The following is a 225,638-nucleotide window of genomic DNA, read 5'->3' on the forward strand; positions in this document are numbered from 1 at the left end:
CATGGAAGACCTGTTTCCGTCGAACCAGCTGGTGACATCGCCCGCGCAGGAGCGCGCCAAGATGCAGCTGCTCAAGGAGCAGCAGCTCGAAAGCATGATTTCGGCGATGGACGGCGTGATCGGCGCCAAGGTGTCGATCGCACAGAAGGTCGATGAAAACGGCAAGCCGACCGGCGCACCGTCGGCGGCGGTGTTCATCAAGTATTCGCCGCAGTTCAATCTCGCCAACTACGAGGTGCAGATCCGCAGCCTGATCCGCGATGGCGTGCCCGATATCGCGTCGGACCAGATCAGCGTGGTGATGCAGGCCGCCGACTATCGCTATCAGGCACCGGCGGCCGAGGCGCCGCCGTCGCGTTGGCGGCAGTGGCTGCAGGCGCAGCCGGCGCAGGCAGCGGCCGCGGTGGCCGGTGGCGTGCTGGCGCTCTGCGCGATGGCCGGACTGTCGCTCTGGATCGCCCGGCGCAAGGGGGAGTGTCGATGTCTGATGCCGCCAAGGCCGGCGCACGCGCGCAGCAGCGCCTGTGCCCGGCGGTGCAGCGCCTGCACGCGCTGGCGTGGCGACCGGGCGCGGTCATGCACCGCGGGTGGTGGGGCTATCTCGGGCTCGACGCGTGGCGGGACGACTATCGCCGCCATCCCGGCAGCCGCCGCGCGCTCGACGCGCTGATCGTGCAGCGCCGTGGATTCCCGACGGCGCCGCTGCCCGCCGCGCTGTCCGACGAGCAACGCCGCTTGCTGGCCCTGGAGCCGCGGCTGCCGGTGCTGCTCGTCGCGCTGGGAGCCGTCGCCGCGCGCGCCCCCGAACTGCTGCTGCTCGGCGACTACCGGCGGCAATTGCTGGCGATACTGGGCGACGACGGCTGCGACCAGCTCGCCGCGCTGGTGCCGGACGGCAAGGGCCCGTCCCTGAGCCGCCCGCCCGAACAGATTGTCGAATGGCTGCGCGAGCTCGGCAGGCTGTGGCTGGAGCAGACGCTGCCCGGCAGCACCGTCTGGCAGGCGCTGTCGATCTGCCTGCCGCCGCCGGGCGCACTGCTGGCGACGCCGCCGCCCGGTCTTGCGTTGCCGATGCTGTTTCGCCTGGAACGTCTGCTATGAATCCCTTTGGACTGACGATCACCGCGGTCCGCGGTGAATTGCCCGTGGGCGGCGTCGTGCCGGCGGCGACGCTGGACGCGTACATCGACGCGGCCGCCGTGCTTCGCCGCAATCGCTCGCGGGCCGCCGCCGTGCTGCTGGCCAGCCGGCGCCGCCGCGACCAGGCCCGGCTCGAGGCGGCGCAGATCCTCGCCGAGGCGCGTGCCGAAGGCGAGCGGCGCGCGGAGGGCCGCGGCGCGCGCGGCCCACGATGCGATCTGCGAGGACGTGCTGCGCTGGCTGGTGAAGGAGAGCGAGCTCGAGGCGGTCATCGCCGAGCGGCTGGAAGCGCGCTGCCGGACCGTGATCGCCGACGCCGTCGCGTGCTTTGCCGGCGAGGCCGAGCGCTCGGCATTGATCGCGCAGCGCGTGGCCGCCCGTTGGCGCGACGTGTCCTCGCACGGTGCTTTCACCTTGCGGCTGTGTCCCGACGACTTCGCAGCGGTAGCGGCGCGACTGCCGGCGGAGCCGGGATTCACCATCAGCGCCGAGCCGGCGCTGGCTTCCGGCCAGGCGCTGATCGACAGTCCCTACGTGCACCTGCGCATCGATCTTGACCGTCATCTCGCCGTCCTGCTGGCCGCCATTGGCGCCGAGCCGAGCGCGGTAAACCCGCCGGCGGCCGAGCCGGACGCGGTGGAAGGCCACCGAGAACAGCGCGAACAGGTCCCGGATGCGATGGAAGGGAGCCAGCGCAGCCGCCGCGAACAGGACCCGGACACGGTGGAAGGCCACCGCAGCCAGCCCAGCCACCTCCAACAGGACCCGGATGCCCTGGCGAACCATCTGGACGGCCTGATCGCCGATCTGGACGACATGGCGAGAGGCCAGCATTCCCCGCCGCGGCGCGATCCTGGCGTGCCCGATGCCGACCCGGCAGGATGGCCAGCATGAGCCCGAAAGTTCAAGGGCCCAAGCCCGTCATTCCGACCGGTCCGGCGCCGGCGATCCTCCCGGGGCAGGGCGGCGCCACTCCGAGCCGCGGACCACAGCAGGTCAGTCCCGCCCGCTCGGCGATGGATCTCGCGGCGCGCGCCTTGAACGCGTCGCGCCGCCTGCAGGAGGCCGGTCTCACCAATGTGCACTCGTCCAAGCTGCACGCCCTGCTGCGCGGCGATCGCCGCAACGACGCGCTGCTCGCGCGCGCCTTCGTCGGCAAGCTGGCCAAGTCGCTGTTGGCCAACAAGGACCCCCGCATCGAACAGTTGCTGCAGCAGTTCGGCGACATCGAGGACGTCGACAGCCTGCTGGCCGCGATCGAACGCAGCGAGCTGCATCCCGCGGCGATGGCATTGCTGCTCGCCGCGATGGCGCAGCAGCACCGGCCGGGGCGCAAGCGTACCCGTCTGGAGGAAGCCCTGGAGCGGCGGCTCGGCGCCAGCGGCGACTGGGAGCTTGCCATGCTTGGCTGGCTCGAGTTCGGCGCGATGACGCCGGAACTGATGTCGCAACTGAAGTCGCTGTATCAGCGCGCCGATGCGGTGCAGCAGGGCATCGCGGCGTTTCTGGACCAGCTGGCCGGCATCGGCGAGCGCCGGCGCAAGGTCAAGGTACTGATCCGTGCGCTCGGGGCCGAACTCAGCGGCATCGAGGACGACGCCGCCGAGGGCATCAAGCTCGCCGCCGTGGTTCGGGACCTGAAACGCCTGCTGATCTTCCTCGGATGCGAGGAGCAGTGCGGCCGGATAGCGCGGGGCCTCGGTGACCCGCCGATCGAACCCGATTCGGTCTTGCGCCTGCTGATCCGTCTGGTCGACCAGCCCTGGCTCTACCACGATTGGATCCGCGGCGAAGTCGACGGCATGCAGCTGGGCCGCGAGCGCGGCTTCAAGCTGGTCCGCGACCTCGCTCGGCTCGCCAAGCTGCTGCCGGAGCCGTGCTTTCGCGACGACGACCACCGGCAGCAGGTGCTGGCCGCGCTGGCCGAGTTCAACGATCGCGCCGAGAACGCGGACCCTGCAGAGGGCGACGCCACGGGCTGACGCCCCTTCAGGTATCGGCCCGATGCCGCGTGCCGCGACTGCCGCGCACGATGGCGACACAGCAAGCAATGAGGACAGCAAGCGCGTCCGGTGGCTCGCGCCGCCGGGGTCGTGCCTGGATCACCGATGGATATTGGAACGCTGCGCAATCTGGAAAAGCTGTTTCGGCTGATGGACGTCAAGCCGATCACGATCGAGCCCCGCGTCGAAATACGCGACGGCGAGATCCAGGTGTTCATGGAAGTACGCGACCGCCGCGTGCTGCTGTCCACCATGCGGCCGGTCGATCCCTACGTCGCCGACACGGCGCTGCGCTCGCTGCTGACGCGCTGGTCGCCCGCATGCATGGCCGGCGTGCCGCTGCGGGTGTTCCGCGTCGACGACTGCCTGTTCGTATCGGGCGCGATGCCCGCGGGCAGCGGCGCGGAGCTGTGGTACCGGACGGTCCGGGCACAACGCAGGCTGCTGGAAGCCTGCACGAAGGAGGAAGCATGAGGTTCGTCTTTGCGGCGTTGTTGTTGCCGCTGGCGCTGCTCTGGAGCACCGCGATCGTCGCGTTGGCACTGGCGCTGGTGCTCGGCGCGGTGGCCGTCGGCCTCGGCTGCCGGACCGCCGCCGCGCTGGGCGACGTGTTCGGTCGCATCATAGGGGCACAAGGCAGGGCACAGCGCCTCGCACGGCGCGGGGCACGGCCATGATCAAGCGCCTCAGTACCTGGCTCGCCACCGTCGGCGGCCGGCAGGACGTCGTGCTGGCCGTCATGCTGATGGTGGCGGTGTTCATGATGATCTTGCCGCTGCCGACCATCCTGGTCGACCTGCTGATCGCCATCAACCTGGGCCTTGCGCTGCTGCTGCTGATGACGGCGATCTATGTGCGCGATCCCCTCGATCTGTCCGCGTTGCCGTCGCTGCTGCTGATCACGACGCTGTTCCGGCTTGCGCTGACGGTCAGCACCAGCCGCCTGATCCTGCTGCAGCACGACGCGGGCGAGATCGTGACTGCCTTTGGCAACTTCGTCGTCGGCGGCAATCTCGCGGTCGGCATCATCGTGTTCTCGATCATCACGGTGGTGCAGTTCATCGTGATCACCAAGGGCGCGGAGCGCGTGGCGGAAGTCGGCGCGCGCTTCTCGCTCGACGCGATGCCCGGCAAGCAGATGAGCATCGACGGCGACCTGCGCGCCGGCACGATCGACGCCAACGAGGCCAAGCGCCAGCGCCAGCTGGTGCAGAAGGAAAGCCAGCTGTATGGCGCGATGGACGGCTCGATGAAGTTCGTCAAGGGCGATGCGATCGCCGGCATCATCGTGATCCTGGTCAATATCGTCGGCGGCATCGCGGTCGGCACCATGCAGCACGATATGGGCGTCGGCAAGGCGCTCGAGGTCTACTCGGTGCTGTCGATCGGCGACGGTCTGATCGCGCAGATCCCGGCGCTGATCATCTCGATCGCGGCCGGCATCGTGGTGACGCGCGTGCCCGGCGAGAAGCGCGAGAACCTGGCGCAGGATCTGGTCAACCAGTTCTCGCGCCAGCCCAACGCGCTGATGATTGCCGCCGGCGTGCTGCTGCTGTTCGCGCTGGTGCCGGGCTTTCCCGCGTTGATCTTCATGCCGCTGGGTGCGCTGCTGGGACTGGTCGCGTTCTATGCGCGCCGCCGTGCCAAAGCGGCCGCCGCCAATACGGCCGACCAGGGCGGTGCGGTCGCCGATGGCGATGGCGAGACGCGCATGACGCCGGGCGCGGAGCCGCTGTCGCTGAAGCTGGCCAAGGATGTGGCGGCGCTCCCGGGTCTCGCCGAGGCACTGGAGGCGCTGCGCTGGCAGAAGTTCGAGCGGCTCGGTATCGCGCTGCCGAAGATCGAGCTTGTCACCGAAGCCGGGTTGCCGGCCGGCAGCTTCAGCGTGCTGCTGTACAGCGAGCCGGTGCTGAAGGTCGCCATGCCGGCTGGCCGACTGCTGCTGGCCCGGCAGGCCAGCGCCATGCCGATCGCCGAGCGCGTCGACAACCTGCCGTTCGGCGGGCTGACCCTGCAATGGATCGCGCCGGAGCACCAGGCCTCGCTGGCGCAGTCGGGCATGTCGCTGCTCGCCGGATCGCAGGCGGTGTCGTACGCCGCGGCGCTGACCGTCGACCGCTTCGCCGACGAATTCATCGGCGTGCAGGAAACCCGCTATCTGATGGACGCGATGGAGGCGCGCTACGGCGAGCTGGTCAAGGAGCTGCAGCGCCAGCTGCCGATCAGCAAGGTCTCGGAGGTGTTGCAGCGGCTCGTGGCCGAGGGCATCTCGATCCGCGACCTGCGCACCATCTTTGAGGCATTGATCGAGTGGTCACCGAAGGAGAAGGAAACGGTGATGCTGACCGAGTACGTCCGCGTCGCGCTACGCCGCCAGATCGTCGGACGGCATGCGCGCGGCGAAGCGCGGATCAACGTCTGGCTGATCGGCGACGGCATCGAGAACATGATCCGCGACTCGGTGCGCCAGACCGCCGCCGGCGCCTACTCGACCCTGCAGGGCGACCAGATCGAAGCCATCGTGGCGCGCATCAAGGCCGGCATTGCCGGACGCGAGGACATGGAAGGCGCGCTGGTCACGGCGATCGACGTGCGCCGCTTCCTGCGCAAGTTCCTCGAGCGCGAGCTGTTCAGCGTGCCGGTGTTGTCGTACCAGGAGCTGGGCGACGACGTGCAACTGCACGTGCTCGGCAATATCGACATGATCGGGGGAGTATGACGATGCGTATGCCTGATGTCGACGCGATCGTCTCCCGGGTGGCAGGCAGCCTGACGTTGCCGGCGCTGGAAGATGGCGTGGAGCGCTTCGGCCGCGTGGTCGAGGTCGGACCCACGCTGATCAAGGCCAGCCTGCCCGACGCGGCGCTGGCCGAGCTCTGCCTGATCGGTTCGGATATGCAGGCCGAAGTGGTCGGCCTGCAGCGCGAGATCGCGCTGCTGTCGCCCTTCTCCGAGCCGATCGGCATGAGCTGCGGCGCGCTGGTGCGCCCGCTCGGCACCGAGCATCGCATTCCGGTCGGGCCGCATCTGATCGGCTCGGTGGTCGACGGCCTGGGCCGCCGGATGAGCGGTCCGCCGGTGCCGCCCGCTTGCGAGACGCGCGCGCTGGAGGCCGCGGTGCCCGATCCGCTGACGCGCACGCTGATCGATCAGGTGCTGCCGCTGGGCGTGCGTGCGATCGACGGCATGTTGACCTGCGGCCGCGGCCAGCGGATCGGCATCTTCGCCGCCGCGGGAGGGGGGCAAGAGCACGCTGCTCGGCATGATCTGCGACGGCAGCCTGGCGGACGTGGTGGTACTCGGGCTGGTGGGCGAGCGGGGGGCGCGAAGTGCGCGAATTTCTCGATCAGACCTTGACGGCCGAGGCGCGCGAGCGGTCGGTGGTGGTGGTATCCACCTCGGATCGGCCGGCGCTGGAGCGCCTGAAGGCCGTCTACACCGCGACCACCATCGCCGAGTACTTCCGCGATCAGGGCCTGAACGTGCTGTTGATGGTCGATTCGCTGACGCGCTTTGCCCGCGCCGGCCGCGAGATCGGCCTTGCCGCCGGCGAACTGCCGGCCGCCGGCAGCTTCCCGCCCAGTGTGTTCGCGCGCCTGCCGCGCTTGCTGGAACGAGCCGGCTGCGCGGCCAGCGGCAGCATCACCGGCATCTACACCGTGCTGGTCGAGGGCGACGACATGACCGAGCCGATCGCCGACGAGGTCCGCTCGATTCTCGACGGCCATATCGTGCTGTCGCGCGAACTGGCGGAAAAGAACCACTATCCCGCCATCGATATCCCGGCCAGCATCAGCCGGGTGATGCACCAGGTCACCGGTGAGCAACACCGGCAGTGGGCCGGCAAGGCGCGCCGGCTGCTGGCCCAGTACAAGGAAATCGAACTGCTGTTGCGGGTGGGCGAATACGAACGCGGCCACGACGCCGAGGCCGACGACGCGCTGGATCGCCGCGCCGGACTGGAGGCGTTCCTGTGCCAGGGCACCGGCGAGCGCGCCGATTACCAGGGCACGCTGCGGCAGTTGCGGCAGGTCGTGGAGGGATGATGGCCAGGCTCACCACCGCCCAGATGCTCGACCAGTTGCGCACCATCAAGACCTGCCGCGAAGGCGTGCTGCGTCACCGCGCCCGCCGTATCGAGGCCGACATGCGCGAGTGCCGGCAGCAGGCCGATACCCGCAAGGCCGAGCAGGCCGATCTGCGCGCCCAGTGGCGCGCCGCCAACGAGACCGAACACGCGGTCGACCCGCGGGACTTCCACAAGCTCAAGCGCCAGTTCGCCGAGTTCTATCAGCGCGAACAGCAGCTGCAGGCCGCGCTGCGCAAGCTCGCCGAGCAGATCGCCGATTGCCGCGCCCAGGCAGCGCAGACCGCGCGGGCGCTGAAGGAGAACCTGCGCGGCCAGGAGAAGCTGGCTGTGCTGATGGAGGAGCAGCGATGAGTGTGTCTCCCGTCGGCGGCGTCCTGCCCAAGGGCGGCCGCGATCGCGATGACCGCCGCAAGGTGGAGCCGGAGCAGACGGCGCAGTTCGACGCGGCCATGCGCAAGCGCAGGCGGTCCCGCGAGCGGGGGCGCGGAGGACGCGGATGCCACTGTGACGCCGCCACCCCTGCCGCCGGCATGGTGGTCGATGCTCGGCGGCGCGCGGCCCGAGTCGGCCGCGACGGCCGCCTGCGGTGGCCCGGACGCCGGCCGCGCCGAAGCGCCCGCGCCCGGCGACTTCGAAGCCGATGGCTTCGCCCCGGGTACGCAGGCGCGCCTGAACGGCAATGCGATGCATGTCCGCTTTACGCAGGGGGCATGGGCCGGCATGGAGCTGCAGGCGTCGCTGCATGCGGGGCAGGTCGTCGTCACGCTGCGGCCGCTGAACCGGCAGCAGCACAAGCGCCTGGTCGAGGCGAAGTCGTCGTTGAGCGACGAGGTGGCCAGGCAGACCGGTGAAGTGATTCGATTGGAGGTAGCCGATGCTACTCGATGAATGGAGCGATCAGGACCTGGAACTGGCGCGGGCGATCGGCCCCGGCCGGTCCAGCGCCGCCGCGGGCGGCCGGCGTGGCGGCGCCGGTCCGCACGGCCACGGCGATGGGCTCGACGCGCTGCAGGCGCTGGAAGGTCTCGACGCCGCGGATCCGCTGACGAATGCGTTGGCCGATCCGCTGGCGGATCCGATCAGGCGGTTCGATGCCTTCGACGGTGATCCGTTGGGCGGCGATCCGCTTGCTGATGATTTGCTGGGCGAGCCCGGCGGCGTGGTGCGGCACGGACCGGGCCGGCACGAAGCGCCGGCCGACTTCGGCGCTGACGGCCCACGCGGCGGCAAGAGGCACGACATCGGCGACATCGGAGGCATCGGCGACATCAACGGCATCGGCGGCATCAACGGCATCGGCGACCCCGCCAACCTCGATACGCATCCCGAAGGCGCCGCGCTCCTGCTTGACCTGAAGTCCTGCGGCGGCGACGGCGTGGTGCTGTCGATGTCGATCGACGGGCAGCGCGCCCGTGCCTGGGCCGACGCCGACGCCTGGTGCGAATGGCTGGCGCCGCGCCTGGCGGTACAGCGCTTCCAGCAGATCCCGCCCGATCTGCTCGGGCTGCTGGGCCAATGGACGCTGTTGCCGCTGCAGCACCATGCCCGCCACGCCGGTCTGGGCCTGCCGCACTTCTGCGCCGCCGAGCCGGGGAGCTGCGTGCGCGCGATCGCGCCCACGCTGACGCTGAGCCGCGCCGATGCCGAGTTGGACCTGCGCCTGCTGGACTGGCCCGAACCGTGGATCGCCGCACTGGCGCAAACGATGGAAGACCGGCGGCCGCCGCTGACGATCCCGCCGATCCCGGTCGCGCTCGCAGCCGGATGGGCACGCCTGACGCGCGCGCAACTCGCAGGCCTGGTGCCGGGCGACGGCGTCGTGCTCGAGCGGCCCGCCGCGGTCGAACACGGCCACGCCTGGCTGGTTGCCGAACGGCCGCTGGCGCTGGCGTGCTTCGCGCACGGCGCCTGGCATATCGAATACGCATGCAATGAGGAAACCAGCATGGAACAAGGGACCGAGACCACGCTGCGCGGCAGCCAGCTCGACGACGACAACATCGTGCTGACGGCGGTCGCCGAAGTGGGGGCGGCTGTCGCTGTCCCTCGATACGTTGCGCGAGCTGCAGACGGGGCAGATGCTGGAGCTTGCCCATGCCAGCCACGGCCGGGTCACGCTGACCGTCTCCGGGCAGGCGGTCGCGCACGGCACGCTGCTGCGCGTGGGCGACAAGCTGGTGATGCGGATCGAGTGAAGGCCGGCGATTTCAGGCATGGGCCCGATGCCGGCGTGTGCCGGGCATGCCGAGAATGATCGCTCACCCACGGACCCCATCATGTCGCTTGCCGATCATCCTCTGCAGCTGATCCTGCTGCTGTTCGCCCTGTCGCTGCTGCCGCTCTTCATCGTGATGGGCACGGCGTTCCTGAAGATCTCGATCGTGCTGTCCACGCTGCGCAATGCGCTCGGCATCCAGCAGATTCCGCCGAACATGGCGATCTACGGGCTGTCGCTGGTGCTGACGCTGTTCATCATGGCGCCGGTGGGCATGGCGATCAGCGACAACCTGAAGGCCAATCCGATCAAGATGGAGGCGCCGGATCTGTTCGGCCAGGTCGAAACCCGGGTGCTCGAGCCTTACCGCGAGTTCATCAAGGGCAAGGCGAGCCCGCAGCAGGTCCGCTTCTTCATGGACATCGGCGAGAAGATGTGGCCGGAGCCCTATCGCAAGCGCATTCCCGACGATTCGCTGGTGGTGCTGATCCCGGCCTTCACCGTCAGCGAGCTGGTCGAGGCCTTCAAGATCGGCCTGCTGCTCTACCTGCCCTTCGTCGCCATCGACCTGATCGTCTCCAACGTGCTGCTGGCGATGGGGATGATGATGGTGTCGCCCGTGACGATCTCGCTGCCGATCAAGCTGCTGGTATTCGTGCTGATCGGCGGTTGGGAAAAGTTGCTCGGCCAGTTGATCCAGTCCTACCTATGAGCAACGAAATCATTGCGCAGCTGGCGTCCAACCTGCTGTGGCTGGTGCTGATCCTGTCGCTGCCGGTCGTCGTCGTGGCGTCGGTCGTTGGCGTGCTGGTCAGCCTGGTGCAGGCGCTGACGCAGGTCCAGGACCAGACGATCCAGTTCCTGCTGAAGCTGGTCGCGGTCTGCGTCACGCTGGTGATGACCTATCACTGGATGGGCGCCACGCTGATCGGCTATACGAACATGGCGTTCGAGCAGATTTCCGTGATGGGGAAATAGGTGGACGGCTGGCAGCATATCGTTCCGACGCTCGCACTGACGATGCTGCGCCCCCTTGGCATGCTGGTGCTGATGCCGATGTTCTCGGCACGCGCGCTCGGGGGCGGCTTGATCCGCAATGCGCTGGTACTGGTGATGGCGCTGCCCGCGCTGCCGATGCAGCTGGCGCAGGCAGCGCAGTTTGCCGAGCTGTCTGTGCCGGCGCTGGCCCTGCTGGTGATGCAGGAGTTCGTGATCGGGCTGGCGATGGGCTTTTGCGCAACCATTCCGTTCTGGGCCATCGACATGGCCAGCACCGTGATCGACACCGTGCGCGGCACCTCGATGGCCTCGGTGCTGAACCCGATGCTGGAAGAGCAGTCGTCGGTGTTCGGCGTGCTCTTCACCCAGGTCCTCGCGGTGCTGTTTCTGGTCGGCGGCGGCTTCAACGCGATGCTGACCGCGCTCTACGCCTCGTACCAGAGCATGCCGCTGCTGGGCGGCTGGCATCTGTCGGCAAGCTTCCCGGGCTTTATCGCGCATCAGTGGCAACTGATGATGGAGCTGTGCATCGGCTTCGCGCTGCCCGCGCTGGTGGTGATGGTGCTGATCGATGCCGCGCTGGGCCTGGTCAACCGTTCGGCGCAGCAATTGAACGTGTTCTTTGTCGCGATGCCGATCAAGAGCGCGCTGGCGCTGTTCGTGCTGGCGACCGGCATGAGCTACGCGCTGGGCACCTTCCAGCTGCGTTTCGATACGTTCGGCGGCGTGGTGGCCAATCTGCTCGGGACCATGCGATGACCGAGAAGACCGAACAGCCGACGCCGAAGAAGATCCGCGATGCGCGCGAGGAAGGCCAGATCGCCAAGAGCGTGGAGATTGTCACCGGCATCCAGCTCGCCGTGCTGCTTGGCTACTTCTGGGTGCGCGGCGAGGACATGATCGACGCGTTCCAGAACATCATCGAGGTGGCAATCGCCAGCACCGGCGAGCCGCTGCGTGTGGCGATGGGGCGCGTCGCAACGGTTTCCGGCACGCTGATGCTGCATCTGCTGGCGCCAGTCGCCGTCGTGCTCGTGCTGACGACGGTCGGTGCGGTGATGTCGCAGATCGGCCCGCTGTTTGCGCCGAAGTTCATCAAGCCGAAAGGCGAGCGCATCAGTCCGCTGACCAACGCGAAGCAGCTGTTCTCGCTGCGTTCGCTGTTCGAGTTCGGCAAGTCGCTGCTCAAGGTATCGATCCTGAGCATCGCCTTCTATCTGCTGATCAAGCGCTATCTCTATTCCTTCCAGTTCCTGCCGCTGTGCGGCGCCGAGTGCGGACTGCGGGTCACCGGTGTGCTGATCGGCTGGCTGTGGGGAATCCTGGTGTTGTTCTACGTGGTGTTCGCCATCGCGGATCTGGCCTTCCAGAAGCGCAGCCTGACCAAGCAGCTGATGATGAGCCGCGACGAAATCCAGAAGGAGTTCAAGAACACCGAGGGCGACCCGCATATCAAGCACAAGCGCAAGGAGATCCATCGCGATATCCAGAGCGGCAGCATGGCGGCGAACGTCAAGCGTTCCACCGCGGTGGTACGCAACCCGACGCATGTCGCGGTCTGCCTGTACTTCGTCGCCGGCGAGACGCCGCTGCCGCAGGTCATCGAGAAGGGCGTCGATGCGCGTGCGCGGCAAATGATCGCGATCGCCGAGGAGGCGGGCGTGCCGATGGTCGAGCAGGTCTATGTCGCGCGCCAGCTCCATGCGCGCACCGAGGTCGGCGACTACATCCCCGCCGAGCTGTTCGAGCCGGTCGCCGAGATCCTGAGCCTGGTCAACGAGATGAGGCAGGCGGAGGAGGGGTTCGGGGACGACGAGCTGGACGACGAGGTGGACGACGAGCACACCGAGAGCGATGCCGACGCCGACAGCGATACCGACACCGATACCGCAATCGACACCGACACCGACACCGATACCGACACCGCAATCGACACCGACACCGACACCGACACCGACGCCGACACCGACGCCGACACCGACGCCGACACCGACACCGACGCCGCCAGCCCCACCCCCAGCCCGGGCACCGACGGCGGCGTCGATCCCCGCGGCGATTCCGGCTGCAACCCACCATCCGATCCCCGCCGCCCGGCCGATGGCTAGGCCGGTGCGAGGGACGGTTCCCCTATTGGAGAGCGTTTCGTGATGAGGACGATAACGGCGGTCCCGGTGATCGCCATGATTGGCGGCCTGGCGGCAGGCGCCGCCCACGCCGACGACCTTGCACCATCGGCAGCGCAAGCCGCAGCGCAGGCAGCAGCTCAGGCCGTGGCGCCGGCCGCAGTGCAGGCCGTGGCGCCGACCCCAGCACCGGCCGCAGTGCACGCCGTGGCACCGACCATGGCGCCCGCCGAGCCGCAGGCGGTGGACCCCGCGGCCGCCAATATCTGGGGCGTGCAGAGCGCCGCGGAGCGGGAGGCCCGGGCCATCGTGGACCGCGAGCGGGCCGCTTCGTCCACCGCAATACCGCAAGCGCAACCTCGCGGCTCTCGCGGCCCCCATGGTTCCCGTGGCGCCGCCGACGGACGCGTCGCTGACGGTCGCGTCGGCGAGGGGCGCTCCGGCGATGGGCGCCCAGATGTCGAACAGTTGGCGCTCAGCACGCTGGCCCGCCATGCGGCACGCGCCATGGGCCAGGACAACGCCCGCGTGCTCGGTCTCGATGCCATCGCGCCGACCGTCGAGGCAGCGGTGGCGTCGGCGGATGCGCGACCGCCGACCTCCGCGGCACCACGCGCGCGCACCGTCGCCTTCCAGCCCGAGGCGATGCGCGAGGGGATGCGCGAGGGCGGCATGGCGGGCGAGGGAACGACCGCTGCGCGAGGCTCGACGCGCCCGCGCCACGCCCAACTGGCGCTCGCCCCGCCGAACGCACGGCTGGCATCGGCCTACGACGACCTGATCGAAGAGGTCGCGCGCCGGCACGATGTCGCGCCGCATCTTGTCAGGGCGGTGATCAAAGTCGAATCCAATTTCCAGCCGCAGGCGCGCTCGCCGAAAGGCGCGGTCGGCCTGATGCAGGTGATGCCCGCGACGGGGCGACGCTTCGGCGCGGCCGATCTGCGCGATCCGCGCAGCAATCTGAGCGCCGGAACGCAGTATCTGCGCTGGCTGCTGAACCGCTTCGACGAGGACCTGACGCTGGCGCTGGCGGCCTACAACGCCGGCGAGGGCGCGGTCGAAAAATATGGCCGACGCATTCCGCCCTTTGCCGAGACCCAAGGCTACGTTAGCAAGGTGCTGGCGCACCTCGGCCTGGCGCCGGCAGCCGCGCAGCCGGCCGTGCCAGTTCCGGCGGCGGGCGGCAATGCCTCCGGCAACGGCGGCACCGCCGATGCGCAAGCCGCCGGCACGATCGCGAGCCGCGCCGACGACGGCAGCGGCGTCAAGGCAGGTCGTCCGGTGAGGACCAGCGGCAACGGTACGGCGGCACGCCAGCAGGCCGATGCGACGCTGCGCACCGTGTCGAACTGGATCGGTGCGCTGTTGACGTCCAGCTCGCAGCCATCTTCGCGTGCGGCGACGAACGGGGCCGCCGCCACGGTGCCCGCGATGGCGACGGACGCGCCGGTCGAGGCGTCGAGCTGGATGCGATTGCCGGCCCCCGAGCCGGTACGCGCGGGGCCGGTCTGATGACGGCGTCAACAAGCATGCCGTTGCCGCAGCGCTGCGCCGGCGCACCGCTTTCAGGTCATGACCGGATCACGCCGTCGCGCCTCCTGCCAGATGATGAGTCGATGAACCCACCGTCCACTTTCGGCCAGCGCGGTGCCGGCGCCTGGTTGCGCAAGCTGATGGATTGCCCAAGCGTCGCGGTGATCGCCGCCAATGGACCGACCGCGCAGATCGAAGTCGGCGGTGTGTCGGCCAGCGCCTGGTGCCTCGAGGCGGGACTGTGCATCGGTCTGCGGCTCGAGCTGGGCGCGGAGCCTCCCGAAGGCTGGCTCGACGACGCGGCGCTGTCGTTGGCCGCCACGCCGGCGGCGGCCGATGACGCGCTGGCAAGCGATGGCGAGGCGTGGCTGCTGTGGCACCGCTACGACCACGACATCGAAACCAGGCAACTGGAAGAACGGCTCGCGCTGCAACTGGCGCTGGTCCGACGGCTGACGGAAAGCGCGCGGGCTGCCGCGACCGGACCGGGTTCGGATATTGGAAGATTGATATGAATGCATTGCAGCTGGGCAAGCTGTCGTTTCTTGCCGCCTCCCTGGTCTTCGCCCTGGAGGCGCGGGCGGCATCGGGCCCGCTGGGCCTGTCGGGCCCGGAGTTCTCCGTGTCTTCGCGCGGCATGAAGGTAGCCGCGCTGCTGCGCGACCTGGGCGCCAACTACGGCGTGCCGGTGATCGTCAGCCCGGACGTCAACGATACCTTCGTCGGCACGCTGGAGGGCCGCCAGCCGGAACGCCTGCTCGACCAGCTGGCGCAGCTGTACAACCTCGCCTGGTATTTCGACGGCCGCGTGCTTTACGCCTACAAGGCGGGCGAGGTCAGGACCGAAGTCCTGACCCCGTCCTATCTCGATGCCAGCGAACTGGCGCAGTATCTGCGCGAGGCGGGCGTGTTCAAGGGCGGTACCTGCTCCGTGCGGCCCGTCAGCAATTTCAATGCGGTCGAGGTGTTCGGCGTGCCGGTCTGCGTGCAGCGGATCGGCAAGCTGGCCAAGGACCTCGACGAGAAGACGCTGAACCAGACCCAGAACAAGGAGGTCGTGCAGGTCTTTCCGCTGCGCTATGCCTCGGCGGTCGATGGCGCCTACACCTACCGCGACCAGCAGGTCGTGATTCCCGGCGTGGTCACCGAGCTGCGCGAGATGGTGCGCAGCCGCGCGATCCCGGCGCCGACCGAAAGCGGGCAGGTGGTCCCCGTCTCGGGCACGCAGCCGACCTTCTCGGCCGATGCCCGCAACAATGCGGTGATCGTGCGCGACCGCAAGGCCAACATCCCGCTGTACGCCGAGCTGATCAGGCAGCTGGACCAGCGGCCGCGGCAGATCGAGATCTCGGTGGCGATCATCGACGTGGACGCCGCCGACATGCGCGAGCTCGGCCTCGATATCGGCGGCAGCGTGGGCCTGGGCAAGTCCCGCATCAGCTTCAACGCCGGCAATGCCTCGGCCACCGACGGCACCTTCTCGACGGTGCTCAGCAACACCGCTGACTTCTTCGTCCGCATCAATGCGCTGGAGCAGAACTCCAAGGCCAAGGTGCTGTCGCGCCCGTCGGTGGTGACGCTGAACAACGTGCAAGCGGTGCTCGACCGCAACATCACCTTCTACACCAAGCTGCAGGGCAACAAGGTCGCCGAGCTGGCCTCGGTCGCGGCCGGCCTCGCTGCTGCGCGTGACTCCGCGTCTGATCGACATGCACGGGGGAGCAGGAGGTAATGCTGACGCTCGACATCCAGGACGGCCGGCAGGAGCCGCCGGCCAACAACATCGAGCAGCTGCCGCAGGTGCGCAACTCCGGCATCGCCACGCAGGCCATCCTGCGGCCGGGCCAGAGCCTGCTGCTGGGCGGCTTCGTCGAGGAGAAGCAGCGCCAGGGCCAACGCAAGATTCCGCTGCTGGGCGACTTGCCGCTGGTCGGCAGCCTGTTCCGCAATGAGACCCGGGAGAACCTGAGCGTCGTGCGGCTGTTCCTGATCAAGGCCGAACCGCACGCCCTCAACTGAAGTGGTTATGAAATACCGATACCAGATCAAGATCCTCAGCGGGCCGCTGGCCGGACGTCGGCTGCGCTTGCCCGAGGGCGAATTCACCATCGGCGGCGCCGATCCCGATCTCGACGCCATGCTGGAGGGCGGCGGGCGCGCGGTGCTCGATTGCACCGAGCAGGGCGTGCTGCTGCGCACGGACGTGCCCGTATGGCTGGAAGGCGTGCCGACCCGGCCTGGAGAAGCGCCGTTGCCGCTGGAGAAGGTCGTCGACATCGGCGGCCTCGCGCTGCTGGTCGGCGATGCCGATCGGCCGCTGCCCCAAGCCAAGGTGCCGCCGCGGCGCGACGGGCGCCGCGGCATGGTGTCCACGGTGCTGGCCTACGCCGGTCTGGTGCTGCTGATGTCCGGCAGCGCGGGCGCGGCGATCTGGGCCTACGGGATGCTGCAGCCGGACAGTGCAGTGGTCGATCGCGACGAATGGCTGGCCGAATGGCGCAAGCGGGCGCGGCACCAGGGCATCGACGTTGCCACCCAGCAGGACGGGATGATGGTGCTCGGCGGCAGTTGCGTGGATTCGAACGCGCGCAACGCGCTCGTCGACAAGCTGCGCGAACACGGCAAGCCGTTTCGCGACAACACCCTGTGCCAGGACGAACTGGTGCGCAACGTGCAGGCCGTGCTGAACCTGCACGGCTTCGGCGAGGCGCGCGTGCGGCCCGGGCCGGCGGTCGGCACGGTGATCATCCAGGGCACGCTCCACGCCGACGCGCGCTGGCGCCGCGCGGTGTCGATGCTGTCGTCGATGCAGGGGCTGCAGCGGTGGTCGGTCGAGGATCCGGTCGGCACCAGCGTCAAGACGCTGATCGGCATGCTGCGCGACGCGGGCCTGATCGGCCGGCTCAGCGTCGCGCGGGAGAAGGACCTGATCCTGCTCACCGGCGTGCTCGATGAAGGCGCGCAGCGCAGCCTGTCCGCGGTCACGCACGCATTTTCGGGCTCGCATCCGGACGCGCCGAAAGTCATCTTCCAGAACATCCCGACCCGGTCGATCCAGACCGGCATCTTCCCCGCGCCGGTGGTCAGCTTCGGCGGCAGCGGCGAGCTGGCCTTTCTCGATCTGGCCAACGGCACGCGCCTGAAGACGGGCAGCCGGCTGCCGGCCGGCCACGTGATCGTGCACCTGGACCGCAACGGCATCGACCTCGAGCGCGAGGGCGAGCTGATGCATCTACCGCTGGAGCTTTGATGGAACCCACCTCCACTCCCACCGCCGCCCTGTATGGCACCAGGATCGAAGGCCGCCTCGCCGAGGACCGCGAGGGCGTGCTGCGCAAGCAGTTGTGCGCCGAACTGGCGCGCGCGCGCCGCAGCATCGATGCACAACTGCGCGCGCCGCAGACGCCGGAGGCCTTCGCCAGATTGATGGCGATGCGCGAGCTCTGCCTGGCGGGCACGCGCACGGTCGACAAGGTGTGGCGCCGGCTGGCGGCGCAGCGTGCATGAGCGCTGCCTGAGCGCTGCATGGGCGCTGCATGGGCGCTGCCTGGGCGCTGCCTGGGCTTGTATCAGCTTGCATGAGCGCGCACCGCGGTGGCCGGCGAGCCCAATACCTGAACAGTAGCCAAATGCTTTAGCACACCGGTTTTTTCAATAGATTCGTGAAGGCTTGATCCGTAGAGTCAGGTCCACGGGCTTCCAACGGAGTCGAATCAAATGGAACAAGCAAAAGAGCAAGAGAAGGACCAAGAACAGGAGCAGGAGCACGAGAAAGTCTGGAAGGAGGCTTGCGAAACCCTGGAACGCCTTGCGCGTGATGTTGCACAAGGAGATGCGCGACTGGGCCGTGATCCAGCGGCGTGTCGACGATCTCTATATGCGGGCGAGCAAGGACCCGAAGGCGGCGCAGGCGGTCATCTCGCTGGAAGCCAGCCTGGCGGAGTGCCGCGGCGATATCGAAGACGCCGAGCGCCGCATGCAGCAACTGCAGGCCCTGGTCAAGGAGATGAATCTGCGTTCCGCGCAGGATCGCCGCGAGATGCAGCGCTACAAGGAAAAAGCGTTCGGTCTGCGCGGCGGTGAAGAGAACGAAAAACCCGTCCCGGTGACGCCTCGCGCCGAGGACACGGCGGCCGCGCCCAAAAGAAGGCGTGTGCGCCGTTTTGCATGACGTGGCTGATTCTGATTATTCAATGGAGTAGAACATGCCTGGAGTCGCAACAAGACCCAATCCCATTCTGGGCCAGCAAACCGATGCAGCGGTCAATTTCCCGCCGCCGCCCCCGAGCGTGTCGGTCGATGAGCCGGTGATCGTGGCCAACGCGCCATTGGTCACGCGCAACTACACCCCTTTGGCAGCAACCGATGCCGCGAACTTTCAAGCCATGTTCATGGCGATCGAAAGCCAGCGCCAGGAGGTCGGCGCCCGCATGGAGGACTATCGGTACAACAACGATATGGCGCGGGCCATCGAGCAGCTGAAGAACTCGGTCCGCATGTTGCTCGACAAGATCCGGGCAGGAGACGACCCGAAGAAGACGATTCAACTCGATCCGCAGCTGGCGTGGTTCATCTGGAACAACAACCTGGAGGTCAAGGGTTACAAGCCGCTGGACAAGTTCGCGAACTTCACGGAGTTCTCCAACGAGCGGTACTCGGCCGACGAGCTGAGCACGGTGATCAGTTCACTGGACATCGACAAGAGCAAATACACCGATGCGAACAGCCAATACATGCAGCAGATGCAGCTGGCCCTTGGCCTGCTGCAGGTGTACCAGCAACTGCTGACTTCGCTGATCGACCAGACCAAGCGCATCAAGGAAACGGTTACCTCGAAGATTTGACGCCTTGCGGCGAAAGGGAGAGAACGGTGAAGCGTGTTTCGAGGTCGCCAGGCCGGACACCATCGGAAAAGCCGGTCGGGCCAACGAGCCTGGTCCTCGGTGCGGCCGATGGCGAGCAGTGGTTCGAGCCGCTGGAGGCCGACGCCCGGCAAGCGAAGGTCGAGCACTACTTTGCCGAAGGCGGAAGCTTGCGTGCCTTGTTCGGGCTCGACCCGGTCGCACTGGAAACGCTGTACGCGTATGCCTGCCAGCGGTTCGAGGCGAGCGATCACGAGGGCGCCCGCCAGATCTTCTTCGCACTGGCGGCAATCGATCCGCATCGCTATGACTATTGGCTTTCGCTCGGCCTGTGCCTGCAGAAGCTGCATCGGCACGACGAGGCGATCTACTGCTTCGTGCGCAGCGCGGGCCTGCGAATGTGGGAGCCCCAACCCCCGTTCCTGGCCGCATTGAGCCTCCAGCTTTGCGGCGAGTACGGCAAGGCGGCCGAGGCTTGCGAAGCCGCCATCAAGTGGTGCGGACAACAAAGGGAACATCAGGAACTGCGCGGCCTCGCCGAGCAAGCGTTGCGATCGCTGCTGTCGTTGGCATCGACCGCGCCGATGCATGGCGAAGCCGCGCCAAACGAAGGAGGAACGGAATGAACGGAGCGACGGCATTACACCAGTCCGGATTCGTGCCGGCCTGGGTTGGGGGGCGACGGCCGACCCGAAGCCATCGAAGCAAAAAAAGCGGGCACAGTCGAGCGGCGCGGCGCAGCCTGGCATCAGCGTGCCGGTTGCCGCGGAGTTCGAGGCGCCGGTCCAGGCGTCATCGCTGCTGAAGCCGCCGCCATCCGCCATGCGAATGGTGGACGCGAACGCGGCGGGCCAGGCCTGGGACAGCGTCACGGCCATCCTTTCCGGGGCCGTTCGCGCGGCCTCGGCGGCGGCAAAGGGAGATGAAAGCGGCACGGACCTGGCGCTGAACGATCTGGGCAAGGCCACGGAGTCGCTTCACGTGTTCTACCAACGGGCGCTGAATCCCGAGGCGGTGCTGCTGCAACTGCAGCTGGAGTCCACGCAGTTCACGGCCGACATGACGCGGGCCAGTCTCGAACATACCGCCGACCTGCGCAGGGAAGAGCTGGCCGCGATCCAGGAGAAGCAGCGCAACGAGAAGGCAGCCGCCGAGAAGCAGCAGCAGATGGAGCGCAAGGCGGGCAAGGGCCAGATTGCGGCACTGGTATTGGGGTGGGCCACCTCGGTGGCGCAGGTCGTGACCGGCGCGCTCAAGATCGCCACGGGCCAGCCGCAGGGCGCGCTGGACCTGACGGCAGGCTTGATCGGATTGGCCAAATGCACCCTGCAGAGCATCCAGATGGCGCATCCCGAACTGTCCGGCAAGCTCGGCTCCCATATCAAGGAGCTGACCAAGTGGGAGATCGGCTTCAGTGTGGCGGCGGGTGTCACCAGCCTGATCTCGGTCGGCAGGATGGCGAGGGCGGCCAACGCCATTCTGGGCAGGGCGGCCGGCAACCTTCTGCAGACCGGTGCGCAGTCGGGCACAAGCTCGGTTGGCGTGACGCTGGTACGCGGGTTCAACCAGGGCGGCGAGGCGGCCAACGCGGCATCGCAACTGATCAAGGACATCGCGAAAACGCTGGTCGACGATGTCGCCGACCAGATGCGCAACTCGCTGCGCTGGGCTGGCGGCAACCAGAAGGCGGTGGACGCGCTTGCCAAGGCGTTCTCGAACGAGGCGCTGCAGCAGATGGTGGAGAACGCGCTACGGCAGGCCGCGAAGCAGATGAGCGGCATGACGACCGACGCCTTGCAGGCGGGCTTCATCGCGCAGGTCCAGACGCAATTGCTGCGGTCGGTGGCCCGCGCGGCCGTCAACGTGGCCGCCGTGTTGGACGCGCCGGTGTCGACGGCCAAGGTGATCGCGCCTGCCACCCAACAGATTGTCCATCATGCGTTGCGCATGGAGGCGGCCGACAAGAAGGAGGAGATCGACCGCATGATGATTCGCGCCATGATGCTGCAGTTCGTCATCGAGCTGATCGACCGGCAGGTAAAGGAAAACAAGAAGGCGCTGGAACGCGTCACGCAGGACCAGGTACAGACGACCGAAAAGATCACCAATTCCCTAGGGGGAGATTCGCGACGTTGCCCTTGATGCGGTCGGCGCTGGCGTCTGACCCTGGGGTCGGGTTCTTCACTCAACAATCGAACCGGAAACCTTTCGCACAGGTGCGGATTCCGGTTCGGCAATGTATCGATAGGAGTAGTCACAATGGACGCCACTCAAGCCAATGTCGTGATACCGAGGATTCCGGTCGCGGACACGAACACGACGTACGACGGTATGTCGACGCGGGCGATGATTCTCGAAATGCAGCGCAGCATGAAGAAGCTCTACGACCTCTACGTAGAGTGCCAGGCACAGCTGGAGCAGAACGCGGCGCAGCTGCAGGTGCTCGCCTTCGAGAAGGCGAACGACGCCAAGGATGCCCGCAAGAACGCGGAAATGATTTCGGGCGCCATTGGCATCTTCTCCGGTGTGGTCGGCCTCGGCGTCGGCGGCGCGGGCGGATATCTGGGTGCCAAGAACACTAACGTCGGCTTCGCCATGGGGCTGGACATGGGGTCGCACTTCAGTACCCCCGCCACCAGCATCGTCAACAACGCCGGGCAGATGGGTGCCGCTGGCATGCGGAGCAAGGCCGAGGAGCATCAGATCCACTCGGATCTGGCCCGCAACGTGGTCGATTCCGCGCAGCGCGATGCTTCCAAGGTGCGGGACAACGCCGATCAGCACCGTCAGCAATATCTGCAGGACGCCAGCCAATTGACCCAGGAAGCGATTGCGGTATTGAAGTCCACCGTCGGTCCGCGCTGATGGAACCACTGCGCATGGCGTCGCTGGATGCGGTGGAGATGGATCCCGTCACGCGCTTCCTGCACGCACGCGGCCTGTCGACACAAACCGCTTGCCTCGGGCAATCGGCGTTCGAACTGGGCCGATGCGTGCGGGTCGCGACGCTGGAGCTGATCTATCGCTTCGAGCGGGGCGTGCTGTTCATCTGCGACATGACGGCCATCGACGCCTCGGCCAACGCTGTCGGCGCCATGCGCGTGCTGGTGTCACTGATTCACGCGATCGAGCGGTCGGTGCCGGAGGTGTCTGCCGTGGAAGGGCTGGTGCCGCTAGAAGGAAACGACGGGGGAGGGCAAGGACGTGGAGGACTGCAGGGACGCGGAGGACGGCGAGGACGCCGAGGCGGACCTGGGCCGTCGCCTGCTCGAGGTGTACCGAAAGCTCGGCGCGCATTGCGATCCGGAGCAGGTGCCCGGCATGGTGCACGTCAGGTACACGATGCGAGGCGGCGCGCAGCAGGCGCGGCTGGCGCCAGCATGATTTCCGCCGCAATGTCCGCCGTGATGTCCGCCGCGAGATCAGACGTCGATCAATCCAAGCCGCCGCGCCCATTTGGACAGGTCGGCGACATTGTGGGCGTCGAGCTTGCGCATCAGGTTCATCCGATGCGTCTCGACGGTCTTCAGGCTGATCGACAGCCGCTCGGCGACGCGCCGGTTGGTATGTCCCTCGGCGACCAGCTTCAGTATCTGGCGTTCGCGCGGCGTCAGGCCGGCGGCGGCCACGTGGCCGCCGTCGTCCCCCTCGGCGCGGCGCATCGCATCGACCTGTTCGAGGTCGATGTCGGGATCGAGATAGGCCATGTCCTGCCGGACCGCGTGCAGCGCCGCCATCAGCTTTTCGAGGTTGCTGCGCTTGAGCACATAGGCGTGGGCGCCGGCGCGCAGCGCGGCGGCCGCGCGGTTCTCGGAATGCAGGCCAGCCAGTACCACGACCCGAATGCTGGGCCATCTGCGGCGGATCGTCGCAATGGCGTCGACCCCGTCGAGGGAGCGCAATTGCAGGTCCATCAGGATCAGATCGGGATGGAGCTGCAGGCAGGCGTGGACGGCCCCGTGTCCGTCCGACGCTTCGCCGACGATGTTGACTGTCGGGTCGGCCTTGGTCAGCAGCGACTTCAGGCCCTCTCGCATCACGGCGTGATCGTCGACCAGCACGACGCGGGTGGCGGACAGGTGAGCGGTGATGGGGCGGCGTGCCGATTGCACCAGGCGAGGCAGTACGGCAAGGCTGTTCAACGTTTGGATAGTCATGTGTTGCTCCGAAGACTATGCCGGAATCCGAGTTGCGTCCGATGCCAGGTGTTGGCTCGATGGCCCTCGGTTCAGGATGGCGTCAGTCTAGGTAGCGACAATGAGCAATAAATGATGGAACGATGAGATGGAAATGAGGGCCGTCGACCGGCAGCATCGACGCGCGGTATCGAAGTCGATCGATGCCATGGATCGAGGTGTGAACGAACGCGACTGGAGCGCGACATGAACAGACTGGATGGCTTTGACCGCCTGCTGGCGGAGTTCGGCGAATCGATCGGGATTCCCGAAATGGCATTCGACGAGGATGGCTTGTGCCATATCCGCGTCGACGAGGAGTACCCGATCACCTTCCGTCGCGATGACGACAACCACAACCTGGTGCTGGTCGGATTGATCGCCGAGGAGTTGCCGGAGCGGCTCGACCGCGAAATGGTCAGGGAAATGCTGGCCACGGGCGTCGAGCCGCTGCGCGACCACGGCGCCGCGCTGGGGCTGGAGCCGCAGTCCGGCACGCTGATCCTGCATCAGACCATGCCGCTGGCCAAGATCGACCGCACGGTGCTGGAGACGCTGCTGGGCAACTTCATCCTGATGCAGAAGGACTGGTCGGCGCGGGTGGCCGGTGTGGGCGCGCCGGGCGCGCAGGCCGACCAGGCCGACCAGGCCGGGATCAGGGCGGGCCACGATCTGCCCGCCGGTCCGTTGGCCGGCAGGCCGGCCGGCCTTGGTGGCGCCAATGGCCCCAATGGCCCCGCCGGTCCTGCCGGTGCGAAGCCCGGGTCGCCGGGTCCCGGTCAGCCCGGTGCCAAGGCCCCGGCCAAGCCGACTGCGGCGGAACCGCGCTACCACCCCCATCTGCATCACCGTTGACCGCTGACCGCTGACCGTTGGCGGCTCCTCGTTGCCCGTTGCCCGCTGCAGGCGGCGGCGAACGTCGATCGCACGGTGCGAAGATCGGTCGGCAGCGGGGTCCCGGCGCCACACTGTCGATTGACAATCCTGGCCCAGGCTATCCATCATTCTGGTCGGAAAAGAAGGCGCCCCGGATCGGCATTCGCCGCCGAGGGCAGCCGCACAAGAAGGAACGGGAAATGATGCAGTGGATACGCCTAGTGGCGGGCGCGGCGGGAGTCGCCGCGCTGTTGGCCGGGTGCGCGGCGGTGCCGCCCGACGAGTCGCCGATACGGGCGGCAGTACAACCGACGCGGGACGACGCCCGCGTTCTGGCCGTCGAAGTCTATACCTACGCCTATCCCCTCGTGCTGACCGATGTCACGCGCGAAGTGATGGCGGCGCGGGCCTCCGCCGGCGCGACGGGGCAGACGGCAGTCAATACCTTTGTCCACCAGCGCGGCGCGCCGCGCCCCGGCGCCTCCGACATGGCCAGCCCCGACGCGGACACGCTGACCTCGGTCGCCTGGCTCGACCTGTCGCGCGGGCCGGTGGTACTGAGCGTGCCGGACACCCAGGGCCGCTACTACACGATGCAGCTGCTGGACGGCTGGTCCAACGTCTTCTCGGCGCTGGGCAAGCGGACCACCGGGACCCAGCGCGGCAACTACGCGATCGTCGGCCCGGACTGGACCGGCGCGTTGCCGGCCGGCGTGCGCGAGATCCGTTCCCCGACGGCGATGGCGTGGGCGGCGCTTCATATTCAGGTCGACGGCAAGCAGGATCTGGCGGCCGCGCACCGGCTGCAGAACGGCTACCGGCTGACGCCGCTGGCGGCCTGGCCGAACGGCCGCCGCGCCCTGCCGGCGGTGCCGACGATCCCGCCGGCGGCGGTCGACCTGGAGACGCCCCCGGTCGAGCAGGTCGCGGCGATGGACGCGCAGGCGTTCTTCAACCGCTTTGCCGCGCTGCTGCCGGCCAACCCGCCGACCACGGCGGACGAGGGCATGATGCAGAAGGTACGGGCGCTGGGCATCGAGCCCGGCGCACCGTATTCGACGACCGTGCTGGAACCGGAAACGGCGCGCGCGCTCCAGGACGGCGCGACGCGGGCGCTGGCCCGCATCGTCGCGCTGGCGCGCGGCGGCGAAGGGGCGGCGTCGGGCGCCTGGCTGTCCCGCAAGGACGCCGGCCGCTATGGCACCGACTACGACCGCCGCGCCGCCACGGCGTGGCTGGCGCTGGGGTCCAGCCTCGGCGAGGACACCATGGCGTTCCGCGCCAACGCCGACGCCACCGGCCAGCGCTGCACGGCGCCCACCGCTACGTGATCCGCTTCGACAAGGGCGCGCTGCCGCCGGCCAAGGCGTTCTGGTCGCTGTCGCTGTACGACCAGGCGCAGGACGTCGTCGCCAACCCGTTGAACCGCTATGCGATCGGCAGCCGCGACCGCCTGCGGCGCAACCGCGACGGCTCGGTCGAGATCGTGGTCCAGCATGCGCGGCCGCCGCGGGCACAGGCGGCCAACTGGCTGCCGGCGCCCGACGGTCCGTTCAACCTGATGCTGCGGCTATATTGGCCGCAGCCGACGGCGCTGGACGGCAACTGGAGCGCGCCGCCGGTGCGGAAGGTCGGCGCGGACTGAGCGCGGATCGAGCGCCAACCGAGCGCTAACAGAGCGCTGACCGAGCGCTGACCGAGCGCTGATGGTGCAAAAAGGGGCGGCCTGGAGCCGCCCCTTTCTCATTGCCAGCCTGGTAGCCGGTCTCTGATGGCGCGCCTCGATCGCGCACCACCCCGCGCCCATCAAAGTGCGATCAACGCGCGATCAAAGCAGGATCAACGCGCCATCAAAGCGCGATCAAAGCGAGATCAATGCGCCGCTCAATGCGCCGCGCAATCGCACTGCCCGCCCGCATGAGCCGCCCGCTCCAGCGCCACCGGCTGCCGCCGCAACCCCGCCGCGCCTTCCGCCGCCAGGCGCTCGCGCAACTGCCGGGCCGCGGCCACCATGTTCCGCAGCGCCGCCTCGGTCTCGGCCCAGCCGCGCGTCTTCAGCCCGCAATCCGGATTGACCCACAGCCGCTCGGGCGGAATCACCTGGCAGGCGCGCGTCAGCAGCTGGCCGATCGCCTCGACGCTGGGCACGCGCGGCGAATGGATGTCGTAGACGCCGGGGCCGATCTCGTTCGGATAGTCGAACGCGGCAAAGCCGTCGAGCAGCTCCATCGCCGAGCGCGAGGTCTCGATCGTGATCACGTCGGCATCGAGCGCGGCGATCGCCGGCAGGATGTCGTTGAACTCGGCGTAGCACATATGGGTGTGGATCTGCGTATCGTCGCGGACCACGGCCGCGGCGATGCGGAAGGCGCGCACCGCCCACTGCAGATAGCCGTCCCAGTCGGCGCGCCGCAGCGGCAGGCCCTCGCGCAGCGCCGGTTCGTCGATCTGGATCACGCGGATACCAGCCTGTTCGAGATCGGCCACTTCGTCGCGGATCGCCAGCGCCAGCTGCAGCGCGGTGTCGGCGCGCGGCTGGTCGTCGCGCACGAACGACCATTGCAGCATCGTGATGGGGCCGGTCAGCATGCCCTTCATCGGCCGGTCGGTCAGCGACTGCGCATAACGGGCGGTATCGACGGTGATCGGCTCGGGACGGTAGACGTCGCCATAGATCAGCGGCGGCTTGACGCAGCGCGATCCGTAGCTCTGCACCCAGCCGAATTCGGTGAAGGCATAGCCGCACAGCTGCTCGCCGAAGTACTCGACCATGTCGTTGCGCTCGGCCTCGCCATGCACCAGCACGTCGAGCCCCAGCGCCTCCTGGCGGCGCACGGCGTCCTCGATCTCGGCGCGGATGCGCTGCAGATAGGCCAGCGCGCCGAGTTCGCCGCGCTTGAAGGCCGCCCGGGTCTGGCGGATCTCGGCGGTCTGCGGGAACGAGCCGATCGTGGTCGTCGGCAGCGGCGGCAGCTGCAGCGCGGCGCGCTGATCGGCGATGCGCTGGGCGAAGGGGCTGCGGCGATCGGCCATCTCCGCTGTCACCGCGGCGACGCGCTGGCGCACCTGGGCGTTGACCACGCGACGGGACGCACGGCGGCCGGCCTGGGCGGCATCGGAGGCGGCCAGCGCGTCGGCCACCGCGGCCTCGCCGTCGTTCAACGCGGTCGCCAGCACCTTCAGTTCGTCCAGCTTCTCGGTGGCGAACGCCAGCCAGCCGCGGATTTCGGGATCGAGGCGCGTCTCCGGGGCGAGCGACACCGGCACATGCAGCAGCGAGCAGGACGGCGCCAGCCACAGCCGCTCGCCCAGTTCCGCCTGCAGCGGCGCCAGCTGCGCGAGGATCGCGCGCAGGTCGGCGCGCCAGATATTGCGGCCGTCGATCACGCCCGCCGACAGCACCGCACCGGCCGGCAGCACCTCCCGCCAGGCCTGCCACTGCTGCGGCGCGCGCACCAGGTCCAGATGAAAACCGTGCACCGGGAGCGTGGCGGCGCGGGCGGCATGGTCGGCCGCCGAATCGAAGTAGGTCGCCAGCAGCAGCTTGACGCCGCAGTCGGCCAGCGCGGCGTAGGCGGTGTCATAGGCGTCCAGCCAGGCGCCGTCGAGCTCCAGGCACAGTGCGGGCTCATCGAGCTGGACCCATTCGATGCCGCGCGCCTGCAGCCGCTGCAGGAGGTCGCGGTAGGCGGCGGCCAGCTTCGGCAGCAGCGTCAGGCGATCGAAGCCGGCGACGTGGGTCTTGGACAGCCACAGCCAGGTGACCGGCCCCACCAGCACCGGCTTGACGCGATGGCCCAGCGCCAGCGCCTCGTCGATCTCGTCGAACAGCCAGTCGACTCCGCCATCGAAGCGCGTGTCCGGACCTAGTTCCGGCACCAGGTAGTGGTAGTTGGTATCGAACCACTTGGTCATTTCCATGGCCGGCTGCGCCGCATTGCCGCGGGCCAGCTCGAAATACTGGGCCAACGTCAGCTCGCGCGGATCGAAGCCGAAGCGTGCCGGCAGCGCGCCGAGCAGGGCGCTCATGCCGAGCATCTGGTCGTAGTAGGCGAAGTCGCCGGCGGCGACCAGGTCGAGGCCGGCGTCGGCCTGCTGGCGCCAGTGCGTCTTGCGCAGGCCGGCGGCGCACTCGCGCAGCGCGGCCTCGCTGACCTCGCCGCGCCAGAACGCCTCCTGGGCGAATTTCAGTTCGCGTTTCGCGCCGATGCGCGGGAACCCCGGAATATGCGTGCGTGCCATCTCTCGCTCCAAAGCAAAGTGGCGCTCAGTGTCCGGCGGCGGGTAGAATGAATCAAGTGATATGTTTTAAACAAAATATGAATTGGTTTCATATCAGGGGTTGGCGTGCGGGGCTCGGGCGGGCCGGCGTCCCGAGCCTTTCCTCGACCGCCGACAGTCGGGTACGGACGAAACCCGGCACGAAACCAGGAACGACACCATGATCGAGGTCCGCCATTTCCGTTCGCTGGTCGCCATTGCCGAATCCGGCAAGCTCGCCACGGCGGCCGAGCGCGTCCATGTCAGCCAGTCCGCGCTGTCGCATCAGATCAAGGCGATCGAATCGCACTACGGCCTGTCGCTGTTCGACCGCACCCGCGGGGCCTTCGCTTTACCCCCGCCGGGGGAACGGCTGCTGGCGTTGTCGCGCGAGGTGCTGGCGTCGATCAGCGCGGCCGAGCGGGATCTGGAGCGGCTAAAGGGGGATACGCGCGGGGGAGCTGCGCATCGTGCTGGAGTGCCACACCTGCTTCGACTGGCTGATGCCGGTGATGGACGAATTCCGTACGCGCTGGCCCGAGGTCGAGGTCGACCTGGTGGCGGGCTTTCATGCGGACCCGCTGGCGCTGCTGGCCGAGGGGCGGGCCGACATGGTGATCGGCTCGCTGCCGCCGACGCGGCGGGGACTGGCCGTGGTGCCGCTGTTCCGCTTCGAGATCCTGGCGGTGATCGCCAACGAGCATCGGCTGCGCAACCGGCGACGCATCGAGGCGGCGGACCTCGAGGGCGAGACGCTGATCACCTATCCGGTGCCGGAGCCGCGCATCGACCTGATCCGCGAGGTGCTGGAGCCGGCCGGCATCCGGCTGCAGCGGCGCACCGCCGAGCTGACGGTGGCGATCCTGCAGCTGGTCGCCAGCCGGCGCGGCGTCGCGGCGCTGCCGAACTGGGGCGTCAAGAACTACGTCGACCACGACTACGTGCTGGCCAAGCGCATCGGCGCGGGCGGGCTGTGGAGCGAGCTGTATGCGGCGATGCCGGCCGCGCTGGCCGAGCGGCCGTTCGCGCGGGATTTCGTCGCGATCGTGCGCGAGACCTGCGCGCGGGACCTCGACGGCATCGAACTATTGCCCGATGAAGCGGCGCAGGGCCGGGGCGGCAAGGAGGGCGCCAGGGAAGGCGTCGAGGGAGGCGTCAAGGCAGGCGTCAAGCGAGGCCCAGAGGGCGGCTGAACGCGCAGCCGAACGGACGGCTGACGCGGTGTCTGAACCGGCGGCTGACCCGGTGGTTGAACCGGCGGCTGACCCGGTGGTTGAACCGGCGGCTGAACGCCGCCGCCCCGCCGCGGCCCCTCAAAGTTCGAGCACGATCCGCTGCCCGCATCGGGCCCGCGAACAGCAGCTCATCATCTTGCCGTTCGCTTCCCGCTCGGCGCGCGTCAGCACCACGTCGCGGTGGTCGATCTCGCCCGCCAGCACGCGCACTTCGCAGGAGCCGCACAGTCCTTCCTCGCAATCGCTCTGCACGTCGATATTGGCGGCGCGCAGCGCGGCGAGCAGCGTCTGATCGGCCCGCACCGTGACGACGATGCCCGAGTCCTTGAGCTCGGCCTCGAAGGCCTGTTCCTTGCCCGGATCGAGCGCGCCCAGCGTCGAGGTGAAATGCTCGACCCGCAGCGCGTCCTCGGGCCAGCTCGCGCAACAGGCCGCCAGCGCGTCCAGCATCCGCGCCGGGCCGCAGGCGTAGATCTGCGTCGCGGAATCGGGCTGGCCGAGCAGCGCACCCAGGTCGGCGCGCGCGCCTTCGTCCCTGGCGTAGACATGCAGCCGCTCGCCATGCAGCGCCGCCAGCTCGTCGAGCAGCGCCATCGACGCGCGGCCGCGGCCGCAGTAGTGCAGCTGGTAGTCGATGCCGAGCTCCCTCGCGCGCCGCGCCATCGCGCTGATCGGCGTGATGCCGATGCCGCCGGCGATCAGGATCAGCCGGCGCGCGCTTTCGTCGAGCCGGAAATGATTGCGCGGACCGCGGATGCGCAGCCGGTCGCCGGCCTGCAGTTCGCGATGGATCCACGCCGAGCCGCCGCGGCTTTCGGTCTCGCGCAGCACCGCGATCTCGAAGGCGTGGGTATCGGCCGGATCGCCGCACAGCGAATACTGGCGCGACACCCCGGTATCGCCGCATTCGACGTCGATATGCGAACCGGGCGACCAGCGCGGCAGCGCCTTGCCATCGGGCGATATCAGCCGCAGCCGCACGATGTCTTCGGCCACGCGCGTCACGCGCTCGACCACCACGGTGCGGTTGATCGCATGGCTGGACGGCTCGCCGATCCGCACCGGCGTGCGCACCTGCAGCAGCGCGGGGTTGCGCCGTTCGGGGTTCTGGCTCGGGTCCCACTCGACCCACAGGTGCTCGGGGCCGCGGAACGAGGTGTTCGGCACGTAGGTGAACTTCTGCTCCGACAGCTTCATATGCGGCAGCCGGCGGGTGAATTCCTCGAGGAAGATCTGCATCTCCATCCGCGCCAGATTCTTGCCCATGCACTGGTGCGCGCCGTAGCCGAAGGTCAGCTGGTCGCTGGCATTGGCGCGGCGGATATCGAACAGGTCGGCGTCGGCGAAGTGGCGCTCGTCGTGGTTGGCCGACGAGGTCACGATCAGCAGCTTGGAGCCGGCCGGAATGTCGACGCCGCCGATCTGCACGTCGCGCGTGGCCAGGCGCCGCCAGGCCGCGACCGAGCCGTTATGCCGCAGGCATTCCTCGACCGCGTTCGGGATCAGGCTCGGGTCCTCGCACAGCTCGCGCCAGGCGTCGGGATGCTGCAGCAGCAGCTTGATCGCATTGGCGCTGGCGTTGGCGGTGGTCTCATGCGCGGCGACGATGCCGGCCATCATCATCGAATGCAGATAGGAGTCCGTGACGACGTCGGGATATTCCTTCTGCTTGCGGATGCCGTACTGCATCCAGCCCGGGCCCGACGGATCCTGCCGCATCTTGTCGAGGATGCGCCCGGCGAGCTGCCAGAAGTTGCCGACCGCGTGCGCGACTTCGACCTGCTCCTCCGGTTTTGGGCGACCCCAGGTGTTGACCGTATGGGCGATCGAATACTTGCGCAGCAGGTCCATGTCCTCCTCGGGCACGCCGAGGAAATGCAGCGCCACGGTCAGCGGCACCTCCCACAGGATCTGGTCGACCAGGTCGGCCTTGCCGTCGTCGATGAAGCGGTCGACGTATTCGCGCGTCAGACGGCGCACCATCGGCTCGTGGTGCTGCAGCTGTTCGGGCGTGAACGGCTCCATCAGCACGCGGCGGCGCGGCATGTGCGCGGGCTCGTCCTCGTTGACCAGCGTGCGGTTCATCGCGTAGCCGTAGGAGGCCAGCACCGCGTTGGCCTCGTCGCCGGTCGGCGTGATCTTCTCCAGGGCGATCGACGGGCTGAAGGTCAGGTTGTCGCGAAAGATCGCCTTGATGTCGTCGTAGCGGGTGACGACCCAATAGCCGAGCTTGGGACTGTAGAACACCGGCTCCTGCTCGCGCGCCCAGCGCACGTAGTCGGGCGGGTCCTGCTGGTAGCCGTCCTCGAACGGGTCGAAGTCCGCGGCGCGCGCGCTGACGGGGCAGCCCGTCGGGCTCAACAACGGCTGGGCAGCGGCGCCGCTGTCGGCAGGGGCCGGAGCAGGCGCCTGGGCATGCGTCTGGCCATGCGTTTGGCTGTGAAACGGGCATCCCTGCGCGCGAGCCGGTTCGGTGCGTTCGCTCATGATCGATCCTCTGCAACGGTTGGCGCGGCGGGCGGGTCCGCAAACCCGGCCCGCCCGCCGGGCTCATTCGAGCGTGATATTCAGGTCGCGGATCAGCTTGTGCCACAGCGCGGTCTCGCTGCGCAGCAGCGCGGCGAACTGCTCGGGCGTGCTGCCGACCGGCTCGACGCCGAAGTCGACCAGCTTGCGGTTGACCTCGGGGTGCTTGATCGCCGCGGCGACGCTGGTCTGCAGCCTGGCGATCACGTCGGGCGGCGTGCCGGCCGGCGCGACCATGCCGACCAGCGCGGCGGCCTCGACGCCCTGCAGGCCGATCTCGGCGAAGGTCGGCACATTGGGCAGCTGCGGCAGACGCGTGGCATTGGCGACCGCCAGCGGACGCAGCTTGCCGGCCTTCAGGAAGGCGGCGCCCGCGGCCAGGTCGGTCATCATCGCGGGCACCTGGCCGCCGACCACGTCGAGCAGCGCCGGCGCGGCGCCGCGATAGCCGATATGCACCATGCGCAGGCCGGCGCGTTCCTTCAGCAATTCCATCGCCAGATGGTGCGGGCTGCCGGCGCCGGCCGAGGCGTAGCTGACCTTGCCGGGCGCGGCCTCGACCTTGGCGAGGAAGTCGCGCGCGTCCTTGAACTCGGCGTTGGCGCCGACCACCAGGATCATCGGGAACTTGCCCAGCAGCGAGACCGGTGCGAGGTCGCGCGTCGGGTTGTAGCTCAGCGTCTTGTACAGCGCGGGGTTGAAGACCAGCGTGCCGTTGTCGGCCGACATCACGGTATAGCCGTCGTGCGGCGAGCGCGCGGTTTCCGCGGCGGCGATCGCGGTGTTGGCGCCGGGTTTGTTCTCGACCACGACCGGCTGGCCGATATTGGCGGACAGCTGCTGGCCGATGGTGCGGGCCAGAAAGTCCGAGCCGCCGCCGGCGGCATAGGGCACGATCCAGCGGATCGGCTTGCTGGGGAAGCTCTGGGCGGCGGCTTGCGGCGCCAGCGCCAGGGCGGTCAGCATCGTGCCGGCGACCGCCAGCATCGACGAGATCTTTCTCATTGTTTGTCTCCTCTGCGGGGGATGGGCGGCGCGCCGCCGAATCGTGATGGGACGGTGGTCCGTCCTCTTGTGGCCGCGGTCGCCCGATGGCGTCGATGGGATTACGTCAGGCGTAATGCGGTTATGCCAAAAGTAATTGGCGGCCGGACGGCTGTCAAGGGGAAAATTACGCTGTGCGTGCTAGCATTACGCCATACGTAATTTCGAACGCAGCAGGCACACAGGCGGGAGCCACGGACATGGCCAATCGGCGAACCGAATCGGAGGCAGGGGGAAGGCAACGGCGAGCGCGGTGGCGCCGGCGTACAGGCGCTCGAGACCGGTCTGTCGGTGCTGGACGCGCTGCTGGGCTCGCTCCATCCGATGCCGCTGAAAGCCGTCGCGCTGGCCGCCGGCATGCATCCGGCCAAGGCGCACCGCTACCTGGCCAGCTTCGTCAAATGCGGCTATGTCGAGCAGGACGACGCGGGGCGCTACAGCCTGGGGCGCAATGCGCTGCGGATGGGACTGGCGTGCCTTGCCCAGCTCGATCCGCTGCGGCTGGTGACGCCGGTGCTCGACGATCTGTGCGCGTCGACCGGCGAAACGGTGCTGGCGGCGGTGTGGGGCAACCACGGGCCGACCGTGGTGCAGTGGCGCGATTCGCTGCGGCCCGTCACGGTCAATGTGCGGCCGGGTTCGGTGATGCCGCTGCTGTCGTCGGCAACCGGCCGCGTGTTCACCGCCTTTCTCGATCCGGCCGTCACGGCGCCGCTGCTCGAGGCCGAACTGAAGGCGCGCGCGGCGCTGCAGCCGCCGCGCTTTCCGCGCGACGCGGCCGAGGTGACGAAGCTGCGCGAGCAGGTGCAAGCCAGCATGATCGGCAGCGTCCATGGCGATCTGCTGGCCGGCGTCGATTCGGTCAGCACGCCGGTGTTCGATCGGGACGGAAGGATCGTGCTCGCGATCACGGCGCTGGGCAATGCGGCCACCTTCGACGGCCGGCGCGACGGGCCCGTCGCGGCGGCCATCAAGGCGGCCGCGGCCGATCTGTCGCAGCGGCTCGGCCACGGCTTGCTGGCCGAGCCGGCCTGATCGCTCGGTCCTGAAGGCAGCGGACTGAAGGCGGGGACCTGAAGGCGGCCAACCCAAGGCGGCCAACCCAAGGCGGCGAACTCAAGGCGGCGAACTCAAGCCGGCGGACTCGAGGCGGCGGACTCGAGGCGGGGCCTGAAAGCGGGGACTGAAGGCCGGTCAGTGGACCGGCGCGGCGACCGGGGAGGCCGCGGTCGCGGTATCGCGGCGCCGGGCGGCCGTCGGCTCCGGCTGTCCCAGGGATTCCTCGACGACCGCGACTTCGCGCACATCGACGCCGTTTTCCAGGCGCTTGACCAGCAGCGAGAACAGCGCCGGCTCCTCCGCCGTCACCGACAAACGCAGCCATTGACCGGCGCCGGGCAGGGCGCTGGGCACCAGCGTCATCGCGGCCAGCCCCAGGCCGGTGCGGCGCGCCGTCGCCAACGTCCACTCGATCGCGCCGATCAGATCGTGCTGGTCGAGCAGCAGGGCGAGTTGCAGGGCGGGGGTGGAGGCTTGGGCGGACATGACGGCAACCGGTGGCAGTGAAGATGTAGTGAATTTACCAGTCCGTCCGCAGAATGTGCTTCTTAATATTCTGCTGTGCTGACTCAGATCAGAATGAATCGGCTAGTATTGGTCAGTGATGTAGAGAAATCTTCTTTTCTAACCGACTTGACCGATTCCGATGGCCGATCCGACGAACCCCGCGACCACTCCTACGGCGGCTGCCACGACGAGTCCCGCTCCCCGGTCCGCCACCAGGCTGTCCCCGAAGCTCGACGAAACCGACCGCCGCATCCTGCGCGCGCTGCGCCGGGACGGCCGGCTTTCCAATCTGAAGCTGGCCGAGCAGGTCGGCCTGTCCCCGACGCCATGCTGGAACCGCGTGCGCGCGCTGGAAGAGGCCGGCGTGATCCAGGGCTATACCGCCTTGCTGAACCAGAAGGCGCTGGGCCTGCCCGACACCGTGCTGATCGAGGTCACGCTGGAGCGGCACGACGACGACATGCTCGATCGCTTCGGCCGCGCGCTGGCGCAACTGCCCGAGGTCATGGAGGCGTACCTGCTGACCGGCGAGTATGACTATCTGATCAAGGTGGCGGTGGCGGGCACCGAAGGCTACGAGGAGTTCCTGCGCCACAAGCTGTACAAGTTGCCCGGGCTGCGGCACAGCCGCTCCACCTTCGTGCTGCGTTGCATGAAGCGCGAGCCGTCGGTGGAACCCTGAGCCACCTTGAAGGGACCCTAAGCGAACCTCGAGCCAACTCTTGGGAAACCGTGAAGCAACCGTGAAGCAACCGTGACGCAATCGTAAGCGCTGCGTTTCGCGCGTTTTCGCCTTCCGCTTACTCCACCACTTCGAGCTGGAACTCGCCGGTCGGCCCGTCGTACCCGATGCGCAGCCGCGCGCCGTTATGGCGGCAGGACTTGGCCACGCTGCGCAGTTCCGCCTGGCGTTCGCCGCGGCGCAGATGCGAGCGCGCCTTCGTGCTGATTTCGCTGGGGCCGCAATCGTCGTTGCGGCATTGATAGCGCATCCATTGCCCATAGGAGCGCGGGCGCGCCGATGCTTCCGTGATGGTTGTGCACAGCGGACAACGTTGCAGGGCTTCCTTCATTGCCATTCCCATTCGGTGTCGTTTGCGCGGGGCATCGCGCGAGCGAGCGGCAAAAGCGCCGCCAAGGCTCACTGCGATGAGCGCAAGCGATTTACGCAAAGTGATTTAACGCAAGAAAGTGATGCCGGAAGAAAGCAGATTATCGGCACATCGGGCCGGCCTTGGCTACCCCCAAATCGGTAGCCCCCTCGGCGGGGAGGGTCGGCACCGCGCGACCGGACGATCGCCGCGGTGCCGTGATGCAGCCCTCGAACGAGGGCATGGCAGCAGGATCGGCGGCGCTCAGGCAGCCTTGGCGACGACGCCGGCAGCCGGCTTCGTCTTTGCAGCGGCCTTCGGTGCGGCCTTTTTCGGTGCCTTGACGACCTTGGCGGCGGGCTTGGCGGCCTTCGGAGCAGCAGCCTTCGGTGCGGCGGCCTTCTTCGGCGCGGCGGTCTTGGCGCCGGCCGGCTTCTTCGCCGACTTGGCGGCCTTCGCTGCCTTCGCCTTTTCCTTCTGCGCGGCCAGCTTGTCCTTGGCGGCCTGCTTCTCGGCCTGCAGTGCCAGCTTGGCGGCGGCGACAGCCTGCGCGACTTCGCGCTTGGCGGCGTCGATCGCCTTCTTCGTGTCGGCGCGCAGCTTCAGCAGGCGCTTCTTCGCGGCTTGGGCTTCGCGTGCCAGCACGCTGGCCTTCTTGGTCGGTGCCGCCGGCTTGGCGGACTTCACTGCGCGCGGCGCGCTTTTCTTGTTGGCAACGGCCATTGTTCGATATACCCGAAATGTGGTTTATGGAGCGCGGAGTATAACCGGTCACACGTCTACGAAGAAACGTTCTCGTCGCATCGTGTGGCGCTTTTGCGCGCGATGCGATCGTCTATGCTGCCTAGGGGATTTGCCGCGCGGCGCCCGCCGTTCGCTGCGCGTGGCGATCCGGTTTCAAATCGGTGACGTCGAAGCGGTGATTTCGGCACCGACGATTTCGGCACCGACGATTTCGGCACCGACGAATTCGGCACCGATGATTTTCGAACCGATGATGCGGCGATGCCGCCGCGCAAGGAGCGATTGAGATGACCGATACCCATTCCGGCGCCGCCGGCAGCACGGGCAGTACCGCCATTCCGTGCCTGCGTTATCGCGATGCGCCGTCCGCCATTGCTTGGCTGTGCGATACCTTCGGTTTCACGCGGCATCTGGTGGTCGAGAACGACGACGGCACCATCGCGCACGCGCAACTCAATTACGGCAAGGGCATGGTGATGCTGGGCTCGGTGCTCGATTCGCCGTATGGCAAGCTGATGCGCCAGCCCGACGAAGTCGGCGGCGGACAGACCCAGAGTATTTATTTAGTGATGCCCGATCCCGACGCGGTATTCGCGCGGGCCAAGGCGGCGGGCGCGCAGATCGTGCTCGAGTTGAAGGACCAGGATTATGGCGGCCGCGATTTCAGCTGCTTCGATCTCGAAGGCCATCTGTGGACGATCGGCAGTTATGATCCGTGGGCCAGTACGTCGTAGGCGCGGACGATTGAATCGGGCGGGGTTCCGGATCCGGAATCCGGTTCCGGAACCCGTTCCATTACCTTCTGCGCCATTTTTGACGCCATTTTCAGAACCATTTCAAAACCAGGAGACACCTCGATGGCGACCCAGATTTTCGTCAACCTGCCCGTCAAGGACCTCGACCGCTCGGTCGATTTTTTTACGCGGCTCGGCTATCGCTTCGATCCGAAATTCACCGACCGCAATGCCACCTGCATGATCGTGTCCGACCAGATCTACGTGATGCTGCTGGTCGAGGACTTCTTCAAAACCTTCACCGGCAAGGCGATCTGCGATACCGGCAGCAGCACCGAAGTCATTCTGGCGCTGTCGATGGACAGCCGTGCCGCGGTCGACGACATGGTGTCGAAGGCGGTCGCGGCCGGCGCGCGCACGCCGAACGAGCCGAAGGACTACGGCTTCATGTACCAGCACGGCTATGAAGACCTCGACGGCCATCTGTGGGAGGTGTTCTACATGCAGCCGGAGGCGGCGCAGCAGTCGTAGTCGTCAGCACGTCGTTCCCGCGAGAGCGGGAATTCCAGCGTCCCGGAAAGCGACCGGGCTCCCGCTTTCGCGGGGACGACAGGCCCTGACAGACGGCAATGCTGCGTGGGCGATGACCGTGGGCGACCGCTTCAACCGCTCGCCGCCTGCAGCGCCGTCACCAGCGCCATCAGCGGCCCGCTGTGCTGCGCGCGGCGAAGCCACATCGCCTCGACCGGCGGCAGGTCCCAGCGCAAGGCATGGGGCAGCAGCGCGGCACCGCCACCATTGGCCAGTTCCACCGCAACCGCGCGCGGCACGATCGTGATCGCGCGCGGTTGCGTGCGCAGCAGCGTGGCGATGGTCTTGATCGAATAGGTTTCCACCAGCGGCAGCGGCGGCGCCACGCCCGCGGTCGCGAACATCGTATTGATGGTGCGGCGGGTCGGCGTCTGCGGCGGCGGCATGATCCAGTCCAGCGTGGCCAGCCGCGCCCAGTCGAGCGCGCCGCGCGAGAGCCGCGCCGCGGCGCGCGTCGGCACCACCAGCGTCGGCTCCTCGCGATACAGCGGCACCTGCACGATGTCTTCCCCCGCGGCATAGAACGAGCGCGCGATCACGCAGTCGACCTCGTGCGCGCGCAGGGCGCCGACCAGTTCGTCGGTGGTCCCCTCGCGCACCAGCACCGCGATGCGCGGCTGCTGGCTCAGCGCATGCGAGCAGGCCGCGTCCAGCACCGCCGGCGCGATGAACGGAATCACGCCGATGCGCAGCCGCCCGCCGAGTCCCGCATCGAGTACCGCCAGTTCGTCGCCGAGCGCCCGCGCGTCGGCCAGGGCCAGCCGCGCATACGCCAGCACCGCGGCACCGGTCTCGGTGGCCTCCAGTCCCGCGCGCGACCGGTGGAACAGCGGCGTCAGGAAGATTTCCTCGATCTCGCGCAGCGCCTTGGTCACCGCCGGCTGGCTCAGGTTCAGCTCGGCGGCCGCGCGCGACAGCGAGCGATGCCGCTCCAATGCCAACAGCAACGACAGCTGCTTCAGGCGCAGGCGGGATATCAGGTTGTGCTGCAGGCGGTCGGCGAAGGCGGGCATGGGAAAGGGACGAAGGAAGCGGCGAAGGACGGCGAAGGGCGGGTTTCCGGGAGTCGCGCGATCAGTCGCGCAGCCGGTCGAGAAACCGGTCACGCAGCCGGTCATGCAGCCGGTCACGCGCCAGTTTGTATAACCAATCTGGAATGGAAGAATAAAGCAATCGTGCGTTCTGGTTATTCGATCTTCCTATACTTGCTCCATCGCTTGCCCCATCCCTTGCCCCCATCCCACCCACTCAGATCGCCTTCGGAAACCAGCATGTTCACCACCCGCCCGGAAATCGTCGGTACCTTCGGCGTCGTCTCGTCGACCCACTGGCTCGCCTCGCAGACCGCGATGGGCGTGCTCGAGCGCGGAGGCAATGCCTTCGACGCGGCGGTGGCCGGCGGGTTTGTGCTGCAGGTGGTCGAGCCGCACCTGAACGGCCCCGGGGGCGAAGCGCCGATCCTGCTGTGGAGCGAACGCGAGCGCGCGGTGCGCTCGATCTGCGGCCAGGGTCCCGCGCCCGCGCTGGCCGACCCGGCCGCGATGCGCGCGATGGGACTGGAACTGATGCCCGGCATCGGCCTGCTGCCCGCCACCGTGCCCGGCGCGTTCGGGGCCTGGCTGACGATGCTGCGCGACTACGGCACGTGGTCGCTGGCCGAGGTGCTGGCGCCGGCGATCGCCTATGCGCGCGACGGCTTTCCGCTGGTGCCGCGCATTTCGCAGGCGATTCTGGCGGTGCGCGAACTGTTCCAGCGCGAATGGCGCGATTCGGCCGAGGTGTGGCTGGTCGATGGCCGCGTGCCGTCACCCGGCTCGCTGCATGCCACGCCCGCGCTGGCGCGCACCTACCAGCGCATCGTCGAAGAGGCGCAGGCGGCCGGCGCCACGCGCGAGAAGCAGATCGATGCCGCGCTGGACTGCTGGTACCGCGGCTTCGTCGCGCGCGAGATCGATACCTATTGCCGCACGCAGGAAGTGCGCGACACCACCGGCGAGCGCCACCGCGGCCTGCTGCGCTACGAGGACATGGCGTGCTGGCAGCCAGAGGTCGAAGCGCCGCTGACGCTCGACTTCGGCCGCTACACGGTCGCCAAGTGCGGCATCTGGAGCCAGGGCCCCGCCTTCCTGCAGCAGCTCGGCATGCTGCGGCACGCCGGATTGGAGGCGCACGAACCGACGTCGCCGGGCTTCGTCCACCGGATCGCCGAAGCGGCCAAGCTGGCGATGGCCGACCGCCTCGCCTGGTACGGCGATCCCAGATTTGCCGACGTGCCGGCGCAGGGCCTGCTCGATGCCGACTATCTGCGCTCGCGCGCGCAGCTGATCGGCGCGCAGGCCTCGCGCGAGATGCGGGCCGGCACCATCGACGGTCGCGCGCCCCGCCTGCCCGATCTCGACGCGGCCGAGCGCACGCTGGCCAGCGCCGATACGCGCTTCGGCGTCGGCGAGCCGACCTTCGCCGCACTGCCGCCGGTGCAGCAATGGGCCGAGAAGGAGATCTTCGTCGGCGACACCTGCCATCTCGACGTGATCGACCGCGACGGCAATATGGTCGCGGCGACGCCGTCCGGCGGCTGGTTGTCGTCCAGCCCGGCCATTCCGGCGCTGGGCTTCGCGCTCAATACGCGCCTGCAGATGACCTGGCTCGAGCCCGGCCTGCCCAATTCGCTGGCGCCGGGCAAGCGGCCCTGCACCACGCTGTCGCCGTCGCTGGCCTTGCGCGACGGCGAGCCCTATATGGTGTTCGGCACGCCGGGCGGCGACCAGCAGGACCAATGGTCGCTGGCCTTCTTCATGCGCCACGCGGTGCACGGCATGAACCTGCAGCAGGCGATCGACGCGCCGGCCTGGCACATCGACCATTTCCCCCGGCTCGTTCTGGCCGCGCCAGACCGTGCTGAACCGGCTCAGCATCGAATCGCGCTTCCCGCAGGCGACGCTGGACGCGCTGCGCGAGGCCGGCCATGAGCTGCGCATCGGCGAGCCGTGGTCGGAGGGACGGATGTCGGCGTGCTCGCGCGAGCGCGACGGCAAGGGCCGGCTGGTGCTGCGCGCCGGTGCGAATCCGCGTGGCATGCAGGGCTATGCGGTGGGACGCTGAGAGCGGGGGATGCCGCGGCATGGCCGGTGCGGGCGCCGATATGTCACGGCACGATGGAACGGCAGAGCGCCAGGCCAGCAGACCGACAGAACGACAGAACGACAGAACGATAGAACGATAGAACGATAGAACGATAGAACGACAGACCGGCCGCGCGGTGCGTCCGGCATGACAAACGGGGGAAAACGACCATGAAGACGACGATTCGAAGCTGGCTGCGCGGGGTGGCCGCGCTGGCGCTGTGCTGCGCCGCAGGCGCCGCGGTGGCGCAGGACTATCCGACCAAGCCGATCACGCTGGTAGTGCCGTGGGCGCCGGGCGGTTCGACCGATATCCTGGCGCGGGTGCTGTCCGAGCGCCTGACGCGCTCGCTGGGGCAGCCGGTGATCGTCGACAACAAGCCGGGCGCATCGGGCAATATCGGCTCGGCCATGGTCGCGCGCGCCAAGCCGGACGGCTATACGCTGCTGATCGGCTCGATGAGCACGCATGCGATGAACCCGGCGCTGATGCCGAACATGCCGTTCCGCGGCGTCGAGGATTTCACGCCGCTCGGCTTGCTGGCCTACGTCACCAACACGATGGTGGTCCACCCGTCGGTGCCGGCCAACAACGTCAAGGAACTGATCGCCTACGCGCGCGCCAATCCCGGCAAGCTGGCCTACGCCAGCGCCGGTCCAGGTTCGACCAACCATCTGAGCGCGGTGCTGTTCGAGAAGATGGCCGGCGTGGAGATGCTGCACGTGCCGTACAAGGGCGGGGCGCCCGCGGTGGTCGACACGGTTGCGGGCCAGACCCAGCTGCTGTTCTCGGCCGGCACGCAGACGCTGCCGCACGTCAAGGCCAACAAGCTGAAGCTGCTGGCCGTCACCGAGGCCAGGCGCTCGCCGCTGCTGCCCAATGTGCCGACCGTCGCCGAGACCGTGCCGGGCTACGAGCTGGCGGTCTGGTATGGCGCCTTCGGTCCGGCCGGCATGCCGCCGGCGCTGGTGACGCGCCTGAATGCCGAGATCAACAAGGTGATGCAGCTGCCCGAGGTCAAGGCCAAGATGGACGCGATCGGCGTGGAGACGACCACGTCGACGCCGCAGCAGTTCGGCCAGGTGCTGCGGCGCGACGCCGATCGCTATGGCAAGCTGATCCGCGATCTGAAGATCAGCGCGGAATGAGCGTGAGCGAAGCATCGAAGACGCGGGGCACCGCGTTGGCGGCGCTCACGGCGCTCGCGGCGCTGCGGCCGCGATTGTCCGGGCCGCAGGCGGCTGCGCTGGAGGCCGCGCTTGCGGTCGTGCATGAGCCCGTGCATGAGGCCATGCATGAGTCCGCGCCTGGCCAACCGGAACACGCCGTTGCCCTGTTCGACGCGGTCGGGGACGCCACGCTGGCGCTGCTCGGCCCCGGCCTGCTGACAATCAACCTGTGGCGCCCCGATACCCGCGAAGTGGTGCGCCAATGGTCCAGCGATCCCGTCGCCTATCCGGTCGGCGGCAGCAAGCGCAAGGGCGATACGCCCTGGACGCGGCAGCTGCTGGAGCGCACCGAAGTCTTCGTCGGCGAAGGCGACGCGGCGCTGGCCGAGGTGTTCGACGATATCGCAACGATCCGCGCGCTCGGGCTGAGGGCAGTGGTCAATGTACCGATCGGCGAGCGGGGTCGCTGCATCGGCACGTTCAACTACCTCAGCCCGAGGTCGGCGTGGCAGGCCGACGAGGTCGAGACGCTGCGCCGGCTCGCCGATCTGGCCGCGCCGGCCGTGGCGCAATGCCACGCGCGTCAGGGAGAGCCCGCGCGGGACGCGGGCTAGTCTCGATCGGCAAGCTCAGCCGGCGCGCGACGCGGGTCAGGTCTCGATCGGTTCCGGCGCCGGCTGCTCGAAGCGCCGCGACAGCAGCGCCTCGCGCGGATGGTAATAGCGCAGGGTCAGCGAGAAGCGGCCGGCGGGCGCCGGCAGCCAGTTGGCCTCGCGTGCCGGCTCGGGCCGCGCATGCTGCAGCCACAGGTCGATGCTGCCATCGGCGTTGACTTGCAGGCCCGGCGTGCGGTCGCCGATGGTATAGCGGCCGATCGGGTTCTCGGTGAAGAAGCGCCGGCCGTCCGGCGCGAACTCGTACATCGACAGCGACCAGAACGCGTCGACCGGCATTGCCGGCGGGATATGGAGCCGGTAGGCCCGCGCACCGTCCAGCCGTTCGCCCGCGGCATCGTTGACGCAGGTGGCGTAGATCGCCTCGGCGCGTTCCAGCGCGCCCAGGCCGATCAGCGACACATGGGCGCGGTAGGTGTAGTCCTTGCCGAAATTGCCCAGATGGTCCGGTCCCGATTGCCACGGACCCGACTCGCTGCCATTGCCGAAGCCCGGCGTGCGCGCCAGTTCCTTGCGCAGCGCCGGCAGCAGCGCGCGCCAGGCCTGCTGGATCGGCGTCGGCAGGTCGCCGTAGGCATGGCGATGCCCGGGGCGGATGCCGACTTCGGCAAAACTCGCCACCAGCGCGCGTTCATCGTCCGGCACCGGATTGCGGCCCAGCACCTCATTGACCAGATCCAGATAGCGGGCCGGATCGGCCTCGTCGGGCACGGTCTCCAGCAGGCCGCCGCCGCCGGTGTCTTGCGGTCCTTCTTGCGGTCCTTCTTGCGGTCCTTCTTGCGATCCAACTCGCGTTCCAACTCGCGATCCCACCGGCTCAAGCCGGATCGCATCCTGCAACGCATGCACCGCCTGCAGGTCGTGCTCGCCATCGACCAGCAGCCGCCCCAACAGCCAGACATCGTTGCTGGGACAGCGGATCAGCCGCGCGCCGGCCGGCGCGTCGCCGGACCAATCCGGTCCCGCCAGCAGGAACTCCGCGGCCTGCGAGCCGGTGGTGCGATTGCCGATGCAGGCGAAGTTGTTGGTGAAGATGTCCAGCAGCGCGATGCTGTAGTAGCGCTCGCCCATGTCCGGCAGCCGCAGCAGCATCGGTCCGCCGTGCAACGCCAGGTACGACAGCGAATACAGCGTGTCGTTGTTGGGCTGCGTCACGGTGCGAGCGCGATGGTCCAGCAGCCGGCGGTAATGCAGCAGGCCGTTGACGGGCACGCGGTTGCGGTTCTGCGGATTCTGCGTGATCTGCCAGCGGACCTGCGCGAGATCGTGCACCGGGAAGGTATAGATGAAGGCCTCGCGCAGGCGCGCGGCGAGGGCGGGATCGGTCGTGGTGTTGTCCATGGCTTGCATCTTGGCTCCTAGAAGATGGTGCGGATGCCCAGCGAGATGCCGAGTTGTCCCTTGGCGTCGGGCCGCTTGTAATAGACCTGCGAGGTGGCCGGCGCGTAGCCGACCGACTGGCCGTTGGGCAGATAGCCGATGTTGTCCCAGTTCAGCGAGGCATTGCGCGCGTACATCACGCCGGCGAACACATCGGTGCGCTTGGTCAGGCGATAGTCGGCCAGCGCCAGGTATTGCTGCGGATTGACCGGATTGACGCTGGCGCCGCCGATGTCGGCCCGCTTGATGTCGTCGTAGTAGTAGGCCAGGCTCAGGCGCAGCGCGGGCGTGGTCTGCCAGTGCACGCCGGCCCAGTACATGTCGTCGCGGTGCGGCAGCAGCGTCGGCGCGCCCTCGCCGGGCGCCACCGAGTTGCCCCAGCGGTAGCCGGCGACGAACTTGAACGCGCCGATCTCGTAGCTGCCGGCCAGGAAGGCGCGCATGTCGCGGCCGTAGTCGCTGGAGCCGGAGGCGCCGGACGCCTGCGCGGCATTGAGCGTCTTGACCTCGTCGTAGGCCGCCGCCACGCCGAAGCCGTTGGTGTAGTACGACACGCCGATGCCGTAGGCCGAGCCGGCCGCCAGGCTGCCGGTGCGTTCGCCGAACGACCAGTGCGTGTGCAGCGACAGGGGACCGAACTTGCCGTGGTACTGCACCATGTTGTTCTCGCGGAAGTTCGGTCCCGCCATGCCGACCACCGGCTCGAACTCGGGGGGCGTAGGCCACCGGCGTGAAGCTGCCCAGCGCCAGGAACGACGAGGTGTACTGCCGGCCGAAGGTGATGCGGCCCAGCTCGTTCTTCAGGCCGACGAAGGCCTGGCGGCCGAAGATCGCGTTCTGCCCCATTTGCCCGTTGTCGGTGTTGAACTGGTTCTCCAGCACGAACAGCGCCTGCACGCCGCCACCGAGCTCCTCGGTGCCGCGCAGGCCGAAGCGCGACTGCGCGATACCCGACGAATTGAGCATCGTGCGCGAGCCGCTGCCCGGGGCCAGCACTCCGCCGCTGACGTTCTGCGAGTTGTTGACGTACTGCAGGCTGGCGGTGACCACGCCATACAAGGTCACCGACGATTGCGCATGCGCGCCCTGCGCCATCAGGCCGGCGGCCGCCGCCGTGATCCACCATCCCTTCATGCCGTGTCTCCTCCGTGTCTTGCGATGTTCTTCGTCGCCCGCCATCGTTTAATACGTCGTATTACGCGGGTCCGGAACACCATAGCGCCGCATGGCGATTCGAAAATCTGGGGATTACCCCGAGGCGCACGTTCGCGTCATGAGGACGCCCGATTTCTCGGGTTAATCCCTAGTATTAGAACGACGCGACGCGTCTATGCTGACAGCGAACCTCGCGATGGTCGCGGGGACATTGCGGATCGCACGCATGAAGCTCAAACAGATTCGCTCGGTGATCGGCGAGGACACCGAGACGGCGGGACGGCGCAAGGTGGCGGCGCCGGTTGCCGAGGAAGAGGCCGCGGTGCCCGGCACCGCTGCGAGGATGCTGGAGATCGCCGAGCGCCTGTTCGCCGAACATGGCGTCGAGCAGGTGCCGCTGCGGCAGATCGTGATCGAGAGCGGCCAGCGCAACCGCTCGGCGCTGCACTACCACTTCGGCTCGCGCGAGGCGCTGGTCAGCCATCTGCTGAACCGGCGGCTGCACCAGATCAACGTGATTCGCCATCGCTATCTGGACCGGCTGGCCGCCGAGGGCCGCGATAACGATCTGCACGCGGTGGTCGAGTGCACCATCCTGCCGCTGGCCGACACGGTGCGCGATACCGACTGGGGCCGCCGCTATCTGCAGGTGCTGGCGCAGACCACCTTCAGTCCCAATCTGCTGAAGAAGGGGCTGGTCGAACGCGACGCGGTCTCCGCGCTGGTGCGCGTGCGCAAGCTGGTGTTCGCGCTGTGCCCCGGGATACCCCGCGAGGTCATGAACCTGCGGCTGACCTGGTTCAACGACACCGTGGTCTATTCGCTGGCGCACTGGTATCGCGACCAGGGCCGCCGCGGCGGCGAGCCGCCGCTGGCCGAGCTGATCGACTGCTGCGCGGCCAGCCTGAGCGCGCCAGTCAGCTCCCGCGACAGCCGGCGCTAGCCGTCCTACCGGTCATTTTTCCCTCGCGTTGCCCACGATGACGCTCCCCGGCGGAGCGGGGCGGCGCTCGTCCTTCGTTCTGTCACAGGAGTCGTTCGCATGCAGGAATTCGAAGCGCGCCCCGCCGCGCTGGCCACCGGCGACGGGGTCGAGGCCGTCGCCCCCGGTGTCTGGAAGCTGCACGGCCAAGGCCAGTCCTTCGTCGCGCAGATCACCACGCAGACCGCCACGCAGTCCGGTGCCGCCGATGGCGATGCGCTGCTGCTGGTCGATGCCGGTCCCGGCGGCGCCATCACGCGCGGCATGATCGACGCGCTGCGCAGCGTGACCCCGTTGCCGATCGCCGCCATCGTCTTCAGCCACGGCCACCTCGGCTACAACAGCGGCTTGCCGCTGTGGCTGGCGCATTGCGCCGAACGCGGCGACCCCGCGCCGCGCGTGATCGCCCATGCCAACGTGCTGCCGCGTCAGGCACGCTACCGCGCCACCATGCCGCTGCAGGAGGCGCTGGCCGAGGTGCAGTTCCGCCAGCCGCGCGGACGCCTGGCGGGCAAGCTGAGCCAGCACGCGCCCACCGAGACGTTCGCGCAGGGGCTGACCGTCGGCACCGGCGCGCGCCGCGCCGAGCTGCTGTGGGCGCCATCGGAGACCGACGACGCGGTCGCGGTCTGGCTGCCCGAATCGCGCATCCTGTACGGCGGCCCGGCCGTGATCGATTCGATCCCGAACATCGGCACGCCGCTGCGCACGCTGCGCGATGCGCCGCGCTGGGCCCGTACGCTGGAGAACCTGGCCGCGCTCGAACCGGAGCGCGTGGTGCGCGAGTTCGGCGCCGACCTGTGCGGTGCGCAGGCGGTCGAGGTGCTGCGCCACACCGCGGGCGCGCTGCACTGGCTGCACGACGAGGTGATCCGGCTGATCAACCAGGGCATGGACGAGCGCGAGATGCTGGCCGCGCTGCGCTATCCCGAGGAACTGTTCGGCAAGCCATGGATGCGGCCGAGCTACGGCGATCCCAGCTATATCGCGCGCGACATCTACCGCGCGGAAAACGGCTGGTGGGACCGCAACGCGACCTCGCTGCATCCGGCGCCACCGGAGCAGGCCGCCGCGCAGATCGCCGAGGCGGTCAGCGACCACGACGCGCTGATCCGCCATGCGCGGGCGCTCGCCGACAAGGGCGAGATCCAGCTGGCCCTGCACGTGATCGACGTGCTCGCCGGCGCGCCGGGCGATGCGCCGACGTTGCGGCAGGCGCGCGAACTGAAGGCGGGATGGCTGCGCCAGCGCTCGCGCCAGGTGGCCAGCTATGTATCGCGCAGTCTCTATCAGGCCTGCGCCGACAGCATCGAACGCGGTGAGCGCCACCCGTTCAGCCAACGATAAGGAGGGACCGGACGATGTCGATCGACAGGAAGAGCGCCTGCGAGCGCGCGTACGAGAGCGGGGACAAGGGGGGCGTACAAGAGGGCGGACAAGAGCGCGGACAAGAGGGCGAACGGTAGCGCCAGTGCATTCGCGTCGCCGGACCGCCGGCGGCAAACGCTGCTGGCACTGATGGCCCTGGTGGCCGCGCCGCTCGCCACCGGGCCCGCATGGGCCAGCGATACGTGGCCATCGCGGCCGATCCGGCTGGTGGTGGCGTCCTCGGCCGGCAGCGGCACCGACCTGTTCGCGCGCGTGATCGCCGAACGGCTGGGCAAGCGGCTGGGCCAGACCGTGGTGGTGGACAACAAGCCCGGCGCGACCGGCATCATCGGCGTCGATGCCGTGGCCAAGGCCGCGCCAGACGGCTATACGCTGCTGTTCACCTATGCGGCGTCGGTCGTCATCAACCATACGCTGCAGCCGAAGCTGCCCTACGACGCGCTGCGCGATCTGGCGCCGGTGGCGCAGGTCGGCGAGGGCGGCAACTTCCTGGTGGTCACGCACGATTTTCCCGCGCGCAACCTGCGCGAGTTCGTCGCCGCGGTCAAGGCCAAGCCCGATGCCTATGACTACGGCTCCTGGGGCATCGGCTCGGGCGGACACCTGACCATGGAGGCGCTGAAGATGCAGGCCGGCCTGCGCATGCGCCACGTCCCGTACAAGGCGGTGGGACAGGTGCTGAACGATCTGCAGGGCGGCATGATCAAGGTGGCCTTCGTCGATACCTCGTCGTCGCTGCCGCTGATCCGCTCCGGCAAGATCCGCGCGCTGGCGATCAGCGGCAGCCGCCGCGGCTCGGTATCGCCCGAGGTGCCGACCATGCGGGAGCAGGGCTATCCGTTCGATACCAACAGCTGGTATGGCCTGTTCGCGCCCGCCGGCACGCCCGCGCCGATCGTCAAGCGGCTCAACGCCGAGATCAACGGCATGCTGGGCGACCCGCAGATCCGCGAGCGCTTCGCGCTGATGAACATGGCCAATCCGCCGGCAAAGACCAGCGAGGCGTTCGCGGCGACGATCCGCGAGGACATCAAGGTATGGGGCGAAATCATCCGGGCCAATGGGGTGACGGTGGACTGAATCCGCGCGCATGGGGCGGGCATGTGTCCGGGTATGTATCCGGGTATGTGTTCGGGTATGTGTCCGGGTATGTGTCCGGGTATGTGTCCGGGTATGTGTCCGGGTATGTGTCCGGGTATGTGGCCGGGTATGTGTCCGGGTATGTGTCCGGGTATGTGGCCGGGTATGTGGCCGGGTATGTGGCCGGGCGTGTGTCCGGGTATGTGTCTTGCGTCGGCCATGGGAGGGGGCGCAGCGCCACGCTGTCGCGGCGTGCTGCAGGCCCCACCCGCTACCCATTGCAAACGGAGATGCGCATGAAGGACAAATCTTCAGGAATTCCGAATCCCGTGGCCCCGCAGTCCGTCGAGTCGCTGACACCGGAGAAGGGGCCCGCTGTCGCAGGAACGTGGGCAGAACCCGGCCGCCGAGGCCGATACGCTGCCGTCGGGAAGCAACCCGGCCGGTAGCGCCAAGCAGGCGGAACAGGGCAGGCAGGGCAAGGGAAAGCCAACAGGGCCAGCAGGGCCAGCAGGGCGGCAAGCCCGGCGCAAAACCCGCCGACAAGCCCGGCGTCACACCGAACGAGGTGATGAACGAGCAGGTATCGCCGCCGGATGAACAAGGCGACCGAATGCAGTCGGATCGGCCGCATATCGGCGGGTAAGGCCGAGCTTCGTACGGCGGTGCCTGGCGGCACCTGCTTCTGATGCAAGGCCAGTCATGGCTGGCGACACCGAGGCGCTCGCCGCAGTGAGCAGTAAAGTAGGATAAACGGGCTTTATCCTACTTTACTGCTCATTTTTTTGACGTCGAGTGAGCAATAAAGTATGATTTTTCGAAAATATACTACTTTAGTACCATGCGATCATTGCCTGACATCGCCGCGCTGCTCCGAACACGCATGAAGGCGCTCTCGCTGACGCAGAGCGAGCTCGGGGCGCGGACCGGTCTGTCGCGCCGCACGGTTACCTCCATGCTGAGCGGAGAAGGTGACTATAAAGTCACGACATTGCTCGCTGTGCTCGATCGCCTTGGCTACGAACTGGCCATCGTGCCGAAGGGCGCGGCAGCCGGCCTGGCTCAGGACGGCGCGTTCACGCCGACAGCGCCCGCGGTCAAGACTCGCGTGCAGGCGGCGCGGGAGCGTCTTGCGGCGCGCAAGACGGAAGCTGACAAGTCCTAGGCAGGCAATTCATGAACGTCAAAGCAGTCGGTATCTTCATCGGCAAGGTTCGGGCAGGCGTGCTGTTCCAGTACGCGCTCGGCGATGCTCAGGTCGTCAATCGCTTCGTGGCCGACGAGGCATTTGCCGCCATGCGCGATGCGCCGGTGGTTTCCCTGTCGATGCTGGCCCGCGAACGCGAAGCGCAGCGGGCGCTGTGGGCCGACGTCGGCTCAACGTTATTCAACGGACGCTTCAGCCCTTCCAATGGCTGGCTGCTGCCCGCGTTCTTCCAGAATCTGCTGCCCGAAGGCGTTTTCCGCGATCATGTCGCCGCGCAGCGTGGTTGCGACCCGAAGGACCATTTCGAGATGCTCGCGGCCTGCGGCAAGGATTTGCCGGGCAACGTCCACGCGCGGCCTCTTGAACTGACGCGCGACGAGCTGGCTCACTATGTCACGCAGGATGCCGACTCGGTCGAAATGTCGGTGACCGCCGACCCGATGGACGACGGCGTCTCGCTGTCGGGGGTGCAGCCGAAGGTGGGCGTCATCCGGCAGGGCGGGCGATATGTGGGCCGGACCAAGATGCAGGACACCCACATCATCGCCAAGCTGCCGGTAGTCGGGCAGCCGCTGTTGCCCGAGCTGGAGGAACTGTCGCTGCGGCTTGCCGGCGCAGCCGGAGTCAATGTCACCGAAGCGCACCTGGCCCCGTTGGAGGCCCTGGCGGTGGAGCATGGTTACGATCTTGGCGATGCCGACAGCCGCACCAATTTCCTCGCTGTGATTCGCTATGACCGCACGCCGCAAGGGCGGATTCATTGCGAAGACTTCGCGCAGATTCTCGAAGTCATGCCAGAGCAGAAGTACCTTGGCGCAAGCTATCTCGATGTGGCGGGCGTGATGATGGAATTCCCGTCGCTCGGCGAGTCGGCCGTGCATGAACTGCTGCGGCGCATCGTCGTCAACGAGATGCTGGGCAATCCCGACATGCACTTGAAGAACATTGGCATCTACTATCCCGACGGTCGCACGCCGGAATTGCCGCCGGCCTACGACATCGTCGGCTATTCCGCGTACAACCGCCGTACCGGGCATGCGCTGCACATCCTGCCTCCCGCTCTGAACGAGAAGCCGCGCATGTCGGTGAGCGACGCGCGGCAGGGCAAGGCTGCCAAGCCAGGCATTGGGCCGGCCGTTCTCCGGCGATTCTGCGCCGAGCTGGGCATCCCGGAGAAGCCGGCAGCTGCGGCGATCCGTCATACCGTTGCGGCAGCGGCGGCTCGCTGGCCAGCCATGATCCAGGATTCGCTGCTGACGGATCCGCAGAAGACAAGGTTGCTGGAGCATTTCCAGGGTCACCCGCTGGTCCAGTCCCTGATGCGGCGGCACGAGCCTTCGCAGGTTTGACGCGCCGTACCGCCGCGCCGCCGGCATGGCTTGCTCAAACCGCGGTATGCCCCCCATCCGCCATCACCAGCGCCCCGGTGACGAAGCTCGCCTTGTCCGACGCCAGGAAGGCGATCACCTCGGCGATTTCCTCCGGCTGGGCGGCGCGGCCCAGCAGGTTGTTCTTGCCGTGCTCGGCCAGGAACTCGCGGCCGTTCGGCATCTGGTCGTCCAGAATGCCGGTCACGATATCGCCCGGACCCACCGCATTGACGCGAATGCCATGCTGGCCGTTTTCCGCCGCCAGCACGCGCGTCAGCTGCGCCACCGCGCCCTTGGACGCGGCATAGGCGCCGATGGTCGGCAGCGCGACCACGCAGGCGTAGGAGCCGACGTTGACGATGGTGCCGCGTCCGGCCGGGACCATCGCGCGCAGCGCTTCGCGGGCATGCACGAACATGCCGCGCGCGTTGACCGCGAGGATCTGGTCCCATTCCTCGACGGTCGTCTCGGCGACCGTGCGGTTGATGATGCGGGCCGCGTTGTTGACCAGGATGTCGAGCCGGCCGAAGCGCGCCATCGCCGTGTCCACGGCCGCGCGTGCGGTGGCTTCTTGCGAGACGTCGCCGGTGATGGCAAAGATCTCGCCGTCGATCTCCAGTTCGGCGACCGTGTCCTTGATGTCCTCGGCCACCACGCGCGCGCCGCGGCGGTGGAGCAGTTCGACGGTCGCGCGTCCGACGCCGCCGGCCGCGCCGGTCACGATGGCGACGCGGCCTTCGAGGTCGCGCTGGCTTTGCTGTGTATTCATGATTGGAACTCCATACAGTGAGAGTGGAAGGATTCGCGACTGCGCGCGTTCGATGCGGTTTCCGGGGGAAACGCCGCTCGACGGGCGATGCCATCGCTTGGTGTCACTGTACGAAGCCAGGGCGTGCAAGCCCATGCCGAATACTCGGGAGGGCTTGCCTGATTCTCTGGACCCGCCGCGCGCCCGTCCGCCGGGCGCAGACGTTGCCGTGCGCGGGGCACAGAGGCTGGCGTGCGCCGGGCACAGACGCCGGCGCGCGGGGCACAGACGCTGGCGCGCGCTGGGCGCGGATGATGGCGCCCGCGCGCCGCAGCTCACGCGGCGCGTGCCCAGTCCACGCGCGTACGCAGCGCCATCGCTTCCTTCATCACGCGGGCCTCGTCGATCGGGCTGCGGCCGAAGAACCGCTTGAATTCCCGGCTGAACTGCGACGGGCTTTCATAGCCGACGCGGCTCGCCGCCACCGATGCATTCAACCCCTGCTGGATCATCAGCATGCGGGCCTTGTGCAGCCGCGTGGCCTTGATGTACTGCAGCGGCGAGGTGCCGGTGACCGATTTGAAGGCCGCGTGGAAGGCCGCCACGCTCATCGCCGCCGCGCCGGCCAGCGTGTCGACCGACAACGGTTGGTCGTAGCCGGCATGGATCATTCGCAGCGCCTTGCCGATGCGGCCGAAGTTGCTCTGGTAGGCGAGCGACGCGCGCAAGGCCGCGCCCTGGGGGCCGCATAGCACGCGGAAATAGATCTCGCGCAGGATCGCTGGGCCGAGCACCGCGGCCTCCATGTCTGAGGTCAGCGCTTCGAGCAGGCGCACCACGGCATCGCCAAGCCGGTCGTCGAGCGGCGTCGACTGGATGCCTGCTACCTCGGCGGGCCTCGCGCCCTCGGGTTCCAGCGCGGGCGCCGCACCTGACCGCGACGCCAACTCCAACGCCGACCCGGACCCCGATGCCGACACCGATGTAGTTGTAGATGTCGACTCCGACGCCGACGCTGCCGGTGACCCCGCCCGGGATGATGCCAACGCCGATGCCGGCACGGACAACGCCAGCTCGGCCAGTACGCCCAGGTCCACCCGGATCGAGATCGCGAGCATCGGATCCTGCGGCGAGGCCTCGGTCTGCGACTCGAACGGGATCGGCAGCGACAGCACCAGGAAATGCTGGGCGTCGTAGACGAATTCGCGCCCCGCGAAGAAACCGCGCTTGCGCCCGCTGCACAGCACGATGATGCAGGGGTCGTAGAGCACCGGCGTGCGCGCCAGCGGGCCGTTGGCGCGCAGGAACTTGACCGCGTCGAGCGCGGACATCGTATATCCCTCGGCCGGCGCGAGGCGGCCAATCAGTGCGGCCATGCGTTCTTCACGCTGGCGGCGGGTTTGCTCGGGATCGGGTTGTGGCAGCGTTGGCATCGGATCGACGAGGACGGACATGATAGGCGGCAACGATGGCGAGGCAGGCGCGGGATGCATGCGCCGAATCGCGCTACGACCGCTGCATCAGCGTGCCGTGCAGTGGACGCAGGCGGGGCTTGGGGGGCCAAAAAATACAGCGGCAAGGCCGGCATGCGCGCAAGTGTAGCGCGCAGCCACCGCGCCGCGGCAGGGCAGATCGGCGCCGATGCCCCGCTCTGGAGAATCGGGCAAGCGCTGCCGAGTTTTGGTCTAACGGGCGCTCGCGCGGGCTGCCTACCATGGCCGCATGTCGCTGCCGGACGCCATCGCGGTACACCGGCAAGGCCGACAGTCCATCGATCCACACTTCGGGAGTTCAGCATGATCAAGACCTGGTTCATTACCGGCGCGGCGCGCGGCATCGGCGCCTGCATCGCCCGGGCGGCACTGGATGCCGGCGACAACGTCGTCGCGACCGGACGCGACCCGCGGCCCATCGAGCGGGCATTGCCGGGGCACGGCGAGCGTCTGCTGGCCTTGCGCCTCGACGTCACCGACCCGGCGCAGGCGTGCGACGCGGTCGACCGCGCGGTGGCGACCTTCGGCCGCATCGACGTGCTGGTCAACAACGCGGGCTACGGCCAGCTCGGCATGTTCGAGGAGAACAGCGCCGACGATGTGCTCAAGCAGTTCGACACCAACGTCCATGGCACCCTGCACGTGACCCGCGCGGTGCTGCCCGTGATGCGGCGCCAGCGCGCCGGCCGCATCTTCAATCTGTCGTCGATCGGCGGCATGGTCGGCTTCGAAGGGGCGTCGATCTACTGCGCGGCCAAGTTCGCGGTGGAGGGCTTCTCCGAGTCGCTGGCGCTGGAGGTGGCGCGCTTCGGCATCCAGGTCACCATCGTGCAGCCGGGCTTCTTCCGCACCGATTTCCTCGATGGCTCGTCGGTGCGCTACGGGGCCGAGGCGATTCCTGACTACGTGTCGGCATCGGCCGCGCTGCGCGGGGGGCTACGACGACTACAGCCACCGGCAGCCCGGGGATCCGGACAAGCTGGCGCGGGCCATCGTCGAACTCGCCGCCGTGCCGCGGGCGCCGTTGCGTTTCGCGGCCGGCACCGATGCGCTCGGCTACATCGGCGGCAAGCTCGATGCCGCGCGCGCCGAACTCGAGCAATGGAAGGCGCTGTCGGCCTCGACCGATCATGCGGCCCAGGCGGCGTAGGACACCGATTACGGCCTCGACCGATCATGCTGCTCACGCCCAGGCGGCGTGGCCATGCAGGGTGACGCGGCTCGGCTGCGTCGTCGACGCAGCGATCGCCAACGCACCGATCACTAACGCACCGATCGCGGCCGCACGACCCACGCGCCAAGCACGAACGAACGCCCCTCTCCCGCGAGCAGGAGAGGGGCCGAGGAGAGAGGGGGAAGGGTTGCCGGCGGGTCCGCCAGCGTTAAGGGCTTGCTGCCGAACTTACTGCGGTGCGCTCGCGCCGGTGCGCGTATCGGTGCTGCCGCCCGAGCCCGCGGCGGCGCCGGTGCCCGTGCCCGTACCCGTCGAGCCGGCGGTGCCGGTGCCCGTGGTGCCCGTGGCGCCGGTGGTGCCCGATCCGGTGGTGCCGGTGGTGGTGTCGGCCGAGCCAGTAGTGCCGGTAGTGCCAGTGGTGCCGCTGGTGCCGGTGCCGGTCGAACCGGTGGTGCCGGTGCCAGTGCCGGTACCCGCGCTGCCGGTGGTGTCGCTCGGGACCGGGCCCATCGGCGCGCTTGCCGCGGTGCTGTCGGTGGTGGCGGCATCGTCGCCGCCGCGGTTACAGCCGGCCACCAGGCCGCCCAGCATGGCGACGCTCAAGGTTGCAACGGAAATCCAGTTTCGCTTCGTCATGGTATGGCTCCTATAGTCATCCCCCATCGGACGAAGGCAACGGCCGTACCAGGGGGCCCGATTCGCCATGTCAGGTGATCCCGGCGTGGTCTTGCCACGCTTCTTGCATCGACTGCAGTTTTTCGAGGAGCGCAGCGATGACGAAACCCTTCACGCCCATGCGGCGCACGCTTTTGAAAGCCCTCGGGGCCGGGTTGCCGGCCGGAGCCGCCGCAACGGGACTGGTCGGCGATAGTGCGCTGGCGGCGCCGCCGGGCCCGGCCAGCGCGGCGGCGGCCAATCCGGGTGGCGTGTCCCATTTTTTCAATGCGCGCGAAAGAATTACCGTGGATGCCATCGTTTCGCGGCTGATTCCGAACGACGAATTGGGGCCGGGCGCGCGCGAGGCGGGCGTGACCGATTTCCTCGACCGGCAACTGGCCGGGGCCTGGGGCGGCGGGGACCACTTCTATCGTCATGGGCCCTTCCAGGCCGGCACGCCCGAGCAGGGCTACCAGCTCGCGCTGACGCCCGCGCAGGCGTTTCGCGCGGGGTTGGCGGCGATCGACGAGGTCAGCGCGAAGCGGCATGGCGGCAAGTCGTTTTCGCAGTTGCAGCCCCGTGAACAGGATGCCTTGCTGACGGCGCTGGAGAAGGGCGAGATCGAGCTGGGCACGCTGCCCGGCAAGGTCTTCTTCCAGATGCTGCTCGACGGCACCATGGAAGGCTTCTTCGGCGATCCGATCCATGGCGGCAATCGCAATATGGCGGGCTGGAAGCTGGTCGGCTTTCCCGGCGTCTATGCCAGCTACTCCAACGATATCGAGCGCCATGGCGTGGCCTATGTGCGGCCGCCGATGTCGATCGCGATGGCGCGCGCCGCCGGGCATGGGACCATGCACGGAGCCGGTCATGGCGGGTCGCACGGAGCGGCGCCGGCCAAGGGCGCATCGGCGCCGAAGGGAGGGCGGCCATGAGCAAGACTCTCGATCGTGTCGATGCCGTGATCGTCGGCGGCGGCTGGACGGGTTCGGTCATCGGCAAGGAGTTGGCCGCCGCTGGGCACCGGGTCGTGATGCTCGAACGCGGCGAGCCGCGCTGGCCCTCGCCCGACTTCCAGGCGCCGACGGTCCATGACGAGCTGCGCTATACGCGGCGGCACGCGCTGCATCAGAACACCGCCACCGAGACCTTCACCTTCCGCAACAACATCAGCCAGACCGCCCTGCCGATGCGGCGCTGGCAGTTCGCCTATCCGGGCACGCATCTGGGCGGCTCGGGCAATCACTGGTCCGGCGCCTACTATCGTTTCGATCCGACCGACTTCAAGCTGCGCAGCCACTACGAGCGCCGCTACGGCAAGGGCATCTTCGCGGCGGACCTGACCGCGCAGGACTGGCCTTTGAGCTACGACGAACTCGAGCCGTACTACGACCGCTTCGACTATCTGATTGGCGCCTCGGGTTATGCCGGCAACCTGAAGGGCAAGGTGCAGCCGGGCGGCAATCCGTTCGAGCCATGGCGCTCGCGGCCGTATCCGAATCCGCCGATGAAGGTGGCGCACGCCTCGGCGCTGTTCGGCGAGGCCGCCGCCAAGCTCGGCTATCACCCCTATATCCAGCCATCGGCGCTGTCGACGCGGCCCTATGTCAATACCGAAGGGCTGCCGATGAGCGCCTGCGTCTACTGCGGGTTCTGTTCGAACTTCGGCTGCGAGCATTTCGCCAAGGCCTCGCCGCAGGTCTGCATCCTGCCGGCCGCGATGAAGCTCGATACCTTCGCGCTGCGCACCGGGGCGCAGGTGCTGCGCGTCGAGCTCGACAAGGACCGCAAGCTCGCGCGCGGCGTCACCTATGTCGATGGCAGCGGGCAGGAGTTCTTCCAGCCGGCCGACATGGTGTTCCTGTGCGCGTTCAGCGTGCACAACGTGCGGCTGCTGTTGCTGTCGGGCATCGGCAAGCCCTACGATCCAGCCACCGGCCAGGGCGTGGTGGGACGCAACTACACGCACCAGACCACCTCGGGCGTCAATCTGTTCTTCGACGAACGGACCCATATCAACCCGTTCATGGGCGCGGGCGCGGCGGCGGTGACGATCGACGATTTCAGCGCCGACAACTTCGATCACGGGCCGCTCGGTTTCGTCGGCGGCGGCTATATCCAGATCCAGGTGGTCAGCGGCGCGCCGATCGGCTACCACCCCACGCCGAAGGGCACGCCGGCCTGGGGCAGCGAATGGAAGAAAGCGGTGCGCCGCTACTACAACCATTCGGCGTCGATCACGATCACCGGCTCGGCGATGCCGACGCGCGGCGGCTATCTGTCACTGGACCCGACCTATCGCGATGCCTGGGGCCAGCCGCTGCTGCGCATCACCTACGACCTGCCGGACAACGACATCAAGCTGTCGGCCTTCCTGACCGGGAAGGGCGACCAGATCGGCAAGGCGATGCGCGGGGTGGTCGCCACCGAGCCCGGGCCGCGCAAGCGGCCGTTCACCGCGACCAGCTATCAGTCGACGCACCTGAACGGCGGCGCGGCGATGGGCAGCGATCCCGCCAACAGCGTGGTCAATCGCTTCGGCCAATGCTGGGACGTGCCCAATGTGTTCGTCACCGGGGCCTGCCTGTTTCCGCAGAACTCGAACTACAACCCGACCGGCACGGTCGGCGCCACCGCGTACTGGATCGCCGACGCGGTCAAGCGCGCCTATGTCAAGGCGCCAGGGAAGCTGATCGCATGAACACGCCGAACGAAGTGGAAGCGGAGCGCGGCCGCGCGACCTGGTGGGTGGGGGCCATGGTGATCGGCATCGGGGCCTTTCCGCTGTATGCGCTGCTGTTCCAGGTCTGGCCCGATCTGTTTGCGCCCAGGCCGCAGCCGCGCCAGGCATCGTCGTCGGCCGGCGCAGCGGGCCAGGCCTCGGCGCCTGCCGCGGCATCGGCGCCGGCGGCGCCCATGGCCTCGGCCAGCGAGGCCGCGGTGCGGCGCTCGACCGATTTCCTGCCGAAGGAACCGGCGTGGTCGCAAGGCGTTGCTCGCGGCCGGCAAGGACGCCGGCAAGGACGCGGGCAAGGAGCCCGACAAGCGCGGCGCGACGATCGCCGCCAGCGGCAATGGCGCGGGGGGCGATGGCCTGCGTGTCGTGCCATGCCACCGGAGGGTCGCCGGGCGCGGCGGGCGCCGCAGTGCCCGCCGGGGCGTTTCCGTCGCTGGCGGGCATGCCGGCCGAGTATCTGGCCAAGCAGCTGTTCGACTATCGCGAGGGCAGGCGCGTCGATCCGGTGATGGCGCCGATCGCCAAGGCGCTCAAGGACGACGAGGTGGCGGCGGTGGCCCGCTACTACGCGGCCCAGGCCGCGCCGTCGTTGGCGCTGGCCGAAAATGGCCAATCGGCGGCCCTGACTCTGCATGCGTCCGGCGACAACGGACGGGCGCTGCCGGCCTGCGCCAATTGCCACGGCGTCGAGGGCGAGGGGCAGGGCTTCCTGCTGCCGCGCCTGACGGGGCAGCCCGCCGATTATCTGGCCAAGCAGCTCGATGCGTTCCGCACCGGCAGCCGCCACAACGACGACGATGGCGCGATGCGCGGCATCGCGCAGCGGCTGGGCGAGGCGGACGCCCGCGCGCTGGCGAACTTCTACGCGCAGGGCGGGGCGCGCTAGGGCGCTGTCAGGTTGTTTTCAAGGCGTCGCCAGGGCGCTGCGAGGGGCGTTGGTCCGGCGGCGAAGAAGGGGCGACGAAAGGGCGACGAAGGGGCGCGGGACGACGCGCGTCGGAGCGCGCGCTGGAGCCCGTGTCGGAGCGGGCCCGGAGCCCCGTGCCCGCGGTGCTCAGCCGCTGACCGACACGCCGCACGCCACGCTCCACGTGGCCGGTTCTGCGGCCTCGTTGGCGGCATTGGCGGCGTTGGCCGCAATTCCGGCGCCCGCGGCGGCGTGAATCACCCGGTTGCGCCCTTCGCGCTTGGCGCGATAGAGCGCGCGGTCGGCATCGGCGAACAGCCGCTCCCAGCTGCGGCGCGCATCGCCGGCGTTCTGCGCCAGCGCGATGCCGATGCTGACGCTGGCATGCCCGCCGATGTCTTCCGGCAGCGCGATGGCCGCGATGCGTGCGCGAATGCGTTCAGCCAGCAGCACGGCCTCCTCTTCGCCGGTGTTCGGACACAGCAGGCAGAATTCCTCGCCGCCAAAGCGTGCCGCCACGTCGCTGGCGCGGCAGGCGCGGCGCAGCGTCTCGGCGATCCGCTTCAGCACCTGGTCGCCTGCCTGATGGCCGGCGCGGTCGTTGACCTGCTTGAAGCGATCGACGTCGATCACCAGGCACGACAGCGGCTTGCCGGTACGGCCGGCCTCGGCGGCCAGCGTCATCGCGGCATCGTCCAGCGCGCCGCGATGGAACAGCCCGGTCAGCGAATCGAGGCGGGCGCGGGCACGCTGCTCGGCCAGCTGGCGCTCCGCGCTCAGCAGCGTGAAACCGACCACGCCGGACAGTACCGCGATCAGCATCAGCAGCAGCGGCGCCTGGGCCAGCATGCCTGGCTCGTCGGGCCGCAGCGCGCTCCAGGCACCGGCCCCGCCGGCGGCCAGCGCGAGCGCTAGGCACAGGCCCTGCGCCGCCAGTTGCGCGCAGCAGGCGACCCATACCAGCGAATGGGCGATCGTATGCGAGCGGCGCTCGCGGTTGAGCAGGCGCAGCGCCTGCCAGACCACCAGCGCGGTGATCGCGTGGCCCAGCGTGCGGATCGCGCGCTCGGCCATCACGGCATCCTGCACCGTGGCGATCAGTCCCAGCAGCGCCACCGAGGCGATGCCGCCGGCCACCATCGCACGCAGATGATGCGGGGCCATCGCCATGCCGCTCGCGGCCAGCCCGCGCACCAGCATCAGCTGGGCGCCCAGGCACAGCGCCTGCGCGAGGACGGCCCACAGCGGCGCGGGCGCGATCGCGCCGAGCGCCAGCGCCATGCCGCCCAGCGAGGCGAGCGCATGGGCGTCGGTCCAGCGCGCACGGTGGCCCCGCTTGCGCGGCGCCATAGCGCAGGCCGATCGAAATGCCCAGCGTGCTGGCGAACAGCACCAGCAACGTCAGATAGGCGGTGGGTAAATCCGGCGACATGCAATCGTCTCCCTGTCGGCGCGCGAGCGGATCGCGACGCCAGTGGTGTAAGGCAATGCGCGCGCGGCCATGGCCGGCGCAGCGCGAATTGATGTCAGAGAGCTTGACCCGGATGACGCCGTCGACATTCCCGAAGCTGCGGTCCGTGGCATGGCTCTGTGTTATCGGCGCCCGGATGGGCGCAGCCTGATCCCAGATGCAATCGCGGTCCTGCAGCGAGGCCGCGCATCGAGGCACGGCTTGTGTGTAGCTTTTTTTGTTGATGGCGATTCTACTGATTGCGTCGAACCGCGCGTGTGCGGCATGCCACGTTTGACAATTGTTGACATTCCCTTTTTGTACCGTTCGCTAGGATTCGGCTCGTAGTTACAAATTCATATCCGGGCCGGGGGAGCGACGACGCCGCGTCGTCGAGGCAACAACACGGGGAAACCATGGGGAAGCAAGACGCGGCACGCAAGAGGCCGTTGACGTCGGGGGCCGGCGCCTCCGGGACGCCCCCCGCTGGGCGGGCTGCATGCCGCGCGCGACGATCGCGCGGCCGCAGTCCAGGCCGCAGCGGCTGCACCGCGCGAACGCCTGCTACCCCCGGCGTTCGCCGCCGCCATCGTGGCCGCGGTGACGATCTGCCTCGCGCTGATGTTTCCGCGCGAGCCGCTGCGCGAGCGCCTGCTCGGCGAAGGACCGCATGCGGGCCGCACGATGGACGGAGCGACGCTCGACTATCTGCAGGCGTGGCTGCGCGTCTCGCCGCCCGATGCCGCGCTGGTGGCGGAGCTGGCCGAGCAGCTTGCGCGCGAGGGCCGGCTGGACGACGCCGAAACGCTGCTGGCGCGCACGAACGCCGCGGCCACCGCGGCGGTTAACGATGCGGTTACCGCCGCGGTTACGGATGCGGCCGCGCTGCCGAGCCTGCGCGCGCGGCTCGATATCGCGCGCCAGCGGGCCAACGCCGCCGCGTCCGACCTGCCGGCCCGCGAGCGGTATCGGGCCGAGCAGCGCGCGCTGTTGCGGCAGGCCGCCGATATGTCGGCCCCGCCTTCGGACATGGTCGCCTTCGCGTCGCAGGCGCGAGCGCTGCACGCCGACGAGCTCGAGCTTGCCTTCTATCGCGCCCTGGCGTGCCCCCCAGCCCGCGCATGTCGCCTTGGCCGGGCACGGTCAGCCGTTTGCGCCGGTGCGGTCCGCGTGGCGCGAGGCGCGGCAACGCCCGCGGCGGGTGCGCGCCTGATGCGGCGAAACCTGGCGGCAGGGCACGAGCGGGATCTGGAGAGGCGCATGACTGCAATAGCGATGGGCGACCGGCGCGCGGCGGCGGGCACGACGGCGGCCGCCCGGCGGGCGGACGATCTGGGCGCGGCATGGCTGGCGCCGGCCATGAGCCCCGCCAACGTCCGCACCGCCATGCTGGAACTGACCGTGCTGATGACCGCGGCGATGGCGCTGTGCTATGCGGCGATGCCCGGCAATCCCTTGCTGCTGGAGCTGGGCTTTCCGTGGGCCTGGCTGCTGCCGCTGGTGCTGGCGCTGCGCTATGGCACGCTGGCCGGCATCGGCGCGGCGCTGATGCTGCTCGGCGGCTGGTTCCTGTTCCACCAGATCGGCGCCCAGCCCGGAGCGTTTCCGCGCCCGTTCTTCATCGGCGGCACGCTGCTGGTGCTGCTGGCCGGACAGTTCGGCGACGTCTGCGCCAGCCGGCTGGCGCGCCAGCGATCGATCCACCGCTATCTCGACGAACGGCTGGCGGCACTGACCAAGCAGCACTATCTGCTGCGCATCTCGCATGCTCGCCTCGAAAGCGATCTGCTGGCCCGGCCCACCACGCTGCGCGATACGCTGGCCCAGCTGCGCGCGGCGACGGCCGGGGATGCCGGCGCGGACGACGCCCGTGCGCAGGCGCCAGCGGGAGCCGCGATGCGCGGCAAGCGCTTGCCGGCCCGGCCCCTGGCCGCGGCGGCGCCGATGATGCAGCTGGTCGCGCAGGCCTGTCAACTCGAGGCCGCGGCGCTTTTTCCCTGCGACGGCGATCGGGTGCTGCCCGAAGCCGCGGCGGCCGCGGGGCCTGGCTGCCGGCTCGATGCCGGCGATCCGCTGCTGCGGCGCTGCCTGCAAACCCGTCAGCTGGCGCATCGCCGCGCTGATGGCGGCGACGGCAGCGATGGCGTGCATAGCCGCTACCTCGCCGTGGCACCGGTCTTGTCCGGTTCGGATCGCCTGATCGGTGTGCTGGTGGTCGAGCGCATGCCGTTCCTGGCGCTGCATCACGACAATCTCGAACTGCTGCTGGTGCTGCTCGGCTACTACGCCGACGGCGTCGACCATGCCTCGGCGGCACGCGCGGTCGAGCGCGTGCTGCCCGACTGCCCGCCTGATTTCGCCATCGACTATGCGCGGCTGGCACGCCTGCGGCGCGAAGTGGGCATCGCCAGCACGGTGGTCGCGCTGGCCTTCGGCGCCGACGAGCACAGCGCCGACTGGTTCGAGCAGGCCGTGCGCAGCGGCCGCGCGCAGGACCTGGCGTGGGCGCGCGCGAGCGGCCCGCAACGCGTGCTGATGACGCTGATGCCGCTGGCCGATACCGAGGCCGCTTCCGGCTATCTGCTGCGGATCGAACGGATGCTGCAGGCGCAGTTCGGCATCGATTTCGAACAGGGACGGATCGGCATCCATACGCTGCCGGTGCCCGCCGATGGCGATCCCGAACCGCTGCGCCGGCTGCTGCAGCGCTGCGAGGGTGGGGCCGCGCGCGGCATGGCCGGGAGCAGGCATGATGCGTGAGGGCGTGCTCGTCATCGCCGGCTGCGCGCTGCAGCTGACCGCGCTGACGGCGCTGCTGCATGGCGACGGGGCGACCCACGCGACCGGCGCGCTGCTGGCATATCTGGGCATCCAGGCGCTGGCGGCCGCGCTGCTGGCGATGCCGTTGCAGCGCCTGCTGTCGCGGCACGTCCGCACGCTGCGGCGCGCGGCCCTGGCCTATCTGTTCGCGGCCGGCGCGCTGGTGCCGCTGGGCGGCCTGCTGGTCGCGCTGCTCGGCATGGCGCTGGCCAGATTCAGGCATCGTACGCACGCCATGGGTGGCATCGCCTCCGTGGCGCTGCCCGAGTTCGTCAGCAGCGCGGGTGGGGGGCGTTCTCAATGGGCCGGGCGCCGGCGATGATCGCGATCGCGCCGCCGGCCTTCTGCGGGCCGGCGCCGACGCCGCCGCCGACGCCGCCGCCGACGCCGCCGCCAACGCCGCCGCCAACGCCGGCGCCAACGCCGCCGCTTCCGGCATGCGCCGCATGACCGCACTGGCGGGGCTCGATGGGATGCCGGCGCGCAGCATCAGCCCGCTGCTGCGCGCGCTGCTCGAGGACAGCGTCGAGGACGTCAGGCTGCTCGCCTACGGCATGCTCGACGCGGCCGAGCAGCGGCTGACGCGGCAGATCCTGCAGGCGCGGGACCATCTGCACGCCCTGGCCGACGGCGACCCGGCCAGCCGGGCCGCGGCGCACGAACATCTGGCGCAGCTGCACTGGGAACTGGTCTACCAGAACCTCGCGCAGGACGACGTGCGCGGCCATACGCTCGAGCAGGCGGACCGCCACGCCGAGGGCGCGCTACAGGCGCTGTCGGAGGCGCCGGGCGCGACGACGCTGTACGTGCGCGCCGCCGACGGATCCGCCGTGGCGAGCCCGGCGGCCGGGCTGTGGCAGCTGCGCGGACGGCTGGCGCTGGCACGCCGCGACCCCGCCGCCGCGCGCGCCGCGCTGCAGCGCGCCACCGCGCTGGGCTTTCCGCGCGAGCGCGCCTGGCCGCTGCTGGCCGAGGCGGCCTTTCTGGAGGGCGATTTCGCGGCGGCCAGGGCCGCGATGCAGGGCCTGCGCCAGGCCGCGTCGCTGCCCGCGCTGCCGCAGCTCCACCCCGTGCTGCGCTACTGGACATCATCAGCATGACCACGCCGAACGCGCCCGTCGCCGCCTCCATGCCGAATGCTCGCGCCGCTTCACCGGGCGCCGCGGGCGCGGGAGTCGCGCGCGTCGATATCGCGCTGCTGCTCGAAGGCAGCCATCCCTTCGCGAGGACGGGTGGGCCCGGGTGGGCCGAACGGATGATCCGGGCCTTCCCGCAGACCAGCTTCGCGGTCGTCGTGATCGGCGATCGGCGCGAGGACTGCGGCGAGATGGCGATCGCGCTGCCGGACAACGTCCTGCATCTGGAGACGCATTTCCTGCACGACGACGAAGCGGCCGCCACGGTGCCGCGGCAGCGGGTCGATGCGCACGCCTTCGCCGAGGCGGCGCGCCTGCACGCTCTGCTGCGCCAGCGCGGCAAGGGCCTTGACGGCGTGAGCGGCGGCATCCACGGCATCGGTGGCCTCAACGGCTTCAACAGCGCCAGCAGCGCCAACAGCGGACGCACGCAGGCAAGCGCCGCGATGCGCGAGCTGATGGACGCGCTGATGGACGCGCGCGGCGACGAGGGGCCGCTGTCGGAGCACGCCTTCCTGCACAGCCGGCCGGCCTGGGACACCATCGTCGAACAGTACCGCCGCTATTGCACCGACACCTCGTTCTCCGATTACTTCTGGACCGTGCGCACGATGCACCGGCCGCTGTGGCGGCTGGCGCGAATCGCGGCGACGCTGATGCCGGCGCGCGTCTACCACGCGGCATCGACCGGCTACGCCGGCTTGCTCGGCGCGATGCTGCGCTACCGGCATGACCGTCCGTTGCTGGTGTCGCAGCACGCGATGCCCGCACGCGAGCTCGGCATCGACCTGTTCGCGTCCCGCTGGCAGCGCGACAACCCTTATCGCGACCGGCAACATCGCGGCGGCGGCCATGCCGTCGAGCCGGATGGATTGCAGTCGGGCTATTGCCGCGACCTGTGGCTGCGCTTCTTCGAATCGCTGGGCCGCGTCTGCTACGAGGCGGCCGACGAGATCGTCGCGCTCTACGAGGGCAATCGCCGCCGGCAGGTGCAGGATGGCGCGCCGGCCAGCCGCACGCGCACCATCCCGAACGGCATCGATCTGCCCGCGCTGGCGCCGCTGCGCGCGCAGCGGCCCGAGCGCGTGCCGCAGGTGCTGTGCCTGGCGGGCCGGGTGGTGCCGCGCAAGGACGTCAAGACCTTCATCCGCGCGATGCTGACCGTGGTCAGGCAGTGTCCCGATGCGCAGGGATGGATTGCCGGGCCCGAGGACGAGGACCCGGAATACGCGCGCGAATGCCGCGGCCTGGTGCAAAGCCTGGGACTGGACGGCAACGTGCGCTTCCTCGGCCCGCGGCGCATCGCCGAGCTGCTGCCGCAGGTCGGCGTGCTGGTGCTGAGCTCGATCAGCGAGGCACTGCCACCGGCGGTGTTGCAGGCGTTCGCCGCCGGCGTGCCCTGCGTGGTCACCGATGTCGGCGCCTGCCGCGAGCTGATCGACGGCGTCGGCGATGAAGACATGGCACTGGGCGCGGCGGGCGCGGTGGTGCGCATCGCCGATCCCGGCGCACTGGCACGCGCAGCGGTCGCGCTGCTGGGCGATGGCGAGCGTTGGCGCGCCGCGCAGCGGGCGGCAATCGTGCGCGCCGAGCGCTACTACACCGAGCACGCCGCGGTGGCCAGCTACCGGCAGCTGTACCAGCATCTGGCCGCGAAACCCCACGCCGATGCCGGCGCGCGCGGCGGTGTGGGCCGTCCGGCCGTGCCGGCCACCCAGGCAACGATGGCAAGAGCGGCCGGCGAATGGCCGTCGGGCGGCCGTTGCCCCTTCGCGGGAGCGCCATGATGGTGGACCTGACTTTCCTGCTTCGCGGCGCGCGGGACCGCAACCGCGTCGGCACGCTGCAGGCCTACGGCTTTGCCAGCGTGCTCGCTTGCGGTGCCTGGGTGCTGGCGCTCGCGGGCGTTCTGCTGATCGGCGTGCTGCGGCTGCCGACGGGGTTGCCGAGCGCGCAGGCCGTGCAGTTCCAGGTGTCGGCGATCCATCTGATCGCGGCCAGCCTGATGCTGACCGGACCGCTGCAGCTTCATCTGGTCCGCTACGCCGCGGGCCGTCTCGCGGAAGGGCGCGGCGAGGCGGTGCTGCCCGGCCTGCATGCGGTCGGGCTGCTTGTCACCGTGCTGGCGGGCCTGTTGGGCCTGGCGTGCGCGCTGTGGGCGTTCCCGCAGCAAACCGCGTTGTATCGCGCGCTGATGCTGGCGGGCTTCGTGCTGATGTGCCACGTCTGGATCGCGGTGACCTTCCTGTCCGGCATGAGGCAGTACCGGGCGATCGCCTGCGCCTTCGTCGTTGGCTATGCGGTGGCGGCGCTTGCCGCGCTGGCGCTGCGCGGTTTCGGCCTGGAGGGGCTGCTGGGCGCCTTCGTGATCGGCGAGCTGGTGCTGCTGGCCGGCGCGGCGATACCGATCCACCGCCACCACGGCAGCCGCGGCAGCCAACACGGCCATGGCCGCCATCTCGGCGATCGCAGCCCGCGCCTGCTGTCGTTCGAGGTGTTTGCGCGGCGCCATCGCTACCCGAGCCTGATGGCGATCGGCCTGCTGTACCCGCTGGGCATCTGGGCCGACAAGCTGCAGTTCTGGTACCACGCGGGCACGGGGCAGCCCGTCATCGGGCCGCTGCATGCCTCGGCGATCTACGACGTCCCGGTGTTTCTGGCCTGGCTGGCCGTCGTGCCGGCCATGGCGGTGTTCGCGCTGCGCATCGAACGGGAGTTCGTCGCCCATTACGATGCCTTCGCCGACGCGGTGCGCGGCGGCGGCTCGCTGCAGCGGATCGAGGCGGCGCGCGACGCCATGGTGCGGGCCGTCCGGCTGGGCCTGTACGAAGTCGTCAAGCTGCTGGCGATCGCCGCACTGCTGCTGTTCGCGCTGGGCCGGCCGCTGCTGGCGCTGTTCGGCATGGCGGGCCTGACCCTGCCGCTGCTGCACGTCGACGTGGTCGGCGCCGGCCTTTACGTGGTGCTGCTCGCCACGCTGAGCCTCTATTTCTATCTGGACCGGCGCCGCGAGATATGGCTGCTCGGCGCGGCCTTCGTCGCGCTGAACGTGGGCCTGACGCAGATGACGCTGGCGCTCGGCCCGGCCTGGTACGGCTACGGCTTTGCGTTCGCCGCGCTGATCGTGGTGGCGATCGCGCTGGTGCTGCTGGACCGCAGGCTCGAACGCCTGGAATATGAAACCTATATGTTGCAGTAATGCGAATCGGGCGGCGATGATACGGCGATGGCGGCCCGGTACGGTGACCGACACAGTTACAATTCGATACATCGCATTGAACGAATCCAAGACGTTGCGCTTGCGCGAGCCGCTGTACCGGTGCAAGACGCAACCCGACCTGTAACCGAGAAGAACATGAATATCGCATCGGTCGAAGACGATCCCAGCCAGGCCGAACTGATCCAGCAGATCCTGGTCAGCGCCGGACATGCCTGCGACAGTTTTTCGGGCGGCAAGGCCTTCCTGCGCGCGATGCGCGAGCGCTCCTACGATCTGCTGGTGATGGACTGGCAATTGCCCGACATCAGCGGCTATGACGTGGTGACCCACGTCCGGCTGCATTCGGGGCAGTACCCGCCGATCCTGTTCCTGACCAGCCGCTCGCTGGAAGAGGACATCGTGATGGGCCTGGCCGGCGGCGCCGACGACTACATGATCAAGCCGGTGCGGCGCGGCGAGTTGCTGGCCCGCGTCGGTGCGCTGCTGCGCCGGACCTATCCGTCGGCCCCGGCCAACGAGGCCATCGTGGTGGGCGCCTATCGGCTCGATCCGGTGGCGCGCACCGCCAGCCTGAACGGCGTCGAGGTCGATATCGCGCCGCGCGAGTTCGATCTGGCGCTCTACCTGTTCCGCAACATGGACCGGCTGCTGCCGCGCGACGTCGTCGAGCAGGCGGTATGGGGCCGCTCGCTCGGCGCCAGTTCGCGCACGCTGGACACCCATCTGTCGCGGCTGCGCATCAAGCTCGGCCTGCGGCCGGAGAACGGCGTGCGGCTGGCCTCGGTGTATTCCTACGGCTATCGTTTCGAGCGCTGCGCGGGGCCGGCCGATGGTGCGTAAGGGCGGGGTGGTGACCGCCACCGCGGCCACCGGGGCCACTGTGGCCGCCACGGCCATCACGTTGGTCAGGGCCGCGATTTCCGCATGGGCGCTGGTCGCGTTCGCGCCGGCGCAGGCGGGCCCGGCCGGTGCCGATGGCGAATATTTCCTGCATCAGGTCGAGCCCGGCGACACGCTGTTCTGGGTCGCCCAGCGCTATACCGGCCGCGCCGACGTCTGGCGCGAGCTGAAGGCGCTGAACCGCGTCGCCGATCCGTACCGGCTGCCGATCGGCACTCAGGTCCGGATACCGCTCGCCCGCATTCCGGTGACGGTCGCGAGCGCGCGCGTGGTGTCGGTGCTCGGCCAGGCCGACGCCAACGGCGCGGCGCTGCGGCCCGGCATGCGCGTCGACGAGGCGGCCTGGCTGCAAACCGGCGCCGATGGCCTGGTCACCTTCGAGCTGCCCGACGGCACGCGCGTCGCGATGCCGCCGAACACGCGGCTGCAGGTCAAGCGCCTGCGCGTGTTTGCCGGCACGGGTCTGGGCGATACCGTGATGGAGGTCGATCGTGGCGGCATCGAGTCGCGCGTCGCGCCGGGCGGGACCGGGGTCGGCCGCTTCGAGATCCGCACGCCGATGATGGTCACCGGGGTGCGCGGCACCCGCTACGCGGTCGATGCCGGCCAGCCCGACGAGCCTGGCCGGCGCGCCAACCGCAGCGCGGTGCTCGAGGGCACCGTGGCGGTGCGCGCCCGGCGCGCCAAGCGCATGGTCACCGCGGGCCACGGCGTCGCCGTCGGCAGCGCGGGCGACGCGGTGGTGTACACGCTGCTGGCGGCGCCGACGCTGAGCGCGGTGCCGGCCGAGCCGATCTACGCCAGCCATGCCGAAGTGGGCTGGCAGCCGGTCAAGGGCGCGATCGGCTATCTGGTTCGCGTGACGCGCGACGCCGAGCGTACCGAAGCGGTCTACGCCGCTACCGTCACGCCGGCGTCCGCGGCGCTGACCGGACTGCCCGATGGCCCGGCCTATCTCGAGGTGCGCGCCATCGACCGCAACCGCATTCCCGGCAACGCCGCGATCGCGCCGCTGACGGTGCGGCTCAATCCGCCGGCGCCCTATACGGTCGAGCCGGCGCCGCGCAGCACGGTGCACGGCATCGTGGCGGAACTGCAATGGGCGGCGGTGGACAGCGCCGCCGAGTACCGCTTCGAGATCGCCTCCGACGCCAGTTTCGGCACGCTGGCCGCGCAGGGCAACACCCGTGAGGCAGGCACGCAGCAGACGCTGGCGCCGGGAGACTGGTGGTGGCGCGTGCGCTCGATCGATGCCAAGGGGCAGGCGGGTCCGTGGAGCGCGCCGGTCGCGTTCCGGCTGCTGCCGCCGGCGCCGGGCGTCAGCGTGATCGAGGACAACGGCGGCGCGCTGCGCGTGCGCTGGGGCGCCGCGCAGCAGCCCGAGGCCTTCGCGCCGCTGGCCTATCGCGTGCAGCTGGCCGACGAGCCGGGTTTTGCCCGGCCGCTGCAGGATCAGCGCATCGAGTCGGACACCGCGGCGCTGCCGCGTCCGCCGGCCGGCGTCTATTACGTGCGGATCGCCCGCATCGAGCGCGATGGCAGCGAGTCGCCGTTCTCGGCCCCGCAACGCATCGAAGTCCACGAGCATCTGCGCGACGGCACGGGGGGCTCCGATCGGTACTGCCAGCGGCAGTGTGCGCCGTGGCGGATAGCCGCTTTCGGCTGCCCCAATTGCGCACCCAGTTGCGCTCGGCCGCGGGCAGCGGCCTGATTGCAGGCTTTCATCGGCGCACGCTGGTCGAATGGCTGGTGCTGACGATGCTGGTAATGGTGCTGGCCGCGGTGCGCGCGGATTTCGGCGCGAGCCAGCGGCTGGACCTGGCCGTCTATGACATCGGCATCGCCGCGCAGCAGCACGCGCCGCGCGACGACATCCTGATCGTCTCGATCGACGATGAGTCGCTGTCCGCGGTGGGCCGCTGGCCGTGGCGGCGTTCGCTGCTGGCGGGACTGGTCGATCGGCTGGCCGACGGCGGCGCGCGCGTGATCGGGCTCGACGTGCTGCTGGTCGAGCCGGACTGGCGCCATCCCGAGGACGACGAGGCGCTGGCGGTCAGCATGGCGCGCGCCGGCAACGTGATCATCCCCGCGCTGGCCGAGCCGGTGCGCGACGGCTATCGCCTCAGCTATCCGCTGCCCGCGCTCGGCGCCGATGTCGGCCACATCAATATCGCCACCGACGTCGACGGGCTCGCCCGCCATCTCTATCTGCAGGAGGGCCTGCCGGGCCAGATGCTCGACCATTTCGTCGTGCGCCTGGTGCAGTTCGGCCAGCCGCAGCGGCCGCTGGACAGCTACCGGCAGGTGCCGGTCGACGAGACGCTCGCCGGCGAATGGCATCGCCGCCATCGCCTGGGCATTCCGTTCGCCGGACCGATCGGCACCTTCCGCACGGTGTCGGCAATCGACGTGCTCAGCGGCGCCATTCCACCCGAGCTGTTCCGCGACAAGCTGGTGCTGGTCGGCGCCGGCGCGACGGGTCTTGGCGACATGTTCTCCGCGCCGCTGTCGAAGAACGGCGCCGGCATCAGCGGCGTCGAGCTGCTGGCCAACGCCGCGCAGGCGCTGCTCGACGACAACGGCATCGTGCCGTTGCCGCGCGCCTGGTACTGGCCGCTGACGCTGCTGCCGGTGCTGCTCGCGTGCCTGGCGGCGCTGCTGATGTCCCCGCGCGACGCCCTGCTGGTCAGCGCCGCGGTGATCGTCGGGCTGTTCGGCGCCAGCGTGGCGCTGATGCATTTCGAGCGGCTGTGGTTCTCGCCGGTGCCGGCGATCCTGGCCTGCCTGGTGTTCTATCCGCTGTGGAGCTGGCGCCGGCAGGAATCGGCGCTGACCTTCCTGTCGGCCGAGGTCGCCCGGCTCGAACGCGAGCCGGCGCTGCCGGGCGGCAAGAGCGCGCCGCCGCTGGCCGGCGGTACGCTGGACACGCGCATGAGCGCGCTGTACCGGATGATCACGCGGCAGCGCGACCTGCGCCGCCTGCTGTCCGACGGGCTGGAGAACCTGCCCGATGCCACCGTGATCTGCGACGCCGACGGCAGCATCCTGCTGGCCAACGCCGGCGCGGTGGCGCTGTCGCCGCGGCTGCTGTCCGCGCTCAATGCCGAGGGCGGGGCGCGGCCCCTGCTCGATACGCTGATCGCCGACATCTTCGCGCCGCCGCAGGGCGGACTCGACTACTGGGATCGGCTCCGGCGCGCCGCCGACCACGGCGCGGCGCCGACGCGCGGCGAGCGCGCCGGAGTCGAGCTGCAGACCCACGACCAGCGTGCGATGCTGCTGCGCGGCGCACCGCTGCGCGGCAACGCGGGCGAGGTCGCCGGCTTCAGCATCAGCTTCATCGACATCACGCAGGTGCGGCTGGCCGAGCGCCAGCGCGAGGAAACGCTGCGCTTCATCTCGCACGACATGCGCTCGCCGCAGGCGTCGATCCTCGCGCTGGTCGAGCTGCAGGCCGACCCGGCGCGCGCGCTCGAACCGCCGGTGCTGCTCGAACGGATCCGCCACCACGCGGGCCGCACGCTGGCGCTGGCCGACGACTTCATCCAGCTCGCGCGGGCCGAGTCGCAGCATCTGCGCTTTGCCGAGGTCGACCTGACCACGGTGCTGATGGATGCCGCCGATTCGCTGTGGGCGCTGGCGCAGGCGCGCCGCGTGACCGTCGCGGTGCAGACCGGCAACGAGGAGATGATGCTGTACGGCGAAGCGGCACTGCTGATGCGCGCCGTCTCCAACCTGATCGACAACGCGGTCAAGTACAGCCCGCCGGGCGGCACCGTCACCGTGCGCGCCGGCCGCGTGCGGCACGACGATGGCAGCGATGGCGGCCTGATGGTGTCGGTCTCCGACCAGGGGCCCGGCATCGCGCCCGAGGAGCAGGCACGCCTGTTCCAGCCGTTCAGCCGGCTGCAGGAAGAGGGCCGCCCGGTACGCGAAGGCAGCGGGCTGGGCCTGCTGTTCGTCAAGACGGTGGTCGAGCGGCACGGCGGCCATGTCGGCGTCGACAGCGCGCCGGGACGCGGCACCACGTTTACGATCGCGCTGCCGGGCTGAGTGAAACTTCTTCCCCCACATGTAAGTTTCGCGCCGCCCGGTGCCACCGAAGGGAGACTTCGCGACGCCCAACCGCCTGCCACCCCCGTGGAACAGCGCTTGCATTCCCGCCCCATGCGGCGCGACTGGCGTGCCGCTCTTCCCTGGGGAGCCCGCGATGAAAGCCCTTTGCTGGCACGGCAAGCACGATATCCGCTACGACACCGTTCCCGATCCCGTGATCGAGCACCCGCGCGACGCCATCATCCGCGTCAGCAGCTGCGCAATCTGCGGCTCGGACCTGCACCTGTATGACGGCTTCGTGCCCGGCATGGAGCACGGCGACATCATGGGCCACGAGTTCATGGGCGAGGTGGTCGAGGTCGGCGCGGAGAACCGCCGGCTGCGCGTCGGCGACCGCGTGGTGGTGCCGTTCACCATCATCTGCGGCGAATGCGATCAATGCCGGCGCGGCAATTTCTCGGTGTGCGAGCGCACCAACCGCAACAAGGACGCGGCCGACAAGATGTTCGGCCACACCACCGCCGGGCTGTTCGGCTACACCCATCTGACCGGCGGCTATGCGGGCGGTCAAGCCGAATACGTGCGCGTGCCCTATGCCGACGTGGCGCCGGTCAAGGTGCCGGCCGAACTGAGCGACGAACAGGTGCTGTTCCTCGGCGACATCCTGCCGACCGGCTGGCAGGCCGCGGCGCAATGCGACATCCAGCGCGACGACATTGTCGCGATCTGGGGCGCGGGACCGGTCGGCCAGTTCTGCATCCTGTCGGCGCTGCTGATGGGGGGCCAAGCAGGTGGTGGTGATCGACCGCGTGCCCGAACGCCTGCGCATGGCGCAGCAGCTCGGCCCCGACCGCGTGACGCCGATCGATTTCGAGAACCAGAGCGTGCTCGAGGCGCTCAACGAGATCACGCAGGGCAAGGGGCCGGACAAGTGCATCGACGCGGTCGGGCTCGAGGCACATGCGACGCGCTCGCTCGATTCGATCTACGACCGCGTCAAGCAGGCCGTGATGCTGGAGACCGACCGGCCGCACGTGCTGCGCGAGATGATTTATGTCTGCCGGCCCGGCGGCATCGTGTCGATCCCCGGCGTCTACGGCGGACTGGTCGACAAGATTCCGATGGGCGCGCTGATGAACAAGGGCCTGACGATCCGTACCGGCCAGACCCACGTCAACCGCTGGACCGACGATCTGCTCCAGCGCATCATCGACGGGCAGATCGATCCGACCTTCGTGATCTCGCATCGCGTCACGCTGGCGGAAGGGCCGTCGATGTACGAGACTTTCCGCGACAAGCACGACGGTTGCATCAAGGTGGTGATGACGCCGGCCTGACCTTGCGCTTGCTATTGCGCCTGGTGTCGCGGTCGGTGTCGCGCTTCACATCGCGCTTCACATCGCGCTTCACATCGCGCTTCACATCGCGCGCGGTGTCGCGCTTCACCCCGCCCCTGGCGTCCCGCTCCCCCCGCCGCCGGCCAGCCTCCACCGCCCGGCGCCGCGCCGTCGCCGAACACCTCGCGGTGCCAGGCCCGCGTGACGTCCTCCAGCAGCGCGAGAAACCGCTCCAGCGCCGGCAGCGCATGCTCGCGCCGCACGGTCGCATGCAGGTCGGCGTCGAGCCCGCGCGCGGCCAGCGGCACGTAGCTGACGTCGTCGCGCCGCGTGGCCGACAGCGAGGCCGGCAGCACGCTGACGCCGACGCCCGCGCCCACCAGCCCCAGCACCGTCTCCGGGTCGATCGATTCGTGCATCACGCGCGGCTCGAAGCCCTCGCGCAGGCAGGCAGCCAGCACATTGCGGATCATCGGGCTTTGCATGTTCAGCAGCACGAAGGCATCGCCGGACAGCTGCCGCAGCGAGACGCGCTGCGCGCCCGCCAGCGGATGGTCGGCCGCCATCGCCACCACCAGCGGCTGCGCATAGACCAGGATCGAGCGCAGGTCGCTGCGCGCCGCCGCGCTGCACGAAAACCCCACGTCGATGCGACCGCGCGCCAGCGCCTCGTACTGCTGGTCGGGCAGCAGTTCGTGCAGCGTCCATTCGACGCCGGGATTGCGCAGCTGGAACTGGCGCAGCGTCAGCGGCAGCGGGCCGTACATCACCGAGTTGATGATGCCGATGCGCAGATAGCCCTCCAGTCCTTCCGCCACGCGCCGCACCTGCCGTTCCACCGATTCGCAGTCGTCGACGATGCGGCGCGCCCGCGTCAGCAGCGCCTCGCCGGCGCGCGTCAGCCGCGCGCCATGCCGGCCGCGTTCGAACAGCGTGACCCGCAGCGCGCCCTCCAGCGACTTGATCTGCTGGCTCAGCGGCGGCTGCGAGATATGCAGCCGCTCGGCGGCGCGGCTGTAGTTGCCTTCCTCGGCGACCGCGATGAAATAGCGCAGCTGGCGGAGATCCATATGCGATCCGTATGGATTGGATTCCGAAATCATATTTCACATATGGTTGGGCGACACCTAGGCTTTCCCTGATCCGTCCACGCCAGAGGGGCGGCCGAGGAGACCACGATGACCACCAAGCTCGATGTCAATGGCGCCCGCCGTCGGGTGGACGCCCCCGCGGATACGCCGCTGCTGTGGGTGTTGCGCGACCAGCTGGACCTGACCGGCACCAAGTACGGCTGCGGCATGGGCCTGTGCGGCGCGTGCACCGTCCATGTCGACGGACAGGCCGTGCGCGCCTGCCAGACGCCGTTGTCCAGCGTCGCCGGCAAGCGCGTGACGACCATCGAGGGGCTGGGCAAGCCCGATGCGCTGCATGTGCTGCAGCGCGCATGGCAGGCCGAGGACGTGCCGCAGTGCGGCTACTGCCAGTCGGGGCAGCTGATGTCCGCCGCCGCGCTGCTGGCGCGGAAGCCAAAGCCCAGCGACAGCGATATCGATGCGGCGATGGCGGGCAATATCTGCCGCTGCGGCACCTATGACCGGATCCGGCGGGCGATTCATCGCGCCGCAGCCGAACTGCGCAGCGGGAGGCCGGCATGAAGCGGCGCGACTTCCTGAAGAGCGGGGCGGCGCTGGCCGGCGGCCTGATGCTGGAGCTGGGCGCCGGCGGCGTGCGCGCGGCAGGCGCCGCCGCCGGGGCATCGTCCTCGGGCGCCCCCCGCCGATGGCGCCGCCTTCGCCCCCAACGCCTGGGTTCGCATCACGCCGCAGGGCGAGGTGCTGCTGGTCGTGCACAAGTTCGACAGCGGCACCGGCGTCAAGAACGCGCTCGGGCTGATGCTGGCCGAGGAGCTCGATGCCGACTGGTCGCGCGTGCGCGTGGTGCAGCCGGACGATCCGCTGGCGCAGGTCTACATCCATCCGCTGTGGGGCATGCACGCAACCGGCGGCAGCACCAGCGTGCCGCTCGAATGGACCACGCTGCGGCGCGCCGGTGCCACCGCGCGCGCGATGCTGGTCGCCGAGGCCGCGCAGCGCTGGCGGGTCGATCCGGCCAGTTGCCGCACGAGCAGCGGCATGGTGATCGATGCCGCCGGCTCGCGGCGGCTCGGCTACGGCGATCTCGCCGAAGGCGCGGCACGGCAGCCCGTGCCGAAGGAAGTCGCGCTCAAGCGCCCGGCCGATTTCGTGCTGATCGGCAAGGAACGCAGCAGCTATCGCGTCGCGGACAAGCTGACCGGCCGCGCGCAATACGCGGTCGATATCAAGCTGCCCGGCATGCTGACCGCGATCGTGGTCCATCCGCCGGTGATCAATGCAAGCGTGGTGTCGTTCAATGCGGCCGAGGTCAAGGCGATGCCCGGCGTGCGCGATGTGTTCGCGACCGAGATTCCGGCGGCGATCGCGCATTTCCGTCCCGGCATGGGCCCGGCGGTGCCGGACAACGGCGCCTGCCAGCCCGGCGTGGCCATCGTCGCCGACCACTTCTGGGCCGCGCAGCGCGCGCCAGGCGTTGAAGGTGCGATGGGGCGACAGCGACATGGCGGATTTCAGCGCGGAGGGCGCGCTGCGCGAGCTGGCCCGGCATGTCGACGATGCCGGCCTCAAGAGCAAGGTCAAGGGCGATGCCGCGGCCGCGTTCGCGCGCGCCGACAAGGTCGTCGAAGGCGTCTACACGATGCCCTACAAGGCCCACGCGCAGATGGAACCGCTCAGCGTGGTGGCCTGGGTGCACGACGGCATCGTCGAGTATTGGGGCGGCATCCAGGTGCCGTCGCGCTGCGCGCAGGCAGCCGAGACCATCGCCGGCGTGCCGGCCGACAAGGTCAGGATCCATCTGACCGAGGCCGGCGGCAGCTTCGGCGCGCGCGAGGGGATGCACCAGATTCTCGAGGCCACCTATATCTCGCGCCGCGTCGGCAAGCCGGTCAAGCTGATCTACAGCCGCGAGGACGATATGCGCGGCCTGTTCTACCAGACCGCCAGCGTACACAAGGCGCGCGCCGCGCTCGATCGCGACGGCGGCATCGCCGCCTTCAGCCTGCGCGCGGTGACGCCGTCGATCAAGGAGCCCGACGATCCTGGCTTCCTGGCCAAGGTGCCGGTCGATCCGAGCTGCACCGAGGCGATGCGCGACGACTTCTACTACGACATCGGCACGCTGGACCTGGCGTGGGTGCGGGTCGAGCCGAAGCTGCCGATCTGGTGGTGGCGCGCGGTCAGCTACGTGCCGAACGTCTTCGCGATCGAAAGCCTGATCGACGAGGCCGCGCACGCGGCGGGGCAGGATCCGCTCGCCTATCGCCGCCGCCTGCTGCGCGAGCGGCCCGAGCATCTGGCGGTGCTCGAGCGCGCCGCCGCGCTGGCGGGCTGGCCGCGGGCCTCGGCGCCCGGCCGCGGGCTCGGCATCGCAACCTATCAGGGCTACAAGAGCTATATCGCGGTGGTCGCGGAGGTCGAGGTCAAGGAGCGCGCGATCGCCGTGCACAGGCTCAGCTGCGTGGTGGACTGCGGGCTGGCGGTCGATCCCAGCTCGGTGCGGCAGCAGCTGGCGGGCGGGCTGTACTGGGGCGTGTCGACGGCGATGATGAACGAGGTGCCGATCGACCATGGCACCGTGCGCATCAGCAACTACCACGACTATCCGGTGGTGCGCATCACCGATGCGCCGCGGCTGGACATCGAACTGATGCCGCCGTCGGGCAGGGCGCCGAGCGGCGTCGGCGAACTGTCCAATCCGCCGGTGGTCCCGGCCATCGGCAACGCGATCTTCGCGGCGACCGGCAAGCGCCTGCGCGCGACGCCGTTCCGCTTCGCCTGACGCGAGCGATGGGCACGGTGGCGGCGTCGTTTCGACGGCCGCCGCTGCCGTGCGTCGGACCGGCGCGCCCCCCCCATGCGGCATCCCACGCTATGCCGGCACCGGCGCCGCCGGGCCACGCCGGCACGACAACAACCACAACGAGATCGGCAAGGAGACATCCCCATGAAAGCGCAACACAACGCGGTGCGCGACCCCGCACCGCCGGCGCGCGCGCCCGTCGACGCGGTGCCCGCCACCGGACCGCTGCTGATGCTGGGCTTCCAGCATGTGCTGGTGATGTATGTCGGCGCGATCGCGGTGCCGATGATCATCGCCACTGCGTTGAAGCTGCCGAAGGAAGCGGTGGCCGTGCTGATCAACGCCGACCTGTTTACCTGTGGCATCGCCACCATCCTGCAATCGGCGGGTTTCTGGCGCATCGGCGTGCGGATGCCGGTGATGCAGGGGGGTCGCCTTCAGCGCGATCCCGCCGATCCTGGTGATCGCCACCAATCCGGGGCTGGGGCTGCCGGCGGTGATCGGCGCGGTGATGGCGGGCGGTCTGCTGACGATGCTGATTTCGCCGGTGTTCGGCCGGCTGGTGCGCTTCTTTCCGCCGATCGTCGGCGGTTCCATCGTGATGGTGGTCGGGCTGTCGCTGTTCCCGGTCGGCGTCAACTGGATCGGTGGCGGCAAGGGCGCGCCGGACTTCGGCGCGCCGCACAACCTGGCGCTGGCCGGCTTCGTCTTTGCGCTGATCCTCGTGATCAACCGCTGGCTCAAGGGCTTCTGGACCAATGTCTCGGTGCTGCTGGCACTGGCGGCCGGCATGCTGGTGGCGATTCCCTTCGGCATGGTGGACTTCGCCGGCGTCGCCGAGGCGCCGATGGTGGACGTGATCCGGCCGTTCTACTTCGGCTGGCCCGTGTTCGATCCGCTCGCGGTCGCCACCATCGTGGTCGTGATGGTGATCATCATGATCGAGTCGATGGGCCTGTTCCTGGCCACCGGCGACGTGGTCGGCAAGACGCTGACGCCGCGCGAGATGACCGACGGCCTGCGTGCGAACGGCCTGGCCAGCGTGATCGGCGGCGCGCTGAACGGCTTTCCGTACACGATCTACAGCCAGAACATCGGGCTGCTGGTGGTGACCGGCGTCAAGAGCCGCTGGGTGGTGGTAGCGGCCGGCGTGATCCTGTGCGTGCTGGGGCTGTTTCCCAAGATGGCAACCGTGGTGGCCTCGGTGCCGCTGCCCGCGCTGGGCGGCGCGGCGCTGTTCATGTTCGGCGTGGTCACCGCGGCGGGCGTGCGCACGCTGGGGCGGGTCGATTTCGAATCGCAGCGGCACAACGTCTATATCGTCGCGGCGACGCTGGCGATCTCGCTGCTGCCGACCTTCGCGCCCACGCTGTTCCACCATCTGCCCAGGTGGCTGCAGCCGCTGATGCACAGCAGTATCCTGCTGGCCTGCGTGCTGTCGGTGCTGCTGAACCTGCTGTTCAACGGCGTGCCGCGCCGCGATCCGCATGCGGTGGCGCAGGGAAGCGCGCAGGGAAACGCGCAAGGAAACGCGCAGGGAAGCGCGCAGGGAAACGATAAGGCGCTGCAGCCCAGCCGCTGAACGGTGACGGAAACACCGGGAGTCGTCCCCGTGCGCGCGGGGACGACCGAAACACCGGTGAACGGACTCAATCCCAGGCGGGCGCGATGCCTTCCGGGTTGGCCAGCCGCTCGCCGCGATCGAGCGTGGCGATCTTCGCCATCTCGTCGTCGGTCAGGCGCAGCTGCTGCGCCTGCAGATTGCTGGCGAGGTTCTCGCGCTTGGTCGACGACGGGACCACCGCGAAGCCCTGCTGCAGCGCCCAGGCCAGCGCCACCTGGGCCGGCGTGGCGCCATGCGCCTGCGCGATGGCCTGGACCACAGGGTCCTGCACCACCTTGCCGTAGGCCAGCGTCATGTACGAGGTCAGATGGATGCCTTGGCCGCGCGCGTAGTCGACCAGCTTGCGGTTCTGCAGATACGGGTGGATCTCGATCTGGTTGGTCGCGATCTCGCTGGCGCCGACCGCATCGATGGCCTGGCCCAGCAGCGACACCGTGAAGTTCGACACGCCAATCAGGCGCGTCAGACCCTGCGCCTTGGCCTCGGCCAGCGCGGCCATGTATTCGGGCAGCGGCACCGCGCCGTTCGGCGACGGCCAGTGGATCAGCGTCAGGTCGACCTGCTCGGTGCGCAGCTTTGCCAGGCTGTCCTTCAGGCTCGGGATCAGCTTGTCGCCGGCCAGGTTGTCGGTCCAGATCTTGGTGGTGAGGAACAGGTCCTTGCGCGCGACGCCACTCTCTGCGATGGCCTGGCCGATCTCGGCCTCGTTGCCGTAGATCTGCGCGGTATCGATCAGGCGATAGCCGACCGACAGGGCGTTCTTGACCGAATCGATCACGGTCTGGCCGGTCAGGCGGAAGGTGCCGAGGCCGAAGGCGGGAATGGTCTGCGTCATGGTGAGCTCCAGGAATTCGGGGTCAGGGATTGCGGATTCCGGGCATTGTGGTGCGGAACGCTTCGATGAAACAGCCCCGGACCGTCAAATGACTGTTGCCTGCCGATCAAGGGTGGCGGGCTTGATGTCAGGCCGCTGCGGTCACTTGGCGCGGGACCGCTGCGCTGGCGAGGCGATCCCTCTCCCGCTTGCGGCGCTTGCGGGAGAGGGGAAGGGGGCGGCACCGACGCTGCAGTGGTATGCCAGGACTGCGATTACACCCGCACGTCGTCATGGTCGGTCGACACCGCCAGCGCGCGCCATGCCGACAGTTCCGCTTCGACCTTGCGGTGCTTCTCCGCAATCCGCGCCACCGTGTCCGAGCCCAGCGGCAGCCGCACCGGGGGCGTGTCGCTGTCGGCCAGCGCCAGCAGCGCGGCGGCCAGCTTGACCGGATCGCCCGGCTGCTGGTGGTTGGCGGCGGCCATGTGGCCACGCATCGCGCCGACGGTCTCGGCGTAGGCGCCGATCTCCGAGCGCACGCGCACCAGCGAGCTGTCGTCGAGGAAGTCCGTGCGGAAGAAGCCCGGCTCGACCACGGTGGCGCGCACGCCCAGCGGCGCCAGTTCCGCGTCCAGCGCCTCGGTCAGCCCCTCCACCGCGAACTTGGTCGCGCCGTAGACGCCCCAGCCGGGATAGGCCGCATACCCGCCGATCGACGAGATATTGATCACGTGGCCGCTACGCTGGCGGCGCATCTGCGGCAGCACCGCGCGCGTCACGGCCAGCACGCCGAACACATTGGTGGCGAACTGCTGCTCGACTTCCTTCGCCGAGGCTTCTTCCACCGCGCCGAGCAGGCCGTAGCCGGCGTTGTTGACCAGCACGTCGATGCGGCCGAAGCGCGTGACCGCGGCCTCGGCGGCGGCGATGGCCTGCGCTTCGCTGGTGACGTCCAGCGCCACGCTGAGCAGGTTCGCGTGCTCGCCCACTGCGGCAGCGATGGTCTCGGGGCGGCGCGCGGTGGCGACCACGCGGTCGCCGCGAGCCAGCGCGGCACGCGTCAGCTCCAGGCCGAAGCCGCGCGAGGCGCCGGTGATGAACCAGACTTTGCTGTCGTTCTTGGTAATGGTGGCGGACATGGTGATTCTCCTTTGAGGAATGCTGCGTTGGTTCAGGTGTGCGATGGCGGGTGCCATGGAGAGCAATGTAGGCTCACCGATCACGCAGCACAATGCGATGTAATGGGACTTCAATAACAACCATTGGTTGTTTATCTGAAGGCGCCATTTCGATTGAGAAACCCTCAACCGTATGGCAGACTCGGCGCCATGGACAAACTGCCCCCACTGAACGCGCTGCGCGCTTTCGAGGCCGCCGGCCGGCACCTGAGCATCACGGCGGCCGCCGAGGAGCTGCATGTCACGCCCGGTGCCGTCAGCCGCCAGATCCGCGGACTGGAGGAAGGGCTTGGCGTGCAGTTGCTGCACCGTGGGCATCGGCAGATTTCGCTGACCAGCGCCGGCGAGGACTACTACCGCGCCGTCACGCGGGCGATGGAGGATCTGCGCGAGGCCACCACCCGCTTGGGCAAGCGGGCGAAGCGCAAGCAGCTGAAGGTCCGCGCCTATACCACCTTCGCGATGCGTTGGTTGATCCCGCGGCTGTCGAGCTTTCATGCGGCCAACCGCGGCATCGAAGTGCTGCTGACCGCGTCGCTCGATCCGGTCGACTTCCGCAAGGAAGACATCGACGGCGCGATCCGGCTGGGCGACGGCAAGTGGAGCGGGGCGAACGCCTACCGGCTGGTGTCGAACATCCTGGTGCCGGTCTGTAGTCCGGGGTTGCTCGCCGAGGGGCCGAAGGTGAGGAAGCCCGCCGACCTGCGGCACCACACCCTGTTGCATTCGATTGCCCGACCCGACGACTGGGCACACTGGCTGCGCTCCGTGCGCGCGGACCGGGACGTCGATGCGCGCAGCGGCATGACGTACCAGAGCTCGGCGATGGCCTACGCGGCGGCCATCGAAGGGCAGGGCTTTGCGATCGCGCAGCGCTTTCTGGTAGCGTTCGACCTCGAGGCCGGCCGGCTGGTGGCGCCGTTCCGGCAGACGGTGGACATGGGCGATTTCACCTACTACCTGCTGACGCCGGCCGACCGAAAGGAAAGTGCCAGCATGACGGTGTTCCGGCAGTGGCTGCTGGCGCAGTTCGCGGCGCAGCAGTAAGGGCCGGGATATCGCTGCGACTCACCGACTCACCGACTCACCGACTCACCGACTCACCGACTCACCGACTCGCCGATTCACCGATTCACTACTCGCCGATTCACGGACTCGCCGATTCACGCCGTGGTCGCGGTGTCACGTGCTCCCGCCACAGCCTCGGCGCAGTGGATCGCACGGCTTGCCCGCAGCGCGGCAATGTCGTCCGCGCTGTAGCCCAGCTCGCGCAGCAATGCCTCGGTATGCTCGCCGCATGCGGGGGCGGGGCGGGCGGCACGCGCGTTCTCTCGCGCGCTGTTGATCGGAAACCCCGGCATGCGGATGTCGCCCAGCGCCGGATGCGCGATCCGCTGCATCATGCCGTTCGCCGCCAGCTGAGGATGCGCCAGGACGTCGTCGTAGGTCGCGACGGGCGCGCACAGGATGTCGGCCGCCTGGAGCACAGCCAGCCAGGCCTCGGTGGAACGCGTGCCGAACGCCTCGTTGAGCGCCTCGGTCATCGCCGCGCGATTCGCCACGCGCAGCGGCGACGTGGCAAAGCGCGGATCGTCGGCCAGTGCCTGCAGGCCCAGCACGTCGCACAGGCGGCGCCAGCGCTCGGGCATGTAGGCGGCCACCATGATCCAGCCGTCGGCGGTGCGGAAGGCCTGGTTCGGCGCCGAGTATGGCGCCGCGCTGCCCACCCGCTGGGGCAATTGGCCGTCGGCGCAATAGCTGGTCAACGACGACTGCTGCAGCGCCAGCGCCGCGTTGAACAGGCTGACGTCGAGATGGCCGCCCCGGCCGTCGCGGCTGCGCTGTGCCAGCTTGGCCAGAATGCCCATGCAGGCGACGTAGCCCGTCATCACGTCGACCACCGGTGCCTGCACCTTGCAGGGCTCTCCACTGGGCAGGCCGATCAGGCTCATCAGCCCGGAGTCGGCCTGCATGATGCCGTCGACCCCGGCGCGGTCCGCATACGGTCCGTCCTGCCCATAGGCCGAGATCGAGCAGTAGATCAGGCCCGGATGCGCTTCGGCCAGTCCCGCGTGGCCCAGTCCCAGCCGATCCATCACGCCGGGGCGCATGCTTTCCACCACGACGTCGGCGCCGGCGATCAGGCGCCGCGCGATCGCAACCCCCTCGCTGCTTTTGAGGTCCAGCGCCACGCCAAGCTTGTTGCGGTTGAAGCCATGGAACAGCGCGGCATCGTCGCCGATCCACCCCGGCCCCAGCCCGCGTCCCAGTTCGCCGCCGGGCGGCTCCACCTTGATGACGCGGGCGCCCATGTCGGCGAGCAGCATGGTGCAGGTCGGCCCGGCGCCGATCTGCGTGAAGTCGATCACGGTCAGGCCGTGCAGTGCGTCGCGCAACATGTCAGTTCTCCAGACGGGGGCGGGCGCGCTTGAAGGTTCCCTGCGCGGTGGCGATCAGCACGCCGGCGTCCGAGGTCAATTGCGCCGAGGCGAAGTACAGGCTGTTGCCGGCGCGGGTTACCGTGGCGGCCGCGCGCAGGCGCCCGCTGCTGGCCTTGCTGAGGTAGCAGATCGACAGCATCGCGGTCGCCGCGTGGCCCAGCGCGCCATCCGGCCCGACCGGCAGGCCGGCATAGCCGCAGGCGGCATCCAGCATCGTGGCGACCACGCCGCCCTGCACGCTGCCCTGGCGGTTCAGGTGGCGCGGCGCGAGGTCCAGCTCGAACACGCAGCGGCCATCGCCCACGCTGACGAGCCGGATGCCGAGATCGTCGAGCAGCGGATTGTCCGTCGGCAACACCGCGGCGTCCGACGCGGCCATGGTGCGATCGCTCATAGCCCCACCTTGATGCCGTTGTCCTGGATCAGCCGCTGCCAGCGCGCCATGTCCCTGCCCAGCTGCGCCTTCAGTTCGGCGGGCGACGACGCCTGCGGCTCGAAGCCTTGCCTTGCCATCTGCGCGGATACCTCCGGCGACTTCAGCGCGGCCAGCAGCGCGGCATTGATCCTCTCCACCACCGGCCTGGGCGTCTTCGCTGGCGCCAGCAGGCTGTACCACAGCTCGGCGTCGTAGCCCTTGACGCCGGCTTCGGCGAAGGTCGGCAGGTCCGGCATCAACGGCGTGCGTTTGGTCCCGGCAATGCCGAGCGCGCGCAGCCTGCCGGCCCGCACGTATTCGATGGCCGAGGCGAAGGTCGCGAAGGAGAGCTGCACCTGGCCGCCCATCAGGTCCGTAATCGAAGGGCCGGTGCCGCGATAGGGCACGTGCAGCAGTTCGGTCTTGTTCAGCTTGGCAAAGACCTCGCCGGCAAGGTGCTGGGGGGGTGCCGTTGCCGGGACTGCTGTAGCTGAGCTTGCCGGGATTGGCGCGGCTGTACTGGATGAAGTCCTGCAGCGTGCGGAACGGCTGCTGGTTGTTGGCGACCAGCACGATCGGCACCGAGGCGATCCGCCCCACCGGTTCGAAATCCGCCTCGATCCTGAACGGCACCTTGATGCCGAGAAACGGGTTCATCGTGACCTGGCTGGAGGCGATCACCAGCGTGTAGCCGTCGGGCGCGGCGTGGGCCACGTAGTCTGCCCCGAGATTGCCGCCGGCGCCCGGCTTGTTCTCGATCACGATGGTCTGCCCCAGCGCCTGGCCCATCTTCGGCGCGATCAGACGCGCCAGGATATCGTTGCCGCCGCCCGGCGCGAACGGGACCACGAGCGTGATGGGCTTCTGCGTGGGGGAAGGGGGCCTGCGCCGACGCATGCAGTGCGCCGATCGCCAGCATGCCTGCCAGCGCGGCGCGCGCGAATCGCGTGAGGGTTGCCATGGTTGTCTCCTGTTGGTTTGTTGGAAGTCTGGTGTCGGTTCGATCTCGGTCTGCTGCCGGTCTGCTGTCGGGTCTGGCAGGCGCGCCATCAGCGGCCGGTGTAGCGCGGCTGGCGCTTTTCGGCAAAGGCCTGGCGGCCCTCGACGCGGTCCGCGGTATCGCGCAGCGCGCCCCAGTAGAGTTCGGTCAGTTGCTGCGCGTCGACTTCGCTCAGATGGCTGGTTTGCCGGGACAGTTTCTTGACGGCCTGCACCGCGAGCGGCGCGTTGGCGGCGATGCGCGCCGCGATGGCCAGGGCGCGGTCCAGCAGTGCGGCCGAGGCCAGCGTCTCGCTCACCAGTCCGATGCGCAGCGCCTGCGCCGCGTCGATACGCTCGCCGGTCAGCACCATCTGCATCGCATGCGCGGCCGGCACCGCCTTGAGCAGCCGATGCAGCCCGGAGACCGCGGGAATCGAGCCGACCGCCGCTTCCGGCAGGCCGAAGCTCGCCGAATCCGCCGCGATGCGGACATCGCACTGCAGCGCGATCTCGAGCCCGGCACCGAGGCAGTGCCCGTTGACCGCGGCGATCAGCGGCTTGTGCAGGCCAAGGTCGGTCAGGTCCATCAGCCGGATATAGAGCCCGAGATCCGCCGCCCGCTCCGGCGCGCGAAACAGCGCCTCCGGATAGGTCGCCGGCGAAGCACGCGTGCCCTTCAGATCGGCGCCCGCGCAGAACGCCCGCGTGCCGGCGCCGGTCAGCACCGCCACGCGCAGGTCGTCGCGGTCGCGCACCTCGGCCAGGTGCGCGCGCAGTGTGCGCAGCGCAGGCACATCGAGGGCGTTGAGCGCCTCGGGACGGTCGAGGGTCAGCACGGCCACCGCGCCATGGGTATCGAGTCGTACGGTCATGGCTGCCTCCCTACACGCTCGGCGACGACAGGCTGCGGCCGCCGCAGACATACAGCACCTGCCCGGTCACGTACGACGATCGCGGGTCCAGGAAGAAGGCGACCGCGTTGGCGATGTCGTCGGCGGTGCCGATCCGGTGCACCGGCACGGATTGCCGCAGCCGCGCCTGCACGTCCGGCGCAAAGCCGCGGAACAGCGGGGTGTCGACGATGCCGGGAGCCACCGCATTGACGGTGATGCCCTTGCTTGCGAACTCGATGGCCAGCGAGCGCGTCAGGCTGACCACGCCACCCTTGGCCGCGGAATAGTTGGCCTGTCCGAAGCCGCCCAGCCACGCGCGCGACGAGATATTGACGACGCGGCCGTGGCCTCGCTCGACCATACCCGGCAGCGCCGCGCGGCAGCACAGGAACTGCGAGCGCAGGTTCGTATCGATGACCAGGTCCCAGTCGGCCTCGCTCATCTTCAGGAAACGCATGTCGCGGACCGCGCCGGCATTGTTCACAAGATAGTCGACCCGGCCGGCGCGTGCCTGCACCCGTGCGAAGGCCTCGTTGACCGCGGCGGAGTCGGTCAGGTCCGCGCTGGCGCCGAAGACGTTGCATCCCTGCGCGGAGAGCGCGCCGATGGCACCGTCGAGCGCGGCCGCGTCGCGGTCGAGCAGGGCCACGGTCAGTCCCTGGCGCGCCAGTTGCGTGGCGATGCCCAGGCCGATGCCGCGGGCCGCGCCGGTGACGACCGCGACGTGGGAGGGGTCGAAGGGCGAGGAGGGGGTGATGTCGGTTGCCATGTCAGACTCCCAGGATATGCACCGAGGAGGCGGCGTGATCCACGCCCGCGATGCCGCCGCCGGTGCACTGCGTGAGGCCGATGCGGGCGTCCGCGACCTGCCGTTCGCCGGCGCGGCCCTGCAGCTGCCACAGGATCTCGACCATCTGCGCCACGCCGGTCGCGCCGAGCGGATGGCCCTTGGCCAGCAGCCCGCCGCTGGGGTTGACCGGCACACGGCCGCCGAGCCGCGTGGCGCCCGATCGCAGCAGGGGCACGGCGTCGCCGCGCGGTGCCAGGCCCAGCGCTTCGTAGTAGAGCAGTTCGGCGATGGTGAAGGCGTCGTGCAGTTCGACGACATCGACGTCCTCCGGGCCCAGGCCCGCCTGCTGGTACGCCAGCCGCGCCGCGCGCGCGGTGATCTCCGCGTCGAGGATGTCGTCATCGGCCCCTTCGCGCATGCCCGATACCACCACCGACGACAGCAGCCTGACCGGCCGCGCGTGCCCCGGCCGGGTCGTACCGAGCACCAGCGCTGCCGCTCCATCGACCTGGGACGGGCAACACTGCAGCAGCGTCAGCGGATCGGCGATCATGCGCGAGCCGAGCACTTCGTCGATCGTCGTCGTGCTGCGCTGCTGGGCGTACGGATTCAGCGAGCCGTGATGACGGTTCTTGACCGCCACCTGCGCCAGATCGGCCGGCGAGGCATCGCGCTCGTGCAGGAAGCGCGTGCCGCGCATCGCGTAGACGGCCGGCAGCACCATGCCGGCCTTCGCGTACAGCTCGGTCTTGTGGTCGTTGCGCTGCAGCGGGATGGTGCCGCCGCCGAGCGCGGTCAACTGTTCGATGCCGACGACCAGCACGGTGTCGTACTGGCCGGCCAGCAGCGCGTGACGGGCCAGATGAACGGCGGTCGCGCCGCTGGCGCAGGCGTTCTCGACGTTATAGACGGGGATGCCCTTGAGTCCGAGATCGCGCACGATCAGTTGGCCGAGGATCATGCCGCCCAGCACGTTGGCGCAGTAGACGGCCTGGATGCGGCCGGCGGGCACGTCGGCATCGGCCAGCGCCTTCAGGATGGCCTGCTGTGCCAGTTCCGGCGCGAGCACGCCGGGATGGCGGCCGAACGGCGTCATCGCGCCGCCATGGAGGTAGATGTCCTGCATCTTGCTTGCCTGTACGGTTGCGTTGCGGTGGTGCCTGCGGCGGGTCAGTGCCGGACGGCCTCGAAGACGTAGCCGAGTTCGTCGTCACGGCGTGGCACATAGCGGTCGCCGATGGCCGGACGCTCGTTGCCGGTGAGCCGTCCGAACAGCCGTACCGGGCCAGTGAAGTCGACATAGCCGACCGCATAGGGCGCCAGCCCGGTCTTCGGCGCCGGATGGATGACGGTGAAGCTGTAGACCACGCCGGTGCCGGCGATGGCCACCGTATCGTGACCGGCGGCGAGCGGCGAGTGGTCCGGCAGCGCCGGGAAGATCCATTCGCCAGTGGCGCGCTCGCGCGAGGCGAGCAGATGAGGGATGGGTTCCGTACTCCAGAGCGGGTCTGACACGGTTGTCTCCTGTCGTGGTTGGCCTTGGCGTAATGGTTGTCCCCAAAGCCCGGCGCGACAAACGATATTTCCGGCGCTTTCGCTTGAGAAAATGTCAAGCGAAAGCGCCGGGCCCGGGTGATGCCTTGCCGCTGCGGTTGCAGTTGCAGTTGCTGGTGCTGGTGCTGGTGCTGGTGGCCGGTGCGGATGCTATGTGGCAGGCAAGGGCCGTCAAACCAGAGCCGATACGCCGGCCAGCGCCGCACCGCGTGCGCGCGGATCGCCGTCGACGGTGCGGGCGCCGTCGGAGTACGGATTGAACTGCCGGGCCGGCGGGGCCGACACGCCGCTGCGGTCCATGCCCGCGACCAGCGCGCTCTCGCCTGCGCCACGCGCGCCCTCGGAGTACGGGTCGAAGCGGCCATCGCGCAGGCCCTGCGTAAAGACGTCATGCGCGCGCGCTGCCACGATGCCGGTGCGGCCATTGCTGTAGGCGCCTTCCGAGTACGGGTTGAACGGTCCCTGGCGCAGTCCTTCAGAGAACACGTCGTGGCTGCGTGCCGTGCTGGCCGGGGTGCTGTCGATCGGCGCGGCGTTGGCGCTCTGCAGCGAAAGGCCGACCACCAGCGAAACGGCGGCGGGAACGAGGATGCGGGTGAATTGGGCAATCATGATGTCGCTCCTGAAGAATGGTCTCGATTGGTTTCGATTTGGGACGGTGGCTGCGGCGCGTTTCCCGGTGTTGCCCGGTTTCGCAATGCAGCCGCCGTTGAGACCAATCTAGATGGGGAGCGACTGTGGCACTAGAGCGAGCAATGCCGACTCAGAAGCAACCGGAAGTTGTTAATTTCTCGTTAGGGAGTCTCTGGTTGCGAGTTTGCCGATTGCCGATTGCCGATTGCCGTTTGCCAGTCGCGCGTTGCGGGTCGCGCGTTGCCGTTTGCCGGTTGCCGTTGTCGGTCAGCGGTCGCCGGCACCGGCCTCAGGGCACCAGCCCCGCCAGCCTCGACAGCGACTGCTCGGCGCCGCGGCTGGCCTCCACCACGAAATCGATGAAGCGGCGGACGCGCGTGGGCATTTGCGTGCGATGGGGGAAATACATGTACAGGCCGATATTGCTGGCGCTGTAGTCGGTCAGCACCGGCTTGAGCCGCCCGCTGACCAGGTCGGCGTGGATCATGTACGCCGCCAGCTGGCCGATGCCCATACCGGCGCGCACGGCCTCGACCTCGGCTTCGAGGTCGTTGAAGCTCGCCACCGCGGGCACTTCCTGGTAGACGAGATTGCCGTCGATCTGCAGCTCCCACGGCACCATGCGGCCGGTCGATGGGCGGCGAAAGCCCGTGCACTGGTGCCGCAGCAGATCGTCGGGGGTGGTGGGCTCGCCGTGCCGGGCCAGATAGTCCGGCGCCGCGCAGATGACCATGGGTACATCGCACAGCCGCCGTGCCACCAGGTTCTGGCCCGGACTGGTGCCGACGCGAAATCCCACGTCGATCCTGGCCTCGACCAGATCCGTGAACAGATCGCTCAGCACCACGTCGAAGACAATGCCGGGGTACTGCGCGCGAAAGCCTTGCACCAGCGGCACCAGCACGCGGCTGCCCAGCGAGGGCGGCGCGGTCAGCCGGATCATGCCGTCGTCCTCGCTGCGGCTGCTGCGGATCTGCTCCAGCGCCTCGTCGAGTTGCCGCATGCCGGGCGCGGCGAGTTCGAACAGCCGCGCGCCTTCGGTCGTCAGGCTGAGCTTGCGCGTGGTCCGGTGCAGCAGGCGGACGCCGAGATCGGACTCCAGCGTGCGCACGGCCTTGCTGACCGCCTGCGGGGTGACGCCGGCCTCCACCGCCGCGCGGCGGAAGCTGCCGGCGCGCACCACGCCGATAAAGAGGGTGAGGACGCGGGCCTTGTCCATGATCGGCAACCGGTGGTTGAGAATGTCGCGATCATAGCGCCGATCGGTTACGCAACCGGACGAGCCGTTGCGACCGTCATCGTCAGCCGGTTCGCCGGCGGCCCGCCTGCGCCGCGCCCGGCAACAGCGCGGGCACCAGCGTATGCAGTTCGGCCAGCACCAGCCGCGCCGCGCGGGACAACGGATGGTGGCGCGTCAGGCCGATCGCGATCGTGCGCGGCAGCGCGGGCTCGACGATCTCGATCACCGCCAGCCGGCCGTTGCGCACTTCCTCGTCCACGCCCAGCATCGGCAGGATCGTCATCGCATGCCCGCCCATCGCCACGTCCTTCATCGTGGCCAGCGATTCGACCTCGAGCACGATGTCGAGTGCGATGCCCAGCTGGCGCGCATGCTGGTCCAGGATCGAGCGCAGTCCGTTGGGCGCGGGCGGCAGCACCAGCGGCAGGCCCGCCAGCTCGCGCAGGGCGATGCGGCGCCGCCGCGCCAGCGGGTGTCCCGCCGCGCAGACGAGGTACGTGGCCACCTGGCCCATCACGTCCTCGTCCTGCCGCGCGGCGGGCCCATAGCGGCTGATCACAGCGATGTCGAGACGCCCGGAGGCGAGCTGTTCGTCGAGCTGCCCGCTGAAGCCCTCGGTGAAATGCAGCCGCACACCGGGCGCGCGGGCCCGCAGCGATTCGAACAGGCGCGCCACCAGCTGGCGCGCCATCGATGACAGCACACCGATCCTGACCACGCCCGAGGGCACGCCGGCACTGTCCTTGATCTCGTCCCGCAGGCGCGCCGACTGCGCCAGCAGCAGTTCCACCTGCGGCATCACGCGCCGGCCGAACTCGGACAGCACCACGCCGCGGCCGGTGCGCTCGAACAGCCGGTCGCCCCATTCGGCCTCGAGCTGGCCGATGCCGCGGCTGACCAGCGACTGCGCCACGCCCAGCGTGCGGGCGGCGCGCGACAGCGAGCCCAGCTCGGCGACCAGCGCCAGCGTTTCGAGTTGCTTCAGATTCATCGCCATAGTGTGGCTCCGGGAAGGGTGCAGCGCCGGCCGCAGGCCATGCAATTCAGTGATAACAGGTATAGCGGATTCTACGCTTATGCAAAGCCGCCCCAGTCCCTACACTGCCGTCATCCCCGCCAACCGAGCGGGGGAATGAACATCAGCAAGGAGACAACCCGTCATGACTTCCATTGCCCGCCGGCGCCAGTTGCTGGCCGCCGCCCTAACCACGGTTCTTGGCATGACCGCGCTGGCGGCGGTGCCGGCGGCGCAGGCCGCTGGTGCCTACCCGGAGAAGCCGATCCGCCTGGTGGTGCCATTCCCCGCCGGCGGCCCCACCGATGCGATGGCCAGGCTGATCGGCCAGCGGCTGTCCCAGCAATTGAGCCAGCCGGTGGTGATCGACAATCGCGGCGGCGCGGGCGGCACCATCGCCACCGAGGCGGCGGCCGCGGCAACGCCCGACGGCTATACGCTGTTCTTCTCGACCACCGGCACGATGGCGATCAATCCGTCGCTGTACAGGACGATGAAGGTCGATCCGCTGAAGGCGTTCGATGCGGTGGGCTCGGTGGCGGCGACCGAGAACGTGCTGGTGGTGCCGCCATCGCTGGGCGTGGGCAATTTGCAGGAGTTGATCGCGCTGGCGCGGCGCAAGCCCGGCAGCCTGACGTTCGGCTCGGCCGGCAACGGCAGTTCCAACCATCTGTCGGGCGAACTGTTCAAGTCGATGGCCGGCATCGACATCGTGCACGTGCCCTACAAGGGCTCGAGCGCGGCCTTTACCGACCTGCTGGGCGGCCGCATTTCGATGATGTTCGACACGGTCTCGAGCCAGGTGCAATACCTGAACGCCGGCAAGGTCAAGGCGCTCGGCGTTACGGGTCCGGCCCGCTCCGAGGCGTTGCCGAAGGTGCCGACGATCGCCGAGTCGGGCCTGCCGGGCTTCGACGTGACGATCTGGTTCGGGCTGTCCGCGCCGAAAGGCACGCCGCCCGACGCGCTGGCCCGGCTCAACGGCGATCTGCAGAAGGTGCTGGCCCAGCCGGAGGTGCGTGCCCAGCTCGCCCAACTGGGCGCCCGGCCCTTGCCCGGCACGCCGCAAGCCTTCACCGGCCTGATCCAGCGCGATACCGCGAAATGGTCGGCGGTGATCAAGGCGTCCGGTGCGACCATCGACTAGCGCGCCGCGCGCCGCCATTTCCCTCGATGCCAATCCACTCTGCTGCCGTGAATGCTTCCACCATCGACGCGCTGCTGCGTCCGCGCTCCGTCGCCGTGATCGGCGCCTCGGACAATCCCAACAAGGTCGGCGGACGGCCCGTCCATTACTTGAACCGCTACGGCTTCGCCGGACGCATCTATCCGATCAACCCCGGCCGCGACGAGATCCAGGGGCGTCGCGCCTATCCGAGCCTGGACGCGCTCGACACGGTGCCCGACGCCGCGGTGATCGCCGTCGCCGGCGACGCGGCCCTCGAACAGGTGCGCCGGTGCGCCACCGCCGGCGTGCGCGCCGCGGTGGTAATGGCCTCCGGCTTCGCGGAGACCGGGGACGCCGGGCGCCGGCGGCAGGACGAGCTCGTTGCCGCGGCCCATGCCGGCGGCATGCGCATCGTCGGGCCGAACGCGCAGGGCACCGCCAACTTCGCCACCGGCGCGGTGCTGAACTTCAGCACGATGTTCATGGAGGTGGCGCCCGCTGACGGGCCGATCGCGATCGTCAGCCAGAGCGGTGCCGCGAGCGTGATGCCGTATGCCTTGCTGCGGCAGGCGGGCCTCGGCGTGCGCTACCTGGTCGCCACCGGCAACGATGCCGACCTCGATGCCTGCGCGATGGCCGAGGCGGTGGCCGCCGACGAGGCGGTGAGGCTGGTTCTGATCTATCTGGAATCGCTGTCCGATCCCGCCCGGCTTGCCGCGGCGGCGGCGATCGCGCGCCGCCGCGGCGCCGCGGTCGTCGTGCTCAAGAGCGGCGGCAGCAAGCGCGGCGCGGCCGCGGCCGCCTCGCATACCGGCGCGATGGTCGGCAACGATGCCGCGATCGATGCGTTCCTCGCGCGCCACGGCATCTGGCGCGCTCCGGATATCGCGGCCTTCGTGCGCGCCGCGCCGTTGTATCTGCAGGGGCACGATCCCGGCCTGGGCCGCACCGTCGTGATCAGCCACAGCGGCGCCGTGGGCGTGATGGCCGCCGACCTGGCCGAGCGGGCCGGCTTGCCGCTGACGGATCTCGCGCCCGCGACGCAGCACGCGCTCGCGCAAGTGCTGCCCGACTTCGGCACCGCCGCCAATCCGCTGGACATGACGGCCGCCTTGCTGGGGCAGGGCGACCTGTTTCCGCGCGCGCTCGGCGCGCTGGGCAGCGATCCCGGCGCCAACATGGTGATGATCGGCATTCCGGTGGCGGGGCCCGGCTACGACGTCGAGGCGCTGGCCCGCGATGCCGCCGGCTTTGTCGACGCGCATGCCAGGCCGCTGGTGGTCAGCGCCCCGCAGGACACCGTGCGGGCCGTGTTCGACCGGCGCGGCGTGCCGACGTATGTCACCGAGGCGGACGCCATCGCCGCGCTCCATCAGTACGCGATGCACAAGCGGCTGATGGAGGCGGCGGCACGCGGAGAGCGCTTCGATTCCGATGCCGGTTATTGCGCCGAAGCTGGCGCCGGTGCTCTCGCGGATGGTCGCGTCGATGGTCGCGCCGATGTTCGCGCCGATGTTCGCGCCGACGCGGCCCAGCCTACGTCCGACGCCGGCACCGGCACCGGCCTGCTGGACGAGTACGCCAGCCTGTCGCTGCTGGGCCGGTACGGCGTCCCGGTGGTCCCGCAGCGCCTGTGCGAAACGCCGGAGCAGGCGGTACAGGCCGCCGCCGCGCTGGCGGCCGGCGACGCGCCCGTGGTGGTCAAGGGCTGCGCCGCCAGCGTGCCGCACAAGAGCGAACACGGGCTGGTGCATCTGCGGCTCGCGGGCGCGGCGCAGGTACGGGCCGCGGCGACGGCGTGCCTCGGCAAGCTGGCCGGACTTGGCGTGGAAGCGCCGCGCGTGCTGGTCGCGCCGATGGTCAAGGGCATGCACGAGTTCGCGCTCGGCGTGACGGTCGACCCGCAACTCGGCCCGCTGGTGATGATCGGCGACGGCGGCACGCTGCTGGAACTGCGTCAGGACATCGTCACGCTGCTGGCCCCGTTCGATCGGGCGGCCGCGCGCGAGGCATGCCGGCGATTGCGCGTGGCGCCGCTGTTCGACGGTTACCGCGATATGCCGCCCCTGGACCTGGACGCACTGGCCGACGCCGCAGTGGCGCTGGGCGAGTTTGCGCTGGCCTGTCGCGGCACGTTGAGGTCGGTGGACATCAATCCGCTGATGGTGATGCCGGCGGGGCAGGGCGCGATTGCGGTGGACGCCGTCGTGGAGATGCGATGAATGCGGCGATGAATGCGGCAATGAATGCGGCAATGACAGGACCCATGGAAGCGAGGCAGGCGTGCAAGGTCTGCCGCGCAGGAGGACAACGATGGAAGTGACCGTGGCAATGGAGGAAGGCGTGGCGCTGGTGACGCTGAACCGTCCGCATCGGATGAATGCCGTCGACGGCGCGCTGCGAACGCAGTTGATCGACACGCTCGCCCAATGCAATCGCGATCCGGCGGTGCGCGCCGTGGTGCTGACCGGCGCCGGCGCGCGCGCGTTCTGCGCCGGCCAGGATCTGGACGAGGCGGCCGCCGTGCAATGGCAGCAACTCGTGCCATGGCTGGAGCGCCAGCGCGCGATGTACCAGGCGGTGCGCGACCTCGACAAGCCGTGCGTGGCCGCGGTACAGGGCGTGGCCGCGGGCGCGGGATTCCAGCTGGCGTTGTGCGCCGACTGGCGCATCGCGACGCCGCAAAGCCGCTGGGGCCAGCCGGAGGTCAAGGCCGGCCTGGCGAGCATCGTGGGCTCGTATCTGATGACGCTGCATGTGGGCCATACCCACAACGCGCAGCTGTCGCTGTCGGGCGAGCTGATCAGCGGCCAGCGCGCGTTCGAGATCGGCCTGGTCACCGAGCTGCAAGACGACGAGGGGCTGATGGCGCGAGCGATGGAGCGGGCCAGGCAGCTTGCGGCGCTGCCGCCGACCGCGATGCGGCTGTCCAAGCAGCGGCTGCGCGCGATGTCGCAGCCGGGATTCGACGACGCCTGTGTGGCCGGCATCCGCGCCCAGCTCGAATGCTATGCCGATGGCGAGCCACAGCGCGTGATGGCCGCCTTCCTGCGCAAGCGCGATGGCGGCAAGGCCGACAACGGCGGAGAGACATCATGAGACAGCTGGACGAGCACTATATCGATGGGACACGCGTGCCCGTCACGCCGGCCGGGCGCGTCACCGTGCACGACTCGGCCACCGAGGCGCCGATTGCCACCGTCGTGCTGGGCGACAGCACCGACGTACCGGCCGCGACGCAGGCGGCGCGGCGTGCGTTGCCAGTGTGGCGGGCCCTCGCGCCGACGGTACGTGCCGGCTATCTGCGCGCGATCGCGGATGCGCTGGAGCAGCATGGCGCCGATTTGGCGCGCGAGATCGCCAGGGAGGTCGGCATGCCGCTGAAGCTGTCTCAGCGGATTCAGTTCGACGCGCCGGTCGCGGCCTGGCGTGCGACCGCGGCGCTGGCCGACAGTTTTGCCTTCGAGCATGCGATCGACCATTCGCGCATCGTGCTGGACCCGGTCGGCGTGGTCGCGGCGATCACGCCGTGGAACTATCCGCTGCACCAGATCACCGCCAAGCTGGCGCCAGCCCTGCTGGCCGGCTGCACGGTGGTGCTCAAGCCGTCGGAGCTCGCGCCGGCTACCACCGTCCGGCTGATCGACGCGATCGAGCGGGCCGGGCTGCCCCCGGGCGTCGTCAATGTCGTGCTGGGCGGCGCGTCCGCTGGGCAGGCGCTGGTGGCGGACGCCAACGTCGATATGGTGTCCTTTACCGGTTCCACCGCGGTGGGCCGCCGCATCGCAGCGATCGCCGCAGCCGACATGAAGCGGCTGGCGATGGAGCTCGGCGGCAAGTCGGCCGCGGTGGTGCTGCCCGGCGCCGACCTCGCGCGCGCGGTCAAGGCAACGCTGGCCTCCTGCATGCTCAACGCGGGGCAGACCTGCAGCGCCACCACGCGCCTGATCGTGCCGCGCAAGGACTATGTGGCGTGTCGCGACCTGCTGGCCCGGCAGGTCGCAGGCATGACGCTGGGCGACCCGGAACACGCCGAAACCCGCATCGGGCCGCTGCTGTCGGGCGCGCAACGCGAGCGGGTGCGGGCCTTCGTTACCGAAGCGGAGCAGGCCGGCTTCGACCGGATCGCGGGCGGCAGCGCTGCGCCGGTACCGCCGCGCGGGTATTTCGTCGCGCCGACCGTGTTCGGCCAGGTTCCGCGCGACAGCCGGCTGGCCAATGAAGAAGTCTTCGGGCCGGTGCTGGCGGTGCTGTGCCACGACGGCCCGTCGGATGCCGTGGCACTGGCCAATGGCACGGCTTACGGACTGGCGGCAACGGTGTGGGCGGCAAGCGACGCGCAGGGCGAGGCGGTCGCGCGGCAATTGCGCGCCGGCCAGGTCGACGTCAATGGCGCACGCTTCAATCCGCTGGCGCCCTTTGGCGGCTTCGGCCTGTCGGGTGTGGGGCGCGAAGGCGGCCGCTTCGGGCTCGAGGAATTCCTGGAACCCAAGGCCATCCAGTTGCAGTGAACTCGAAGCGGGATCGCAGTGAATCTGAAGTGGGCTTGCAGCGGGATCGCCGCGAGATTGCAGCGAAGGACAAGGACATCATGGCAACACAAATCGAATTGACGCGCGCCGGCGAGGGCGAACATGTCGCCGTGCTGACGCTGAACCGGCCCGAGCGCCTCAACGCGCTGACCAGGGTGATGGAGGCCGAGCTGCGCCAGGCCATCGAAGACCTGGACCGCGACGACACCGTGCGGGTCGTGGTGCTGACCGGGGCGGGCCGCGGCTTCTGTGCCGGCATGGACATCGAGGAGCTGGAGGTGCTGCCGCCGGGCGACATCCGCGCAGCGCAATGGATGCGGCCGTTCGACATGAACCGCCGCGCCGACTATCAGACGCGCTACGGCTATTTCCCGGCGATGCGCAAGCCGATCATCGCGGCGATCAACGGTCCCGCTGCCGGGCTCGGGCTGGTGTTCGCGCTGTACAGCGATATGCGCTTTGCCAGCGAGCAGGCCAGCTTCAGCACCGCCTTCGCGCGGCGCGGCCTGATCGCCGAGCATGGCATTGCGTGGATGCTGCCGCGCGTGGTCGGGCCCGGTCACGCCGCCGACCTGCTGTACTCCGCGCGCAAGGTGCTGGCGGCCGAAGCGCTGCGGATCGGACTGGTCGACCGGCTCTACGACCCCGAGAGCCTGCTGCCCGAGACGCTGGCGTATGCCGACGACCTGGCGCGCAACGTATCGCCTCGCTCGATCGGCGTGATCAAGCAGCAGCTGTGGGCCGTGCCCTTCCAGGATCTGGCCGAGGCGACGCGGGTCGCCAACGAGGCCATGTATGCCAGCATCCAGAGCGAGGACTTCAAGGAGGGCGTCGCGCATTTCATCGAGCGCCGGCCCGCCCGCTTCACCGGAAACTAGCCGGCGTGCCGGCGCTCAGACGCCGATGAACTCGGCAAACTCCTCCACCGGCGCGCGCTGCGCATGCAGGCGATTCGCCGGGGCGTCCGGATCGGCGTAGCCGATCGCCATGCCGGTAAACAGCATCCGCTCGGGCGGCGTGCCGAGGAAGCGGCGCATCGTTTCCGGATACATCGCCCAGCATTCCTGCGGGCAGCTGTCCAGGCCCGCCTCGCGCAGCAGCAGCATCACGTTCTGCAGATACATGCCCAGGTCCGACCATTGCGGCGGGCCCATGCGGCGGTCCACCGTGCAGAACAGCGCCAGCGGCGCGCCGAAGAACTGGAAGTTGCGGGCGAACTGCTGGCGCCGCGCGGCCTTGTCCTCGCGCGGGATGCCGAGATGGCCGTACAGGTCCTCGCCGACCTGGAAGCGGCGCTCGCGATAGGGCGATACCAGCTCGGGCGGATAGATGTGGTATTCGGCGGGCTCGCCCTTCGGTTCGTCCACCACGCGCTGCCGCATGATGGCCTTGAGCTCGTCCAGCGGCGCGCCCCCGACCACCTGGATATGCCAGGGTTGCAGATTGCCACCGGACGGGGCGCGCGCGGCCTTCTCGACGATCTCGCGGATCAGCTGCGGCGGCACGGGCTTGTCGAGAAAGCCGCGGATCGAGCGGCGCGTGGCAATGGCTTCGCTGACGTTCATGGTCTCCTCTCGTGCGTGGCTGGCGCGGGGCCGGCGATCCCATCGGCGCCCGGGGCGCTCGGGGCGCGCGTTCGCGGCGCCCGGCATTGCATGGTAAGTTGGCGTCCGACGATACCACGACAACGGGAGACAGGCATGGCGGGTCCGCTGCATGGACTGAAGGTGGTGGAGATGGTCGGCCTCGGGCCGGGGCCGTTCTGCGCGATGATGCTGGCCGATATGGGCGCCGAGGTGATTCGCATCGACCGGCCCAATCGCGGCGCCGGGGTGTTGCCCGAGGACGTCCGCTTCGACGTGACCGCGCGCGGGAGGCGTTCGCTGGCGATCGACCTGAAGCAGCCGGCCGCGGCGCAGACGGTGCTGCGCCTGATCGAACAGGCCGACGTGCTGATCGAGGGCTTCCGGCCCGGCGTGATGGAGCGGCTGGGCCTGGGACCGGACGTCTGCCTGGCGCGCAATGCGCGCCTCGTCTATGGCCGCATGACCGGCTGGGGCCAGCACGGGCCGCTGGCGCAGGCGGCTGGCCACGATATCAATTACATCGCGATCACCGGCGCGCTGCATGCGATCGGCCTGCCGGACGAACCGCCGGTCGTGCCGCTGAACTACATCGGCGACTTCGGCGGCGGCGCGATGATGCTGGCCTTCGGCGTGGTCTGTGCGGTGCTGGAGAGCCAGCGCAGCGGCAAGGGGCAGGTGGTCGATGCCGCGATGACCGACGGCGCCGCGTTGCTGTCGGCCATGATGTACGGCTTCAAGGCGGCCGGCCGCTGGAGCAACCGGCGCGGCGAAAACCTGCTCGACGGCGGCGCGCCGTACTACGGCACCTATGCCTGCGCCGACGGCAAGTACGTGGCGATCGGCGCGCTCGAGCCGCAGTTCTATCGCAAGCTGATCGAGCTGTGCGGCATCGAGGATCCCGCCTTTGCCACGCAGGGCGACCGGCGCGGCTGGCCGCAACTGAAGCACCGGCTGGCCGAGGTGTTCCGCACGCGCACGCGCGACCAGTGGTGCGCGCTGATGGAAGGCAGCGATGCCTGCTTCGCGCCGGTGCTGGACTGGGACGAGGCGCCCGCGCACGCGCACAACCGCTCGCGCGAGACCTTCATCGACGTCGCCGGCGTGACCCATCCCGCGCCGGCGCCGCGCTTCTCGCGCACGGCGCCGGACAAACCGGCGCCCGCCTCGCCGCCCGGTGCCGACACCGAGGCCGTGCTGCGCGACTGGGGCTTTGCCGCCGACGAGATTGCCGCGCTGAAGGGCGATGGCGTGATCTGATCCGGTACACGAGGGAAGCCTGCCGCGTGGCGGGCTTCACTCGCCCGGCAGCGCCACGCCCAGATCGCCGGCCAGCGCGGCGAGATGGCGCCAGATCGGGGGAGCGACGTCGAGCGTGTCGCCGGTGCGGGCGCGATGCTCGGCCTCGTACTCGCCGGGATACTGCACGCGATCGAATCCCGGCGCGGGCGGCGTCTCCTGCAGGTAGCGAACGAACGATTCGACCTCCGCGCTCTGCCACTGCAGCCCCAGGTCCAGCTGCGGATCGAGCAGCACCGCGAACATGTTGTTGGTTGCCACGCCGCCGCGCGGATTGTCGGGCTGAATGGTGCCGCCGCCGGACAGCACGCCGGCCAGCAGTTCGGCGACCACGCCGAGCGCATAGCCCTTGTGGCCGCCGAACGGCAGCAGGGCTCCGGGCGGATCGGCGAAGATGGCGCCGGCGTCGGTGGTGGGCTCGCCCTTCGCGTCGATGACGCTGCGCTCCGGCGCGGATTCCCCTTTCTCCGCCAGCACGCGCGCCTTGTTGATGGCGATCGCACTGGTGGCGATGTCCATCACCAGCGGCGGGCGGCCATTCGGCATCGGCCCGGCGAAACACAGCGGATTGGTGGTCAGCCGCGCGACCCTGCCGCCATAGGGCGCCACCGCGGGCGGCCGGTTGATGACGTTGGTGAAGCTGAGCAGCACCATGCGAGCCTGCGCCGCCATCTCGCCGTAGTACCCCATGCGGCCGAGATGGTGCGAGCGGCGCAGCGTGAAGATGCAATGGCCGTGCTCGCGCGTACGCTCGATGGCGGCCTGCATCACGCGCTTGCCGACGTGCTGGCCGAAGCCGCTGTTGCCGTCGAACACCATCAGCGTGCCGCGGTCCATCGCGCAGCTGGCGCGGCCTTCGGGATTGACGCTGCCGGCCTCCACCGAGGCGCGATACTGTGGCAGCATCGACAGGCCGTGGCTGACATAGCCGCAGCGGTCGGACTCGACCAGGTGTTCGGCCACGTCGTCGGCGATATCGTCCGGCACGCCGAGCGCCACCAGGATCTGCCGGGCGAGGCGATGGGCATCCTGCAGGGTGATCTTCATCTCGACTCCTTGTGTTGCCTTGCGTTGTCTTGTGTCGCGACGTTGCGACGTTGCGATCTTGAGATCGCAGGAGTGCCGGACCTCCGGCCCTGGCGGGGCGGCTCTAGATCCAGCCAAGCCAGCGCCAATACGTCGCGGCGAACAGCAGCATCATCGCGTAGCCCGCCAGCGTGACGGGAATGCCGATGCGCGCAAACTGGCGACCGTTGAAGGTATCGGTGCCCAGGCACACCATGTTCTGCGGCGCGTTGATCGGCAGGATGAAACCGAAGCTCATGGTGAAGCCCAGCAGCATCGTGATGCCGACCTTGTCGATATCGCCCGGCAGCGTCTGCAGCACCGAGATCAGGATCGGCAGCATCGCGGCCGTCAGCGCCGTGGCGCTGGCAAAGCCCAGGTGGATCACGATCAGGAAGGCGGCGAGGATGGCGAACACGGCGATCGGGCCTTGTGTCGCCAGGCCCGAATTCGCCACCACGAACTTGCCGAGCCATTGGCCGGCCTGCGTGGTCAGCAGCGCGGTGCCGAGGCTGATGCCGACGCCGAAGACGATCAGCGTGCCCCAGGGCGTGCGTTGCTGCATGGTCTTCCAGTCCATCACGCCGACGCGCGGCAGCATCAGGATCACGAGGCCGACGAAAGTCACGGTGGCGGTATCGAAGCCGTGCAGCTTGCCCTCGGTGGCCCACGCCAGCAGCAGGCCGATCGACACCGCGGCGAGCCGCTTCTGCGGGCCGCTCATCGGCCCCAGCGCCGACAGTTCGCGCTGCACGGCCTGCTTGCCGCCGGGAATCGCCTCGGTCTCGGGCGGCAGCAGCCGGCGCACCAGCAGATACAGCACCACCGACATGATCAGCGCCCACGGCGCGCCGGCGATCAGCCATTGCAGCCACGTCACGCGCTCGCCCAGCAGCTTGTCCATGAAGCCCACCGCCAGCAGGTTCTGTGCGGCGGCGGTCTGGATGCCGACGTTCCAGATGCTGGTGGCCTGTGCCACCGTGATCATGATGCCGGCCGCGATATTGGAACGTTTGTCGACGCCGAAGGCCGCAATGATCCCCATCATGATCGGCACCACGCAGGCGCTGCGCGCGGTCGCGCTCGGCACCACCAGCGACAGCGCGATGGTGACCGCGATGGTGCCGATCAGGATGCGGCGCGTGCTGGTGCCGATCGCGGACAGCGTGACCAGGGCGATGCGGCGGTCCAGTCCGGTGACCGTCATCGCCGCGGAGATGAACAGCGCCGCGGCCACCAGGGCCAGCGCGGTATTGGCGAAGCCCGCCAGCGACATGCCGAGCGCGCGCGAGGTGCCATACAGCGTGCCGGCGTCCTCGACCGTGGGCGCGAAGCCGATCAGCGCGGCCATCAGCGAGGTGATCATGATCGCGCTGGTTTCGTACGACACCGCCTCGCTGATCCAGACGACTACCGCGAATGCAAGGATGGCGAGCATCCGGTGCCCGGCGAGCGGCAGATCGGCCGGGGTCGGCAGCGACAGCACGCCGATCAGCACCAGCACCGCCACGAACAGGCCCCAGGGCGGGCGCCTGCTGGCTGTTGCGGGACTGGCGGCGCCGGCCGGAGCGGCCGGTGCGCCCGGCGTGGAAGGCGGGGACGACGCGTTGCTGCGCAGATCAGTCATTGCCGTTTCCTTGGATGACGGCAGCGGCCGTGCAGGGCCGCCGGCACGAAGTGCGTCGATTATCGGCCCCGCTCGTCGAGGTTGTCGAGCGCAGCGGCTACGGTTCTTGCGCCAGATCAAGGGCGATGCGCGATGGCGGGCGGCGATCGCCGGCGTTGCCAGCCGGAACGGCCGCGAACATCTATAGTGGTCTCGTGGCCCGGCAAATATCGTGCCCCGCCTCGGCGGCATGCGGACCGCCGCGCCATGCCCCCAGGAGACCGACATGCAGGTGCTGATTCGCGGCCTGCGCCGCGAGATCACCGAACAGCGTTTGCGCGAGAAGTTCGCACCCTATGCGCCCGTGCGCTCGGTGGAAATCATGCGCGACGGCGACCCGGAGCAGCCCTGGGCATGGGTGGACTTCGACATGGACCTTGTGGCGGCGCTGGGCCTGTTGCGCCAGTTCGACGGGCAATACTTCGAAGGCGGCGTGATGCGGCTGCATCTGGTCGCGCACCAGAGCGGCGACTGAGCGGCGACTGAGCGGCGACTGAGCGGCTACTGAGCGGCTACAGAGCGGCGACCAAGCGGCGACCGAGCAGCGACTGCCCGGCGATGGAGCAGCGATACACGCCTTGTGGGAACGGCGGGCGCCGCGGTGGTTCAGCCGCGCCGCTCGCTGCGCCATGGCGGCCGCGGCCCCAGCGCCTTGCGCAACATCTCGACGAACAGCCGCGTGCGCGTCGACGCCACCCGCGATTGCGGCACCAGCGCCATCACGTCGGCGTCCGGCAGCCGGTAGCCGGGCAGCAGCGCGACCAGCCGCCCCGAGGCGAGGCTGTCGGCCACATCCCACTCCGACCGCGCCATGATGCCCTTGCCGGCCAGGCACCATTGATGGACGACGTCCCCGTCGTTGCTCTCCATGATCGGACGCACCCGCACGGTGTGTTCGCGTGCATCGGTGCCGCCGGCGCTCTTGCCGGCGCCCTTGCGCTCGTCCTTGCCGCCGTCCTTGCCGCCGCCTTTGCCGCCGTCCCGCCCGGCGAAGCGCCATAGCGTCACGTCCTCGTCGTTCTCCCTGAGCACCAGGCAGGCGTGCCGCGTCAGATCGGCGGGACGCAGCAGCGGCGGCGCCTTGGCGAGGTACTCCGGCGCGGCGCACAGCACGCGGCGGTTCGGTGCGATGCGGTGCGCGACCCAGCGCGAATCCGGTATCGCGCCGATGCTGACCAGCACGTCGAAGGCATCGCGCCCATGCACCGGCTGGCGCGGCAGCATCAGGTTGTCCGACAGGTACAGCTGCACCTCGAGATTGGGATGCGTGGTCTGGAACTGCGCCAGCAGCGGCCCGAGGTAGCGGCGCCCGAAGCCGAACGGCCCATGCACCTTCAGCTTGCCGGCCACCGCCTGGCTGCGCTGCCGCAGCGCTTCCTCGATGGCCTGCATCTGCTCGAGCACGCCGGTCGCGTGCTGGGCCAGCAGATGGCCCTCGTGGGTCAGCTGCAGCCGGCGCGTGGTGCGCAGCGCGAGCCGGATGCCCAGGCGCGCCTCGAGCTGGCTGAGCCGCTTGGTCACGGCCGGCGGCGTCACGTTCTCCTCGCGCGCCAGCGCGGCGAGGCTGCCGAGCCGGTCCAGCGCCAGGATGAAGCGCAGGTCGTCGATGTTCAGCGTCATCATTATTAACCCGGAGGTGAATTAAGAAATTCTATGCCATTAACCACCCGCCGGCGGACCGAACCTACACTGTGGCATCGATTCCAACCGGGGCCGCACCATGACAAGCGAATCACGCCAACCACGCCAACCCAACCCCGCACGCCAATACGACGTCGTGCTGTTCGACCTGCTGACCGCGCTGCTCGATTCCTGGACGTTGTGGAACAGCGTGGCGGGTGGCGAAGCACCGGGCCGCGCGTGGCGCGCCGCCTATCTGAAGCGCACCTATGCCTGCGGCGCCTATCGTCCATACGAGACGCTGGTGCGCGAGGCCGCGGTCGAGACCGGGCTGCCGGCAACGATGGCCGACGCGCTCGACGAACGCTGGACCGAGCTGTCGCTGTGGAGCGGCGCCGCGCACGTGCTGGAGCACCTGCGCGCGACGCACCGGCTCGGCGTGGTGACCAACTGCTCGGAGCGGCTGGGCCGGCTGGCGGCCGAACGCCTGAACGTGCCGATGGACGTGGTGGTGACCTCGGAACGCGCCGGCTTCTACAAGCCCGATGCGCGGCCGTATCGGCTTGCGCTTCAGGAACTCGGTGCCGAGCCGGCCAACACGCTGTTCGTCGCGGGCTCGGGCTTCGATCTGTTCGGCACCTCGGCGGTGGGGCTCGACACCTACTGGCATAACCGCGTGGGACTGGCGCTGCCGGACGGCGCACCGGCGCCGCTGCAGCAGGGGCCCAGCATCCTGCCGGTGCTGGACCTCGCCGCGGCGCCAAGCGTCAAGGCGCCGGCGCAAGGCTGACCCGGCCGATCTGGACGAATCTGGAGGAGACACCATGAAGTTCGCCATCGTTGCCGCGCTGCTGGCGAGCGCGCTCGGCGCCGCCGCCGCGCCGGCCGCGGCGCAGACGCCGAACTGGCCGAGCAAGCCGATCACGCTGATCATGCCGTTCCCCCGCGGGCGGACCCAGCGATGCGCTGGCGCGCGCGGTCGCCGCGAAGATGGCGCCGCGGCTGGGCACGTCGATCGTGGTCGAGAACGTCGGCGGCGCCGGCGGGTCGATCGGCATGCAGAAGCTCGCCCGCGCGCCGGCCGACGGCTACACGATCGGCTTCGGCACCATCGGCACCCATGCGGCCAACATGATCCTGTACCGCAAGCCGCTGTACGACGCGCGCAAGGACTTCGAGCCGCTGGCGCTGGTCGGCTCCGCGCCGGTGCTGCTGCTGGTCAAGCGCGACCTGCCGGTCAACGACTTCAACCAGTTCGCCGACCATCTGCGTACGCACCACGCCACGATGTCGTACGGCAGCGCGGGCGTGGGGTCGATCGCGCATCTGGCCTGCCTGATGCTGCTGGGCGACCTGAAGGCCGAGGTCATGCACGTGCCGTACAAGGGCGTGGCGCCGGCGATGGCGGGGCTGATGGGCGGCGAGACGGACTTCACCTGCGACCAGACCACGACGTCGCTGGCGCAGGTGGCCGGGGGGACGCGTGCGCGCCGTGGCGGTGCTGACGCGCGAGCCCTTGCCCGCGCTGCCGAAGCTCGCCCCCGCGCAGGCCAGCGGCAGGACGCGCATCGACTTCCGCTCGTGGAACGCCCTGTTTGCGCCGAAGGGCACGCCGCCCGCCGTGGTGGCGAGGCTGAACCAGGCGATCAACGACGCGCTGGCCGACCCGGCGCTGATCCGGCAGATGCGCGAGGTCGGCGTCGAATTCCCCGCTCGCGCCGACAACACGCCGGCCAACCTGGCGCGGCTGGTCGACAGCGAGACCACGCGGCTCAGGCCGATTCTCGAAGCCAACAAGGTGCAGCTCGATTGAGCGATGAATGCCGATCGCGTGATGCCAACAAGGCAAGCAAGGAACCCCATGACACTGCATGAACTGGAAACGCCGGTGCTGGTGCTCGACCGCACGAAGATGGAGCGCAATATCGCGCGGTTGCGCGATCGGCTCGCGCCCTTTGGCGTCGCGCTGCGTCCGCACGTGAAGACCAACAAGTCGGCCGATGTCACCGCGCGCATCGGCGCGCCGGGCACGCCGATCACCGTGTCGACGCTGAAGGAGGCCGGCTGTTTCCTCGAACACGGCTGGACCGACATCCTCTATGCCGTCGGCATCGTGCCGTCGAAGCTGCCGCATGTCGAAGACCTGGTGCGGCGCGGGGCGCGGATGACGCTGCTGCTCGACAACTTCGAGGCGGCCGCCGCGGTCGCAGCCTACTGCCGCGAGCGCGCGCTGAGCGTGCCGGTGCTGATCGAGATCGATACCGATGGCCACCGCTCCGGCGTCAAGCCGGAGGACCCGCTGCTGCTGGCGATCGGCGCGGCGCTGGACGGGAAGGAAGGGCAGGGCGCCTGGCTCGCCGGCGTGCTGACGCATGCGGGCGATTCGTACAACTGCCGCTCGGCCGCGGCGATCGAGGCGCTGGCCGAACAGGAGCGCGCCGGCGCCGTCCGCGCCGCGCAGCGCCTGCGCGCGGCCGGATATGCGGCGCCGGTGGTCAGCGTGGGCAGCACGCCGACCGCCCACTTCGCGCGTTCGCTCGATGGCGTGACCGAAGTGCGGGCCGGGGTGTTCGTGTTCTTCGATCTGGTGATGAACGGCATCGGCGTCTGCGAGACTTCGGACATCGCGCTGTCGGTGCTGTGCACGGTCATCGGCCATCAGCGCGAGAAGGGCTGGCTGATCACCGATGCGGGGTGGATGGCGATGTCGCGCGATCGCGGAACCGCGAAGCAGCCGGTCGATCAGGGCTACGGCCTGGTCTGCGATCTCGACGGCCGGCCGCTGGCCGATCTCGTGATGGTAGACGCGAATCAGGAGCACGGCATCGTCAGCCATCGCACCGATGCGGCTGCGACGCCGATGCTGCCGGTCGGCACGCTGCTGCGCATCCTGCCGAACCACGCCTGCGCAACGGCGGCGCAGCACGGCGCCTACACGGTGGTGGCCGGCAGCGCCGATATCGAGGCGCATTGGCCGCGCTTGGGCGGATGGTGAGCGCGATGGCGGGCACGAATCCGAACGGGAAGCCGAGCGGTACGCCGAGCGCTACCCCGGACGCGACCCGGCGTGCGGCTCCCAGCGCGACTCCGAGCGCGACTCCGAATGCGACCCCGAGCGCGACGCCGAACACCGCGCGGATGGCCGCCCAAGGAGTCGCCTATCCCGACGTTCCGGCACTGGCGACGCCACGCGGCCACTACTCGCACGTCGCCACGGGCCTGGGCCTCGTCTTCGTGTCGGGCCAACTGCCGCTGAACGCGCAGGGCGAGCCGCGCGCCGATCTGCCGCTGGCGGAACAGGCCGCGCTGGCGCTGCGCAATGCCGAGGCCGCGCTGGCCGCGGCGGGGTGCGGATGGAAGGACGTGCTCAAGGTCACCGTCTACCTGGCCGGCGTCGAACATTGGCCGGCCTTCGACGCGGTCTACCGCGAGGTGCTGGGCGACGCGCGGCCGGCGCGCGCGGTGGTGCCGGTGCCGGCGCTGCACTACGGCGTGCTGGCCGAGGTGGAGGCGGTCGCCGCGCATCCCGCGGCGGTACAGGAAAGGCTGTCGCCGCCGCTGGTCCTGCGCTGAACGCGACAGGTGCCCGTCAGCACCCGATCGCCATGCCGTCGCTGCGCGGATCGTGCGCGCCGACGATGGTGCCGTCGGCCTCGATGCGGATCGCACCGGGGTGGCCGGCGAGCGGGCTCTGCGCCGGGATCGGGCTGAGTTCGTGGCCGCGCGCGGCGAGCTCCGCCATCACCGCATCGCCGGCATCGGCCTCGAGCTTGAGGGTGTCGCGTGTGTCGGAGAACGTGCGGCCCAGCAGGAAGCGCGGGCGCGCCAGCGCCACCAGCGGGTCCATGCCGTAGTCGATCATCCGTGTCAGCACCGCCGCCAGCGTCTGCGGCTGGCCGTCCGCGCCCTGGGTACCGTAGAGCAGCGCCGGGCGGCCGTCCCGCAGATAGAGGCCGGGATTGAGCGTATGGAAGGGGCGTTTGCCGGGTCGCAGCACGTTGTGGTGGCCGGGATCGACGGAGAACGCCGCGCCGCGGTTGTGCCACAGGATGCCGGTGTCGCCCGCCACCACGCCGCTGCCCCAGTCGAAGTAGACGGTCTGCAGCACGCTGGCACAGCGGCCCCGGCTGTCGACAGCGCCGAGATAGACGGTATCGCCGGTACGGAAGCGGTGCGGCCACGGCAGCGCACGGTCGGGCCGGATCGCCGCGGCCAGCCTGTCGAGATGCGCGGGGGGACAGCATCGCCTCCGCCGGCACGTCGACGAACTCCGGGTCGGCCACATGGCGGTCGCGCTCGATGAACGCCTGCTTCACCGCCTCGACCAGCAGATGGTAGTAGTCGGCGCTGCCTTCGGCGACCGCGGCGATGTCGAAGCGGTCCAGTATTCCCATGATCTGCAGCGTGGTGACGCCTTGCGTTGGCGGGCGCAGGCTGACCAGCTCCCCGCCGCGATACGGCACCGTCAAAGGCGCCTCGTCGCGGGCGCGCGTGGCGGCCAGATCCGCGGCCGTCAGCGGCGACCCGGCCTCGCGCAGCCCCCTGACGATGCGCGTCGCCAGTTCGCCCTCGTAGAAGTCCCGGGCGCCGTGCTCGGCGATCCGGCGCAGGCTGCGCGCCAGCTCTGGCTGGCGGAAGCGTTCGCCGACCTCGGGAATGCGGCCGTCGGGCAGGAACACGCGCGCGAAGCCCGGCCAGTCGCGCCACTGTCCGGCACGGAAGTCCTGCCAGAAGCGCTGCGATGGCGTCACGGGGAATCCATCGGCGGCATGCCCGATCGCGCGCTGGAACAGCGCATCCCACGGCGTGGTGCCGCCCCACTTGTCGCGGCTGATCCGATAGGCGCGATCCCAGGTATCGACCGTGGCCGCGGTGGTCAGCGCGGCGGCGGCTCCCCCGCGTGGGAATCCCGCTGGCGAAGGCGGGCGGGGTGGCCGCGGCCTGCCCGATGCCGGACAGCGTGCGCACCTCGCCGGCATCGTCGGCAATGACCCAGAACGCATCGCCGCCCAGCCCCGTGAAGTGGGGATAGGTGACCGACAGCGCCGCGCCGATCGCGATCGCCGCTTCGATCGCGTTGCCGCCGGCGCGCAGCACTTCGAGTCCGGCCTCGCTGGCCAGCGCATGCGGGCTGGTGACCATGCCGGTGCGGGAGCGTGCCGGACCAGCGAGGGGGAACGGGGCGGCTTCCATCAGGCCTGCACCGCTTGCGGGGCGGCATCGGCAGTCCCGGTGTCACGGCTGCCCTCGTTGCCGTTGCCGTTGGCGTTGGCGTCGTTGTCGTCGTTGCCATCGCCCCCATCACCGCCATCACCGCCATCACCGCCGAGATAGGCCTGCACCAGCGCCGCATCGCGCGCCAGCACGTCGGCGCGGCCGCTGGCGACGACGCGGCCTTCCTCCAGCACATAGGCGCGATCGGCCAGCGCGAGCGCGAGTGCTGCCATCTGGTCGACCAGCAGGATCGTGATCGAGGCCTCGCGCAGCCGGTCCAGCGAAGCGAACAGCTCGTCGATGACCTTGGGCGCCAGCCCAAGCGACGGTTCGTCGAGCAGCAGCATGCGCGGCTGCGACATCAGCCCACGGGCGATGGCGAGCATCTGCTGCTCGCCGCCGGACAACAGGCCGGCGCGCTGGTGCTGGCGTTCGCGCAGGCGCGGGAATCGCGCAAACATCGTCTCGATGCGGCGCTGCATCTCGCCGCGGCGCAGGCGCCCGGACGGAAACGCGCCGAGCTTCAGGTTGTCGAGCACGGAGAGTTCCGCGAAGACCTGCCGCCCCTCGGGCACCAGCACCATGCCCATCGCCGCGATGCGAGCCGCATCGATGCCGCCCAGATCCACGCCGTCGAACGCGATGCCGCCTTGCACAGGGCGGTGCAGGCCGGACAACGCCCGCATCAGCGTGGACTTGCCGGCGCCGTTGGCGCCGAGCAGCGCCACCATCTCGCCCTCGCGCACCTGCAGCGCCACGTCGTGCAGCACCGGCGCGGCGCCGTAGCCGGCGCGCAGCGCGTTGACGCCCAGCAGTTCCGCGCCGGCGACGTCGCGGTACTGGCGCCGCGGTCCGCCGGCGGCCGCTTCATCGACGGTGGCATCGCCGGCGGTCGCACCGCCGACGGCCGCATCGCCCAGATACGCGCGGCGGACCGCCGGATCGGCCCGCACCTCGGCCGGTGTGCCGACCGCCAGCCGCTGGCCGGCATCGATGACCACGATGCGGTCCGATACCTCCATCACCAGCGACATGTCGTGCTCGACCAGGCCGACGGCGATGCCGCTGTCCGCGATGCGGCGCAGCAGCCTGCCGAGGCTGGCCTTGTCCTCGCGCGACAAGCCGGCCGCCGGCTCGTCCAGCAGCAGCACGGCCGGCCGCGTGGCCAGGGCACGCGCGATCTCTACCAGCCGGCGGTCGACGTGCGCCAGATCGGCGGCACTCGCATCGGGATCGCCGCGATAGCCGCAGGCCCGCAGCAGCGCACGAGCCCGTTCGCGGACTGCGGCGGCCGTGAAGCGCGCGGTGCCGAGCAGCGGGCCGAGGCGCCCACCGCCGAGCGCGAGCGCGACATTGTCGACAGCGCTCATGCCGCCGAACAGCTGCGAGGTCTGATAGGTCCGCGCGATGCCGTGGCGCGCGCTGTGGCAGGCGCCGCGCGCGGGCAGCGGCGCGTCGCCGAGCCGCCGGCCGCCCGCGTGCGGCCGGTAATAGCCGGACAGCATATTGAGCACCGTGGACTTGCCGGCGCCGTTCGGGCCGATCAGGCTGGTCACGGTGCCGGCGGCCACCGTGAACGACAATCCGTCGACCGCGCGCACGCCACCGAACACCATCGACAGGCCGTCGGCCACCAGCGCGCGGCGCGCCGCGGGTTCGCGAACGGGCAGGGCGAGCCCGGCAGACGCATCCGCCGGCACGTCTTCGACGCCCTGGCGCCGCAGCCTGCGCAGCAGTCCCGCCGCCACGCCGACGATGCCCTGGGGCGCGACCCACAGCACCACCAGCAGCAGCATGCCGAAGCACAGCAGCCGCAGGTTCTCCAGGCTCGACAACAACTCGGGCAGCATGCCGACCACCACCGCGCCGATCACCGGGCCGGCGACCGTCCCGGCGCCGCCGATCATCACCACCAGCACGAACAGGATCGATTGCAGGAAGGAGAACATGCCGGGCGTGACCATGCCCTGCATCGGCGCGAACAGGCCGCCGGCCAGCCCAGCCAGCGCGGCCGAGAAGGCGAAGGCCACCGTGCGCACCAGCAGCGGATCGATGCCGATCGATGCGGCCGCGGTCTCGCTGTCGCGCACCGCGCGCATCGCCGCGCCCCAGCTGCCGCGCGCAATGCGGGCATAGGCCGCCAGCGAAACCGCCAGCACCGCCAGCGCGATCAGCGTCAGCGCCCGCTCGCCGCCGTCCACGCCGGGCAGCGAGGGCTGCGCGATGCCCATCAGCCCGTTCTGGCCGCCGGTCAGCGCCCGCCATTCGACCGCACCGTGCTCGACGATGAAGCCGAAGGCGATGGTGATCATCGCCAGTCCTGGCCCCTTGACGCGCAGCGCCGGCAGCGCCAGCAGCGCGCCGGCCAACGCGGCAATGGCGGTGCCCGCCAGCCAGGCGGGCCAGAAGCTCCAGCCGGCCTGGCCGGTCAGGATCGCGACGCTGTAGGCGCCGATCGCGTAGAAGCCGACATGGCCGAACGAGATCTGCCCGGTCAGGCCGATCAGCAGGTTCAGGCCGACGCCGCAGATCGCCAGCATGGCGACGGCGGCGATCACGAAGACGAAATAGCCGTTCAGCAGCAGCGCCGCGGCGGCGGCACCGAGCAGCGCCAGTGCCAGTACGGCGATCTGCAGCGGCGTGCCGATGCCGGCGACGAGGGAAGGACGCGCGGTCATACCTTGCGTACCTCCGCGCGGCCGAACAGGCCCGCCGGGCGCAGCGCCAGCAGCGCGATCACCAGCGCGAACGTGATGATCTGCGTATAGCTCGAGCCCAGCGAGGCCGTGATCGCGGCCTCCACCACGCCGAAGATCAGGCCCGCGATCATCACGCCCCATGCGCTGGACAGTCCGCCGAGAATCGCCACCGCGAAGGCCTTCAGCCCGAACACCGTGCCCATGTCCGATTGCACGTTGAACAGCGGGGCGATCAGCACGCCGGCGACGCCGGCCAGCAGCGTCGATACCGCGAACGCGGCGGCGACGGTGCGGCGGATCGGAATGGCCATCAGCCGGGCGGCATCGCGGTTCTGCACCACCGCCAGCATCGCCAGGCCCCAGCGCGAATGGCGCAGGACGTAGTGCAGCAGCCCCGCCAGCGCGAGGCCGACGAGCGGGATCAGCAACTGCAGCGGATAGACGCCCAGCCCGTCGGTCAGCTGCAGCGACGCCGCCGCCAGCGGCGACGGCAGGCTGCGCGGCTCGGTGCCGAAGGTCAGCGTGACGACGTTATCGAGCACGATGCTGAGCGCCACCGTCGCCATCAGCCAGGCATCCGAGCCGCGGCTGGCGAACGGGCGCACCGCGACGAACTCGACGGCCAGCCCGTACAGCGCGCACAGCGCCAGCGCGAGCAGCACGGACGGGGCCATCGGCCAGCCGAGCGTCTGCGCGAAGGTGTAGGTCAGCACGGCGCCGAGCATCATCGAGCTGCCCTGGGCGAAGTTGACGGTGGCGCTGACCACATAGGTCAGATGAAAGCCCAGCGCCATCAGCCCGTACATGCTTCCCAGGCCAAGACCGCTGATCAGGGCGGAGATCCATAACATGAGGCGTTCCTTACTTCGACGCGACCTGCTTGTCGGCGACCGGCACGATGCGGTTGTCGATGAACTGGGCCCAGACGTAGTCGTTCTCGGTCAGCGCGTCGTGCACCTGCGGCGAGAAGGGCTTCACATAGGTCTTGATCAGCCCTTCATGACGATCGATGGCGTAGAAGCCCTGGCGTACCGCATCGCCCTTGGTCGAGCCGGCGCGCTGGATCGCCAGCGCGGCAAGATGCGTGGCGTCATAGGCGTTGGCCACGCCCACCGCGGGGGTGATGTCGTCCGGCCCCTTGATGTCGCTGTACTTGGCCTTCAGCGCGTTGACGACGCGCGTGCCGACCGGCGAGGGCGCGCCGAAGAAGCTGTAGGTCTGCACGAAATGGACGTTGCGCGCGTTCGGGCCGGCCAGCTCGGTAAAGCGCCCGCCGGCGGGGCCCCAGTGCGACACCACCGGTACCTTCCAGCCCATGCGGTCCAGCGATTTGACGACCTGGGCGGACGGGCCGACGTTGCCGACCATCAGCAGCACATCGGCGCCCGCGGCCTTCAGGCGGCCAAGCTGCGGCACCACGTCGACATCGTTCGCCTCGAACTTCTCGATGCCGGCGGGCTTCATGCCCTTGGCGGTCAGCGCGGCGACGATGCCCTTCTCGTTGGACTCGCCCCACGGATTGTTGACCAGGATCAGTCCCGGTTTGGTCGCGCCAAAGGTCTTCTGTGCGTACTGCAGCATCGCCTTGTCGACCAGTTCGTCGACCGCGGAGACGCGGAACACGAAGTTGGGATTGGCGCCGTTGCGGGTGATCGGCGTGCCGGCCGCCCACGGCCCCATGAACGGCACCTTTTTCCTGGTTGGCGATCGGCACGATCGCCATCGACACCGGCGTGTCGAGGCCGCCGAACAGCACCGCGACCTTCTCCTTGTAGATCAGCTCGCGCGCGGCGAGCACGCCCTTGGCGGGATTGCTTTCGTCGTCGCGGCGGACCAGCTCGAGCTTGCGGCCGTTCAGCACGCCGCCCCTGGCATTGATCTCGTCGATCGCGATGGTCATGCCGCGCGTCAGCGCTTCGCCGGCGCGCGCGGACTGTCCCGTCATGGCGGTGATCAGGCCGATCTTGACGGGTTCGGCCGCCAGTGCCGGCACGGCGGGCAGCGCGCAGGCAGCGGCGACGGCAAGCATCAGCGCGCGGCGGCGCGGTTCGGGACGGTGGCGGGACATGGCAGTTCTCCGGATCGGTGCAACGGAAGGGAAAGATGTCGTGGAATCGACGGACCGCCGATCCGTTCGCAAGAGCCATGCCACAAGTCGACATCGAACCGCCATCCCTTGCGGGGACAGGGCCGGCAAATCGCAAACGATCTGGCCCGCATTTTGCGAACGATCTGCGTATGGATATGAATGCGATCGAAGCCGGTGCATGCCGCACGGACCCGGTGCGGGATGGGCGAAAGCGGGGCCATGGCGGTGCAGGGCACGCCGCGCTCCCGCTCGGATCTCGCGCCGATCTCGCGATCGCCAACCGACGAAAGGCACAGGGCGATGACCCACAACGCGAATCCGAATCTGAATCTGAATCCGCCTCCGGTGCCGGCCGCGGGGGAGGGCGCCGGCTGCCGCCACGCCGCCACTACCGCATTCGGCCCGCTGCGCACGCACGGGCGCTTTCCCTATCGGCCCATCACCGACGCCGACGATTTCGATTGGCCGGGCGGCGCGCGGCTCGCCGTCTATCTCGGCTTCAATATCGAGCACTTCGCCTTTGGCGAGGGGCTGGGCGCGAATATCGGGCCCGCTTCGCCGCAGCCGGACGTGCTCAACTACAGCTGGCGCGAATACGGCAACCGCGTCGGCGTCTGGCGTTGCCTGGATCTGTTCGACGCGCTGCGCATGCCCACCGGCGTGCTGCTCAATACCGCCCTGTACGACCATTGCCCCGAGGTGCCGGACGCCTTTCTTGCACGCGGCGACGAACTGATCGGGCATGGGCATACGAATGCGGTGCGCCAGAGCGATCTCGACGAAGCCGGCGAGCGCGCGCTGCTGCGCCATTGCCGCGAACGCATCGCCGCCCATGCCGGCAAGCCGCCCACCGGCTGGCTGTCGCCATGGATCTCGGAGAGCGCGCTGACGCCGGACCTGCTGTGCGAGACCGGCTATCGCTATACGCTGAACTGGTGCCACGACGATCGTCCGGTCCGAATGGCCACGCGCGGCGGGCCGCTATGGTCGATTCCCTACCCGCAGGAACTGAACGACATTCCGATGATCGTCGGCCGGCAGATGGACGGCGCCGCGTTCGCCGACATGATCGTCGACCATTTCGACGAGATGCTGGCGCAGGCCAACCACGCCACGCGCGGGCAGCCGCTGGTGATGGGGATCGCGCTGCATCCCTATCTGGTCGGGCAGCCGCATCGGCTGCGCCATCTGCGCAGGGCGCTGCGGCATATCGCGCAGCGCCGCGATGCCGGGGAGATCTGGATGACGACCCCCGGGGCGATCTGCGAGGCGATGGAGGACGCGGTGGAGGACGCGGTGGAGGACGCGGTAGAGGATGCGGTGGAGGATGCGGTGGTCGGGGCTCCCATTGCGCCGCGTGGCATGACCGCTACCATGGACGGCACGCTAACATCATGACCCTTCATTCGTTGACCGAATTCATGTCCGCCAACGTCGACAAAGCCGCCGCCAGGACGACGGCGAGATCCGGTACCAAGGTTTCCGCCAGGACTCTCGCAAAAACCGCCGCAAAAACCGCCGGCAAGGCGGCCCCCAAGTCCGCCGCCAGCAAGGGCAAGGCATCCCCGGCAGCGCCGGCGACCGCAGCCGCGCCGCCCGCAGGCCGGGCGGCCGACGCCGACGCGCGCATCTACCAGGCGATCTTCGACGGCGTGCTCAATCATCGCCTGACGCCCGGCACCAAGCTGCCCGAGCCCGAGCTGTGCCAGCTGTTTGGCGTGGGCCGCGCGGTGGTGCGGCGCGTGCTGGAGAAGCTCGCGCACGACGGCATCGTGGCGCTGCGGCCCAACAAGGGCGCGGTCATTGCCGAGCCGACGCCGGAGGAAACCGGCCAGATCTTCGAGGCACGGCGCGCGCTCGAACGCGTGCTGGTCGAGATGGCGGTGGCGCGCGCCACCGCGGCCGACCTGCGCGACCTGCGCCGTCAGCTGGCCGAGGAGCACGAGGCCATGCATCGTTTCGACCAGCCGTCGTGGGCCCGCCTGGCGAGCGGCTTTCATCTGCGCATCGCCGCGCTGGCACGCAACCCGGTGCTGCAGCGCTATCTGACCGAGCTGGTATCGCGCTGCTCGCTGATCGTCGGCCTGTACGAGCCGCCCGGCCATGCGCCATGCGAGCACGACGAGCACGCGGCGATCGTCGATTGCATCGAGAAGCGCGACGCGGCCGGTGCGATCGACCGGATGGACGCACATCTGCGCGAGCTGGAGCAGCGCATCGAGACCTCGCGCATGCAGGGCGAGAAGAGCCTGGCCCAGCTGCTCGGCCTGTGACACGACTTGAACGAGGCGATCGCGCCAACATGGAAATCGATTTCGACACCATTACCGAGTATCAGCGCTACAAGCTGATGGCCAGCCTGATCGTGCCGCGGCCGATCGCCCTGGTGACCACGCTGGGAGCGGACGGCACCGCCAATGCCGCGCCATTCTCGATGTTCAATATGCTGGGCGAGGAGCCGCCGATCGTGATGATCAGCGTCAACCGCCTGGCCGATGGCGCGCTGAAGGACACCGCGGCCAATATCGTGCGGTCCGGGGAATTTGTCGTGCATCTGTGCGACGAGGCCATGGCCGAACGGATGCACCGCTGCGGCGAGCGGCTGCCGCCGGATGTCAGCGAGCTGGCGCACGTGGGCCTGACGGCGGCGCCCAGCACGCGCATCGCGCCGCCGCGCATCGCCGAGGCGCCGGTCGCGTTCGAATGCCGGCTGTGGGAGACGCTGGAGACCGAGAGCCGCCAGATCTTCATCGGCCGCGTGCTGCGGCTGCACGCGCGAGACGGCCTGATCGACACCGAACGCTGGCGCGTCAGGCTGCAGGACTATTTTCCGGTCGGCCGTTTCGGCGCGAGCTTCTACGTGACCACGCGCGACCGTTTCTCGCTGGAGCAGGAGGCGGGCAAGCCGGCCGCGTCCACCGCGATCGACGAGATCTGACGGGGGCTATCCCCGCGCCTTGCGCCGCGGCTGGTGCTGGGGCTGGACGGCATCCTTCTTCGCCGCCGCCTTCTTCGCTGTGACCGTCTTCGCTGCCGCGTTCTTCGGTGCTGCCTTCGTCGGTGCCGCTTTTTTCGCAGCGGGCTTGCGCCCGGCCGGCGCCGCGTTCGCCAGCCGCAGCGTGGCCTCCACCGCCTCGCGCGCCCAGGGCTCCATCTCGCCGGGTGACTCCAGGCACTGGGCCGGCAGGCTCAGGTAGTGCCGCATCACCACCTCCTTGTCGCGGCTCCGATAGCTGAAGGGCTCGCAGCCTTGCGCCTCGAATCGCGGCAGCGTGACCGCGTCGGCCTTCAGATAGCAGCGGCCATCGGTCACCAGCCCGAACATCAGCCCGTCGTAGTACAGGCCATGCCCGCCGAACATCCGCTTCGCGGCGATCGGCCCGATGCGCGCGGCCAGTGGCGCCATCAGTTCGAGCAGATGGTCGACGAAGGGATCCGGACGACGGGCTGACGTGGACATGGGGGGACTGGCGGGGTGGCATGCGATCCGGCGATGGTAGCACCGTCCGCACCGGGCCCAGGGGGGATGCGCCGCCGCGCGAATGCTGCTAGCCTGACGCGGCCGGCGGCCGATGTTCCCCGCAGCGGTCCGCCGCGAGCAGGATGCATGGAACGAGCTCGGAACGAGCACAGAATGCGCACAAGACGCGCACAGGACGCGCACAACAACAGGCACAGGAGACAGCAGCATGACGCTAGACCAGCAGGCGGCGATCCGCCGCGCGCATCAGCATGGCGTGGGAGACATCCTGCGGCGCTCGGCGCAGCGCACGCCCGACAAGACCGCCATCGTCTGCGGCGACGTGCAGTGGAGCTACCGCGATTTCGACCAGATCTGCGACCGGCTGGTCGCCGCGCTGTCGCAGCAGGGCATCGCCGCCGGCGACCGCGTCGCCATCCTGTCGCGCAATTCGCACGCCTTCGCGGCGATGCGCTTCGCGCTGGCCCGCATGGGCGCGGTGCTGGTGCCGATCAATTTCATGCTCAATGCCGGCGAGGTCGCCTACATCCTGCGCAGCTCGGGCGCGCGCACGCTGCTGGTAGGCGCGGGCTTCGAGGCGCTGGCCGTCGCCGCGGTCGAGCAGGGCACGGCCGATGGCGTGCAGATCGGCCTGCAGATCTGGCTGCCCTCGGAGGACCAGGCCGACGGCGCGCCCGAAGGCATGCTGCGCTTCGACGACCTGCTGATGGCCAGCGCGCCGGTGCCCGACATCGCGCCCATCGATCCGCGTGCGCTGCTGCAGATCATCTACACCAGCGGTACCGAGTCGCTGCCCAAGGGCGCGATGCTGAGCCACGAGGCGGTGCTGTGGGAGTACGTGACCTGCATCGTCGAGGGCAATATGCAGGCCGACGACGTGGTGCTGCACGCGCTGCCGCTGTATCACTGCGCGCAGCTCGATGTGTTCCTCGGCCCCGCGGTGTATCTCGGGGCGACCAACATCATCACGGGCCAGCCGCGGCCCGACGTGATCCTGCCGCTGATCGCGCGCCATCGCGTCAATGCGTTCTTCGCGCCGCCGTCGATCTGGATCGCGCTGCTGCGCTCGCCGCTGTTCGAAGGCGCGGACCTCGGGTCGCTGGCCAAGGGTTACTACGGGGCGTCGATCATGCCGGTCGAGGTGCTGAAGGAAATGCAGCGCCGCATGCCGGGCGTGCGGCTGTGGAACTTCTACGGCCAGACCGAGATCGCGCCGCTGGCGACCGTGCTGCATCCGGACGACCAGCTGCGCAAGGCCGGCTCGGCCGGCAAGCCGGCGCTCAATGTCGAGACGCGCATCGTCGACGACGAGATGCGCGATGTCGCGACGGGCGAGATCGGCGAGATCGTCCACCGCTCGCCGCAACTGCTGGACGGCTACTACAACGATCCCGAACGCACGGCGGAGGCCTTCCGCGGCGGCTGGTTCCATAGCGGCGACCTGGCCGTGCGCGACGAGGGAGGGCTATATCACGATCGTCGACCGCAAGAAGGACATGATCAAGAGCGGCGGCGAGAACGTGGCCAGCCGCGAAGTGGAGGAAATGATCTTCCGCATTCCCGAAGTGTCCGAGGTCGCGGTGATCGGCCTGCCGGATCCCTACTGGGTCGAGGCGGTGACCGCGGTGATCGTGCTCAAGGAAGGGCAATCGCTGTCCGAGCAGCAGGTGATCGACTTCTGCAAGGCAGGCATGGCGCATTTCAAGGTGCCCAAGCGCGTGATCTTCGCCGATGCGCTGCCGAAGAATCCCAGCGGCAAGCTGCTCAAGCGCGAACTGCGCCGCCGGTACGAGGCGCAGGCATGAGCGCCGGCGAGCCGACCCCCGACGCCTACTTCGACGCCGTCTACGCCAACGGCGACGATCCCTGGCATTACCGCACGCGCTGGTTCGAGGCGCGCAAGCGCGCGCTGCTGCTGGCGATGCTCGATCGGCCGCGCTATCGCTCGGCCTTCGAGCCCGGCTGCGCCAATGGCGAAATGACGGCCGCGCTGGCGCCGCGCTGCGAAGCGCTGCTGGCGGCCGACCGGCACGCGCGCGCGGTCCAGGCCGCGGCCGCGCGTGCCGGCCACGCCCCGCACGTGCGCGTGGAAGCGATCAGGGTGCCAGCGGAATGGCCGCGGCAGCGCTTCGATCTGGTGGTGCTCAGCGAGTTCTGCTACTACCTGGCGCCGGATCAGGTTGCCTTGCTCGCGCGACGGGTACGCGAGTCGATGGAGCCCGACGGGCTGCTGCTGGCCTGCCACTGGCGTCATCCGTTCGACGAGCAGGCGTGCCCCGCGCCCGAGGTGCATCGCATCCTCGAGCAGGAAACCGGCTTCGCGCGCACGGGCCGCTATCGGGAAGACGACTTCATGATCGACGCGTGGGCCGCCGATGGGTTGAGGCCGACTCAGCGCGAGGCCGGCTGATTCGCTGCCTTGCGTCTTGGCCTGGCGGCCACCACTGCCGGGCCTACCTGCTGCGTGCCCAGATGCATCGCCAGATAGTCGATCGGCACGCGCACCTTCGGCGCCGGCACGCGTCCGCCGATCCCCGCCGCGCTCAGTGTGCGGTGGTGCGCCCGGCGGCGTGGCTGGCGTAGCGGCCCAGCGCCACCTTGATCGCCAGCAGCACGGGGATCGCCACGACAAACAGCAGCGCCAGCGACAGGAAGCCGGCGTTGAAGGCGAGGGCGCCCGCCTGCCGATCCAGCAGCGGTTCCAGCGTCGCGGCGATCGCCACGGCGGGATCGGCGTGCGACAGTGCCTGCCGCAGCGGCGTTTCCATCGATCCCGGGGCCAGCGGCGCCTCCATGCCGACCGGCAGCGTCTGGACCAGCGCGGTGCGGGCGGCCCCGTGGCGATGATGCAGATACGTCTGCAGGAAGGCGATGCCGATCAGCCCGCCGAATTGCCGGCCGAAGTTGAACAGCGCGGCGCCCTGGCAGGCCAGCGCCGCCGGCAGCCCGGCCAGCGTGACCAGCGTCAGCGACAGGAACATCAGCCCGAGGCCGAAGCCGCGGATCAGCAGCGGCGCGGTCATGTCGGGCAGGCCGCTGTACGCGGTGGCATACGACAGCATGCCCATCGCCAGCATGAACAGCACGATGCCGAGCGGAATCAGCTTGAATGGCGCCACCCGCGTGTACTGCGCCAGCGCGCCGCCCAGCAGCAGGCCCAGCGACGCGGTGGCGGCGCTCGATACCAGCAGATCGCCCGCGTGCGTTGGGCTGAGCCGCAGCACGTTGAGCGCGAAGGCGGGCAGCAGGAAGGCGCTGCCGAACAGCGCGAAGCCGGCCACGAAGCTGACGCAGAAGCCGAAGGCGAAATGCGGATCGCGGAACAGCCGCGCCTGCAGCCAGCGCGCGCCATCGCGCCGGCGCTGGCGCCATGCCGTCAGCAACAGGGTCGCCCCGGCCAGCAGGCCGGCCTGCACGATCGGTGGCGCGTGCAGCCAGTCGTGGCGATTGCCTTCCTGCAGCACGAATACCGTGGCGATCGACGCGACGGTCAGCAGCGCGATACCGATCGGATCGAGCGCGTGCGGTAGCCCCGAGCTTTCCGCGTCGCCACGTTGGTCAACCGGCTCGCTACGGAGCGCCAACAGCGCCAGCCCGATCCCCGCCAGCCCGAATGGCACACCCGCCAGGAACACCAGGCGCCAGGACCCATGATCGGTGACCCATCCCTGCGCCAGCGGTGCCAGCGTGGTCGGCGCCATCACGGTCGCCAGCGCGAACACCGCCTGGCTCAGCGGCACCCAGCTCGGCGGCGCATCGCGAAACAGCAGCGCCTGCGCGGTGGCGAGCACCAGCGCGGCGCTGGCGCCCTGCACGAAGCGGCAGGCGCCGAGCATCGCCAGATCGAGCGGCAGCGATGCGGCCGCGGTCGAGGCCACCAGCAGCACGCCGGCCCACCGCAGCACCGCCGCCTCGCCGAGGCCGCGCGCGACCGCGGCCGCAATGACGAACCCCGCCAGCTTCGCCGCGAAGTACAGGATGTTGAGCCATGCCGCCTCGTCCAGCGTCGCATGCAGCCCGCCGGCGAAATGCGCGCGATTGACCATCATCAGCGTGCCGTTGATGGCGTCGGTCAGGGCGAGCAGCGTCACCGCCGCCAGCAGCGTCGCAAAGCGCCGGTCCATCATTGGGCCTGCGCGAGTTGCTGCACGAGTCCCTGCGGTAGGCCCTGCGCGGCTTGCCGTGCGACCGGCGCCACCGGGGCAGCAGGGGCAGCAGGGGCAGCAGGGGCAGCAGGGGCAGCAGGGGCAGCAGGGGCAGCAGGGGCCGCTGCGCCGGATCGCGTATCGATCGACACCACCGCCGACAGCCCCGGCACCAGCTTGCCGTGCAGCGGACCGCCGCGCGCCGGCACGATCTTGACCGGCACGTGCTGCACGATCTTCGTGAAGTTTCCGGTGGCGTTGTCCGGCGGCAGCAGCGCGAACTGCGCGCCGCTGCCCGGCGACACGCTGGCGACCGTGCCGTCGATCGGCACGCCGGGATAGCTGTCGAGCTCGATCCGTACCGGGCTGCCGACGCGGACGCGATGCAGCTCGGTCTCCTTCAGGTTGGCGACGACCCAGGACGCCTCGACCGGCACCAGCGCCAGCGCCGGCGTGCCGGGCTGCACGTAGCGCCCGACGCGAATCTGCCGATTGCCGACCACGCCGTGGACCGGCGCACGCACCACGGTATTGCCGAGGTCGATGCGCGCCAGCTCCAGCCGTGCCTGTGCGGCCGCTTCGGCGGCCCTGGCCTCGTCGACCTGCGCCGCGATCACATCCAGACGGCGCCGCTCGGCATCGAGCTGGGCCAGCGCGCCTTGCTCGGCGGCCGCCGCCTGTTCGGCCTCGGCGCGCGCCAGCTCATAGGTCTGGCGGCTGCTGGCGTGGACCTCCAGCAGCTGGGCGTGGCGCCGATGATCGAGCGCCGCGCGGTGCGTGGCCGACTGGCGGATGCGCAGCGTCGCTTGCGCCTGCCGGATCTGCGCCTGCTGCAGCCGATGCTGGCGCTCGAGCGTGCCCAGCGCGGCTCGGCGTGCGCGCACATCGGCCTCGGCCTGGCTGACGCGCGCCAGATAGTCGGCATCGTCGATGCGGAACAGCACGTCGCCCGCGCGCACCGGCTGGTTGTCGTCGACCGCGACCGCGCGCACATAGCCGGCCACGCGCGGCGCCACCGCCGTGACGTCGGCGCGGACATAGGCGTTGTTGCTGGTCACCGTGTGCGCGCGGTGCTGCCACCAGCGATAGCCACCGTAGCCGGCCAGCAGCGCGCCGGCGATCGCCAGCGAGGCCAGCATCGTTCGCCGCGATGGGCGTTGCGCCAAGCGCCACGATGGCCGTCGGGAAGGGCCCGGAACCTTTGCCTGGGTCGCCATGCCATTGACTCCGCGCGGCCTAGCGATCGACGAAGGGATCGTTCAGGCGGACGCCGCGCCGGGGCCGCGGCCCGTCATCGAGCATCGGATGCCGGTGATTGATATCGCTCAGGCTCATGCCGATCGGCGCGGGCGCCGGTGTGGACGTCGTGGCGGCGCCGTTGCCGCCGTCGTCCTGCCTGGTGGCGCAGCCGGACAGTGCGGCCGCGGCGATCGCGAGCGCGATCGAACTGGGGTAGAACCGAAACGTCATCGTGGGCCCGGCATCGTTGCATGCCGCCTCGTGGTGGAAGTGGCACGACTATAGGCAGGGCGCTCACGCAGGGGAAATCGAACGATTCGATGCCCCCCATGCGGCGTTTCGATGGGGACGTGCCCGCCGCGGCGGGCGTTTGGCACCGTCAGTCTTCCGGCGGCGCCAGCATCGCGGCAAAGGCGTCGACGAGGTGCTGGCGCACATAGCGATGCACAGGATCGCCGTCGGCACGGCTGTGCCAGTGCAGACCGATCGTGACGGTGTCCTCGGTGCCGCGCACCGGCACACAGGCCAGCGTGCCTTCGCGCACGATCAGCGGCGCGACGACGGCGGGCAGCACCGCGACCACCGGGGCGGCCTGCAGCAGCCGGCTCAGCGTCAGCAGGCTCTCCACTTCGGTGGGCATCGCGCCGGTGTGCTGCAACTGGCCGAGAAAGGCGTTGCCTCCCGAGCCGAGTGCGATCGCATGCGACAGGCCGATCGCCTGCAGCGCGCGCAATTCGCCGGCGCCGACGCTGGCCGGCAGTGGCAGTTGCGCGGGCGCATGGGCACAGACCAGATGGCAACGATGCAGGTCCGCGATGCGATGCCAGTCCTTCGTCGCGAGCGGCACGCCGGTGACCGCCATATCGATCTCGCGGGCGTCGAGGGCGTCCGGCATGCGGTCCGCCGTCAGGGCGCGCGACACCACCCGGATCGACGGCGCTTCGCGCGCCAGCGCGGCGCACAGCACCGGCAGCAGCATGGCCTCCAGCGGTTCCGGCAGCGCGATGCGCAGGCGCGCCTGCGCCGTCGAGGGGTCGAACTCGCCGGCGGGTCGAACCAGTCCATAGGCATCGTTCAGCAGCGCGCGTACCGGTTCGATCAGCGCCGCGGCCTTGGCGGTGGGCTCCATGCCCCTGGCGCCGCGCACGAACAGCGGGTCGTCGAACAGCCGCCGTAAGCGCGCCAGCATATGGCTGACGGCCGGCTGGCCGAGAAACAGCTGCCGGGCCGCGCCGCTGACCGAACGCTGGCTCGCCAGCGCATCGAAGGCGACCAGCAGGTTCAGGTCCAGTGCGCGGAATTTGCGGTAGTCGAGGGGGGGCGATGTTGTTCAATGCATGCGTGGATATGTGGGCCGATGTGTGCGCCGCGTCGTTGCGCGGCCCGGTGACCGGATCCATGCCGTTTCTCCGTCGAGTTCGCCGCGCCAGCCGGGATCCGCCTGGCTCCATGGCCGTTATTGGGTGTCGCGGTCCCTGGGCTCCGCGATGGCATCGAGCATCGCCTGGCCGAGCGCGACGTCGCCTTGCTGCTTGAGTGCCTCGGCCGCGCTGACCTTGTCCCGCAGTTCGCGATTCTGGCTCAGCTTGAACTTGCCGACCAGCCGCGTGATGTCGATCTCGATGCCGACGATCGCCTTCAGCATCGTATCGATGTAGTCGGCCGGCGCGTCTGTCATCTTCCACGGCTGCGGCCGCGAGGCCTCGTGCGTGCGGGTCAGGCGCGCCACCACGCCCCTGACATACCGTTCCTCATCGCGGATCGTGATCCTGCCGTGGGCATGGACCACCCGGTAGTTCCACGTCGGCACCTGCTTGTGGGTCTCGTGCTTGCTCGGAAACCACGTCGGCGTGATGTACCCATCCTCGGCGCGGAACACGACCATCACCTCGTCGCCGTTCCGCACGTCCTGCCATACCGGATTCGCCCGGGCGACATGGGCGCGCAGCGTGCCGTTCCGGCCGGTGGACAGGTCGAGCTCGAACGGCAGATGGTTGGCGTCCAGGCCATCCGCGCCATACGTGACCAGCATCGCGAACGGATACTCACGAATCAGGCGGTGCAGCGCGTCGACGTCCTGCACTTCGAAATGGGAGGGGATGTACATGGTCTCGAACTGGTTTCGAATAGCGGAAAGGACTGGCGTGGCGACGGACGGGCCTCAGCGGGCGACCTCGGGGGTGGACCTCACCGGTGGACCTCGTCCATGCTCCATGATCGGCCCGTAGCCGGCCGGAAGAAAGAGCCATTCTGGAGGTATTCGAATGGACCAGTATTCGGGGTAATGGCTGATCCCAGGGAGTCCGCCCAAGCCTTCGCCGGGTGTTTCTTTTTTCAGCCGGCCCGGGATACGCCCCTGGTCCGGGCGGCGGACCCAAGCACCTTCGACAGCTTCTTCACCGCCGCGTCGATCTGCTCGTCGGTGTAGCCGCCGAGTCCGAGCACCAGGCCCGGGCGCGCGTTTCGGCTGGAGTACATCGGCGACACCGGCCTGACCGCCACGCCCGCCTCCATCGCGAGCGAGGCAATCCACTGGTCGTCCCACCCTGCGGCAAGCCACAGCACCAGGTGCATGCCCTGGTCCCCGGGCTGGAGCCAGGCCAGCCCGGGCGGTATCCAGCGCGCGATTGCCGCGATCAGATGCTGGCGCCGGTCCGCATAGACCAGCCGGACTCGGCGGATATGCCGGTCGAGGTGTCCTTCGTCGATGAATGCCGCCAGCACATGCTGGTCGGCGCTGGGCGAATGCCGGTCGATCAGGACGCGGGCGCCGCAGAACGCCGGCACCAGTGCCTGCGGAACGATGGCATAGCCGAGCCGCAGCGAAGGGAAGAGGATCTTGCTGAAGGTGCCCAGATAGACCACGCGGTCGGGGGCGAGCCCCTGCAGCGAGGGGGAAGGGGTGGCCGACGTAGCGCAATTCGCTGTCGTAGTCGTCCTCGACGATCCAGGAGCCGTTGGCGCGCGCCCAGGCCAGCAGCGCGTTTCGTCTCGCCATGGTCAGCGGCATGCCCAGCGGATATTGATGCGAGGGCGTGACGAAGGCCACGCGCGCGCGCTCGGCCATCGCGCGGCCCGCCTCGACGTCCATGCCGGCCTCGTCGACCGGTACGCGGACCATGCCGCGCCGGTGTCCCGTGCTCTCCAGGATGCCGGTGATGCCGCGGTAGGCTGGATCTTCGACCCACGCGAGGTCATCGGCGTCGAGCAGCACCTGGCACGACAGGTAGAGGCCCTGCTGCGTGCCGGAGGTGACGACCACCTGCTCCGGCGTGCAATGGACCGAGCGGGACCGGCGCACGTAGTCGGCAATCGCGCAGCGGAGCGCCGGCACGCCTTGGGGGTCGTCGTAACCGGAGGGCGCGGCCGCACGCAGCGCTCGCGTGCGATTGCCCAGCCGGCGCCATACGTCGTCGGGCGCGGTGGGGCCCACCGGCACCGAAACCGCAAAGGGCACGGGCGGCAGCGGCGCGAATTGCCGCGCGAGGTCGGCAAAGGCCGCGGCCCGCGTGCTCAATCGCACGGGGGCCGCCGGCGCATCGGCATGGCGGGCCGGCATGCGGCGCTGCGGTACATCGGATAACGCTGTCGCGACCCTGGTGCCGGCGCCGGCCTGGGCTTCGAGATAGCCCTCGGCAATCAGCTGCTCGAACGCCTCCAGCACGGTCCCGCGCGACACGCCCAGCGAGCTCGCCAGATGGCGCGTCGATGGCAGCAGCTCGCCCGGTTTCAGTTCTCCTCGGCGGATCGCCTCGCGCAGCAGCCGCGACAGCTGTCTGCCGAGCTGTCCGGCGGACCGGTCCAGCTTGCCGATGGAGGGCAGCTCCATTGCGTGACGGTGTCGTGCCATGTCTTCGCGCGTCGAAATGGATCAGGGGTCAATGCCGGTCGCGGGCGGCGTGGCCATTGGCATTGACATTGGGATTGACATTGGCATTCGCGTCGGCATAGACCACGCGGCCAGCGGCCCGCAGCGCCTCCACCATCAGCGTGGCGGCCGGCGACAGCAGCCGGTCGGTGCGCGTGATGATGCCGAAGTCGTCCATATGGCAGGGAACGTCCAGCGGCAGGATGGCCACCATGCCGTGGCGCGCATAGTACTCGGCGACATCGGCGGCCAGTACCGCCAGCATGTCGCTCTGCTCGATCATCTGCGTGACGAACAGCAGCGCGGCGGTCTCGACCACATTGGTCGGCGGCACCAGGCTGGCGCGCTGGAACATCAGATCGAAGCGATGGCGCAGCACGCTGCCGGCCGGCGGCACGATCCACGTGGCCGGTTCCAGATCGGCCAGCGACAGTGCCGGCGTGTCCAGCAGCGGATGGCCGCAGCGCGCCACCACGCAGACCGGCTCGCCGGCCAGCGGTTCGTAGCGCAGTTGCAGCTTGTCGTGCTCGGCGAACAGCCGGGCCACCACCAGATCGAGCTTGTCCTGCGCCAGGCGCTCCAGCAGCACGTTGCTGTTCTCGATTTCCAGCGAGACCCGCAGCCCGGGGTTGTCGCGCTTGAGCTCGGCCACCGCGGGCGGCAGCAGCTTGACCGCGGGCGAGGTGATCGCGCCGACCGCGACATGGCCGAGGCGGCCCGCGCGCAGGCCCATCACTTCCTCTTGCGCCTGATCGAGGCTGCCGACCACGGCCCGTGCGTGGCGGATCATCGCGTCGCCATACAGCGTGGGCCGCATGCCGCGCGGCAGCCGTTCGAACAACGGCACGCCCAGCATGTCCTCGAGTTCGCGCAGCAGCTTCGATGCGGCGGGCTGCGTCATGTTCAGGACCGCCGCGGCGCGATGAATATTGCCTTCCTCGGCCAATGCCACCAGCAGCAGCAATTGGCGGGTTTTCAGGCGGGCGCGGATGTACCAGGGCGGGGAAGTCGGCATCGGGTTAACACGGATATCTGATTCGATATCGCAATGGCGCGATTTTTCATTAGAAGGATATCCGATCGGTTTGTACACTGCCGCCTGTCGAAAACAAAACCGATCGCCCAAGGCGCGACGCAGCCAGGAGACACCCTCAGCTGCCCCCAAATCCCGATGACGTCCCCGCCGCGCGGCTGATGCCGCGGGCCGGCGTTCGTCCCGCCGCATTCAGGAATTTCCATGCCGGATTCAAAACCCAAGCTCCGCTCCGCCCAATGGTTCGGCACCGCCGACAAGAACGGCTTCATGTACCGCAGCTGGATGAAAAACCAGGGCATTCCCAATCATGAATTCGATGGCCGGCCGATCATCGGCATTTGCAATACGTGGTCGGAATTGACGCCGTGCAACGCGCATTTCCGCAAGCTGGCCGAGCACGTCAAGCGCGGCGTCCATGAAGCCGGCGGCTTTCCGGTCGAATTCCCGGTGTTCTCGAATGGCGAATCGAATCTGCGGCCGACCGCGATGCTGACGCGCAACCTGGCCGCGATGGACGTCGAGGAAGCGATTCGCGGCAATCCGGTCGATGCCGTCGTGCTGCTGGCCGGCTGCGACAAGACCACGCCGGCGCTGCTGATGGGCGCGGCCAGCTGCGATGTGCCGGCGATCGTAGTCAGCGGCGGGCCGATGCTCAACGGCAAGCTCGACGGCAAGGACATCGGCTCGGGCACCGCGGTCTGGCAGCTGCACGAATCGCTGAAGGCGGGCGAGATCGACCTGCATCATTTCCTGTCGGCCGAGGCCGGCATGTCGCGCTCGGCCGGCACCTGCAACACGATGGGCACCGCCTCGACGATGGCCTGCATGGCCGAGGCGCTAGGCACCACGCTGCCGCACAACGCGGCGATTCCCGCGGTCGATGCGCGCCGCTACGTGCTGGCCCACATGTCCGGCATCCGCATCGTCGAGATGGCCCGAGAAGGGCTGTGCCTGTCGAAGATCCTGACGCGCGAGGCCTTCGAGAACGCGATCCGCACCAATGCCGCGATCGGCGGTTCCACCAACGCCGTGATCCACCTGAAGGCGATCGCCGGCCGCATCGGCGTGCCGCTCGAACTGGAGGACTGGACCCGCATCGGCCGCGATACCCCCCACCATCGTCGACCTGATGCCGTCGGGACGCTTCCTGATGGAGGAGTTCTACTACGCCGGCGGCCTGCCCGCGGTGCTGCGCCGGCTCGGCGAGGGTGGCCTGCTGCCGCATCCGGGCGCGCTGACCGTCAACGGCCGGACGCTGTGGGACAACGTCAGGGACGCACCGAACTTCAACGACGAGGTGATCCGCCCGCTCGATCGTCCGCTGATTGCGGACGGCAGCATCCGCGTGCTGCGCGGCAACCTGGCCCCGCGCGGCGCGGTCCTCAAGCCCTCGGCGGCCACGCCTTCGCTGCTCAAGCACCGCGGCCGCGCGGTGGTGTTCGAAAACCTGGAGCACTACAAGGCCCGCATCGTCGACGAATCGCTCGAGGTCGATGCCAGCTCGGTGCTGGTGATGAAGAACTGCGGGCCCAAGGGATACCCCGGCATGGCCGAGGTCGGCAACATGGGCCTGCCGCCGAAGCTGCTGCGGCAGGGCGTCAAGGACATGGTGCGGATCTCCGATGCGCGCATGAGCGGCACGGCCTACGGCACCGTGGTGCTGCACGTCGCGCCGGAGGCCGCGGCGGGCGGTCCGCTGGCGGCGGTGCGGGACGGCGACTGGATCGAGCTCGACTGCGAGGCCGGCACGCTGCATCTGGACATCTCGACCGAGGAGCTGGCCGACCGCATGGAGATGTTCCGACCGCCGCAGCCCGAGGGCCGCGCGGGAGAGGGCGGCTATCAACGGCTCTATGTCGACCACGTGCTGCAGGCCGACCAGGGCTGCGATCTCGATTTCCTGGTGGGCTGCCGTGGTGCCGATGTGCCACGCCACTCGCATTGAGCGTGCATGGCACGGCAACGCATGCACGGCAACGCATGCACGGCAACCGATGAACGGCAACCAGGAGCACACGACATGCCATTGACCGGCCATCAACTGATCGGCGCCACCGCGCGCCGCGGCGGCGGCGGGGCCTTCCACGCGGTCCATGCGGCCAGCGGCGAGATCATCGCCGAACCCGTTTTCCATGGCGCCTCGAGCGCCGAGGTGGACCGGGCCTGCGTCCGGGCCGAGCAGGCCTTCGACGCCTACCGTACGCTGCCCGACGAGACGCGCGCCGCGTTTCTCGACGATATCGCGGCGCGCATCGACGCCATCGGCGATGCGCTGATCCTGCGCGCGATGGACGAAACCGGCCTGGCGCGCGCCCGGCTCGAGGGCGAGCGCGCCCGCACCACCGGCCAATTGCGCATGTTCGCGGCGCTGGTGCGCAGCGGCGACGCTTGGGATGCCCGCATCGAACCGGCCCTGCCCGAGCGGCAGCCGCCGCGCACCGATCTGCGGCTGCGGCGCATCGGCGTCGGCCCCGTGGCGGTGTTCGGCGCCAGCAATTTCCCGCTGGCTTTCTCGGTCGCCGGCGGCGATACCGCTTCGGCGCTGGCGGCGGGCTGCCCCGTGGTGGTCAAGGCCCATCCCGCGCATCCGGGCACCTCGGAACTGGTCGGCCGCGCGGTGCAGCAGGCGGTGGCCGCGGCGGGCCTGCCCGAAGGCGTGTTCTCGCTGCTGTTCGATGCCGGCCATGCGGTCGGCGCGGCATTGGTCGCGCATCCGGCCATCCAGGCGGTCGGCTTCACCGGCTCGCGGCGCGGCGGCCTCGCGCTGATGGCGATCGCCGCGGCGCGGCCCGCACCCATTCCGGTGTATGCCGAGATGAGCAGCGTCAATCCGAATATCCTGCTGCCTGCCGCCCTGGCATGCCGCGGCGAAGCGCTGGCGCGCGACTTCGTCGCCTCGGTGACGCTGGGCTGCGGTCAGTTCTGCACCAATCCGGGTCTCGTGCTGGCGGTCGGCGGCGAAGCGTTCGAGCGCTTCGTCGCCGCGGCGGCCAGCGCGATCGCCGCGGTGCCCGCCGGTGTGATGCTGACCGCCGGTATCGCGCGTGCCTATGCCGAAGGCATCGAACGCCTGTCGTCGCATCCGGCGGTCACCACCGTGGCGCAAGGCGCCAACGTCGCGGGCCGTGCCACCGCGAGCCTGTTCCGAGTGCACGCCGCCGATCTGATGGCCGACGCGGCCCTCGCCGAGGAATGCTTCGGCCCGTGCAGCGTGCTGGTCGAATGCGAGGACGCCGACCAGCTGCGCCGGGTGCTGGAGCAGGGCGAAGGGCAGCTGACCGCGACGCTGCATCTGGACGACGCGGACCACGACGCCGCCCGTGCGCTGCTGCCGGTGCTCGAGCGCAAGGCCGGCCGCATCCTGGCGAACGGCTTTCCGACCGGCGTCGAGGTCTGCGATGCGATGGTCCATGGCGGGCCGTTTCCGGCGACATCGGACGGGCGCAGCACCTCGGTCGGCACCGCCGCGATCGAACGCTTCCTGCGTCCTGTCTGCTATCAGAACCTGCCCGATGCGCTGCTGCCCGACGCCTTGCGCGACGGCAATCCGCTCGGGCTGCGGCGCCGCGTCGGCGGCAAGGTGGAGGCGGTGGCCACGCCGGCCTGACCCCTGCGCATCGAGGCCCATCCCGATATTCACAACATGCAGAACAATGTGAGGAGACCCATATGAACAGCCATTCCACGGCCGGGCTGGACCAGCCCGTACCGCAGCCCGTGCCGCTGCCGCACGACCCCGCCGACGCCGCTCCCGCGGAAGAGTCCCGCATCATCGGCATGCTGACCCGCAAGCTGATTCCGTTCCTCGCGCTGATCTACGTCGTCGCCTACATCGACCGCTCGGTGGTCGGCTTCGCCAAGCTGCATATGAACGCCGCGGTCGGCATCAGCGATGCCGCCTACGGTCTCGGCGCCGGGCTGTTCTTCATCGGCTATTTCCTGTGCGAGGTGCCGAGCAATCTGGCGCTGGAGCGCTTCGGCGCGCGCCGCTGGTTCGCGCGCATCCTGCTGACCTGGGGCCTGATCACGATGGCGATGGCGCTGATCCACAACGCCACCACCTTCTACGTGCTGCGCTTTCTGCTGGGCGCGGCCGAGGCGGGGCTCTATCCCGGCATCCTGTACTTCCTGACCAAGTGGTTCCCGATGCGGCATCGCGCCCGCATCATCGGCCTGCTGGTGCTGGCGCAGCCGATCGCGCTGATCATTACCGGCCCGATCGCCGGCTGGGTGCTGTCGACGCCGGGGCTGTTCGGCATGTCGAACTGGCAGACGCTGTTCGTCGTCAGCGGCCTGCCTGCGGTGCTGCTGTGCCTGCCGACGCTGCGGCTGGTGCCGGAGTCCCCGGCGGACGCGAAATGGCTGTCGGCACGCGATCGTGCCTGGATCGAGCGCGAACTCGCCGCAGACCAGAAGACCTTCGCGCTGAAGTCGCACGGCAACCCGCTGAAGGCGCTGAAGGACAAGCGCGTGCTGCTGCTGTCGCTGCTGTTCCTGCCGTTTCCGCTGAGCATCTACGGGCTGTCGCTGTGGTTGCCGACCATCATCAAGCAGTTCGGCGTCACCGATGCGAGTACCGGCCTGCTGTCGGCGGTGCCGTATCTGTTCGCGGTGGTCGGCCTGTATCTGGTGCCGCGCCATTCGGACCGCAAGGGCGAGCGCTACTGGCACATCGTGGTGGTGTCGAGCGCGGCCGCGCTGACGATGGCGGCGAGCGCCTGGGTGCAGACGCCCGCGCTGCAGTTCCTGTTGATCTGCCTGACGGCCTTCTCGATCTATTCGATCCAGGCGGTGGTGTGGGCGCTGCCGGGGCAGTTCCTGACCGGCGCCAGCGCCGCGGTCGGCATCGCCACCATCAATTCGCTGGCCAATCTGGGCGGCTATCTCGGTCCCTACGGCATCGGCCTGATCAAGGACGCGACCGGAAGCCTCGCCGCCGGCCTCTATTTCCTCGCCGCGATGCTGGTGTTCGCGGTGGTCATGACCTTCGTGGTACGCGCTGCGCTCGAGCCGCGCACGCCGCGCTGATACGGCAAGTCCTGCATATGTCTTACACCTACGCCTCGCCGCGCTACCGCGGCATCTTTCCGGTGGTGCCGACCACCTTTACCGAAACCGGCGAGCTCGATCTGCCCAGCCAGAAGCGCGCGGTCGACTTCATGATCGACGCCGGCGCCGACGGCCTGTGCGTCCTGGCCAATTTCTCGGAGCAATTCGCGCTGTCGGACGACGAGCGCGAGGTGCTGACGCGCACCGTGCTGGAGCATGTGCGCGGCAGGGTGCCGGTGATCGTCACCACCACGCACTACAGTACGGGCGTCTGCATCGCGCGCAGCCGGCGCGCGCAGCAGATGGGCGCCGCAATGGTGATGGTGATGCCGCCCTACCATGGCGCGACGTTCCGCGTGCCGGAGGCGCAGATCCACGAGTTCTACGCGCGGCTGTCGGACGCGATCCGCATCCCGATCATGATCCAGGATGCGCCGGCCAGCGGCACCGTGCTGTCGGCGCCGTTCCTTGCGCGCATGGCGCGCGAGATCGAGCAGGTGGCGTACTTCAAGATCGAGACGCCGGGCGCGGCCAACAAGCTGCGCGAACTGATCCGGCTGGGCGGCGACGCGGTGGAAGGGCCGTGGGATGGCGAGGAAGCGATCACGCTGCTGGCCGACCTGGAGGCCGGTGCCACCGGCGCGATGACCGGCGGCGGCTTTCCGGACGGCATCCGGCCGATCATCGAGGCGCACCGCCGGGGCGATGCCGATCTGGCCTTCACGCTGTACCAGCGCTGGCTGCCGCTGATCAACCACGAGAACCGGCAGGCGGGCATCCTCGCGGCCAAGGCGCTGATGAAGGAGGGCGGCGTGATCGCCTGCGAGGCGCCGCGCCACCCGCTGCCGCCGATGCATCCGGCAACGCGCAGGGAACTGATCGCGATCGCGCGGCGGCTCGATCCGCTGGTGCTGCGCTGGGCGAAATAGCGGCACCTAGCGGTACGTAGCGGCGGACGATGGCAATGTGGCGGCCTTGCGGGCCGCCACATTGCATTGCGAAGGCGGGCGGTTTGCCGACCGTCTCGCTGGCCGTCTCGTCGGTCGACTTACTCGCCGTCGGTCCACTCCACCTGCACGCCGAGGCTGCGCAGGTTTTCGACGAAGCGTGGATGCGCGCGGCGGATCGGCGCCGCATTGCGGATCTCCGAGCGGCCGTCGATGCTGGCGGCCACCATGAACAGCGCGATGGCGACGCGGATGATGTAGGGGCTTTCCACCACGGCCGGCGCCAGCGTGTTGCCGCCGAAGGTGATCAAGCGGTGCGGGTCCGACGAGAACACATGCGCGCCGAACTTCGACAGCTCGCTGGTCCAGCCGAGCGCGCTGTCGTAGACCTTGTTCCAGAACATCGCATTGCCCTGCGCCCGCACGCCCAGCGCGATGAAGATCGGCAGCAGGTCGACCGGGAAATAGGGCCACGGCGCGGCCTCGACCTTGGTCAGCACATTGCTGGTGAAGGGCGTCTGCACCTGCAGCGGGCCCGAGCGCTCCGCGCGCGACCAGCCATCCTCGTGCACGATGCGCACGCCGAACTTCTCGAAGGTCCGATCGATCAGCGGGAAATTCGCCGGCGCGCCGTTGCGCACCACCACGTCGCCATTGGTGATCGCGCCAAGCGCGAGGAAGGTCGTGATCTCGTGGAAGTCCTCGTCGAAGGTGAACTCGCCCCCGCCGAGCTTCTCGCCGCCATGCACGGTCACGCGCGACGTGCCGATGCCCTCGATGCGCGCGCCCATCATCGTCATGAAGCGGCAGAACTCCTGCACGTGCGGTTCGGACGCGGCATTGGTCAGCGTCGAGGTGCCGTCGGCCGCGGCCGCGCACATCACGAAGTTCTCGGTGGTGGTGACCGACGCGTAGTCGAGCCAATGGTCGATGGGCCGCAGCGGGCCCTTGCTGTGCAGCAGCAGCGAGCCCTCGGCGCGTTCGACCTCGCCGCCGAAGCGGCGGAAGATTTCGACGTGCGGATCGATCTCGCGCACGCCCAGCGTGCAGCCCTTGACGTTGTCCTCGAGCCGCGCGACGCCGAAGCGGCTCAGCAGCGGCGGCACCAGCATGATCGAGGAGCGCATTTCCTCGGGCAGATGGTGGCGAGCGGGGTCGAATTCGGTATCGCGGTGATGCAGGTCCAGCGTGCCGCTGTCATGGTCCATGCGGACATCGCTGCCCAGCGTGCGGAAGATATCGAGGATCTTGCGCACGTCGGTGATGTCGGGCACGCCGTGCAGCCGCACCGGCTGGTCGGTCAGCAGGGTGGCGCACAGCACCGGCAGCACGGCGTTCTTGTTGGCGGAGGGTACGATGCGGCCACGCAGCGGCGTGCCGCCATGCACGATCAGATTTGACATGAGGGAGAGCGTCCGTGCCGCGCCGGCGGGCGGCGCCGAACGGCGGTAAGCGGTGGAAACGGACGGCATTGTACTGCCCCGGCCGCCGGCGCGGGCGATCGCCGAGGTCGCTATAATGCCCCGGCTACGGGCGCGCCGCCGCCATGCGGCCTTTGCATCGCCTGTGTTTTGGCCTGTGTTTTGGCCCGTGCGTTGGCCCGTGCTTCGTCCCGTTCTGCGCCGCCATCCCGCAACGCCAGCACCAACCAGCACCATCGCGCCACACCCGCCTCGATCCGCGTCGACATGAACGCCCCCCTTTCCGATCCGCAAGGAGTGCCCCCCTGGTGCCTGCGTCTGCGGCCGCGAGCAGCTGCTCGACGATCCGCAGGCGGACATCCGCGTGCTGCGGCTGACCAAGGAAGAGGAGAAGCGGCTGATCGCGCGGCTGGAAGACGTGCAGACGCTCGACGACCTGCGCCGCATGCAGGAGAAAATGCATGCATTGCTCGGCATCACCGTGACGATCGAGCCGAGCATTCACGGCGTGCGCACCGTGCGCGGCTTCAACATCGAACTGGCCGACCAGCTCGGCTTGTGCAAGAAGACCCGGCAGACCATTCCCGCGGCGATCCGCCGCTGTCTCGAGCGCCATCCCGAGATCGCCTACGCGATTCTGGATGCGCAGGGGCTGCTGGGCGAGGGCTGAAGTCTCCGCGCCAGGACGGGGCCGGCGCCCCTGTTCAATTCCACGGCGCCCCGTCGGCCCATGCGCGATCGATCTCGTCGATCAGCCGCCGCACCTTCGGCGACAGATGGCGCCGGTTCGGATAGACCGCGCAGACCGGCGCCCCCGGACCGGTGAACGCCTCCAGCACCGGCACCAGCGTGCCCGCGCGCAGATCGCCGCCGACCAGGAAGGCCGCGATCTGCACCAGCCCAGCATCCGCCAGCGCCAGGTCGCGCATCGCCTCGGTATTGTTCATGCGCCAGCGTCCCTCGATCGCCAGCGTGCAGGTGCGGCCGTCGACCGTGAAGCGCCACGGCGGGGCCATGCCGGCGTGCGTATAGACGATGGTGTCGTGGCGCGCGATGTCGTCCAGCGTCCTTGGCGTGCCGTGCGTCGCCAGATAGCTCGGCGTGGCGCAGGTCACCAGCCGGTGCGGCGCCAGCACGCGGCGGATCAGCCCGCTGTCGTGCTCGCCGCCGACGCGGATCGCGAGGTCGATGCCGTCGCGCACCAGATCGCTGTATTCGTCGGAGAAGGACACCTCGGCCCGCAGTTCGGGCCATTGCGCCAGGTACCGGCGCAGGATCGGCACGATATGCAGGCGCCCGAGCGTGACCGGCAGATCGATGCGCAGGCGGCCGCGCGGCACCTCGTTGCGCCAGGCCAGCGCGGCCTGCGCTTCGTCGACCTCGGCGAGGATCCGCACCGCATGCTCGTAGAAGAGGCGACCCTCATCGGTCAGGCTGACGCTGCGCGTGGTCCGCTGCAGCAGGCGCGCGGCCAGTCCCGCTTCCAGCCGGCCGATGCATTTGCCGACCGCCGAGCGCGAGATCCCGAGCCGCTGCGCCGCCAGCGTGAAGCTGTGCGCCTGCGCGACCTGCACGAAGGCGCGCACGTCGCCCAGGTGATCGAGCGCGATGCCTTCCCCATTAGGCACGATTCGTCCCCAGTGTTGCGAAAGTTGGCTACTTTATCACCGCATTGGCACCGATTACGCTTGCCGGACACGCGGGCAGCCCGGCCAATCGGGCCATCCGCCGCGATTGAACAACCCAATGACCGGGCCAATGGCCCGACCAATGACCGGGCGAATGACGGAGCGATTGCCGATGACCCAAGCCGATACATCACGACACGATGATTCCCGCGCCGCGCAGGCGCAGACAGCTTCCCATGCGCCGAGGGACAACCGCTGGCCCGCGGTGGCCGCGGTCGGCCTGGCGACCTTCGGCGTCGTCACCACCGAGATGCTGCCGGTCGGGCTGCTGACGCCGATCGCGCAGGGCCTGCAGGTATCGGCGGGCAGCGCGGGCCTGATGCTGTCCGCGCCCGCGCTGCTGGCGGCGCTGTTCGCCCCGCTGATCGTCATCGGCGCGGGCTCGATCGATCGCCGGCACCTGCTGGCCGCCTTGCTGCTGGCACTGGCCGGCGCCAACGTGCTGTGCGCGCTGGCGCCGACGCTGCCCTGGCTGCTGGCTGCGCGCGTGGTGGTCGGTTTCTGCATCGGTGGCATCTGGGCGGTGGCGGGCGGGCTGGCGCCGCGGCTGGTGGCGGCGCCGTCGGTCGGTTGGGCCACGGCCATCGTCTTCGGCGGGGTATCGGTGGCCTCGGTGGTCGGCGTGCCGCTGGGCGCGTGGCTGGGCGAACTGATCGGCTGGCGCGCGGCGTTCGGCGCGATGGCGATCTGCAGCGGCCTGATCTTCCTGCTGAACATCGCCACGCTGCCGCCGCTGCCGGCCGCCGCCCGCGGCTCGCGGCAAGGACTGCGCGCGCAATTCGGCAACCGCGGGGTGCGGCTCGGCCTGACGGTGACGTTCTTCCTGGTGGCCGGCCACTTCATGGCCTACACCTTCGTGCGGCCCTTGCTGCAGCAGGTCTCGGGCTTCGGCGCGGGCTGGATCGGCGTGCTGCTGTTCGGCTACGGCGTGGCCGGCATGATCGCCAACTTCGTCGCGGGGCCGCTGGCCGGACGGCATCCGGGACGCGCGCTGCTGGCGGTCGCGCTGGCGCTGAGCGCGACGCTGCTGCTGTTCGCGGCGCTGGGCGGCACCATGACCGGCGGTGCGGTGCTGCTGCTGTGCTGGGGGCTGTCGTACGGCGCGGTGTCGGTCTCGGTGCAGAGCTGGATGCTGCGCGCCGCCGACGGCATCGAAGGGATCGAGGCCGCGACCGCGCTGCTGGTGTCGGTCTTCAACCTCGGGATCGCGCTGGGCTCGTTCTTCGGCGGCATCGCGGTCGATGCGGCGGGGCTGCATGCGACGCTGCTGATCGCCGGTGCGCTGACGCTGGCAGCGCTGGTCACTAGCCTGCGCATGCAACGCGCATCGGCGGCCGCGTCCGCCGGCCTCGCTCAGTGCAGGCCGTAGCGCGCCAGCGTGTCCTGCAGTTCCAGCAGCTCGACCATGGTGGCGCCGCCGGCCAGTTGCTCGCGCATCTGCTGCTCCTTGCGTTCGCGCGCCTCGCTGGCCTCGATGACCTGCGCCACCTGCTCGCGCGCCACCACGACCAGGCCGTCGCGATCGCCGACGACGATGTCGCCGGGGCGGATCGCGGCGCCGCCAACGATCAGCGGCACGCCCAGCTTGCCGGGTTGCTGCTTGTTGGTGCCGCGGATGCAGACGCCGCGGCAGAACACCGGGAATCCCATCTCGACGATGCTGGACGCATCGCGCACCGCACCGTCGATGACGAGCCCGGCCAGGCCGATCGTCTGCGCGGCGAAGGTCAGAACGTCGCCCCACGGGCCGGCCTCGGCGAAGCCCTTCGCGTCCACCACCAGCACGTCGCCGGGCCGCGCCTTGGTCAGCGCGTAGTGAATCATCAGGTTGTCGCCGGGACGGATATCGACGGTCAGCGCGGGTCCGGCCAGCCGCATGCCGGGATCGAGCGCGGCGATGCGCGGGTCGACGGCGCCTTGCTGGCCCTGTGCTTCGTGAATGGTGGCCGTGCCGAGCCGTTTCAGGCGGTCGAGCTGGGCAGCGGTGATGTCGGCTTGCGTCATGGCGAGCGGGAAGTCGGGATCAGGATAGGGATGAAAGCAGGGGTGCGAGCGGGGGATACCAGGCGGCGATGGGGCCGGGATGCGATTCAGTCCACCGTGGCGCCGGAGCGCTTGACCAGCGATTCCCAGTACGGCATTTCCCTGGCAATGAAGGCGCGGAACTGCGCGGTGGTGCCGCGCACGTCCGCCGAACCCATGTCCGACAGCTTGCCGGCGATGTCCGGCTGTCCCAGCACCGCGTTCAGCGCGGCGTTCAGCCGCTGCACCAGCGGCCCCGGCGTATCGGCCGGCACGAACAGGCCGTACCAGTTCTCGATCACGAAGCCGGGGAAGCCGGCCTCCTGCATCGTCGGCAGATCGGGCAGCGTGCGGGCGCGTTTGGCACCGGTGGTAGCGAGCGGACGCAGGCGTCCGGATTTCAGTTGCGGGGCGATCGCGGTGGTGGTTTCGAAGGCGATCGGCACCTGACCGGCAATCACGTCGCTCAGCGCCGGCCCCTGTCCGCGATAGGGGATATGAACGATATCGAGCTGGCGTTCGAGCTTGAGCATCTCGCCGGCCAGATGCTGCGGGCTGCCGCTGCCGCCCGAGGCGTAGCTGTATTTGCCGGGCGCGGCCTTGGCCAGCGCGACCAGTTGCGCCACCGAGTTCACCGGCAGCGCGCTGTTGACGTACAGCACCAGCGGCACCGACGCGACCTCGCCGACCGGCGCCAGCGCACGGGTGGGATCGAGCTTGAGCTGGTAGAGATTGCGGTTGATCACGATGCCGGTGTTGTTGCCCAGCAGCGCGGTGCAGCCGTCACCCTTGGCGCGCGCGACGAACTCCGTGCCGATATTGCTGCTGGCGCCGCCGCGGTTGTCGACGATCACGGGCACGCCGAGCTGCTTCGACAGCCCGGGCGACACGATGCGCGCGAGGATATCGGTGGTGCCGCCCGGCGGATAGGGCGACACGATGCGCAGGGTCGCGCAGGGGGTAGGGCTCGGGCGCGGCGGCGCCGGCGCTCGTGGCGGCGAGGCCCAGGCTCGCCATTGCGCCGGCGCCGAGCAGCACGGCGGCGTGCCGGCGCGTAGGGCGGCGCCAGGAAAAGCGGCGAGCGTGGCTGGGTTCGATGATCATGCTGTCTCCTGATGCAATTCGGTGCGACGTGTTTCGTCGTCTGTGGGTAAGGGGTCGATGCCGGCGGTCGTGGGATCGCCCGCAGGCTGTCGAGGACCGTCAATGACCTTCAACGACGTTCGGTAGCCGCTAATGGCCGGCGCGCTGCAGCACGTGATACCCGAACTGGCGGCGGGCCTCGCCCAGCGCCATGCCGGCCAGCGCCGCGTCGAGGATCCGCTGCTCGACATCGCGCGTCCGCAGCGCGCGCTCGATCACGCGCGGCGCCTGCGATCGCGGAATGACGACCACGCCGTCGGCATCGGCCAGCATGTAGTCGCCGGCCACCACGCGCACGTCGCCGAGGCTGACCGGCTGCCCGACGGCCGAGACCTGCACGCGATCCTTGCCGGTACGCATGAACCGTCCGCGCGCAAAGAGCGGATAGCCGGCGGCATCGGCTTCCGCGGTGTCCCGGCACACGCCGTGGATCACGGTGCCGGCGACGCCGCGATGCGCTGCCAGCCGGCTCATGATGCCGCCCCAGACCGTGCAGTCCAGCCGGCCGCCGTTGTCGAGCACGGCCACCGCGCCGGCCGGGATGTCGTCGAGAAAATCGCCGACGGTGCCGGGGGACGCCACGTCCACCGGCACGAAGCTGACGGTGAAGGCCGGGCCGAACAGCGCCGGCGCGCCGGCGATCGGCTGGATGCCCAGCGCGCTGCCGGGCAGGCGGAAATAGTCCAGGGCGTCGGACACCTCGGCGGTGGAGAGCTCGCGCACGGCCTGCAGCCAGCCGTCTTCCCGCTTGTCTCCGTGCCCGTCTTCGTGCCCCTCTGCATGTCCCTCCGCGTGCCCGTCTCCGTGTTGCATGGCTTGCATGTCGATGTCCTCGTAAGCTTGAGGCGCAGTTTCAAGTAAAGTGCGAGCCGGATCAAACATCGATTATTGGACTCGAATTCAGAAAAAATGAACTTGCGACAGCTCAGCTATTTCTGCGCCGTGGTCGACGCGGGCAGCGCCGTCGAGGCCGCCAGCCGGCTGTTCGTCGCGCCGACGGCGATCAGCATGCAGATCGCGCAGCTCGAGGGCCAGCTCGGCGCGCCCGTCTTCGATCGTTCGACGCGGCCCATGTCGCTGACCGCCACCGGCCGCTTCCTGTATCCGCGCGCCAAGGACCTGCTGGCGCAGATGCGGCGCCTCGACGAGGAGGCGCGTGCGGTCGCCGCCGGCAATCTCGGCTGGCTCGGCATCGGCTTCACGCGCTCGGCGATCTTCTCGATCCTGCCCGCGGCGGTGCGCCGTTTCCGCAAGCGCTTTCCCGATGTCCATCTCGAACTGGTAGAGCAGCTGTCCGAGCACCAGCCCGCGCTGCTGCGGCGCGGGCGCATCGATGTGGGGATCTCGCGCTATATCGGCGAATTCGAACGCCCGGCCGATCTCGTGCATACGGTCCTGTTCGAGGAGCCGTTTGTCGCAGCGCTGCCGGCAACGTCGGCACTCGCGCGCCGCAAGTCGCTGCGCGCCGCCGATCTCGGCGCGATGGCGCTGATCCGGTATCCGAAGGACCCGCAGAGCGGCTTTGCCGACCTGATGCTGGCGGCGCTGCGCGAGGCGGGCGCGGACCCGCTGCCGGGCCATGAGGCGATCGAGATCCACACCGCGCTGGGGCTGGTGGCCGCCGGACTCGGCTTTACGCTGGTCGGCGCCTCGGTCGCCGAGGCGAACCGGCCCGATGTCGCCTTCGTGCCGATCGCGGACCTCGGCACCCGCGCAACGGTGGTGGCGGTGACGCGGGCCGATGCGTCGCCGCCGGCAGTGCAGGCCTTTGTCGCCGCGCTGAAGGAGGAAAGGGGCGGCACGGAGCGCCCCGCGCCGCGACGGAAGTCCCGCGCGGGGTAGCGCGGCCAGGCGTGGCGCTTGCCTGGCGCGTGCGCGGCGAATGCGCGGGGGAGGGGGGCGTCCAGTGCGTGGCGCATCGGCGCCATGTCGCCTGCCATGACCTAACATGAGGACTTGTCCCGCCTGCGGTTCCCGCGCGCGGGCGCTCGATGGCAGGAGGTCGCCATGGCTCTGTTCGCAAATGCCGCGATGGCGCGGATTCGTGCGGTGGCAACGGGCGCTGCAAGGGCCCCCGCCGCCCACGCGGCCCCCGCCGCCCACGCGGCCCACGCAGCCCACGCGGTCCTCACGGCCTTCGCAGCCCTTGCAGCGCTGACAGCTTGCGGAGGCGGCGGGGGCGACGACGGCGCGATCGCGATCCCCCCAGCCCGAGGTCGCCACGGCCCGCGATGGCACGCTGCGGATGACCTTGCGCCAGGCTCCGGCCACGATCACCGTGGCCGGCAAGACCTTCACCTCCAATGTCTTCAACGACACCTATGTGCCGCCGGTATTGAAGCTGCGGCGCGGCGAGCGGCTGGAGCTGACGCTGCGAAACCGCATCGGCAAGGCGGACGTGCAGATCGAGGGCCCCGAAGAAACCAACCTCCACTATCACGGCATGTCGATCTCGCCGAAGGCGCCGGCCGACGACATCTTCCTGCATATCGCCAACGGCGCGGACTACCAGTACAGCTGGGAGGTCCCGGCCACGCACCCGCAGGGCACGCACTGGTATCACCCGCATCCACACGGCCTGGTCGAGCCGCAGATACTGAGCGGCATGTCCGGCATGCTGGTGATCGACGGCGTGCTCGACCATTTCCCGGCCTTCGCACGCCTGCCGGAGCGCTACTTCCTGCTCAAGGACATGCAGCTGCCCGGCGCCGACGACAGCGCGCCGCTGACCAAGACCATCAACGGCGTGCTCGGCGGCGTGCTGCGCATGCGGCCCGGCGAGATGCAGGTCTGGCATCTGGGCAATGTGGGCGCCGACGCCTACTTCCATGTCGCGATCGACGGCGTGCCGCTATGGGAATTGAGCCGCGACGGCAATCTGCGCGCCCGGCCCGAACGCAACGCGTCGCTGTTCCTGCCGCCAGGCGCCCGCTCGACCGCCGTGATCCAGGCGCCCGACGTGCCGGGGCGCTATGCGTTCCGCACGCTGGCAGTGGATACCGGACCGCAGGGCGATCCCAACCCGGAGGTTCAGCTGGCCACGCTGATCGTCGAGGGGCCGCGGCACGGCAGTGCCGCACTGCGCGAGGCGCTGGCCGAGCCGGCGGTCGATGTCGATACGCTGACGCCCGCGCAGGTCGCCGCGATGCCGATCACGCGCCGCCGCACGGTGGTCTTCTCCGAATCCGCGGACGGCAATACTTTCTTCATCGACGGCAAGCAGTACGATCCGGCCCGCGACGATGTCACGGTCAATCTGGGGGACGTGGAGGAGTGGACCGTGCAGAACGTCAGCGGCGAGCGCCACGTCTTCCATATCCATCAGCTCGACTTCCTGGTGACCTCGATCAATCAGCAGGATATCGACGAGACGGGCCTGCGCGACGTCATCGACCTGCCATACCAGCAGAACGGCGTGCCGGGCGAGGTCAAGATCGTGATCCCGTTCACCAATCCGCTGATGGTCGGCCGCTTCGTCTTCCACTGCCATATCGTCGGGCACGAGGACGGCGGCATGATGGCCAACGTGGTGGTGCTGGCGCCGGGGCAGACCGTCGCGGCGCCGGCCCGGATGCGGATCGTGACGCCGGTAGCATCGTCAGGATGGGCAGGATCGGCAAAGGCGGCGACTTTCCTGTCGCGCTGGCTGGGCACGCCGGCCCCGGCGCGCATGCCGTGGGAGGACACGGTGTGCCGGTCGCCTCAGGCGCCCGCGAGGGGCGACGGCCTCGCGACGCGGCTGCGCTGAGACGGCCCGCACCCTCGTCCATGGTGCGGGCTCCTGCCCTCGATGCGCGCGCATCCCACATGCGCTGACCGCGTATCGAAATCCGAAACGCTTCGTTTGTCATGGCGGCCCGCCGGGCTATCGTCGGGGCTACTCCGATCCCCGATCCATCAAGCCATGACGCTTTCGATCCCGAATCACGCGCTTCGCGGCCTCCGCGGCCTGCGCGGACTGGCCGCGCTCGCCATCGCCTGCGCCGCCGTGGCCGCTTCCGGCGCCGCGCTGGCCCAAACCGCTGCCGATACCTTGCGCATCGGCTATCAGAAGTCCGCCAGCCTGCTGGTGCTGATCAAATCGCAGCAGTCGCTCGAGCGCCGGCTCGCGCCGCTGGGCACCGCGGTCAAATGGGTCGAGTTTCCGGCCGGCCCGCAATTGCTGGAGGGCCTGAACGTCGGCGCCGTCGATGTCGGCTTCGTCGGCGAGGCGCCGCCGATCTTCGCGCAGGCCGCCGGGGCCGACTTCGTCTACATCGGCTTCGATCCCGCCGCGCCGCAGGCCGAGGCCATCGTGGTGCGCCGGGACTCGCCGGTGCGCACGGTGTCCGATCTGAAGGGCCGCAAGGTCGCGCTGAACAAGGGCTCCAACGTCCATTACCTGCTGGTCAAGGCGCTGGAGAAGGCCGGGCTGAAGATCACCGATATCCAGCCGGTCTATCTCGCGCCGGCCGATGCGCGCGCGGCGTTCGAACGCGGCGCCGTCGACGCCTGGGTCATCTGGGATCCGTTCCTGGCCGCCGCCGAAAAGCAGATCGGCGCGCGCGTGCTGGCCGATGGCCGCGGGCTCGTCAACAACTACGCCTACTACCTTGCCGCGCGGCGCTTTGCCACGCAGAAGCCGCGGATCGTCGAGGCGCTGTTCGATGAGCTGTTGCAGCAGGGCCGGCGCCTGAAGGCCGATACGCGCGCCGCCGCGGCGTCGATCGCCCCGCAGCAGGGGCTGGATATCGACGTCGTCGAACGCACGCTCAATCGCAGCGAGTTCGGCGTCGCGCCGCTGACGCCGGCCGTGGCCGCGCAACAGCAGCAGATCGCCGATACCTTCCACGCGCTGAAGCTGATTCCGAAGCCGATCCGCATTGCCGATGCGCTGCCTGCCGAACGGGAAAAAGGAAACCCACAAGACAAACGGGACGCCGTCGCACAGCGCGGCGTATCGAATGCCGGAGATGCACGATGAAAGTCCTGTGGTTCCTGCCCACGCATGGCGACTCGCGCTACCTGGGCACCGCGAAGGGGCGCGCGCGGCGACCTTCGACTACTTCAAGCAGGTCGCGATCGCGGCCGACAGCTTGGGCTACGAGGGCGTGCTGCTGCCGACCGGCCGTTCCTGCGAGGACTCGTGGATCCTGGCCTCCAGCCTGATCGACGCCACGCGCCGGCTCAAGTTCCTGGTGGCCCTGCGCCCCGGGCTGATGCAGCCGTCGCAGACCGCGCGCATGGCGGCGACGCTGGACCGATTGTCGGGCGGGCGCTTGCTGGTCAACCTCGTGACCGGCGGCGATCCGGAAGAGCTGGAGGGCGACGGCCTGTTCCTGTCGCATCGCGATCGCTACGCGCTGTCGCGCGAATTCCTGACGATCTGGCGCGAGATCCTGGCGCGCAGCCACGATGGCGAGGCGTTCGACTTTGCCGGCGAACATCTGCGCGTCGAGGGCGCGAAGGCGCTGTATCCGCCGATCAGCCGGCCCTATCCGCCGCTGTTCTTCGGCGGCTCGTCGCCCGAGGCCCACGATCTTGCCGCCGAGCAGGTCGATACCTATCTGACCTGGGGCGAGCCGCCCGAGGCGGTGGCGCAGAAGATCGCCGACGTGCGCGCACGCGCCGCCGCGGTCGGCCGCCAGCTGCGCTTCGGCATCCGCCTGCACGTGATCGTGCGCGAGACCGAGGAAGAGGCGTGGCGCGCGGCGAGCGAACTGGTCTCGCATCTGGACGAGGACATCGTCGCCGCGGCCCAGCGCAAGTTCGCCGCGATGGACTCCGTCGGGCAGCGCCGCATGGCGGCACTGCATGGCGGCCGCTTCAACCGGGACGACGTCCGCCAGGGCCTGGAGATCGCGCCGAACCTGTGGGCCGGCGTCGGGCTGGTGCGGGGCGGCGCCGGTACCGCGCTGGTCGGCAACCCCGAGCAGGTGGCGGCGCGCATCCGGGAATACGCGGACCTGGGGCTCGAATATTTCATCCTGTCCGGCTACCCGCATCTGGAAGAGGCGCACCGCTTCGCCGAGCTGGTGTTTCCGCTGCTGCCGCTGGCGCAGCGCGAGGCCGCCCAGCGGGTGCTGACCGGGCCGTTCGGCGAGATCGTCGCCAATACCTTCGTGCCGTCGGCGGCCACGCAAGGCGCCAATCTGTCCGCGAGTTGAACGCCATGTCGAATCCCTCGAAAAGCGGTGCCGCGCTGGCGGCCGATTTTCCTGCGGCCGCGCCGGCGCGCGCGCTGCTGCCCCAGGGCTGGGCTTCCGTGCTGCGGCGCGGCCTGCCGTGGCTCGTGCCGGCCCTGATCCTGCTGCTGTGGGAGCTGGCCTCGCGCAGCGGCTGGCTGTCGAGCCGCGTCCTGCCCGAGCCATTGGCCGTCGTTGCCGCGTTCCGCACGCTGGCGCTGTCCGGCGAGCTGTGGCAGCACACCGCCGTCAGCGCGTGGCGGGCCCTGGCCGGCCTGGCAATCGGCGGTGGCCTCGGGCTGTTGCTGGGGCTGCTGAACGGGACGTTCCGCACCGCCGAGACGCTGCTCGATTCGAGCCTGCAGATGGTGCGCAATATCCCGGCGCTGGCGCTGATCCCGCTGGTGATCCTGTGGTTCGGCATCGACGAGGCGGCCAAGCTGTTCCTGGTCGCGGTCGGGGTGTTCTTTCCGATCTACCTGAACACCTTCCACGGCATCCGCTCGGTCGACAAGGGCCTGATCGAAATGGCGCGCAGCTACGGGCTGTCGGGCTGGGCGCTGTACTGGCAGGTGATCCTGCCCGGCGCGTTGCCGTCGATTCTGGTCGGCCTTCGCTTCTCGCTCGGCCTGATGTGGGTGCTGCTGATCGTCGCGGAAACGATCTCCGCGCAGGCCGGCATCGGCTACCTGACGATGAACGCGCGCGAGTTCCTGCAGACCGACGTGGTGCTGGTCGGCATCCTGCTCTATGCGCTGCTGGGCAAGCTGGCCGACCTGCTGGCCAAGGGGGCTGGAGCGGTGGTGGCTGCGGTGGCATCCGGGCTATCAGAGCGCGGCCAAAGCGTGACCTCATTGGCCTGACCTCACCGACCGGACCTCACCGAGCCGACTTCATCGATCCGATTCGATCGGGCCAACCCGATCGACCTGATTCCGATCGATTCCTACCGGAGTTCATGCGATGCATGCCATGCAACAACATCTGCCGCTGCGGCGCGCGGGCAGGGAGCCCGGCGAATACGGCGAGCCGAGCCCGCGGGCCGCGCCGCGCACTGCCGAGGACGGTACCCACGGTACCCAAGGCAACCACGCCACCCACCGCCCCCCGGCACCGAGGTCGCGGTCAGCGGCCTGCACAAGGCCTATGGCGGCCGCACCGTGCTGCAGCACATCGACCTGCGCATCGCGCCGGGCGAATTCGTCGCCATCGTGGGCCGCAGCGGCTGCGGCAAGAGCACGCTGCTGCGTCTGGTCGCCGGGCTCGAAAGCCCCAGCGCGGGGCGGATCGCGCTCGACGGTCGGCCGCGGGACGGCCATGACGACGGCACCCGCATCATGTTCCAGGACGCGCGGCTGCTGCCGTGGAAGCGCGTGCTCGACAACATCGCGCTGGGACTGCCGGGCCGGGAAGGGCGCGAACGCGCGCGCGAGGCGCTGGCGCAGGTCGGGCTGGCCGAGCGCGCCAACGACTGGCCCGCGGTGCTGTCCGGCGGGCAGCGCCAGCGCGTCGCGCTGGCCCGCGCGCTGGTGCATCGGCCGCGCCTGCTGCTGCTCGACGAGCCGCTGGGGGGCGCTCGATGCGCTGACCCGCATCGAGATGCAGCAGTTGATCGAGCGCCTTTGGCTCGCGCATGGCTTCACCGCGCTGCTGGTCACGCACGATGTGGCAGAGGCCGTCGCGCTGGCCGACCGCGTGGTGCTGATCGAAGACCACCGCATCGCCCTCGACGAGCGCGTGCCGCTGCTGCGCCCGCGCAGCCACGGCGCGCCGGCATTCGCCGCGATCGAGGAACGCGTGCTGCGGCGCGTGCTGCGCCAGCCCGCTATCGCATCCCCTGACAACGACGCGCAGACCCGCGCATTGGCCCCTCTCTGATGAATATCGTCGGCATTCTCGGCAGTCCCTCCACGCCTTCGCGTTCGGCCTACCTGCTGGAGCTCGCGCTCTCGCGGCTGGACGCGATCACGTCCTCCTACCGATCGATCCGGCCGCGCGACCTGCCCGCGCAAGCGCTGACGCAGGCCGATTTCGGCGACGCGCGCCTGCAGGACGCGGTGCGCGCGGTCGGCGAGTCGCAGCTGGTGATCGTCGCCACGCCGATCTACAAGGCCTCGTACAGCGGCGTGCTGAAGGCCTTCCTCGACCTGCTGCCGCAGGACGGGCTGCGCGACAAGACCGTGCTGCCGCTGGCCACCGGCGGCAGCCCCGCCCATCTGCTGGCGCTCGACTATGCGCTCAAGCCGGTGCTGTCGGCGCTCGGCGCCCGCGACATCCTCGATGGCATCTACGCGACCGACCAGCAGCTGCCGTCGCGGCCCGAGGGCGGGTACAGCGCGGCCGCCGACATCGTCGAACGGCTCGACCGCTCCGTGCAGCGCGTTGCGGCCCGCGCGCGCGAACTGCGCGAGCGCGAGGCCGAGCTGGCGCGGGCGGCGTCCGCGCGGGCAAACAGCGAGCCATGGCCGGCCGAGCGCGTCCGCTGGTCCGTCTGAGCGCGCCATTACTGAGCCATTTCAACCAGGAACCTGTCATGACGATTCATGCCATCAACGTGCGCAACCAGTTTCGCGGCAAGATCCGCGAAATCATCGAGGGGCCGGTCGTATCCGAGATCGACGTCGAGACCCCCGGCGGATTGGTGGTGACCTCGGTCATTACCACCCGCTCGGTCAAGGAGCTCGAACTTGCGGTCGGCAAGGAGGTGATCGCGCTCGTCAAGTCGACCGAAGTGTCGATCGCCACGCTATGAGGGGGAGGGGGGAGCGGCATGCAAGGGAAGCGACGGCAGCTGCTGCTGGCAGGGGCCGGCATCGCGGCATGGACGCTGGGGGCGCGGCGCGCGCGCAAGCGGGCGGCAAGCCCGAAACCGTGCGGATCGGCTATCAGAAGTCGTCGACGCTGATGATCGTGCTGAAGTCGCGCGGCACGCTGGAGAAGGCACTGGCACCGCAGGGCGTCTCGGTGTCGTGGCACGAGTTCACTTCGGGTCTGCCGCTGCTCGAGGCGCTCAATGTCGGCGGGCTGGACCTCAGTGCCGATGTCGCCGACGCGGTGCCGCCGTTCGCGCTCGCTGCCGGAGCGAAGCTGACCTACTACGCGATCGAGACGCCGTCGCCGACGGCGCAGGCGATCGTCGTGCCGCGCGATTCGCCATTGACCACGATCGCGCAATTGAAGGGCCACAGGGTCGCCTTTGCCAAGGGCGCCGGCGCGCACTACCTGCTGCTGGAGGCGCTGGCGCGCAACGGCCTGTCGATGCGCGATATCGAGCCGGCGTATCTGACCCCGGCGGACGCGCGCGCCGCCTTCGAGCGCGGCAACGTGTCGGCCTGGGTCATCTGGGATCCGTTCCTTGCGGCCGCGCAGCGCCAGGCGCAGGCGCGCGTGCTGGCCGATGGCACCGGCCTGGCGAGTTATCGCCGCTTCTATCTGGCGGCCAGCGACTTCGCGCGCCGCCGCGCCGACGTGCTGGCCACGGTGTTCGATGCGCTTGCCCAGGCCGGCGACTGGGTCAAGGCCAATCCGGCCGCGGCGGCCGAATGGCACGCGCCGCTGATCGGCCTGGACGCGGCCACCGTCGAGATCGCCAACCGCCGGCGCAGCTACCGGCTGCAGGCGGTCGACGCGCCCGCGCTCGACGAGCAGCAGCGCATCGCCGATGCCTTCCACGCGCAGCAGATCATTCCGCGCAAGGTGGTGGTGAGCGCTTCGCCGGTCTGGCGGCGGCAGGCCTGAGCAACGCGGGCACACCGTGCGCACATCGCGTGCACACCGTGCGCACATCGCGTGCGCACCGCATGTGGACCGCATGTGGACCGCTTGCATGCCGGCCCCGATCGAAGGCTTGGCATTCGGCCAACCGGTGTACTAACCTCGTTCTACGTTGCGGTGAACCGGGTTTACCCGGGCCGTAACGGCGCCGTCGCAGGCGCACGCGCAGGGCGCTTGCCCTGGCTCGACTCAGTCCACTTCGCAATCCTCATGTGGCCATGCCCGGCAGGAATGATCCGCGCTGGCCAACACAGACTCGAACGATGAGCGGGACCGTCCTGGTCCCGGGTCATCCTTCACGAGCGCGCATGGCGCAGCATGCCGATGCCGCCTTTGTCCGCGACCTGTCCTTGTGGTCGCGTGGGGACTTCCCCGGCAAGACGCTGGCTTCGGATGACCTGCAACCGAGAGGCGCGCCCGTGTCCGCATTGCGCGGCTTCGTGGGCCCGCGCGGCCCGCGCGGATCGACGTGGCTTCACGCGGTGGCACGCGCTGTCACGCTGTCACGTGTGCGCCCGACAGGCCGCCCCTTCCCGCATCCGTCCGAATTCGCCCAGCGTCGTGATCCTGTTGGCGCTTCCGTGTCCGTCGTCGCGACGGCATCGGAGGCGCTCGTCTCTTCGACGCCGAGGTAATCATGAGCAACGTTTCTCTTCGCATCCCGGAAGGCATCGGCAGGTGCCTGCTGACCGTCGGCACCGCATCGGTGCCCTTGCTGCTGGCGGTCGCGCCGGCCCGTTCCCAGACCGCGCCCCCTGCGCCCGCGCCCACTCCCCCATACGCAGGAAGCCAAGGACCCGACCAGCAACTTCACCGCGCGATGGACCCGCGCCGATGCGCGCCAGATCATGGCGATGTCCTCGCCCAACGTGACCCCCGGGCAAAACTCGCTGCCGCAGCATCTGACGATGCCCGATATACCGGCCAATTTCCCGCAGACCAACGATCGGGTGTGGGTCTGGGACACGTGGCCGCTGACCGATGCGAAGGCCAACCAGTACAGCTACAAGGGCTGGGAGATCATCTTCTCGCTGACCGCCGATCGCAATGCGGGCTATACGTTCGACGACCGGCATATCCATGCGCGCATCGGCTACTTCTATCGCCGCGCCGGCATTCCGGCCTCCCGGCGGCCGGCGAACGGCGGCTGGATCTATGGCGGGCATCTGTTCCCGGATGGTTCCAGCGTGCAGATCTTCGGCGGCGCGCCGATGACCCACAACGCCGAGTGGTCCGGCTCGACGCGCATCATGCCCGATGGCCGCATCGTGGTGTTCTATACCGCGACCTCGTTCAACCGGTCGAGCCCGTCGGGCGGCAATATCACGCCGCCGATCGCCATCATTGCGAAGGCGGAAGGCCGCGTCGAGGCCGATCACAACGGCGTGCGGCTGACCGGCTTCAACGAGCATATGAAGCTGCTGGAGCCGGATGGCACGTGGTACCAGACCGGGCAGCAGAACGAGTTCTTCTCGTTCCGCGATCCCTTCACCTTCGAGGACCCGGCGAATCCCGGCGTCACCTTCATGGTGTTCGAGGGCAACAGCGCCGGCCCGCGCGGCGCGCGCACCTGCACCGAGCAGGACCTGGGTTACGCGCCGAACGACCCCCAGCGCGAGGACCTGAACGCGGTGATGGACTCGGGGGCGGTGTTCCAGAAGGCCAACGTGGGACTGGCGGTGGCGATCAACAAGCAGCTGAGCCGCTGGGTGTTCCTGCCGCCGATCCTGTCGGCCAATTGCGTCAACGACCAGACCGAGCGGCCGCAGATCTATATCAAGGACGGCAAGTACTACCTGTTCACCATCAGCCATCGCTCCACCTATGCCGCCGGGGTCGATGGTCCGGACGGCGTCTACGGCTTCGTCGGCAACGGCGTGCGCAGCGACTACCAGCCGTTGAACAACGGCAGCGGACTGGTGCTGGGCAATCCGACCGACATGAACCGGCCGCGCGGCGAGCCCTTCGCGCTCGATCCCACGCAGAATCCCCCGCACCTTCCAGTCGTATTCGCACTACGTGATGCCGGGCGGGCTGGTCGAGTCCTTTATCGATGCCATCGGCGCGCGGCGCGGCGGTTCGCTCGCGCCGACGGTGCGCATCGACATCCAGGGCGCCAACACAGCGGTCGATCGCAGCTATGGCGTCAATGGGCTCGGCGGCTATGGCGACATTCCCGCCAATCGCGAGGCCCTGTTCAGCCTGCGTGGCGTGCTGATCGGCGACCTGGTGCGCCGGCTGTTCGACTGAGGGAGGTTGCGATGCAAAGGATCGCTGTATTGCAAGGCAGGCGACCGGCCGCCGCGCCGCGGAAGGGGTTGCTGCCATTACTGCCGTTGTCGCTGCTACTGCTGCTGGCGGCATGCGGCGGCGGCTCGCCGGACGAGGGCGCGCGGCTCAGCGACGCGGCGCAGCGCGGGCTGACCGAGGCGCCAGCTGCCGCACCGCCGGACACGGCATCGGCCGCGGACCCGTTGGCGACCGCGGCCGCCGAAGGCGTGATCGAGGGCGAGGCGCCGGAATCGGCCGGCACGCCGCCGGTCGCCCCGCATCCGACCCGGCTGGTGATGCTGGAAGACGGACTCTACGCCCGCGACGCCGGCGACAACTGGAAGAAGTACGAGAACGGGAGCTGGGTATCGGTGCACGCGCCGCAGCTGCCGTCGGGCATGCAGTAGCGTGGAGGGCGGCGCGGCACGGCAGATACGTTGGCATCGACCGTGCGCGCGCCCTTGAACCCTTCAGCCCTTCATCCCTTCATCCCGCCATCCCATCACCCCTTCAGCGCCTTCGGCTCGAGGTGCCACAGCTTGCGGTCGCTGGTCGACACCGCGACCGCGCCGTGGGCCAGCGCGCTGCGGATGTCGTCCCGGTTGCAGACGAAGCCCGAGGTGACGATCGGCGGCAGCCCCTTGCGGTCCGCCTCGGGCAGATGCGCCAGCATCGGCGCCGGCATGATCTGCACGAGGTTCGGATCGCTCTGCTCCAGCGCTTTGACGCTGCGCGGCCAGGTCGAGCGGTCGGTCACGAAGACCTTCTGCATCGTCACCATGCCGGCGCGGTTGGCGCGCTGGATGGTCGCCACGCGGGTCGAGACCAGGCTCGCCACGCCGATGTCGGCCAGGTAGTCGACGCCACCCTTGTCCTGCGACAGGCCTTCGCAGCTGTCGATATTGACGATCACGTATTTGCCGGCCTGGGCCAGCGTGGCGATCACCGGCTGCAGCTTGCGCAGCTCGACGTTGGCGACGATCGACACCTCGGCGGCGCTGTCGACGAAGGCGTCGACCTGTTCGACCCCGTACAGCGTCGCAATGACGGGATGCCGCATCAGGCGTGCACCGAGGGACTTGTCCATGGCGTTTATCCGGCTTCGTGGGACAGGGCGTCGGTCAGGCCCAGCTTCCCGGGGTTCAGGATGTTGTGCGGATCGAGCGCGCGCTTCACGGTGGCAAGCAGCGGGAAGGCGCTGCCCAGCGACGGCGCCATATACGGCGCGCGCAGCAGGCCGATGCCGTGATGGTGGCTCAGCGCGGCATTGTATTGAATCAGCACCGCGTTGGCCGCATCCCAGGCCGCGCGATACCACCGTTGCCGGTCCTCGACCGCGACCTCGCCGCGCAGCGAGAAATACAGGCAGGCGCCGTCGACATAGGCGTGCGACTGGTGCGCGGAGCCGGCCAGCGTGCCAGGCACCGCGTTGATCGCGGCGACCACGTCGCGATGGATATCGGCCAGCGCGCTCCACGGCCCGCACATCTCCAGCGTATCGGCGACGAAGCCGGGGCTGCGCTTGAAGCCCTCGGCGCTCTTGCCGGTCAGGTAGCGCGTATCGAGCCAGCGCTCGAAGATCGCATCGCCGTCCAGCGGCTCGCCCAGCTCGCGGCACACGCGTTCGCTGATCGTCATCACCGCCTCCACCATCTCCGGCGCGCCTTCGTCTGCGACCAGCAGCACATTGGTGTCGGCCAGGCCGAACTGCACGCCGCTCTCGAGTTCGTCGTAGAGCCGCAGCGCGGCCGGATTGCCGCCTTGCTGCAGGATCTGCCGGCAGGCTTCCAGGCCGATGGCGAAGGTCTTGAAGCCATAGGCAATGGCGCGGCCGTGGTCCGGCAGCCGATGCAGCTTCAGTCGTACGCGCACGATCACGCCGAGCGTGCCTTCCGAGCCGATGAACAGCTGCTGCAGGTCCGGCCCGAGCGCCGCGCGCGAATAGCCGCCGACGGTGACGAGCCGCCCGTCGGCCAGCACCACGTCCATGCCGAACACCATGTCCTCGATCTTGCCGTAGCGCGTCGACAGCTGGCCGGCGCCGCGGCACGCGACCCAGCCGCCGACGGTGCTGATGGCATACGACGACGGCCAGTGGCCCATCGTCATGCCGTACTCGCGCTGGATGGTCTGCTCGAAGATGTCGCCGAACATGCCGGCCTCGACCTCGACGATCTGGCTGTCGCGATCGAAACCGAGCAGCCGGTTCATGCCGCACACGTCCAGCACGATGCCGCCGCGCACCGGCAGCGCGGCACCGGTGACATTGCTGCGGCCGGCGGACACGGTGACCGGAATGGCGCGCTCGCTGGCGATGCGCATCACCGCCTGTACCTGCTCGACGGTGGAGGCGCGCACGATCGCCGCACGCGGCGTGGCCGGCTTGCCGGCGGTCTCGGTCATCATCGATCCGGCCCACCAGTCGCGCGTCCACGCGACCACGCTGCCGGTATCGGTCAGCACCTCGTCGGCGGCCTGCCGCAGCGCCGCCAGCGTGGCGGCGTCGACCGTCACGGCATCGCGCTGCAGCCCCGGCACGTCGGGCGTCCGCGCGATGGTGGCGGCGTAGCCCGGCGGCGTGTGCGCGCCGACCACGTAGTTGCCGCGGTTGTAGCCGCGCTTGATGGCTTCCTTGCTGATCATGCTGCATCTCCCATGAGAACGGATTTTTCGAGGGCGACGGCGTCCAGGTAGTCGCCGACCTGCCGTGCCACGGCCGCCTCGGACAATCCGAGTTCGGCCTGAAGAAGTTGGCCCACGCGCGCGGCGGCGCGGGCGGAGGCGTCGCGCGCCATCAGGCGGGCGCGCATGCGGCGCGACAGCACGTCGTCGACGGTGGCCGCGAGTTCGTGGCGGGCCGCGTAGACGACCTCGGCCTCGGTGTAGGGCAGGCCCTCGACGATCGGCCGCGCGAGGTGCGGATCGGCCTGCAGGATGTCGCTGACGAAGCGGGCCTCGGTGCCATAGCGCTCGCCCAGGTGGGCCGACAGGCCACCCGAGGCGACGATGGCCTGCGCGTCGTAGCCGGCCGCGCCCAGCAGCCAGGCCGATTTCGTGCGGCACGCCGCGCGCTTGCCGATGACCTTCTGCGCCGCGTCGATGGTCTGCTCGGCCATATGGCGCGAGGTCGTCAGCTTGCCGCCGACCACGGTCACCAGGCCGTCGTCGGCGATGCGGATGTCGTGATCGCGCGGGATTTCCAGCGTCTTGCCGCCGGGCGGGGCGACCAGCGGCCGGCAGCCCGCGATGCTGCCGACCACGTCGTCGGGCTGCAGGTCGGTCTTCAACGCCGAGCGCGCGCCCTCGAGCAGGAAGTCCAGCTCGCGGCGCGTGCACAGCACGTTGTCGAGATCGCCCTCGTAGTCCTCGTCGGTGGTGCCGAGGTAGGAGACGTTGCCCCAGCGCGTGATGGTGGCGCGGCGGTTGCGGCCGGGCACCGGGATCGTCACCGTGCAGTCGTTGCGGATCTTCAGCCAGGGGATCGCGACATGCACGCCCTTGGCCGGGCGGATATGCAGCGTCTTCGCTTCGCCGGCCTTGCGGCCGGTCCAGTCGCGCAGCCAGACGCCGGTCGCCATCACCACCACGCCGGCGCGCACGCGGATCTCGCGCTCGCCGGCCTGCACGATGGCGCCGTCGACCTTGCCGTGGCCGTCGCGCGTGATCTCGGCCACGCGGGCGTGGTTGACCACGGCGGCGCCATGGAAGGCCGCGGTGCGCGCGATATTGAGCGTCAGGCGGGCGTCGTCGACGCGCGCGTCGAAGTACATGAAGCCGCCGGTCAGGTATTGCTCGTTGAAGTTCGGGCAGTGCGACAGCACCTCGGCCTTGGTCAGTTTCTGGTGCAGGATGCCTTCGCGCCAGCCGCCGGCCAGGTCATAGGTCCACAGCAGGCTGTCGAAGGCCTTGGCCAGGCGCTTGTCGAACACGCCGTCGCGCTCCATCACCGGAAACAGGAACGGCAGCCGCTGCACCAGATGCCGCGCATTGCGGCGCAGGCGCTGGCGCTCGAGCAGCGAATGGCGGACCAGGCGGAGATTGCCGTGCTCGATATAGCGCAGGCCGCCGTGCACCATCTTCGAGGACTTGGACGAGGTGCCCGAGGCGAAGTCGCTCTTCTCGACCAGCGCGACGCGGTAGCCGCGCAGCGCGGCATCGAGCGCGGTGTACGCGCCCGTGACGCCGCCGCCGACCACCAGCACGTCGAACCGCTCGCTGTGCAGCCGCTCCAGCTGCTCCTGACGATCCAGCCGCAGGGGCTCGGTGCTGGCCATGGCGGCACGCGCGCGGCTGGCGCTTCGGGATGGCAGAACCATCATGTTGATTGCTTCTCCTTGTTATTGGGCCGCCGGGGCATCGGCATGCACGCCGGCCTGCGAGGGGGGCTTGCGAGTGGGCTTGTGAAAGGGCTCGCGAGTGGGCATTGGCAATGGCATCGACATGCCCGAGTTCCGATGCGATGCGCGCATGCCACCGCGCGCGGCGCTCCGCGCGCTGGTCCGCGCCGATCGCCGGCTCGAACACCGCGTCGGCGGCGGTGGTGGCGCGGGCCTGCTGCAGGTCGTCCCACAGCAGCCCCGACGAGCCGGCGAGGAAGGCGATGCCGCGCAGGCTGGCGCGGTCGGTCTCCTTCATGCGCAGGATCGGCAGGCCGGTCAGGTCGGCCTGCATCTGCAGCAGCGCGTCGCTGCCCGACAGTCCGCCGCCGACCAGCAGGCTCGATACGTCGACGCCCGCCATGTCGCGGTTCGCCTCGATGCAGGAGCTGACCGAATGCGCGATGCCGTCGAGGATGGCGTAGGCGATCTCGGCCTGCGTGGTCGCCATCGAGATGCCGTTCAGCGCCGCGCGCGCGGCCGGCTCCATGCGCGGCACGCGCAGGCCGGTCAGCGCGGGGATGAAAGTCACGCCGCCAGAAGAAGACACGCCGGCCGCCAGCGCGCTGATCTGCCGGGCGTCGTCGAACCAGTGCAGCTTGTCGCAGATCCAGTTCAGCGCCGAGCCGGTGGTGGCGACGAAGGTCTCGACCGAGAAGTGCGACTGGCCGCCGTGGCGGCGCGCCGTCATCGTCAGCGTGCTGTCGGACTGCCCCATCGCTGCGGGCAGCGTCGGGCCGACGATCAGGTCGACGAAGCTGCCGGTGCCGTGCAGGCACATCGACTGGCCGGCGTCCAGGCAGCCCAGGCCGACCGCACCGGCCAGCTGGTCGCCGGCGCAGGCGAGGATCGGCACCTCGATCCCCAGCACGTCGGGCCGCGTGCGGCCGAAGTCGTCGGCGTCCTGACGCAGCGTGGGCAGCAGCTCGGCGGGAAAGCCCAGCGCGTCGAGCCAGTCGAGCCGATAGCGGTGCTCGGCCAGCACGTAGGCGCTGCACGAGGTGGCGTTGGTCGGCGTGGTCACGACGGCGCGTTCGCTCGACAGATGCCACAGCAGCCAGCTGTCGATGGTGCCGAAGGCTAGCCGACGCGCGCGCCACGCGTCGGCGACCGCCGGCGTCTCGCGCAGGTGCCGCGCCGCCCACAGATAGGGCGAGCGCACGCCGGCCGGGCGGCCGACGCTCGGCCGCAGCTTCCCGTCCCACGCCGCGGCGAGCCGTTCCAGCTCGGCGGCGTAGCGCGTGTCCTGCCACACCATCGCCGGCACCAGCGCGCGGCCGGTGGCGGTATCCCACAGCACCGCGGTGGCGCGCTGCGTCGCGATGGCGAGCGCCACCACGCGCCGTCCTTCACGGTCCGCATGGGCCAGCGTCGCGCGGCAGACGGCCAGCGTCTTGTCGAGCAGGACATTGGCGTCCTGCTCGACCACGCCGGGGCGTGGCGAATCGACCTTCAGCGTCGTGTATTCGAGGCACGAGACATGGCCGTCCGCGCCGACCAGCGCGGCGCGCGTGCCGGACGTGCCTTCGTCGATGGCGAGAATGACGTCGGTGGTGCGGGTCATGGCCGGGATTTCTCGATGGCGGGATTCAGGAAGGGCGAGGGCGCCTCGGTGTCGCCGCGGAACTGCGGCGCATCGGCCTCGTTGTCCGGATGGACGGCCGTGCGGGTCGGATCCCAGCGGATCGCGAAGCAGATCAGGCTTGCGACCAGCGGCACCACCGACAGGATCAGGAAGGTCTTCTCCAGCCCGTATTCCGCGCGGAACAGCGGAAACACCAGCAGGCCGAGCGCGGCACCGATCGCGCCAAGCGCGCCGATCACGCCGTTGGCGCCGGCGCGCAGCTCGCTGCGGAACGACAGCGACGACAGGCTCTTGCCGTTGGCGCCCGGGCCGCCGGAATGGAACAGGATGAACAGCGAGGGCACCAGCACCGCGACCCACAGCGGCATCTTGCCGTTGAACAAGCCCAGTACCAGCAGCATCGCGAACACCGCGGCAAAGCCGAAGGCGGAGGCGCGGCGCAGGCCCAGCCTGCGGCCGATGACCGGCGACAGGAAGCCGCCGACGATGCCGCAGACGTTGAAGACCAGCGCGCCGATGGTGGCGTAGACGAAGTCCTTGCCGAACAGCGCCGCGCTGATCAGCGGCAGGTACCAGCCGATGGCGAAATACTGGATCGACTGGCCGATCTGCACGGTGGCCGCCAGGATGGTGCGCGGCAGATAGATGCCGCGGAAGATCAGCAGCACATTGGCCAGGCCCCGCCGCGCCTGGTTCAACACCGGAATGCGCTCGGCCGGCGGCGCCGCGGTGAAGGGGCGGCCGTAGATGCGGGTCATCGCCAGCGCGGCGGCCTCGAGCCGTTCCTTGCGAGCGAGCCATGTCGGGCTCTCGACCAGGAACAGCAGTTGCAGCACCAGGATCGCCACGCCGAAGATCGCGGTGGCCGCCACCGAATAGCGCCAGATCGCATCGCCGACCTGCCACGAGTGGAACAGCAGCGCCAGCAGCAGGTTGGTGCAGACCGCCGTGTACCACATGCCCTGCCAGGTATTGAGGCGGCTCTTGAGCTTGACCGGGGTGAATTCGGCCAGCACGGCCATCGCGATGGCGAAGTCGATGCCGTAGGCCGCGCCGACGAAGAAGCGGCCGACCAGGATCACTTCAAACGTGGGCGCGAAGACGACCAGTACGGCGCCGACCACGGCCAGCACCTTGGCCAGGATCAGCGGACGCACGCGGCCCCAGCGATCGGCCATCCAGCCGCCGATCGGATTGAAGGCGATCGCGACCCACGAGGCGAACGAGGTCAGCAGCGCGACCTGTGCCGGCGCGAGCGCGAGATCGCGCGTCATCGGCCCGAGGCCGGCGCTCAATGCGGAATTGGAAAAGGCGTCGAGAAACAGTCCGCCGAGTGCGAGCCACCAGATCAGGCCGGCTCTGCCCCGTATACCCGGACAGGAATCGATATAGGCGATGACATCGTCGATGCCACGAAGGCGGATGGCAGGCGCTTGCACGGCGGTCTCCTTGAATTGTTCTGTAAGAGGCCGCAGCAAACTGCACGCGCTAAGAGACCATCCTACAGATGGTCTCTTATCTGAATCTGCCCGGCCAATGTAGGCCGTCGAGCTTGATCAGTCAAGCGGGAAAACCCTGCCGGCGCCATGTCGGGAACGGCTGGGGAACCGGGATGTCGATCCCGTATGGCGGGGCTCGGCGACAGCCGAGATGACACCTACACGGAGGGCGACATGTCGCATCTGAACCCGGAACAACTTGCCGCGCTGCGCGAACGGCTGGACGCGCGCGAGCGGGAACTGCAGCCGCTTTATCAGCAGGGCCGCGATCGTCCGTCCAGCAACCCGGCCAGGGAGCCGCAGGACCTCGTCGACACCGCCGAGGGTGTCAACGAGGAGCTGGACCGCGCAGCGCTGCAGCAGCACTACCGTGGCGAACTGAACGATATCGCGCAGGCGCGCGAGCGCATCGATGCCGGCGAGTACGGCGTCTGCCAGGACTGCGAGCAGGAGATTCCGTACGCGCGCCTGCTGGCCAATCCTGCGGCGACGCGCTGCGCGCCGTGCCAGGAACGGCGCGAGCGCACGTTCGCCAGCTAGGGCGGACGAGCGCTCGCCATTCAGGCCACCAGCGGCAGCGCTTCGCGCATCCGCAGCTCGGCGGGCTTGATCTCGCCGAGCGGCGACAGCAGCGCGGGATCGAAGGGACGCGGTGCGACGCCCTGCGCCACGCGCGCCGGCCAGTCGGGATTGGCCAGCGCGCCGCGGCCCAGCGCGACCAGGTCCGCGCCATCGGCCAGCGCGTCGTGCGCGCGCGCCGGCTCGTGCAAGCCGCCGTTGGCGATCACGGTCAGATGCGGCGCGGCAAGCCGCGCATGACGGACCAGCGTGCGCGCGTCGCCGGGAAAGGCCGGCTGCCACGCCTCGAACTCCGTCACGTGCAGGAAGTCGATGCCCGTCTCGGCCAGCCGGCCGAACACGATCGCCGCGCCCTCGGCCCCTTCGGCCCATTTATGCGTGAAGTCATTGACCTTGCCCTGCGAAATGCGCACGCCGACCGGAAAGCCGTCGCCGACCGCGCCGCGCACGGCGCGTGCGGTCTGCTCGGCGAGCCGGATGCGGTTGCCGATCGGCCCGCCCCAGGCATCGTCGCGCCGGTTGGTGTAGTCGGTCAGGAACTCATCGAGCAGATAGCCGTTGGCGCCGTGGATCTCGATGCCATCGAAGCCCGCGACGTCCTTGGCGAGCCGCGCCGCTTCGGCGAATCCCACGATCGCCGCCTCGATCTCGTGCGGCGCGATGGCGCGCGGCGTGCGATAGGGCCCCTTGCCGCGATAGACGCCCATCTGCCTGCCCTTCGGCGCAATGGCCGACGGGCCGACCGTCTCGTCGCGGAAGCGGTTGGCCTGCGACAGCGCGCCCGCATGCATCAGCTGCACGAAGATGCGGCCGCCCGCATCGTGCACCGCGTCGGTGACCGCGCGCCAGGCGCGCGCCTGCTCCATGTCGGTCAGGCCCGGCTGCCCGGCATAGCCCTGCGCATACGCGCGGTCGGTGTAGCTGCCCTCGGTGACGATCAGCCCGAAGCCGCCGCGCGCAAAGCCCGCGTAGTAGTCCACCATCGTCGGCGTGGGCACGCCCTCGGGCGTCGCGCTGATGCGCGTCATCGGCGCGACCACGAGCCGGTTCGGCAAGGCGAGGCCGTTGAGGTCCAGCGGATCGAACAGCGCCGGCCGTGCAGGGGCGTTCATGCCGGCGCTCCTTCGGCCACGGCGATGGCCTCGATCTCGATCAGCGCCTCGGGCGAGTACAGGCTGGAGATTTCGACGATGGTGTCGGCCGGGTACGGCGCCGAGAACCATTTGCGGCGCAGTTCGACGATCTTGCCGAAGTTGTCCATCGACTTCAGGAAGATCGTGACCTTGGCCACGCGGTCCAGGCTCGAGCCCGCGGCCTCGAGCGCGCGCCGCAGATTGCGGAAGGCCTGCTCGGCCTGCTTGTCGAAGTCGCCGCGGCCGACGATGTTGCCGTCGTCGCCGATGGCGGCCTGTCCCGAGATGAAGACCAGATTGCCGACGCGGATGCCCTGCGACAGCAGGAACGGCGCGTACGGATCGGGGTTGGTGCGGACTTGTTCGAGCAGCATGGGGAACTCCGGGGTAAAGTTGAGGGAATTTCATCCGTCAGACGGCCCTCGAAGGGGCCGCTGCGGAGAACGTTCCCAGTATCGTGATCGCAGGCAGGCCAGACAAATGGTCAAATTTCAGGTTATGGATGAGTTGAACTCATTCATGGAGTCGTCATGAGGCGCCTTCCCCCACTGAGCGCGCTGCGCGCCTTCGAAGCGGCGGCAAGGCGCCTGAGCTTCAAGCGCGCGGCCGACGAGTTGAACGTGACCGCGACCGCGATCAGCCACCAGATCCGGCTGCTGGAGGAATGGCTGGGCGTGCGGCTGTTCGAACGCGAGACGCGCAAGGTCGATCTGACCGCGGGCGGCCGGCTGCTGTTTCCGGCCATCCGCGACGGGCTCGACGGCTTCGAACGCGCGGTGCAGCTGGTGCAGCGCCAGCGCGCGGCCAATATCGCCACGCTGTCGTCCACCGTCGCGTTCGTCGCCAAGCGGCTGGCGCCGCGCGCGGGGTCGTTTCGCGCCGCGCATCCGGAATGGACGCTGCGGCTCGACGCCTCCAATGCCGTGGTGGATCTGGACAGCGATGCCGACGTGGCGATCCGCTATGGCGGCGGCCACTATCCGGGATTGACGGTCGAGCCGCTGTTCCAGGACCGGTTTGCGCCGGTCTGCAGCCCGCATCTGAAGCTGTCGTCGCTGGCGGAGCTGAGGCATGCACCGCTGATCCATTTCGAGTGGGGCGCCGGCGTACGGCAGGACCCGCGCGCCGCGGTGTGGGGGCACTGGCTGGAACGCGCCGGCGCCGGAGAGATCGATGCGTCCGCCGGGCTGTCCTTCACCGACGAGATCCACGCGATCCAGGCCACGGTCGCGGGGCAGGGCGTCGGCCTGCTGAGCCTGACGCTGGTGGCCGAAGAACTGGCCTCGGGCGTGCTGGTGCAGCCGTTCGAGTTGTCGTTGGAGAGCTTTCGCTACGACCTGGTCTACAGCCCCCGCGCCGCCGAGCGGCCGGCGACGCGGCTGGTGCGAGAGTGGCTCCGGGCGGAGTTCGGCGAGGCCGTTGCGCGATAGGGAACGCGACCGGGCCGCGTTGCGCTCAGGCCGCGGGGCTCTACTGGCAGTTCGCCGGGCAGGTGCAAGGAATGAGAATGCGGGGCATAGGTTGCTGCACTTCTGCCCAGTACACTCGGATGTACCGCCGAGCAAGGCCGCATGCCTCTCTGCTATACTTGTTCAATTAGTTGGACAACTCTATGGAGAAGGCCATGCGAACAATCCACTTCTCCGATGCCCGCAACAATCTGAAGGCGGTCATCGATCAAGCCATTGCCGATCACGACGCGATCCTCATCACGCGACGCGACGCACCCAACGCAGTGATCATGTCGCAAGAGCAATACGACAGCTGGATGGAAACCATGTACCTGCTGAGCAATCCGGCCAACGCAAAGCGGCTGATGCAGTCAATTGATCAGCACCGGAGCGGCAAAGGCGTGAAGCATGATCTGATCGATCCGGATGCTGAATGACGCGCCACCTCACCTTCATGCCCGCCGCCTGGGAGGACTACATCTACTGGCAGGGGCAGGATAAAAAAACGCTGAAACGGATCAATGCCCTGATCCAGGACGCGCAGCGGAGTCCCTTCGAAGGCCTGGGCAAGCCAGAGCCGCTCAAGGGCACACTATCCGGCTATCGGTCACGGCGTATCGACGATACGAACCGGCTTGTGTACTACGCCAACGATGACGAGCTGGCCATCATTGCCTGCCGTCTTCACTACGGCGACAAGTAAGGCTGCAGCAAGCTCAGCGCAAAAGTCGCCATCGTTGCGCTCCGGATTGAATGATGGCGCATGCGGCGACCCATCTCCTGGCGCTGTATTGAACAAGACTGCTGCAAGGAAAAACGGGCTTCCGAAGAAGCCCGTGCAGGGTGCCGGCGTGCCTGGCGTGTGCCTGGCGCTTGCCGGCGGGTCAGGGTCCGGTCAGGCCGGGACCTGCGTGCCGGCTGCCGCGGTCTCCTTCGAGAACAGGCTTCTCGACGCCGCCACATGTCCGGCCAGCACCGGCCGCAGCACCATGAAGGCCAGGAACGCCGCGATCAGGTCCATCGTCGCCACGGTGTAGAGCACGGTGGACCAGGTGCCGGTCGCCTCCATGATCAGGTTGCCGATCGGCACGAACAGCGCGCCGATACCCTTGGCGGTGTAGAGCACGCCGTAGATCTTGCCGATGTGCTTGGTGCCGAAGGCATCGCCGGCCAGCGCCGAGAACAGCGAGTAGACCTCGCCCCAGGCCAGGAACACCACACCCGACAGGATCAGGAAGGCGTACGGGTTGTGGCCGAAATACCCCAGCGCGATGATGCCCATCCCTTCCAGCGAGAACGCGATCACCATGGTCTTCTCGCGGCCGATATGGTCGGAGATCCAGCCGAACAACGGCCGGGAGACACCGTTCATGATGCGGTCGAGCATCAGCGCCAGCGGCAGCGCGGCCATCACGAAGAAGTGCAGGTCGACCTGGAAGTCCTTGACGCCGAGGTCCTTGGCGATGACGCCGAGCTGGGCCACGGCCATCATGCCGCCGGTGACCACCAGCACGAACATCACCAGCATCAGCCAGAACAGCTTGGTGCACATCGCTTCCTTCAGTGTGTAGTCGCGCGTGGCCTGCACCAGCTTCTGGGATGCCTTGACCTCGTGGGGCCTCGGCGAGCGCAGGAACCATGCGGCGGCGAATGCCAGCGAGCCCTGCAGCACGCCGAAGAACAGGAAGGTGTGCTGGAAGCCGGACGATTCGATCATCGCGGCGATCGGCAGGATCGTGGCCGCCGAACCGGCGCCGTAGCCGCCGGCCGTCAGGCCCACCGCGAGGCCGCGGCGGTCGGGGAACCACTTGATCGCGTTGTTGATGCAGGTCGCGTAGATCGAACCGACACCCAGGCCGCCGACCGCGGCGCCGACATAGAAGCCCATCAGCGTGGTGGCCTGCGAATTGATGACCCACGCCCCACCCATCAGCACCGCGCCGAACGCGACCATCATGCGGGGGGCCGAACTTGTCGATGAAGTAGCCCTCGATCGGCGCCAGCCACGTCTGCACCAGCACGAAGACCGTGAAGGCGATCTGGATATTGGCGCGCGACCAGCCGTAGGTTTCCTGGATTTCGGGGACAAACAGCGTCCAGGCGTATTGGACGTTGGCGGTGGCGATCATGCAGACGACGCCAACGAGAAGCTGTATCCAGCGCGTCTTTTCGGAGACCTCGGGATTGGGGCGGAATGCCGCCGTCGACGAATTATTCATGGCGCACTCCTTCAATCGTTTGATCCTTCCTGTCCGAATGTGCGGTGCCGCACCTCGGCTGGGATATCGTCGCTAGCATTTCAATGTCTCCTGTATCGTTGGCTTCTATGTCCGTTACACATCCGCTCCTGAAACAAAAAAACCCTACGCTAATGCCCTGCCGGGGAAGGCAGGCGCGATCGGAACTGAAGGATGGGGCGAAGCGGGCTTGCTTAAACTGATCTGGCGGCGATGGACGACCCGGTCGAATCGTTTTCCATGCATTCCTCCTTGCCGTTGGTGTCCCTCTGTTGGGGTGCCGGTTGCCATCACGGTCATCGCCCCGCTCGCATTGGGTGTGGCGATGGGTTACAAGGTATGTGATATATCAATTAAGTCAAGTGAAAGGGATGGCAGGGTTTTCACCAGCAGGGATTCATTCCGGAAATCACTATGCTGCGGCGCTTCAGGTGGTTGTCGAATGATTATGGGAAACCAAAAAAGCCCGCCGGTAAAATGGCGGGCGATGCGTATTGCGTGACACCCTGGCGGGAAGAGATGGGGCAATACGTGATGCCGTTACATGGAATATGGGGAGATTAATAAATGGCAAGGCGGCTTACCTTCCGATTATTTTTCCGGTTATTCCTGGTTATTAAGTATTGCCACCGCGCGAAGCCAATGAATACCCGGAATCGATGCCGATTCCGCATCGCCGGCCTGCCGGTATCGCGATAAATTGACGGTCTCGATTGGCGCGGGGCCGGCGCCTTGCACGAGGCGCCGTCGCGCCCCCGCTGTCCGCGCAAAAGGAGGGCGATCATGAATCCATCGACAACCCCGGCCGGCCATCTGCAAACCGCCGGCCTTCAACTGGTGGCGTGGTCCTGGCAAACGCGGACCGGCCTCGATGTCGCCGCGGTGAAGCGCGGCCCGGATCGCGTACTGGTCCAGGGACGGGTGCAGGTCCAATGGGACGACGGTCCGCTCGAGCTGGCCTATCGGCTCGAATGCGAGGCGGACTGGCGCTTTCTCCGGCTCGATGCCAGGACCGAGTACCAGGGCGACACGCGGGCCCTGCAGCTCGCGTGGGACGGCAGGCAGTGGACCGATGGGCAGGGCCCGCGCGACGACCTTGCCGACGCCGCCTACATCGACATCATGGCCACGCCGATCACCAACACGCTGCCGATATGCCATGCCAACTGGCAGCCGGGCGTGGGCCAGGTCTTCACGATGGCCTATGTCCGTCTGCCCGAACTGGCGGTCGAGCCGGTCCGCCAGCGCTATACCTTGCTGGCCACGGAAGCGGACGGCCGCCGCCGCTTTCGCTACGAGACGCTCGGGCCGGCAGCGGAACGGCAGCGGGCCGGCGCCGGCCTCAGCGGCTACCACGGCCAGGACTCCGAATTCACCGCCGAGCTGGTGGTCGACGCCGCCGGGCTGGTGATCAGCTATCCCCCCATATTGGGACCGGATGCCGGCGGCCCGGGTGCTGGCGGAGGCCGGCGCCTGACCGTGGCGCGGCGGGCGGTACGGCGTTCCATCTGCGCGCGGTACGGCAGCGCTGTCACAAACGGCTCGCGCCAGACGTCTTGGGTTTGAACTGGCTGCTACAGTGCCACGCCGGCACCGTGGCGGCGCCACGGTTGTGCCATGGCATTGACCCTTGACGATATCGAACGCGATGACCCGTCCACCCGATACCCGCGATCGGCCGGATCCGGCCACTACGGCGACCACGGCTGCAACGGCTGCAACGGCGGCCACAACAGCCACGGCCGCTACGGCCGCTCCCACCGATCCCGCCACGCTGACCTTCGCCCGGCTGCGGCGGCGCCTGCACGGCATCGCCTACCGGATGCTGGGCACCGTGGCCGAGGCCGAGGATGTGGTGCAGGACGCCTGGCTGCGTTGGCATGAGGCCGACCGCGGCCGCATTGACAACGCCGAGGCCTGGCTGGTCACCGTCACCACGCGGCTGTCGATCGACCGGCTGCGCATGGCCAAGACCCAGCGCGAGCACTACGCCGGCATCTGGCTGCCCGAACCCGAACTGACCGAATCGCCCGCCACCCCCGAGCAGCTGACCGAGCGGGCCGACGACCTGTCGGTGGCCTTCCTGCTGCTGCTCGAACGGCTGAGCCCGGAGGCGCGCGCGGCGTTCCTGTTGCGCGAGGTGTTCGACGCCGACTACGCGGACGTCGCACGCGCGATCGGCAAGAGCGAAGCCGCCTGCCGCCAGCTGGTCAGCCGCGCCAAGGTCCAGCTGCGCGACGAGCGGCCGCGCTTCGCCGTCCCGCGCGAGACGCATCTGCGGCTGCTGCAGGGCTTTGCCCAGGCGATGGAGCGCGGCGACATGGCGGCGTTGCAGTCGATGCTCGCCGAGGACGCCGAGCTGATCGGAGACGGCGGCGGCAAGGTGCCGAGCTTCCCCAAGCCGCTGGTCGGCGGCTGGCGCATCGCCAAGGTGTTCGCGGTCGCGCCGCAGCGCCACGGGCAGACGGTACGCGCCGAACTGGCGCTGCTCAATGGCGACTGGGCCGTGCTGCGCTTCATCGACGGACAGCTGGAGTCGGCGCAGTGCTACGAGACCGACGGCGAGCGCATCGTCCGCATCCACGCCCAGCGCAACCCCGACAAGCTGCTGCGCATCGCGCTGGCCCGCGGCGCCTGCTGAGCGAGCCCACGTTTTTTGAGGTGGGCGGCCGCCGGCCGCCGCCACGATGACCATTGCGCCCAGACCGGTGCGCAACCATTTCGACCAGGAGAAAGCCATGACCCAACGCCTGAACTACATCCAGCAATCGCCCGAGCTGTTCAAGGCCTATCTGAACTTCAGCAACGCGATCGATGGCGGCGCGATCGAGCGATCGCTGCTCGATCTGGTATCGATCCGCGCCTCGCAACTGAACGGCTGCGCGTTCTGCCTCGACATGCACGTCAAGGAGGCCAAGCTGCACGGCGAGCGCGAGCTGCGCGTCTACCATGTCGCCATCTGGCGCGAGTCGACGCTGTTCTCGCCGCGCGAGCGCGCGGTGCTGGAATGGACAGAGACGCTGACGCAGCTGCCGCCGCACGGCGTGCCGGACGACGTCTACGAGCGCGTGCGCGCCCAGCTGTCGGAGAAGGAGCTCTCCGACCTGACCTTCGCGGTGATGGGCATCAACGGCTGGAATCGCGCCAACGTCGCGTTCCGCACGGTGCCGGGGTCGGCGGACAAGGCGTTCGGCCTGGACAAGGCCGGGCTGGAATAAGCCGCGCCGGCAACGCCGGCCAACCGATCCGTCCCCCCGCCAAAGCGGGAAACCCCGGGGCGCCGCAAGACGCGCGGTTCCCGCCTGCGCGGGGGGGACGTCGTGATCCGCTTCAAGCCAGCCGGAACAATCCCACCGCCCCCGCCAGCTTGTTGGCCTGCGCCTGCAGCGCCGACGCGGCCGCCGACGACTGCTCCACCAGCGCGGCGTTCTGCTGCACCATCTCGTCGAGCTGGCCCACCGCCTGGTTGACCTCCTGAATGCCGCGCGTCTGCTCGACGGCCGCATTGGAAATCTCCGAGATCACGGTGCTGACCTGCGACACATTGCCGACGATCGCCGTCATCGTCTCGCCGGCCTTGCGCACCTGGCCCGAGCCCGAGGCGACCTCGCCGACGGTCGATTCGATCAGCGTCTTGATCTCCTTGGCGGCCTGCGCGCTGCGCTGGGCCAGCCCGCGGACCTCGCCGGCGACCACCGCGAATCCGCGGCCCTGATCGCCCGCGCGGGCCGCTTCCACGGCTGCGTTCAGCGCCAGGATATTGGTCTGGAAGGCGATGCCCTCGATCACGCCGATGATGTCGGAGACCTTGGCCGAGGCGTGTTCGATCTTGTCCATCGTGCCGATGACCTCGCCGATCACGACGCCGCCCTCGGAGGCGATCTGCGAAGCGGCGACCGCCGAATCGTCGGCCTGCTTGGCCGAGGTGGCCGATTGCGCCACGGTCGCGGTAATCTGCTCCATCGACGCGGCGGTCTGCTGCAGGCTGGCCGCCGCCGACTCGGTGCGCTGCGACAGATCCAGGTTGCCCGCGGCGATCTCGTGGGCCGCGTGGCGCACCGATTCGCTGGCATCGCGGATCTGCCGCATCACCGAGCACAGCTTGTCGACGAAGGTATTGAACGCCCGCGCGATCTGCGCGACCTCGTCCTTGCCGTCGGCCGGCAGGCGGCGCGTCAGGTCGCCATCGGCCGAACCGATCGCGTCCATCACGTCGCGCACCTGCGACAGGCGGCGGAACGAGGCCGCCGTCGCCATGCCGGCCAGCGCGGCGGCGACCAGCGCGATCACGATCAGCGTCAGCGCGGAGGCCATCAGCACCGAGCGCATGCCCGCGGTCGCTTCGGTCTTGTCCAGCGCGATTACCGCAATCCAGTCGGTGTTCGGAATCGCACGGGCGCGCAGCAGCTTCGTTGCACCACCGACCTGCACTTCGGTCGGCGCGGCGGCCGTCAGCAGCGCGGCCAGTTGCGCGGCGTCGAAACCCGGCACCAGATCGGCGACGGGCTTGAGCGTCAGCTTGTCGTCCGGATGCGCGACGATCAGCCCGGCCTGCGTGACCAGCATGCCGAAGCTCGACGGCGTGGGGTGGATCGCCTTGACGTTGGCGATCACGCGGTCCATCGCCACGTCGCCCGACACCACCGCCTTGACGCCGCCGTCGGCGACGACGGGCGCGGCGAAGGCCACGACCAGCTTGCCGCTGCCGGCATCGACATAGGGCGGCGTGACCACCGGCTTGCCGGCCGCGGCCGCCTGCCGATACCAGGGGCGGCCGGTCGGGTCGTAGCCGGGCGGAATGCCGGTCGGATTGGAGAAGATCGCGCGCTTGTCGTCATAGCCGACATAGACGTTGACGAAGCCGCCGGCGTCCGTGACCTGCTTCAACGCGGCGGACGGATCGGCCTGCAGCACCGCATCGCGCAGCGAGGCAATCATCCGGCCATGGCCGTCGACCCAGTCGGCGATCGCGCCGGCATGGCCGGCCTGCAGCGCGCTCAGCGAACTGTCGATCGCCGTGTCGTTGTAGGAGTCGGCGACGACGTAATTGACGGCGGCATTGACCGCGAGCGCGGCCACGACAATGCCCACGCACAGCGCCACGATGCGCGAGCGGATGGAGGAGAACATACGAAGCAAATTCCAGGAAGGGGCCGCCATCGATGGCGCCGGCCGGTTGACGAGGCCTGCGGTAGCAGACGCGATGGCTAACGGCGGGGATCGGCCAAACTTCACCCTGGCTTCTGTATGGAATTGCCTATGCAATGATTCGGTGTGACGAGTTGCGCATGACACCCGGAGCACCGGTCGATGCAGCGCGGATGCCAGTGAACGCTGCCCCTGGCCGCCGTTCCTGGCTTGCCGCTTCTTAGTTGCCGTTCGCGCCAACCCCGGCCCGCGTCCCCGCCGCCGGATGCTCCGGATAGTGCTGCAGCAGCATCGCCACCACGCCGTTGGTCCAGCCGAAGCCGTCCTGCAGCGGATATTCGCCGCCGCCGCCGCCAAGTGCATGGCGGCCCTTGCGGCGCAGCCGGTATTTCTCGACGAGCTTGTATTCGCGCCGATAGAGGCCGGCGACGGTGGACAGCCAACGGTCGGCGATCTCGTGCGCCAGCGCCTCGTCGCCATGGCGGCGCAGGCCCTGGATGGCCAGCCACTGCAGCGGTGCCCAGCCGTTGGGCTGGTCCCACTGCTCGCCCGAGCGCACGCAGGTCGTGGCCAGTCCCCCCTTCGGCGAGCAGCCGCGTCCGCAGCGCGGCGCCGATAGCGGCGGCCTGATGGTCCGATGCCAGCCCGACGAACAGCGGCATCACGGTGGCCGCGGTCAGGCACTGTCGCCGGGCGCCGCGATGCCAGTCGTAGTCGACGAAGGCGCCCAGCTCCGGGTGCCACAGATGCCGCTCGACCGCCTCGCGCCGTGCGTGCGCCATCGCGGCATAGCGGGCCGCGCCAGCGGCATCGCCGGTGCGTTCGCACAGCGCGGACAGGCGCGTCTCGGCATGCCACAGCAGCGCGTTGAGGTCGATCGGAAGGATCGCGGTGGTGCGGATCGTCGACAGCGATGCCGGCATGCCGGGGGCCGACTCGTCGAGCCAGCGCGAGCTGAAGTCCCAGCCCGATTCCGCGGCGGCGCGCAGATCGCGAAAGACTAGGTGGGCCGGCCGGTCGCCGCGGTGCGCGGTGACGACGTCCTCGAGAAACGATTCCTCGCGCGGGCGGGCATGGTCGTCCCAGTAGCGGTTCAGCAGGCTGCCGTCCGGCAGCCGCACCACGCGCCGATGCGCGGTGCCCGGGCTCAATCGTTCGGCGCCGTCCATCCAGAACGCGTGTTCCGCGCGCAGATGCGGCAGGTAGGCATGCGGTGGCTCCAAGCCCTGCGCCTCGAACAGTTCCGTCATCAGCGTAAACACCGGCGGTTGCGAACGGCTCAGGTAGTAGCTGCGCGTGCCGTTGGGCACCAGCCCGTAACTGTCGAGCAGATAGGCGAAGTTGTCCGCCATCGCCCGCACCAGATCGTGGCGGCCGCTGGCCTCGAGTCCCAGCATCGTGAAATAGGAATCCCAGTAGTACAGCTCGCCGAAGCGTCCGCCGGGCACGACATAGGGGGTGAGGCAGCGGCAGCAGCGAGCACCAGGGCGGATGGTCGATCGGATCGCGCGTCAGCACCGGCCACAGGCTGTCGATATGTTCGCGCAGCGATTCGTCGCGGTTGGAGACGTAGTGGCTGTCCGGTACGGTGCTGCGCGCGAAATGCTCGGCGACGAAGGCCTCCAGCGCGAAGCCGGGAAGATCGCGCTGCCGCCGGTAGCGGTCCAGAATCTCCTCGGGCGGAGCGAGCGGCAGGCAATCGGGAAAGGTCTTGCTGTCCGCGAAGATGCCGCTGGCCTGCACGCGGACGAACAGCTCGCCATAGCGCTCGGCCGGGGACAGCGCATCGGCATGCGCGCATCCCTCGAGCCGGTGCGGCGGCGGGCAGGGCAGCCGGGTAACCGCCGGCTCGCGGGTCGCGGCTTCCGCGGCGGGATGGACGCCCTCGGCGACAGCCTGCGCATTGGGGCCGTCCGGCGCGGCCGGCGTGACGGGCGGAACGGCATGGGCCGTGCCCGAGGGGCTGTCCTGCGCCGCGCGGATCGCGTCTCTATTGCTCCGCATAGTTCCACAGCAGCCCGCCGTCGATCACCAGCGTGGCCCCCGTGATGTAGTCCGCGTCGGCGCTGCACAGGAAGGCCGCCAGTCCCGCCACGTCGCCCGGCTCGCCGAGCCGGCCCAGCGGAATATTGGCCAGCAGCGCGCGCAGCTGGTCGGGGCGTTGCTCCAAGCCCTTGTTGATCGGGGTCTGGATCGCCCCCGGCGCGATGTTGTTGACGGTGATGCCGAGCGGCGCCAGCTCGATCGCGAGGTTGCGCATCAGCATGCGCAGTCCGCCCTTGCTGACGCAGTAGCTGGTGAAGTTGGGGGAAGGGCAGATCCTCGTGCACCGAGCTGATATTGACGATCTTGCCGCCGCGGCCCTGCTGGCGGCAGTGCTGCACGAATTGCTGCGACAGGAAGAACGGGCCCTTCAGGTTGACGTTCAGCACGCGGTCGTAGTCTTCCTCGGTGACCTCGCCGAACGGCGCGCGGATCTCGACGCCGGCGTTGTTGATCAGCGCGTCGATCGAACCGGCGGCAGCGGCGGCCTCGCGGAACAGCCGCTCGACCTCGCCCACGCCCGCGACGTCGCCTTTCACGACCCATGCCTGCACGCCGGCCTCGCGGATCTGCTTTTGCACCTGCTCGGAGCGTTCGTCCAGCCGATGCACCGCCACCACCACGTTGGCGCCTTCGCTTGCCAGCCGCAGCGCGATGCCGCGGCCGATGCCGGACGCGGCGCCGGTCACCAGCACAGTCTTGCCTTGCAGTCTCATCTGCGCACCTCTCGACGGTGAGGCCGCCGAAGGAAAGCGGCCGAGCCTGTGGGACAGGTATCCCGGTGTGAGTCGGTGCGCCGGCGCGAAGTTCCAGGCCGGCCGGGCGGCGGTGCCCGGTGGCGGGTGTGCTAGTTGGCGGTGGTCGCCGGGCTGCGGGTCTGCAGGAACAGCAGCAGGCCGAGGACGGAGGCCGTTGCAATGACCATGCCGAGCAGGCGTGCCGGGGCGTCGGAGGGCAGGGACGCCAGCGCGGTACCCAGCGCGGCGCAGAACATCTGCAGGAAACCCAGCAACGCCGAGGCGGCACCGGCTTCGCGGCCGAAGGGCTGCAGCGTCATCGCGGTGGCCAGCGGATTGACCAGCCCCATGCCGAACAGGAATACCGCGATCCCGCCGACAAAGCCCGCCAGCGATGTGCCCGGCACGGCCATCAGCGCGGCGCCGCCGGCGGCGGCGATCACGATGCCGGACATGGCCACTGTCCGCAGGCCACGCGCCTTCGCCAGCCGCGGCGCCAGAAAGCCCGCGGCGAACACGACGAACACCGTGATGGCGAAGAACACCCCGAGCGACAGCGAAGACAAGCCGAGCTTGCCCATCAGCACGCGCGGCGCGGCGGCGAAGAACGTGAAGGTATTGCCGGTCATCAGGCCCACCGCGCCCGCCGACAGGATGAAGCGGCGGTCGGCCAGCAGCGCGAGATAGCCGCGCAGGACCTTGCCCATCGACACGGCCTGGCGGCGATCGGGCGCGTGCGTCTCGCCGGTCGAAAGCCGGTAGTGGAGCGCCAATGCCGCGCCCGCCACGGCCAGCGCGACGAAGGCCGAGCGCCAGCCGAGCCAACTGTCGAGCGCGCTGCCGATCAGCGGCGAGAAGCCCGGCGCGGCGGCCATTGCCACCATCGTCAGGGCCAGCGCGCGCGCCAGCGCGGCGCCATCGAACAGGTCGCGGGCGATCGCCCGGGACAGGACCGAGGCCGCGCAGACGCCGAAGGCCTGCACCACGCGGCCGGCGATCAGCATGCCCAGCGTATCGGCGGCGGCACAGATCAGGCTGCCGGCGATAAAGACGGCCAGGCCGCCGAGCACCAGCGGCTGGCGTCCCCAGCGGTCGGACAGCGGACCGGCGACTAGCTGGCCGATCGCGAAGGCCAGGAAGAAGCTGCTGAGCGCGGCCCCCCAGTTCGGCCACCGGCACGCCGAGGCTGGCGCCCATCGCGGGGAAGGCGGGCAGGATGATGTTGGTGGCCAGCGCGCCCAGCGCGGCCAGGCCGCCGAGCATCGCCAGCGTGCTGCCGGTCAGCATGCGGGTGGTTGGGCCGGCGGTGGGGCTGGTGAGGGGGACTGGTGATGTGGCTGGCGGCGGCGTTGGCAGCGTTGGCGCCCGCATCGGCTGGCATGTTCTGCATCCTGTTTCTCCCGGCACGCTGGTCAGCGGCGTCGGCAAGTGGTTATGATGGTGGTCGCAATCTAAATGCGTTTTAGATTTAGATCAACATCTATTTTGCGCGGGGCGCCGAAGCGGCGGCCGCGCCATATGACAGGAGAGCAGGATGCGGGTCAGTCGCGCACAGGCCGAGGAGAACCGCCGGCGGGTCGTCGAGACCTCGAGCCGGCTGTTTCGCGAGCATGGTTTCGACGGCATCGGCATCGCCGATCTGATGAAGGCGGCGGGCCTGACGCAGGGCGGCTTCTACAAGCAGTTCGCCTCGAAGGAGGAGCTCGCGCGCGAGGCGAGCGAGCAGGCGCTGGAGCAAAACCTGGCGTTCTGGCAGCGGATGCGCGAGCAGGGCGGGGAGCAAGCCTTTACCGCCTTCGTCGAGCGCTATCTGTCGGCGACGCACCGCGATGCGGCGGACCGCGGCTGCCTGCTCGCCGCGTGCAGCGGCCATACGCGCCATCGCGCGCAACCGGTGCGGGCCGTGTTCTCGAAAGCGGTCGAGGACTATGCCGGCCTGCTGATCGAGATGAAGCGGCAGGCGGGCGTGGAGATGTCGCGGCCGGAGGCGCTGGCCGTGCTGTCGCAGATCGTCGGCGCGCTGATGCTGTCGCGCGCGGTCGACGAGCCGGCGCTGTCCGACGAGATCCTGCAGGCGGCGGTGGCCAGGTTGACCGACGATCGCCGATAGATTGCGCGGCGCCGGCAACGCCGTTCAGTCGGTCGCGGCGCTTGGTGCGACCGCTGCGCCCACGGCGACCCCGGCGACTCCGGCGACTCCGGCGACCTCGGCGACCGCTGTTGCAGCGACTTCCGCCATTCGCCGATAGCCCGCATCGCCCGGATGCAGATGGTCGCCGCTGTCGTAGCGCGGCTGCATCGCCTCGGGCCGTGCCGGGTCGCGCAACGCCGCGTCGAAATCCGCGACGGCGTCGAACTCGCCGCTGTTGCGTATCCACGCATTGATGGCGTGCCGCAGCGCTTCCTTTCGCGGCGGCTGGTCGTAGCCGCGGATCGGCGTACCGGCCAGCGCGCCGGCAAACGGCGTGATGGTGGCGCCGATTACCCGGATACCGCGTTCGTGCGCGCGGCGGATCAGTGCGCGATAGCCCTCGATCATCGCGGCCGCGTCCGGTAGCGGTCTCCGCGGGGCGAACGTCGAACCCGGCCAGCCGATGTCGTTGATGCCGATGGCGACGATGACCGCGCGCAGACCCTTCTGAGCGAGGACGTCGCGCTCGAAGCGCGCCAGCGCCGATTCGCCCATGCCGTCGCGCAACAGCTGCCCGCCCGAGATGCCGGCATTGAGCACCGCCAGGCCTTGCGGCGCCAGCCGTTCGGCGAGTCCGTCGGGCCAGCGGCGATTGGCGTCGACCGTCGACCCATTGCCCTCGGTGATCGAATCGCCGATTGCGACCACGGCCCCCGCGCCGTGATTCGCCTCTACCTCGATGGCGGCGACGAGCAGCCTGCCGCTGAAGGAGGCCGCATCCGGCAGCGTGGCATCGCGCGTGGCGTTGCCCGGCGCCAGCCAGGCGGTCTGCCGGCCATCCCAATGAAAGCCGCCGGGCCGGACCGGCTTCGGCAGATGCAGGCTGACCGCGAGTTCGCTCAGCGGCGGCAGTGCAAGCTCGATGGCGTCGCTCGTCACGGTGGCACCGGCCGGAATCGTGATCGACGGACTGCCGTCGAAGGTCGCCGCGCGATCGGTTGTTGCATCGATGCCGTCGCGCCCGGCGGCAAGGGCAAGTCGCGCCGCGCCGATCGTTACCGGCTCGCGTCCGTATCGGTTCGACAGCACCAGGCGTGCACGCGCGCCGCCGACGCTGATCCTTGCGATCTGGCGCAGCGTCTGGTTGTCGAGCCGTGCCGGCACGCCGGTCGGCAGCGGCAGTTCGCCGGCCTGCCAGACCGGCTGCTCGCTGGCGGTCCAGGTCGGCAGCCAGTGGGCCGTGGGCGCTTCGGTGGCGAGCGCGGCAGGCGCCGCGGTGCCCAGCGCGACGGCGGCGCAGGTGCGCAGCCAGTGTCGGCGCAGTGCATGGGGAAAGGCAAGGGGGAAGGGCACGGGGGAAGGGCATGAGCAAAAGAGGTCGGCATGGTTCGAATCGTCCTGTGGAAGCCGGCCGCGAGCCGGTACAGGTGCCACGCTACGGTATGCCGATATCTTGCAGAAGATGGCAGAATGGCATGTCGCCCATTCGATATTGGAATGAGGCATCCGCTGCCTGGCATCCGCCGCCCCACCCGCCATCCGCGCTCCGCGTTGCGGCCCAACTCCTGTCAGGAAATCCTTCATGGACACCATTCGCGCAATGCAGACCTTCGTACGGGCCGTCGAACTGGGCAGCCTGTCGGCCGTCGCGCGGGAACAGCAGGCATCGCAGCCGACCATCAGCAAGGTGGTGGCCGCGCTCGAGAAGCAGCTCGGCGTACGGCTGCTCGAGCGCAGCACCACCAGCCTGTCGCCGACCGAGGCCGGGCGCCGCTTCTACGAGCGTGCGCGGCGCGTGCTGGAGGAGTTCGGCGAGGCCGTCGGCGATGCGCAGGGGCAGGCCGAGCGTCCGTCCGGGCTGGTCCGCCTGAGCGCGCCGGTCAGCTTCGGTGTGCTGCGCCTGAACGCGCTGGTGCTTGCGTTCCAGCAGCGCTATCCCGAGGTCGAGGTCGAGCTGCTGTTCGACGACCGCTATGTCGACCTGGTGGCCGAGGGCGTCGATCTGGCGCTGCGGCTCGGGGCGCAACTGCCGCCCAATGTGGTCGCGCGGCGCATCGCCGTGTCGCCGCGCATGCTGGTGGCGAGCCCCGCGCTGATGGCGCGGCACAAGCGCGTGCGCCGTCCCGCGGACCTGGGGTCGGTGCCGATTCTGCGTTTCGCGTGGCTGGCCGGTGGCGACGCGATCGTGATGGAAGGGCCGGACGGCCCGGCCACGATCGAGGCGCCCTGCCGTTATCGCGTCAACAACTCGCTGGCGATGCGCGAGGGCTTTGTCGACGGCGCCGGCTTCGGCCTGACGCCGGCCTGGCTGGTGCAGGATCTGCTGGACGACGGCACGCTGGTGCGCGTGCTGCCACGCTGGCATGGCAGCGCGCAGGACGCCTTCCTCGTCTATCCGAGCCGCCGCTATCAGCCGGCCCGCGTGCGCGTGCTGATGGATTTCCTTGCCGAGCGCATCCCCTTGCTGCCCGGTATGCAGCCGGTGTAAGGCTGCCCGCGCAAGCTGCCTGTGCAGGGCTGCCCGTGCAAGGCTGCCCGGGCCCGGGACTACACCGATGCCACGATGGTGTCGCGCAGCCAGCGATGCGCCGGGTCGCGATGGACGCGCTCATGCCACAGCATCGACATCTCGTAGCCCGGTATCTCGATCGGGGCTTCGACCACCTTCAGGCCGGCGGCATCGCGCACCAGCCGCGACGGCAGCATCGCCACCAGATCGGTGCTGGCCAGCACGGACAGCACGAACAGGAAATGCGGCACCGACAGCACGACCCGGCGCGACAGACCGCGCGCGGCCAATGCCTCGTCGGTCGGCCCGTGAAAGCCGCCGCCATCGGGCGACACGATCACGTGTTCGAGCCTGCAGAACTGCGCCGGCGTCGGCTTGCGCTTCAGGCCCGGGTGTCCGGCGCGGGCGACCAGCACATAGCGCTCGGTAAACAGCGGCCGGCGATGCAGGCCCGGCGGCGCGCCTTCGGTGGTATGGAAGGCCAGATCGATCTCGCCCTGTTCCGCCTGCCGCGCCAGCAGCGACGGCACCGCCTGCACGACCGCGAGCCGGGTGCCGGGCGCCATCGCGCGCAAGCTGCGCAGCACCGGCAGCACGATGGTCGATTCGGCGTAGTCGAAGGCGGCGATGCGCCAGGTGTCGGTCGCCTGCGCCGGATCGAACGGACCCTGTGGCGATACGGCGCGCTGCAGCGCCTCGAGCGCTTCGCGCAAGGGCTCGCGCAGCGCCTCGGCACGCGCCGTCGGCCGCATGCCGCGCGGGCCCGGCAACAGCAGCGGGTCGCCCAGCGTCTCGCGCAGCTTGGCCAGCTGCACGCTGACCGAGGGCTGCGACAGATGCAGCCGCTCGGCCGCACGCGTGACATTGCGCTCCGCCAGCAGGGCGTCGAGCGTGATCAGCAGGTTCAGATCCAGCCGTCCGAAATTGTTCATGGCAATACCTGGAATTTCACAAATTCATTTCCAATATACCGGACGCGACCCTAAGCTGGCCTCCTCTTGCAATGGGCAATGGAGGCTCACGATGAACGTTCTTCTGGTCTATGCGCATCCCGAACCGCGCTCGCTGAACGCGGCGATCCGCGACTTTGCCGTCGAGCGGCTGAACGCGGCCGGCCATACGGTGCAGGTATCCGATCTCTACGCGATGCAGTGGAAGGCCACGCTCGACGCCGCGGACAACCTCGACCATCGGGCAGGCGAGCGCTTCGATGCGTCGCTGGACTCCAAACACGCGTTCGAGCACGGCAGGCAAAGCGAGGACATCGCCACCGAGCAGCGCAAGCTGCTGTGGGCCGATGCGGTAATCCTGCAGTTTCCGCTGTGGTGGTTCTCGATGCCGGCGATCCTGAAGGGCTGGGTGGAACGCGTCTATGCCTACGGGTTTGCCTATGGCGTGGGCGAACACTCGGATGCGCGCTGGGGCGATCGCTATGGCGAGGGCACGCTGGCCGGCAAGCGGGCGATGCTGGTCGTCACCGCCGGCGGATGGGAATCGCATTACAGCCCGCGCGGCATCAACGGGCCGATCGACGACATCCTGTTCCCGATCCAGCACGGCATCCTGCATTACCCCGGCTTCGACGTGTTGCCGCCCTACGTGGTCTACCGGACCGGCCGCGTCGATGCGGCGCGCTTTGCCACCATCCGGGAGGAACTCGGCCAGCGGCTGGATCGGCTGGACACGACGCCGCCGATTCCATTTCGCCGGCAGAACGGCGGGGACTATGCGATTCCGCAGCTGACCTTGCGGGATGACCTCGCGCCGGGGCGCACGGGGTTTGGGGTACATGTCTCGCCAGCGCCTGCGCCCGCGGAGTCGCCGTCGCCGTCGCTGTCGCTGTCGCCCTCGCAGGAGGCCATCGAGCCACGGTCGCTGCAGGCGGTGGGCTAAAAAAGCGGGCGTGCACAAGGCACGCCCGCTTGCCGCATCTTCGACGCCAACCGATGCGGTGACGACGCCTTACCGCGGCGTCAGCTCGATCCGCTTCTCCGCGGCACGTTCGACCGCCTTGCGCGAATACACCAGCGGGAACGTCTGCCCCTTCGCCCAGACCGGTGCGAGATCGCGATAGTGCGGATTGGCCGGATCGCCCGATTGACCCGGGGTATTGACCACGCGCCCCTGATCCCAGTTGCCGACGTCCAGCACCATGCGGAACGACGCACCCGCGGTCAGGTGATAGTCGCTGTTGCGGTAGCTGGTGTTCATCGGCGTGAAGGCGGACCCGCCGATGCCGCCGGCATCGACGTTGTACTGGGCGCGCGTCGCGTCGTCGACGATGTTGGCGAGCGGATGGCGGAAGATCGCGCGATGCAGCGCACCCCAGTTCGCCAGTTTCTCCGGCGAGGGCGAACGCCGCTCGAGCTCGGCCATCGCGGCCTTCAGCGAGGTCAGCATGACTTCGTCGCGCCGCGCCGCCGGCATCCACGTGTCCGGCTGCTCCAGTACCGCCAGCACGCGGGCCGCATCGCCGGCGCCGACCAGCTTGGCCGCGTCCTCGGGCAGCGCGGCGCGCACCACCGCCTGCCGCAGATGGTTGCTGAACCAGATCTCGAACAGCGCCGCCGGCACGCTGTCGGCGCGCACATTGCCGTCCCAGTCGCGCAGCAGCGCGACGGCGCGCTGCACCTGCGGGTCCTGCAGCAGCGATGCCGCGGCACCGGCGTTGCCGACGGTGCGCATCACCGCCAGCGTGCGCTGCGCGGGCAGCGACACGGTGTCGTTCTGCCAGGCGATCGAATCGCGCAGCGAGCTGACCGGCGCGGCGGCGACCAGGCTCTTGAGCCGGCGGGCCCGCGAGCTGTCGCTCCATTCGTAGCCGACGCCGAGCTTCGCGGCCGGATGATCCGGCGGAATATTGTTCTCGTTGGCCGTGACGATATGGCCGGTGGACGGGTTGTAGGCCCACGGCAGCTCGTCCATGTTGCGGTAGCCGGCCCACTCGTAGCGGCCGTCGCCCGGTACCGGGAACAGGCCGTCCCAATTCGGGCGGATCACCGTCAGGCCGCCCGGAATCCAGCCGATATTGCCGTTGCGGTCGGCATAGACCTGGTTTTCACCGGGTGCGCCCCAGCGGTTCATCGCCGCGCGGAACTGGTCCCAGTTGGTGGCGCGCATGTAGTCCATCGAGCCGAAGTAGGGCGCCATGCCGGTATCGAGCCAGGCGGCGCGCAGCGCCCAGGCGCGATGGGTGGCGTCGTCGGCATGGAGCACCGGACCGTGGCGCGTGAAGTCGATCGTCACCGTGCGCGGCTCGGCCTCGCCGCGGACCGTGATCTTCTCGGTGATGGTCTCCATCGGCTCCCAGCGTCCGCGATAGCGGTAGGACTTGGGCTGCGCGGGATCGGTCTCGTAGACGTACAGGTCTTCCTGGTCCATGTAGAAGCGCGTCAGGCCGAAGGCGATGGTGCCGTTGTGGCCGATCGAGATGCCGGGCAGGAAGGGCTCGCCTGCGCCGATCACCGACAGCCCGGGCGCATTCAGATGCGAGACATAACGCAGGCTCGGCGCACCGTGCGCCCGGTGCGGGTCGTTGGCCAGGATGGGCCGGCCCGTGGACGTGCGGCTGCCGGCGATCACCCAGTTGTTCGAGCCCAGGCTGCGGCCGGTGTCGCTGTTCGCGTCGACGGCGGCGTAGAGCTGGTCCACCGGCACCGCATCGGCACTCGCCTTCTGCCAGGCTTCCTTGGGGAAGTTCGCCGCGGCGGTGGCCAGCGTATAGGCCTTCTTCAGCGCGGCGGCGGGCACGGCGCAGGGATCCAGTCCCTCGGGCAGCGTCGGCGTGATCGGCGGATCGAGTTCGCGTCGCAGCCAGTCCGCGCGCACCGCCTGCTCCTTGGCCTGGCAGTACAGCGTGGCGCGGTCGACCTCGCCGGTGAAATTCAGGGTCAGGCCGTGGTGACGGATGCGGACGATGTCCTCGGCGCGCCAGCGCGAGGGCTTGTAGCCAAGCTGCTTGAACTCGCGCGGCAGCAGGTCGGGCTGCGCTTCGGTCAGTGCCACGTAGGCGTTGACGCCGGCGACGAAGGCCTCCGCCACGCGCTTGGCGTCCGAGCCGTAGGCCAGCCATTCGCGATACATGTCGCCGCGGTACAGCACCGCCCGCGCCATGCGGTCGCCGTCGACATAGGCCGGACCGAAGTCCTTGGCCATCTCGCCGAGCCCGCGCTTGCGCCACAGGTCGATCTGCCAGAGCCGGTCGCGCGCGGCGATGAAGCCTTGCGCGTAGAAGGCGTCGTACAGCGTACCGGCGTAGATATGCGGCACGCCCCAGCGGTCGATCAGGATGCTGGCCGGTTTCTCCAGGCCGGGAGCGGCATAACGGTCGGTGGGCGGCGCTGCGGACGCGGTGCCTGCCAGCACGGGCAGGGCAGCGGCGACGAGGGCGAGGTGGCGGAGCAGGGTGGCGGCGGGCCGCCGGCGGACGATGCGCATCGGGTCTCCTTGCTTTGTTGGTCTTGGTGGAGCGCGTGCCGGAGGCTGGCTCAGCGGAATCCGGCCACCGAAGCATAGCCGAGCGGGCGGCGGGATGGGGAAGGTGTGCACGGTGATCGCACGGATCGCGGGTGCGAAGGGGGGCGGGCGACGGTGCATGCGGCGGGGCGTGCGGCGGGGCGTGCGGCGGTGCGTGCGGCGGTGCGTGCGGCGGGGCATGCGAGGCGGCGTGCCGCGGGCGCGCGGCGGGCGGCGGGCGTGCGGCGGGCACGCAGGTCAAGGCGGCCATGCAGTTGTCAAAATTGCACGCGCCGCGGCATGGCGCGCTGCAGCGTGCGCGGCTGTCGCACTCGGCACGATCCGTGCGTCAGTCGCAGTACTTCAAGCCCTTCGAGTCACCGCCATGCCGAGAAAAGATGAGTACGGCACCAACGCCGAGGCCGCCCGCGCATCGACCCGCGGCCGCCACCTGATCGCGCGCCCGATGCTATGGGTGTTTATCGCGATCGTGCTGATCGGGCTGCTGGTGTTGTCGTACTGGTAATCGGGTAAGAATCGGGCAGGGCGGCCGTCGGCGCGCGGCCTGCTCCTGCCCCCTTCAGGCGCCGACCGGCACGTACTTGTCCCGGTGAGCCTCCAGCCATTGCGCCGAAGCGCTGGCGTCGTGATCGGTCGGATGGAAATCGCGGCGGAAGTAGTCGCGCCACGCGGCGAACGTCTGCCGGATCAGGCCGCGCTTGCCGAACAGGAATCGCGCCGCGCCCGCCCAGGTGCGCCACTGCCACAGCGTGCCGTCGCGGCGCAGGTTGTCGATGGTCTGGCGCAGCGCATCGCCGAGGAAGGTGAGGCTGATGCGGCGGAACCAAGTGATGCGCCATGCGTGGGAGCCGCCCAGCGCCTGGTACAGATCGAAGGCGGTGTTGCGATGCTCGGTTTCCTCGGCGCTGTGCCACAGCCATAGCGTCGCCAGCCGCGGATCCTGCTCGCCGAGCATGTCCGCATTGCGCAGCATCCAGTCGGCGAAGATCGCGGTGAAGTGTTCAAACGCCGCCGTGATCGCCAGCGGGTGGCGCGGGTCCACCCCTTCCAGCTGCTTCAGCCGTTCCTTCGAACGAACCTCCCAGGCATTGACCAGCCCCTGCCTGCGCAGATGCTCGTTGTAGAGCCCGTGCAGCCGGCGGTGCGTGGCCTCCTGGCCGACGAAACCCTGCACCTCGGCCCGGAAGCGGTCCTGCTGTTCGGACGGCAGGGCCTTCAGGCCATTGCGAACCGCATCGATAAAGAACTGCTCGCCGACCGGAAAGCTCATCGACAGCGCATTGAGGAACGCCGTGCGGAACGGATCGCCCGCGCACCAGTGCCGCGGGATCGGCGCTTCCATATCGACGAGCAGGCGGCGAACGACGAGATGCGTCACGGTGGTCTCCCGGGTGCGTGGGTCTGGTACTGCGGAGTACCGATCATGATGGCGCGGCCCCGGTACTGTCAAGTACCATGACGGCGGATAACGAACGTCCCGCGACGAGCGCCCGCTGAAGAGCGACCCCGAAGAGCGACCCCCGAAGAGCGACCTCCGAAGAGCGACCTCCGAAGAGCGACCTCCGAAGAGCGACCGGCGACGAGCTTCCCACGACGAGCGACCCACGACGAGTGACCCACGACGAGCGACCCATGACGAGCCGCCCATGCACGCACCCGCCATCCTGACCGCCGGCACCGCGCCGGACCGCAGCGAACATCGACGCCGCCTGCTCGAAGGCATGGCCGGCGCCGTCGCGCGCAAAGGCTATGGGGGAAGTCACCATCGCCGATATCGTCGCCGAGGCCAACGTCTCGCGCCGGACCTTCTACGAGCATTTCGATTCCAAGGCCGATTGCCTGATGGCGCTGTACGTCAGCGCGAGCCGGCATGCGCTGCAGGTGCTGCGCGACGCGATCGACCCGCGCCAGCCGTGGACCGCGCAGGTCGAAGGCGCGATGCGCGCCTATCTCGGCTATATGGCGGGCAACCCCGCGCTGCTGCGCACGCTGTTCATCGAAATCCTGAGCTTGGGCGGCCCCGGCCTGGCGGTACGCCGGCAGATCCACCGCGAACTGGCCGAATTCATCCAGCGCACCGTCGGCACCGACCAGCGGCGCCGGCAGCGCCTGCCCTACGAGAGCGCACTGGCCCTGGTCGGCGCGGTGCACGAACTGGTGCTGGAGCGGATCGAGGGAGCCGGGCCGGCGCGGCTGGAGGCCTTGGTGCCGACGGTCTGCGATCTGGTGCGCCGGATCGTCGGGGGAAGAGGGGCGCGCCGCAACCTGATATCTTCCAGGGGCGTCGTCATCCCTGTCCGCCCGCTGCCCACCCGCCGTCCACCCGCCGTTTTACGCGCCGTTTTACCAATACGGAGGTTCGCTCCATGCCCGTGTTTCGCAACCTGGATCAGGAATCGCTGGACAAGCAGTACAACAACCGGGCCGCAGTGCCGCAGCATCCGGCCATCCTGGCGCGGTGGGCGGCGGATGCCGCGGCCTTCCGGCAGGCGCATGCAGTCGAGGAAAACCTCGCCTATGGCAGCGATCCTAAGCAGACGCTGGACTATTTCGCCGCTGGTGGACCGGGCCGGCCGCTGCTGATCTTCATTCACGGCGGCTATTGGCAGGCGCTGGACAAGTCCGACTCCAGCCATCTGGCCGCCCCGTATCTCGCGCGCGGCATCGATGTGGCGATGCTGAACTACCGGCTCGCACCGGACGCGACGATGGCCGAGATCGTGCGCGACAACCGCAGTGCCGTGGTGTGGTTGCACCGGAATGCGCGCGTGCTGGGCTTCGACGCCAATCGCATCTTCGTCTCCGGCCATTCGGCGGGAGGCCAGCTGGTCGGCATGCTGGCTGGCACGCGATGGGAGGATGTCGGCCTGCCGGCCGACGTGTTGAAGGGCGGCTGCTCGATCAGCGGGCTCTACGACCTGGAGCCGATCCGGCTGTGCTATCTCAACAAGGTGGTGGGGCTGACGGAGGCGGACGTCGCCGCCTACAGCCCGATTCACCATCCGCCGACGACCACGCTGCCGATGATCCTCACCGTGGGCGGCGATGAGTCCGATGAATATCACCGCCAGCAGGCGGAATATGCCGCGCTGCTCCGGCAACGCGGCGTGCCCGTCAGCATCGTCGAGCAACCGCACGGCCACCATTTCGACGCGCTGGAACCCCTCGGCGATGCCCAAAGCGAGCTGGCGTCGGCCGTGCTGGCGATGATCGCGGCGACCGCGTAAGCGGCGCTCAGGAGCGGGCCATCCGCGCATCCCTCGCCCTGGCCGGGAAGCAGAGGTCCGCCAGCAATGCCACGAGGAGCAGCGCCGCGGCGGTCAGGAACAGCAGCCGGTGCGATCCCCCGCTTGCGTTGAACAGCGCGGAATAGGCATAACCCGCGACCGCCATCGCCGCCGCCGACAGGATGCTGGCGCGGCTCCAGGCGATGTTCTGCCGTGGCGCGTGCTCCGGCACGAGTTCGTGCACACGGGCCAGCGCCAACGGCACCATGCCGGGCGCGAAGGTGCCGATGACAACGGTCAGGGCGCCCAGCACCAGCAGATTGTCGGTGATGTAGACCGCGGCCAGCACGATCGCCAGCACCACCGAGACCAGCCGGATGCTCGGACTGGCGCCGAGGCGATCGGCGAGGAAGCCGTACAGCGGTGGGCCCGCGATGGCGCCCAGTCCGTAGATCGCCCAGAATACCGCGCCCAGATGTGTCCCCGCGCCGAGGCCGCGGGCGACGAAGTCCACCAGAAAGACCATCGGCGCCACGGCGGCCGTGGCCATCAGCGCGTACTGCAGGTACAGCATCCAGACGGCGCCGCCAAAACGCGGCGTCGCGACTGATACCGCTTTCGCCGGAACCATGTGGCCACGATCCAGTTGCCGCGGCGGCCACGCGAACCAGCTGGCGGCGGTCAGCAGCGCCGACAGAATGCCCAGGCCGATCCAGGTCTGGGCCAGGCCCAGTTCCAGCAGCAGCGGAATCAGCGTGCCCGATCCCGCAATGCCAAGCCCCAGCCCGAGAAAGATCGCCCCGCCCGCGGCGCCTTTGCGCGCCGGCGGTACGTGCGGCAGGATGGTGCCGGCCACCAGCACCATGACGACCCCGCCCGCCATGCCGGACATGAAGCGCCAGGAGAAATACCAGCCGAACGACAGCGGCACGGCGCAGGCGAGGAAGGCGGCGGTGATCCACACCATCATCAGCCGCAGCGTGCGTTCGTTGCCGAGGCGCGCGCCGACGGCGCGGCCGATCAACGCGCCGCTGACATAGCCGGCCAGATTGGCGGCGCCCAGATAGATCACGCTGGAGGCAGGGAACCAGTGCGCCTGGATCAGTTCGGGAATCAGCGGGGTGAAGGCGAAACGCGCCAGTCCGATGCTGTCGAGGCTGGCGCACAGGCCGGCAAAGATATAGCGCCAGACCAGCGCGCGGTCCAGCTGTGCCGGCGTGAAGGTGGGGGGATGGCTTGGTCATTCGTTCGGTTGTTGAGGGAGGGCGGAGGGAGGCCAACGTCCAGCGACAACGCGATGGACGTGCCATGTTTGACAATCATGTCATGTTTGACAACATAGTCAAGATTGACGGATGTGTCAATCATGCGCTTAAATGGCGGCATGTCTTCCAGGGGCATTTGACGCCCCGGCATTCGGAGAAACAGATGGCTGGCGTTCGCCAATTCGATGAAAGCCTCGCGCTGGACAAGGCGCTGGCGCTGTTCTGGCAGAAGGGCTATGCGGCGACCTCGATGCAAGAGCTGGCCGAGGCCACCGGGGTGCAGCGCGGCTCGCTGTACAACGCCTATGGCGACAAGGAGACGCTGTTCCTGCGCGTGTTCGACGTCTATCGCGAGCGCTTCGTTAGCCAGATGCGCGAGGCGCTGGACAAGCCCAGGCTGCGCGACGCGCTGCGCAGCTTCTTCGGCTGTGTGATTGTTTCGATGACCACTTCGATGGGCAGCGGGATGCCGACCCGCGGCTGCCTCAGCACCAAGACCGCGGTGGGCACCGAAGATCTGGACGGGCCGCTGCGCACGGCCCTGAAGGCCTTGCTCGACGATATCGAGCAGGTGCTGTTCGAGCGCTTGTCACGCGAAGGCGAACCGTCGCAGCTCGCGCTGCCGCCGCGGCAGGCGGCCCGGCTGATCGTCACCTTCACGCGGGGGCTGGTGGTGGTCGAACGGGTCTATCAGGACGAGAAGCGCTTGCGCGCGGCGGCGGACAATCTGGTCGCAGTGCTGCTTGGCGCTGCATAGCGGGTCAGCCGAATCGACGCGCCAGCCCGATTGCCAGGGCGGCACCATTGTTCAAGACCGGCCAACAGTCCTGACAATGCCTGGGCGATGATCTTTTTGGCGCCGCCGCGCATAGTTCTCCCATGTCGCAAGCATTCCCTTCTTTCCGCGACCTTCCAACGGAGAACTGACATGAGCACCGACGAACGCACCAGCCACCGCACCAACGAAGGTACCAACGACAGCACCAACGACCGCACCAACGACCGCACCGCAAGCCGGGTCGCCATCGTGACCGGCGCCTCGCGCGGCATCGGCGCCGCGATCGCGCAGCGCCTGGCCCGCGACGGCTTCACCGTCGTCATCAACTATGCCGGCAGCGCCCGCGAGGCGGAGGCGCTGGCCGGGCAGATCGAGCAGGCGGGCGGGCGCGCCATCACCGCGCAGGCCGACGTCAGCGACAGCGCCGCGGTCCGGCGCATGTTCGACGCGGCCGAGACCGCCTTCGGCGGCGTCGATGTGCTGGTCAATAACGCCGGCGTCATGCGGCTGGCCACGCTGGCCGACAGCGACGACGCCCTGTTCGACAGCCAGGTCGCCATCAACCTGAAGGGCACCTTCAACACGCTGCGCGAGGCGTCGCGGCGCCTGCGCAACGGGGGGGCGGATCATCAATCTGTCGTCGAGCGTGGTCGGCCTGTATCAGCCCACCTACGGCATCTATGCGGCCACCAAGGCCGGCGTCGAAGCGATGACGCACGTGCTGACCAAGGAACTGCGCGGCCGCAATATCACCGTCAACACGGTGGCGCCCGGTCCCACCGCGACCGCGCTGTTCCTCGACGGCAAGCCGCAGGAGCTCATCGAGCGGCTGGCCAAGCTGGCGCCGCTCGAGCGGCTTGGCCAGCCCGAGGACATCGCCAATGCGGTGGCCTTCCTGGCCGGTCCCGATGGCGCGTGGATCAACGGGCAGACGCTGCGCGCGAACGGCGGCGTGATCTGAGGCGCGACGATCTCGCCGGCGCTAGCGGAAGTTGGCGCGATACTGCGCCGGCGAGATCCCCAGCCGCTGCTGGAACAGCACGCGCATGCGGTCGACCGTCACGAAGCCGCACTTGTAGGCGATCGATTTCAACGGCAGGGCGCTGCCTTCCAGCAGATTGCGCGCGATATCGATGCGCGCCCGCTCGATGAACGCGTGCGGCGTCATGCCAGTATCCGCGACGAACAGGCGGACCAGATTGCGTCCGCTCATGCCGACCTCGGCAGCCAGCGCGTCGAGCGTCAGCCTGGCACCGATATTCGCCATCACATAGGCCTGCGCGCGTGCCACCGGTGAGTCGGCCTGGGTCGGCGCCGCGGCCAGATACGGGCTGAACTGCGACTGGCCGCCCTGGCGCTGCGCCACCACCACCAGCCGCTTGGCCACCGCCAGCGCCACCGCGGCGCCATGGTCTTCCCGCACCATGGCCAACGCCACGTCGATTCCGGCGGTGACGCCAGCCGAGGTGACCAGCTTGCCGTCGCGCAGATAGATGCGGTCGTACTCGACCGTGGCGGCGGGAAAGCGCTCCGCGAGGTGGGCGGCATTCTGCCAATGGGTCGTCACCGTGCGACCGTCCAGCAGGCCGGCATGACCCAGCACAAAGGCGCCGGTACAGACGGACCCATGCAGCCGCGCGCGCGACGCCGCGGTACGCAGCCACTTCGACACCGCGGCATCCGCCGGCGCGGTCGGCAGCCCGGGGCCGCCGGCCACCAACACGATATCGAAGCGGGGCGCTTCGTCGCCCAGCGACAGGTCCGGCATCAGCTGCATGCCGTTCGACGCCCGCAGCGGCTTGCGCGTCCTGCCCACCAGCACCGTTTCATAGCGGTCCTTGCGGCCGATAAAGGCATTGGCCTCGGCGAAGACGTCGACCGGCCCGGCGACGTCCAGCGCCTGCACGCCGTCGAGCATCAGGATGGCTACGGTGGTCACGCTCATGGGATGGGTTTCCTGCGGCTGTCTTCAAGCGCCGTCACGATGTCCGGATCTGACGGAATGGCGTCATTGTAGTCAAACACTGCGCAGACCAGAATGAAAGCGCGAGACCGGGACCGCTGTGGCGACCGAAGGCGACCAAGGACGACCCAGGACGGCGGCGGCCCCGGCTGGCAGTTCCCTTCTCACTCTTGCGATGGCGACCGCATCGTGCGCCTTGCCGATGCCCGCCATGCCGATCCTTCAGGAGCAATCAAGATGGCCGAAATCATTGCCGGCATTCGCGTACCCGACAGCGCGATGGCACGCGCCGCCACCCAGCTGGTGCGCGACACCGAGGACGATCTGCTGTACCACCATAGCCGCCGCGTGTTCTTCTGGGGCGCGCTGACCGGCGAGCGCAAGGCGCTGGCCTACGACCCGGAGCTGCTCTATATCGGCGCGATGTTCCACGATATGGGGCTGACGCAGCGCTATGCCAGCGACAATCTGCGTTTCGAGGTGGACGGCGCCAACGCGGCGCGCGATTTCCTGAAGGGCTATGGCATTGCCGAGCGGGATATCGACGATGTCTGGGCCGCGATCGCGCTGCATACGACGCCGGGCGTTCCCGAACATATGCGCCCGACGGTCGCGCTGGTCACGGCGGGCGTCGAGATGGACGTGCTGGGAGTGTGCTATCACGACTTCACCGGCGAGCAGCGCGACCACGTCTGCCGGCATCACCCGCGCGAGCACAACTTCAAGGAAAGCATCATCGACCATTTCGCCGAGGGCACGCGACGCAAGCCGCTGACGACCTTCGGCAACGTCAAGGCCGATGTGCTGGCGCTGAAGGATCCGAACTACCAGCGCCTGAACTTCTGCAGCATCATCCTGGGGTCGGCCTGGCCGACGTGAGCCGGCAGGGCGACGGGGGGCGGGCACGCGATGCGTTCGCGCGCGCCCGGCCCCGAATCCACGCGTTAGCGGCCCGGTCGCGCACCCTTGGCCGCGAATTCCGCGACGAGGGGGGCCATACTCCTCCATCTGCGGGAACTTCGCAAAGCCGTGCACCGCCCCGGTCTTCGCCCAGGGCAGCGCTTCGCTCATGTACGTCTCGACGTACGGCTGGAACCATGCGGCGTCGTCGAGCATGGTTGGGCGGACGTTCACGAAGCCCATGCTCGGCTCCATTTCGGTGAACACCCAGCTCTTGCACCAGTCGCAATGCCGGTGCCGGACCTGCTCGCCGCGCATGCCGCCGACGACGGGCTCGCCTTCGGTCACGCGAAAGCCGGCTTCGGGAATCGCCATCGACAGCGAAAAGGCGCTGGCGCTCATTTTCTGGCAGCCGGTGCAGTGGCACGCCATCGTCAGCAGCGGCGGGGCCGTGATCTCGAAGCGCAATCGTCCACATCGGCAGCCGCCGGTCCAGGGCAGGTTCCAATCGTTCATGGCGATCTCGTCGTCGGTTGGAGAAGACGAAATTCTATGATGGATCGGAATTCCCCCGGCCTTGCCGTCTACCTGGTGGCAATGGCGGCGGCGCGAGTCATCATGTATGTGATGGCGAGGCGCCGGGCAGAAGGGCAGACTGCATGTCGCGCGGTCCCGTACCGCCTGCGCGCCAACCCACTTCGATATCGAGACCATGACCGACGATTTCCTCCGCCTGCGCCGCTCGGTGCTCTACGTTCCCCCGGCCAACGCCCGCGCCATCGACAAGGCCGCCGCGCTGCCATGCGATGCGATCGTGTTCGACCTGGAGGATGCGGTGTCGCCCGCGATGAAGGGCGCCGCGCGCGCGCAGCTTGCGCAAGCGCTGTCTGCGGGGCGACCTGCCAACCAGGAGATCGTGCTGCGCGTCGATGCCTTGGGCACCGCCGAATTCGAGCAGGACCTGATGCTGGCCGCCAGCGCGCGCGTCGACGCGGTGTTGCTGCCGAAGGTCGGCGACGACAGCGATGTCGTGGCATTCGCCGGCGCCTGCGCGGCGCTGGCATGGGACAAGCTGCCAACGCTATGGGCGATGGTGGAGACCCCGCAGGCGATCCATCGGCTCGATGCGATCGTCGCGGCAGGGCACGCGGCCACACCGCGTCTCGATTGCCTGGTGATCGGCACCAACGATCTTGCGAAGGACACCGGTGTATTTGCCGGCGAGGAGCGCCGCTATCTGCTGCCCTGGCTGATGCTGGCCGTGCTGGCGGCGAAACGCTACGGGGTCGACATACTCGATGGTGTCTGGAACGACTTCGGCGACCAGGCGGGCTATGCGGCGGAATTGACCCAATCGGTGCGGTTGGCCTTCGACGGCAAGACGCTGATCCACCCGTCGCAGATCGACGCCGCCAACGCGGCATTCGCACCGTCGGCACAGCAGGTCGCGGAAGCCGAGCGGATCGCCGCCGCCTTCGCGGCGGGCGAGCAGGCCGACGCGGGTGTGATCAATCTCGATGGCAGGATGGTCGAGCGGCTGCATCTGGAGCAGGCGCTGCCTGCGCGTCGCATTCCATATAGCCCCGGCCCACCAGCGTGCGCACCAGCATCGACGCGCTCGATTGCGGTATCCCCAGCTTCTCGACGATTTCGCCGACCCGCAGTGGCCGCCGCTCGCGCTCGAACAGCTCGAGCAGATCGAAGACGCGGTTCGCCGATTTTCACCATGCCTGCATCCACAGCCTGTCTCCCCTTGCCGGGCGGTCGCGCCGCCGGTCGAATGTGCGATGGGATATGGTACGCCCGCTATGCCGCTTCGGACAGGCGCCCGCGCAGGGCTGCGCTGTCAGGGCCGACGCCTGGTGCGTCGTGCAGGAAGCCTGGTGTCCCGCATCATGTATGGTGCGCATGCCTCTATGTCGTGGGGACGTACTCCGCTCTGTTCGAACACCGTCCTCCACTTCGCGACGCGGTCAATAAGGCGCTCGACTTCTGCATGCGCTTCCTGTTCGCTCAGCATGAATCGCGATGCCTGTGACAACGCGTTTGCCAGGGATGGTTCAGAGCCCTGATCGCCGATGACGAGTTGGTGGTAATGGAGGCCTTGCAATTGCGGCTGGAGATCGTACGCGGGCGCCAAGCGCATTGCCTGGCCTGCCGAGTGGAGAAACGCATGGTTCTTCGCGTGGTCATCCGTATTCTCGATCAGGATGTTGAACACCATCCTGCGGAACACTTGGCGACTGTCATCGACTGGCGTCGGTGAGAATCGCCTTGCCACCTCTGCGATATCTGCATAAGACATCTCCGGCTCTGCAATCCCTTCGGCCATCAGCATGGTGCGTGCGCTGGCAAAGTGGACGCGGCTGCCATCGTGCTGCCGATCGAATCTGGCGACAAGCAGCACACTGAACCTGTCAAGCCGTAGCAGGCGGGATTCCGGGACGTGGATTCCGCAGTCTGCCGCCAGTCGTAACGACGCATGCTCCACTGCGCAGAAGTCCACGTCGTCCCCTTGCGCGGGGAACTTGGCAATCCAGGCACGGCCATCGTCGTCGATCGTTGCTTTCGGACGTGCTCCGCCTGCCGTGCCACCGGGACGGAGCAGTTGCCGCAGCCGCTCGTCAATTGGCAACTGCAACTCGAGGGCTTGCGCCGCTTCGAGCAGGCTGTGGAGGTCGCCTCGGTGGAATGCGACCGGATGTTCGACGTTGTACGTCCCGTCGGACATGCAGAAGCCAAGGGCGCCAATGCGGTCCTCCCCGCGAGGGCCAGATAGTCGATGGCAGCGCGGCGGTGTGGATTGAAGACCCGATCGATCACCCTCTGGCCCCATCGGTCCGGTCCGGCGTCCTCGAACACTGGAGGCAACGCAAGACCGGCCGGCGGGACATATTGGCCAAGTCTCAATGGCAGATCCGGCGAAAGGGGAAAGCTGTCAGTCAGATCGAGATAGCTCGGGGCGTAGGAAAACAGACCCTGGCGGCCTCCCACCAGGTCGAGGCGACCGCACAGCACAGGTGTCAATTGTTTGGGGAGATACAGCCAAACGAAGAGATGGTCGGTCACGGCTTGTTCCATGTCACTTTCTTACTCCTGCCGGAGCGCTGAATCCGCGTCAGTTCCAGATCCAGGGCCACCTCGTCCACCGCGGGGTCGGCAATCTGAGCAAGCCAGTTCAGTCGTCCGATCAGCCAAAGAGCCATCGCGTACACGGCCATCGAGACAGTGGGGTCGCCGTTTTCCATCTTTCTCAACGTCGGTACGGATACCTGCATCCGTTCAGCGAACGCCATCATGGTTTCGTTGCGGCGTTTTCGCGCTATGCGCAAGTTGGCCCCTAAAACTTTGAGGGATCTCGCGACCGGGCCGGGAAGCGTGGCGACTGTGCTGGCTTTGCGTGGCATGCAAATAATAATAGAGGTGAAAGGGAGAAATGAAAATTATTATTTGTATTTTGTGTCCATGCTGCGCCATGGGACGTGGTCAAAACACGGCGAAGGATTTCCCATTTGGAATCTTAACGTGCTCGAATCATCGCTTTAGGTGATTTCAGGAATGGCATACATTGCTCCCACCCGGCCGCACGAGATCGCCGATCTCCCGGCCCGCATCCGCGAAAGCCAGCCAGAGCCATGAAAGCCAGCCAATTTCCCCTCCCTGCCCAGCCGTGCCGTGGTCCGCGAGGTGGGCCTGCGCGACGGGCTGCAGAGCGTGCAGACCATCGTGCCGACCGAACAGAAGCGCGAATGGATCCGCGCCGCCTACGACGCCGGCCAGCGCGAAATCGAGATCGGCTCCTTCGTGCCCGCGCGGCTGCTGCCGCAATTGGCCGATACGGCCGAGCTGCTGGCCTTCGCCCGGACGCTGCCGGGACTGTTCTGCTCGGTGCTCGTGCCGAATCTGCGTGGTGCCGAGCTCGCGCTGGCCCACGGCGCCGACCTGATGCTGGTGCCGCTGTCGGCCAGCCATGCGCACAGCCTGGCGAACCTGCGCAAGACTCCCGACGAAGTGGTGGCCGAGGTGGCCCGCATGCGCGCGGCGCGTGACGCGGCCGGTGCAAGCACGCTGATCGAAGGCGGCGTCGGCACGGCGTTCGGCTGCACGATCCAGGGCCATGTCGAGGCCGACGAAGTATTGCGCCTGATGCAGGCGCTGCTCGATGCCGGGGCGGACCGCGTCAGCCTTGCCGATACGGTCGGCTATGCCGATCCCGCGCAGGTGGCCGCGCTGTTCGAGCGCGCCGTCGCGATCGCCGGCGACCGCTTCTGGTGCGGGCATTTCCACGATACCCGCGGATTGGGGCTGGCCAACGTCTACGCCGCGATGCAGGCCGGCGTGAACCGCTTCGACGCCTGCCTCGGCGGCATCGGCGGCTGCCCGCATGCGCCGGGCGCGAGCGGCAATGTCGCGTCCGAAGACCTGGCCTATATGCTGGGCAGCATGGGCATCGATACCGGCCTCGATATCGGCGCGCTGCTGCGGCTGCGCGAGCGGGTGGCGGGCTGGCTCGCCGGCGAGACCCTGCACGGCACGCTGTGGCGCGCCGGCTTGCCGAAGACATTTCCCGGTGTCACCGCTCGCGATGACGCCGGCCTTTCCGCGCCGAGCCGCTGTGGCGCGGCCGCTTCCCCGACCTTTCAAGCCTGATCGCCACCGATTGGGTCATATCATGACGCAAAGCAACGAATCCCTGCCGCTCGCCGGCATCCGCGTGGTCGAGTTCACCCATATGGTCATGGGCCCGACCTGCGGCATGATCCTGGCCGATCTCGGTGCCGAGGTCATCAAGGTCGAACCGCCCGGCGGCGACAGGACGCGCAACCTGCCGGGCCTGGGCGTCGGCTTCTTCCGCGCCTTCAACCGCAACAAGAAGAGCGTGGTGCTGGACATCACCACCGACGAGGGCCGCGCCACCGCGGCGGAGCTGGCCGGGCAGTGCGACGTGCTGCTGGAGAACTTCCGTCCCGGCCTGATGGGCAAGCTCGGCCTGGACTACGACACGCTGTCAAAGACCTGTCCGCAGCTGATCTATGTCTCGCACAAGGGCTTCCTGCCGGGGCCGTACGAGAACCGGCTGGCGCTCGACGAGGTGGTGCAGATGATGGGCGGGCTGTCGTACATGACCGGGCCGAAGGGACGGCCCTTGCGCGCCGGCACCTCGGTCAACGACATCATGGGCGGCATGTTCGGCGCGATCGGCGTGCTGGCCGCGCTGCGCGAGCGCGATCGCACCGGCCGCGGCCAGGAGATCCAGAGCGCGCTGTTCGAGAACTGCGTGTTCCTCGCCTCGCAGCACATGCAGCAGTACGCGATGACGGGCGAGGCGCCGCCGCCGATGCCCTCGCGCGTATCGGCCTGGAGCGTCTACGACGTCTTCACGCTGGCCGACGACGAGCAACTGTTCATCGGCGCGGTCAGCGACAAGCAGTTCGTCACGCTGTGCAGGGTGCTGGAGCGGCCGGACCTGCTCGACGTGCCAGAGTACGCCAGCAATGCCTCGCGCGTCGCGGTACGGCCGCAACTGCTGGAGCAGCTCGGCGGCATCCTGCGGCATCACCGCGTCGCCGAGCTGGTGCCAAAGCTCGAGGCGGCCGGCATTCCGTACGCGCCGATCGTACGCCCCGATCAGCTGCTCGACGACGTGCATCTGAAGGAGAGCGGGGGGACTGGTGTCGATGCAGGCCGAGGACGGCTCGACGGCGCCGGCCGTGCTGCTGCCGCTGCTGATGGGCGGCCGCCGCCCCGGCGTACGCATTCCCTTGCCGAAGGCCGGCGAGCACAACGACGAAATCCTGGCGCGCCTGGGCAAGGGCGCGCGCTGACAGCACGGAGGTGCCGGCGCGCGATCTGCGCCGGCCAAGCCCGAACAGGCCGCGGCACAGCGGCCGGACACTACCCATGCGGAGACAACATCATGCATTCCCCCCGCTCGCGCGCCATCGCGCCCTCGCTGCCGATCCGTCGCAACGTGATCAAACTGGCCGCGGCCGCGGTCACGCTCGGCATGCTCGGCGTGCCGGCGCTGTATCCCCCTTCGGAACGCGCAGGCGCAGCCGGGTTCCGGCAAGCCGATCCGGCTGATTCTGCCGATCAGCGCGGGTTCCGGTGTCGATGCGATCGTGCGGACCGCCGCGCCGGCGCTGGGCAAGGCGCTCGGCCAGCCGGTCGTGATCGAGAACATGCCCGGTGCGGGCGGCATCACCGGTACGGCCGCGGTGGTCAAGGCGGCGCCGGACGGCACCACGCTCGGCATGGTGTCGAACAACCACGCGATCAATCCGAGCGTCTTCAAGTCGATGCCGTTCGATGCGATCAAGGACATCACGCCGATCAGCGTGCTGGGCGCGACCTCGCTGGTGCTGGTGGTCAGCCCGAAGGTGCCGGCGCGCAACGTCAAGGAGCTGGTCGCCTTGCTGAAGGCCAAACCGGACGAGTACAACTACGCGTCCTCGGGCAACGGCACCGTGATTCATCTGGCCGGCCAGATGTTCCTGGAGGAGGCCGGCGTCAAGGCGCGCCATATTCCTTACAAGGGCACCGGTCCGATGGTCACCGATCTGCTGTCGGGTCAGGTTCAGTTCGGCGTGGTCGCGCTGAACGCCGCGCTGCCGCATCTGAAGGCCGGCACGCTGCGCGCGATCGGCCTGTGCGGCGCGACGCGTTCGCAGGCGGCGCCCGATATCCCGACCATCGCCGAACAAGGCTTGCCCGCCTACGACATCGAGGGCTGGTTCGCGCTGGTCGGTCCGGCCAACCTGCCGCCCGCCGAGGTCCAGCGCCTGCACGATGCCTTCGCCATGGTCTTCACCAGCCCCGAGGTGGTCGAGGCGCTGAAGAAGCAGGCGACCGCCACGCGGCCGACCACGCCGGCGCAGGCGGCAACGTTCTTCGCCAGCGAGGCGGCGCGCTATGCCACGCTGGTCAAGAAGGCCAACGTATCGGTCGAATAGCGGCACGCGGGGCTTCCCGGGATTTGAGCGAAGAGGAAGTGCGCAATCTGCGCGCGAACGCCGCCGATTACGTCCGCCGCGGCGCGGATTACAAGAGCCGACTGAAGAAGCTCGTGTGACAGGGCACTTGCGCCCCACATATGTGCGGCACGTGTTCCGAGCGATACGCCGAGGGGAAACACCCGCTTCGCGGCGTCAGCTGCGACCGTCGCCCCCGGTCCCTCCATGATGTCGGGCCAGATGCAATTGGTGCAGCGTGATCTTGCGCACTTCCGCCTGGCTGCTGCCGATATGCGCGCGCAGCAGCATCGTGGCCTGGTCGGCGCGCTTGGCGAGGATCGCGCGCAGGATCTGCGCGTGCTCTTCGTAGGTGGCCTCGATCCGGAACGACTTGGTGAAATCGAGACTGCGCACCATGCGGATGCGCTCGGTGATGTCGCGGTGTATCCGCGCCATTTCCGCATTGCCGGCCGCCTCGACCAGCGCGCAATGGAATTCCTCGTCCCATTGCCGGACCTGGACGCCGTCGGTACTGCGCCGCGCGGGCTCCACCAGCCAGATCGCGGCCAACTGCTCCATGCGGGAGCGATCGACCGCGGCACCGTACACCGCAGTCCCCGTGCACAGGCGCTGCGCCGCCGTGGTTTCCAGCACCATGCGCAGGTCGTAGAGCTGCTCGTAGCGGTCGAAGTCGAACGGCAGCACGCGCCAGCCGCTGCGGAACATCACCTCGACATAGCCCTCCTGCTGCAGACGCACCAGCGCCTGGCGCACCGGCGTGCGCGACACGCCCAGCCGGGCGCACAGCTCCAGTTCGGTGAAGCGGTCGCCGGGCAGCAGCCGGAACTGGCCGATGTCGCGCTTCAGTCCGTCGTAGACCTGGTCGGCGACCAAGCGCCGCGGGCCGGCGTCGGCGTCGGCCGTTCCCGTTGGGGTTGCCGTCCCGGTGCGAGGGCGGGCGGTCATCGGCGCCGCCTTTGTGGGCGCCGTCTTGGGCGCCGTCCTGGATGTTGTCTTGACCGCCTTGATGGTGGACGCGCGTGCCTGCTTGCCGAGGGTCTGCATGGAAAGAAGGTGTCTCCGTCTTCTGCTGCTTCGAAGCATACCGCGCGGCGGGCCGTTCCGGCGCCGCGCGCAGTTCAGCGCCGCACCTCGCGCTGGAAGATTTCCATGCTGAGCCGCTTGGTATCGACGAAGCTGGGCTGCGACAGCGTCTCGACCGTGCGGGGCCGCGCATCGCCGTAGTGCAGGATTTCCGCGACCCGCGTCGGGCGTTTGGTCAGCAGCAGCACTTCGTCGGCCAGGTAGACCGCTTCCTCGAGATCGTGCGAGACAAGCATCATGGTGGTGCCGGTCTGCATGAAGACCTCCTGCAGCTTCTCGCGGATGAACAGCGTCATCTCGAAATCCAGCGCCGAGAAGGGCTCGTCGAGGAACAGCACTTCGGGCTTCGGCGCCAGCGCGCGCATGATCGATGCGGTCTGCTGCTGGCCGCCTGACAGCTCATACGGATAGCGGTTCAGGTCGAACTTGACGTCGAAGGAGGCGACCAGCTCGGCCATGCGGCGGTCGACCTCGGCCTTGGATTGCCCGGCCATCTTCAGCGGGTAGGCGATATTGTCGATGGTCCGCATCCACGGAAACAGCGCCTCGCGGTAGTTCTGGAACACGTAGCCGATCTTGGTGTCCTTCAGCGACTTGCCGTCGAACAGAATTTCGCCGGCGTCGATCGGCACCAGCCCGGCAATCATGTTGATCAGCGTGGACTTGCCGCATCCATTGGGACCGAAGATCGAGACGATCTTGCCCTTCGGGATATCGAGATCGAAATTCTCGTACAGCGGCCAGCCGGCGAAGTACTTGGTCAGCCCACGGATGGTGATATGCGTGCCGGCGGGGCCGGGACGGAAGGCCGGCTTCGGCGTATCCGCGAAAACGGGGGCGTTGATCACTGCGCTCATCTGCCGCTCCAATGCACGATCCGGCGTTCGATCACCAGAAACAGGATGTTCAATACATAGCCGAGCGCGCCCGCGGCCAGGATCGCCGCGTACATGCTCTTGACGTTCAGAACCTGCTGCGCGTCGATGATGCGATGGCCAAGGCCGTTCTCCGAGCCGATGAACATCTCGGCGACGATCACGATCACCAGCGCCATCGATACCGCCGAGCGCAGGCCGACGAAGGACGGCTGCAGGCTTTCCCAGATCAGCACGTCCTTGAAGATCTGCCAGCGCGAGGCACCCATCACCTGCGCCGCTGCCACGCGCTGCTTGCGCGCGTTGATCACGCCGTAGGCGCTGTTGAATACCACGATCAGCAGTGCGCCGAACGCGGCGATCGCCACCTTGTTGATGTCCGAGACGCCGAAGATCAGCAGGAATAGCGGGATCAGTGCCGACGACGGCGTCGAGCGGAAGAAGTCGATCAGGAACTCGACGCTGCGATAGGCCTTCTCGTTGCTGCCGAGCACCACGCCCAGCGGCATGCCGACGACCGCGGCCACGAGGAAGGCCTGCAGCGTGCGCGCGACCGTCACCAGGAAGTCGGTCAGCAGCGGACCGCCGAGCAGGCCCGACACCAGCGTGGCGATGGTGTCGGACGGCGGCGGCAGCAGGATGGCCTTGATGAAGCCGCCGCGCACGGCCAGGTCCCAGATGATGAACAGCACCAGCGGGCCCAGGAAGGGCAGCAGGCGGCTGCCCAGCGATACCTTCGGCGGCGCGGGCGTGGATGCCGCCGCCGCGGCGGCCCATGGCGGAGAGACAGGCGAAGACGTGGTCGTTTCCGGCATGGCAATCAACCTTTGTAGAGCATCGAGTCGACCAGTACGCGCTTGCTGAAGATGCCCTTCTCGGCGAACAGGTCGAAATACTTCTGGAAGTACGCCACGTCGCTGGGCTTGAAATCGGTCGAGAACACGTAGTCGACCATCGGCACCTCGGCCGTCAGCGCCCCGTCGATGGCGGTATAGCCCTTCAGCGATGGGCGCGCCTCCGGCAGGTTCTTCTGCACCAGTTCGACGCCGCGCCGATAGGCCGCGATGTATTTGCGCGCGACGTCGGGATGCCTGGCGATGAATTCGCTGGACAGGCTGGCCGATCCGCCGAACCAGGGTGCCATCGGATCGCCCAGCAGGTATTTGGCGATCACGCCGACCTCCAGCGTGCGGGTCGCGCCATTGAGGCGGCCGATCGTGCCGGTCGGCTCCAGCGTGTAGCACGCTTCGATCTGGCCCGCGGCAATCGCGGCCACATGCTGACCGATCGGCAACTCGACCACCGTGGCGCCGGTCGCGCCGGCGCGCTCGAGCACCGTCCTGGCCATCAGCACGTTCTGCACGCCGGGCCCGCAGCCGATCTTCCTGCCTTTCAGCTCGGCGATGCGCTGGATCGGGCTCTCCTTCGCGACCAGGAATTCGTCGAGCACGTACCTGGCATTGCTCGGGTTGGCGCAGAAGATCTTGACCAATCCCGGCTGGGCGATCTCGCCGATCGCCAGCGCGGCCGACGCGGTTCCACTGGCGCTGCCCTCGGCGCGCCCGGCGAGGATGGCTTCGGTGACCTGCTGCGGGCTGGCGAACTTCAGCGCCTGCACATTCAGGCCGGCCTCCTTGAAATAGCCCTTGTCGATTGCGGCGAAGAAAGGCAAGCCCGAGGCGACCGGCCAGAAACCGATGCGGATCGGCGGCGCGCTTTGCGCACGCACGATGGCGGGTGCGGCGATGGCGCCGAGCGCGGTCGCGGCGGCGGCCTTGAGCACGCTGCGGCGGCCGCGCTGCGGCGTTGCGGTGTCGGAAGCCGGCAACGCGCGGGCAGCGCGGGAGGGCATGGATTCACGGGGCATCAGATCGCTCCTGGAGGTTGAGGTCGCTGGTCGGTAGTGAGGCACGGGAAGTGTTCGGCGTGGGCCGGGCTCGATGGTCGGTGCGAGAGACGATTCCGTCAGGCGTTGGCCGCGACATAGGCGCGCCAGCCGCCGAAGTGGCTGATGTCGGTGGCACCGGCCAGCGCGAACGGCTCGCACAGGAAGCCCTGCACTTCGCTGCCGTCGTCGAGGCGGATGCGTCCGATGCCAAGCGGCGCCGGGATCAGCGCGACGAATGAGCCATAGTCCTGCATCGGCATTTCCCAGATTTCCAGCGCGATGCGGTGCCCGGTGCCGGGTGCGACGCGCAACAGCCCGGGCTTTGCCGGCGTGCTGTCCGGCAGCGCGTAGAGCCGATAGTCGGCGGCGGTCGTGGCCGCGGATACCAGGCGCCCATGGCGCTCGGTCAGTTGGCGGTTCAGCGGCATGCCGCTCAGGTGCGCGCCCACCACGGCCACCCGCACGGTGTCCTGGCACACGGGTGTGAGCCCAGGAATCGAGCCGGGCGTGGGCAACGGCAGGCCGGTCGCGCCCTGCGTCAGTCCGCTGCGGTGGTGATAGCGCTGCCCCAGTTCGGCCAGTTGCAGATCGCTGCCACATGGGCCGATCAGCGTGATGCCGAAGGGCAGGCCGTCCGCGCGCAGGCTGCTGGGAACCGACAAGGCCGCGTAGTCGAGCAGATTGACGAAGTTGGTATAGGCGCCGAGATGGCGGTTCAGCGCGATCGGGTCGTCGCGCATCTGCGCGATCGTGTAGTGGGTCGGTGCGGTCGGCACTAGCAGCAGGTCGATGCGCTCCCACATCGCTGCCGCGCGCTGCCCGAGCGCACGCAATCGCGTCTGCGCGTCGAACACGTCGGCCGCGCTGTAGTCGCGGCCGCTGGCAACGATGCTGCGAACCGGCTCGAACACGTCGGCTTCGTGCGCATCGAAGAAGCGGCGGATCGCCGCGTAGCGCTCGGCCACCAGCGCGCTGTCGTAGAGCAGGGCAGCGGCCTCGGCGAGCGGCGCGTAGTCGATCGTCACCGGCTCGCCGCCCAGTTCGCGCAACCGTTCGATCGCGACGGTGAATTCGCGCTCGGCAAGCGCATCGCCGCAGAATTCGAGCGTGTTGGGGACGCCAAAACGGAAGGTGGCCGGAAAGGGGCAGCGACAAAGCTGCAGGTCGCGTGAGTACGGGTCGAGCGCGTCGTAGCCCTGGGCAACGGCCAGTACACGGGATGCCGTGTCGACCGTGCGCGCGAAGATGGACACGCAGTCGACGCTCTGCGCTGCCGGCAGTACGCCGCGGGCGCTGATCAGACCCTTGCTCGGCTTGAGCCCGACGATATTGTTCAGCCCCGCGGGCACGCGGCCGGAGCCGGCGGTATCGGTGCCCAGCGCGAAATCGACTTCACCGGTGGCCACCACATAGGCCGAACCCGAGCTCGATCCTCCAGACACATAGCGCGCATCGAAGGCGTTGGGCACCGCGCCATAGGGCGAACGCGTGCCGTTCAACCCGCAAGCGAACTGATCGAGATTGGTCTTTCCATACAGCGATGCACCAGCCGCAAGCAGGCTCTGCACCACCGGCGCGCTGTCGCGCGGCATTCGGTCGAACGCAGGGCAGGCCGCCGTGGTCGGGTAGCCGGCCAGATCGATGTTGTCCTTGATCGCAAACGACAGCCCGGCCAACGGCCCGTCGGCCGCTCCGGCAAGCGCGGTGTCGAAGCGCCGGATCCAGGCCGGGGACGTCTCGTCATGAAGAATAGGGTCGGCAGCGGCAGGTCGCATTTTGGTGCATCCAATCTTGTATCCAAGATGGAATGCAACCGCCATGCCAGCTCTCCCCGCCGTGTCCCGGCTCGCGGCGAAAAGTCTGCGCGCGCTCCAACGCAGAACCGATTTGGCGCAATTGACTTCTAATGATAATGCAATATCATTATCGGATTTGTCGACCTGGCCGACCTTATCGACCTTATCGACCTTATCGACCTTATCGGCCTCGTCGACCTCGTCGATCTCATCCACCCTGACCCGCTCACCGTGCGCTCTACCATGCAAAGACAACCTCATACAAACCGATGGCAGCAGCGCGCCGCCGTGGCTTTGCTGGCCACGGCGCCGGGCATCTGCGCGGCGCAGGAAGGCGAGGCCGGAGCGGTCGCGGAGCTGGAGGCGGTGACCGTCACCGGCACGCGCGAGCGGGCCTACCGCGCGGTGGTCGCCCCCACCGCCAACAAGAGCGATACCGCGCTGAAGGAGACGCCGTTCTCGATCCAGACCGTGACGCGCGAGCTGATCGAGGATCGTGGCGTGTTCACGCTGGGCGAGGCCATCCGCACCGTCCCGGGCGTGACGGCGCAAGTCGGCTGGGGCGGCAGCAACGACCGCTTCCGGCTGCGCGGCTTCGCGACCTCGGCGAACCTGAAGAACGGCTTTCGCCGCAGCGTCTTCGCCCCGGTCGACGAGATGGCCAACATCGAGCAGATCGAGGTGCTCAAGGGCCCGGCGTCCGCGCTCTATGGCCGCTTCGAGCCGGGCGGCGTGGTCAATATCGTGACCCGCAAGCCGTTGGACAAACCGCAGCACAGCGTGGAATTGACCGGCGGCAGCCACGACTTCCGCCGCGCGACGGTGGACAGCACCGGGCCGATCAGCGACACGCTGAGCTACCGGATCACCGGCTCGTGGCAGGACAATCGCAGCTTCCGCGACTTCGTCGACGCGCAGACGCTGTTCGTCTCGCCGGTGCTGCAGTGGAAGCTGGCACCGCAGACGCGCCTGACGGCGGAATTCGAGTTCGGCCGCCGGCGCGGCGCCTTCGACCGCGGCTTCGGCAACAGCCCGTTGTTCCTGAACGTGCCGATCCATTACAACTATGGCGAGCGGGACGCGCGGCTGGACAACGACAGCGCGCTGGGCTCGCTGGTGCTCGATCATCGCTTCGACAATGGCTGGGCGTTGCGCGCCGGCGCGCTGCGCTCGTATGCGCGCACCGATGCGGTCTGGTATCCGTATGGATTTCCCGCGCTCAGCGGCGCCGATGGCCCGAACCCGCAGGTCAATCGCCGCAAGCAGCGCAATATCGACCGGCAGACCGATACCATGCTGATGGCCGAGGCCTCGCGCCGCTTCGATACCGGCGGCATCGGCCACCGCGTATTGATCGGTGCCGATTACAACTGGGACGAGTGGGACTTCAGCGCGCAGGCGAATCTGGGGCCGGGCGGCTTCCCGGTGAACCTGCCGATCGATCTCTACCACCCGGTGCATGGCGCCAACGCCGGCGCGCTGCTGCCGTACGACGGCTCGCGCTACGCCAGCCGCAATCTCGGCCTGTATGCGCAGGACGAGCTGCAGTTCGGAGCGCATTGGCGATTGCTGCTCGGCCTGCGCTACGACCGCTCGCGGACCAGCGCGCGCGCCCAGTACCTGCAGGCGGCGGACACGCTGGTCCGGCATGACGACGCGCTGTCGCCGCGCGTGGGGCTGACGTGGACGCCGGTCGAGCCGGTGTCGTTCTACGCCAGCTGGGCGCGGTCCTTCCTGACCGAACCGTCCGGCGGCATGCTGCGCGCCGGCACGCTGCCCGCGCCGTCGCGCGGCAAGCAGACCGAAATCGGCGCCAAGTTCAGCCTGCTGGACGGCCGGCTGGAGCCGACCGTCGCACTGTTCGACATCCGCCGCAGCAACGGCGTGGTCTCCGATCCGGAGGACTTCAACTATGTGGTCCAGGTCGGCGAGCAGCGCAGCCGCGGCTGGGAGATCGACGTGCCGTTCAGCATCACGCCACGCTGGCGCGTGCTGGCGAGCTACACGCAATACAAGGCCGACATCGCCGCCGACAGCAATCCGGCGCTGGTCGGCAAGCTGCTGGCCAATGCGCCGCGCCGCACCGCCAGTATCTGGACCACCTACGATTTCGCCGGCGCCGCGTCGGGACTGAGCGTCGGCATCGGCGCGACCTATGTGGGCGAACGGCAGGCCAACACGGAGAACTCGTTCGCTCTGCCGTCCTACACGCGCTGGGACGCCAATATCGCCTACCGCTTCGGCAAGGCGTGGCGCTACAAGCTGCAGCTGACGGTGCAGAACCTGGGCGATCGCCGCTATTACGATTCCGGCGGCGCCTTCGTGCCGACCTATCCGGGCGCGCCGCGCACCGTGTTCGCCAGCTTCGGAGCGACGCTGTGACGGTGTTGGCGACCACGGGACTGTTCGCCGGCCATGGCGGGCGTCCGCTGCTCGGGCCGCTCGACCTGTCCATCCCGAGCGGGCGGTTCGTCTGCCTGCTGGGCGCGAATGGCGCCGGCAAATCGACGCTGATCCGCACGCTGTGCGCGATGCAGGCGCCCGTGGCGGGACAGGTGCATCTGGACGGCGAGTCGATCCACGCGATGCCCGCCGCGCAACGTGCGCGGCGTCTTGCCGTGGTGTTGACCGAGCGGGTCGACGGCACGCTGATGCGCGGCTACGAGCTGGCCAGCATGGGTCGCTATCCCTATCTGGGCTGGGCCGGCCGGCTGAGCCCGGACGATCATCGCATCGTGCACGACGCGATGGCGAGCGCCGGCGCCCTGTCGCTGGCGGAGCGGCTGGTTGCCGAGATGTCCGACGGCGAGCGGCAGAAGATCATGATTGCCCGCGCGCTGGCACAGCAGCCGCGCTTGCTGGTGCTCGACGAAGCGACCGCCTTCCTCGACCTGCCGCGTCGCGTCGGCACGATGCAGCTGCTGCTGGATCTCGCACACCGGCATGGCCTCGCGGTGCTGCTGTCCACGCACGACCTGGAACTGGCGCTGCGCTACGCCGACGAGTTGTGGTTGATCGACGGCCAGCGGCGGTTGCATGTCGGCGCACCGGAGGACCTCGCCATCGACGGCGTGCTGGGGGGCGAGCTTTGCCTCCGACGGACTGACCTTCGATCTCGAACGCGCGGAGCTGCGCGTGGGACCGGCCGGTACCCGCGCGATCCGGCTGGAAGGCGCGGGGCTTCGCGCCAGCTGGGCCGCACGGGCGCTGGAGCGGGCAGGGTATGTGCGCGATCCCGCCGCCGCGCTGACGCTGCGCGCCGATGCGGCGGGATATACCGTCGCCGGTGAAGGCGGCGTGGCGACGTGCTATCCGACGCTTGGCGCGCTGGTCGAGGCGCTACGAAGGCCGTCGAACGCGACGGCCTTCGCGCAGGGGCCGCGGTGAACCGGCGCGGGACCGTGGCGGCAACCGTGGCGGCAACCGGGGCCGCAACCCGGGCTGCAACCCGGGCCGCGATCGCATCGGCGACCGCGCGGGCCACGGCGTCCGCCATCGCACTGGCCGTGCTGCTGTGCGGCTGCACGCGGATCGAAGCCCCGCCGCGCGCCACGTGGCCGACACTGGCCGTCGGCGCCGCCGGTCCCGCTGCCAACCTCGATGCCGCCTGCGTCGCCGACTATCGCCCCGGCGTCGACTACTTCCCGCACAAGACGACGTTTTCGCATTCGTCCCAGCTCGAGGTCGAATACGGCCCGCACCACAAGCGCGTGCGCTTCACGCCCAGTGTGGGAACCGGCGAACGGCTCGAATACCTGCTGGTCCAGTGCGGTACGCCGGTGCCGCCGCATCGCGACGAGGTGCCGGTGATCATGGTGCCGATCCAGCGCCTGGTCACCGGCAACGCCGCCATGCTCGGCGCGCTGGACGAACTGGGCCTGGTGGACCGGCTGTATGGCACGGAGAACGTGCGCGGCGTGACGGTGCCATCGGTGCGGACGCGGATCGAGCAGGGGCTGGTCCACGATATGTGGGGCTACGGCCATGCCTCGATCGAGCAGGCGATGTCGGTGCAGGCCGATGTCTATCTCAGCTTCTATTCGGCCTATCCGCAGGGCAATATGCACCCGCGCCTGTGGGAGCTGGGGGTGCGTGCGATCGCGCAGGCGGACCATCACGAGCCCCATCCGCTCGGGCGTGCGGAATGGCTCAAGCTGCTGGCGCTGCTGACCAACCGCGAGCAGCGTGCCAACGCGCAGTTCGCGTCGATCGAGGCCGCATACCGCCGGCTGGCCGCGCTGGCGGCGCGTGCGCAGACTCGTCCCGCGGTGATGTCCGGCTTTGCCGCGGGACGACAGAGCTTCGAGACCTTCGGCGCGGACAACCAGCGCGCGCGCCTGATCGCGGACGCGGGCGGACGCTATGTGCTCGATGGCGGCGGCACCGGCAGCCTGGTCTATCTGCCGTTCGAACGCGTCTATGCGCGCGGCGTCGATGCGCCGGCCTGGCTGGGCACGATCGGCGGGCGGGCCGATCTCGAAGCGTGGCTCGCCGCCAGTCCGCTGCACGGGCGCTTCGCCGCGGCGGCCGGCCGCAATGTCCATGCATGGGACCGCGGCTATACCGGGGCCTGGGCGTATCCCTACCAGGACCAGAGCATGACGCGGCCGCATATCCAGCTCGCCGAGGCCATCGCGGCGCTGCATCCCGAACTGGCATCCGAAGCGGCCGAGGTCGTCTCGGGCACGCAAGCCGCCACGCCGACCTCCGATCCCACCTCTCGATTCCTGCGGAAACTACCGTGACGACCCTGACTTCTGCCACGGCGCCGATGCCGCGCACATCCACGCGGCGCGGCCCGCTGATCTTCGCCGGCCTGGTGCTGGCCATCGTGGTGCTGCTGGTGACCGAACTCACGCTGGGCGCGGTTGCCGTGCCGCTGCCGGCCGTGCTGCAGGCATTGACCGCGCAGCCGGTCGAGGCCGAGGTCTGGCGCGATATCGTGCTGGGCTTTCGCCTGCCACGGGCGATCAACGCGATGGTCAGCGGGGCCGCCCTGGGCTTGTCGGGCCTGCTGCTGCAGACGCTGTTCCGCAATCCGCTGGCCGATCCCTTCGTGCTCGGCATCGTGCACGGCGCGCGGCTGGGCACGGCACTGCTGGTCACCATCGCCGGCGTCGCGGGCAATGCGTTCCTGCTGCGCTACGGACTGGTCGGCGACCTCGGCATGGCACTGGCATCGATCGCCGGCTCCACCGCCGTGCTGGCCTTGCTCGCGGTCTTGTCGCGCCGGGTCGGCACCGTGACGCTGCTGATTACCGGCCTGATGCTCGGCTACCTGGCGGTCGGCCTGATCAGCGCCTCGATGCACTTCATCGACGAAACGCAGGCGCGCGCCTTCAAGGCCTGGGACGACGCCAGCTTTGCCGGCGCCACGCGCCGGCAGCTCGAACTGCTGGTGCCCGGGGTAGCGATCGGCCTGCTCGGCAGCCTGCTGCTGGTCAAGCCGCTCAACGGCCTGCTGCTCGGGGAGCGCTACGCCGAATCGATGGGCATTCCGGTGGCGCGGGTCAAGCGCGCCGCGTTGCTGGCCACCGCATGGCTGACGGGGCTGGTGACGGCATTCTGCGGGCCGGTGGCCTTCCTGGGGCTGGTCTCCGCGCAGCTGGCCCGCGCGCTGTGGCGCTGCGCCGATCATCGCGTGCTGCTGCCGGGCGCGGCGCTGGTCGGCGCGGTGCTGGGCCTTGCCGGCGACCTGGTGGTGCATCTGCCATGGAGCCGGCATGTGTTCCATCTGAATGCGGTGATCGGCCTCGTCGGCGCGCCGGTGGCGCTCACCATGCTGTACCGGACCAAGGCCTTGCATCGCGCTGAATGAGAATTGCCGCCGCGGCGGTCTTCGTTGAAGAATTGCAATTAACCGCCAGGATTTTCGTCCCGCCACCAAAACCGGCTCGCAGCACAGCAGTTCGACGATCTGCTGGCGCATCTGCGGCAATTCGATTAGCGTCGCTGACCATCGGCACCATGCGAGGGGCTCGAAGCCCGCTCAGGGTCATGGCCGCCTGCTGTTCACCGAAGAGGGATCTCACCATGTTCAGCCATATCACCGTTGGCGTCGCGGATCTGCCCCGTGCTGGCCGGTTCTACGATGCCTTGCTGACCCCGCTGGGGCTGCGCCAGCGTCCTGTCGTGCCGGACGGCGGTCCGCCGGCGCTTTGCTGGATCCGGCCCGGCGAGGCGCTGCCGCGCTTCTTCGCCTTCATCCCCTTCAACGGGGGAGCCGGCCACGGCGGGCAACGGCAGCATGGTGTCGTTCCTCGCGCCGTCGCCCGAGGCGGTCGAGCGCGCCTATGCGGCCGGCCTCGCTGCCGGCGGCTCGGACGAAGGCCCGCCCGGGCCGCGTCCGCACTATGGGGATGGGTACTTCGGCGCCTATCTGCGCGATCCGGATGGCAACAAGGTCCAGGTGGTCCATCGCGGCGATTTGCCCGCGGCTTCGGCCTGACGAGACAGCCGCCGCCCGTGTCGCTCGCGGGAAGGCGGAGGGGCGAGGGCGGAAGGGGGGCGGGCATGGTCACGGCCTCGGCATGCCGCTTGGCGTGCCGAGGCTCAGGAGCGGCCTTGCGCCAGGGCCGGCAGTCCCTCGAGAAAGGCCAGAAAGGCGGCGATCCGGCGTGAGCCCCGTTGGTTCGGCAGATACAGCGCCGAGACGCCGCTGCTGACCTGGTCGGGATTGACGGTCCAATCATCGAACAGCGGCTGCAAGCGTCCGGACGCGATATCGCCGTCGGTGATCCAGTCCGGTAGCAGGCCGATGCCGGACCCGGCCAGCACCAGTTCGTGCAGCACGTCGATGTTGTTGCTGCGAAGAGGCCCGCGCACCGGCACGGGTTGCCGCTGCCCGTCCCGCTCGAACGTCCAGACCTGATCGCGCGCGCCGTAGCCGAAGCTGAAGCGCAGGCAGGCGTGCCCGACCAGATCGTCGGGGACCGACGGCGCCCCATGCCGTTCGAGGTAGGCGGGGCTCGCCACCACACGGCGGCGGAACGTGCCGATCTGTCGTGCGATGACATTGTCGTAGGACGAGGCATTGCCGATCCGCACCGACAGGTCGATCCGGTCGCCCAGCAGGTCGACGAGGTCGTCGGTCAAGGTCACCTCCAGGTCGAGCTGCGGATAGCGTTCGAGCAGGGCGCCGAGATGCGGGGCGATGCAGCGCCGGCCGAACGCAACGGGAAGCGACACGCGCAATTGCCCCACCGGTACGTCGCCGCGGTCCGCGATCAGGGCGTCGGCTTCCTCGACCGCGTCGAGAATCCGGCGGGCCTGCTGATAGTAGGCGGCGCCGGCTTCGGTGACGGTGACCTGCCGCGTCGAACGATTCAGCAGCACCGCGCCGAGGGATTGCTCCAGCCCGTCCAGCGCGCGCGTCACCGACGAGGTGGCCAGGTCCAGCCGCCGTGCCGCGGCCGAAAAGCCTTTCGCGTCGACGGTCTCGACGAACATCTTCAGAGCAAGCAGTTTGTCCATCGCGGTTCAGCGTCCGGCGTTGCCGGTGTGGATGAAGAGTGTGCGGATCGCCGGCATGATACGTGCGATCCGAGGCGGCACGGCGGCCTAGTCGAGAAACAGGTCCGCAATCACCGAGCGCAGCCAGCGATTGGCCGGATCCTGGTGATAGCGCTCGTGCCAATGCTGCTTGATCGAGAACGTCGGCAGCGGGAAGGGCGGGGCCAGCGCCTTGACGTTGGCGATGCCCATCAGCATCTGCGCCACGCGCTCCGGCACTGTGGCGATCAGGTCGGTGTTGGCCAGCAGGTTGCCCAGGCCCGGCAGCGTCGGCAGCGACAGCGCGACGTTGCGCTTGACGCGGCGCCGCTCCAGCTCGCGCTCGAGCAGGTCGTGGCCAGTGCCGGCCGCGGTGATGGCGACGTGCTTTTCGCGCTTGAACAGCGACACCGTCATGCGCCGATCCACACGCGGGTGGTCCTGGCGCACCACGCAGGCGAAGCCCTGGTGAAACAGCCGCTGCTGGTAGAAGCCGGCCTCCAGCTCCGGCATGAAGCCGACCGCCAGATCGGCCTCGCCGCTTTCGAGCTGCTTCGGCGTGTCCGTGGAGATGCGCATCACTTCCACGCGAATGCCCGGCGCCAGCGCATGCAGTCGGTTCATCAGGCCCGGCAGAAACTGCAGATGGCTGATGTCGGTCATGCTGATGCGGAAGGTGCGCTCAGATCGCGGCGGGTCGAACACCACCTGCTGCTGCGTGGCGGTGCGCAGGATCGCCAGTGCCTGCCGGAACGGCTGGATCAGCGTCTCCGCATGCGGGGTCGGCAGCATGCCTTCTGCGGTCCTGACGAACAGCGGATCGCCGAACTGCTTGCGCAGACGGCCAAGCGCCAGGCTGACCGAGGTCTGCGGCAGGCCCAGATGTTCGCCGGCACGCGACACGCTTCGCGTCTTGTACACCTCGTCGAAGATCGCCAGCAGCTTCGTGTCCATTATTAAAAATCCCGCTTGCGCCTATGTCGGCCATTGCATGGACGCCATAGTGCCATTGCCCTAATCTTGCCGCAAGGCGCCACCGGATAGCGCGCCGGCATACAAACAAGACATCCTTGGAGACATCGCATGCAAACAGGCAGGCTGGGGAGATGGCTCGCTTGTACCGCGCTGGCCGCGACGGCCGCGGTATCGACGCTTTCCCATGGACAGGACTGGCCGAGCGGACCTGTGCGCGTGATCGTGCCGTTTGCGGCCGGCTCGACGCCCGATATCACCGCGCGGCTGATCGGCGAACGGCTGACAGCACGGCTGGGGCAGCCGATGGTGGTGGAGAACAAGACGGGCGCCGCCGGCAATATCGGCACCGATGCCATCGCCAAGGCAAAACCCGATGGACAAACGATCGGGCTCAGCATCGCCGGTCCGCTGGCGGTCAATTCGCTGCTGTACGGCAAGATGCCCTTTGACCCGGCGCGCGACCTGCAGCCGGTGACCATCGCGACCAGCCAGCCGGCGGTGCTGGTCGTAGCCAATCGCGTCCCGGCGCGCAACGCTGCCGAACTGCTGGCGCTGCTGAAGAAGCAACCGAAGGCATTGAGCTATTCGTCGATGGGCGCCGGCACGATCTCGCATCTGGCGGTGGCGGCGCTGGCCGCGCGCAGCGAGGCCGATTCGGTCCATGTGCCGTACCCCGGCTCCGGCGCGGCGGTCACCGCCGTGATCGCCGGCGACGTCGACATGGCGATCCTGCCGGCGGCCACCGTGATGCCGCATGTCAGGAACGGGCGCATCAGGGCGCTGGCGGTGGCCAGCGCGAAGCGTTCGCCGTCGCTGCCGGACCTGCCGACGCTCGCGGAGGCCGGCATCGCCGACGTGCAGGCGGACGCCTGGATCGGCTATGTGGTGCCGGCCGGCACGCCGGCGCCGATCGTCAAGCGGCTGCACGACGAGATCGTCGCGGTGCTGGCGGAACCGGCGCTGCGCGAGAAGCTGCGCCTCCAATTCATGGACCCGGTCGGCAACACGCCCGATGCGTTCCGCCGCGTGATGGCGGAGGACGTCGCACGCTGGAAGCCGGTCATCGAAAAACACAGGATTCGGCTGGACTAGCATGGCAACGACAATGAAAGGTCTCTCTGCTCGCTCTGGACTCTGTCGCGGGGACACGCTGACCGAGGCGGCGCGCGATGTCCCCGTGCTCGGCCCCTTCGATGTGGTCGTGCTGGGCGGTGGCCCCGCCGGCATCAGCGCGGCCGCGGCGGCGGCCTGCAACGGGGCGCGCGTGCTGCTGGCCGAGCGCTACGGTTTCCTCGGCGGCATGGGCACCGCGGCCGGCGTGACCAATTTCTGCGGCCTGCATGCCAACGTATTCGGCGAGATCCGCCAGGTGGTGTACGGCGTCACCGCCGATCTGCTGATGCGGATGCGCCGGCTCGACGGCCTGAACGAACCGCATCTTGTGCTCGGCAAGATCCACGCGCAGGCCTATGACATGTCGGCGTTCAAGTGCGCCGCCGATGCGCTGCTGGCCGACCACGGCGTTCATCTGCTGTTCCATGCGCTGGCCGCCGGCGTCGCGCGGCATGCGGACGGCACGCTCGATGCGCTGCTGCTCGAGACCAAGTCCGGCCGCGTCGCGGTGCGCGCGCGTTGTTTCATCGATTGCTCGGGCGACGCCGACATCGCGCACTGGGCCGGGGTGCCGACCGAGAAGGGCGACGGCCACGGACATATGCTGTACCCCACGCTGATGTTCCGCGTCGGCAATGTCGATGCGCAGCGCGCGGGCGAGGCCTGGAAGACGATCCCGGCGTTGATGGACGAGGCCGAGGCCGCCGGGGAATTCCGCTTCCCGCGGCGCGGCGCGGTGGTCCGCCCGCAGAAGCACCCCTACGAGTGGCGCGTCAACGTGACCCAGCTGCGCAAGCTCGACGGCTCGGCGACCGACGGCACCGATGCGCATTCGCTGAGCGAAGGGGAGATCGAGGGCCGCCGCCAGATCGTCGAGTACGTGCGCTTCCTGCGCGCCAGGGTGCCGGGCTTCGAGAACGCCTATGCGCTCGATATCGCGCCGCAGCTCGGCATCCGCGAAACGCGCCGCTTGATCGGCGAAACCATGCTGAGCGCCGACGATGTGCTGAACTGCGCGGATTTCCCCGATGCGATCGGCGTCAACGGCTGGCCGCTGGAAAAGCACGTGGCCGGCGACGTGCAATGGGTGTGGCCGCCGATTCCGGATTCGCGCGGCTACAACCAGCTGCCGTACCGGATGCTGCTGCCGCGGCGCGCCAGCGCGGGCGGCGTCGACAACCTGCTGGTGGCGGGCCGCTGCGCGTCGATGACGCATGACGGGCAATCGGCCGCGCGCGTGTCCGGCGCCTGCTTCGTGATGGGCCAGGCGGCCGGCACCGCGGCCGCGCTGGCGGTGCGCGACGGCCGTTCGCCGCACGACATCGACGTGGCGGAACTGCAGGCCTTGCTGGTCAAGCAGGGCGCCTTTCTCGGCGAAGGGAAATAAGCGCGCGCCAAGCGCGTTCAGCCCTGTACCGCGGGCAACGCCGCTCGGCCGGCCGGATGCCCGCGGCCCAGCACCAGCATCGTCAAGCCCGCCAATACGGCCGGAATGCCGACCAGCACGAACAGCGCCGGCATGCCGAGGCCCAGCGACAGCATCGCGCCGCCGCCGACCGAGCCGACCACCGAGCCGATGCGTCCCACGCCGTTGGCCCAGCTGACGCCGGTCGCGCGGCAATCGGTGGGGTAGTAGGCCGCCGACAGCGCGTTGGCGCCGACCTGGGAGCCGGACACGCAGAAGCCGGCCCAGAATACGGCGACGGCGGCCAGCACGGGGCTGGCGGTCACGTGGCCGATCAGCGCGGTGAAGAGGCCGGCCAGCGTGTAGCTCGCCGCCAGCACGTAGTGCGGATTCAACCGGTCCATCAGCCAGCCGAGCACGATGGCGCCCACGGTGCCGCCGACCTGGAACATCGCGGTCACCAGCGCCGCGTGCTTCAGCGAGATGCCGGTGCCGCGCAGCACGGTCGGCAGCCAGCTCGACAGCAGGTAGATCACCAGCAGGCTCATGAAGAAGGCGAACCACAGCAGCAAGGTGCCGCGCAGCAGGTCCGGGCGGAACAGGTGCCAGACCGGCGAGCCGGCCTGCGTGCGCGGCGGCACCATGAAGCCGGCATCGCGCAGGTCCGCGTTGCGGTCGATCCGCTGCAGCGTCGCGGCGACGCGATCGAGCTTCTTGCCTACGGTCACCAGATAACGGACCGACTCGGGCAGCAGCACCAGCAGTACCGGCACCAGCAGCAGCGGCAGCACGCCACCGACTACCAGCACCGAGCGCCAGCCATACGATTCGATCAGGCCGGCGGAGGCCAGCCCGCCGAGCGCCGAGCCGATCGTGAAGCCGCAGAACATCGTCGTCACCAGGAACGAGCGGCGTTTGTCGGGACAGTATTCGGAGGTCAGCGTGATCGCGTTGGGCATCGCGCCGCCCAGCCCGAGGCCGGTGATGAAGCGCAACGCGGTCAGCTCCCACAGCGAGTTCGACCAGGCCGATACCAGGCTGGCCACGCCGAAGAACAGCACGCTGAAGACCAGCACCGTCTTGCGGCCGTAGCGGTCCGACAGCGGGCCGAACAGGAAGGCGCCGCCCATCAGGCCGGCCAGCCCCGCACCGAACAGCGGCCCCAGTTGTGCCGGGCTCAACTGCCATTCGCTGCGGATGGCGGGCGCGATGAAGCCGATCGCGGCGGTGTCGAAGCCGTCGATGGCGACGACGAGGAAGCACAGTATGACGATCAGGATCTGGAACGGCGATAACGGCGCTTCGTCGATGAAGCGCGTCACGTCGATGGCGGCGGGGCGCGGCATGGTTGTCTCCTGGTTCTGGTTTTGAACGGATGAGCGGGGGCGCCGCCGTCTCCGTGCGGAGGCGGCGGGACAGCGTGGTCCAACGAGAGGTGCAACGAAACGTCGAGCGACGAAATACCGGGCCAGGCTAGCCCTGGCGCTGGCCGGGGGCCTTCAGGCAATCCTGCGCGCGCCATCCATGCAGCCAGGCCAGCGCGTCGTAGAACTGCTCCTGCGTGCGGCCGACCCATAGCGAATTGCGCACCAGCCGTTCGACGCCCTTGGCGTGGTAGATCCGGCCCATTTCCCGGGCGGAATACAGCACGCGCGCGGTGCGGGGGAATCCGGACCTTGTCGTACAGCGCGAACGCGGCCTCGAAGTCGCCGTCGCAGTGCTCGACCGCGGCGCCCAGCGTCACCGCGTCCTCCAGCGCCTGGCAGGCACCCTGAGCGAGGTATTGCGTCATCGGATGCGCGGCATCCCCCCAGCAGCGTGGCCCGCCCGAAGCTCCAGCGCTCGACCGGATCGCGGTCGGCGGTCGCCCAGCGTTTCCACGAGGTCGGACGATGCAGCATCTGATGCGGGCGCGGATGGATGCCTTCGAAGTAGGACAGCACTTCCTCCTTGCTGCCCTCGCGCACGCCCCACACCTCCTGCTCGCGGCTGTGGAACGTCACCACCAGGTTGTACTGCTGGCCGCCGCGCAGCGGGTAGTGGACCAGATGGCAGTGGGGCCCGGCCCAGACCACCGGCGCATTGATGCGCAGGTCCGGCGGCATGTCCTCCAGCTCCACAACGGCGCGATACACCACGTGGCCGGTCACGCGCGGCTCGTCGCCCAGAAGCACCTGGCGCACGGCGGATTTGACGCCGTCGCAGCCGATCACCGCATCCGCGCGGTGCCGCTCGCCGCGCTGGTCGATCACGGTGACGCCGTTGTCGTCCTGCTCCAGGCCCTCGACCCGCGTGGCCGTGCGGAAGCGGATCAGCGGATGGTCCCGCACCGCTTCGAGGATCGACAGATGGATGTCGGCGCGATGGATCACGGCATAGGGGTTGCCGAATCGCTGGCGATAGCGCGCGCCGACGTCGACCACCGCGACCTCGCTGGCATCGACGGCATCCATCAGCATCAGATGATCGGTGAATACCGAGCGGTTGCGCGCCGCCTCGCCGACGCCGAGCGCGTCCAGCGCGGCGAAGGCATTGGCCGCGAGCTGGATGCCGGCGCCGATCTCGCCGATCTGCTCGGCCTGCTCCAGCAATTCGATGCGGATGCCCTGCCGCGCGAGGGCCAGCGCCGCAGCCAGGCCGCCGATGCCGCCGCCGACCACGATGACCTTGCGGTCCTGTTGAGTTGTGTTCATCGATGTCTCCTGTCCCACTCCCCCGGGGCCCCATGGCGCTCAGCCTTGATAGTCCGGCTGCCGGCGTGGATCGGCGGCGCGGAAGGCCGGATGCTCGGCCGCATGGCGGTAGACCGCCATCGCGAGCGGAAAGCGCTCGGTGTCGCAGCCCATTCGCTGCGCGTTGGCGATCTGCGGCACCAGGCAGCAGTCCGCCAGCGTGGGCCGGTCGCCGAAGCACCACGGGCCGGCCGGGCGCTTCGCCAGCAGGCGCTCCACCATGGCCAGGCCCTCGTCAACCCAGTGCCGGTACCACGCATCCTTCTGCTCCGGCGATACGCCCAGCGTGTCCTGCAGATAGCGCAGCACGCGCAGGTTGTTGACCGGATGGATGTCGCATGCGATCGCATACGACAGTTCCAGCACGCGCGCCCGCGCTTCGGGGTCGGCGGGAATCAGCCGCGGTTCCGGATGGCGCGCATCGAGGTAGTCGACGATCGCCAGCGATTGCCCCAGGTGCAGGTCGCCGTCGACCAGTGCCGGCACGCTGGCCGAGGGGTTGATCCGCTCGACATAGGCGGCATCGCGATGCGCGCCGTTGCGGATGTTGACCGGCACGTAGTCGTAGGGCAGGCCCTTCAGCGCGAGCGCGATGCGCACGCGGTAGGACGTCGAGCTGTTGAAGAAGCTGTGCAACTGCATGATCGGCTTCCGCTCAGACGATGCGCACCGACAGTTCGCCGAGCCCCTGCACGCCGGCCACCATCCGCTGTCCCGGCTTCACCGCGCCAACGCCCTCCGGCGTGCCGGTAAAGATCAGGTCGCCCGGTTCCAGGCGGAAGTACTGCGACAGGTAGGCCACCGTTTCCGCGACCGACCAGATCAGATGCGAGACATTGCTGCGTTGGCGCGTCTCGCCATCGACGGTCAGCCACAGGTCCGCCTGCTCGGGATGGCCGATGTCGGCGGCGCGATGCAGCGGGCCGATCGGTGCCGACGCATCGAAGGCCTTGCCGATTTCCCAGGGGCGGCCCATCTCGCGCATCTTCATCTGCAGGTCGCGGCGGGTCATATCGAGACCGACGGCATAGCCCCAGACGTGTTCGAGCGCCTGTTCGACCGGAATATCGCTGCCGACACGGCCGATCGCGGCCACCAGTTCCGCTTCGTAATGATAGTTCTGCGTCTGCGTGGGGTAGGGCAGCGACAGCGTATCGCCGTAGGCCACCGGAATCACCGCGTCGGCCGGCTTGCAGAAGAAGAACGGCGGCTCGCGGTCGGGATCGAAGCCCATCTCGCGGGCATGCGCGGCATAGTTGCGTCCGACGCAGTAGACGCGGCGGACGGGGAAGCGGTCATCGACGCTGCCGGCGACCGGAATGGCGACGGTGGGCGCCGGATCGAAAACAAAAGGCATGGAAAGTCCTTGCAGGATCGTATCGTTCGGGAATGGATGCGGGGGATGGCGGGCGCGACCCGTGCGCCGTGGCGCGCCACTGTTCCGATGTGCGGGCGGTCAGAGCCGTTCTTCGCGCAGCAGATTCAATGCGCTGAGCACCGGGCGGTCCGAATAGCTGAACAGCACCGCGTCCTCGACGCACGCCAGCTGCACCGGCTGCCACGACGGCGCGACGAAGATGTCGCGCGGCTCGAACTGGAACTGCATCTCGCCGATGCGCGCGGTGCCGCGGCCCTCGACGACGCTGTAGACCGTTGCGTCGGTGCTGCGATAGGTGCGGCCCTGGAAGCCCGCCGGCAGCAGTTGCATGAAGGTGGCCATGGTCGGCATCGGCCAGCCGCCGGTGGCGGGATTGACGTAGCGCAGCTTGACGCCGTCCCACGGGTCGAGGTCGCCATGGCGATAGAGCTGGTCCAGCGCCTCGCGCGTCCTCGCATACGGGTAGCTGAAGATCGGCGAACTGCCGCCGGTGGGCTGATGGCGCACCGGCACCATGTTGTTGCCGTAGCGCGCGAAGCTGTTGCCCTCGGGGCGCGTCACCGGCTGCACGGCTTCGGGATAGCTCTCGGCGAAGCCGGCATCGAGCTGCAGCAGCAGCGGGATATCGAGTCCGTCGAGCCAGACCACGGGTTCGCCGCCATCGGCCTCGAGCGGATTGCCGTGGTCATGCCACGTCCACGACGGCGTGATGATGAAATCGCCGGGATGCATCGTCGTGCGTTCGCCGTCGACCGCGGTCCACGCGCCCTGGCCCTCGACGATGAAGCGCAGCGCGGACTGCGTATGGCGATGGCTGGGCGCGATCTCGCCTGGCAGGATCAGTTGCAGCCCCGCGTACAGCGTCGAGGTAATGCTCGATTTGCCGCGCAGGCCGGGGTTTTCGAGCACCAGCACGCGGCGTACCGCTTCCTCGGCGCTGATTACCGAACCCGCCTGCATCACCAGCGGACGGATCTGCTCGTATTTCCAGATCGCCGGCTGCGCCTTCGGCTGCGGTTGCGGCGGCACCAGTGCGTGCAGCGATTCCCACAGCGGCGCCATATGGCTGCGCCCGATCTGCTCGTAGTAGGCCGCGCGGGCGATATCCCGCTTGCTGTTCGACATCGCGGTCTCCAATCGAGAAAGCACCGGCGGAGGCCCCCATCTCCCGTCTGCGGATGAGAGGCAGGCGGCGTGTCCGCGTCGTTCGTCGTTATTCGTTTGTTGGGACTGTAGCCGTGCAGGTATATTTCGAAAAATGAATTGTTGATCTGATCCATACGAATATGGATATGACTGGGAGGGTTTTCCCTGATGGATTGGACCCACCGGCTGCGGCTTCGCAACCTGCAAATGCTGTTGAGCCTGGCCGAGACCGGCAACATGAGCCAGACCGCGGCGGCGCTCAATACCACGCAGCCCGGCCTGTCGGAAATGGCTGCGCGAGCTGGAGGAGGACATCGGCCTGCCGCTGTTCGAGCGGCACGCGCGCGGCCTGCGGCCAACGCCTTATGGGGAATCGCTGATCGAACATGCGCGCCGTATCGAAGCGCAGCTCGATAGCGCGCGCGACGATCTGCAGGCGCTGCGCGATGGCGGCAGCGGGCTGGTGGTGATCGGCACCTCGGGCGCATCGGCCGCCGACACCGTGCCGCTCGCGGTGGTGCGACTGCTGAAGGCGATGCCCGGTGCGCAGATCCGCCTGGTCGAGAGCACGATGGACGAGCTGATGAGCCGGCTCGCGCGCGGCGAGCTCGATATCGTGGTCGGCCGCTCGGCGCCGGAGCTGCAGGATGCCCGGCTGCGTACCGAGGCGCTGTACATGGAGCCGATTCACTTCGTCGCGCGTCCGAAGCATCCGCTGCTGTCGATGGCGGCGCTCGACTGGACCGCGCTCGAATCGTTCCAATGGGTGATCTGGCCGCGCGGCACGCCGATCCGCAATGCGCTCGAATCCGCGTTGGCGGCGGCGGGCCGCCCCTTGCCCGCGCGCTGCGTCGAGTCCAACTCGACCATCCTGAACCTGACGCTGCTGAACCATACGAACATGATCGGCGTCGCCTCGCACCGCACCGCGCGCCGGCTCGAGGACCTCGGCGCGCTGCGCATCGTGCCGCTGCGGCTGTCTGGCTTCGGCTCGGTGTCGATGTATTGGCGCGAGGACAGCTTCCGCCGCGGCGCGGTAGTGGCCGCGCTCGATGCCTTGCGCGAGGCTGGCGGGGGCGGCAGCGTGTGACGGCGGTCTGCCGTGCTGAACGGTCCCACGCGCACGGTGCGGATTGGATATGATGGCGCCCGCCGGCTTGCATCTGCATCTGCATCTGCATCTGCATCTGCATCGGCATCGGCATCGACCTGCGAGCCGCAACAACGACAACAACGAACGCAAATCATCACCACACGAAAGGAGACCGCCTCATGACGCCAATCACGCCCATGACGCCCCGCGTCCGCCATCTTCCCCGCCGCACCGTTCTCGGCATCGCGCTCGCCGGCCTGGCCACCGCCATGCTCGGACTGCCGATGCCCGCCAGCGCCGCCGACTACCCCACCAAGCCGATCCGCTTCATCGTGCCCTACGCCGCCGGGGGCACCACCGACCTGGTGGCGCGCACCGTCGGCCAACGTGTCGCCGAGAAGCTGGGCCAGCCGGTGGTGATCGAGAACCGGCCGGGCGCCGGCGGCAATATCGGCATGGAGGCGGTGGCAAAGGCGGCGCCGGACGGCTATACGATCGGCTTCGGCGCAATCTCGACCAATGCGCTGAACCCGCATATCTACAAGGCGATGCCCTTCGATCCGCGCCGCGATTTCACCGCGGTGAGCCTGCTCGGTACGTCGACCATCGTGCTGGAGGTCGGCAATCAGCTGCCGGTCAAGACCGTCGCCGAGCTGGTGGCGTGGGCCAAGCGCAATCCCGGGCTGACCTACGCGACCGCGGGCACCGGCACCTCGATGCATCTCGCCGGCGCGATGTTTGCGCAGATGACGGGCACCAGCCTGACCCACGTGCCGTACAAGGGCAGCAGCCCGGCAATCAACGACATGCTGGGCGGACATATCCCCGTGATGTTCGACAACCTGCCGGCCTCGCTGCCGCATATCCAGGCCGGCAAGCTGCGCGCGCTGGCGGTGGCGGGCAGCACGCGCTCGCCGGCATTGCCCAATGTGCCGACGCTGGCCGAGGCGGGATTGACGGGTTATTCGGTCGAGCCGTGGTTCGGCGTGTACGGGCCCGCAGGCGTGCCGGCCGACATCGTGCAGAAGCTCAATGCGGCGTTCGTCGAGGCGCTGGGCAGTGCGCCGGTGCGCGACAAGCTGGTGCAGGCCGGCTTCAACCCGAAGTCGTCGAGCGCCGCCGAGCTGCAAGCACTGACGCAGGCGGAATACGAGAAGTTCGGCAAGGTGGCGCGCAGCGCGAATATCACGGTGGATTGATTGCGCCAATGCGGTGGTGAAGCCTGGACATCGACACGCCCGTCGCGTACCTGTATATTTATACAGTCCATTTCGGCCCCGACGAACGACGTCAACGAAGGGCCCACCGAAATGGCGCGATACCCTGCCGTTATCGATGCCCGCCGCTGTTACTGCCACTCCGCCCAATTCTTCCGCCATCGCCCAGGACCGGCTCCCCGCTTCGCCGTGCGGGGAAGTCGGGCCAGGGGTGGCGGCCGAGGGCGAACCGCGCTACATCGTCGCGGTCCGCACACTGTGCGAATTCACTGCGCGCGCCGGCGATCTGGACCTGCGGTTCACGCCTTCGCCGACCGCGCAGGAGGGCGTGGCCGGCCATGCCACCGTGACCGCCCGCCGTCCCGCCGGCTATCTGACCGAAATCGCGCTGAGCGGCGACTTCGGGCCGCTGCGCGCGCGCGGCCGTGCCGACGGCTACGATCCGGCGCTGCGGCGGCTCGAGGAAATCAAGACCGTGCGCGGCGATGCGGCCGAGGTGCCGGCCCATCATCGGCATCTGCATTGGGCGCAGGCCAAGGTCTACGGCTGGCTGATGTGCCAGCGCGAGGCGTTGGACGATATCGAGATCGCGGTGGTGTATTTCGATATCGTCAGCGGAGGCGAGCGCGCCGAGGCGCAGCGCTTTACCGCGGCGGCGCTGCGCGACTGCTTCGAGGCGCAATGCCGCGCCTTTATCGGCTGGGCCGAGCAGGAGCTGGCGCATCGCGCCGAGCGCGATCTGTCGCTGGACTCGCTTGCCTTTCCGCATGCCGGATTCCGGGCCGGCCAGCGCGAACTCGCCGAATCGGTCTATCGCGCGAACCTCTCCGCCCGCTGCCTGCTCGCGCAGGCGCCCACCGGCATCGGCAAGACGGTCGGCACGATCTTCCCCGCGCTGAAGGCGATGCCGAAGCAGAAGATCGACAAGCTGTTCGTATTGTCGGCCCGCTCGACCGGCCGGGCACTGGCGCTGGAAGCCGCGCGCGGGCTGGGCGCGCAGCGGGAAGCGATGCCCCTGCGCGTGCTGGAGATGGTGGCCCGCGACAAGGCCTGCGAATATCCGGGGCGGGCCTGTCACGGCGAAGCCTGTCCGCTGGCGCGCGGTTTCCATGACAGGCTGCCGGCGGCGCGTGCGCAGGCGGCGCAGCGGACGATGCTGGACCGCGGCCACATCCGGGAGATCGCGCTGGCCCACGACATCTGCCCGTACTACCTGAGCCAGGAAATGGCGCGCTGGAGCGATGTGGTGGTGGCCGACTACAACTACTACTTCGACCGCACGGCGCTGCTGCATGCCTTTGCGCTGCACGACGGCTGGCGCGTCAGCGTGCTGGTCGACGAGGCCCATCAATTGCCGGAGCGGGCGCGCGACATGTACAGCGCCACGCTGGATCAGGCCGCATTCCGCGCGCTGCGGCGGCAAGCGCCGGCGGAGCTGCGCCGCGCGTTCGATCGCGTCGGCCGCCAATGGAATGCCGCGGCGAAGGCGCTGGCCGGCGACTATCGGGCCGAGGCGACAGTCCCGGCGCCATTGCTCGATGCCTTCGAAGGGCTGTGCGCTGCGTTGCTGGAGCGGTTCACGGAGCGGCCCACCGAGCAGGACCCGGCGCTGCAGCGCTTCTATTTCGATGTGCTGCAGTTCTGCCGGCTCGCCGAACAGATCGGTCCGCATTCCGTGTTCGACATGACGCGCATGCCGGCGCGCGGCGCGCACGGCAATGTCCGTCTGGGGGGTACGCAACCTGGTGCCGGCGCATTTCCTGCGGCCGCGGCTGGCGGCGGCGCATTCCGTCTCGCTGTTCTCCGCCACGCTGGCGCCGGCGTCCTACTACGCGGATATGCTGGGCCTGCCGGATCGATGGGTCTGGCACGAGGTGCCGTCGCCATTCCAGCCGGAGCAGCTGCGCGTTCGCGTCGCGTCGCATATCTCGACCCGCTTCGCGCACCGGCGGCGCTCGCTGCCCGATATCGTCGAACTGATCGCCGCGCAGTATCGCGACAGTCCCGGCAACTATCTCGCGTTCTTCAGCAGCCACGACTACCTCGGCGATGCGCTGGCGCTGTTCACGCAGCGGCATGCCGATATCCCGAGCTGGTCGCAGGCGCGCGGCATGGGCGAGGCCGAGCAGGCCGGATTCCTCGCCGCCTTCGAGCCGGGCGGCCGCGGCGTGGGCTTTGCCGTATTGGGCGGCCCCTTCGCCGAGGGCGTGGACCTTCCCGGCGACCGGCTGATCGGCGCCTTCGTCGCCACGCTGGGCCTGCCCCAATTCAATCCGGTCAACGAGCAGTTGCGCAGCCGGCTGGAGGACGCGTTCGGCGACGGCTATGCCTACGCGTATCTGTACCCCGGCCTGCGCAAGGTCGTGCAGGCGGCGGGCAGGGTGATCCGCACCAGCGAAGACCGCGGCGTCGTGTATCTGATCGACGACCGCTTCGCGCAGCGGTCGGTGCGGGAGTTGTTGCCGGCATGGTGGCGGGTAGAGCGGGTAGAGCGGGTAGAGCGGGTAGAGCGGGTAGAGCGGGCAGTGCAGGCCACCGGGTAGCGCGCTCGCGTCTGGCTACACATATTTCCCCGTCAACCCGCCATCCACCACCACCTCGGTCCCCGTGACATACGCCGCCGCGTCCGACGCCAGGAACGCGCAGGCGTAAGCCACATCCCACGCCGTGCCCATCCGCTGCATCGGCACCTGCCGTGCCCGCGCGGCGCGCGCCTCGTCCAAATCGTTTTCGGAGAACATCTTCGCCACCGTATGCGCGATCCGGGGCGTATCGATCAGGCCGGGCACCACCGTGTTGGCGCGGATGCCATGCGGGGCGTACTGCTGGGCCAGCATGCGCGTGAACTGGATCACCGCCGCCTTGGTGACGCAGTACGACAGATGCGGATAGCCGAGATAGCGCAGCCCAGCGACCGACGAAATGGTCACGATGGCGCCGCGCCGGCGCGCCACCATCTCGGGCAATACCTGTTGCGATGCGAGCAGCAGGCTGCGGACGTTGACGTTGTGCGCCTGGTCAAAGTCGGCGACCGCGGTGTCGAGCGGCCCGCCCGGCTTGCCGATGCCGACGTTGTGATGCAGCACGTCGATCGCTCCAAAGCGCGCACGCGCCTCGGCGAACAGGCGCTCGACCTCCGGCTCGACGGCGACGTCGCCGACGAACGTCTCGGCGATGCCGCCCTCCGCGCGGATCAGCGCCGTGGTCTCCTCGGCGGACGAGGCATCGCGGTCGACCACGCAGACGCGAGCGCCCAGGCGCGCATAGGTCAGGCTGGCGGCCCGGCCGATGCTCCAGCCAGGACCGGCGGAACCGGCGCCGGCGACGAATACGGTCCGGTCGGCGAGGGTCAGCGGAAGGGGGAGGGGCGGGGACGCCTGTCACGATGCCTCTCCCGTCGGGGCGGTGCCGACATAGGGAATCGCGTGCTCGACGGTGTCCCAGATATAGCGGCCGGAAGGGCTCTGCTGTTCCTCGACGATATGCGCGACCAGCCCGGCCGCGCGCGAGATCACCGCGAAACCGCGCATCACCGCGGTCGGCACGCCGATTTCGCCGAGCAGCGCCGCCACCGCACCGGTGGCGTTGATGGTGATCGGCCGGCCCGCGGCCTCGTCGACGGCGGCGGACAGCTGCCTGAGCGCGCGAATCCGCTCGCCGCTCAGTTCCGGCTCGGCCTCGGCCAGTTCGATCAGCTTGTACGCGCGCGGATCGACTGGCTTGTGCAGATGGTGGCCAAAGCCCGGTACGGGGCTTCTGCACTCCTTGTAGTGGCGGGCGATGGCACGCGCTTCGGCCTCGGG

The 225,638-nt window shown here is 69.0% G+C and carries 190 protein-coding genes and 30 pseudogenes (2 of these 220 only partly in view); 128 read left to right on the forward strand and 92 right to left on the reverse strand.

Features of this window, described 5'->3' with window-relative positions:
- The 29 genes from OJJOAM_RS21225 to OJJOAM_RS21365 all read left to right on the forward strand — a co-directional run.
- On the forward strand, window positions 1–35 hold the end of the coding sequence (locus OJJOAM_RS21225; RefSeq protein ID WP_422649724.1) for a hypothetical protein. It extends 256 nt beyond the left edge of the window; only the last 35 of its 291 coding nucleotides appear in the window; the start codon falls outside the window, past its left edge; its stop codon occupies window positions 33–35.
- Window positions 2–670 (forward strand): hypothetical protein, encoded by a 669-nt coding sequence (locus OJJOAM_RS21230; RefSeq protein WP_422649725.1) that lies wholly within the window; start codon window positions 2–4, stop codon window positions 668–670. The genes OJJOAM_RS21225 and OJJOAM_RS21230 overlap by 34 nt, the downstream gene beginning before the upstream one ends.
- Window positions 577–1,101: a type III secretion system domain-containing protein gene (locus OJJOAM_RS21235; protein WP_422649726.1), complete on the forward strand. Its 525-nt coding sequence runs from the start codon at window positions 577–579 to the stop codon at window positions 1,099–1,101. The genes OJJOAM_RS21230 and OJJOAM_RS21235 overlap by 94 nt, the downstream gene beginning before the upstream one ends.
- Window positions 1,102–1,302: 201 nt before the next feature.
- Window positions 1,303–2,034 (forward strand): hypothetical protein, encoded by a 732-nt coding sequence (locus OJJOAM_RS21240; RefSeq protein ID WP_422649727.1) that lies wholly within the window; start codon window positions 1,303–1,305, stop codon window positions 2,032–2,034.
- Window positions 2,031–3,122: a TyeA family type III secretion system gatekeeper subunit gene (locus OJJOAM_RS21245; RefSeq protein ID WP_422649728.1), complete on the forward strand. Its 1,092-nt coding sequence runs from the start codon at window positions 2,031–2,033 to the stop codon at window positions 3,120–3,122. Before OJJOAM_RS21240 ends, OJJOAM_RS21245 begins: the two co-directional genes overlap by 4 nt.
- Before the next feature lie 126 nt (window positions 3,123–3,248).
- The gene (locus OJJOAM_RS21250) at window positions 3,249–3,617 is read left to right on the forward strand and encodes a hypothetical protein (RefSeq protein WP_149316183.1); all 369 of its coding nucleotides are present in this window, start codon (window positions 3,249–3,251) and stop codon (window positions 3,615–3,617) included.
- Window positions 3,614–3,820, forward strand: coding sequence for a hypothetical protein (locus tag OJJOAM_RS21255; RefSeq protein WP_422649729.1), 207 nt, complete (start codon window positions 3,614–3,616; stop codon window positions 3,818–3,820). The genes OJJOAM_RS21250 and OJJOAM_RS21255 overlap by 4 nt, the downstream gene beginning before the upstream one ends.
- The gene (locus tag OJJOAM_RS21260) at window positions 3,817–5,862 is read left to right on the forward strand and encodes an EscV/YscV/HrcV family type III secretion system export apparatus protein (RefSeq protein ID WP_422649730.1); all 2,046 of its coding nucleotides are present in this window, start codon (window positions 3,817–3,819) and stop codon (window positions 5,860–5,862) included. The genes OJJOAM_RS21255 and OJJOAM_RS21260 overlap by 4 nt, the downstream gene beginning before the upstream one ends.
- A gap of 2 nt (window positions 5,863–5,864) precedes the next feature.
- Entirely contained in the window at window positions 5,865–6,500 is a 636-nt protein-coding gene (locus OJJOAM_RS21265) for a hypothetical protein (RefSeq protein WP_422649731.1), read from the forward strand.
- Window positions 6,473–7,189: a hypothetical protein gene (locus OJJOAM_RS21270; RefSeq protein WP_422649732.1), complete on the forward strand. Its 717-nt coding sequence runs from the start codon at window positions 6,473–6,475 to the stop codon at window positions 7,187–7,189. Before OJJOAM_RS21265 ends, OJJOAM_RS21270 begins: the two co-directional genes overlap by 28 nt.
- The gene (locus tag OJJOAM_RS21275; protein ID WP_422649733.1) at window positions 7,189–7,584 is read left to right on the forward strand and encodes a hypothetical protein; all 396 of its coding nucleotides are present in this window, start codon (window positions 7,189–7,191) and stop codon (window positions 7,582–7,584) included. Before OJJOAM_RS21270 ends, OJJOAM_RS21275 begins: the two co-directional genes overlap by 1 nt.
- Window positions 7,585–7,737: 153 nt before the next feature.
- Window positions 7,738–8,121, forward strand: a complete 384-nt coding sequence (locus OJJOAM_RS21280; RefSeq protein ID WP_422649734.1) for a hypothetical protein — start codon at window positions 7,738–7,740, stop codon at window positions 8,119–8,121.
- Window positions 8,108–9,487, forward strand: coding sequence for a hypothetical protein (locus OJJOAM_RS21285; RefSeq protein WP_422649735.1), 1,380 nt, complete (start codon window positions 8,108–8,110; stop codon window positions 9,485–9,487). The genes OJJOAM_RS21280 and OJJOAM_RS21285 overlap by 14 nt, the downstream gene beginning before the upstream one ends.
- 22 nt (window positions 9,488–9,509) lie before the next feature.
- Window positions 9,510–10,160, forward strand: coding sequence for a type III secretion system export apparatus subunit SctR (sctR, locus tag OJJOAM_RS21290; RefSeq protein WP_422649736.1), 651 nt, complete (start codon window positions 9,510–9,512; stop codon window positions 10,158–10,160).
- Complete coding sequence (sctS, locus tag OJJOAM_RS21295) at window positions 10,157–10,426, forward strand: type III secretion system export apparatus subunit SctS (protein WP_422649737.1); 270 nt, start codon at window positions 10,157–10,159, stop codon at window positions 10,424–10,426. The genes sctR and sctS overlap by 4 nt, the downstream gene beginning before the upstream one ends.
- Window positions 10,427–10,468: 42 nt before the next feature.
- A complete protein-coding gene (sctT, locus tag OJJOAM_RS21300; RefSeq protein ID WP_422649738.1) occupies window positions 10,469–11,206 on the forward strand; it encodes a type III secretion system export apparatus subunit SctT in 738 nt (245 codons plus the stop codon).
- A complete protein-coding gene (locus tag OJJOAM_RS21305; RefSeq protein ID WP_422649739.1) occupies window positions 11,203–12,552 on the forward strand; it encodes an EscU/YscU/HrcU family type III secretion system export apparatus switch protein in 1,350 nt (449 codons plus the stop codon). The genes sctT and OJJOAM_RS21305 overlap by 4 nt, the downstream gene beginning before the upstream one ends.
- Window positions 12,553–12,627: 75 nt before the next feature.
- Window positions 12,628–14,082 carry a lytic transglycosylase domain-containing protein gene (locus OJJOAM_RS21310; RefSeq protein ID WP_422651005.1) on the forward strand — a complete coding sequence of 485 codons (1,455 nt, stop codon included), beginning with the start codon at window positions 12,628–12,630 and terminating at the stop codon, window positions 14,080–14,082.
- 17 nt (window positions 14,083–14,099) lie between these two features.
- Window positions 14,100–14,618: a hypothetical protein gene (locus tag OJJOAM_RS21315; protein ID WP_422649740.1), complete on the forward strand. Its 519-nt coding sequence runs from the start codon at window positions 14,100–14,102 to the stop codon at window positions 14,616–14,618.
- Window positions 14,615–15,835 carry a type III secretion system outer membrane ring subunit SctC gene (sctC, locus tag OJJOAM_RS21320; RefSeq protein ID WP_422649741.1) on the forward strand — a complete coding sequence of 407 codons (1,221 nt, stop codon included), beginning with the start codon at window positions 14,615–14,617 and terminating at the stop codon, window positions 15,833–15,835. Before OJJOAM_RS21315 ends, sctC begins: the two co-directional genes overlap by 4 nt.
- A complete protein-coding gene (locus OJJOAM_RS21325) occupies window positions 15,835–16,122 on the forward strand; it encodes a hypothetical protein (RefSeq protein WP_422649742.1) in 288 nt (95 codons plus the stop codon). The genes sctC and OJJOAM_RS21325 overlap by 1 nt, the downstream gene beginning before the upstream one ends.
- A gap of 7 nt (window positions 16,123–16,129) precedes the next feature.
- Window positions 16,130–17,353 (forward strand): type III secretion system inner membrane ring subunit SctD, encoded by a 1,224-nt coding sequence (gene sctD, locus OJJOAM_RS21330; RefSeq protein WP_422649743.1) that lies wholly within the window; start codon window positions 16,130–16,132, stop codon window positions 17,351–17,353.
- Window positions 17,353–17,610 (forward strand): EscE/YscE/SsaE family type III secretion system needle protein co-chaperone, encoded by a 258-nt coding sequence (locus tag OJJOAM_RS21335; RefSeq protein WP_422649744.1) that lies wholly within the window; start codon window positions 17,353–17,355, stop codon window positions 17,608–17,610. The genes sctD and OJJOAM_RS21335 overlap by 1 nt, the downstream gene beginning before the upstream one ends.
- 301 nt (window positions 17,611–17,911) lie before the next feature.
- Entirely contained in the window at window positions 17,912–18,274 is a 363-nt protein-coding gene (locus OJJOAM_RS21340; RefSeq protein ID WP_422649745.1) for a hypothetical protein, read from the forward strand.
- A 34-nt stretch (window positions 18,275–18,308) separates the two neighbouring features.
- On the forward strand, window positions 18,309–18,947 hold the full coding sequence (locus tag OJJOAM_RS21345; protein ID WP_422649746.1) for a hypothetical protein: 639 nt from the start codon (window positions 18,309–18,311) through the stop codon (window positions 18,945–18,947).
- 26 nt (window positions 18,948–18,973) lie between these two features.
- The gene (locus OJJOAM_RS21350) at window positions 18,974–19,591 is read left to right on the forward strand and encodes a SycD/LcrH family type III secretion system chaperone (RefSeq protein WP_422649747.1); all 618 of its coding nucleotides are present in this window, start codon (window positions 18,974–18,976) and stop codon (window positions 19,589–19,591) included.
- Window positions 19,554–21,107 (forward strand): hypothetical protein, encoded by a 1,554-nt coding sequence (locus OJJOAM_RS21355; RefSeq protein ID WP_422649748.1) that lies wholly within the window; start codon window positions 19,554–19,556, stop codon window positions 21,105–21,107. Before OJJOAM_RS21350 ends, OJJOAM_RS21355 begins: the two co-directional genes overlap by 38 nt.
- Before the next feature lie 117 nt (window positions 21,108–21,224).
- A complete protein-coding gene (locus OJJOAM_RS21360) occupies window positions 21,225–21,830 on the forward strand; it encodes a hypothetical protein (RefSeq protein ID WP_422649749.1) in 606 nt (201 codons plus the stop codon).
- A gap of 339 nt (window positions 21,831–22,169) precedes the next feature.
- The gene (locus OJJOAM_RS21365; protein ID WP_422649750.1) at window positions 22,170–22,349 is read left to right on the forward strand and encodes a hypothetical protein; all 180 of its coding nucleotides are present in this window, start codon (window positions 22,170–22,172) and stop codon (window positions 22,347–22,349) included.
- 38 nt (window positions 22,350–22,387) lie between these two features.
- Here the strand turns inward: OJJOAM_RS21365 and OJJOAM_RS21370 are convergent, their stop codons facing one another.
- Complete coding sequence (locus OJJOAM_RS21370) at window positions 22,388–23,122, reverse strand: response regulator (RefSeq protein WP_422649751.1); 735 nt, start codon at window positions 23,120–23,122, stop codon at window positions 22,388–22,390.
- Between the two features lie 225 nt (window positions 23,123–23,347).
- Between OJJOAM_RS21370 and OJJOAM_RS21375 the strand changes: the two genes are divergently transcribed.
- The 3 genes from OJJOAM_RS21375 to OJJOAM_RS21385 all read left to right on the forward strand — a co-directional run bounded on the left by OJJOAM_RS21375 (window position 23,348) and on the right by OJJOAM_RS21385 (window position 25,661).
- Window positions 23,348–23,995, forward strand: coding sequence for a type III secretion system chaperone (locus OJJOAM_RS21375; protein ID WP_422649752.1), 648 nt, complete (start codon window positions 23,348–23,350; stop codon window positions 23,993–23,995).
- Between the two features lie 221 nt (window positions 23,996–24,216).
- On the forward strand, window positions 24,217–25,347 hold the full coding sequence (locus tag OJJOAM_RS21380; RefSeq protein ID WP_422649753.1) for a DUF1254 domain-containing protein: 1,131 nt from the start codon (window positions 24,217–24,219) through the stop codon (window positions 25,345–25,347).
- Complete coding sequence (locus OJJOAM_RS21385; protein WP_422649754.1) at window positions 25,344–25,661, forward strand: DUF1214 domain-containing protein; 318 nt, start codon at window positions 25,344–25,346, stop codon at window positions 25,659–25,661. Before OJJOAM_RS21380 ends, OJJOAM_RS21385 begins: the two co-directional genes overlap by 4 nt.
- 239 nt (window positions 25,662–25,900) lie before the next feature.
- Here the strand turns inward: OJJOAM_RS21385 and metE are convergent, their stop codons facing one another.
- Window positions 25,901–28,258, reverse strand: coding sequence for a 5-methyltetrahydropteroyltriglutamate--homocysteine S-methyltransferase (metE, locus tag OJJOAM_RS21390; protein ID WP_422649755.1), 2,358 nt, complete (start codon window positions 28,256–28,258; stop codon window positions 25,901–25,903).
- 88 nt (window positions 28,259–28,346) lie between these two features.
- On the reverse strand, window positions 28,347–28,538 hold the full coding sequence (locus tag OJJOAM_RS21395) for a hypothetical protein (protein WP_422651084.1): 192 nt from the start codon (window positions 28,536–28,538) through the stop codon (window positions 28,347–28,349).
- On the opposite strand from OJJOAM_RS21395, the pseudogene OJJOAM_RS21400 reads away from it, so the two are divergent.
- Window positions 28,458–29,379 (forward strand): annotated as a pseudogene (locus OJJOAM_RS21400) (LysR family transcriptional regulator); the annotation flags it as partial. The gene OJJOAM_RS21395 and the pseudogene OJJOAM_RS21400 overlap by 81 nt on opposite strands.
- 210 nt (window positions 29,380–29,589) lie before the next feature.
- On the opposite strand, the gene OJJOAM_RS21405 reads toward OJJOAM_RS21400, so the two are convergent.
- Together OJJOAM_RS21405 and OJJOAM_RS21410 are read right to left on the reverse strand one after the other, a co-directional pair.
- Window positions 29,590–31,998 (reverse strand): cytochrome P450/oxidoreductase, encoded by a 2,409-nt coding sequence (locus tag OJJOAM_RS21405; protein WP_422649756.1) that lies wholly within the window; start codon window positions 31,996–31,998, stop codon window positions 29,590–29,592.
- Window positions 31,999–32,061: 63 nt separating this feature from the next.
- Window positions 32,062–33,042 carry a Bug family tripartite tricarboxylate transporter substrate binding protein gene (locus OJJOAM_RS21410; protein ID WP_422649757.1) on the reverse strand — a complete coding sequence of 327 codons (981 nt, stop codon included), beginning with the start codon at window positions 33,040–33,042 and terminating at the stop codon, window positions 32,062–32,064.
- Between the two features lie 330 nt (window positions 33,043–33,372).
- Between OJJOAM_RS21410 and OJJOAM_RS21415 the strand changes: the two genes are divergently transcribed.
- Window positions 33,373–34,116: an IclR family transcriptional regulator gene (locus OJJOAM_RS21415; RefSeq protein ID WP_422649758.1), complete on the forward strand. Its 744-nt coding sequence runs from the start codon at window positions 33,373–33,375 to the stop codon at window positions 34,114–34,116.
- A 159-nt stretch (window positions 34,117–34,275) separates the two neighbouring features.
- Here OJJOAM_RS21415 and OJJOAM_RS21420 read toward each other — a convergent pair whose 3' ends face one another.
- Window positions 34,276–34,626, reverse strand: coding sequence for a hypothetical protein (locus tag OJJOAM_RS21420; RefSeq protein WP_422649759.1), 351 nt, complete (start codon window positions 34,624–34,626; stop codon window positions 34,276–34,278).
- A gap of 160 nt (window positions 34,627–34,786) precedes the next feature.
- Here OJJOAM_RS21420 and OJJOAM_RS21425 point away from each other — a divergent pair, with 160 nt between their 5' ends.
- Window positions 34,787–35,329 carry an Lrp/AsnC family transcriptional regulator gene (locus tag OJJOAM_RS21425; RefSeq protein WP_422649760.1) on the forward strand — a complete coding sequence of 181 codons (543 nt, stop codon included), beginning with the start codon at window positions 34,787–34,789 and terminating at the stop codon, window positions 35,327–35,329.
- A 118-nt stretch (window positions 35,330–35,447) separates the two neighbouring features.
- Here the strand turns inward: OJJOAM_RS21425 and OJJOAM_RS21430 are convergent, their stop codons facing one another.
- The gene (locus tag OJJOAM_RS21430) at window positions 35,448–35,792 is read right to left on the reverse strand and encodes a hypothetical protein (protein WP_422649761.1); all 345 of its coding nucleotides are present in this window, start codon (window positions 35,790–35,792) and stop codon (window positions 35,448–35,450) included.
- A 210-nt stretch (window positions 35,793–36,002) separates the two neighbouring features.
- A complete protein-coding gene (locus OJJOAM_RS21435) occupies window positions 36,003–36,461 on the reverse strand; it encodes a fumarate hydratase (RefSeq protein WP_149316155.1) in 459 nt (152 codons plus the stop codon).
- Between the two features lie 308 nt (window positions 36,462–36,769).
- On the opposite strand from OJJOAM_RS21435, the gene OJJOAM_RS21440 reads away from it, so the two are divergent.
- Together OJJOAM_RS21440 and OJJOAM_RS21445 are read left to right on the forward strand one after the other, a co-directional pair.
- Window positions 36,770–37,216 (forward strand): VOC family protein, encoded by a 447-nt coding sequence (locus OJJOAM_RS21440; RefSeq protein WP_422649762.1) that lies wholly within the window; start codon window positions 36,770–36,772, stop codon window positions 37,214–37,216.
- Between the two features lie 123 nt (window positions 37,217–37,339).
- On the forward strand, window positions 37,340–37,747 hold the full coding sequence (locus OJJOAM_RS21445) for a VOC family protein (RefSeq protein ID WP_149316152.1): 408 nt from the start codon (window positions 37,340–37,342) through the stop codon (window positions 37,745–37,747).
- 131 nt (window positions 37,748–37,878) lie between these two features.
- Here OJJOAM_RS21445 and OJJOAM_RS21450 read toward each other — a convergent pair whose 3' ends face one another.
- Window positions 37,879–38,820, reverse strand: a complete 942-nt coding sequence (locus OJJOAM_RS21450) for a LysR family transcriptional regulator (RefSeq protein WP_149316151.1) — start codon at window positions 38,818–38,820, stop codon at window positions 37,879–37,881.
- A gap of 258 nt (window positions 38,821–39,078) precedes the next feature.
- On the opposite strand from OJJOAM_RS21450, the pseudogene OJJOAM_RS21455 reads away from it, so the two are divergent.
- The 3 genes and pseudogenes from OJJOAM_RS21455 (at window position 39,079) to OJJOAM_RS21465 (ending at window position 42,713) form a co-directional block, all read left to right on the forward strand.
- Window positions 39,079–40,909: pseudogene (locus OJJOAM_RS21455) on the forward strand (gamma-glutamyltransferase family protein).
- A gap of 191 nt (window positions 40,910–41,100) precedes the next feature.
- Entirely contained in the window at window positions 41,101–42,078 is a 978-nt protein-coding gene (locus OJJOAM_RS21460; RefSeq protein ID WP_422649763.1) for a Bug family tripartite tricarboxylate transporter substrate binding protein, read from the forward strand.
- Between the two features lie 143 nt (window positions 42,079–42,221).
- Window positions 42,222–42,713 (forward strand): GAF domain-containing protein, encoded by a 492-nt coding sequence (locus OJJOAM_RS21465; RefSeq protein ID WP_422651006.1) that lies wholly within the window; start codon window positions 42,222–42,224, stop codon window positions 42,711–42,713.
- Window positions 42,714–42,749: 36 nt separating this feature from the next.
- Here the strand turns inward: OJJOAM_RS21465 and OJJOAM_RS21470 are convergent, their stop codons facing one another.
- The 3 genes and pseudogenes from OJJOAM_RS21470 to OJJOAM_RS21480 all read right to left on the reverse strand — a co-directional run.
- Window positions 42,750–44,123 (reverse strand): DUF1254 domain-containing protein, encoded by a 1,374-nt coding sequence (locus OJJOAM_RS21470; protein WP_422651007.1) that lies wholly within the window; start codon window positions 44,121–44,123, stop codon window positions 42,750–42,752.
- An 8-nt stretch (window positions 44,124–44,131) separates the two neighbouring features.
- On the reverse strand, window positions 44,132–44,842 hold the full coding sequence (locus tag OJJOAM_RS21475) for a porin (protein WP_422649764.1): 711 nt from the start codon (window positions 44,840–44,842) through the stop codon (window positions 44,132–44,134).
- A 109-nt stretch (window positions 44,843–44,951) separates the two neighbouring features.
- Window positions 44,952–45,332, reverse strand: a pseudogene (locus OJJOAM_RS21480) (porin); the annotation flags it as partial.
- A 202-nt stretch (window positions 45,333–45,534) separates the two neighbouring features.
- Between OJJOAM_RS21480 and OJJOAM_RS21485 the strand changes: the two are divergent.
- From OJJOAM_RS21485 to OJJOAM_RS21505, 5 genes are all read left to right on the forward strand, one after another.
- Window positions 45,535–46,251: a TetR family transcriptional regulator gene (locus OJJOAM_RS21485; protein ID WP_422649765.1), complete on the forward strand. Its 717-nt coding sequence runs from the start codon at window positions 45,535–45,537 to the stop codon at window positions 46,249–46,251.
- A gap of 99 nt (window positions 46,252–46,350) precedes the next feature.
- A complete protein-coding gene (locus OJJOAM_RS21490) occupies window positions 46,351–47,637 on the forward strand; it encodes an alkyl sulfatase dimerization domain-containing protein (protein WP_422649766.1) in 1,287 nt (428 codons plus the stop codon).
- A 171-nt stretch (window positions 47,638–47,808) separates the two neighbouring features.
- Complete coding sequence (locus OJJOAM_RS21495; RefSeq protein ID WP_422649767.1) at window positions 47,809–48,759, forward strand: Bug family tripartite tricarboxylate transporter substrate binding protein; 951 nt, start codon at window positions 47,809–47,811, stop codon at window positions 48,757–48,759.
- 883 nt (window positions 48,760–49,642) lie between these two features.
- On the forward strand, window positions 49,643–49,924 hold the full coding sequence (locus OJJOAM_RS21500; protein WP_422649768.1) for a helix-turn-helix domain-containing protein: 282 nt from the start codon (window positions 49,643–49,645) through the stop codon (window positions 49,922–49,924).
- Between the two features lie 11 nt (window positions 49,925–49,935).
- Window positions 49,936–51,315 carry a type II toxin-antitoxin system HipA family toxin gene (locus OJJOAM_RS21505; protein ID WP_149316143.1) on the forward strand — a complete coding sequence of 460 codons (1,380 nt, stop codon included), beginning with the start codon at window positions 49,936–49,938 and terminating at the stop codon, window positions 51,313–51,315.
- Window positions 51,316–51,349: 34 nt separating this feature from the next.
- Here the strand turns inward: OJJOAM_RS21505 and OJJOAM_RS21510 are convergent, their stop codons facing one another.
- The gene (locus tag OJJOAM_RS21510) at window positions 51,350–52,105 is read right to left on the reverse strand and encodes an SDR family NAD(P)-dependent oxidoreductase (protein WP_422649769.1); all 756 of its coding nucleotides are present in this window, start codon (window positions 52,103–52,105) and stop codon (window positions 51,350–51,352) included.
- Between the two features lie 314 nt (window positions 52,106–52,419).
- Window positions 52,420–53,460, reverse strand: coding sequence for an AraC family transcriptional regulator (locus OJJOAM_RS21515; protein WP_422649770.1), 1,041 nt, complete (start codon window positions 53,458–53,460; stop codon window positions 52,420–52,422).
- A gap of 420 nt (window positions 53,461–53,880) precedes the next feature.
- On the opposite strand from OJJOAM_RS21515, the pseudogene OJJOAM_RS21520 reads away from it, so the two are divergent.
- A pseudogene (locus OJJOAM_RS21520) lies at window positions 53,881–54,727 on the forward strand (oxidoreductase).
- Between the two features lie 252 nt (window positions 54,728–54,979).
- On the opposite strand, the gene OJJOAM_RS21525 reads toward OJJOAM_RS21520, so the two are convergent.
- Window positions 54,980–55,387: a hypothetical protein gene (locus OJJOAM_RS21525; RefSeq protein ID WP_422649771.1), complete on the reverse strand. Its 408-nt coding sequence runs from the start codon at window positions 55,385–55,387 to the stop codon at window positions 54,980–54,982.
- Between the two features lie 70 nt (window positions 55,388–55,457).
- Window positions 55,458–55,724: a hypothetical protein gene (locus tag OJJOAM_RS21530; RefSeq protein WP_422649772.1), complete on the reverse strand. Its 267-nt coding sequence runs from the start codon at window positions 55,722–55,724 to the stop codon at window positions 55,458–55,460.
- On the opposite strand from OJJOAM_RS21530, the gene OJJOAM_RS21535 reads away from it, so the two are divergent.
- The gene (locus OJJOAM_RS21535) at window positions 55,714–56,343 is read left to right on the forward strand and encodes a gluconate 2-dehydrogenase subunit 3 family protein (protein ID WP_422649773.1); all 630 of its coding nucleotides are present in this window, start codon (window positions 55,714–55,716) and stop codon (window positions 56,341–56,343) included. The two genes, OJJOAM_RS21530 and OJJOAM_RS21535, sit on opposite strands and share 11 nt — an antisense overlap.
- Window positions 56,340–58,109, forward strand: a complete 1,770-nt coding sequence (locus OJJOAM_RS21540; RefSeq protein ID WP_422649774.1) for a GMC family oxidoreductase — start codon at window positions 56,340–56,342, stop codon at window positions 58,107–58,109. Before OJJOAM_RS21535 ends, OJJOAM_RS21540 begins: the two co-directional genes overlap by 4 nt.
- On the opposite strand, the gene OJJOAM_RS21545 is transcribed toward OJJOAM_RS21540, so the two are convergent.
- Window positions 58,081–58,326 (reverse strand): hypothetical protein, encoded by a 246-nt coding sequence (locus OJJOAM_RS21545; protein ID WP_422649775.1) that lies wholly within the window; start codon window positions 58,324–58,326, stop codon window positions 58,081–58,083. The two genes, OJJOAM_RS21540 and OJJOAM_RS21545, sit on opposite strands and share 29 nt — an antisense overlap.
- Before the next feature lie 228 nt (window positions 58,327–58,554).
- On the opposite strand from OJJOAM_RS21545, the gene OJJOAM_RS21550 reads away from it, so the two are divergent.
- The gene (locus OJJOAM_RS21550; RefSeq protein ID WP_422649776.1) at window positions 58,555–59,031 is read left to right on the forward strand and encodes a c-type cytochrome; all 477 of its coding nucleotides are present in this window, start codon (window positions 58,555–58,557) and stop codon (window positions 59,029–59,031) included.
- A gap of 168 nt (window positions 59,032–59,199) precedes the next feature.
- Here the strand turns inward: OJJOAM_RS21550 and OJJOAM_RS21555 are convergent, their stop codons facing one another.
- Entirely contained in the window at window positions 59,200–60,402 is a 1,203-nt protein-coding gene (locus OJJOAM_RS21555; protein WP_422649777.1) for a diguanylate cyclase, read from the reverse strand.
- A 1,360-nt stretch (window positions 60,403–61,762) separates the two neighbouring features.
- On the opposite strand from OJJOAM_RS21555, the gene OJJOAM_RS21560 reads away from it, so the two are divergent.
- The 9 genes and pseudogenes from OJJOAM_RS21560 (at window position 61,763) to OJJOAM_RS21600 (ending at window position 73,971) form a co-directional block, all read left to right on the forward strand.
- Entirely contained in the window at window positions 61,763–63,262 is a 1,500-nt protein-coding gene (locus tag OJJOAM_RS21560) for a PelD GGDEF domain-containing protein (protein ID WP_422651008.1), read from the forward strand.
- On the forward strand, window positions 63,252–63,644 hold the full coding sequence (locus OJJOAM_RS21565; RefSeq protein ID WP_422649778.1) for a hypothetical protein: 393 nt from the start codon (window positions 63,252–63,254) through the stop codon (window positions 63,642–63,644). The genes OJJOAM_RS21560 and OJJOAM_RS21565 overlap by 11 nt, the downstream gene beginning before the upstream one ends.
- Window positions 63,607–64,422, forward strand: a complete 816-nt coding sequence (locus OJJOAM_RS21570; protein ID WP_422649779.1) for a lipopolysaccharide N-acetylglucosaminyl transferase — start codon at window positions 63,607–63,609, stop codon at window positions 64,420–64,422. Before OJJOAM_RS21565 ends, OJJOAM_RS21570 begins: the two co-directional genes overlap by 38 nt.
- 29 nt (window positions 64,423–64,451) lie before the next feature.
- On the forward strand, window positions 64,452–66,245 hold the full coding sequence (gene pelF / locus OJJOAM_RS21575; RefSeq protein ID WP_422651009.1) for a GT4 family glycosyltransferase PelF: 1,794 nt from the start codon (window positions 64,452–64,454) through the stop codon (window positions 66,243–66,245).
- The gene (gene pelG / locus OJJOAM_RS21580; protein WP_422649780.1) at window positions 66,245–67,657 is read left to right on the forward strand and encodes an exopolysaccharide Pel transporter PelG; all 1,413 of its coding nucleotides are present in this window, start codon (window positions 66,245–66,247) and stop codon (window positions 67,655–67,657) included. The genes pelF and pelG overlap by 1 nt, the downstream gene beginning before the upstream one ends.
- 156 nt (window positions 67,658–67,813) lie before the next feature.
- Complete coding sequence (locus tag OJJOAM_RS21585) at window positions 67,814–68,518, forward strand: response regulator transcription factor (RefSeq protein WP_422649781.1); 705 nt, start codon at window positions 67,814–67,816, stop codon at window positions 68,516–68,518.
- Window positions 68,508–70,289 (forward strand): FecR domain-containing protein, encoded by a 1,782-nt coding sequence (locus tag OJJOAM_RS21590; protein ID WP_422649782.1) that lies wholly within the window; start codon window positions 68,508–68,510, stop codon window positions 70,287–70,289. Before OJJOAM_RS21585 ends, OJJOAM_RS21590 begins: the two co-directional genes overlap by 11 nt.
- Window positions 70,250–72,631: a CHASE2 domain-containing protein gene (locus tag OJJOAM_RS21595; protein WP_422649783.1), complete on the forward strand. Its 2,382-nt coding sequence runs from the start codon at window positions 70,250–70,252 to the stop codon at window positions 72,629–72,631. The genes OJJOAM_RS21590 and OJJOAM_RS21595 overlap by 40 nt, the downstream gene beginning before the upstream one ends.
- A gap of 157 nt (window positions 72,632–72,788) precedes the next feature.
- Window positions 72,789–73,971: pseudogene (locus tag OJJOAM_RS21600) on the forward strand (zinc-dependent alcohol dehydrogenase).
- A gap of 11 nt (window positions 73,972–73,982) precedes the next feature.
- Here the strand turns inward: OJJOAM_RS21600 and OJJOAM_RS21605 are convergent.
- Complete coding sequence (locus OJJOAM_RS21605; RefSeq protein ID WP_422649784.1) at window positions 73,983–75,041, reverse strand: LysR substrate-binding domain-containing protein; 1,059 nt, start codon at window positions 75,039–75,041, stop codon at window positions 73,983–73,985.
- A gap of 108 nt (window positions 75,042–75,149) precedes the next feature.
- Here OJJOAM_RS21605 and OJJOAM_RS21610 point away from each other — a divergent pair, with 108 nt between their 5' ends.
- Both OJJOAM_RS21610 and OJJOAM_RS21615 read left to right on the forward strand, forming a co-directional pair.
- Window positions 75,150–75,626 (forward strand): (2Fe-2S)-binding protein, encoded by a 477-nt coding sequence (locus tag OJJOAM_RS21610; RefSeq protein WP_149316128.1) that lies wholly within the window; start codon window positions 75,150–75,152, stop codon window positions 75,624–75,626.
- 189 nt (window positions 75,627–75,815) lie between these two features.
- Window positions 75,816–76,109, forward strand: a pseudogene (locus OJJOAM_RS21615) (aldehyde oxidase); the annotation flags it as partial.
- 131 nt (window positions 76,110–76,240) lie between these two features.
- Here OJJOAM_RS21615 and OJJOAM_RS21620 read toward each other — a convergent pair.
- Entirely contained in the window at window positions 76,241–76,498 is a 258-nt protein-coding gene (locus OJJOAM_RS21620; protein WP_422649785.1) for a hypothetical protein, read from the reverse strand.
- Between the two features lie 68 nt (window positions 76,499–76,566).
- On the opposite strand from OJJOAM_RS21620, the gene OJJOAM_RS21625 reads away from it, so the two are divergent.
- Complete coding sequence (locus tag OJJOAM_RS21625; protein ID WP_422649786.1) at window positions 76,567–77,847, forward strand: xanthine dehydrogenase family protein molybdopterin-binding subunit; 1,281 nt, start codon at window positions 76,567–76,569, stop codon at window positions 77,845–77,847.
- A 165-nt stretch (window positions 77,848–78,012) separates the two neighbouring features.
- Window positions 78,013–79,450: pseudogene (locus tag OJJOAM_RS21630) on the forward strand (nucleobase:cation symporter-2 family protein).
- Window positions 79,451–79,517: 67 nt separating this feature from the next.
- Here OJJOAM_RS21630 and dkgB read toward each other — a convergent pair.
- Together dkgB and OJJOAM_RS21640 are read right to left on the reverse strand one after the other, a co-directional pair.
- Window positions 79,518–80,327, reverse strand: coding sequence for a 2,5-didehydrogluconate reductase DkgB (gene dkgB, locus OJJOAM_RS21635; protein WP_422649787.1), 810 nt, complete (start codon window positions 80,325–80,327; stop codon window positions 79,518–79,520).
- A 254-nt stretch (window positions 80,328–80,581) separates the two neighbouring features.
- Window positions 80,582–81,448: an oxidoreductase gene (locus OJJOAM_RS21640; RefSeq protein ID WP_422649788.1), complete on the reverse strand. Its 867-nt coding sequence runs from the start codon at window positions 81,446–81,448 to the stop codon at window positions 80,582–80,584.
- A 189-nt stretch (window positions 81,449–81,637) separates the two neighbouring features.
- Between OJJOAM_RS21640 and gcvA the strand changes: the two genes are divergently transcribed.
- A complete protein-coding gene (gcvA, locus tag OJJOAM_RS21645) occupies window positions 81,638–82,534 on the forward strand; it encodes a transcriptional regulator GcvA (RefSeq protein WP_422649789.1) in 897 nt (298 codons plus the stop codon).
- Between the two features lie 116 nt (window positions 82,535–82,650).
- Here the strand turns inward: gcvA and OJJOAM_RS21650 are convergent, their stop codons facing one another.
- The 11 genes and pseudogenes from OJJOAM_RS21650 to OJJOAM_RS21700 all read right to left on the reverse strand — a co-directional run bounded on the left by OJJOAM_RS21650 (window position 82,651) and on the right by OJJOAM_RS21700 (window position 91,431).
- Entirely contained in the window at window positions 82,651–83,886 is a 1,236-nt protein-coding gene (locus OJJOAM_RS21650; RefSeq protein WP_422649790.1) for a CaiB/BaiF CoA transferase family protein, read from the reverse strand.
- Between the two features lies 1 nt (window position 83,887).
- Window positions 83,888–84,322, reverse strand: coding sequence for a PaaI family thioesterase (locus tag OJJOAM_RS21655; RefSeq protein WP_422651010.1), 435 nt, complete (start codon window positions 84,320–84,322; stop codon window positions 83,888–83,890).
- Window positions 84,319–84,750, reverse strand: a complete 432-nt coding sequence (locus tag OJJOAM_RS21660; protein ID WP_422651011.1) for a tripartite tricarboxylate transporter substrate-binding protein — start codon at window positions 84,748–84,750, stop codon at window positions 84,319–84,321. Before OJJOAM_RS21660 ends, OJJOAM_RS21655 begins: the two co-directional genes overlap by 4 nt.
- Before the next feature lie 118 nt (window positions 84,751–84,868).
- Window positions 84,869–85,393: pseudogene (locus OJJOAM_RS21665) on the reverse strand (tripartite tricarboxylate transporter substrate-binding protein); the annotation flags it as partial.
- Window positions 85,393–86,196, reverse strand: coding sequence for an enoyl-CoA hydratase/isomerase family protein (locus OJJOAM_RS21670; RefSeq protein WP_422649791.1), 804 nt, complete (start codon window positions 86,194–86,196; stop codon window positions 85,393–85,395). The pseudogene OJJOAM_RS21665 and the gene OJJOAM_RS21670, both read right to left, overlap by 1 nt.
- A gap of 10 nt (window positions 86,197–86,206) precedes the next feature.
- A complete protein-coding gene (locus tag OJJOAM_RS21675) occupies window positions 86,207–86,986 on the reverse strand; it encodes an SDR family oxidoreductase (protein ID WP_422649792.1) in 780 nt (259 codons plus the stop codon).
- Between the two features lies 1 nt (window position 86,987).
- On the reverse strand, window positions 86,988–88,133 hold the full coding sequence (locus tag OJJOAM_RS21680) for a thiolase family protein (RefSeq protein ID WP_422649793.1): 1,146 nt from the start codon (window positions 88,131–88,133) through the stop codon (window positions 86,988–86,990).
- 44 nt (window positions 88,134–88,177) lie between these two features.
- Entirely contained in the window at window positions 88,178–88,522 is a 345-nt protein-coding gene (locus OJJOAM_RS21685; protein ID WP_422649794.1) for a Zn-ribbon domain-containing OB-fold protein, read from the reverse strand.
- Between the two features lie 210 nt (window positions 88,523–88,732).
- Window positions 88,733–89,173, reverse strand: a complete 441-nt coding sequence (locus OJJOAM_RS21690; RefSeq protein ID WP_422649795.1) for a LysR family transcriptional regulator — start codon at window positions 89,171–89,173, stop codon at window positions 88,733–88,735.
- Window positions 89,174–89,483: 310 nt separating this feature from the next.
- Window positions 89,484–90,413, reverse strand: a complete 930-nt coding sequence (locus OJJOAM_RS21695) for a LysR family transcriptional regulator (protein ID WP_422649796.1) — start codon at window positions 90,411–90,413, stop codon at window positions 89,484–89,486.
- A gap of 82 nt (window positions 90,414–90,495) precedes the next feature.
- Window positions 90,496–91,431, reverse strand: a complete 936-nt coding sequence (locus OJJOAM_RS21700) for a LysR family transcriptional regulator (RefSeq protein WP_422649797.1) — start codon at window positions 91,429–91,431, stop codon at window positions 90,496–90,498.
- A 163-nt stretch (window positions 91,432–91,594) separates the two neighbouring features.
- Here OJJOAM_RS21700 and OJJOAM_RS21705 point away from each other — a divergent pair, with 163 nt between their 5' ends.
- The 5 genes from OJJOAM_RS21705 (at window position 91,595) to OJJOAM_RS21725 (ending at window position 98,027) form a co-directional block, all read left to right on the forward strand.
- Window positions 91,595–92,596, forward strand: coding sequence for a Bug family tripartite tricarboxylate transporter substrate binding protein (locus OJJOAM_RS21705; RefSeq protein ID WP_422649798.1), 1,002 nt, complete (start codon window positions 91,595–91,597; stop codon window positions 92,594–92,596).
- 47 nt (window positions 92,597–92,643) lie between these two features.
- Window positions 92,644–94,839 (forward strand): acetate--CoA ligase family protein, encoded by a 2,196-nt coding sequence (locus OJJOAM_RS21710; RefSeq protein WP_422649799.1) that lies wholly within the window; start codon window positions 92,644–92,646, stop codon window positions 94,837–94,839.
- A gap of 91 nt (window positions 94,840–94,930) precedes the next feature.
- The gene (locus OJJOAM_RS21715) at window positions 94,931–95,716 is read left to right on the forward strand and encodes an enoyl-CoA hydratase/isomerase family protein (protein ID WP_422649800.1); all 786 of its coding nucleotides are present in this window, start codon (window positions 94,931–94,933) and stop codon (window positions 95,714–95,716) included.
- Window positions 95,713–97,128: an aldehyde dehydrogenase family protein gene (locus OJJOAM_RS21720; protein WP_422649801.1), complete on the forward strand. Its 1,416-nt coding sequence runs from the start codon at window positions 95,713–95,715 to the stop codon at window positions 97,126–97,128. Before OJJOAM_RS21715 ends, OJJOAM_RS21720 begins: the two co-directional genes overlap by 4 nt.
- Before the next feature lie 80 nt (window positions 97,129–97,208).
- Entirely contained in the window at window positions 97,209–98,027 is an 819-nt protein-coding gene (locus OJJOAM_RS21725) for an enoyl-CoA hydratase (protein WP_422649802.1), read from the forward strand.
- 15 nt (window positions 98,028–98,042) lie between these two features.
- Here OJJOAM_RS21725 and OJJOAM_RS21730 read toward each other — a convergent pair whose 3' ends face one another.
- Window positions 98,043–98,714 (reverse strand): nitroreductase, encoded by a 672-nt coding sequence (locus tag OJJOAM_RS21730; RefSeq protein WP_422649803.1) that lies wholly within the window; start codon window positions 98,712–98,714, stop codon window positions 98,043–98,045.
- A 135-nt stretch (window positions 98,715–98,849) separates the two neighbouring features.
- Here OJJOAM_RS21730 and OJJOAM_RS21735 point away from each other — a divergent pair, with 135 nt between their 5' ends.
- Window positions 98,850–99,992, forward strand: a complete 1,143-nt coding sequence (locus tag OJJOAM_RS21735) for a CaiB/BaiF CoA transferase family protein (RefSeq protein WP_422649804.1) — start codon at window positions 98,850–98,852, stop codon at window positions 99,990–99,992.
- 36 nt (window positions 99,993–100,028) lie between these two features.
- On the opposite strand, the gene OJJOAM_RS21740 is transcribed toward OJJOAM_RS21735, so the two are convergent.
- Entirely contained in the window at window positions 100,029–101,078 is a 1,050-nt protein-coding gene (locus tag OJJOAM_RS21740) for an Ldh family oxidoreductase (protein WP_422649805.1), read from the reverse strand.
- A 103-nt stretch (window positions 101,079–101,181) separates the two neighbouring features.
- Complete coding sequence (locus OJJOAM_RS21745) at window positions 101,182–102,723, reverse strand: DASS family sodium-coupled anion symporter (RefSeq protein WP_422649806.1); 1,542 nt, start codon at window positions 102,721–102,723, stop codon at window positions 101,182–101,184.
- A gap of 265 nt (window positions 102,724–102,988) precedes the next feature.
- Here OJJOAM_RS21745 and OJJOAM_RS21750 point away from each other — a divergent pair, with 265 nt between their 5' ends.
- The gene (locus OJJOAM_RS21750) at window positions 102,989–103,237 is read left to right on the forward strand and encodes an RNA recognition motif domain-containing protein (protein ID WP_265633797.1); all 249 of its coding nucleotides are present in this window, start codon (window positions 102,989–102,991) and stop codon (window positions 103,235–103,237) included.
- 131 nt (window positions 103,238–103,368) lie between these two features.
- Here the strand turns inward: OJJOAM_RS21750 and OJJOAM_RS21755 are convergent, their stop codons facing one another.
- Window positions 103,369–104,385 (reverse strand): LysR family transcriptional regulator, encoded by a 1,017-nt coding sequence (locus OJJOAM_RS21755; RefSeq protein WP_422649807.1) that lies wholly within the window; start codon window positions 104,383–104,385, stop codon window positions 103,369–103,371.
- Window positions 104,386–104,482: 97 nt separating this feature from the next.
- Between OJJOAM_RS21755 and OJJOAM_RS21760 the strand changes: the two genes are divergently transcribed.
- From OJJOAM_RS21760 to OJJOAM_RS21775, 4 genes are all read left to right on the forward strand, one after another.
- The gene (locus OJJOAM_RS21760; RefSeq protein ID WP_422649808.1) at window positions 104,483–105,172 is read left to right on the forward strand and encodes an HAD family hydrolase; all 690 of its coding nucleotides are present in this window, start codon (window positions 104,483–104,485) and stop codon (window positions 105,170–105,172) included.
- A 200-nt stretch (window positions 105,173–105,372) separates the two neighbouring features.
- Complete coding sequence (locus tag OJJOAM_RS21765) at window positions 105,373–106,257, forward strand: tripartite tricarboxylate transporter substrate-binding protein (RefSeq protein WP_422649809.1); 885 nt, start codon at window positions 105,373–105,375, stop codon at window positions 106,255–106,257.
- Entirely contained in the window at window positions 106,244–107,377 is a 1,134-nt protein-coding gene (locus tag OJJOAM_RS21770) for an alanine racemase (protein WP_422649810.1), read from the forward strand. Before OJJOAM_RS21765 ends, OJJOAM_RS21770 begins: the two co-directional genes overlap by 14 nt.
- A 143-nt stretch (window positions 107,378–107,520) precedes the next feature.
- The gene (locus tag OJJOAM_RS21775) at window positions 107,521–107,955 is read left to right on the forward strand and encodes a RidA family protein (protein ID WP_422649811.1); all 435 of its coding nucleotides are present in this window, start codon (window positions 107,521–107,523) and stop codon (window positions 107,953–107,955) included.
- 16 nt (window positions 107,956–107,971) lie between these two features.
- On the opposite strand, the pseudogene OJJOAM_RS21780 reads toward OJJOAM_RS21775, so the two are convergent.
- The 4 genes and pseudogenes from OJJOAM_RS21780 to OJJOAM_RS21795 all read right to left on the reverse strand — a co-directional run bounded on the left by OJJOAM_RS21780 (window position 107,972) and on the right by OJJOAM_RS21795 (window position 114,324).
- A pseudogene (locus OJJOAM_RS21780) lies at window positions 107,972–109,575 on the reverse strand (gamma-glutamyltransferase family protein).
- The gene (locus OJJOAM_RS21785; protein ID WP_422649812.1) at window positions 109,575–112,274 is read right to left on the reverse strand and encodes an ATP-binding cassette domain-containing protein; all 2,700 of its coding nucleotides are present in this window, start codon (window positions 112,272–112,274) and stop codon (window positions 109,575–109,577) included. The pseudogene OJJOAM_RS21780 and the gene OJJOAM_RS21785 overlap by 1 nt, the downstream one beginning before the upstream one ends.
- Window positions 112,271–113,146, reverse strand: coding sequence for a branched-chain amino acid ABC transporter permease (locus tag OJJOAM_RS21790; RefSeq protein ID WP_422649813.1), 876 nt, complete (start codon window positions 113,144–113,146; stop codon window positions 112,271–112,273). The genes OJJOAM_RS21785 and OJJOAM_RS21790 overlap by 4 nt, the downstream gene beginning before the upstream one ends.
- A gap of 10 nt (window positions 113,147–113,156) precedes the next feature.
- Window positions 113,157–114,324 (reverse strand): annotated as a pseudogene (locus tag OJJOAM_RS21795) (ABC transporter substrate-binding protein).
- A gap of 360 nt (window positions 114,325–114,684) precedes the next feature.
- On the opposite strand from OJJOAM_RS21795, the gene OJJOAM_RS21800 reads away from it, so the two are divergent.
- From OJJOAM_RS21800 to OJJOAM_RS21810, 3 genes are read left to right on the forward strand one after another with little or no spacing between them, the layout of a single operon-like run.
- Complete coding sequence (locus OJJOAM_RS21800; protein WP_422649814.1) at window positions 114,685–115,782, forward strand: polysaccharide deacetylase family protein; 1,098 nt, start codon at window positions 114,685–114,687, stop codon at window positions 115,780–115,782.
- Window positions 115,783–115,805: 23 nt separating this feature from the next.
- Window positions 115,806–116,657 (forward strand): GntR family transcriptional regulator, encoded by an 852-nt coding sequence (locus OJJOAM_RS21805; protein WP_422651012.1) that lies wholly within the window; start codon window positions 115,806–115,808, stop codon window positions 116,655–116,657.
- Window positions 116,658–116,686: 29 nt separating this feature from the next.
- Window positions 116,687–117,322, forward strand: coding sequence for a flavin reductase family protein (locus tag OJJOAM_RS21810; protein WP_422649815.1), 636 nt, complete (start codon window positions 116,687–116,689; stop codon window positions 117,320–117,322).
- Between the two features lie 6 nt (window positions 117,323–117,328).
- Here the strand turns inward: OJJOAM_RS21810 and OJJOAM_RS21815 are convergent, their stop codons facing one another.
- Window positions 117,329–117,844, reverse strand: coding sequence for a TfoX/Sxy family protein (locus OJJOAM_RS21815; protein WP_422649816.1), 516 nt, complete (start codon window positions 117,842–117,844; stop codon window positions 117,329–117,331).
- A gap of 229 nt (window positions 117,845–118,073) precedes the next feature.
- Here OJJOAM_RS21815 and OJJOAM_RS21820 point away from each other — a divergent pair.
- Together OJJOAM_RS21820 and OJJOAM_RS21825 are read left to right on the forward strand one after the other, a co-directional pair.
- A pseudogene (locus tag OJJOAM_RS21820) lies at window positions 118,074–119,670 on the forward strand (acyl-CoA synthetase).
- A complete protein-coding gene (locus tag OJJOAM_RS21825; RefSeq protein ID WP_422649817.1) occupies window positions 119,667–120,275 on the forward strand; it encodes an SAM-dependent methyltransferase in 609 nt (202 codons plus the stop codon). The pseudogene OJJOAM_RS21820 and the gene OJJOAM_RS21825 overlap by 4 nt, the downstream one beginning before the upstream one ends.
- Here the strand turns inward: OJJOAM_RS21825 and OJJOAM_RS21830 are convergent.
- The 8 genes and pseudogenes from OJJOAM_RS21830 to OJJOAM_RS21865 form a co-directional block, all read right to left on the reverse strand.
- Window positions 120,257–120,385 (reverse strand): hypothetical protein, encoded by a 129-nt coding sequence (locus OJJOAM_RS21830; RefSeq protein ID WP_422649818.1) that lies wholly within the window; start codon window positions 120,383–120,385, stop codon window positions 120,257–120,259. The genes OJJOAM_RS21825 and OJJOAM_RS21830 overlap by 19 nt on opposite strands.
- Window positions 120,386–120,408: 23 nt before the next feature.
- Window positions 120,409–121,989 carry an MFS transporter gene (locus OJJOAM_RS21835; RefSeq protein WP_422649819.1) on the reverse strand — a complete coding sequence of 527 codons (1,581 nt, stop codon included), beginning with the start codon at window positions 121,987–121,989 and terminating at the stop codon, window positions 120,409–120,411.
- Window positions 121,989–123,149 (reverse strand): HlyD family secretion protein, encoded by a 1,161-nt coding sequence (locus tag OJJOAM_RS21840; RefSeq protein WP_422649820.1) that lies wholly within the window; start codon window positions 123,147–123,149, stop codon window positions 121,989–121,991. Before OJJOAM_RS21840 ends, OJJOAM_RS21835 begins: the two co-directional genes overlap by 1 nt.
- Before the next feature lie 97 nt (window positions 123,150–123,246).
- The gene (locus OJJOAM_RS21845; RefSeq protein ID WP_422649821.1) at window positions 123,247–123,480 is read right to left on the reverse strand and encodes a hypothetical protein; all 234 of its coding nucleotides are present in this window, start codon (window positions 123,478–123,480) and stop codon (window positions 123,247–123,249) included.
- Window positions 123,481–123,628: 148 nt separating this feature from the next.
- Window positions 123,629–124,540, reverse strand: coding sequence for a LysR family transcriptional regulator (locus OJJOAM_RS21850; protein WP_422651013.1), 912 nt, complete (start codon window positions 124,538–124,540; stop codon window positions 123,629–123,631).
- Between the two features lie 165 nt (window positions 124,541–124,705).
- The gene (locus tag OJJOAM_RS21855; protein ID WP_422649822.1) at window positions 124,706–125,356 is read right to left on the reverse strand and encodes an FMN-binding negative transcriptional regulator; all 651 of its coding nucleotides are present in this window, start codon (window positions 125,354–125,356) and stop codon (window positions 124,706–124,708) included.
- 227 nt (window positions 125,357–125,583) lie between these two features.
- A pseudogene (locus OJJOAM_RS21860) lies at window positions 125,584–127,099 on the reverse strand (PLP-dependent aminotransferase family protein).
- A 28-nt stretch (window positions 127,100–127,127) separates the two neighbouring features.
- A complete protein-coding gene (locus OJJOAM_RS21865) occupies window positions 127,128–128,132 on the reverse strand; it encodes a LysR family transcriptional regulator (RefSeq protein WP_422649823.1) in 1,005 nt (334 codons plus the stop codon).
- 222 nt (window positions 128,133–128,354) lie between these two features.
- Between OJJOAM_RS21865 and OJJOAM_RS21870 the strand changes: the two are divergent.
- The 4 genes and pseudogenes from OJJOAM_RS21870 to OJJOAM_RS21885 all read left to right on the forward strand — a co-directional run bounded on the left by OJJOAM_RS21870 (window position 128,355) and on the right by OJJOAM_RS21885 (window position 134,131).
- Window positions 128,355–130,098, forward strand: a pseudogene (locus OJJOAM_RS21870) (IlvD/Edd family dehydratase).
- Window positions 130,099–130,173: 75 nt separating this feature from the next.
- Window positions 130,174–131,760 (forward strand): aldehyde dehydrogenase (NADP(+)), encoded by a 1,587-nt coding sequence (locus tag OJJOAM_RS21875; protein ID WP_422649824.1) that lies wholly within the window; start codon window positions 130,174–130,176, stop codon window positions 131,758–131,760.
- Window positions 131,761–131,822: 62 nt separating this feature from the next.
- Complete coding sequence (locus tag OJJOAM_RS21880; protein WP_422649825.1) at window positions 131,823–133,181, forward strand: MFS transporter; 1,359 nt, start codon at window positions 131,823–131,825, stop codon at window positions 133,179–133,181.
- Between the two features lie 17 nt (window positions 133,182–133,198).
- On the forward strand, window positions 133,199–134,131 hold the full coding sequence (locus OJJOAM_RS21885; RefSeq protein WP_422649826.1) for a dihydrodipicolinate synthase family protein: 933 nt from the start codon (window positions 133,199–133,201) through the stop codon (window positions 134,129–134,131).
- A gap of 119 nt (window positions 134,132–134,250) precedes the next feature.
- Here OJJOAM_RS21885 and OJJOAM_RS21890 read toward each other — a convergent pair whose 3' ends face one another.
- Complete coding sequence (locus OJJOAM_RS21890) at window positions 134,251–135,552, reverse strand: UDP-N-acetylglucosamine 1-carboxyvinyltransferase (protein WP_422649827.1); 1,302 nt, start codon at window positions 135,550–135,552, stop codon at window positions 134,251–134,253.
- A 304-nt stretch (window positions 135,553–135,856) separates the two neighbouring features.
- Between OJJOAM_RS21890 and OJJOAM_RS21895 the strand changes: the two genes are divergently transcribed.
- Window positions 135,857–136,240: a hypothetical protein gene (locus OJJOAM_RS21895; RefSeq protein ID WP_422651014.1), complete on the forward strand. Its 384-nt coding sequence runs from the start codon at window positions 135,857–135,859 to the stop codon at window positions 136,238–136,240.
- Between the two features lie 34 nt (window positions 136,241–136,274).
- On the opposite strand, the gene OJJOAM_RS21900 is transcribed toward OJJOAM_RS21895, so the two are convergent.
- A complete protein-coding gene (locus OJJOAM_RS21900; RefSeq protein ID WP_422649828.1) occupies window positions 136,275–137,198 on the reverse strand; it encodes a LysR family transcriptional regulator in 924 nt (307 codons plus the stop codon).
- A gap of 172 nt (window positions 137,199–137,370) precedes the next feature.
- On the opposite strand from OJJOAM_RS21900, the gene OJJOAM_RS21905 reads away from it, so the two are divergent.
- Window positions 137,371–138,627, forward strand: a complete 1,257-nt coding sequence (locus OJJOAM_RS21905; RefSeq protein WP_422649829.1) for an MFS transporter — start codon at window positions 137,371–137,373, stop codon at window positions 138,625–138,627.
- Here OJJOAM_RS21905 and OJJOAM_RS21910 read toward each other — a convergent pair.
- The 3 genes from OJJOAM_RS21910 to OJJOAM_RS21920 all read right to left on the reverse strand — a co-directional run bounded on the left by OJJOAM_RS21910 (window position 138,612) and on the right by OJJOAM_RS21920 (window position 141,245).
- Window positions 138,612–139,262 (reverse strand): 4-carboxy-4-hydroxy-2-oxoadipate aldolase/oxaloacetate decarboxylase, encoded by a 651-nt coding sequence (locus tag OJJOAM_RS21910; RefSeq protein ID WP_422649830.1) that lies wholly within the window; start codon window positions 139,260–139,262, stop codon window positions 138,612–138,614. The two genes, OJJOAM_RS21905 and OJJOAM_RS21910, sit on opposite strands and share 16 nt — an antisense overlap.
- An 86-nt stretch (window positions 139,263–139,348) precedes the next feature.
- Entirely contained in the window at window positions 139,349–140,218 is an 870-nt protein-coding gene (locus OJJOAM_RS21915; RefSeq protein ID WP_422649831.1) for a tripartite tricarboxylate transporter substrate binding protein, read from the reverse strand.
- Window positions 140,219–140,513: 295 nt separating this feature from the next.
- Window positions 140,514–141,245, reverse strand: coding sequence for an RraA family protein (locus OJJOAM_RS21920; protein ID WP_422649832.1), 732 nt, complete (start codon window positions 141,243–141,245; stop codon window positions 140,514–140,516).
- Window positions 141,246–141,332: 87 nt separating this feature from the next.
- Between OJJOAM_RS21920 and OJJOAM_RS21925 the strand changes: the two genes are divergently transcribed.
- From OJJOAM_RS21925 to OJJOAM_RS21980, 12 genes and pseudogenes are all read left to right on the forward strand, one after another.
- Window positions 141,333–142,265 (forward strand): LysR family transcriptional regulator, encoded by a 933-nt coding sequence (locus OJJOAM_RS21925; RefSeq protein ID WP_422649833.1) that lies wholly within the window; start codon window positions 141,333–141,335, stop codon window positions 142,263–142,265.
- Between the two features lie 403 nt (window positions 142,266–142,668).
- Window positions 142,669–144,171 carry a multicopper oxidase family protein gene (locus OJJOAM_RS21930; RefSeq protein ID WP_422649834.1) on the forward strand — a complete coding sequence of 501 codons (1,503 nt, stop codon included), beginning with the start codon at window positions 142,669–142,671 and terminating at the stop codon, window positions 144,169–144,171.
- A gap of 156 nt (window positions 144,172–144,327) precedes the next feature.
- Window positions 144,328–145,386, forward strand: a complete 1,059-nt coding sequence (locus OJJOAM_RS21935) for a sulfonate ABC transporter substrate-binding protein (protein ID WP_422649835.1) — start codon at window positions 144,328–144,330, stop codon at window positions 145,384–145,386.
- Window positions 145,383–146,569: pseudogene (ssuD, locus tag OJJOAM_RS21940) on the forward strand (FMNH2-dependent alkanesulfonate monooxygenase). Before OJJOAM_RS21935 ends, ssuD begins: the two are co-directional and overlap by 4 nt.
- A 5-nt stretch (window positions 146,570–146,574) precedes the next feature.
- Window positions 146,575–147,436 (forward strand): annotated as a pseudogene (gene ssuC, locus OJJOAM_RS21945) (aliphatic sulfonate ABC transporter permease SsuC).
- A gap of 284 nt (window positions 147,437–147,720) precedes the next feature.
- Window positions 147,721–148,465: pseudogene (locus tag OJJOAM_RS21950) on the forward strand (ATP-binding cassette domain-containing protein).
- Complete coding sequence (ssuE, locus tag OJJOAM_RS21955) at window positions 148,465–149,082, forward strand: NADPH-dependent FMN reductase (RefSeq protein WP_149316078.1); 618 nt, start codon at window positions 148,465–148,467, stop codon at window positions 149,080–149,082. The pseudogene OJJOAM_RS21950 and the gene ssuE overlap by 1 nt, the downstream one beginning before the upstream one ends.
- Window positions 149,083–149,120: 38 nt before the next feature.
- Complete coding sequence (locus OJJOAM_RS21960) at window positions 149,121–149,339, forward strand: TOBE domain-containing protein (RefSeq protein ID WP_422649836.1); 219 nt, start codon at window positions 149,121–149,123, stop codon at window positions 149,337–149,339.
- A gap of 68 nt (window positions 149,340–149,407) precedes the next feature.
- Window positions 149,408–150,325 carry an aliphatic sulfonate ABC transporter substrate-binding protein gene (locus tag OJJOAM_RS21965; protein WP_422649837.1) on the forward strand — a complete coding sequence of 306 codons (918 nt, stop codon included), beginning with the start codon at window positions 149,408–149,410 and terminating at the stop codon, window positions 150,323–150,325.
- A 344-nt stretch (window positions 150,326–150,669) separates the two neighbouring features.
- Entirely contained in the window at window positions 150,670–150,996 is a 327-nt protein-coding gene (locus tag OJJOAM_RS21970; protein WP_422649838.1) for a hypothetical protein, read from the forward strand.
- A gap of 2 nt (window positions 150,997–150,998) precedes the next feature.
- Window positions 150,999–152,611, forward strand: a pseudogene (locus OJJOAM_RS21975) (glycoside hydrolase family 68 protein).
- An 86-nt stretch (window positions 152,612–152,697) separates the two neighbouring features.
- Complete coding sequence (locus OJJOAM_RS21980) at window positions 152,698–153,039, forward strand: hypothetical protein (protein WP_422649839.1); 342 nt, start codon at window positions 152,698–152,700, stop codon at window positions 153,037–153,039.
- A 95-nt stretch (window positions 153,040–153,134) separates the two neighbouring features.
- On the opposite strand, the gene OJJOAM_RS21985 is transcribed toward OJJOAM_RS21980, so the two are convergent.
- The 5 genes and pseudogenes from OJJOAM_RS21985 to OJJOAM_RS22005 form a co-directional block, all read right to left on the reverse strand.
- Window positions 153,135–153,719 carry a glycerol-3-phosphate responsive antiterminator gene (locus OJJOAM_RS21985; RefSeq protein ID WP_422649840.1) on the reverse strand — a complete coding sequence of 195 codons (585 nt, stop codon included), beginning with the start codon at window positions 153,717–153,719 and terminating at the stop codon, window positions 153,135–153,137.
- A 5-nt stretch (window positions 153,720–153,724) separates the two neighbouring features.
- On the reverse strand, window positions 153,725–155,275 hold the full coding sequence (locus tag OJJOAM_RS21990) for an FAD-binding oxidoreductase (RefSeq protein WP_422649841.1): 1,551 nt from the start codon (window positions 155,273–155,275) through the stop codon (window positions 153,725–153,727).
- Window positions 155,272–156,951, reverse strand: a complete 1,680-nt coding sequence (locus OJJOAM_RS21995) for a glycerol-3-phosphate dehydrogenase/oxidase (RefSeq protein WP_422649842.1) — start codon at window positions 156,949–156,951, stop codon at window positions 155,272–155,274. Before OJJOAM_RS21995 ends, OJJOAM_RS21990 begins: the two co-directional genes overlap by 4 nt.
- Window positions 156,952–157,054: 103 nt before the next feature.
- A pseudogene (locus OJJOAM_RS22000) lies at window positions 157,055–158,572 on the reverse strand (FGGY family carbohydrate kinase); the annotation flags it as partial.
- Window positions 158,569–160,032, reverse strand: a complete 1,464-nt coding sequence (locus tag OJJOAM_RS22005; RefSeq protein WP_422649843.1) for an MFS transporter — start codon at window positions 160,030–160,032, stop codon at window positions 158,569–158,571. The pseudogene OJJOAM_RS22000 and the gene OJJOAM_RS22005, both read right to left, overlap by 4 nt.
- Window positions 160,033–160,266: 234 nt before the next feature.
- Here OJJOAM_RS22005 and OJJOAM_RS22010 point away from each other — a divergent pair, with 234 nt between their 5' ends.
- Window positions 160,267–160,632 carry a TraR/DksA family transcriptional regulator gene (locus OJJOAM_RS22010; protein ID WP_422649844.1) on the forward strand — a complete coding sequence of 122 codons (366 nt, stop codon included), beginning with the start codon at window positions 160,267–160,269 and terminating at the stop codon, window positions 160,630–160,632.
- A gap of 20 nt (window positions 160,633–160,652) precedes the next feature.
- Here the strand turns inward: OJJOAM_RS22010 and OJJOAM_RS22015 are convergent, their stop codons facing one another.
- Together OJJOAM_RS22015 and OJJOAM_RS22020 are read right to left on the reverse strand one after the other, a co-directional pair.
- Window positions 160,653–161,783 carry an NADH:flavin oxidoreductase gene (locus tag OJJOAM_RS22015; RefSeq protein WP_422649845.1) on the reverse strand — a complete coding sequence of 377 codons (1,131 nt, stop codon included), beginning with the start codon at window positions 161,781–161,783 and terminating at the stop codon, window positions 160,653–160,655.
- The gene (locus OJJOAM_RS22020; RefSeq protein WP_150083826.1) at window positions 161,780–162,178 is read right to left on the reverse strand and encodes a RidA family protein; all 399 of its coding nucleotides are present in this window, start codon (window positions 162,176–162,178) and stop codon (window positions 161,780–161,782) included. The genes OJJOAM_RS22015 and OJJOAM_RS22020 overlap by 4 nt, the downstream gene beginning before the upstream one ends.
- A gap of 156 nt (window positions 162,179–162,334) precedes the next feature.
- Here OJJOAM_RS22020 and OJJOAM_RS22025 point away from each other — a divergent pair, with 156 nt between their 5' ends.
- The 3 genes from OJJOAM_RS22025 to OJJOAM_RS22035 all read left to right on the forward strand — a co-directional run bounded on the left by OJJOAM_RS22025 (window position 162,335) and on the right by OJJOAM_RS22035 (window position 163,958).
- Window positions 162,335–163,234, forward strand: coding sequence for a LysR substrate-binding domain-containing protein (locus OJJOAM_RS22025; protein ID WP_422649846.1), 900 nt, complete (start codon window positions 162,335–162,337; stop codon window positions 163,232–163,234).
- 194 nt (window positions 163,235–163,428) lie between these two features.
- On the forward strand, window positions 163,429–163,692 hold the full coding sequence (locus OJJOAM_RS22030; RefSeq protein ID WP_149316065.1) for a type II toxin-antitoxin system Phd/YefM family antitoxin: 264 nt from the start codon (window positions 163,429–163,431) through the stop codon (window positions 163,690–163,692).
- Window positions 163,689–163,958 carry a Txe/YoeB family addiction module toxin gene (locus OJJOAM_RS22035; RefSeq protein ID WP_422649847.1) on the forward strand — a complete coding sequence of 90 codons (270 nt, stop codon included), beginning with the start codon at window positions 163,689–163,691 and terminating at the stop codon, window positions 163,956–163,958. Before OJJOAM_RS22030 ends, OJJOAM_RS22035 begins: the two co-directional genes overlap by 4 nt.
- A 192-nt stretch (window positions 163,959–164,150) precedes the next feature.
- Here the strand turns inward: OJJOAM_RS22035 and oxlT are convergent.
- Window positions 164,151–165,474: pseudogene (gene oxlT / locus OJJOAM_RS22040) on the reverse strand (oxalate/formate MFS antiporter).
- 801 nt (window positions 165,475–166,275) lie between these two features.
- On the opposite strand from oxlT, the gene OJJOAM_RS22045 reads away from it, so the two are divergent.
- The 3 genes from OJJOAM_RS22045 (at window position 166,276) to OJJOAM_RS22055 (ending at window position 168,710) form a co-directional block, all read left to right on the forward strand.
- On the forward strand, window positions 166,276–167,058 hold the full coding sequence (locus tag OJJOAM_RS22045) for a putative glycolipid-binding domain-containing protein (protein ID WP_422649848.1): 783 nt from the start codon (window positions 166,276–166,278) through the stop codon (window positions 167,056–167,058).
- 82 nt (window positions 167,059–167,140) lie between these two features.
- Window positions 167,141–168,133 carry an RNA polymerase sigma-70 factor gene (locus OJJOAM_RS22050; RefSeq protein WP_422649849.1) on the forward strand — a complete coding sequence of 331 codons (993 nt, stop codon included), beginning with the start codon at window positions 167,141–167,143 and terminating at the stop codon, window positions 168,131–168,133.
- Between the two features lie 97 nt (window positions 168,134–168,230).
- On the forward strand, window positions 168,231–168,710 hold the full coding sequence (locus OJJOAM_RS22055) for a carboxymuconolactone decarboxylase family protein (protein WP_149316061.1): 480 nt from the start codon (window positions 168,231–168,233) through the stop codon (window positions 168,708–168,710).
- Window positions 168,711–168,822: 112 nt separating this feature from the next.
- On the opposite strand, the gene OJJOAM_RS22060 is transcribed toward OJJOAM_RS22055, so the two are convergent.
- From OJJOAM_RS22060 to OJJOAM_RS22080, 5 genes and pseudogenes are all read right to left on the reverse strand, one after another.
- Window positions 168,823–170,622: a methyl-accepting chemotaxis protein gene (locus tag OJJOAM_RS22060; protein ID WP_422649850.1), complete on the reverse strand. Its 1,800-nt coding sequence runs from the start codon at window positions 170,620–170,622 to the stop codon at window positions 168,823–168,825.
- A 101-nt stretch (window positions 170,623–170,723) separates the two neighbouring features.
- Complete coding sequence (locus tag OJJOAM_RS22065) at window positions 170,724–172,088, reverse strand: trehalase family glycosidase (RefSeq protein ID WP_422649851.1); 1,365 nt, start codon at window positions 172,086–172,088, stop codon at window positions 170,724–170,726.
- A gap of 542 nt (window positions 172,089–172,630) precedes the next feature.
- The gene (locus OJJOAM_RS22070; RefSeq protein WP_422649852.1) at window positions 172,631–172,906 is read right to left on the reverse strand and encodes an SDR family NAD(P)-dependent oxidoreductase; all 276 of its coding nucleotides are present in this window, start codon (window positions 172,904–172,906) and stop codon (window positions 172,631–172,633) included.
- A gap of 97 nt (window positions 172,907–173,003) precedes the next feature.
- Window positions 173,004–173,399: pseudogene (locus OJJOAM_RS22075) on the reverse strand (SDR family NAD(P)-dependent oxidoreductase); the annotation flags it as partial.
- A 131-nt stretch (window positions 173,400–173,530) separates the two neighbouring features.
- Entirely contained in the window at window positions 173,531–174,556 is a 1,026-nt protein-coding gene (locus OJJOAM_RS22080; protein ID WP_422651015.1) for a Bcr/CflA family efflux MFS transporter, read from the reverse strand.
- An 80-nt stretch (window positions 174,557–174,636) separates the two neighbouring features.
- On the opposite strand from OJJOAM_RS22080, the gene OJJOAM_RS22085 reads away from it, so the two are divergent.
- Complete coding sequence (locus tag OJJOAM_RS22085; RefSeq protein WP_422649853.1) at window positions 174,637–174,858, forward strand: hypothetical protein; 222 nt, start codon at window positions 174,637–174,639, stop codon at window positions 174,856–174,858.
- Between the two features lie 96 nt (window positions 174,859–174,954).
- On the forward strand, window positions 174,955–175,530 hold the full coding sequence (locus OJJOAM_RS22090) for a TetR/AcrR family transcriptional regulator (protein ID WP_422649854.1): 576 nt from the start codon (window positions 174,955–174,957) through the stop codon (window positions 175,528–175,530).
- A gap of 24 nt (window positions 175,531–175,554) precedes the next feature.
- Here OJJOAM_RS22090 and OJJOAM_RS22095 read toward each other — a convergent pair whose 3' ends face one another.
- Window positions 175,555–176,904, reverse strand: a complete 1,350-nt coding sequence (locus OJJOAM_RS22095) for an SGNH/GDSL hydrolase family protein (RefSeq protein WP_422649855.1) — start codon at window positions 176,902–176,904, stop codon at window positions 175,555–175,557.
- 229 nt (window positions 176,905–177,133) lie between these two features.
- On the opposite strand from OJJOAM_RS22095, the gene OJJOAM_RS22100 reads away from it, so the two are divergent.
- Window positions 177,134–178,039, forward strand: coding sequence for a LysR substrate-binding domain-containing protein (locus OJJOAM_RS22100; protein ID WP_422649856.1), 906 nt, complete (start codon window positions 177,134–177,136; stop codon window positions 178,037–178,039).
- Window positions 178,040–178,098: 59 nt separating this feature from the next.
- Here OJJOAM_RS22100 and OJJOAM_RS22105 read toward each other — a convergent pair whose 3' ends face one another.
- Entirely contained in the window at window positions 178,099–178,992 is an 894-nt protein-coding gene (locus OJJOAM_RS22105; protein WP_422649857.1) for a LysR family transcriptional regulator, read from the reverse strand.
- A gap of 91 nt (window positions 178,993–179,083) precedes the next feature.
- Between OJJOAM_RS22105 and OJJOAM_RS22110 the strand changes: the two genes are divergently transcribed.
- Window positions 179,084–179,953 (forward strand): NAD(P)H-dependent oxidoreductase, encoded by an 870-nt coding sequence (locus OJJOAM_RS22110; protein ID WP_422649858.1) that lies wholly within the window; start codon window positions 179,084–179,086, stop codon window positions 179,951–179,953.
- A 69-nt stretch (window positions 179,954–180,022) separates the two neighbouring features.
- Here OJJOAM_RS22110 and OJJOAM_RS22115 read toward each other — a convergent pair whose 3' ends face one another.
- Window positions 180,023–182,497: a penicillin acylase family protein gene (locus tag OJJOAM_RS22115; protein ID WP_422649859.1), complete on the reverse strand. Its 2,475-nt coding sequence runs from the start codon at window positions 182,495–182,497 to the stop codon at window positions 180,023–180,025.
- Window positions 182,498–182,900: 403 nt separating this feature from the next.
- Between OJJOAM_RS22115 and OJJOAM_RS22120 the strand changes: the two genes are divergently transcribed.
- A complete protein-coding gene (locus tag OJJOAM_RS22120) occupies window positions 182,901–183,041 on the forward strand; it encodes a hypothetical protein (RefSeq protein WP_226105854.1) in 141 nt (46 codons plus the stop codon).
- Between the two features lie 54 nt (window positions 183,042–183,095).
- On the opposite strand, the gene OJJOAM_RS22125 is transcribed toward OJJOAM_RS22120, so the two are convergent.
- Window positions 183,096–183,914, reverse strand: a complete 819-nt coding sequence (locus tag OJJOAM_RS22125) for a metal-dependent hydrolase (protein ID WP_422649860.1) — start codon at window positions 183,912–183,914, stop codon at window positions 183,096–183,098.
- Between the two features lie 371 nt (window positions 183,915–184,285).
- Here OJJOAM_RS22125 and OJJOAM_RS22130 point away from each other — a divergent pair.
- Window positions 184,286–184,336, forward strand: a pseudogene (locus OJJOAM_RS22130) (hypothetical protein); the annotation flags it as partial.
- Between the two features lie 566 nt (window positions 184,337–184,902).
- Window positions 184,903–185,763: an alpha/beta hydrolase gene (locus OJJOAM_RS22135; RefSeq protein ID WP_422649861.1), complete on the forward strand. Its 861-nt coding sequence runs from the start codon at window positions 184,903–184,905 to the stop codon at window positions 185,761–185,763.
- 7 nt (window positions 185,764–185,770) lie between these two features.
- Here the strand turns inward: OJJOAM_RS22135 and OJJOAM_RS22140 are convergent, their stop codons facing one another.
- The gene (locus OJJOAM_RS22140; RefSeq protein ID WP_422651016.1) at window positions 185,771–186,970 is read right to left on the reverse strand and encodes a YbfB/YjiJ family MFS transporter; all 1,200 of its coding nucleotides are present in this window, start codon (window positions 186,968–186,970) and stop codon (window positions 185,771–185,773) included.
- 221 nt (window positions 186,971–187,191) lie between these two features.
- Between OJJOAM_RS22140 and OJJOAM_RS22145 the strand changes: the two genes are divergently transcribed.
- The gene (locus OJJOAM_RS22145; protein ID WP_265635394.1) at window positions 187,192–187,785 is read left to right on the forward strand and encodes a TetR/AcrR family transcriptional regulator; all 594 of its coding nucleotides are present in this window, start codon (window positions 187,192–187,194) and stop codon (window positions 187,783–187,785) included.
- Between the two features lie 171 nt (window positions 187,786–187,956).
- Window positions 187,957–188,767: pseudogene (locus tag OJJOAM_RS22150) on the forward strand (SDR family oxidoreductase).
- A 21-nt stretch (window positions 188,768–188,788) separates the two neighbouring features.
- On the opposite strand, the gene OJJOAM_RS22155 reads toward OJJOAM_RS22150, so the two are convergent.
- A complete protein-coding gene (locus OJJOAM_RS22155; RefSeq protein WP_422651017.1) occupies window positions 188,789–189,745 on the reverse strand; it encodes a GlxA family transcriptional regulator in 957 nt (318 codons plus the stop codon).
- 261 nt (window positions 189,746–190,006) lie between these two features.
- On the opposite strand from OJJOAM_RS22155, the gene OJJOAM_RS22160 reads away from it, so the two are divergent.
- Entirely contained in the window at window positions 190,007–190,648 is a 642-nt protein-coding gene (locus tag OJJOAM_RS22160) for an HD domain-containing protein (protein WP_422649862.1), read from the forward strand.
- 246 nt (window positions 190,649–190,894) lie between these two features.
- Here the strand turns inward: OJJOAM_RS22160 and OJJOAM_RS22165 are convergent.
- A pseudogene (locus OJJOAM_RS22165) lies at window positions 190,895–191,383 on the reverse strand (GFA family protein); the annotation flags it as partial.
- On the opposite strand from OJJOAM_RS22165, the gene OJJOAM_RS22170 reads away from it, so the two are divergent.
- Window positions 191,382–192,707, forward strand: coding sequence for an HpcH/HpaI aldolase/citrate lyase family protein (locus OJJOAM_RS22170; RefSeq protein ID WP_422649863.1), 1,326 nt, complete (start codon window positions 191,382–191,384; stop codon window positions 192,705–192,707). The pseudogene OJJOAM_RS22165 and the gene OJJOAM_RS22170 overlap by 2 nt on opposite strands.
- Here the strand turns inward: OJJOAM_RS22170 and OJJOAM_RS22175 are convergent.
- The 3 genes and pseudogenes from OJJOAM_RS22175 to OJJOAM_RS22185 all read right to left on the reverse strand — a co-directional run.
- A pseudogene (locus OJJOAM_RS22175) lies at window positions 192,690–193,505 on the reverse strand (type II toxin-antitoxin system HipA family toxin); the annotation flags it as partial. The gene OJJOAM_RS22170 and the pseudogene OJJOAM_RS22175 sit on opposite strands and share 18 nt — an antisense overlap.
- Window positions 193,487–193,750: pseudogene (locus OJJOAM_RS22180) on the reverse strand (HipA N-terminal domain-containing protein); the annotation flags it as partial. The pseudogenes OJJOAM_RS22175 and OJJOAM_RS22180, both read right to left, overlap by 19 nt.
- Window positions 193,735–194,076 (reverse strand): helix-turn-helix domain-containing protein, encoded by a 342-nt coding sequence (locus OJJOAM_RS22185; protein ID WP_422649864.1) that lies wholly within the window; start codon window positions 194,074–194,076, stop codon window positions 193,735–193,737. The gene OJJOAM_RS22185 and the pseudogene OJJOAM_RS22180, both read right to left, overlap by 16 nt.
- Before the next feature lie 268 nt (window positions 194,077–194,344).
- On the opposite strand from OJJOAM_RS22185, the gene OJJOAM_RS22190 reads away from it, so the two are divergent.
- The 3 genes and pseudogenes from OJJOAM_RS22190 (at window position 194,345) to OJJOAM_RS22200 (ending at window position 197,622) form a co-directional block, all read left to right on the forward strand.
- Entirely contained in the window at window positions 194,345–195,319 is a 975-nt protein-coding gene (locus OJJOAM_RS22190) for a hydroxymethylglutaryl-CoA lyase (RefSeq protein WP_422649865.1), read from the forward strand.
- Between the two features lie 22 nt (window positions 195,320–195,341).
- Window positions 195,342–196,494 (forward strand): annotated as a pseudogene (locus OJJOAM_RS22195) (CaiB/BaiF CoA transferase family protein).
- 204 nt (window positions 196,495–196,698) lie between these two features.
- Window positions 196,699–197,622, forward strand: a complete 924-nt coding sequence (locus tag OJJOAM_RS22200; RefSeq protein WP_422651018.1) for a tripartite tricarboxylate transporter substrate binding protein — start codon at window positions 196,699–196,701, stop codon at window positions 197,620–197,622.
- 195 nt (window positions 197,623–197,817) lie between these two features.
- Here the strand turns inward: OJJOAM_RS22200 and OJJOAM_RS22205 are convergent, their stop codons facing one another.
- The 5 genes from OJJOAM_RS22205 to atzF form a co-directional block, all read right to left on the reverse strand.
- Window positions 197,818–198,588 carry a GntR family transcriptional regulator gene (locus tag OJJOAM_RS22205; protein ID WP_422649866.1) on the reverse strand — a complete coding sequence of 257 codons (771 nt, stop codon included), beginning with the start codon at window positions 198,586–198,588 and terminating at the stop codon, window positions 197,818–197,820.
- A 173-nt stretch (window positions 198,589–198,761) separates the two neighbouring features.
- A complete protein-coding gene (locus tag OJJOAM_RS22210; protein ID WP_226105836.1) occupies window positions 198,762–199,583 on the reverse strand; it encodes an ABC transporter ATP-binding protein in 822 nt (273 codons plus the stop codon).
- The gene (locus OJJOAM_RS22215; RefSeq protein WP_422649867.1) at window positions 199,580–200,416 is read right to left on the reverse strand and encodes an ABC transporter permease; all 837 of its coding nucleotides are present in this window, start codon (window positions 200,414–200,416) and stop codon (window positions 199,580–199,582) included. Before OJJOAM_RS22215 ends, OJJOAM_RS22210 begins: the two co-directional genes overlap by 4 nt.
- A gap of 5 nt (window positions 200,417–200,421) precedes the next feature.
- Window positions 200,422–201,453: an ABC transporter substrate-binding protein gene (locus tag OJJOAM_RS22220; RefSeq protein ID WP_422651019.1), complete on the reverse strand. Its 1,032-nt coding sequence runs from the start codon at window positions 201,451–201,453 to the stop codon at window positions 200,422–200,424.
- 113 nt (window positions 201,454–201,566) lie between these two features.
- Window positions 201,567–203,264, reverse strand: a complete 1,698-nt coding sequence (gene atzF, locus OJJOAM_RS22225; RefSeq protein ID WP_422651020.1) for an allophanate hydrolase — start codon at window positions 203,262–203,264, stop codon at window positions 201,567–201,569.
- 309 nt (window positions 203,265–203,573) lie between these two features.
- Between atzF and OJJOAM_RS22230 the strand changes: the two genes are divergently transcribed.
- From OJJOAM_RS22230 to OJJOAM_RS22250, 5 genes and pseudogenes are all read left to right on the forward strand, one after another.
- Window positions 203,574–205,667, forward strand: coding sequence for a TonB-dependent siderophore receptor (locus OJJOAM_RS22230; RefSeq protein WP_422649868.1), 2,094 nt, complete (start codon window positions 203,574–203,576; stop codon window positions 205,665–205,667).
- Entirely contained in the window at window positions 205,664–206,575 is a 912-nt protein-coding gene (locus OJJOAM_RS22235; RefSeq protein ID WP_422649869.1) for an ABC transporter ATP-binding protein, read from the forward strand. Before OJJOAM_RS22230 ends, OJJOAM_RS22235 begins: the two co-directional genes overlap by 4 nt.
- A 216-nt stretch (window positions 206,576–206,791) precedes the next feature.
- Window positions 206,792–208,030 carry an ABC transporter substrate-binding protein gene (locus OJJOAM_RS22240; protein WP_422649870.1) on the forward strand — a complete coding sequence of 413 codons (1,239 nt, stop codon included), beginning with the start codon at window positions 206,792–206,794 and terminating at the stop codon, window positions 208,028–208,030.
- Window positions 208,027–209,103, forward strand: coding sequence for a FecCD family ABC transporter permease (locus OJJOAM_RS22245; protein WP_422649871.1), 1,077 nt, complete (start codon window positions 208,027–208,029; stop codon window positions 209,101–209,103). Before OJJOAM_RS22240 ends, OJJOAM_RS22245 begins: the two co-directional genes overlap by 4 nt.
- 215 nt (window positions 209,104–209,318) lie before the next feature.
- Window positions 209,319–209,733 (forward strand): annotated as a pseudogene (locus OJJOAM_RS22250) (VOC family protein).
- Between the two features lie 104 nt (window positions 209,734–209,837).
- On the opposite strand, the gene OJJOAM_RS22255 reads toward OJJOAM_RS22250, so the two are convergent.
- Both OJJOAM_RS22255 and OJJOAM_RS22260 read right to left on the reverse strand, forming a co-directional pair.
- On the reverse strand, window positions 209,838–210,758 hold the full coding sequence (locus tag OJJOAM_RS22255) for a LysR family transcriptional regulator (RefSeq protein ID WP_422649872.1): 921 nt from the start codon (window positions 210,756–210,758) through the stop codon (window positions 209,838–209,840).
- Between the two features lie 87 nt (window positions 210,759–210,845).
- Window positions 210,846–211,730, reverse strand: a complete 885-nt coding sequence (locus OJJOAM_RS22260; protein WP_422649873.1) for a LysR family transcriptional regulator — start codon at window positions 211,728–211,730, stop codon at window positions 210,846–210,848.
- A 129-nt stretch (window positions 211,731–211,859) separates the two neighbouring features.
- Here OJJOAM_RS22260 and OJJOAM_RS22265 point away from each other — a divergent pair, with 129 nt between their 5' ends.
- Window positions 211,860–212,843, forward strand: coding sequence for a Bug family tripartite tricarboxylate transporter substrate binding protein (locus OJJOAM_RS22265; protein WP_422649874.1), 984 nt, complete (start codon window positions 211,860–211,862; stop codon window positions 212,841–212,843).
- Between the two features lie 13 nt (window positions 212,844–212,856).
- Window positions 212,857–214,251: an FAD-dependent oxidoreductase gene (locus OJJOAM_RS22270; protein ID WP_422649875.1), complete on the forward strand. Its 1,395-nt coding sequence runs from the start codon at window positions 212,857–212,859 to the stop codon at window positions 214,249–214,251.
- Between the two features lie 17 nt (window positions 214,252–214,268).
- Here OJJOAM_RS22270 and OJJOAM_RS22275 read toward each other — a convergent pair whose 3' ends face one another.
- The 5 genes and pseudogenes from OJJOAM_RS22275 to gtdA all read right to left on the reverse strand — a co-directional run bounded on the left by OJJOAM_RS22275 (window position 214,269) and on the right by gtdA (window position 219,504).
- Window positions 214,269–215,615: an MFS transporter gene (locus OJJOAM_RS22275; RefSeq protein ID WP_422649876.1), complete on the reverse strand. Its 1,347-nt coding sequence runs from the start codon at window positions 215,613–215,615 to the stop codon at window positions 214,269–214,271.
- 127 nt (window positions 215,616–215,742) lie between these two features.
- A pseudogene (locus OJJOAM_RS22280) lies at window positions 215,743–216,962 on the reverse strand (3-hydroxybenzoate 6-monooxygenase).
- A gap of 39 nt (window positions 216,963–217,001) precedes the next feature.
- On the reverse strand, window positions 217,002–217,643 hold the full coding sequence (gene maiA, locus OJJOAM_RS22285) for a maleylacetoacetate isomerase (RefSeq protein ID WP_422649877.1): 642 nt from the start codon (window positions 217,641–217,643) through the stop codon (window positions 217,002–217,004).
- A 13-nt stretch (window positions 217,644–217,656) separates the two neighbouring features.
- The gene (locus OJJOAM_RS22290) at window positions 217,657–218,358 is read right to left on the reverse strand and encodes a fumarylacetoacetate hydrolase family protein (protein WP_422649878.1); all 702 of its coding nucleotides are present in this window, start codon (window positions 218,356–218,358) and stop codon (window positions 217,657–217,659) included.
- A gap of 99 nt (window positions 218,359–218,457) precedes the next feature.
- Entirely contained in the window at window positions 218,458–219,504 is a 1,047-nt protein-coding gene (gtdA, locus tag OJJOAM_RS22295; RefSeq protein WP_422649879.1) for a gentisate 1,2-dioxygenase, read from the reverse strand.
- Between the two features lie 189 nt (window positions 219,505–219,693).
- Here gtdA and OJJOAM_RS22300 point away from each other — a divergent pair.
- The 3 genes and pseudogenes from OJJOAM_RS22300 to OJJOAM_RS22310 all read left to right on the forward strand — a co-directional run bounded on the left by OJJOAM_RS22300 (window position 219,694) and on the right by OJJOAM_RS22310 (window position 224,378).
- Window positions 219,694–220,615, forward strand: a pseudogene (locus tag OJJOAM_RS22300) (LysR substrate-binding domain-containing protein).
- Between the two features lie 272 nt (window positions 220,616–220,887).
- Window positions 220,888–221,817 (forward strand): Bug family tripartite tricarboxylate transporter substrate binding protein, encoded by a 930-nt coding sequence (locus OJJOAM_RS22305; protein WP_422651021.1) that lies wholly within the window; start codon window positions 220,888–220,890, stop codon window positions 221,815–221,817.
- Between the two features lie 136 nt (window positions 221,818–221,953).
- Window positions 221,954–224,378: pseudogene (locus tag OJJOAM_RS22310) on the forward strand (ATP-dependent DNA helicase).
- Between the two features lie 15 nt (window positions 224,379–224,393).
- On the opposite strand, the gene OJJOAM_RS22315 reads toward OJJOAM_RS22310, so the two are convergent.
- Entirely contained in the window at window positions 224,394–225,188 is a 795-nt protein-coding gene (locus OJJOAM_RS22315) for an SDR family NAD(P)-dependent oxidoreductase (RefSeq protein WP_422651022.1), read from the reverse strand.
- 27 nt (window positions 225,189–225,215) lie between these two features.
- On the reverse strand, window positions 225,216–225,638 hold the 3' portion of the coding sequence (locus tag OJJOAM_RS22320; protein WP_422649880.1) for a citryl-CoA lyase. 363 nt of this gene lie beyond the right edge of the window; 423 of the gene's 786 nt are visible here — the last part of the coding sequence; its start codon lies off the right edge, out of view; the stop codon is at window positions 225,216–225,218.

It is taken from the genome of Cupriavidus sp. H18C1 (assembly GCF_049311595.1).
GTDB classification, from domain to species: domain Bacteria; phylum Pseudomonadota; class Gammaproteobacteria; order Burkholderiales; family Burkholderiaceae; genus Cupriavidus; species Cupriavidus cauae.

Coding starts and splice junctions, on each gene's coding strand:
- OJJOAM_RS21960 (WP_422649836.1), top strand. CDS start 149,121: ATGACGATTCATGCCATCAACGTGCGCAACCAGTTTCGCGGCAAGATC.
- OJJOAM_RS21815 (WP_422649816.1), bottom strand. CDS start 117,844: ATGTCCACGTCAGCCCGTCGTCCGGATCCCTTCGTCGACCATCTGCTC.
- OJJOAM_RS21920 (WP_422649832.1), bottom strand. CDS start 141,245: ATGCAAGCCATGCAACACGGAGACGGGCACGCGGAGGGACATGCAGAG.
- OJJOAM_RS21230 (WP_422649725.1), top strand. CDS start 2: ATGGAAGACCTGTTTCCGTCGAACCAGCTGGTGACATCGCCCGCGCAG.
- OJJOAM_RS21515 (WP_422649770.1), bottom strand. CDS start 53,460: ATGGCCGCACTGATTGGCCGCCTCGCGCCGGCCGAGGGATATACGATG.
- dkgB (WP_422649787.1), bottom strand. CDS start 80,327: ATGACGCAGACCATTCCCGCCTTCGGCCTCGGCACCTTCCGCCTGACC.
- pelG (WP_422649780.1), top strand. CDS start 66,245: ATGGTGGACCTGACTTTCCTGCTTCGCGGCGCGCGGGACCGCAACCGC.
- OJJOAM_RS21450 (WP_149316151.1), bottom strand. CDS start 38,820: ATGCCCGCCTTCGCCGACCGCCTGCAGCACAACCTGATATCCCGCCTG.
- OJJOAM_RS21880 (WP_422649825.1), top strand. CDS start 131,823: ATGAACAGCCATTCCACGGCCGGGCTGGACCAGCCCGTACCGCAGCCC.
- OJJOAM_RS21260 (WP_422649730.1), top strand. CDS start 3,817: ATGATCAAGCGCCTCAGTACCTGGCTCGCCACCGTCGGCGGCCGGCAG.
- OJJOAM_RS21435 (WP_149316155.1), bottom strand. CDS start 36,461: ATGGCCGTTGCCAACAAGAAAAGCGCGCCGCGCGCAGTGAAGTCCGCC.
- OJJOAM_RS21890 (WP_422649827.1), bottom strand. CDS start 135,552: ATGTCAAATCTGATCGTGCATGGCGGCACGCCGCTGCGTGGCCGCATC.
- OJJOAM_RS21855 (WP_422649822.1), bottom strand. CDS start 125,356: ATGTACATCCCCTCCCATTTCGAAGTGCAGGACGTCGACGCGCTGCAC.
- OJJOAM_RS21500 (WP_422649768.1), top strand. CDS start 49,643: ATGAAGGCGCTCTCGCTGACGCAGAGCGAGCTCGGGGCGCGGACCGGT.
- OJJOAM_RS22050 (WP_422649849.1), top strand. CDS start 167,141: ATGACCCGTCCACCCGATACCCGCGATCGGCCGGATCCGGCCACTACG.
- OJJOAM_RS21235 (WP_422649726.1), top strand. CDS start 577: ATGCACCGCGGGTGGTGGGGCTATCTCGGGCTCGACGCGTGGCGGGAC.
- OJJOAM_RS21545 (WP_422649775.1), bottom strand. CDS start 58,326: ATGGGCGCCGCCGGCGCCGATGCCGCGGCAGGCGCCGAGGCCTGGCCC.
- OJJOAM_RS21310 (WP_422651005.1), top strand. CDS start 12,628: ATGATTGGCGGCCTGGCGGCAGGCGCCGCCCACGCCGACGACCTTGCA.
- OJJOAM_RS21885 (WP_422649826.1), top strand. CDS start 133,199: ATGTCTTACACCTACGCCTCGCCGCGCTACCGCGGCATCTTTCCGGTG.
- OJJOAM_RS21740 (WP_422649805.1), bottom strand. CDS start 101,078: ATGAAGATCACCCTGCAGGATGCCCATCGCCTCGCCCGGCAGATCCTG.
- OJJOAM_RS21405 (WP_422649756.1), bottom strand. CDS start 31,998: ATGAGCGAACGCACCGAACCGGCTCGCGCGCAGGGATGCCCGTTTCAC.
- OJJOAM_RS21325 (WP_422649742.1), top strand. CDS start 15,835: ATGCTGACGCTCGACATCCAGGACGGCCGGCAGGAGCCGCCGGCCAAC.
- OJJOAM_RS21690 (WP_422649795.1), bottom strand. CDS start 89,173: ATGATTGCCCAATTCACCCGCATCCTCGTTCCCGCCGCCGTTTCGCTG.
- OJJOAM_RS21410 (WP_422649757.1), bottom strand. CDS start 33,042: ATGAGAAAGATCTCGTCGATGCTGGCGGTCGCCGGCACGATGCTGACC.
- OJJOAM_RS21610 (WP_149316128.1), top strand. CDS start 75,150: ATGACCACCAAGCTCGATGTCAATGGCGCCCGCCGTCGGGTGGACGCC.
- OJJOAM_RS21965 (WP_422649837.1), top strand. CDS start 149,408: ATGGACGCTGGGGGCGCGGCGCGCGCGCAAGCGGGCGGCAAGCCCGAA.
- OJJOAM_RS21355 (WP_422649748.1), top strand. CDS start 19,554: ATGGCGAAGCCGCGCCAAACGAAGGAGGAACGGAATGAACGGAGCGAC.
- OJJOAM_RS21715 (WP_422649800.1), top strand. CDS start 94,931: ATGGAAGTGACCGTGGCAATGGAGGAAGGCGTGGCGCTGGTGACGCTG.
- atzF (WP_422651020.1), bottom strand. CDS start 203,264: ATGCGACCTGCCGCTGCCGACCCTATTCTTCATGACGAGACGTCCCCG.
- OJJOAM_RS22210 (WP_226105836.1), bottom strand. CDS start 199,583: ATGAGCGCAGTGATCAACGCCCCCGTTTTCGCGGATACGCCGAAGCCG.
- OJJOAM_RS21655 (WP_422651010.1), bottom strand. CDS start 84,322: ATGAGCGATCGCACCATGGCCGCGTCGGACGCCGCGGTGTTGCCGACG.
- OJJOAM_RS21640 (WP_422649788.1), bottom strand. CDS start 81,448: ATGTCCGCCACCATTACCAAGAACGACAGCAAAGTCTGGTTCATCACC.
- OJJOAM_RS21985 (WP_422649840.1), bottom strand. CDS start 153,719: ATGGACAAGTCCCTCGGTGCACGCCTGATGCGGCATCCCGTCATTGCG.
- OJJOAM_RS21990 (WP_422649841.1), bottom strand. CDS start 155,275: ATGATCAGCAAGGAAGCCATCAAGCGCGGCTACAACCGCGGCAACTAC.
- OJJOAM_RS21585 (WP_422649781.1), top strand. CDS start 67,814: ATGAATATCGCATCGGTCGAAGACGATCCCAGCCAGGCCGAACTGATC.
- OJJOAM_RS21650 (WP_422649790.1), bottom strand. CDS start 83,886: ATGTTGCGCGACGCACTGCACGGCCTGACCGTGATCGACTTCACGCAG.
- OJJOAM_RS22275 (WP_422649876.1), bottom strand. CDS start 215,615: ATGCCGCGCCCCGCCGCCATCGACGTGACGCGCTTCATCGACGAAGCG.
- OJJOAM_RS21490 (WP_422649766.1), top strand. CDS start 46,351: ATGCAGGAATTCGAAGCGCGCCCCGCCGCGCTGGCCACCGGCGACGGG.
- OJJOAM_RS21745 (WP_422649806.1), bottom strand. CDS start 102,723: ATGACTGATCTGCGCAGCAACGCGTCGTCCCCGCCTTCCACGCCGGGC.
- OJJOAM_RS22025 (WP_422649846.1), top strand. CDS start 162,335: ATGAGGCGCCTTCCCCCACTGAGCGCGCTGCGCGCCTTCGAAGCGGCG.
- ssuE (WP_149316078.1), top strand. CDS start 148,465: ATGAATATCGTCGGCATTCTCGGCAGTCCCTCCACGCCTTCGCGTTCG.
- OJJOAM_RS22110 (WP_422649858.1), top strand. CDS start 179,084: ATGAACGTTCTTCTGGTCTATGCGCATCCCGAACCGCGCTCGCTGAAC.
- metE (WP_422649755.1), bottom strand. CDS start 28,258: ATGGCACGCACGCATATTCCGGGGTTCCCGCGCATCGGCGCGAAACGC.
- OJJOAM_RS21905 (WP_422649829.1), top strand. CDS start 137,371: ATGACCCAAGCCGATACATCACGACACGATGATTCCCGCGCCGCGCAG.
- OJJOAM_RS21875 (WP_422649824.1), top strand. CDS start 130,174: ATGCCATTGACCGGCCATCAACTGATCGGCGCCACCGCGCGCCGCGGC.
- sctC (WP_422649741.1), top strand. CDS start 14,615: ATGAATGCATTGCAGCTGGGCAAGCTGTCGTTTCTTGCCGCCTCCCTG.
- OJJOAM_RS22010 (WP_422649844.1), top strand. CDS start 160,267: ATGTCGCATCTGAACCCGGAACAACTTGCCGCGCTGCGCGAACGGCTG.
- OJJOAM_RS22035 (WP_422649847.1), top strand. CDS start 163,689: ATGACGCGCCACCTCACCTTCATGCCCGCCGCCTGGGAGGACTACATC.
- OJJOAM_RS22265 (WP_422649874.1), top strand. CDS start 211,860: ATGCAAACAGGCAGGCTGGGGAGATGGCTCGCTTGTACCGCGCTGGCC.
- OJJOAM_RS21540 (WP_422649774.1), top strand. CDS start 56,340: ATGAGCAAGACTCTCGATCGTGTCGATGCCGTGATCGTCGGCGGCGGC.
- OJJOAM_RS22070 (WP_422649852.1), bottom strand. CDS start 172,906: ATGCTGATGCGCAACCTCGCGATCGAGCTGGCGCCGCTCGGCATCACC.
- OJJOAM_RS21565 (WP_422649778.1), top strand. CDS start 63,252: ATGATGCGTGAGGGCGTGCTCGTCATCGCCGGCTGCGCGCTGCAGCTG.
- gcvA (WP_422649789.1), top strand. CDS start 81,638: ATGGACAAACTGCCCCCACTGAACGCGCTGCGCGCTTTCGAGGCCGCC.
- sctT (WP_422649738.1), top strand. CDS start 10,469: ATGCTGCGCCCCCTTGGCATGCTGGTGCTGATGCCGATGTTCTCGGCA.
- OJJOAM_RS21250 (WP_149316183.1), top strand. CDS start 3,249: ATGGATATTGGAACGCTGCGCAATCTGGAAAAGCTGTTTCGGCTGATG.
- pelF (WP_422651009.1), top strand. CDS start 64,452: ATGCCGAATGCTCGCGCCGCTTCACCGGGCGCCGCGGGCGCGGGAGTC.
- OJJOAM_RS22055 (WP_149316061.1), top strand. CDS start 168,231: ATGACCCAACGCCTGAACTACATCCAGCAATCGCCCGAGCTGTTCAAG.
- OJJOAM_RS22135 (WP_422649861.1), top strand. CDS start 184,903: ATGCCCGTGTTTCGCAACCTGGATCAGGAATCGCTGGACAAGCAGTAC.
- OJJOAM_RS22255 (WP_422649872.1), bottom strand. CDS start 210,758: ATGGACAAACTGCTTGCTCTGAAGATGTTCGTCGAGACCGTCGACGCG.
- OJJOAM_RS21845 (WP_422649821.1), bottom strand. CDS start 123,480: ATGACGTTTCGGTTCTACCCCAGTTCGATCGCGCTCGCGATCGCCGCG.
- OJJOAM_RS22115 (WP_422649859.1), bottom strand. CDS start 182,497: ATGCGCATCGTCCGCCGGCGGCCCGCCGCCACCCTGCTCCGCCACCTC.
- OJJOAM_RS21620 (WP_422649785.1), bottom strand. CDS start 76,498: ATGGCCACGCCGGGCTGGCAGGCGCCGTTGTCCGGCACCGCCGGGCCC.
- OJJOAM_RS22120 (WP_226105854.1), top strand. CDS start 182,901: ATGCCGAGAAAAGATGAGTACGGCACCAACGCCGAGGCCGCCCGCGCA.
- OJJOAM_RS21555 (WP_422649777.1), bottom strand. CDS start 60,402: ATGGCGCCGCGCAAGCGGGGCCACCGTGCGCGCTGGACCGACGCCCAT.
- OJJOAM_RS21335 (WP_422649744.1), top strand. CDS start 17,353: ATGGAACCCACCTCCACTCCCACCGCCGCCCTGTATGGCACCAGGATC.
- OJJOAM_RS21560 (WP_422651008.1), top strand. CDS start 61,763: ATGACTGCAATAGCGATGGGCGACCGGCGCGCGGCGGCGGGCACGACG.
- OJJOAM_RS21735 (WP_422649804.1), top strand. CDS start 98,850: ATGGCGGGTCCGCTGCATGGACTGAAGGTGGTGGAGATGGTCGGCCTC.
- OJJOAM_RS21750 (WP_265633797.1), top strand. CDS start 102,989: ATGCAGGTGCTGATTCGCGGCCTGCGCCGCGAGATCACCGAACAGCGT.
- OJJOAM_RS22085 (WP_422649853.1), top strand. CDS start 174,637: ATGATGTTGGTGGCCAGCGCGCCCAGCGCGGCCAGGCCGCCGAGCATC.
- OJJOAM_RS21590 (WP_422649782.1), top strand. CDS start 68,508: ATGGTGCGTAAGGGCGGGGTGGTGACCGCCACCGCGGCCACCGGGGCC.
- OJJOAM_RS22170 (WP_422649863.1), top strand. CDS start 191,382: ATGACCGACGATTTCCTCCGCCTGCGCCGCTCGGTGCTCTACGTTCCC.
- OJJOAM_RS22220 (WP_422651019.1), bottom strand. CDS start 201,453: ATGCCCTCCCGCGCTGCCCGCGCGTTGCCGGCTTCCGACACCGCAACG.
- OJJOAM_RS21445 (WP_149316152.1), top strand. CDS start 37,340: ATGGCGACCCAGATTTTCGTCAACCTGCCCGTCAAGGACCTCGACCGC.
- OJJOAM_RS22260 (WP_422649873.1), bottom strand. CDS start 211,730: ATGGACACGAAGCTGCTGGCGATCTTCGACGAGGTGTACAAGACGCGA.
- OJJOAM_RS22290 (WP_422649878.1), bottom strand. CDS start 218,358: ATGCCTTTTGTTTTCGATCCGGCGCCCACCGTCGCCATTCCGGTCGCC.
- OJJOAM_RS21835 (WP_422649819.1), bottom strand. CDS start 121,989: ATGGACCGGCGCTTTGCGACGCTGCTGGCGGCGGTGACGCTGCTCGCC.
- OJJOAM_RS21495 (WP_422649767.1), top strand. CDS start 47,809: ATGGCCCTGGTGGCCGCGCCGCTCGCCACCGGGCCCGCATGGGCCAGC.
- OJJOAM_RS21510 (WP_422649769.1), bottom strand. CDS start 52,105: ATGAATACACAGCAAAGCCAGCGCGACCTCGAAGGCCGCGTCGCCATC.
- OJJOAM_RS21765 (WP_422649809.1), top strand. CDS start 105,373: ATGGCGCCGCGGCTGGGCACGTCGATCGTGGTCGAGAACGTCGGCGGC.
- OJJOAM_RS21680 (WP_422649793.1), bottom strand. CDS start 88,133: ATGCAGGACATCTACCTCCATGGCGGCGCGATGACGCCGTTCGGCCGC.
- OJJOAM_RS21265 (WP_422649731.1), top strand. CDS start 5,865: ATGCGTATGCCTGATGTCGACGCGATCGTCTCCCGGGTGGCAGGCAGC.
- OJJOAM_RS21625 (WP_422649786.1), top strand. CDS start 76,567: ATGGCGGATTTCAGCGCGGAGGGCGCGCTGCGCGAGCTGGCCCGGCAT.
- OJJOAM_RS21770 (WP_422649810.1), top strand. CDS start 106,244: ATGACACTGCATGAACTGGAAACGCCGGTGCTGGTGCTCGACCGCACG.
- OJJOAM_RS22015 (WP_422649845.1), bottom strand. CDS start 161,783: ATGAACGCCCCTGCACGGCCGGCGCTGTTCGATCCGCTGGACCTCAAC.
- OJJOAM_RS22185 (WP_422649864.1), bottom strand. CDS start 194,076: ATGCCACGCAAAGCCAGCACAGTCGCCACGCTTCCCGGCCCGGTCGCG.
- OJJOAM_RS21360 (WP_422649749.1), top strand. CDS start 21,225: ATGGACGCCACTCAAGCCAATGTCGTGATACCGAGGATTCCGGTCGCG.
- OJJOAM_RS21470 (WP_422651007.1), bottom strand. CDS start 44,123: ATGCAAGCCATGGACAACACCACGACCGATCCCGCCCTCGCCGCGCGC.
- OJJOAM_RS21925 (WP_422649833.1), top strand. CDS start 141,333: ATGAACTTGCGACAGCTCAGCTATTTCTGCGCCGTGGTCGACGCGGGC.
- OJJOAM_RS21755 (WP_422649807.1), bottom strand. CDS start 104,385: ATGATGACGCTGAACATCGACGACCTGCGCTTCATCCTGGCGCTGGAC.
- OJJOAM_RS22215 (WP_422649867.1), bottom strand. CDS start 200,416: ATGCCGGAAACGACCACGTCTTCGCCTGTCTCTCCGCCATGGGCCGCC.
- OJJOAM_RS21995 (WP_422649842.1), bottom strand. CDS start 156,951: ATGATGGTTCTGCCATCCCGAAGCGCCAGCCGCGCGCGTGCCGCCATG.
- OJJOAM_RS21375 (WP_422649752.1), top strand. CDS start 23,348: ATGAACAGACTGGATGGCTTTGACCGCCTGCTGGCGGAGTTCGGCGAA.
- OJJOAM_RS22045 (WP_422649848.1), top strand. CDS start 166,276: ATGAATCCATCGACAACCCCGGCCGGCCATCTGCAAACCGCCGGCCTT.
- OJJOAM_RS21910 (WP_422649830.1), bottom strand. CDS start 139,262: ATGACGCAAGCCGACATCACCGCTGCCCAGCTCGACCGCCTGAAACGG.
- OJJOAM_RS21775 (WP_422649811.1), top strand. CDS start 107,521: ATGGCCGCCCAAGGAGTCGCCTATCCCGACGTTCCGGCACTGGCGACG.
- OJJOAM_RS21285 (WP_422649735.1), top strand. CDS start 8,108: ATGCTACTCGATGAATGGAGCGATCAGGACCTGGAACTGGCGCGGGCG.
- OJJOAM_RS21720 (WP_422649801.1), top strand. CDS start 95,713: ATGAGACAGCTGGACGAGCACTATATCGATGGGACACGCGTGCCCGTC.
- OJJOAM_RS21485 (WP_422649765.1), top strand. CDS start 45,535: ATGAAGCTCAAACAGATTCGCTCGGTGATCGGCGAGGACACCGAGACG.
- OJJOAM_RS21275 (WP_422649733.1), top strand. CDS start 7,189: ATGGCCAGGCTCACCACCGCCCAGATGCTCGACCAGTTGCGCACCATC.
- OJJOAM_RS21440 (WP_422649762.1), top strand. CDS start 36,770: ATGACCGATACCCATTCCGGCGCCGCCGGCAGCACGGGCAGTACCGCC.
- OJJOAM_RS21380 (WP_422649753.1), top strand. CDS start 24,217: ATGATGCAGTGGATACGCCTAGTGGCGGGCGCGGCGGGAGTCGCCGCG.
- OJJOAM_RS21935 (WP_422649835.1), top strand. CDS start 144,328: ATGACGCTTTCGATCCCGAATCACGCGCTTCGCGGCCTCCGCGGCCTG.
- OJJOAM_RS21865 (WP_422649823.1), bottom strand. CDS start 128,132: ATGCCGACTTCCCCGCCCTGGTACATCCGCGCCCGCCTGAAAACCCGC.
- OJJOAM_RS21395 (WP_422651084.1), bottom strand. CDS start 28,538: ATGGACGCGCTCGGCCGCCGTGGCGAGCTTGCCGGATTCGGCAATGGC.
- OJJOAM_RS21675 (WP_422649792.1), bottom strand. CDS start 86,986: ATGGCAACCGACATCACCCCCTCCTCGCCCTTCGACCCCTCCCACGTC.
- OJJOAM_RS21670 (WP_422649791.1), bottom strand. CDS start 86,196: ATGACCGTACGACTCGATACCCATGGCGCGGTGGCCGTGCTGACCCTC.
- gtdA (WP_422649879.1), bottom strand. CDS start 219,504: ATGTCGAACAGCAAGCGGGATATCGCCCGCGCGGCCTACTACGAGCAG.
- OJJOAM_RS21460 (WP_422649763.1), top strand. CDS start 41,101: ATGAAGACGACGATTCGAAGCTGGCTGCGCGGGGTGGCCGCGCTGGCG.
- OJJOAM_RS21370 (WP_422649751.1), bottom strand. CDS start 23,122: ATGACTATCCAAACGTTGAACAGCCTTGCCGTACTGCCTCGCCTGGTG.
- OJJOAM_RS21790 (WP_422649813.1), bottom strand. CDS start 113,146: ATGTTATGGATCTCCGCCCTGATCAGCGGTCTTGGCCTGGGAAGCATG.
- OJJOAM_RS22060 (WP_422649850.1), bottom strand. CDS start 170,622: ATGTTCTCCTCCATCCGCTCGCGCATCGTGGCGCTGTGCGTGGGCATT.
- OJJOAM_RS21255 (WP_422649729.1), top strand. CDS start 3,614: ATGAGGTTCGTCTTTGCGGCGTTGTTGTTGCCGCTGGCGCTGCTCTGG.
- OJJOAM_RS21505 (WP_149316143.1), top strand. CDS start 49,936: ATGAACGTCAAAGCAGTCGGTATCTTCATCGGCAAGGTTCGGGCAGGC.
- OJJOAM_RS21245 (WP_422649728.1), top strand. CDS start 2,031: ATGAGCCCGAAAGTTCAAGGGCCCAAGCCCGTCATTCCGACCGGTCCG.
- OJJOAM_RS21475 (WP_422649764.1), bottom strand. CDS start 44,842: ATGGCGGGACCGAACTTCCGCGAGAACAACATGGTGCAGTACCACGGC.
- OJJOAM_RS22205 (WP_422649866.1), bottom strand. CDS start 198,588: ATGACCGCCCGCCCTCGCACCGGGACGGCAACCCCAACGGGAACGGCC.
- OJJOAM_RS21695 (WP_422649796.1), bottom strand. CDS start 90,413: ATGGACAAGGCCCGCGTCCTCACCCTCTTTATCGGCGTGGTGCGCGCC.
- sctS (WP_422649737.1), top strand. CDS start 10,157: ATGAGCAACGAAATCATTGCGCAGCTGGCGTCCAACCTGCTGTGGCTG.
- sctD (WP_422649743.1), top strand. CDS start 16,130: ATGAAATACCGATACCAGATCAAGATCCTCAGCGGGCCGCTGGCCGGA.
- OJJOAM_RS21725 (WP_422649802.1), top strand. CDS start 97,209: ATGGCAACACAAATCGAATTGACGCGCGCCGGCGAGGGCGAACATGTC.
- sctR (WP_422649736.1), top strand. CDS start 9,510: ATGTCGCTTGCCGATCATCCTCTGCAGCTGATCCTGCTGCTGTTCGCC.
- OJJOAM_RS21730 (WP_422649803.1), bottom strand. CDS start 98,714: ATGAACGTCAGCGAAGCCATTGCCACGCGCCGCTCGATCCGCGGCTTT.
- OJJOAM_RS21420 (WP_422649759.1), bottom strand. CDS start 34,626: ATGTCCGCCCAAGCCTCCACCCCCGCCCTGCAACTCGCCCTGCTGCTC.
- OJJOAM_RS21930 (WP_422649834.1), top strand. CDS start 142,669: ATGACCTTGCGCCAGGCTCCGGCCACGATCACCGTGGCCGGCAAGACC.
- OJJOAM_RS22020 (WP_150083826.1), bottom strand. CDS start 162,178: ATGCTGCTCGAACAAGTCCGCACCAACCCCGATCCGTACGCGCCGTTC.
- OJJOAM_RS21305 (WP_422649739.1), top strand. CDS start 11,203: ATGACCGAGAAGACCGAACAGCCGACGCCGAAGAAGATCCGCGATGCG.
- OJJOAM_RS21840 (WP_422649820.1), bottom strand. CDS start 123,149: ATGCTGGCCTCGCTGGCGATCGCCGGCGCGCTGCTGGCCGGCTACGGT.
- OJJOAM_RS21465 (WP_422651006.1), top strand. CDS start 42,222: ATGCATGAGTCCGCGCCTGGCCAACCGGAACACGCCGTTGCCCTGTTC.
- OJJOAM_RS21805 (WP_422651012.1), top strand. CDS start 115,806: ATGTCCGCCAACGTCGACAAAGCCGCCGCCAGGACGACGGCGAGATCC.
- OJJOAM_RS21315 (WP_422649740.1), top strand. CDS start 14,100: ATGCCGTTGCCGCAGCGCTGCGCCGGCGCACCGCTTTCAGGTCATGAC.
- OJJOAM_RS22270 (WP_422649875.1), top strand. CDS start 212,857: ATGAAAGGTCTCTCTGCTCGCTCTGGACTCTGTCGCGGGGACACGCTG.
- OJJOAM_RS21345 (WP_422649746.1), top strand. CDS start 18,309: ATGCCTGGAGTCGCAACAAGACCCAATCCCATTCTGGGCCAGCAAACC.
- OJJOAM_RS21800 (WP_422649814.1), top strand. CDS start 114,685: ATGACCCACAACGCGAATCCGAATCTGAATCTGAATCCGCCTCCGGTG.
- OJJOAM_RS21530 (WP_422649772.1), bottom strand. CDS start 55,724: ATGGCATCCACGGTAATTCTTTCGCGCGCATTGAAAAAATGGGACACG.
- OJJOAM_RS22305 (WP_422651021.1), top strand. CDS start 220,888: ATGCTCGGACTGCCGATGCCCGCCAGCGCCGCCGACTACCCCACCAAG.
- OJJOAM_RS22100 (WP_422649856.1), top strand. CDS start 177,134: ATGGACACCATTCGCGCAATGCAGACCTTCGTACGGGCCGTCGAACTG.
- OJJOAM_RS22105 (WP_422649857.1), bottom strand. CDS start 178,992: ATGAACAATTTCGGACGGCTGGATCTGAACCTGCTGATCACGCTCGAC.
- OJJOAM_RS21970 (WP_422649838.1), top strand. CDS start 150,670: ATGGCGCAGCATGCCGATGCCGCCTTTGTCCGCGACCTGTCCTTGTGG.
- OJJOAM_RS22090 (WP_422649854.1), top strand. CDS start 174,955: ATGCGGGTCAGTCGCGCACAGGCCGAGGAGAACCGCCGGCGGGTCGTC.
- OJJOAM_RS21425 (WP_422649760.1), top strand. CDS start 34,787: ATGGCCGATCCGACGAACCCCGCGACCACTCCTACGGCGGCTGCCACG.
- OJJOAM_RS21825 (WP_422649817.1), top strand. CDS start 119,667: ATGAGCGCCGGCGAGCCGACCCCCGACGCCTACTTCGACGCCGTCTAC.
- OJJOAM_RS21705 (WP_422649798.1), top strand. CDS start 91,595: ATGACTTCCATTGCCCGCCGGCGCCAGTTGCTGGCCGCCGCCCTAACC.
- OJJOAM_RS21700 (WP_422649797.1), bottom strand. CDS start 91,431: ATGGCGATGAATCTGAAGCAACTCGAAACGCTGGCGCTGGTCGCCGAG.
- OJJOAM_RS21785 (WP_422649812.1), bottom strand. CDS start 112,274: ATGACCGCGCGTCCTTCCCTCGTCGCCGGCATCGGCACGCCGCTGCAG.
- OJJOAM_RS21760 (WP_422649808.1), top strand. CDS start 104,483: ATGACAAGCGAATCACGCCAACCACGCCAACCCAACCCCGCACGCCAA.
- OJJOAM_RS22145 (WP_265635394.1), top strand. CDS start 187,192: ATGGCTGGCGTTCGCCAATTCGATGAAAGCCTCGCGCTGGACAAGGCG.
- maiA (WP_422649877.1), bottom strand. CDS start 217,643: ATGCAGTTGCACAGCTTCTTCAACAGCTCGACGTCCTACCGCGTGCGC.
- OJJOAM_RS22030 (WP_149316065.1), top strand. CDS start 163,429: ATGCGAACAATCCACTTCTCCGATGCCCGCAACAATCTGAAGGCGGTC.
- OJJOAM_RS21605 (WP_422649784.1), bottom strand. CDS start 75,041: ATGGATCTCCGCCAGCTGCGCTATTTCATCGCGGTCGCCGAGGAAGGC.
- OJJOAM_RS21810 (WP_422649815.1), top strand. CDS start 116,687: ATGGAAATCGATTTCGACACCATTACCGAGTATCAGCGCTACAAGCTG.
- OJJOAM_RS21525 (WP_422649771.1), bottom strand. CDS start 55,387: ATGACGAAGCGAAACTGGATTTCCGTTGCAACCTTGAGCGTCGCCATG.
- OJJOAM_RS22160 (WP_422649862.1), top strand. CDS start 190,007: ATGGCCGAAATCATTGCCGGCATTCGCGTACCCGACAGCGCGATGGCA.